General features: G+C 53.6%; 220 protein-coding genes, 4 tRNA genes and 3 pseudogenes (1 of these 227 cut by a window edge). 113 read left to right on the plus strand and 114 right to left on the minus strand.

What is annotated here, in order from left to right; genetic code table 11:
• Nucleotides 1-574: 574 nt before the first annotated feature.
• From L462_RS25810 to L462_RS25675, 4 genes and pseudogenes are all read left to right on the plus strand, one after another.
• A pseudogene (locus tag L462_RS25810) lies at nt 575-709 on the plus strand (RHS repeat-associated core domain-containing protein); the annotation flags it as partial.
• Between the two features lie 60 nt (nt 710-769).
• The gene (locus L462_RS25365; RefSeq protein ID WP_255358229.1) at nt 770-1,582 is read left to right on the plus strand and encodes a glycosyltransferase; all 813 of its coding nucleotides are present in this window, start codon (nt 770-772) and stop codon (nt 1,580-1,582) included.
• Between the two features lie 196 nt (nt 1,583-1,778).
• Nucleotides 1,779-2,555 carry an AAA family ATPase gene (locus L462_RS25670; protein ID WP_255358222.1) on the plus strand — a complete coding sequence of 259 codons (777 nt, stop codon included), beginning with the start codon at nt 1,779-1,781 and terminating at the stop codon, nt 2,553-2,555.
• 18 nt (nt 2,556-2,573) lie between these two features.
• Nucleotides 2,574-3,275: an ATP-dependent nuclease gene (locus L462_RS25675; protein WP_304413043.1), complete on the plus strand. Its 702-nt coding sequence runs from the start codon at nt 2,574-2,576 to the stop codon at nt 3,273-3,275.
• 605 nt (nt 3,276-3,880) lie between these two features.
• Here L462_RS25675 and L462_RS25260 read toward each other — a convergent pair.
• The 5 genes from L462_RS25260 to L462_RS02230 all read right to left on the minus strand — a co-directional run bounded on the left by L462_RS25260 (nt 3,881) and on the right by L462_RS02230 (nt 10,328).
• Nucleotides 3,881-4,897: a TniQ family protein gene (locus tag L462_RS25260; RefSeq protein ID WP_155964465.1), complete on the minus strand. Its 1,017-nt coding sequence runs from the start codon at nt 4,895-4,897 to the stop codon at nt 3,881-3,883.
• A gap of 127 nt (nt 4,898-5,024) precedes the next feature.
• The gene (locus L462_RS24760) at nt 5,025-5,888 is read right to left on the minus strand and encodes a TniQ family protein (protein ID WP_072031468.1); all 864 of its coding nucleotides are present in this window, start codon (nt 5,886-5,888) and stop codon (nt 5,025-5,027) included.
• A gap of 44 nt (nt 5,889-5,932) precedes the next feature.
• Nucleotides 5,933-7,375, minus strand: a complete 1,443-nt coding sequence (locus L462_RS02240) for an AAA family ATPase (RefSeq protein ID WP_032679500.1) — start codon at nt 7,373-7,375, stop codon at nt 5,933-5,935.
• Nucleotides 7,372-9,504 (minus strand): DDE-type integrase/transposase/recombinase, encoded by a 2,133-nt coding sequence (locus L462_RS02235; protein ID WP_032679501.1) that lies wholly within the window; start codon nt 9,502-9,504, stop codon nt 7,372-7,374. Before L462_RS02235 ends, L462_RS02240 begins: the two co-directional genes overlap by 4 nt.
• The gene (locus L462_RS02230; RefSeq protein ID WP_032679771.1) at nt 9,495-10,328 is read right to left on the minus strand and encodes a TnsA endonuclease N-terminal domain-containing protein; all 834 of its coding nucleotides are present in this window, start codon (nt 10,326-10,328) and stop codon (nt 9,495-9,497) included. The genes L462_RS02235 and L462_RS02230 overlap by 10 nt, the downstream gene beginning before the upstream one ends.
• Before the next feature lie 391 nt (nt 10,329-10,719).
• Here L462_RS02230 and L462_RS02225 point away from each other — a divergent pair, with 391 nt between their 5' ends.
• Nucleotides 10,720-11,106 carry a winged helix-turn-helix transcriptional regulator gene (locus tag L462_RS02225; RefSeq protein ID WP_014168344.1) on the plus strand — a complete coding sequence of 129 codons (387 nt, stop codon included), beginning with the start codon at nt 10,720-10,722 and terminating at the stop codon, nt 11,104-11,106.
• Between the two features lie 44 nt (nt 11,107-11,150).
• Here the strand turns inward: L462_RS02225 and L462_RS02220 are convergent, their stop codons facing one another.
• Complete coding sequence (locus L462_RS02220; protein WP_032679502.1) at nt 11,151-13,094, minus strand: bifunctional 2',3'-cyclic-nucleotide 2'-phosphodiesterase/3'-nucleotidase; 1,944 nt, start codon at nt 13,092-13,094, stop codon at nt 11,151-11,153.
• Between the two features lie 190 nt (nt 13,095-13,284).
• Here L462_RS02220 and cysQ point away from each other — a divergent pair, with 190 nt between their 5' ends.
• Nucleotides 13,285-14,025 (plus strand): 3'(2'),5'-bisphosphate nucleotidase CysQ, encoded by a 741-nt coding sequence (gene cysQ, locus L462_RS02215; protein ID WP_014168346.1) that lies wholly within the window; start codon nt 13,285-13,287, stop codon nt 14,023-14,025.
• Here cysQ and L462_RS02210 read toward each other — a convergent pair.
• Nucleotides 14,019-14,576 (minus strand): YtfJ family protein, encoded by a 558-nt coding sequence (locus L462_RS02210; protein ID WP_014168347.1) that lies wholly within the window; start codon nt 14,574-14,576, stop codon nt 14,019-14,021. The two genes, cysQ and L462_RS02210, sit on opposite strands and share 7 nt — an antisense overlap.
• A 324-nt stretch (nt 14,577-14,900) precedes the next feature.
• Here L462_RS02210 and L462_RS02205 point away from each other — a divergent pair, with 324 nt between their 5' ends.
• Nucleotides 14,901-15,107 carry a DUF1107 domain-containing protein gene (locus L462_RS02205; RefSeq protein ID WP_003856054.1) on the plus strand — a complete coding sequence of 69 codons (207 nt, stop codon included), beginning with the start codon at nt 14,901-14,903 and terminating at the stop codon, nt 15,105-15,107.
• 78 nt (nt 15,108-15,185) lie between these two features.
• Here L462_RS02205 and L462_RS02200 read toward each other — a convergent pair whose 3' ends face one another.
• The 6 genes from L462_RS02200 to L462_RS02175 form a co-directional block, all read right to left on the minus strand.
• A complete protein-coding gene (locus L462_RS02200; RefSeq protein WP_014168349.1) occupies nt 15,186-16,523 on the minus strand; it encodes a polyamine export protein PaeA in 1,338 nt (445 codons plus the stop codon).
• Nucleotides 16,524-16,716: 193 nt separating this feature from the next.
• Nucleotides 16,717-18,264 carry an MFS transporter gene (locus L462_RS02195; protein WP_032679503.1) on the minus strand — a complete coding sequence of 516 codons (1,548 nt, stop codon included), beginning with the start codon at nt 18,262-18,264 and terminating at the stop codon, nt 16,717-16,719.
• Between the two features lie 67 nt (nt 18,265-18,331).
• Complete coding sequence (locus L462_RS02190; protein WP_020882923.1) at nt 18,332-19,366, minus strand: Gfo/Idh/MocA family protein; 1,035 nt, start codon at nt 19,364-19,366, stop codon at nt 18,332-18,334.
• A 12-nt stretch (nt 19,367-19,378) separates the two neighbouring features.
• The gene (locus L462_RS02185; protein ID WP_032679504.1) at nt 19,379-20,446 is read right to left on the minus strand and encodes a Gfo/Idh/MocA family protein; all 1,068 of its coding nucleotides are present in this window, start codon (nt 20,444-20,446) and stop codon (nt 19,379-19,381) included.
• Nucleotides 20,447-20,448: 2 nt separating this feature from the next.
• On the minus strand, nt 20,449-21,627 hold the full coding sequence (locus L462_RS02180) for a Gfo/Idh/MocA family protein (RefSeq protein ID WP_032679505.1): 1,179 nt from the start codon (nt 21,625-21,627) through the stop codon (nt 20,449-20,451).
• Nucleotides 21,628-21,643: 16 nt separating this feature from the next.
• Entirely contained in the window at nt 21,644-22,795 is a 1,152-nt protein-coding gene (locus tag L462_RS02175) for a Gfo/Idh/MocA family protein (protein WP_032679506.1), read from the minus strand.
• Between the two features lie 193 nt (nt 22,796-22,988).
• Here L462_RS02175 and L462_RS02170 point away from each other — a divergent pair, with 193 nt between their 5' ends.
• Complete coding sequence (locus L462_RS02170) at nt 22,989-24,047, plus strand: LacI family DNA-binding transcriptional regulator (RefSeq protein WP_014168356.1); 1,059 nt, start codon at nt 22,989-22,991, stop codon at nt 24,045-24,047.
• Here the strand turns inward: L462_RS02170 and msrA are convergent, their stop codons facing one another.
• Nucleotides 24,048-24,689 (minus strand): peptide-methionine (S)-S-oxide reductase MsrA, encoded by a 642-nt coding sequence (gene msrA / locus L462_RS02165; protein WP_020882919.1) that lies wholly within the window; start codon nt 24,687-24,689, stop codon nt 24,048-24,050.
• 225 nt (nt 24,690-24,914) lie between these two features.
• On the opposite strand from msrA, the gene tamA reads away from it, so the two are divergent.
• From tamA to L462_RS02150, 3 genes are read left to right on the plus strand one after another with little or no spacing between them, the layout of a single operon-like run.
• Nucleotides 24,915-26,648, plus strand: coding sequence for an autotransporter assembly complex protein TamA (gene tamA, locus L462_RS02160; RefSeq protein ID WP_020882918.1), 1,734 nt, complete (start codon nt 24,915-24,917; stop codon nt 26,646-26,648).
• Nucleotides 26,645-30,421: an autotransporter assembly complex protein TamB gene (gene tamB / locus L462_RS02155; RefSeq protein WP_032679507.1), complete on the plus strand. Its 3,777-nt coding sequence runs from the start codon at nt 26,645-26,647 to the stop codon at nt 30,419-30,421. The genes tamA and tamB overlap by 4 nt, the downstream gene beginning before the upstream one ends.
• A 2-nt stretch (nt 30,422-30,423) precedes the next feature.
• Nucleotides 30,424-30,768, plus strand: coding sequence for a gamma-glutamylcyclotransferase family protein (locus L462_RS02150; RefSeq protein WP_014168360.1), 345 nt, complete (start codon nt 30,424-30,426; stop codon nt 30,766-30,768).
• A gap of 42 nt (nt 30,769-30,810) precedes the next feature.
• On the opposite strand, the gene L462_RS02145 is transcribed toward L462_RS02150, so the two are convergent.
• Together L462_RS02145 and ppa are read right to left on the minus strand one after the other, a co-directional pair.
• On the minus strand, nt 30,811-31,104 hold the full coding sequence (locus tag L462_RS02145; RefSeq protein ID WP_032669643.1) for a hypothetical protein: 294 nt from the start codon (nt 31,102-31,104) through the stop codon (nt 30,811-30,813).
• A 511-nt stretch (nt 31,105-31,615) separates the two neighbouring features.
• Complete coding sequence (ppa, locus tag L462_RS02140; protein WP_020882913.1) at nt 31,616-32,146, minus strand: inorganic diphosphatase; 531 nt, start codon at nt 32,144-32,146, stop codon at nt 31,616-31,618.
• 309 nt (nt 32,147-32,455) lie between these two features.
• On the opposite strand from ppa, the gene ytfQ reads away from it, so the two are divergent.
• From ytfQ to L462_RS02115, 5 genes are all read left to right on the plus strand, one after another.
• Entirely contained in the window at nt 32,456-33,412 is a 957-nt protein-coding gene (gene ytfQ / locus L462_RS02135) for a galactofuranose ABC transporter substrate-binding protein YtfQ (protein ID WP_020882912.1), read from the plus strand.
• 124 nt (nt 33,413-33,536) lie between these two features.
• Nucleotides 33,537-35,039 (plus strand): galactofuranose ABC transporter, ATP-binding protein YtfR, encoded by a 1,503-nt coding sequence (gene ytfR / locus L462_RS02130; RefSeq protein WP_020882911.1) that lies wholly within the window; start codon nt 33,537-33,539, stop codon nt 35,037-35,039.
• Nucleotides 35,040-35,049: 10 nt separating this feature from the next.
• Entirely contained in the window at nt 35,050-36,075 is a 1,026-nt protein-coding gene (gene ytfT, locus L462_RS02125; RefSeq protein WP_025205793.1) for a galactofuranose ABC transporter, ATP-binding protein YtfT, read from the plus strand.
• Nucleotides 36,062-37,063, plus strand: a complete 1,002-nt coding sequence (gene yjfF / locus L462_RS02120) for a galactofuranose ABC transporter, permease protein YjfF (protein ID WP_032679508.1) — start codon at nt 36,062-36,064, stop codon at nt 37,061-37,063. The genes ytfT and yjfF overlap by 14 nt, the downstream gene beginning before the upstream one ends.
• 93 nt (nt 37,064-37,156) lie before the next feature.
• Nucleotides 37,157-38,728: a methyl-accepting chemotaxis protein gene (locus L462_RS02115; protein ID WP_025205790.1), complete on the plus strand. Its 1,572-nt coding sequence runs from the start codon at nt 37,157-37,159 to the stop codon at nt 38,726-38,728.
• Here the strand turns inward: L462_RS02115 and L462_RS02110 are convergent.
• Both L462_RS02110 and fbp read right to left on the minus strand, forming a co-directional pair.
• A complete protein-coding gene (locus L462_RS02110) occupies nt 38,700-39,056 on the minus strand; it encodes a helix-turn-helix domain-containing protein (RefSeq protein ID WP_025205788.1) in 357 nt (118 codons plus the stop codon). The genes L462_RS02115 and L462_RS02110 overlap by 29 nt on opposite strands.
• A gap of 148 nt (nt 39,057-39,204) precedes the next feature.
• Nucleotides 39,205-40,203 carry a class 1 fructose-bisphosphatase gene (gene fbp, locus L462_RS02105; protein WP_020882906.1) on the minus strand — a complete coding sequence of 333 codons (999 nt, stop codon included), beginning with the start codon at nt 40,201-40,203 and terminating at the stop codon, nt 39,205-39,207.
• Nucleotides 40,204-40,400: 197 nt separating this feature from the next.
• On the opposite strand from fbp, the gene mpl reads away from it, so the two are divergent.
• Entirely contained in the window at nt 40,401-41,777 is a 1,377-nt protein-coding gene (gene mpl, locus L462_RS02100; protein ID WP_025205787.1) for a UDP-N-acetylmuramate:L-alanyl-gamma-D-glutamyl-meso-diaminopimelate ligase, read from the plus strand.
• A gap of 92 nt (nt 41,778-41,869) precedes the next feature.
• Here mpl and yjgA read toward each other — a convergent pair whose 3' ends face one another.
• Complete coding sequence (gene yjgA / locus L462_RS02095) at nt 41,870-42,421, minus strand: ribosome biogenesis factor YjgA (protein ID WP_014168373.1); 552 nt, start codon at nt 42,419-42,421, stop codon at nt 41,870-41,872.
• A 95-nt stretch (nt 42,422-42,516) separates the two neighbouring features.
• On the opposite strand from yjgA, the gene pmbA reads away from it, so the two are divergent.
• From pmbA to L462_RS0123895, 14 genes and pseudogenes are all read left to right on the plus strand, one after another.
• The gene (gene pmbA / locus L462_RS02090; protein ID WP_032679509.1) at nt 42,517-43,869 is read left to right on the plus strand and encodes a metalloprotease PmbA; all 1,353 of its coding nucleotides are present in this window, start codon (nt 42,517-42,519) and stop codon (nt 43,867-43,869) included.
• A 40-nt stretch (nt 43,870-43,909) separates the two neighbouring features.
• The gene (cybC, locus tag L462_RS02085; RefSeq protein WP_014168375.1) at nt 43,910-44,296 is read left to right on the plus strand and encodes a cytochrome b562; all 387 of its coding nucleotides are present in this window, start codon (nt 43,910-43,912) and stop codon (nt 44,294-44,296) included.
• Between the two features lie 318 nt (nt 44,297-44,614).
• A complete protein-coding gene (locus L462_RS02080) occupies nt 44,615-44,953 on the plus strand; it encodes a glycine dehydrogenase (RefSeq protein WP_014168376.1) in 339 nt (112 codons plus the stop codon).
• Between the two features lie 10 nt (nt 44,954-44,963).
• Nucleotides 44,964-45,326, plus strand: coding sequence for an SFCGS family glycine-rich protein (locus L462_RS02075; protein ID WP_003830384.1), 363 nt, complete (start codon nt 44,964-44,966; stop codon nt 45,324-45,326).
• Between the two features lie 2 nt (nt 45,327-45,328).
• Nucleotides 45,329-45,628, plus strand: coding sequence for a DUF4312 family protein (locus L462_RS02070; protein WP_006810338.1), 300 nt, complete (start codon nt 45,329-45,331; stop codon nt 45,626-45,628).
• A gap of 22 nt (nt 45,629-45,650) precedes the next feature.
• Nucleotides 45,651-46,427 carry a DUF4311 domain-containing protein gene (locus L462_RS02065; RefSeq protein WP_014168378.1) on the plus strand — a complete coding sequence of 259 codons (777 nt, stop codon included), beginning with the start codon at nt 45,651-45,653 and terminating at the stop codon, nt 46,425-46,427.
• Nucleotides 46,428-46,440: 13 nt separating this feature from the next.
• Nucleotides 46,441-47,082 carry a DUF4310 family protein gene (locus L462_RS02060; protein ID WP_014882285.1) on the plus strand — a complete coding sequence of 214 codons (642 nt, stop codon included), beginning with the start codon at nt 46,441-46,443 and terminating at the stop codon, nt 47,080-47,082.
• 42 nt (nt 47,083-47,124) lie between these two features.
• On the plus strand, nt 47,125-48,258 hold the full coding sequence (locus L462_RS02055) for an amidohydrolase/deacetylase family metallohydrolase (protein WP_032679511.1): 1,134 nt from the start codon (nt 47,125-47,127) through the stop codon (nt 48,256-48,258).
• Nucleotides 48,242-49,360, plus strand: a complete 1,119-nt coding sequence (locus L462_RS02050) for a DgaE family pyridoxal phosphate-dependent ammonia lyase (protein WP_014168381.1) — start codon at nt 48,242-48,244, stop codon at nt 49,358-49,360. The genes L462_RS02055 and L462_RS02050 overlap by 17 nt, the downstream gene beginning before the upstream one ends.
• Nucleotides 49,357-50,097 carry a 2-dehydro-3-deoxy-phosphogluconate aldolase gene (locus L462_RS02045; RefSeq protein WP_014168382.1) on the plus strand — a complete coding sequence of 247 codons (741 nt, stop codon included), beginning with the start codon at nt 49,357-49,359 and terminating at the stop codon, nt 50,095-50,097. Before L462_RS02050 ends, L462_RS02045 begins: the two co-directional genes overlap by 4 nt.
• A gap of 112 nt (nt 50,098-50,209) precedes the next feature.
• Nucleotides 50,210-51,346: a lactonase family protein gene (locus L462_RS02040; protein WP_032679512.1), complete on the plus strand. Its 1,137-nt coding sequence runs from the start codon at nt 50,210-50,212 to the stop codon at nt 51,344-51,346.
• A gap of 19 nt (nt 51,347-51,365) precedes the next feature.
• Nucleotides 51,366-53,276 (plus strand): BglG family transcription antiterminator, encoded by a 1,911-nt coding sequence (locus L462_RS02035; protein WP_014168384.1) that lies wholly within the window; start codon nt 51,366-51,368, stop codon nt 53,274-53,276.
• Between the two features lie 77 nt (nt 53,277-53,353).
• Nucleotides 53,354-53,596, plus strand: a complete 243-nt coding sequence (locus tag L462_RS02030) for a type II toxin-antitoxin system RelB/DinJ family antitoxin (protein ID WP_032679513.1) — start codon at nt 53,354-53,356, stop codon at nt 53,594-53,596.
• Nucleotides 53,586-53,870 (plus strand): annotated as a pseudogene (locus tag L462_RS0123895) (type II toxin-antitoxin system RelE/ParE family toxin). The gene L462_RS02030 and the pseudogene L462_RS0123895 overlap by 11 nt, the downstream one beginning before the upstream one ends.
• A 3-nt stretch (nt 53,871-53,873) precedes the next feature.
• On the opposite strand, the gene nrdG reads toward L462_RS0123895, so the two are convergent.
• From nrdG to L462_RS02005, 5 genes are all read right to left on the minus strand, one after another.
• On the minus strand, nt 53,874-54,338 hold the full coding sequence (gene nrdG, locus L462_RS02025; RefSeq protein WP_032679514.1) for an anaerobic ribonucleoside-triphosphate reductase-activating protein: 465 nt from the start codon (nt 54,336-54,338) through the stop codon (nt 53,874-53,876).
• A 138-nt stretch (nt 54,339-54,476) separates the two neighbouring features.
• Complete coding sequence (nrdD, locus tag L462_RS02020; protein ID WP_032679516.1) at nt 54,477-56,615, minus strand: anaerobic ribonucleoside-triphosphate reductase; 2,139 nt, start codon at nt 56,613-56,615, stop codon at nt 54,477-54,479.
• Nucleotides 56,616-56,982: 367 nt separating this feature from the next.
• A complete protein-coding gene (locus tag L462_RS02015) occupies nt 56,983-57,555 on the minus strand; it encodes a PTS sugar transporter subunit IIA (RefSeq protein WP_032679517.1) in 573 nt (190 codons plus the stop codon).
• Nucleotide 57,556: 1 nt separating this feature from the next.
• Nucleotides 57,557-60,154 (minus strand): glycoside hydrolase family 38 N-terminal domain-containing protein, encoded by a 2,598-nt coding sequence (locus L462_RS02010; RefSeq protein WP_032679518.1) that lies wholly within the window; start codon nt 60,152-60,154, stop codon nt 57,557-57,559.
• A gap of 10 nt (nt 60,155-60,164) precedes the next feature.
• Nucleotides 60,165-61,562, minus strand: coding sequence for a PTS fructose transporter subunit IIC (locus tag L462_RS02005; protein ID WP_072031469.1), 1,398 nt, complete (start codon nt 61,560-61,562; stop codon nt 60,165-60,167).
• A gap of 179 nt (nt 61,563-61,741) precedes the next feature.
• Here L462_RS02005 and L462_RS02000 point away from each other — a divergent pair, with 179 nt between their 5' ends.
• Entirely contained in the window at nt 61,742-62,401 is a 660-nt protein-coding gene (locus tag L462_RS02000; protein WP_032679520.1) for a MurR/RpiR family transcriptional regulator, read from the plus strand.
• An 8-nt stretch (nt 62,402-62,409) separates the two neighbouring features.
• Here L462_RS02000 and L462_RS01995 read toward each other — a convergent pair whose 3' ends face one another.
• The 4 genes from L462_RS01995 to treR form a co-directional block, all read right to left on the minus strand.
• Complete coding sequence (locus tag L462_RS01995) at nt 62,410-63,156, minus strand: oligogalacturonate-specific porin KdgM family protein (RefSeq protein ID WP_032679522.1); 747 nt, start codon at nt 63,154-63,156, stop codon at nt 62,410-62,412.
• 134 nt (nt 63,157-63,290) lie between these two features.
• On the minus strand, nt 63,291-64,946 hold the full coding sequence (treC, locus tag L462_RS01990; RefSeq protein WP_032679523.1) for an alpha,alpha-phosphotrehalase: 1,656 nt from the start codon (nt 64,944-64,946) through the stop codon (nt 63,291-63,293).
• Nucleotides 64,947-64,997: 51 nt separating this feature from the next.
• Nucleotides 64,998-66,416, minus strand: coding sequence for a PTS trehalose transporter subunit IIBC (gene treB / locus L462_RS01985; protein ID WP_025205752.1), 1,419 nt, complete (start codon nt 66,414-66,416; stop codon nt 64,998-65,000).
• A 128-nt stretch (nt 66,417-66,544) separates the two neighbouring features.
• Nucleotides 66,545-67,492, minus strand: coding sequence for a trehalose operon repressor TreR (gene treR, locus L462_RS01980; RefSeq protein WP_014168396.1), 948 nt, complete (start codon nt 67,490-67,492; stop codon nt 66,545-66,547).
• A gap of 392 nt (nt 67,493-67,884) precedes the next feature.
• Here treR and mgtA point away from each other — a divergent pair, with 392 nt between their 5' ends.
• Nucleotides 67,885-70,593, plus strand: a complete 2,709-nt coding sequence (mgtA, locus tag L462_RS01975) for a magnesium-translocating P-type ATPase (RefSeq protein ID WP_020885394.1) — start codon at nt 67,885-67,887, stop codon at nt 70,591-70,593.
• A 151-nt stretch (nt 70,594-70,744) separates the two neighbouring features.
• The gene (locus tag L462_RS01970; protein ID WP_032679524.1) at nt 70,745-73,129 is read left to right on the plus strand and encodes a beta-N-acetylhexosaminidase; all 2,385 of its coding nucleotides are present in this window, start codon (nt 70,745-70,747) and stop codon (nt 73,127-73,129) included.
• Between the two features lie 66 nt (nt 73,130-73,195).
• On the opposite strand, the gene ridA is transcribed toward L462_RS01970, so the two are convergent.
• The 4 genes from ridA to L462_RS24775 all read right to left on the minus strand — a co-directional run bounded on the left by ridA (nt 73,196) and on the right by L462_RS24775 (nt 75,201).
• Entirely contained in the window at nt 73,196-73,582 is a 387-nt protein-coding gene (gene ridA, locus L462_RS01965; RefSeq protein ID WP_014168399.1) for a 2-iminobutanoate/2-iminopropanoate deaminase, read from the minus strand.
• Nucleotides 73,583-73,655: 73 nt separating this feature from the next.
• Nucleotides 73,656-74,117: an aspartate carbamoyltransferase regulatory subunit gene (pyrI, locus tag L462_RS01960; RefSeq protein WP_025205744.1), complete on the minus strand. Its 462-nt coding sequence runs from the start codon at nt 74,115-74,117 to the stop codon at nt 73,656-73,658.
• A gap of 12 nt (nt 74,118-74,129) precedes the next feature.
• Complete coding sequence (gene pyrB, locus L462_RS01955) at nt 74,130-75,062, minus strand: aspartate carbamoyltransferase (RefSeq protein ID WP_014168402.1); 933 nt, start codon at nt 75,060-75,062, stop codon at nt 74,130-74,132.
• 34 nt (nt 75,063-75,096) lie between these two features.
• On the minus strand, nt 75,097-75,201 hold the full coding sequence (locus L462_RS24775; protein WP_168769597.1) for a pyrBI operon leader peptide: 105 nt from the start codon (nt 75,199-75,201) through the stop codon (nt 75,097-75,099).
• Here L462_RS24775 and L462_RS25815 point away from each other — a divergent pair.
• Nucleotides 75,181-75,298 (plus strand): annotated as a pseudogene (locus tag L462_RS25815) (hypothetical protein). The gene L462_RS24775 and the pseudogene L462_RS25815 sit on opposite strands and share 21 nt — an antisense overlap.
• A 3-nt stretch (nt 75,299-75,301) precedes the next feature.
• On the opposite strand, the gene L462_RS01950 reads toward L462_RS25815, so the two are convergent.
• From L462_RS01950 to arcA (L462_RS01930), 5 genes are all read right to left on the minus strand, one after another.
• Nucleotides 75,302-75,781, minus strand: a complete 480-nt coding sequence (locus tag L462_RS01950; protein WP_025205741.1) for an arginine repressor — start codon at nt 75,779-75,781, stop codon at nt 75,302-75,304.
• Nucleotides 75,782-75,861: 80 nt separating this feature from the next.
• A complete protein-coding gene (locus tag L462_RS01945) occupies nt 75,862-77,265 on the minus strand; it encodes a YfcC family protein (RefSeq protein WP_032679525.1) in 1,404 nt (467 codons plus the stop codon).
• A gap of 46 nt (nt 77,266-77,311) precedes the next feature.
• Nucleotides 77,312-78,316, minus strand: coding sequence for an ornithine carbamoyltransferase (gene argF / locus L462_RS01940; RefSeq protein ID WP_020885389.1), 1,005 nt, complete (start codon nt 78,314-78,316; stop codon nt 77,312-77,314).
• A gap of 90 nt (nt 78,317-78,406) precedes the next feature.
• Nucleotides 78,407-79,318: a carbamate kinase gene (gene arcC / locus L462_RS01935; RefSeq protein WP_014168407.1), complete on the minus strand. Its 912-nt coding sequence runs from the start codon at nt 79,316-79,318 to the stop codon at nt 78,407-78,409.
• Nucleotides 79,319-79,328: 10 nt separating this feature from the next.
• Nucleotides 79,329-80,549 (minus strand): arginine deiminase, encoded by a 1,221-nt coding sequence (arcA, locus tag L462_RS01930; RefSeq protein ID WP_020885388.1) that lies wholly within the window; start codon nt 80,547-80,549, stop codon nt 79,329-79,331.
• 675 nt (nt 80,550-81,224) lie between these two features.
• Here arcA (L462_RS01930) and L462_RS01925 point away from each other — a divergent pair.
• From L462_RS01925 to L462_RS01905, 5 genes are all read left to right on the plus strand, one after another.
• Nucleotides 81,225-81,677 (plus strand): YhcH/YjgK/YiaL family protein, encoded by a 453-nt coding sequence (locus L462_RS01925; protein ID WP_014168409.1) that lies wholly within the window; start codon nt 81,225-81,227, stop codon nt 81,675-81,677.
• 218 nt (nt 81,678-81,895) lie between these two features.
• Nucleotides 81,896-82,804, plus strand: a complete 909-nt coding sequence (gene yagE, locus L462_RS01920) for a 2-keto-3-deoxygluconate aldolase (protein ID WP_032679526.1) — start codon at nt 81,896-81,898, stop codon at nt 82,802-82,804.
• A 14-nt stretch (nt 82,805-82,818) separates the two neighbouring features.
• Nucleotides 82,819-84,786, plus strand: coding sequence for a xylonate dehydratase YagF (gene yagF / locus L462_RS01915; RefSeq protein ID WP_025205737.1), 1,968 nt, complete (start codon nt 82,819-82,821; stop codon nt 84,784-84,786).
• 335 nt (nt 84,787-85,121) lie between these two features.
• A complete protein-coding gene (locus L462_RS01910; protein WP_072126504.1) occupies nt 85,122-86,504 on the plus strand; it encodes an MFS transporter in 1,383 nt (460 codons plus the stop codon).
• Between the two features lie 11 nt (nt 86,505-86,515).
• The gene (locus L462_RS01905) at nt 86,516-88,135 is read left to right on the plus strand and encodes a glycoside hydrolase family 43 protein (RefSeq protein WP_032679527.1); all 1,620 of its coding nucleotides are present in this window, start codon (nt 86,516-86,518) and stop codon (nt 88,133-88,135) included.
• 4 nt (nt 88,136-88,139) lie between these two features.
• Here the strand turns inward: L462_RS01905 and xynR are convergent, their stop codons facing one another.
• The 3 genes from xynR to L462_RS25425 form a co-directional block, all read right to left on the minus strand.
• The gene (gene xynR, locus L462_RS01900; protein WP_025205733.1) at nt 88,140-88,898 is read right to left on the minus strand and encodes a DNA-binding transcriptional repressor XynR; all 759 of its coding nucleotides are present in this window, start codon (nt 88,896-88,898) and stop codon (nt 88,140-88,142) included.
• Nucleotides 88,899-89,031: 133 nt separating this feature from the next.
• Nucleotides 89,032-90,036 carry an ornithine carbamoyltransferase gene (gene argF, locus L462_RS01895; RefSeq protein WP_032679528.1) on the minus strand — a complete coding sequence of 335 codons (1,005 nt, stop codon included), beginning with the start codon at nt 90,034-90,036 and terminating at the stop codon, nt 89,032-89,034.
• Nucleotides 90,006-90,080 carry a putative translational regulatory protein ArgL gene (locus tag L462_RS25425; protein WP_223399268.1) on the minus strand — a complete coding sequence of 25 codons (75 nt, stop codon included), beginning with the start codon at nt 90,078-90,080 and terminating at the stop codon, nt 90,006-90,008. The genes argF (L462_RS01895) and L462_RS25425 overlap by 31 nt, the downstream gene beginning before the upstream one ends.
• 120 nt (nt 90,081-90,200) lie before the next feature.
• Here L462_RS25425 and rraB point away from each other — a divergent pair, with 120 nt between their 5' ends.
• From rraB to L462_RS01855, 8 genes are all read left to right on the plus strand, one after another.
• Complete coding sequence (gene rraB, locus L462_RS01890; protein WP_014168417.1) at nt 90,201-90,626, plus strand: ribonuclease E inhibitor RraB; 426 nt, start codon at nt 90,201-90,203, stop codon at nt 90,624-90,626.
• A 46-nt stretch (nt 90,627-90,672) separates the two neighbouring features.
• Nucleotides 90,673-91,431: a tRNA isopentenyl-2-thiomethyl-A-37 hydroxylase MiaE gene (gene miaE, locus L462_RS01885; protein ID WP_032679529.1), complete on the plus strand. Its 759-nt coding sequence runs from the start codon at nt 90,673-90,675 to the stop codon at nt 91,429-91,431.
• Nucleotides 91,432-91,461: 30 nt separating this feature from the next.
• Nucleotides 91,462-92,190, plus strand: a complete 729-nt coding sequence (locus L462_RS01880) for a hypothetical protein (protein WP_032679530.1) — start codon at nt 91,462-91,464, stop codon at nt 92,188-92,190.
• Nucleotides 92,191-92,294: 104 nt separating this feature from the next.
• Nucleotides 92,295-92,379: transfer RNA gene (locus L462_RS01875), tRNA-Leu, on the plus strand.
• Between the two features lie 189 nt (nt 92,380-92,568).
• A complete protein-coding gene (locus tag L462_RS01870) occupies nt 92,569-93,816 on the plus strand; it encodes a tyrosine-type recombinase/integrase (protein WP_023302402.1) in 1,248 nt (415 codons plus the stop codon).
• Nucleotides 93,817-93,927: 111 nt separating this feature from the next.
• Nucleotides 93,928-94,797: a DUF6387 family protein gene (locus L462_RS01865; RefSeq protein WP_032679531.1), complete on the plus strand. Its 870-nt coding sequence runs from the start codon at nt 93,928-93,930 to the stop codon at nt 94,795-94,797.
• Nucleotides 94,798-94,959: 162 nt separating this feature from the next.
• Entirely contained in the window at nt 94,960-95,814 is an 855-nt protein-coding gene (locus L462_RS01860) for a sce7726 family protein (RefSeq protein ID WP_032679532.1), read from the plus strand.
• A gap of 46 nt (nt 95,815-95,860) precedes the next feature.
• Entirely contained in the window at nt 95,861-96,817 is a 957-nt protein-coding gene (locus tag L462_RS01855) for a sce7725 family protein (RefSeq protein ID WP_032679533.1), read from the plus strand.
• A 16-nt stretch (nt 96,818-96,833) separates the two neighbouring features.
• Here L462_RS01855 and L462_RS01850 read toward each other — a convergent pair whose 3' ends face one another.
• On the minus strand, nt 96,834-97,259 hold the full coding sequence (locus tag L462_RS01850; RefSeq protein ID WP_029497377.1) for a hypothetical protein: 426 nt from the start codon (nt 97,257-97,259) through the stop codon (nt 96,834-96,836).
• A gap of 422 nt (nt 97,260-97,681) precedes the next feature.
• Between L462_RS01850 and L462_RS01845 the strand changes: the two genes are divergently transcribed.
• From L462_RS01845 to L462_RS01820, 6 genes are all read left to right on the plus strand, one after another.
• Nucleotides 97,682-97,885, plus strand: a complete 204-nt coding sequence (locus tag L462_RS01845) for a helix-turn-helix transcriptional regulator (protein ID WP_016190490.1) — start codon at nt 97,682-97,684, stop codon at nt 97,883-97,885.
• Nucleotides 97,886-98,267: 382 nt separating this feature from the next.
• Nucleotides 98,268-99,473: a site-specific integrase gene (locus tag L462_RS01840; protein ID WP_032679534.1), complete on the plus strand. Its 1,206-nt coding sequence runs from the start codon at nt 98,268-98,270 to the stop codon at nt 99,471-99,473.
• A 1-nt stretch (nt 99,474) separates the two neighbouring features.
• Nucleotides 99,475-100,785: a site-specific integrase gene (locus L462_RS01835; RefSeq protein WP_032679535.1), complete on the plus strand. Its 1,311-nt coding sequence runs from the start codon at nt 99,475-99,477 to the stop codon at nt 100,783-100,785.
• Nucleotides 100,785-102,416: a DNA-binding protein gene (locus L462_RS01830; protein WP_032679536.1), complete on the plus strand. Its 1,632-nt coding sequence runs from the start codon at nt 100,785-100,787 to the stop codon at nt 102,414-102,416. Before L462_RS01835 ends, L462_RS01830 begins: the two co-directional genes overlap by 1 nt.
• Entirely contained in the window at nt 102,417-102,815 is a 399-nt protein-coding gene (locus L462_RS01825; protein WP_032679537.1) for a hypothetical protein, read from the plus strand.
• Nucleotides 102,816-102,912: 97 nt separating this feature from the next.
• Nucleotides 102,913-103,326: a hypothetical protein gene (locus L462_RS01820; protein ID WP_032679538.1), complete on the plus strand. Its 414-nt coding sequence runs from the start codon at nt 102,913-102,915 to the stop codon at nt 103,324-103,326.
• 58 nt (nt 103,327-103,384) lie between these two features.
• Here L462_RS01820 and L462_RS01815 read toward each other — a convergent pair whose 3' ends face one another.
• From L462_RS01815 to L462_RS01805, 3 genes are all read right to left on the minus strand, one after another.
• Nucleotides 103,385-104,050, minus strand: coding sequence for a hypothetical protein (locus L462_RS01815; RefSeq protein WP_032679539.1), 666 nt, complete (start codon nt 104,048-104,050; stop codon nt 103,385-103,387).
• Nucleotides 104,051-104,355: 305 nt separating this feature from the next.
• A complete protein-coding gene (locus tag L462_RS01810) occupies nt 104,356-105,672 on the minus strand; it encodes a relaxase/mobilization nuclease domain-containing protein (RefSeq protein ID WP_032679540.1) in 1,317 nt (438 codons plus the stop codon).
• Entirely contained in the window at nt 105,641-106,078 is a 438-nt protein-coding gene (locus L462_RS01805) for a hypothetical protein (protein WP_007705384.1), read from the minus strand. The genes L462_RS01810 and L462_RS01805 overlap by 32 nt, the downstream gene beginning before the upstream one ends.
• A gap of 333 nt (nt 106,079-106,411) precedes the next feature.
• Between L462_RS01805 and L462_RS01800 the strand changes: the two genes are divergently transcribed.
• Nucleotides 106,412-108,235 carry an N-6 DNA methylase gene (locus L462_RS01800; RefSeq protein WP_255358225.1) on the plus strand — a complete coding sequence of 608 codons (1,824 nt, stop codon included), beginning with the start codon at nt 106,412-106,414 and terminating at the stop codon, nt 108,233-108,235.
• Nucleotides 108,236-108,237: 2 nt separating this feature from the next.
• Nucleotides 108,238-109,305 (plus strand): DNA adenine methylase, encoded by a 1,068-nt coding sequence (locus L462_RS01795; RefSeq protein WP_032679543.1) that lies wholly within the window; start codon nt 108,238-108,240, stop codon nt 109,303-109,305.
• A gap of 37 nt (nt 109,306-109,342) precedes the next feature.
• On the opposite strand, the gene L462_RS01790 is transcribed toward L462_RS01795, so the two are convergent.
• The 3 genes from L462_RS01790 to L462_RS01780 all read right to left on the minus strand — a co-directional run bounded on the left by L462_RS01790 (nt 109,343) and on the right by L462_RS01780 (nt 112,686).
• Entirely contained in the window at nt 109,343-110,443 is a 1,101-nt protein-coding gene (locus tag L462_RS01790) for an HNH endonuclease (RefSeq protein WP_032679544.1), read from the minus strand.
• A 431-nt stretch (nt 110,444-110,874) separates the two neighbouring features.
• A complete protein-coding gene (locus tag L462_RS01785; RefSeq protein ID WP_032679773.1) occupies nt 110,875-111,453 on the minus strand; it encodes a hypothetical protein in 579 nt (192 codons plus the stop codon).
• Nucleotides 111,454-111,810: 357 nt separating this feature from the next.
• Complete coding sequence (locus tag L462_RS01780) at nt 111,811-112,686, minus strand: phosphorothioated DNA-binding restriction endonuclease (protein ID WP_032679546.1); 876 nt, start codon at nt 112,684-112,686, stop codon at nt 111,811-111,813.
• Nucleotides 112,687-112,986: 300 nt separating this feature from the next.
• On the opposite strand from L462_RS01780, the gene L462_RS24980 reads away from it, so the two are divergent.
• Complete coding sequence (locus tag L462_RS24980; RefSeq protein WP_082209500.1) at nt 112,987-113,439, plus strand: SymE family type I addiction module toxin; 453 nt, start codon at nt 112,987-112,989, stop codon at nt 113,437-113,439.
• 95 nt (nt 113,440-113,534) lie between these two features.
• On the opposite strand, the gene L462_RS01775 is transcribed toward L462_RS24980, so the two are convergent.
• The 4 genes from L462_RS01775 to L462_RS01760 all read right to left on the minus strand — a co-directional run bounded on the left by L462_RS01775 (nt 113,535) and on the right by L462_RS01760 (nt 116,456).
• Nucleotides 113,535-114,281: an SAM-dependent methyltransferase gene (locus tag L462_RS01775; RefSeq protein ID WP_032679547.1), complete on the minus strand. Its 747-nt coding sequence runs from the start codon at nt 114,279-114,281 to the stop codon at nt 113,535-113,537.
• A gap of 10 nt (nt 114,282-114,291) precedes the next feature.
• The gene (locus L462_RS01770) at nt 114,292-114,549 is read right to left on the minus strand and encodes a YjhX family toxin (protein WP_014168433.1); all 258 of its coding nucleotides are present in this window, start codon (nt 114,547-114,549) and stop codon (nt 114,292-114,294) included.
• A gap of 288 nt (nt 114,550-114,837) precedes the next feature.
• Nucleotides 114,838-115,410: a DUF1349 domain-containing protein gene (locus tag L462_RS01765; RefSeq protein WP_032679548.1), complete on the minus strand. Its 573-nt coding sequence runs from the start codon at nt 115,408-115,410 to the stop codon at nt 114,838-114,840.
• 50 nt (nt 115,411-115,460) lie between these two features.
• On the minus strand, nt 115,461-116,456 hold the full coding sequence (locus tag L462_RS01760; protein WP_020885349.1) for a LacI family DNA-binding transcriptional regulator: 996 nt from the start codon (nt 116,454-116,456) through the stop codon (nt 115,461-115,463).
• 241 nt (nt 116,457-116,697) lie between these two features.
• Here L462_RS01760 and L462_RS01755 point away from each other — a divergent pair, with 241 nt between their 5' ends.
• The 6 genes from L462_RS01755 (at nt 116,698) to L462_RS01730 (ending at nt 124,340) form a co-directional block, all read left to right on the plus strand.
• On the plus strand, nt 116,698-117,936 hold the full coding sequence (locus L462_RS01755; RefSeq protein WP_014168436.1) for an MFS transporter: 1,239 nt from the start codon (nt 116,698-116,700) through the stop codon (nt 117,934-117,936).
• A 19-nt stretch (nt 117,937-117,955) separates the two neighbouring features.
• The gene (locus L462_RS01750; RefSeq protein ID WP_020885348.1) at nt 117,956-119,389 is read left to right on the plus strand and encodes a glycoside hydrolase family 32 protein; all 1,434 of its coding nucleotides are present in this window, start codon (nt 117,956-117,958) and stop codon (nt 119,387-119,389) included.
• Between the two features lie 92 nt (nt 119,390-119,481).
• A complete protein-coding gene (locus L462_RS01745) occupies nt 119,482-120,747 on the plus strand; it encodes an OmpG porin family protein (RefSeq protein ID WP_032679549.1) in 1,266 nt (421 codons plus the stop codon).
• A 14-nt stretch (nt 120,748-120,761) separates the two neighbouring features.
• On the plus strand, nt 120,762-122,255 hold the full coding sequence (locus L462_RS01740) for a glycoside hydrolase family 32 protein (RefSeq protein WP_032679550.1): 1,494 nt from the start codon (nt 120,762-120,764) through the stop codon (nt 122,253-122,255).
• Between the two features lie 12 nt (nt 122,256-122,267).
• On the plus strand, nt 122,268-123,281 hold the full coding sequence (locus tag L462_RS01735) for an OmpG porin family protein (protein WP_020885345.1): 1,014 nt from the start codon (nt 122,268-122,270) through the stop codon (nt 123,279-123,281).
• Nucleotides 123,282-123,389: 108 nt separating this feature from the next.
• Nucleotides 123,390-124,340 carry an aminoimidazole riboside kinase gene (locus tag L462_RS01730; protein ID WP_032679551.1) on the plus strand — a complete coding sequence of 317 codons (951 nt, stop codon included), beginning with the start codon at nt 123,390-123,392 and terminating at the stop codon, nt 124,338-124,340.
• A 209-nt stretch (nt 124,341-124,549) separates the two neighbouring features.
• Here the strand turns inward: L462_RS01730 and trpS are convergent, their stop codons facing one another.
• Nucleotides 124,550-125,551 carry a tryptophan--tRNA ligase gene (gene trpS, locus L462_RS01725; RefSeq protein WP_032679552.1) on the minus strand — a complete coding sequence of 334 codons (1,002 nt, stop codon included), beginning with the start codon at nt 125,549-125,551 and terminating at the stop codon, nt 124,550-124,552.
• 199 nt (nt 125,552-125,750) lie between these two features.
• Between trpS and fosA the strand changes: the two genes are divergently transcribed.
• Nucleotides 125,751-126,176, plus strand: coding sequence for a FosA/FosA2 family fosfomycin resistance glutathione transferase (fosA, locus tag L462_RS01720; RefSeq protein WP_032679775.1), 426 nt, complete (start codon nt 125,751-125,753; stop codon nt 126,174-126,176).
• Here fosA and L462_RS01715 read toward each other — a convergent pair.
• Nucleotides 126,162-127,169 carry a LacI family DNA-binding transcriptional regulator gene (locus L462_RS01715; protein WP_032679553.1) on the minus strand — a complete coding sequence of 336 codons (1,008 nt, stop codon included), beginning with the start codon at nt 127,167-127,169 and terminating at the stop codon, nt 126,162-126,164. The genes fosA and L462_RS01715 overlap by 15 nt on opposite strands.
• A gap of 185 nt (nt 127,170-127,354) precedes the next feature.
• On the opposite strand from L462_RS01715, the gene L462_RS01710 reads away from it, so the two are divergent.
• Complete coding sequence (locus L462_RS01710; RefSeq protein ID WP_032679554.1) at nt 127,355-128,443, plus strand: cellulase family glycosylhydrolase; 1,089 nt, start codon at nt 127,355-127,357, stop codon at nt 128,441-128,443.
• Between the two features lie 45 nt (nt 128,444-128,488).
• A complete protein-coding gene (locus tag L462_RS01705; protein ID WP_020885339.1) occupies nt 128,489-129,883 on the plus strand; it encodes an MFS transporter in 1,395 nt (464 codons plus the stop codon).
• 33 nt (nt 129,884-129,916) lie between these two features.
• On the opposite strand, the gene L462_RS01700 is transcribed toward L462_RS01705, so the two are convergent.
• The gene (locus tag L462_RS01700) at nt 129,917-130,303 is read right to left on the minus strand and encodes a VOC family protein (protein WP_020885338.1); all 387 of its coding nucleotides are present in this window, start codon (nt 130,301-130,303) and stop codon (nt 129,917-129,919) included.
• 93 nt (nt 130,304-130,396) lie between these two features.
• On the opposite strand from L462_RS01700, the gene L462_RS01695 reads away from it, so the two are divergent.
• The 3 genes from L462_RS01695 to L462_RS01685 all read left to right on the plus strand — a co-directional run bounded on the left by L462_RS01695 (nt 130,397) and on the right by L462_RS01685 (nt 133,070).
• Complete coding sequence (locus tag L462_RS01695) at nt 130,397-131,167, plus strand: DeoR/GlpR family DNA-binding transcription regulator (RefSeq protein ID WP_032679555.1); 771 nt, start codon at nt 130,397-130,399, stop codon at nt 131,165-131,167.
• Between the two features lie 63 nt (nt 131,168-131,230).
• Nucleotides 131,231-131,833 carry an ATP-dependent Clp protease proteolytic subunit gene (locus tag L462_RS01690; protein ID WP_014168451.1) on the plus strand — a complete coding sequence of 201 codons (603 nt, stop codon included), beginning with the start codon at nt 131,231-131,233 and terminating at the stop codon, nt 131,831-131,833.
• A 115-nt stretch (nt 131,834-131,948) separates the two neighbouring features.
• Nucleotides 131,949-133,070, plus strand: a complete 1,122-nt coding sequence (locus L462_RS01685) for a ribosomal protein uL16 3-hydroxylase (RefSeq protein ID WP_032679556.1) — start codon at nt 131,949-131,951, stop codon at nt 133,068-133,070.
• Between the two features lie 38 nt (nt 133,071-133,108).
• Here the strand turns inward: L462_RS01685 and L462_RS01680 are convergent, their stop codons facing one another.
• Nucleotides 133,109-133,303, minus strand: a complete 195-nt coding sequence (locus L462_RS01680; RefSeq protein WP_020885335.1) for a DUF2767 family protein — start codon at nt 133,301-133,303, stop codon at nt 133,109-133,111.
• A gap of 229 nt (nt 133,304-133,532) precedes the next feature.
• On the opposite strand from L462_RS01680, the gene L462_RS01675 reads away from it, so the two are divergent.
• The 3 genes from L462_RS01675 (at nt 133,533) to foxA (ending at nt 137,088) form a co-directional block, all read left to right on the plus strand.
• Nucleotides 133,533-133,766 (plus strand): DUF2171 domain-containing protein, encoded by a 234-nt coding sequence (locus L462_RS01675; protein ID WP_020885334.1) that lies wholly within the window; start codon nt 133,533-133,535, stop codon nt 133,764-133,766.
• 138 nt (nt 133,767-133,904) lie between these two features.
• Entirely contained in the window at nt 133,905-134,858 is a 954-nt protein-coding gene (locus L462_RS01670; protein WP_032679557.1) for a helix-turn-helix transcriptional regulator, read from the plus strand.
• A 121-nt stretch (nt 134,859-134,979) separates the two neighbouring features.
• Entirely contained in the window at nt 134,980-137,088 is a 2,109-nt protein-coding gene (gene foxA / locus L462_RS01665) for a ferrioxamine B receptor FoxA (protein WP_155964467.1), read from the plus strand.
• A gap of 65 nt (nt 137,089-137,153) precedes the next feature.
• Here the strand turns inward: foxA and L462_RS01660 are convergent, their stop codons facing one another.
• Nucleotides 137,154-138,569 carry an aminotransferase-like domain-containing protein gene (locus tag L462_RS01660; protein WP_020885331.1) on the minus strand — a complete coding sequence of 472 codons (1,416 nt, stop codon included), beginning with the start codon at nt 138,567-138,569 and terminating at the stop codon, nt 137,154-137,156.
• Between the two features lie 176 nt (nt 138,570-138,745).
• Here L462_RS01660 and L462_RS01655 point away from each other — a divergent pair, with 176 nt between their 5' ends.
• A complete protein-coding gene (locus L462_RS01655; RefSeq protein WP_014168457.1) occupies nt 138,746-138,907 on the plus strand; it encodes a DUF1127 domain-containing protein in 162 nt (53 codons plus the stop codon).
• 59 nt (nt 138,908-138,966) lie between these two features.
• Here the strand turns inward: L462_RS01655 and L462_RS01650 are convergent, their stop codons facing one another.
• Both L462_RS01650 and L462_RS01645 read right to left on the minus strand, forming a co-directional pair.
• Nucleotides 138,967-139,221 carry a DUF4282 domain-containing protein gene (locus tag L462_RS01650; protein WP_020885330.1) on the minus strand — a complete coding sequence of 85 codons (255 nt, stop codon included), beginning with the start codon at nt 139,219-139,221 and terminating at the stop codon, nt 138,967-138,969.
• 81 nt (nt 139,222-139,302) lie between these two features.
• Nucleotides 139,303-140,691, minus strand: coding sequence for a MocR-like pyridoxine biosynthesis transcription factor PdxR (locus L462_RS01645; protein WP_032679559.1), 1,389 nt, complete (start codon nt 140,689-140,691; stop codon nt 139,303-139,305).
• 102 nt (nt 140,692-140,793) lie between these two features.
• Here L462_RS01645 and L462_RS01640 point away from each other — a divergent pair, with 102 nt between their 5' ends.
• Entirely contained in the window at nt 140,794-141,273 is a 480-nt protein-coding gene (locus L462_RS01640) for a carboxymuconolactone decarboxylase family protein (RefSeq protein ID WP_032679560.1), read from the plus strand.
• Here L462_RS01640 and L462_RS01635 read toward each other — a convergent pair.
• On the minus strand, nt 141,260-142,162 hold the full coding sequence (locus L462_RS01635; protein ID WP_032679561.1) for a LysR family transcriptional regulator: 903 nt from the start codon (nt 142,160-142,162) through the stop codon (nt 141,260-141,262). The genes L462_RS01640 and L462_RS01635 overlap by 14 nt on opposite strands.
• A gap of 100 nt (nt 142,163-142,262) precedes the next feature.
• On the opposite strand from L462_RS01635, the gene L462_RS01630 reads away from it, so the two are divergent.
• The 7 genes from L462_RS01630 (at nt 142,263) to L462_RS01600 (ending at nt 147,904) form a co-directional block, all read left to right on the plus strand.
• Nucleotides 142,263-143,678: an aldehyde dehydrogenase family protein gene (locus L462_RS01630; protein WP_032679562.1), complete on the plus strand. Its 1,416-nt coding sequence runs from the start codon at nt 142,263-142,265 to the stop codon at nt 143,676-143,678.
• Between the two features lie 108 nt (nt 143,679-143,786).
• Entirely contained in the window at nt 143,787-144,110 is a 324-nt protein-coding gene (locus tag L462_RS01625; RefSeq protein WP_032679563.1) for an antibiotic biosynthesis monooxygenase family protein, read from the plus strand.
• Nucleotides 144,103-144,480, plus strand: coding sequence for a hypothetical protein (locus L462_RS01620; RefSeq protein ID WP_032679564.1), 378 nt, complete (start codon nt 144,103-144,105; stop codon nt 144,478-144,480). Before L462_RS01625 ends, L462_RS01620 begins: the two co-directional genes overlap by 8 nt.
• Nucleotides 144,473-145,168 carry an ArsR/SmtB family transcription factor gene (locus L462_RS01615; RefSeq protein ID WP_032679565.1) on the plus strand — a complete coding sequence of 232 codons (696 nt, stop codon included), beginning with the start codon at nt 144,473-144,475 and terminating at the stop codon, nt 145,166-145,168. Before L462_RS01620 ends, L462_RS01615 begins: the two co-directional genes overlap by 8 nt.
• Nucleotides 145,169-145,303: 135 nt before the next feature.
• Entirely contained in the window at nt 145,304-145,774 is a 471-nt protein-coding gene (locus L462_RS01610; protein ID WP_014168466.1) for a MarR family winged helix-turn-helix transcriptional regulator, read from the plus strand.
• A complete protein-coding gene (locus L462_RS01605) occupies nt 145,771-146,838 on the plus strand; it encodes an HlyD family secretion protein (protein ID WP_086533213.1) in 1,068 nt (355 codons plus the stop codon). Before L462_RS01610 ends, L462_RS01605 begins: the two co-directional genes overlap by 4 nt.
• The gene (locus tag L462_RS01600) at nt 146,828-147,904 is read left to right on the plus strand and encodes a DUF2955 domain-containing protein (protein WP_014168468.1); all 1,077 of its coding nucleotides are present in this window, start codon (nt 146,828-146,830) and stop codon (nt 147,902-147,904) included. Before L462_RS01605 ends, L462_RS01600 begins: the two co-directional genes overlap by 11 nt.
• Here L462_RS01600 and L462_RS01595 read toward each other — a convergent pair.
• From L462_RS01595 to L462_RS01585, 3 genes are read right to left on the minus strand one after another with little or no spacing between them, the layout of a single operon-like run.
• A complete protein-coding gene (locus L462_RS01595; RefSeq protein WP_014168469.1) occupies nt 147,901-149,172 on the minus strand; it encodes a DUF445 domain-containing protein in 1,272 nt (423 codons plus the stop codon). The two genes, L462_RS01600 and L462_RS01595, sit on opposite strands and share 4 nt — an antisense overlap.
• Nucleotides 149,173-149,175: 3 nt before the next feature.
• Nucleotides 149,176-149,829, minus strand: a complete 654-nt coding sequence (locus tag L462_RS01590) for a LysE family translocator (RefSeq protein ID WP_020885321.1) — start codon at nt 149,827-149,829, stop codon at nt 149,176-149,178.
• Between the two features lie 39 nt (nt 149,830-149,868).
• Entirely contained in the window at nt 149,869-150,621 is a 753-nt protein-coding gene (locus L462_RS01585) for an AraC family transcriptional regulator (protein WP_032679566.1), read from the minus strand.
• Between the two features lie 154 nt (nt 150,622-150,775).
• Here L462_RS01585 and L462_RS01580 point away from each other — a divergent pair, with 154 nt between their 5' ends.
• Entirely contained in the window at nt 150,776-152,146 is a 1,371-nt protein-coding gene (locus L462_RS01580) for an NAD-dependent succinate-semialdehyde dehydrogenase (protein ID WP_032679567.1), read from the plus strand.
• Between the two features lie 43 nt (nt 152,147-152,189).
• On the opposite strand, the gene L462_RS01575 is transcribed toward L462_RS01580, so the two are convergent.
• The gene (locus tag L462_RS01575) at nt 152,190-152,510 is read right to left on the minus strand and encodes a hypothetical protein (RefSeq protein ID WP_032679568.1); all 321 of its coding nucleotides are present in this window, start codon (nt 152,508-152,510) and stop codon (nt 152,190-152,192) included.
• Nucleotides 152,510-153,055, minus strand: coding sequence for a YfaZ family outer membrane protein (locus L462_RS01570; RefSeq protein WP_032679569.1), 546 nt, complete (start codon nt 153,053-153,055; stop codon nt 152,510-152,512). The genes L462_RS01575 and L462_RS01570 overlap by 1 nt, the downstream gene beginning before the upstream one ends.
• Before the next feature lie 412 nt (nt 153,056-153,467).
• On the opposite strand from L462_RS01570, the gene L462_RS01565 reads away from it, so the two are divergent.
• Complete coding sequence (locus L462_RS01565) at nt 153,468-154,826, plus strand: esterase-like activity of phytase family protein (RefSeq protein WP_032679570.1); 1,359 nt, start codon at nt 153,468-153,470, stop codon at nt 154,824-154,826.
• Between the two features lie 46 nt (nt 154,827-154,872).
• Here the strand turns inward: L462_RS01565 and yjiA are convergent, their stop codons facing one another.
• From yjiA to hpaG, 14 genes are all read right to left on the minus strand, one after another.
• A complete protein-coding gene (gene yjiA / locus L462_RS01560; RefSeq protein ID WP_020885316.1) occupies nt 154,873-155,826 on the minus strand; it encodes a GTPase in 954 nt (317 codons plus the stop codon).
• 10 nt (nt 155,827-155,836) lie between these two features.
• The gene (locus L462_RS0123905) at nt 155,837-156,040 is read right to left on the minus strand and encodes a YbdD/YjiX family protein (protein WP_003856610.1); all 204 of its coding nucleotides are present in this window, start codon (nt 156,038-156,040) and stop codon (nt 155,837-155,839) included.
• Nucleotides 156,041-156,136: 96 nt separating this feature from the next.
• Nucleotides 156,137-158,290, minus strand: coding sequence for a carbon starvation CstA family protein (locus L462_RS01555; RefSeq protein ID WP_014168479.1), 2,154 nt, complete (start codon nt 158,288-158,290; stop codon nt 156,137-156,139).
• 190 nt (nt 158,291-158,480) lie between these two features.
• Entirely contained in the window at nt 158,481-159,398 is a 918-nt protein-coding gene (locus L462_RS01550; RefSeq protein ID WP_020885313.1) for a helix-turn-helix transcriptional regulator, read from the minus strand.
• A gap of 178 nt (nt 159,399-159,576) precedes the next feature.
• Nucleotides 159,577-160,086, minus strand: coding sequence for a 4-hydroxyphenylacetate 3-monooxygenase reductase subunit (locus tag L462_RS01545; RefSeq protein WP_014168481.1), 510 nt, complete (start codon nt 160,084-160,086; stop codon nt 159,577-159,579).
• A gap of 17 nt (nt 160,087-160,103) precedes the next feature.
• On the minus strand, nt 160,104-161,666 hold the full coding sequence (gene hpaB, locus L462_RS01540) for a 4-hydroxyphenylacetate 3-monooxygenase, oxygenase component (RefSeq protein ID WP_014168483.1): 1,563 nt from the start codon (nt 161,664-161,666) through the stop codon (nt 160,104-160,106).
• Nucleotides 161,667-161,830: 164 nt separating this feature from the next.
• The gene (gene hpaA, locus L462_RS01535) at nt 161,831-162,742 is read right to left on the minus strand and encodes a 4-hydroxyphenylacetate catabolism regulatory protein HpaA (RefSeq protein WP_014168485.1); all 912 of its coding nucleotides are present in this window, start codon (nt 162,740-162,742) and stop codon (nt 161,831-161,833) included.
• 9 nt (nt 162,743-162,751) lie between these two features.
• On the minus strand, nt 162,752-164,104 hold the full coding sequence (gene hpaX, locus L462_RS01530; RefSeq protein ID WP_020885310.1) for a 4-hydroxyphenylacetate permease: 1,353 nt from the start codon (nt 164,102-164,104) through the stop codon (nt 162,752-162,754).
• Between the two features lie 21 nt (nt 164,105-164,125).
• Nucleotides 164,126-164,923 (minus strand): 4-hydroxy-2-oxoheptanedioate aldolase, encoded by a 798-nt coding sequence (gene hpaI / locus L462_RS01525; RefSeq protein WP_014168487.1) that lies wholly within the window; start codon nt 164,921-164,923, stop codon nt 164,126-164,128.
• A gap of 9 nt (nt 164,924-164,932) precedes the next feature.
• Nucleotides 164,933-165,736, minus strand: a complete 804-nt coding sequence (gene hpaH, locus L462_RS01520; RefSeq protein ID WP_014168488.1) for a 2-oxo-hept-4-ene-1,7-dioate hydratase — start codon at nt 165,734-165,736, stop codon at nt 164,933-164,935.
• Nucleotides 165,737-165,814: 78 nt separating this feature from the next.
• On the minus strand, nt 165,815-166,195 hold the full coding sequence (locus L462_RS01515) for a 5-carboxymethyl-2-hydroxymuconate Delta-isomerase (protein WP_032679571.1): 381 nt from the start codon (nt 166,193-166,195) through the stop codon (nt 165,815-165,817).
• A 9-nt stretch (nt 166,196-166,204) separates the two neighbouring features.
• A complete protein-coding gene (gene hpaD, locus L462_RS01510; RefSeq protein WP_020885307.1) occupies nt 166,205-167,062 on the minus strand; it encodes a 3,4-dihydroxyphenylacetate 2,3-dioxygenase in 858 nt (285 codons plus the stop codon).
• A 2-nt stretch (nt 167,063-167,064) separates the two neighbouring features.
• A complete protein-coding gene (gene hpaE, locus L462_RS01505) occupies nt 167,065-168,531 on the minus strand; it encodes a 5-carboxymethyl-2-hydroxymuconate semialdehyde dehydrogenase (protein WP_014168491.1) in 1,467 nt (488 codons plus the stop codon).
• Nucleotides 168,528-169,805: a 4-hydroxyphenylacetate degradation bifunctional isomerase/decarboxylase gene (gene hpaG / locus L462_RS01500; RefSeq protein WP_032679572.1), complete on the minus strand. Its 1,278-nt coding sequence runs from the start codon at nt 169,803-169,805 to the stop codon at nt 168,528-168,530. Before hpaG ends, hpaE begins: the two co-directional genes overlap by 4 nt.
• 269 nt (nt 169,806-170,074) lie before the next feature.
• Between hpaG and hpaR the strand changes: the two genes are divergently transcribed.
• Both hpaR and tsr read left to right on the plus strand, forming a co-directional pair.
• The gene (hpaR, locus tag L462_RS01495) at nt 170,075-170,515 is read left to right on the plus strand and encodes a homoprotocatechuate degradation operon regulator HpaR (protein WP_014168494.1); all 441 of its coding nucleotides are present in this window, start codon (nt 170,075-170,077) and stop codon (nt 170,513-170,515) included.
• 85 nt (nt 170,516-170,600) lie between these two features.
• Nucleotides 170,601-172,265, plus strand: coding sequence for a methyl-accepting chemotaxis protein (gene tsr, locus L462_RS01490; RefSeq protein WP_025205618.1), 1,665 nt, complete (start codon nt 170,601-170,603; stop codon nt 172,263-172,265).
• 68 nt (nt 172,266-172,333) lie between these two features.
• Here tsr and L462_RS01485 read toward each other — a convergent pair whose 3' ends face one another.
• From L462_RS01485 to L462_RS01425, 13 genes are all read right to left on the minus strand, one after another.
• A complete protein-coding gene (locus L462_RS01485; protein ID WP_032679573.1) occupies nt 172,334-172,840 on the minus strand; it encodes a GNAT family N-acetyltransferase in 507 nt (168 codons plus the stop codon).
• Between the two features lie 29 nt (nt 172,841-172,869).
• Nucleotides 172,870-173,343, minus strand: a complete 474-nt coding sequence (locus L462_RS01480) for a hypothetical protein (protein WP_020885303.1) — start codon at nt 173,341-173,343, stop codon at nt 172,870-172,872.
• A gap of 1 nt (nt 173,344) precedes the next feature.
• Nucleotides 173,345-174,085: a winged helix-turn-helix domain-containing protein gene (locus L462_RS01475; RefSeq protein WP_032679574.1), complete on the minus strand. Its 741-nt coding sequence runs from the start codon at nt 174,083-174,085 to the stop codon at nt 173,345-173,347.
• Between the two features lie 258 nt (nt 174,086-174,343).
• The gene (locus L462_RS01470) at nt 174,344-174,895 is read right to left on the minus strand and encodes a helix-turn-helix transcriptional regulator (protein ID WP_025205614.1); all 552 of its coding nucleotides are present in this window, start codon (nt 174,893-174,895) and stop codon (nt 174,344-174,346) included.
• Between the two features lie 262 nt (nt 174,896-175,157).
• Nucleotides 175,158-177,449: a phosphatidylglycerol--membrane-oligosaccharide glycerophosphotransferase gene (gene opgB / locus L462_RS01465; RefSeq protein ID WP_032679575.1), complete on the minus strand. Its 2,292-nt coding sequence runs from the start codon at nt 177,447-177,449 to the stop codon at nt 175,158-175,160.
• A 269-nt stretch (nt 177,450-177,718) separates the two neighbouring features.
• The gene (locus L462_RS01460; protein ID WP_020885299.1) at nt 177,719-178,201 is read right to left on the minus strand and encodes a YjjA family protein; all 483 of its coding nucleotides are present in this window, start codon (nt 178,199-178,201) and stop codon (nt 177,719-177,721) included.
• An 85-nt stretch (nt 178,202-178,286) separates the two neighbouring features.
• On the minus strand, nt 178,287-179,024 hold the full coding sequence (dnaC, locus tag L462_RS01455) for a DNA replication protein DnaC (protein WP_014168503.1): 738 nt from the start codon (nt 179,022-179,024) through the stop codon (nt 178,287-178,289).
• Nucleotides 179,021-179,566 (minus strand): primosomal protein DnaT, encoded by a 546-nt coding sequence (gene dnaT, locus L462_RS01450; RefSeq protein WP_032679576.1) that lies wholly within the window; start codon nt 179,564-179,566, stop codon nt 179,021-179,023. Before dnaT ends, dnaC begins: the two co-directional genes overlap by 4 nt.
• A 148-nt stretch (nt 179,567-179,714) precedes the next feature.
• On the minus strand, nt 179,715-180,143 hold the full coding sequence (locus L462_RS01445) for an organic hydroperoxide resistance protein (RefSeq protein ID WP_032679577.1): 429 nt from the start codon (nt 180,141-180,143) through the stop codon (nt 179,715-179,717).
• Nucleotides 180,144-180,227: 84 nt separating this feature from the next.
• The gene (locus L462_RS01440; protein WP_014168505.1) at nt 180,228-180,680 is read right to left on the minus strand and encodes a MarR family winged helix-turn-helix transcriptional regulator; all 453 of its coding nucleotides are present in this window, start codon (nt 180,678-180,680) and stop codon (nt 180,228-180,230) included.
• A gap of 41 nt (nt 180,681-180,721) precedes the next feature.
• Entirely contained in the window at nt 180,722-181,363 is a 642-nt protein-coding gene (locus L462_RS01435; RefSeq protein ID WP_020885296.1) for a TetR/AcrR family transcriptional regulator, read from the minus strand.
• Nucleotides 181,364-181,430: 67 nt separating this feature from the next.
• Complete coding sequence (locus L462_RS01430; RefSeq protein ID WP_020885295.1) at nt 181,431-181,904, minus strand: threonine/serine exporter; 474 nt, start codon at nt 181,902-181,904, stop codon at nt 181,431-181,433.
• Nucleotides 181,895-182,671 (minus strand): threonine/serine exporter family protein, encoded by a 777-nt coding sequence (locus L462_RS01425; protein ID WP_014168508.1) that lies wholly within the window; start codon nt 182,669-182,671, stop codon nt 181,895-181,897. Before L462_RS01425 ends, L462_RS01430 begins: the two co-directional genes overlap by 10 nt.
• A 411-nt stretch (nt 182,672-183,082) precedes the next feature.
• On the opposite strand from L462_RS01425, the gene L462_RS01420 reads away from it, so the two are divergent.
• The gene (locus L462_RS01420; RefSeq protein ID WP_014168509.1) at nt 183,083-183,820 is read left to right on the plus strand and encodes a helix-turn-helix transcriptional regulator; all 738 of its coding nucleotides are present in this window, start codon (nt 183,083-183,085) and stop codon (nt 183,818-183,820) included.
• Nucleotides 183,817-184,452, plus strand: a complete 636-nt coding sequence (gene bglJ, locus L462_RS01415) for a DNA-binding transcriptional activator BglJ (RefSeq protein WP_032670772.1) — start codon at nt 183,817-183,819, stop codon at nt 184,450-184,452. The genes L462_RS01420 and bglJ overlap by 4 nt, the downstream gene beginning before the upstream one ends.
• 38 nt (nt 184,453-184,490) lie before the next feature.
• On the opposite strand, the gene L462_RS01410 is transcribed toward bglJ, so the two are convergent.
• Complete coding sequence (locus tag L462_RS01410) at nt 184,491-184,949, minus strand: YbaK/EbsC family protein (RefSeq protein ID WP_032679578.1); 459 nt, start codon at nt 184,947-184,949, stop codon at nt 184,491-184,493.
• Between the two features lie 328 nt (nt 184,950-185,277).
• On the opposite strand from L462_RS01410, the gene L462_RS01405 reads away from it, so the two are divergent.
• Nucleotides 185,278-186,624 (plus strand): PTS sugar transporter subunit IIC, encoded by a 1,347-nt coding sequence (locus tag L462_RS01405; RefSeq protein ID WP_025205610.1) that lies wholly within the window; start codon nt 185,278-185,280, stop codon nt 186,622-186,624.
• A 47-nt stretch (nt 186,625-186,671) separates the two neighbouring features.
• Here L462_RS01405 and fhuF read toward each other — a convergent pair whose 3' ends face one another.
• Together fhuF and L462_RS01395 are read right to left on the minus strand one after the other, a co-directional pair.
• Nucleotides 186,672-187,460: a siderophore-iron reductase FhuF gene (gene fhuF, locus L462_RS01400; protein WP_020885292.1), complete on the minus strand. Its 789-nt coding sequence runs from the start codon at nt 187,458-187,460 to the stop codon at nt 186,672-186,674.
• Between the two features lie 94 nt (nt 187,461-187,554).
• Nucleotides 187,555-188,619, minus strand: coding sequence for a GGDEF domain-containing protein (locus L462_RS01395; RefSeq protein WP_020885291.1), 1,065 nt, complete (start codon nt 188,617-188,619; stop codon nt 187,555-187,557).
• Between the two features lie 215 nt (nt 188,620-188,834).
• Here L462_RS01395 and L462_RS01390 point away from each other — a divergent pair, with 215 nt between their 5' ends.
• A complete protein-coding gene (locus tag L462_RS01390; protein ID WP_072031470.1) occupies nt 188,835-189,104 on the plus strand; it encodes a DUF1435 domain-containing protein in 270 nt (89 codons plus the stop codon).
• A 40-nt stretch (nt 189,105-189,144) separates the two neighbouring features.
• Here L462_RS01390 and L462_RS01385 read toward each other — a convergent pair.
• The 4 genes from L462_RS01385 to rsmC all read right to left on the minus strand — a co-directional run bounded on the left by L462_RS01385 (nt 189,145) and on the right by rsmC (nt 190,667).
• Nucleotides 189,145-189,231: transfer RNA gene (locus tag L462_RS01385), tRNA-Leu, on the minus strand.
• A gap of 32 nt (nt 189,232-189,263) precedes the next feature.
• Nucleotides 189,264-189,350: transfer RNA gene (locus L462_RS01380), tRNA-Leu, on the minus strand.
• Between the two features lie 28 nt (nt 189,351-189,378).
• Nucleotides 189,379-189,465, minus strand: a tRNA-Leu gene (locus L462_RS01375).
• A gap of 173 nt (nt 189,466-189,638) precedes the next feature.
• The gene (gene rsmC, locus L462_RS01370; RefSeq protein WP_032679580.1) at nt 189,639-190,667 is read right to left on the minus strand and encodes a 16S rRNA (guanine(1207)-N(2))-methyltransferase RsmC; all 1,029 of its coding nucleotides are present in this window, start codon (nt 190,665-190,667) and stop codon (nt 189,639-189,641) included.
• Between the two features lie 102 nt (nt 190,668-190,769).
• On the opposite strand from rsmC, the gene L462_RS01365 reads away from it, so the two are divergent.
• The 8 genes from L462_RS01365 (at nt 190,770) to L462_RS01330 (ending at nt 197,137) form a co-directional block, all read left to right on the plus strand.
• Nucleotides 190,770-191,183 carry a DNA polymerase III subunit psi gene (locus tag L462_RS01365; RefSeq protein ID WP_014168517.1) on the plus strand — a complete coding sequence of 138 codons (414 nt, stop codon included), beginning with the start codon at nt 190,770-190,772 and terminating at the stop codon, nt 191,181-191,183.
• Nucleotides 191,152-191,595, plus strand: coding sequence for a ribosomal protein S18-alanine N-acetyltransferase (gene rimI, locus L462_RS01360; RefSeq protein ID WP_032679581.1), 444 nt, complete (start codon nt 191,152-191,154; stop codon nt 191,593-191,595). The genes L462_RS01365 and rimI overlap by 32 nt, the downstream gene beginning before the upstream one ends.
• A 19-nt stretch (nt 191,596-191,614) precedes the next feature.
• Entirely contained in the window at nt 191,615-192,292 is a 678-nt protein-coding gene (gene yjjG, locus L462_RS01355) for a pyrimidine 5'-nucleotidase (RefSeq protein WP_014168519.1), read from the plus strand.
• 91 nt (nt 192,293-192,383) lie between these two features.
• Nucleotides 192,384-193,973: a peptide chain release factor 3 gene (prfC, locus tag L462_RS01350; protein WP_014168520.1), complete on the plus strand. Its 1,590-nt coding sequence runs from the start codon at nt 192,384-192,386 to the stop codon at nt 193,971-193,973.
• 303 nt (nt 193,974-194,276) lie between these two features.
• Nucleotides 194,277-194,894: a molecular chaperone OsmY gene (osmY, locus tag L462_RS01345; RefSeq protein WP_020885287.1), complete on the plus strand. Its 618-nt coding sequence runs from the start codon at nt 194,277-194,279 to the stop codon at nt 194,892-194,894.
• Nucleotides 194,895-195,023: 129 nt separating this feature from the next.
• The gene (locus L462_RS01340) at nt 195,024-195,185 is read left to right on the plus strand and encodes a DUF1328 domain-containing protein (protein ID WP_003856556.1); all 162 of its coding nucleotides are present in this window, start codon (nt 195,024-195,026) and stop codon (nt 195,183-195,185) included.
• Between the two features lie 120 nt (nt 195,186-195,305).
• The gene (locus tag L462_RS01335) at nt 195,306-196,358 is read left to right on the plus strand and encodes a patatin-like phospholipase family protein (RefSeq protein ID WP_032679582.1); all 1,053 of its coding nucleotides are present in this window, start codon (nt 195,306-195,308) and stop codon (nt 196,356-196,358) included.
• Nucleotides 196,355-197,137, plus strand: coding sequence for a TatD family hydrolase (locus tag L462_RS01330; protein ID WP_032679583.1), 783 nt, complete (start codon nt 196,355-196,357; stop codon nt 197,135-197,137). Before L462_RS01335 ends, L462_RS01330 begins: the two co-directional genes overlap by 4 nt.
• On the opposite strand, the gene L462_RS01325 is transcribed toward L462_RS01330, so the two are convergent.
• Together L462_RS01325 and L462_RS01320 are read right to left on the minus strand one after the other, a co-directional pair.
• Nucleotides 197,132-197,992 carry a YjjW family glycine radical enzyme activase gene (locus tag L462_RS01325; protein ID WP_020885284.1) on the minus strand — a complete coding sequence of 287 codons (861 nt, stop codon included), beginning with the start codon at nt 197,990-197,992 and terminating at the stop codon, nt 197,132-197,134. The two genes, L462_RS01330 and L462_RS01325, sit on opposite strands and share 6 nt — an antisense overlap.
• Entirely contained in the window at nt 197,967-199,514 is a 1,548-nt protein-coding gene (locus L462_RS01320; protein ID WP_032679584.1) for a YjjI family glycine radical enzyme, read from the minus strand. The genes L462_RS01325 and L462_RS01320 overlap by 26 nt, the downstream gene beginning before the upstream one ends.
• A 261-nt stretch (nt 199,515-199,775) precedes the next feature.
• Between L462_RS01320 and deoC the strand changes: the two genes are divergently transcribed.
• The 4 genes from deoC (at nt 199,776) to deoD (ending at nt 204,038) form a co-directional block, all read left to right on the plus strand.
• Nucleotides 199,776-200,555: a deoxyribose-phosphate aldolase gene (gene deoC / locus L462_RS01315; protein WP_020885282.1), complete on the plus strand. Its 780-nt coding sequence runs from the start codon at nt 199,776-199,778 to the stop codon at nt 200,553-200,555.
• 56 nt (nt 200,556-200,611) lie between these two features.
• On the plus strand, nt 200,612-201,934 hold the full coding sequence (deoA, locus tag L462_RS01310) for a thymidine phosphorylase (protein ID WP_014168528.1): 1,323 nt from the start codon (nt 200,612-200,614) through the stop codon (nt 201,932-201,934).
• Between the two features lie 53 nt (nt 201,935-201,987).
• Nucleotides 201,988-203,211, plus strand: coding sequence for a phosphopentomutase (deoB, locus tag L462_RS01305; protein ID WP_020885280.1), 1,224 nt, complete (start codon nt 201,988-201,990; stop codon nt 203,209-203,211).
• 104 nt (nt 203,212-203,315) lie between these two features.
• The gene (gene deoD, locus L462_RS01300; RefSeq protein WP_013095492.1) at nt 203,316-204,038 is read left to right on the plus strand and encodes a purine-nucleoside phosphorylase; all 723 of its coding nucleotides are present in this window, start codon (nt 203,316-203,318) and stop codon (nt 204,036-204,038) included.
• Nucleotides 204,039-204,084: 46 nt separating this feature from the next.
• Here deoD and L462_RS01295 read toward each other — a convergent pair whose 3' ends face one another.
• The 9 genes from L462_RS01295 to L462_RS01255 all read right to left on the minus strand — a co-directional run bounded on the left by L462_RS01295 (nt 204,085) and on the right by L462_RS01255 (nt 213,428).
• On the minus strand, nt 204,085-204,786 hold the full coding sequence (locus tag L462_RS01295) for a DUF1120 domain-containing protein (protein ID WP_014168530.1): 702 nt from the start codon (nt 204,784-204,786) through the stop codon (nt 204,085-204,087).
• Nucleotides 204,787-204,903: 117 nt separating this feature from the next.
• Nucleotides 204,904-205,473: a DUF1120 domain-containing protein gene (locus tag L462_RS01290; RefSeq protein WP_253782261.1), complete on the minus strand. Its 570-nt coding sequence runs from the start codon at nt 205,471-205,473 to the stop codon at nt 204,904-204,906.
• Nucleotides 205,470-207,884: a fimbrial biogenesis usher protein gene (locus tag L462_RS01285; protein WP_032679586.1), complete on the minus strand. Its 2,415-nt coding sequence runs from the start codon at nt 207,882-207,884 to the stop codon at nt 205,470-205,472. Before L462_RS01285 ends, L462_RS01290 begins: the two co-directional genes overlap by 4 nt.
• 15 nt (nt 207,885-207,899) lie before the next feature.
• Nucleotides 207,900-208,604 carry a fimbria/pilus chaperone family protein gene (locus L462_RS01280; RefSeq protein ID WP_047955022.1) on the minus strand — a complete coding sequence of 235 codons (705 nt, stop codon included), beginning with the start codon at nt 208,602-208,604 and terminating at the stop codon, nt 207,900-207,902.
• 71 nt (nt 208,605-208,675) lie between these two features.
• The gene (locus L462_RS01275; RefSeq protein ID WP_014168534.1) at nt 208,676-209,392 is read right to left on the minus strand and encodes a DUF1120 domain-containing protein; all 717 of its coding nucleotides are present in this window, start codon (nt 209,390-209,392) and stop codon (nt 208,676-208,678) included.
• 252 nt (nt 209,393-209,644) lie between these two features.
• The gene (locus tag L462_RS01270) at nt 209,645-210,355 is read right to left on the minus strand and encodes a DUF1120 domain-containing protein (protein WP_032679588.1); all 711 of its coding nucleotides are present in this window, start codon (nt 210,353-210,355) and stop codon (nt 209,645-209,647) included.
• A gap of 270 nt (nt 210,356-210,625) precedes the next feature.
• Nucleotides 210,626-211,318, minus strand: coding sequence for a DUF1120 domain-containing protein (locus L462_RS01265; protein ID WP_032679589.1), 693 nt, complete (start codon nt 211,316-211,318; stop codon nt 210,626-210,628).
• Nucleotides 211,319-211,727: 409 nt separating this feature from the next.
• Nucleotides 211,728-212,744, minus strand: a complete 1,017-nt coding sequence (lplA, locus tag L462_RS01260) for a lipoate--protein ligase LplA (RefSeq protein WP_032679590.1) — start codon at nt 212,742-212,744, stop codon at nt 211,728-211,730.
• 39 nt (nt 212,745-212,783) lie between these two features.
• Nucleotides 212,784-213,428 (minus strand): YtjB family periplasmic protein, encoded by a 645-nt coding sequence (locus L462_RS01255; RefSeq protein ID WP_020885273.1) that lies wholly within the window; start codon nt 213,426-213,428, stop codon nt 212,784-212,786.
• Nucleotides 213,429-213,545: 117 nt separating this feature from the next.
• Here L462_RS01255 and serB point away from each other — a divergent pair, with 117 nt between their 5' ends.
• Genes serB through nadR form a run of 3 tightly spaced genes read left to right on the plus strand, consistent with a single transcriptional unit; the run spans nt 213,546 to nt 217,179 of the window.
• On the plus strand, nt 213,546-214,514 hold the full coding sequence (serB, locus tag L462_RS01250) for a phosphoserine phosphatase (RefSeq protein ID WP_020885272.1): 969 nt from the start codon (nt 213,546-213,548) through the stop codon (nt 214,512-214,514).
• A gap of 11 nt (nt 214,515-214,525) precedes the next feature.
• The gene (radA, locus tag L462_RS01245; RefSeq protein ID WP_032679591.1) at nt 214,526-215,911 is read left to right on the plus strand and encodes a DNA repair protein RadA; all 1,386 of its coding nucleotides are present in this window, start codon (nt 214,526-214,528) and stop codon (nt 215,909-215,911) included.
• A gap of 35 nt (nt 215,912-215,946) precedes the next feature.
• Nucleotides 215,947-217,179, plus strand: coding sequence for a multifunctional transcriptional regulator/nicotinamide-nucleotide adenylyltransferase/ribosylnicotinamide kinase NadR (gene nadR / locus L462_RS01240; RefSeq protein WP_014168543.1), 1,233 nt, complete (start codon nt 215,947-215,949; stop codon nt 217,177-217,179).
• A 59-nt stretch (nt 217,180-217,238) separates the two neighbouring features.
• Here nadR and L462_RS01235 read toward each other — a convergent pair whose 3' ends face one another.
• On the minus strand, nt 217,239-218,240 hold the full coding sequence (locus tag L462_RS01235; protein ID WP_032679592.1) for a zinc-binding alcohol dehydrogenase family protein: 1,002 nt from the start codon (nt 218,238-218,240) through the stop codon (nt 217,239-217,241).
• A 108-nt stretch (nt 218,241-218,348) separates the two neighbouring features.
• Here L462_RS01235 and L462_RS01230 point away from each other — a divergent pair, with 108 nt between their 5' ends.
• Nucleotides 218,349-219,248, plus strand: a complete 900-nt coding sequence (locus tag L462_RS01230) for a LysR family transcriptional regulator (RefSeq protein ID WP_025205491.1) — start codon at nt 218,349-218,351, stop codon at nt 219,246-219,248.
• A 67-nt stretch (nt 219,249-219,315) separates the two neighbouring features.
• On the opposite strand, the gene ettA is transcribed toward L462_RS01230, so the two are convergent.
• Nucleotides 219,316-220,983 (minus strand): energy-dependent translational throttle protein EttA, encoded by a 1,668-nt coding sequence (gene ettA, locus L462_RS01225; protein WP_014168546.1) that lies wholly within the window; start codon nt 220,981-220,983, stop codon nt 219,316-219,318.
• A 227-nt stretch (nt 220,984-221,210) separates the two neighbouring features.
• On the opposite strand from ettA, the gene sltY reads away from it, so the two are divergent.
• Nucleotides 221,211-223,148 carry a murein transglycosylase gene (gene sltY / locus L462_RS01220; protein WP_014168547.1) on the plus strand — a complete coding sequence of 646 codons (1,938 nt, stop codon included), beginning with the start codon at nt 221,211-221,213 and terminating at the stop codon, nt 223,146-223,148.
• Nucleotides 223,149-223,202: 54 nt separating this feature from the next.
• Complete coding sequence (gene trpR / locus L462_RS01215; protein WP_020885267.1) at nt 223,203-223,532, plus strand: trp operon repressor; 330 nt, start codon at nt 223,203-223,205, stop codon at nt 223,530-223,532.
• Here trpR and yjjX read toward each other — a convergent pair.
• Entirely contained in the window at nt 223,523-224,038 is a 516-nt protein-coding gene (gene yjjX, locus L462_RS01210) for an inosine/xanthosine triphosphatase (protein ID WP_032679593.1), read from the minus strand. The genes trpR and yjjX overlap by 10 nt on opposite strands.
• Nucleotides 224,039-224,088: 50 nt before the next feature.
• Here yjjX and gpmB point away from each other — a divergent pair, with 50 nt between their 5' ends.
• The gene (gpmB, locus tag L462_RS01205) at nt 224,089-224,736 is read left to right on the plus strand and encodes a 2,3-diphosphoglycerate-dependent phosphoglycerate mutase GpmB (protein ID WP_014168550.1); all 648 of its coding nucleotides are present in this window, start codon (nt 224,089-224,091) and stop codon (nt 224,734-224,736) included.
• On the opposite strand, the gene robA is transcribed toward gpmB, so the two are convergent.
• Nucleotides 224,733-225,602 (minus strand): MDR efflux pump AcrAB transcriptional activator RobA, encoded by an 870-nt coding sequence (gene robA / locus L462_RS01200; protein ID WP_014168551.1) that lies wholly within the window; start codon nt 225,600-225,602, stop codon nt 224,733-224,735. The two genes, gpmB and robA, sit on opposite strands and share 4 nt — an antisense overlap.
• Nucleotides 225,603-225,813: 211 nt before the next feature.
• On the opposite strand from robA, the gene creA reads away from it, so the two are divergent.
• The 4 genes from creA to creD are packed head-to-tail and all read left to right on the plus strand — an operon-like array spanning nt 225,814 to nt 229,821.
• Complete coding sequence (gene creA, locus L462_RS01195; RefSeq protein WP_014168552.1) at nt 225,814-226,284, plus strand: protein CreA; 471 nt, start codon at nt 225,814-225,816, stop codon at nt 226,282-226,284.
• Nucleotides 226,285-226,298: 14 nt separating this feature from the next.
• Nucleotides 226,299-226,988: a two-component system response regulator CreB gene (gene creB, locus L462_RS01190; protein WP_014168553.1), complete on the plus strand. Its 690-nt coding sequence runs from the start codon at nt 226,299-226,301 to the stop codon at nt 226,986-226,988.
• Nucleotides 226,988-228,412 (plus strand): two-component system sensor histidine kinase CreC, encoded by a 1,425-nt coding sequence (creC, locus tag L462_RS01185; protein ID WP_032679594.1) that lies wholly within the window; start codon nt 226,988-226,990, stop codon nt 228,410-228,412. Before creB ends, creC begins: the two co-directional genes overlap by 1 nt.
• A gap of 56 nt (nt 228,413-228,468) precedes the next feature.
• A complete protein-coding gene (gene creD, locus L462_RS01180) occupies nt 228,469-229,821 on the plus strand; it encodes a cell envelope integrity protein CreD (protein ID WP_032679595.1) in 1,353 nt (450 codons plus the stop codon).
• 42 nt (nt 229,822-229,863) lie between these two features.
• On the opposite strand, the gene arcA (L462_RS01175) is transcribed toward creD, so the two are convergent.
• Nucleotides 229,864-230,580 carry a two-component system response regulator ArcA gene (gene arcA / locus L462_RS01175; RefSeq protein ID WP_003856501.1) on the minus strand — a complete coding sequence of 239 codons (717 nt, stop codon included), beginning with the start codon at nt 230,578-230,580 and terminating at the stop codon, nt 229,864-229,866.
• Between the two features lie 95 nt (nt 230,581-230,675).
• Between arcA (L462_RS01175) and yjjY the strand changes: the two genes are divergently transcribed.
• Nucleotides 230,676-230,686, plus strand: partial view of a YjjY family protein gene (gene yjjY, locus L462_RS25265; RefSeq protein WP_001541509.1) — the 5' end (the start) only. The gene runs 130 nt beyond the window's last position; 11 of the gene's 141 nt are visible here — the first part of the coding sequence; its start codon is at nt 230,676-230,678; the stop codon falls past the right edge of the window.

Raw genomic sequence — 230,686 nt, forward strand, 5'->3', positions numbered from 1 at the left:
TCGGCGTGCAGCGCGTGACAGTCCGCAAGGCCGACGTCATCGCCGGCCGCCGCCAGAACCTGCTCCAGGGAAAAATCCCCGAGTTCCGACAGCGTGGTGATGTTCAGCTTTTCCGCGAGGGCCGCGAAGAGGGGCATATTCTGGATATGTTCTGACATAGTTACCTCAGTAAAGGAAAGTGAGCGCTCCGCGCGGTCCGAAAAGCGGTAAACAGAGACAGCGCAGAGAAATGTTCCCGGAGACCGGGGCGAAGTGACGTCATGTCACCCGGCGCGTCGGGTCTGCAGGAAGCCCGGTAACGGTAAGCCATATGTCCTGACCGGTCCTGTGAGTTAGCGGGAGTTATACGGGTGCGTCATGACTCACATTTTTGCGGCGGAGCGAAAGCGCGGGGAGAAAGAAGATTAACGCGGGAATACCGCCCCGCAGGGCGGCGTCCCCGGGCGAAAAAACGGTTAAGGAGGAAGGCACGGCCCCGGACACCTGAACGTTGTTAGTATTCACGGGCGGGCCTCACCTGACGTCGAGTGAGGGCGGAGGGAGCCGGGATATGAATCACCTGAACTCGCATAATTCATACCGGTACTACCAGCCGTGGTCGGGACGCTGGCTCTCCGCAGACCCGGCGGGGACGGTGGACGGGCTGAACCTGTTCAGGATGTGCCGCAATAATCCAGAGACATTCAGGGATGTAGCCGGTATGTATCCTGAGAGCGCCCATTATATTTGGCTGGGTAATGCTGAGCTTCCGGCTAATGCAATAAGTAATATGATACATTTTATATCAAACAATCCAGGTTATAAGGTAAATCTCTGGAGCGATTTTCCTGACAGACTGAAGAACAATATTATGGAGAGGGGTTACAGCAACGCAATATTTAATAAGATAAGCATTAAGGCACCGCCAAAACTTCCTTACTTATTGAGTTCAGCTATAGCTCGTGAGTCAGGAAATACACCTTATGCTAATTATGCTGCTGCTTCTGATCTCCTGAGGTTGGGGATCCTAAAAAAAACAGGGGGTGGGATTTATATGGATGTAGATGTGATGGTAAACAACAGTCTGGGAGAAATAACACCTCAAAGAGCAAGCAGTACTGGACCATCGGATGTTCTCATCCATAATGAATTATGGGAAGGCCGCCCTAGGGTTTCGAATGCAGTAATCATAGCCAGAGATAATTCAAACAGTCTCGACAGAATGATATCATATGCCACTGCGCCTTATAGTGGGAAATTATATGATATGGGAGTTGGCCGGGCGGCAGGAAAAGACTGGCTTAGTAAAAAACTCCAGTCATCCCCTTATAACTCTGTTTCTGTTGATGATATTATGTGGGTGCTGAAAAGATTTATCCCTGTGGTTCGCCGCGAAATAACTATGCTTGTCTCCGGTCCTGGGATGATTGATTCCTGGGTTCAGGCATCTGGTCTTAGTGCTCGTTTACAATCATCAAAATTTTTGGCTTCGCCTGAAAAGTTTGGTCAAAGAGGTTCAGGAGCATTAGGGGAATGGTCAAGAGGAATGAATGGGGATGGAACGTGGGCAAACTTAGCAGGGAAAAGACGAGCCTCGCTTTGAGGTCATAAGAAATTAAATGTGATCATTCTGAATCGCCACGGATAATCCAGGCACTTCCAAACCGTTGACTCTAAGGTGTCAGTTAAACTCATGGCGATTCACTTTTAAGGTTTTGTGTATATCTTCCCAATATAGCCCCTTTACTACCTAAATCATACATCTTATACTAATTCCATTCCTATAGCAGGCTTTCCTGATGCAAGAATACAATGTTTTTCTATCTGGAGAACCTATGCCTGTTGAATATATCCATTTTAAAAATTTACGAAAACTGGCGTTCACCGATAAAAGAAACGAAGATAGTCTTGAGCACAATTGCATAGAGCCTGGTATGATTAATATATTCTGCGGGCCCAATGGCAGCGGGAAATCAACGATACTGGACATTATTAGAGTACTCAGCGATCCTGAACTGTTGAAAACGCTGTCTCGAGAAAACATGCGTTCCAGTAGTTCTGGATCCTTCTTAATTGAATTAGACGGTGGCAAAAGCCTTACAGCACTGTTCCGTTCACGCATGTTTGGTAAGACTTATGCATGCATCAGGGCCACATTGAAAGATGCATCGATGTGCTTTGGTAGCATTATCGATTCCACCACGCCTGATACTATCCCCTCTGAATACATACTCACGGTTAGTAGCCTTGGGCAATGCGTTGCCAGGCGTAGCACGTACGGTATTGATGACCTGCCTTTGACCAGAGTCGTAAAATACTTAAACTTAAATGCTCAATATTTATCCGGAACAGCCGCATCGCCTTTAAAAAAAGGAGCTTATAGCTATAACAACCTTCAAATGAAGCAAGTTGATTATGTCACAAGACAGTGCTTCTCTCTTTCTAAATATGATCCCAATGCCCTGAGGGTATGGTTTAATGATGATACAGCCCAGACCAATCAGGTAAAAATTGATGACCTCCCGGCAGGATGGAAAGCGCTTGCTGGTTTACTTGCATGGCTATCATTACAATAGAAGCAGACAATTTGCATTATTGAAGAGCCAGAAGTACATCTACATCCAAAACTCCAGCGTGTACTTGCAATTCAAATGCAGGAAATCGCGAACAGAAAATCTCTCCAGCTCTTTATCAGTACGCATTCAACCGTATTTCTCGATTTCGAAATCTGGAAAGAAAATACAGCCAATCTCTATATAACCGACGGGAGAGGTATAAAGGAGTTTAGTCGCTCTGCAGAGCTACTCGCCATGATGGGAATACGTCCTGGGGATGTTTTTCATGCAAACGGTGTCATTTGGATCGAAGGGCCCAGCGATCGAATTTATATTAAGCACTGGCTCAAGCTTTATTGTGCTGAAAACAAACTGTCTGTTCCTATTGAGAACATCAATTATATGTTTGTTTTATATGGTGGGGCATTAATGAAGCATCTTTCAGCAGACCGAACCGATATGATCCAAACGGTGGCTGTAAACAGGAATTCAATTTTTGTTGCTGATAATGATAATGATGCAAATAAATCACTATCCCCGCTATTGTTAAATAGTAAGAGTTATAAAGAAGAAATCCGCAGGAAGATCCCGACATGGATTACTCAAGGTTATACCATTGAAAGTTATCTTCCGGATAACTTCAGAAATCGTTTCTTCGTTGATGAAAATAATGAATTAAAAAAAATAGTAAAACAAAAGTCACTATCGCGAGCATATTTGAAAGTGAAATCAAGACGTTAAGTGAAAGTTATAACACAAACCAGAATTTAGTTGACATGATTAAATGGATTCATTCGAATATTACGATGTGGAATTCTGTTTAAGTGAGCGCTAAGCGTATAGGTAATTTAATGGGTTTTATATATTGATAGTGCTTTACCCATGAACGCTTTGTGGCAAAAAATCTTAAAAATTAGCCAGTCAGCATAGTTTCCGAAAAGGATACTTATAAGTAAAAAATAACCCGTTTTTCTTGCGGAAGCCTTTTCCGGGAGCATGGCTAAAAATCAGGTACCTTCTATATGTGTGGTGTATCAAGTAACTACAGAAAAAAAAGTTCATATGCTAAGGTGTTACTAACTATGAGTCTGAAGGATAATAAATTACCCGGTCTTGGTATTCGCTATTTCCGCTAGCGAGCTATATCTTTTATTGACACGCATTGTTTATAGAAGTTAACTATAAACTCTAAGAACGGCCTGAGCACACATTTTACCGATGCTTTGGATAGCAGAATACTTACATGTAATAACCTATCAAACAGTAAGGTTATGAATGTGCTCTTGTTGATCTAGTTGTGGATAAATATCTAACCTATGGTCGTAAAAATATCAAATTAATGAATCCTATTTTCTTGACTTTGTGTCAGAATAATGGTCTCTATTTTGAGGGAAAAGAGAGCGTTTTTTTATTGGGCATGTTTCAGAGTTACATTTCCTGCATGAATCCATGTTCCTAAAAATATATATATGTTCAACAATCTCGTTGATGTCAATGATACCGCAAGGTATAGATGTCTTGACAGCATTTCCTTTCCAGAAAGACATAAAAGGGCCGAAGCTTTCTTCAAAAAAACAAATGATTATTCTTGTAAGGATAGGATCTGTCGAAAGATAGCTTCGGCGATACTGTTGTATGGATTTTTGTGGGGGGCGGTCTTTCCTTACTGAAATTTTTGGAAATTCCCCAGAGAATGAAAGAATAAACTTTCGAATTTCTCTCTTCAAACATTCTGCGATGTATATATATTGACCATTGTCATATGGCAGCGTGTTATACATGTTCTTCGAAATATACATGGGTGGAATGTTTTCCTTTATGGGACCAATAACACTAAGTATACTATAACACCCGCCAGGGTACTTCCCTCCGAGTATTGTTTTTAAAATTTCAAAAGGTTTTTCAGAAAGTGTCATTGATGAAATAGTTAAAGCTTTATTATGCGTTACGCATTTTTCAGAGTATTCATGATGCCATGACGATTTAAAATAACCATATCCGTTTTCTTTAATGGAGTCTATTATGCAATCCATACAGTATTTAATATGAGGAGCTTTATCTATACCTCCCTTACGAGGGCCCTTTGCATATAGATTTTTTAAATCTGTCAAATATTTTGTCGGATCGGAAAACATATGCGTATTCTTACTGGCTTGCCATGAGTTTCTGATCAAAAAAAGAAAGTCATGGTCATTATAACATTTAAAGAAATTGGCTATGTTCTTATTAAGATGGATAGTTTTTCTCCAGCGCGCATTATGACCGATTACATCTGAAAATTGCTCCATTCCGTTTACCAAACATACTCTGAAGATGAAACTGTGAAGTGTTTCATCCGAATGGTAAGCTATTTTTCCTGACATACAATCCTCTCGTATAAACTGCTTGCATTGAAAATAACTCCAATAATACAATGTAAAGCAAAGTTTGGCAGGTTTCAATAGTGTGTGCGTACTGTTTAAAAATAAAGAGAATATTAATCCTTTCTGCTTAATCGTGATCAAGCTGATTTAAACAATAGAGTAACAGTAAGTATTTGGTGGGTGATTGTGGTGAAGAACCATAGAATAATGTTTTCCAGTAGGTGATATTATTTTTTAGTGAGGGGAATAAGTTTTTACTGGAGTGATCAAGTCTTTCTGCTATACCGTATAGTTTATCGAGTACGGCTGTGTCTGGTTCACTGGTTAGACCTTTCAATAATAAAGACTTTGTAAATCGCTTAACAAGTAACGAATGATGGTTGCTGATAAATTCAGGTGAAAAACTACATATGAGTTCGAGAATTTGTGAAGAAAATGCAGCGAATTTGAAATCATCCTCTTTGCTGAGAGCGATCTTTTGTCTCTGATGGAGTAATCCATGGGAGTTGATCACTGATAATCTTGGAAATACTATTGAATTCAGCCTGACTTTATGATGATTGCAGGCAGTCACTCCGGCGATCTGATGCTGTCGGTGCCAGTACGCAACCCCAAAGTGCTTTACATCATGATATGTACAAACAGGGCAGTGTTTTAAAGGGGCAGGATGATCTTCTGCATAGGTTGATAATTTACAAAGAGTGTGTAAATTCATGGCTGAAAGTGTCAGGTCTTCAAGTTGCTTTCTGTAGGCTGGCATTGCCCACGCGTAGAGCGGGAGAAGCGTCTGTCGCGCCCAGAGTTCCTGTCCTGATTCAATCGTTTTTTCAGATAATATGTTCAGTAATGTGTTGAGGTAAGGATGAACTGAATGCGTTTTATTTTTGAAGAACACAGAAAAAAACTGGTTTGTGGTCATGCCATACACTTCCTGCGTTCTCACACATCGGCTGTAAAGTGTTTCTTCGGGAAGGGCGTTAAGAAGCTGCATATGTCACCCCGGCGAATGGTGATGATATGATAATTAAACAGCGTTTATTCAAATACAGGCTCTGTGCACAGTAAGCCGTAGGCAGACAGATGTGCAAAGCTTTTGTTTTCATTTGCAAGCGTTCGGAACACAGAGCTGTTTTCAATCCGGGACATGTTATCCTCAAATGCGTTTAGTACCTTCATACTCATATCCGCCAGTTCACTGTGCTGAGGTCGACTCAGATCCCCGAAAACAACCATTGAAGAAGTCTTCTGCTTGTTCCTGTTGCCGTTTACAGTTGTGGAACGTTCATCATTGCGTGCACGTACTGAGACTGACCTGGATGGGGGAAGTGCAAAGTTGATTTGAGTGCCAATAAATTCGTCTGAACTGGCCGATAACCTGGGTACCGCTGAACGTAGTACGGCTTTGTTAATGACCTCATTCCCGCTTCCTATCACCATCATTTGTGCTCTTCTGTAAATCATTTGTGCGATGGCCATATTGCCTTTCGAGAGCAAAAAAAGTGTCTCATTTAGCTCCGGTGTTAGCGGAGTTTCAACGTTCGTCCACTGAAGCGGCCAAAGATAATTGATAAAGGATTGCCAGTCTGTTGTGTTGAAATCCGGTAGGGAAATGTTCATAAAACCACCAGATTCAGCTCTCCTTGCTATCCTCAGTTTTTTTGAAAGTGTCTCTTCAAAGGGATGATTACCGCAAAACACAAGTGAAACGCCCAGTGAATCAACAATCTCATGCAGAAAATCAATCAAGGTTGATTCTCCGCCTGTTCGGGAAAATTTAAGTCTTTGCATTTCATCAATCACCAGTACGCCAAGAAATGCGGCTTTAATTCTTTGTGCGATCTGCCTTGCCAGACCACCATTTCTGCTTGCTGGTTTTGTTGGCTCCAGTCCCAGTATATTATCAAGCATGATAAGAATGGATTCGCAGAGTTCACGTACGCTGGCATTGTAAGGGCAGTTTACCTTCACCCAGATGACCTGGTCAGAAACCCCGGGATAAACGCCCTTATACTGGGTGTGTTGAATGACCTGAGGAAAGTGACCAAGAACCTGTTCGAGCATGGTTGTTTTTCCAGAACCACTGATACCCACAATGGTTAAGGTATCGGCACAGGGGTGAAAATAGCCATCCACGGGTTCAATATCCGGGCGTTCATCCCCGTAATAGTGAAGGTACTGCTGAGTGCTGCTTTTTAACGGATTTCGTGGGGCGTATCCGTCTCTGATGATTCTGGTGATATATCTATAGCATTCAATGTAGTTTGTCTGTGGGCAACGGAAATGCTTAATACGGTCAACGTATTGTCTTCTGATGGCCGCTGATTCGGTCCACCGGATATTTTCATCTAGTGGAGGAAAATTACTCAGAGCCATTAAAATTTCGGTATCGTCCAGCAAGGGCGGTAATGCTTCGATTAACGGGTTTCCCCGATGCTCCGGGAGTATGGCTTCATTATACCGTGCGATGACATTTCTCATTTTTCTTCACCCTTCGCGTCATTTTGGTTATTTTTTGTAGCCAGCCATTTTTCCTTTTCTTTAGGACCCGGAAGCAGGATTATTTTTTCTTGTGGCAGCTGCAGTGTGCCATCATCCAGATCTCCCGACAAAACCGCGTTTTTACTCAATTCTTCTCTTTTATTTTCCGTTATGTTCTTTATTCTGGAGCTATTGTGTGGTTTCAGGTGATTCAGTCTTTGCAGGCCTGTCTCTTGTAATGCTTCAGAGAACTTTTTCACAATATAGGATGTTGTGGTGACCGGTGACTTTTCACTATGCAGATCAACCCAGTCGGCCAGGGCATCAGCCTCAATATGTGGCATCCCCTTGAAAATATAACGTTTTTCGAGTAAAGAATGGCGGGTAAACGGTTTGTTTCTATCAAGGCGGACATAGATGAAGTCCACACAGTTGTCGTCGATACGGGCTTCGCAACTCGATTGCCCGAAAACACGTGCTGCCGAGGCAAGTCCTTCTTCGCATTCATAATAGAGATTGTTATACTGCAGCCCACCGGGAGTAATGCTTACACGTTCCGGAGGCAGAAGCCTCGAAATGACTTCATCCTCCAGAATGGTGCGCGCGCTGAATCTGCTTTTTTTGAGACTTATCAGCCAGCTATTCAGGGGGGACATAGTGAGGTCATGTTCTATCAGAAGTGGATTAATATAGGCGAGTTCTTTAAAGATGGCCTGATTGTGCTCCAGAATGGCGAGAATAATCGTTTTTGTAACCTCCTGTAACGTCAGGCAGGCTCTTGATGTTGGTACTGGCTCACCTTTCACAATAAGTCCGCCTCTTGTTGAGCCTAGAAGCTGATGAATTGCCTCTTGGTTCAAAATACCAAATCGCCTCTCAACGATACTTTTTTTGTCAGCCCTGTAGCTGGGAGCAAATTCCAGCGTTGTTATTGGTGTTACGATATCCTGGGGTTTAAGGCCGATCATTTCGCCGTTGTCACAAACCAGTTTTACCGGTACGTGAGAGCAGGGCCAGTCCCTTACGGAGATGTTAATACCAAATAATCTGCAAAACTCTTTCTTGGGCATAAAACAGTTGGCTAATGCCTGTCGGGCTGCTCGCCAGGATGCATGGTATAGAGAAACATGAACACCGGTGACCATTCTGGTCGCCCGGTCGACAATGGTATATATCGTTGGTCGGCCAATTACGCTGGTTTTGTTCAGGCTGGAGACCAAGTGAACATCCGCAACAGTGGCATCAATCTCAAAAACATCGCCAGGAAGTGTTCTTGTGTTAGCAGCGGAGCCAAGGCGAGCTCGCTGGTTAAGCATAAAAGATGATTCCGTTGCTCTTGCTCGTATCCTTTTATCCTGAGGAATGCGTTTTTTTCCCCAGTATCTGAATTGCCTGAGCGAGGGGATGCAGGGAGCCTTGCCCGCTGTGCGGGCATGCTCAATCTCATCACGGAAAAAGTCTTTCAGATATTCTTCATAAGTACGGGCGAAAGAAAAACCTCCGACTTTCAGGTAATATTTTTTTAACGTCCTGATAATGTTTTTTTTGTCTTCGTTTTTAAGTATATAAGTACTGGCGCGTTGCATCGGTAAAACCCGATTTTTCTTTTTATTTCCCAGTGGGATTGTGTCTGGATTGCGTTCTTTGCCGGGGGCGCCGCTACGGGAATAGGCGGGTATTAATGCATAACTATTTTGGCCGTACCGCCAGTATCGCGTCAGAAGTAGTCTTAGATGCTGGGGGTTAACACCAGCATCTGAAGCATGGTGTGTTAAAAGTGATGAACGCAGAGACGAAGTAAAATCATAGAGAAAATTGCCATCCTGGATAAGGGGTAGAATTAAATTGTAATTTTCATCTCGTTTATTTTTGCTTTTCTGATCGAGGCTGTCCTCATCAACCAGCATGTATTGCGGAAGTGCATACGTGGCGCTAACGACTACACGGGTTTTAACAAGAAGTATGAAACGCCTGAGAGAGAAAAAGAATGGCTTGTTTGTGCAGTTTTCCTGAAGCTCGAAAAGGATGAGGGTATCTGTATCAATATACATGCCGAGTATGCGGTACAATCCGGATTTCAGCCCATCTGTATCATTTGTTTTCCAGACACTATTTAGGGTTATTTCCATAGCTCAGATACCTTCTTGTCACAGGTGTTGCTCAGAACACGCAGCACTCCCACTTCAAGTATAGGAGTGGTTAAATCAACCTGGATAAATTTTCTGGCAATAAGCAACTGGATTACAGTCAGGATATCGCTGTACTCGACATTAAACTTCCTGGCCTGCGAAGAACAGAGCGCTTCAATAATGTGGTCTCCCGGCACTAACGCGGAGGCAACTTCCTGATAGGGTAAATGATCATGACATGAGGCATCCATTCGTAGTGCGGATGTTGCCCAGGATATGTTTTTACTTATGATACGATTGAGTTCAGAGCCAATATACACTTTAAATTCAATGCCATGTAGCGCCCAGAAAAGGCGCTCAATTTCTAACTTTTCAGCAACCCGGACAGTAGGTACACCATCGGGTTTCACTGCAAACGCCTTATATTTTATTCCGCCGTCAGGCTCTTTGATGGTCAGAAGGAAATCGGTGGTCATAACATATAGAACCGGGGGGCCACTCACGCCAATGACAATAGGATGTTTTACAGCAATGTGACTGGCAATTTTTTCTGTGAGATTCAGGGGAAGTAAAGGGAACTGTTCACGAATATCAATAACTGAATCATTGAATTCGGCCTGATAGAAGAAATCACTTTCAATGATCGACATGAAGTGATGCGCGCGCATGGTTTTTAGACCAAATACAACCGAACGATTGCCATGAGATTTTACATCCTGAACTCTTAGCCAGGGCTGATAGTCCTGCATATGCCCGGACCCCACGCCTTTACTAAGAGCCTGCTCATAATCCTGATAGGACTTAAGCCTTCTTCCTCTGCTCATGATTTGTATTACCGCAATGTAAGACAGCTGTATGCTGCGTTCAGTGAACGTAACCCGAAGCTGAGGTAGTGACCCTACAGCTACAACATGCAAGATCCTTCTTTTGCTTCATATTCCGGTTAAGCTTGCGCGTGATCATTAACCAGAGTTGCAGGTGATGGTTACTTGCAAGTAGAAACTGAATGAACGAGCTGTCAGTAAGCTGCTGCACTCGGACTATATTGATGTATTTAAGTATACAACTTTAATGTCATTTTGCGAGGTTAGCGGTACAACTTTAATGTTAGCGGTACAACTTTATTGTCACATCACATCCTCTTCGTGTTTGTCTGGTGTTGTGGCACACTAGCACCATAGCTAACTTTTAGTAAGTACGTACATAAAGGTAAGTATGAAAACAACGATACCGACACTCAGCGAACAAATGCGCGATGGCAACCTCTTCGCGGAACAGTGTCCTTCCAGAGAGGTTCTCAAACATGTCACCAGCCGCTGGGGCGTGCTGATTCTGGTGGCCCTGCGACAGGGAACCCACCGTTTCAGCGACCTGCGCCGAAAAATGGGGGGCGTCAGCGAAAAGATGCTGGCCCAGTCGCTACAGGCGCTGGAACAGGACGGGTTTGTTAATCGCGTCTCGTATCCGGTTGTACCACCGCACGTTGAGTATAGCCTGACGCCGTTAGGGACAGAGGTGAGTGAGAAAGTGGCCGCGCTGGCGGACTGGATAGAAGTGCATACGCCGCAGGTGATGGCGAACCGGGAAGAACGCGCGGCGTAAAGGCAGGCCGGGTAAGGCGAAGCCGCTACCCGGCACACACCGCGTTACTTGCTTAAATCCACCTGATAAATGGCGAAGCCAATATCATCCGTTGCAACTTTCTTCATCGGATAGTGGGCGTTATCGTTAATAAACGCCGCCGCTTTATCGGACGGTGAAGTTTCAAAACGGATGTCCAGCGGCGTGTCGCTGTGAATGGGAGCCAGGCGCCAGTTGTTGTCCACTGCCGGATGAATGCCCCCCGCTTTTTTGGACTCCGCGCTGATCCACGCCGCCAGCACCGAGCGGTTCTCGTCCGGTGAGGCAAAGGCAATATGGCTATCTCCCGTGCCGGCAAACTTGCCGCCGTAGGCGCGGTAGTTATTGGTTACCACCAGGAAGGTGGCATTCGGGTCGATGGCTTTGCCCTTAAAGGTCAGGTTTTTGATGCGCTCGGCCTGCGGGTTAATGACCTGGCATTCGCCGTCATATTTTGCAGGCTGGGTAACATCAATCTGATACTCCACACCGTCAATCACGTCAAAGTTATAGGTCCGGAACCCGTCCCAGTTAATCAGCGACTGCGGCTTGCTGCTCTTCGGATCAATCTGGTTAAACTGCCCGGCGGAGCACTCCAGCCATTCCTTCACCTCTTTACCCGTCGCTTTCACTACCACCAGGGTGTTCGGATAGAGATAGAGATCGGCGGCGTTACGGAAGGTCAGCTGGCCCTTTTCGACTTCAACGTAGCTTGCCGGGTCATTCTTACGCCCGCCCACTTTGAACGGTGCCGCGGCCGACAGCACCGGCAGTTTTGCCAGGTCCGGGTCGCCCTGAATAACGTGTTCGACATAGGCTTTTTGCGCCATGTTAACCACCTGAACAGTCGGGTCATCCTGCACCAGCGCCAGGTAGCTGTACATGTTATCCGCCGATTTACCGATCGGCTTGCTGACGAAGTCGCGGGTGGCGTCGTGATCGTGCTTCAGCACGTCGACCAGTTTTTTATCTTCGGCGGCCAGTGATTTTTTAGCCGCAGCGTCGTAAATCGGGCGCGCCTCTGCTTTTGACTGAGTGACCTTCCAGTCGCCGCCGTCGTTATTGAGGACCAGATCCACCACACCAAGGTGATCGCCCCACATGCCCGGCATCACCGACGGCACGCCATTGAGCGTCCCTTTCTCGATGTCTGCACCCTTAATGTTGGCAAAGTCCTTACCCGGGAAGACCGCGTGGGCGTGGCCGAACAGAATCGCATCGACGCCCGGGACTTCACTCAGATAATAAACGGAGTTTTCCGCCATGGCCTGATACGGATCGGCGGAGAGTCCCGAGTGCGCAACCACCACCACCAGATCTGCGCCTTTTTCGCGCATTTCCGGCACGTATTTGCGCGCAGTTTCGGTAATATCGTTAACGGTCACTTTACCGTCGAGGTTGGCTTTATCCCAGGTCATGATTTGCGGCGGTACAAAGCCGATATAGCCGATTTTAAGCGTCTGTTTTTTACCGTCCTGATCGACAACCTCGGTCTCTTTAATCAGATAGGGGGTAAAGAGCGGCTTCTGCGTCTTAACGTCGATGATATTGGCGTTAACGTACGGGAATTTCGCGCCAGCCAGCGCATCGTGCAGGTACTTCAGGCCGTAGTTAAATTCGTGGTTGCCCAGGTTGCCGACGGCATAGTCCAGGGTGTTCATCGCTTTATACACCGGGTGGATCTCGCCTTTCTTCAGCCCCTTCGCCGCCATATAGTCCCCGAGCGGGCTACCCTGAATGAGATCGCCGTTGTCGACCAGCACGCTGTTTTTAACTTCATTGCGGGCGGCAGCGATCAAACTTGCCGTGCGTACCAGTCCGAATTTTTCCGTCGGGGTATCTTTGTAGTAATCGAAGTCCATCATGTTGCTGTGCAGGTCGGTAGTTTCCAGAATTCGCAGGTCTACCGTCGCCGCCTGTACGCTCACTGCAATCAGCGTCGCCAGGAGCGTTGCGCTAAACTTAATCATCAGAGGAGTCCTTTTTTCGATCCAGGCCACAAAAGAATATGTATCTATAGCGTGTTGCTTACATAAATGTGAATCCTGACAGAAAAAAGCGCCATGAAACCAGAATTGCTTCACAGATAGCGGAATTGTTCCCATTACGATATAACTAAAACAAAGAGTTAACCCCACTGCGTTAACAAAGAGGTGGAGAATGTTAGATAAGATTTGTCAGCTCGCACGGGATGCGGGAGATGCCATCATGCAGGTGTATGACGGTGCAAAACCGATGGAGGTCGTCAGCAAGGCAGATGACTCTCCGGTCACCGCGGCAGATATCGCGGCTCACAAGGTGATCCTGCAAGGACTGCAGGCCTTAACGCCGGATATCCCGGTCCTGTCAGAAGAAGCGCCGCAGAGCTGGGACGAACGTCAGCACTGGCAGCGTTACTGGCTGGTGGACCCCCTCGACGGCACCAAAGAGTTTATCAAGCGTAACGGTGAGTTCACCGTCAACATCGCGCTGATTGAAAAAGGCAAAGCGGTGCTTGGGGTGGTATACGCGCCGGTGATGAAGGTCATGTACAGCGCTGCAGACGGTAAGGCGTGGAAGGAAGAGTGCGGCGTGCGTAAGCAGATTCAGGTGCGCGATGCGCGTCCACCGCTGGTGGTGATCAGCCGGTCGCACAGCGACAGCGAACTGCAGGAATATCTGCAACAGCTGGGTGAACACCAGACGACCTCGATTGGTTCATCACTGAAATTCTGTCTGGTGGCGGAAGGTCATGCCCAGCTCTACCCTCGCTTTGGGCCAACGAACGTCTGGGATACCGCGGCAGGGCATGCGGTCGCCACGGCCGCCGGGGCACATGTTCATGACTGGCAGGGTAAGCCGCTGGACTACACCCCGCGCGAATCCTTCCTTAACCCCGGCTTCCGCGTCTCTATTTATTGAGCCAGCAGTTTGTGCAGCAGGGCGACAACCTGCTGCACCTCTTCCTGGGTTAATGCCCCGTCTTTCACCCACTGCACGCGGCCGTCTTTATCCAGCACGATGATTGCAGAGCTCTCTTCCTCCAGTTGCCACGCCTTACGCGTCACGCCGTTGCTGTCGACAATAAACTGCGACCACGGATAGAGTTTTTTATTGCTCTCAAGGCTTGAACGCACAAACATGCCGGAGCCAGGAATGGCATCGTCAGTATTAACAATCGTGGTGGTCTGGTAGCGGTCGTGTGGGAATTTTGCGGCCTTGATCGCTTCCACCAGGTTGGCATTTTTCTCTTTTGCGGATGTACGACCGGCAATATGTTGTACAACTCTCACTTTGCCTGCGAGCTGCGCGCTATTCCACGCTTTGTAGCTAAACTTATCATTGTCGAGAATCAATTCTCCCCGGTCAGCAATGCCGACTGGTGGTACTCGTTGTCCTTTTTCAATCGCGTGAGCGCTAGCCCACAGAGGCAGAAGCAGACAGGCTGCTGCAAGGATAGTACGTAGGGTCATGGTGTTTCCTTATTGTTTGCAGGTGATCCGACCACTTGGTCATACGCTTTTAATCATAAGTGCGATCAATGTGGTTTTCCCGCAATCCCGATGCCAGTTTGCGGGTGAACGCACATATCCATGAAAAAACGACGGCTTATACTGCCCTGAGTGAAGCTTTGCAAAGATTATTCTGAATAATTGTAATCAAACGGTAAATAAACTTATGCATACTGGGTAACACCGTAGTTCTGGTCTATAGTCTTTGGGCAACAAAATTTGCGCTCAGGACAGTCGGGCCGATTGTGGCACCGCAAGAGCGTATGATTCGCAGGAGATACAAGAATGAAAATTTTCCAACGCTACAACCCGCTTCAGGTGGCGAAGTACGTGAAGATCCTGTTCCGTGGACGGTTGTATATCAAGGATGTTGGCGCTTTTGAGTTTGATAAGGGCAAGATCCTTATCCCAAAAGTGAAGGACAAGCAGCACCTGTCTGTGATGTCTGAAGTCAACCGTCAGGTTATGCGTCTGCAAACTGAGATGGCTTAACCAACGTGCTATGCAGTAGTTAAAAACGCAGTTGATAAAAAAACGGCTCCCGATGGGAGCCGTTGATGTTTATGGACCTTACGCCGACACTTTCTCTTCTGCGTCAGGCATCCGCGGCACCAGCACGGTCGGTTTATTATCGATACGCGTCACCAGCAACTGGTCGATGCGGTAGTTATCAATATCCACCACTTCAAACTTGTAGCCAGAGAACTTCACCGAGTCGGTACGTTTCGGGATTTTTCGCAGCATAAACATCATAAAGCCGCCAATGGTCTCGTAATTACCTGACTGCGGGAACTCGTCGATATCCAGCACGCGCATGACATCGTCAATCGGCGTACCGCCGTCGATAAGCCATGAGTTCTCGTCACGCTGCACAATCTGCTCTTCCAGACCCTGGCCAACCAGGTCGCCCATCAGCGTGGTCATCACATCGTTGAGGGTGATGATGCCCACCACCAGCGCGTATTCGTTCATGATAACGGCAAAATCTTCACCGGCCGTTTTGAAACTTTCCAGCGCTTCAGAGAGGGTGAGGGTATCCGGAACAATCAGGGTATTGCGGATCTGAACGCCGCTGTTGAGCGCCAGGCTCTGGTTGGCCAGCACGCGATTCAGCAGGTCTTTCGAGTCCACATAACCGATGATGTGGTCGATATCTTCATTACAGACGAGGAACTTGGAGTGCGGGTGCTCGGCCACCTTTTGCTTCAGGCTCTGCTCATCTTCGTGCAGGTCGAACCAAATCACGTTTTCACGTCCGGTCATGGATGACGGTACGGTGCGGGATTCCAGCTCAAACACGTTCTCAATTAACTCGTGCTCCTGCTTGCGCAGCACGCCCGCCAGGGCACCCGCTTCGAAGACCGCATAGATATCATCAGAGGTGATATCGTCTTTTCGCACCATCGGAATTTTAAACAGGCGGAAAATGCTGTTGGCCAGGCCGTTGAAGAACCACACCAGCGGACGGAACAGGAACAGGCAGAAGCGCATCGGGTTGATGATGCGCAAAGCCACAGCTTCTGGCGCAATCATACCGATGCGTTTCGGGGTCAGATCAGCGAAGAGGATGAACAGGCCAGTCACCAGCGAGAAGGAGAGAATAAAACTCAGTTGCTCGGAGAGTTCAGGTGAAAAGTAGCGTGCGAAGAGGCCATGAAACACCGGTGAAAATGCTGCATCCCCCACGATACCGCCCAGGATGGCGACCGCGTTCAGGCCAATCTGCACCACGGTGAAAAACATTCCCGGGTTTTCCTGCATTTTGAGTATGCGTGATGCGTTAACGTTGCCTTCGTCAGCAAGCAGTTTCAGTTTGATTTTACGGGAGGCGGCCAGCGAGATCTCGGATATCGAGAAAAATGCACTGACGGCAATGAGACAAAGTATCACTAAAATACTGTTTAACATAGTTTATCCGGCTTCAGCCAGATCCTCGGAAGGGAAGTTAATTACATTTGTGTGAAGACACATAGAACGTCAGCTCGTAGCGTTGAGCTGATTATTTCAGCGGGTAGTATAGCGTAAAGGCGTGTAAATCTGCCAGAGGTCACATTTTGGCATAAAACCGGCCGGGCAGCGAAGCGCTGCCCGGTACGTACGGCTATTTTACTGCGGATAAACTGGCGTTTCCTGCCGCCCGGCGCGTGGCATCCCCTCCCCACACCTGATCATACTCATAGCCGGTGAGCTGTTTGATCACCACGCGGGTGTTGGCGTCGCAGTCGCGATAATCTCCGCCCAGCTTGCGGCGCGCAATCTCCTTCAGCAGCAGCTTGTGTGTCTCGCGGGTCAGTTTAAATTTGTAGGTCGTGAAGAAGCTCACGGCCAGAAGGGCCGCCGTCGCGAAAATCAGCAGGCCGATAATGGCCCCCAGCGCGCTTTCAGGCTGTGCGCCGCTGCCCTTCACAAACCCTGACTCCTGCAGCACCAGGCCGATGATCATAATGGCAATTGCCACGGTGCTTTTGCGGGTCAATACCATCACGCCGGCAAAAATCCCTTCGCGGCGCTGCTGCGTTACAATCTCATCGATATCAGGGATGAAACTGTAGATATTCCACGGGATGTAATAAAGACCAGAGCGGGCAGCACCGAGCAGGATAAAGACCCCCGAGAACAGCAGCGTTGGCACCTGCGTTTTGGTGAGGTAGACCGTAAACAGGAATATCAGCACGGCGAAGATACAGCCATAAGAGAGGCGCAGCGCCGCGGACGGCGTGATATTCAGCCGGTTCAAAAGTAGCATAAATCCGTACGTGCCTGGTACCGAGGCAAAGGCGGCAATGCTCAGCCAGCCCGACACGGCCGCCGCATCCTGGCTCAGACAATAAACGACATAATAGGTAAAGACCGAGCCGAAGACGTCCATCGCAGTAAACGAGAAGATATAAATAATGATATGCAGGCGGAACGCGCGGATGCGAAAGGACGAAAAGAGGTCCAGTACCAGATATTTCAGATGATTGGCTACCCCGCTGCTGCGCTGGTTATCTATCTTAAAATCGGACTCCTGATGCACATCTTTCGCTTCCCACGTGGTGTACCACGTAATAAACACCGCAAGGCAAAAAACGCAGGAAAATATCAGTCCGGTGAGCGTATAGGTAAACGGATTGTCTTTCCCGGTGAACTGCATAATGACGCCGGGGACGGAAACGGCAAGGAACCCCCCAAGCTGAGAGCAGATCATGCGCACCCCTGAAAGTCGGCTGCGCTCTTCGTAGCGGTTCGTCATTTCTGCGGCCAGCGTCTCCCACGGCACCAGCACCATCGCCGACAGCAGTTCAATCGAGAGATAGGTTCCCAGGTAATACCAGTACCCCATATCCGTCAGCCACAGCAGGGCATACAAAAACATTAACGGGGAACTCAGTAATAAAAAGAAACGGCGACGGCCAAATTTACGGCCGAGCCAGGTACCCGCAAAATTATCAGTGATATAACCCATGATCGGGCTTAACAGCGCATCAATGACGCGGGCGATAGCAAATATAGAGCCCGCTTCAATAACAGACAGCCCGCAATAGGTCGTGTAAAAAAATAACAGCCAGGTGCCGATAATGGCGAAAGCGCCTCCGCCAAACAGATCGGTTATGCCGTAGCCAAGCGCCACGCCATAACCAACTCTACGTTCAGTTGGTTTGACCATAATAATATCCAGTGTAGGGTAATGATTAACCCGTTTTACGGGGCGTATTTTTATTAACGTCTGGAATTCAAATTACGTTCTGGTTGTTGATATTTATCCATTGTCTTGTTTGAGATGACCGATAAATAGCCTCCACAAGGGTGAGTGATTTTCCGGCGGTACGGATATCGATATAGTCTCTGTTTTCCGGATGATGAACGGCAGTATAAAACCGGTGGATCGCCTGCTGATGACCCAGCCCCCAGTAGCTTTTTACCGTGCCGTCGGGGGAATCATCGCTTGCCAGTTTTAACCGCTCACCCGGTGTGACGCGCCAGAGAGTGTTGTCATTCAGCAGCAGCGAGCCGTGTTCACAGTGGATCTCCAGCAGGAGAGGGGCGTCCGTGGTGTGGCAATTGCTGGCATAAAACAGGCCGCGGGCGCCGTTGGCGAAGTGTAGCGTGGCCATTGCGCTGTCTTCGCCTTCGGTCACGTCTGCCAGCTCACCGCTATCCACCACGCCTTTCACTCGCGTCACGCCTTCACCGAACCACTGCATCAGGTCGAGCGTATGGATTGCCTGGTTGATCAGCAGACTCCCGCCTTCTGTTGCCAGCCGACCGCGCCAGGGGCTTTGCGTGTAGTAAGCGCCCGCGCGTGACCATGTGAGTACTGCCCTGATGCTGAGCATTTTCCCCAGCTGTCCATGGCCTAACTCCTGCCGAATACGCTGGCTGGTGGGGTTGAGCCGGTTCTGATAGCACACGCCGAGCAGGCTCTGAGCCCGATCGGCGGCACGGGTGATATCAATGAGTTCACGGGTGTTCATGCCCACCGGTTTTTCGCAAAAAACATGCTTCCCGGCGGCAAGTGCCGCCAGAATCATCTCTTTATGCTCGAAATGGGGCGTACAGATGTGTACCACGTCGATGGCATCATCCAGCAGCATTTCCCGGTAATCCTGATAAAAACGGCATTGATAGTCTTTCGCCAGCGCCAGTCCTTTAACGCTGTCGATGTCGACCAGCGCACGCAGCGCGACGTTGGGTATCTGGCGCAGGGCATTGACATGGCAGCCATGAATCGCCCCGCCGCCGATGATAGCGGTATTCAGGATAGTCATCTCCGGCTCCCCTTAACCCGCCGCGTTGGCGAGCATTTGAGCCTTCACGCAGAGCTCCGCAGCCTTGAAGGCGTGCGCCTGCGTCATGGCATTTTCAGTCCGATGGAGACAGTCGAGGATCAGTTCGCCAAAGAACGGGAATCCGACCTGGCCTGCCACCGGATAACGGAACTCCCCCTCTTTATTGACGAGATAAACCACATCCTGCTCGCCACGGGTTAAATCGACGTATTTGCGGATTTCGATGTAGCCCTCGGTGCCGAGCAGCGTCAGTCGCCCGTCACCCCATGTGGACAGCCCGTCCGGGGTAAACCAGTCGCAGCGGAAGTAGCCGCTGGCGCCGTTTTCGCCTTTGAGCATTGCGTCGCCAAAATCTTCAAAGGCGGGGTACTGCGGGTGTTTAACGTTCCGGACCTGGCTTGCTATCACGGTGGCATCGCGGTTGCCGGTGTAAAAAAGGAACTGCTCAATCTGATGGCTGCCGATGTCACACAGGATGCCGCCGAAGTATCGCCGATCGTAAAACCAGTCTGGCCTTCCTTCGCCTTCACGGTGTGGGCCTGTCCCCAGCGTTTGTACCACGTCGCCGATGGCACCTTGCTTTACCAGTTGACCGGCAAAGACAGCACTCTCAACATGCAGACGTTCGCTGTAGTAAACCGCGTATTTCTTACCGGTTTTTTCAACCATCGCTTTGGCATCTGCCAGCTGTTCAAGGGTGGTGAGCGGCGCTTTGTCGGTAAAGTAATCCTTCCCCGCTGCCATCGATTTCAGCCCCAGCGCACAGCGTTCAGAGGGGATGGCGGCGCCTGCCACCAGACGTACCTCGTTATCGGCGAGGATCGCCTCCAGCGAATCTGCCACTCTGGCCTGCGGATACTGCTGGATAAATTTATCCACTCTGGACGGATCGGGATCGTAAACCCATTTCAGCGTGGCGCCGGCTTCAATCAGCCCGTTACACATTCCATAAATATGCCCGTGGTCAAGCGCGGCAGCGGCAAAGACAAATTCACCTTCCCGGACAACGGGCTGAGGTTTGCCGACTGGCGCGTAGTTCATTCCGTCATGTTTATTCATCTTCAGATTCCTCGATCCAGATCTTTACCCAGGGGGATAGCGCCCACTTCGCTGAAGTTGGCCACGCTTGCGGATTTCTCATGAAAACGGGGGGCGAGGGTGTTAATCCCGCCGGTACGGTAAAACGGATCGTCACGTGGAATGGGGAGCGAGACCACGGTGCGGGTGATGGCAGATTTATAAATTGCGGTAATCAACTCCAGCGAGCGTTTTCCCTGTAATCCATCCACCAGCGGAGCCGTGCCGCGTTCAATACTCAGCAGCAGGTCGTTTATCTGCCCGGTATGCAGCGTCCACGCGAGTGCCGGCGTCTGCGCAAAAACAGCGTTGAGCTGTGCTTCCCGTTGCTGGTCGTGAGTTTCCTGAGGAAAACCGTTATCAGCACTCACGCTGGCACAGGCTTGCCAGGGGGCAGAGATGCGCGCGCGATCGCCCTGGATGACGATCTTCTGATCTTCGCCGTGATGCACCACCGAGGCGGTAAGCTGCGTGAGTGCGCCGCTGGGATATTTGAATATTGCGGCGCTGAGGTCTTCCACTTCGGCATTGTCATGCGCCACGTTGGTCATCATCGCCACCACCTCGGATGGAAACCCGAGCATCCACTGAATAGCGTCGATATGGTGAACCGCGTGATTGAGCGTGCAGCCGCCCCCCTCTTTTTCCCAGGTGCCACGCCACCACAGATCGTAATAGCAGTGGCCGCGCCACCAGAACGAATCCACCTGCGCATGGCAGATTTTGCCCGCGAGGCCGGAATCCAGCGCTGCTTTTAAGCGCCAGAAGGCATCGGTAAAGCGATTTTGCGCAATGATGGAGAGCGTTTTGCCGCTGGCCTGCTGAGCCGCAATCATCGCGTCGCACTCCTCAAGCGAGGCGGCCATCGGCTTTTCACACAGCACATGGCACCCGGCCTCCAGTGCATCAATGCTTATCTGTGCGTGGACATACGGCGGGGTGCAGACATCGACGATATCGACGTCTGGTTCGGATGCCAGCATCTGCTGATGGCTCTCATACACGCGGGCCTGCGTCAGGCCGTAGCGCGTTTTTTTCTCGTGCGCTTTTTCCGGGTAGATATCCACCAGCGCGACAATCCGGCAGCGCTGACCAAACTGCAAATAACCCTGAATATGGTTATGTGAGATATTGCCTGTACCTACAATGGCGATATTTAGCATCGTGTCGTCTCCGGAGTTACCAGGTGCCTGAGGCATCAAGCGTCACGTTTATGGCCTCTTTAGCAACTGAGGTGCTGATGCGTTGCTGGAGCAGGCGCAAGTAGTGTTTCTCGTTGATCGGCAGTTCGACCCAGTCGTCAGTCCAGGTGGAAAGATGCATGGCATTGGAGAGCGTCAGGCCGTGGAGCCCGTCCAGGCCCGGCGCAATCAGCGGTTCACCGCGCAGGATGGCGGCGCAGAAGTTTGCGGTAATGACATGATGTTCGCTGCATTCGGCGGCGACAGGAATGTCGACCTCCCAGCATTCAGGCTCCCCAAAACCGTTTTGCCAGCGGGCGTTAAAGTCGGTTTCGGACTCACGTAGCCGCCAGTAGCGAAGCCGCCCCTCTTCGACGACCACTTTGCCGCGATCCCCGACGATCTCCAGGCGATTTGTCCCCGGCGTTTCTGCCACGGTAGTGATAAATACACCGGTAGCCCCATTGGCATACTCGGCATAGGCGGTGACCTCGTCTTCCACTTCAATGTCACGATGTTTGCCGAACTGGCAAAACGCGCGCAGGCGGACCGGCATGCCCACCAGCCACTGCCAGAGATCGAGCTGATGCGGATCCTGGTTGAGCAAGACGCCGCCGCCTTCTCCTTTCCAGGTCGCGCGCCAGCCGCCGGAGTTGTAGTAGCTCTGCGAGCGGTACCAGTTGGTGATTATCCAGTTAGAGCGGCGGATCTCGCCTAGCTCGCCGCTGTCGATAAGATCTTTAACCTTCCGGTAGAGCGGGTTTGGTCGCTGGTTGTACATGATGCCAAACACCACGTCGCACTCGCGCGCGCAGGCGTTCATCTCCTGGACCTGCGCCGTATAAACGCCTGCCGGTTTTTCACACAGGGTATGAATGCCGTTACGCATCGCCAGCATCGACAGGCGCGGATGTTCGTAATGGGGCGTGGCGACAATCACCGCGTCGATAAGCCCGCTCTGGATCATCTCCTGGGCATCACTGAACAGGGGAATGGCCCCCACCAGCTGGCGAATGGCCGGGTGTTTTTCCGGCGCATTTTCACAAACTGCCGTCAGGCAGGCGTCATTGACCGTACCCGCGAGTAAATAACGTGCGTGGACCGTACCGATATTACCTATACCAATAATGCCAAAACGTACCTTCTCCATGTCACACCTTAATTTCAGTTGAAAAGAAGTGATGACCGGAAAATAGGAAAGGCGAGGCGTAGCGACAATGTGTTTTTGTGAGAATACTCGCAAGGTGAATAAGTAATCTCCAGGCTTTCTGAAATTTGGTTTTAAAATCAAAAGGCTGTTTCTGCAAATATTTGCAAAAACTGATTGAGAGCGAGGTCACACTATGCCGGGCAGGTTAAAAATGGAGGAGATCGCGGCCCTCACGGGATATTCCGTTAGCACGGTGTCGAGGGTATTAAGCGGCAAGTCATATACCAGCGATAAAGCCCGGGATGCGATCGTTCGCACCGCCCGAGAGCTGGGCGTGCTGGAGTCCATGGCCAGTGGACGGCTGTTGATTAACGGTATTGCCGTTTTTGCCCCAGAAAGAACCTTTCAGGGGCGCGGCGATATTTTTTATCTTGAGGTGACCAAAGGGATTGCTGAGGCCTGCTCGCCACACAATGTGTGGGTCAGCTGTTGCGGATTAGAAGAACAGCACGCCGATGTAAAATTATTTATGGAAAAGGCCAGCCAGAAGAACATCAACGCGATAATTATTATTGGTACTGATGATGCCACCATATTTAAACTGGCCAGCACGCTCAATAAACCCTGCGTCTTAATTAATTCCGTGGACCGGGAGCGGGTACTGGATTCGGTATCACCCGATCACCGGGCGATCGGCTTCACCGCCATGCAGTATCTCTTTGAACAGGGGCACCGGCGGGTCCTGACGCTGACCTGCCTTCGGCGAGATACGCTTTACGCTCGTCTGGATGGCATTAAAGAGGCGTATCGCCATTTTCACGTCGCCTTTGAGCCGCAGCGTGATTTACTCGTGACGGAGTGGTTTACCGCAGACGAAGCCGAGCGGGCGCTGGATGAGTGGCTGCTGAGTCATGACAGAGCGCAGTGGCCAGAGGTGATTTTCCCGAACAGCACCAGCATGACCGAAGGTGTGGTGAGGGCATTAACCCGCCACGGGCTGCGCGTCCCGGAAGACATCTCTCTGATTACCACCGATTTTGCCTGGAATTTAGCGCACCGGCTGGAAAAACCGGTCACGGGGGTCACGGTGCCCTGCCGCGAACTGGGGATTGAGGCCGTGCACCTGCTGCAGACCCGCCTTAACAGGCCGCAGGCACCGGTTTTTAACCTGCTGTTGCAGGGAAAAGTCATGAATTATGGGTCGGTCAGTAACGCCACGCGCCACGCGGCTCGCGTGGCGCTAGACCAGTAATCAGGCCAGCTGTGGCGGCAGGCAGACGCCGATACCCCCGATACCGCAGTAGCCGTACGGGTTTTTATGCAGGTACTGCTGGTGGTCGTCTTCCGCATAGTAGAACGGTTTGGCAGAGGCGATTTCCGTGGTGACCTCGCGGTTGTCACCGGCATCGTGCATCGCTTTCTGGAAGCGCTCAAGGCTTGCGCGGGCGGCCGTCTCCTGCTCAGGAGTGAGAGGGTAGATAGCCGAGCGGTACTGGGTGCCGTGGTCGTTACCCTGACGCATGCCCTGGGCCGGGTCGTGGTTTTCCCAGAACACCTGCAGAAGTTGCTCATAGCTAATGACGGCAGGGTCATACACCACGCGCACGGCTTCGGCATGACCGGTCTCGCCAGAGCACACTTCGCGGTAGGTTGGGTTTGGCGTATACCCCCCCGTGTAGCCCGCCGCGGTGCTGTAAACGCCGGGGAGTTGCCAGAAGAGGCGTTCTACGCCCCAGAAGCAGCCCATGGCGAACAGGGCGATTTCCATTCCATCAGGAACGTTTGTCATTGAATGGCCATTCACGGCGTGTAAGGTCGCCACAGGCATAGGGGTGTTGCGTCCCGGTAATGCATCAGCTTGTGAAACAAGATGCTTTTTGTCGAATAAACTCACGATGGGGGCCTCCCGGGCTGCGATGTTTCGGTTAAGGTTGTCACGAAGCGTTTAATTGAACACAATAAATGCGCTGAATGAGTCTAGATTTAATCATAAGAAATATTTGGGTGTTACACCCGTTTTCAACCCGTGATGTGGGTTTTTGGCTAACAGGCCGTATTTTGCCGCGGAGCGGCACTTCATTTGCTTCCAGGGTGGAAAAAGGGATATTCAGGAGAAAACGTGACAAAAATCCGCCAGTTATGTTTGGTCAGTTTATTGCTGACAAGCGGGGTTGCCAGCGCGGCGAATGTCCGTTTGCAGGTTGAGGGGTTATCCGGGGCGCTGGAAAAAAACGTGCGTGCGCAGCTGTCGACCATCGAGAGCGACGAAGTGACGCCGGACCGGCGTTTTCGCGCGCGCGTGGATGATGCGATCCGCGAAGGGCTGAAAGCGCTGGGTTATTACGAACCCACCATTGATTTCGATCTCCGTCCGCCGCCAAAGAAGGGGCGGCAGGTGCTTATTGCCCGCGTTTCACCGGGTGAGCCGGTGTTGATCGGCGGCACTAACGTCATTCTGCGCGGCGGCGCGCGTACGGACCGGGATTACCTGGATCTGCTCAGCACGCGGCCGAAAAACGGTACCGTGCTGAACCACGGTGACTACGACCATTTCAAAAAAGAGCTGACGAGCGTCTCCCTGCGTAAGGGGTACTTTGACAGCCAGTTCGACAAAAGCCAGCTGGGCATTGCGCTCGACAGGCACCAGGCCTTCTGGGATATCGATTATGACAGCGGCGAACGTTATCGTTTCGGCGATGTGACCTTCGAAGGCTCACAAATTCGTGAAGAGTATCTGCAAAACCTCGTGCCTTTCAAAAAGGGCGATTACTACCAGTCACGTGATCTGGCGGAGCTGAACCGCCGCCTCTCCGCCACCGGGTGGTTTAACTCGGTGGTTGTCGCGCCGGAGTTTGATAAATCGCGCAAAACCAAGGTGTTGCCGCTGCATGGCGTTGTTTCGCCGCGCACCGAGAACACCATTGAGACCGGTGTTGGTTATTCGACCGACGTCGGTCCGCGCGTGAAAGCCACGTGGAAAAAGCCGTGGATGAACTCATACGGTCACAGCCTGACCACCAGCGCCAGTATCTCGGCGCCGGAACAGCAGCTCGATTTCAGCTACAAAATGCCGCTGCTGAAAAACCCGCTTGAACAGTATTACCTTGTTCAGGGCGGTTTTAAGCGTACCGACCTGAACGATACCGAGGCAGATTCCACCACGCTTGCGGTATCGCGATACTGGGACCTCTCAAGCGGCTGGCAGCGCGCCATTAACCTGCGCTGGAGTCTGGACCACTTTACCCAGGCCAACGTCACCAACACCACCATGCTGCTCTACCCGGGGGTGATGATCAGCCGTACCCGCTCGCGCGGCGGCCTGATGCCAACCTGGGGCGATTCCCAGCGTTACTCCATCGATTACTCCAACACCATGTGGGGCTCCGATGTGGACTTCTCGGTAATTCAGGCGCAAAACGTCTGGATCCGCACGCTGTATGACAAACACCGTTTCGTGATGCGCGGCAACCTCGGCTGGATTGAAACCGGCGACTTCGACAAAGTTCCGCCGGATCTGCGCTTCTTCGCCGGTGGCGACCGCAGTATTCGCGGTTACAAATACAAGTCCATCGCGCCGAAAGATGATGACGGCAAGCTGATTGGTGCCTCCAAGCTGGCTACCGGCTCGCTGGAGTACCAGTACAACGTCAGCGGAAAATGGTGGGGCGCGATGTTTGTCGACGGCGGCGAAGCGGTAAGCGATATCCGCCGCAGCGACTTTAAAACCGGCGCGGGCGTGGGCGTACGCTGGCAGTCTCCCGTCGGGCCAATCAAGCTCGATTTCGCCGTGCCGGTGGGTGATAAAGAAGAACACGGTTTACAGTTTTACATCGGTCTGGGGCCTGAATTATGAGTTTATGGAAGAAGATAAGCCTCGGGGTGCTGATTTTTATCGTACTGCTGCTCGGTACGGTGGCGTTTCTGGTCGGAACGACGTCTGGCCTGCATCTGCTGTTTAACGCGGCTAACCGCTGGGTTCCCGGGCTGGAAATTGGCCAGGTGACAGGCGGCTGGCGCGATCTGCGTCTGAAAAACATCCGCTACGAGCAGCCTGGCGTGGCGGTAAACGCGGGGGAATTTCACCTCGCGGTGAAGCTGGGCTGTCTGCGGGACAGCAAGCTGTGCGTTAACGATTTGTCGCTGAAAGACGTGAACGTGGCGATAGATTCGAAGAAAATGCCGAAATCGGCCCCCGTTGAGGAAGAGGATAGCGGCCCGCTGAATCTCTCCACACCGTATCCGATTGCCCTCTATCGGGTGGCGCTGGATAACGTCAATGTCAAAATCGACGACACCACCGTCTCCGTCATGGGTTTCACCTCCGGCCTGCGCTGGCAGGAGAAAAACCTCACCCTGACGCCAACCTCCCTTCAGGGGCTGCTGATTGCGCTGCCGAAAGTGGCGGACGTGGCGCAGGAAGAAATTGTCGAACCGAAGATCCAGAACCCGCAGCCGGAAGAGAAACCGCTGGGCGAAACGCTGAAAGATCTCTTCTCTAAACCTGTGCTGCCGGAGATGACGGACGTCCATCTGCCGCTGAACCTGAATATCGAAGCGTTTAAAGGCGAGCAGCTGCGTCTCACCGGCGATACCGATCTGACGGTCTTCCACATGCTGCTTAAAGTCAGCAGCATCGACGGCAACATGAAGCTCGACGCGCTGGATATCGACACCAACCAGGGCTCGGTTAACGCGTCAGGAAATGCCCTGCTGCGCGACAACTGGCCGGTGGATATCACCCTGAACAGTTCGCTCAACATCGACCCGCTGAAAGGCGAAAAAGTGAAGGTCAAAGTGGGCGGGGCGCTGCGCGATAAACTGGATGTCGGCGTTAACCTCTCCGGCCCGGTGGATATGGATCTGCGCGCGCAAACGCAGCTGGCGGAAGCGGGGCTGCCGCTCAACCTTGAGGTTGTCAGTAAGCAGCTCTACTGGCCGTTCACCGGCGAAAAACAGTTCCAGGCCGATGACCTGAAGCTCAAGCTGAGCGGCAAAATGACGGATTACACCCTGTCGTTCCGCACGGCGGTGAAGGGGCAAGGTGTTCCGCCTGCGACGATTACGCTGGATGCTAAAGGCAACGAGCAGCAGGTGAATCTCGACAAACTGACCGTCGCGGCGCTGGAAGGCAAAACTGAACTCACCGCGCTGCTCGACTGGCAGCAGGCGATCAGCTGGCGCGGCGAGCTGAAGCTGACGGGGATCAACACGGCCAAAGAGGTGCCGGACTGGCCATCAAAACTGGACGGCCTGATCAAAACCCGCGGCAGCCTGTATGGCGGTACGTGGCAGATGGACGTGCCGGAAATCAAGCTTACCGGTAACGTGAAGCAGAATAAGGTCAACGTTGAAGGCTCGCTGAAGGGCAACAGCTATCTGCAGTGGGTGATCCCGGGTCTGCACGTGGCGCTGGGCCGTAACACGGCGGATATCAAAGGCGAGCTGGGGGTGAAAGATCTTAATCTGGATGCCACCATTGATGCGCCAAATCTGGATAACGCCCTGCCAGGGTTGGGCGGTACGGCGAAAGGGTTAGTGAAGGTGCGCGGCACGGTAGAGGCTCCGCAGCTGCTGGCCGATATCACCGCCAGCAACCTGCGCTGGCAGGCGCTGACCGTTGCGCGGGTTCGCGTCGAAGGGGATGTGAAATCCACCGATCAGATTGGCGGTAACCTGAACCTGCGCGTGGAGCGCATTTCTCAGCCCGACGTGAACATTAATCTGGTCACTCTGGATGCCAAAGGTAACGAAAAACAGCACGATCTCCAGCTTAAGGTGCAGGGCGAGCCGGTATCCGGTCAGCTTCATCTGACCGGTAGCTTTGATCGCAAACAGGCGCGCTGGAAAGGGACGCTGGACAATACCCGCTTCAACACCCCGGTAGGGCCGCTGGCGCTGTCCCGCTCTATCGCGCTGGACTACCGCAACGCCGAACAAAAGATCAGTATCGGACCGCACTGCTGGACCAACCCGAATGCGGAACTGTGCGTGCCGCAGACCATTGATGCGGGGGCTGAAGGGCGTGCGCAGATCAACCTTAATCGCTTCGACCTGGCGATGCTAAAACCGTTTATGCCGGAGACGACTCAGGCCAGCGGCGTCTTTAGCGGGAAAGCCGATGTCGCATGGGACACGACCAAAGAGGGGCTGCCGCAGGGGAGCGTGACGCTCTCTGGTCGTAACGTGAAGGTGATACAGGAGGTGAACGACGCACCGCTGCCGGTGGCGTTTGATACCCTCAACCTGAGTGCCGATCTGCATAACAACCGCGCGGAGCTGGGGTGGCTTATCCGTCTGACCAACAACGGTCAGTTTGACGGGCAGGTGCAGATTACCGATCCGCAAGGACGCCGTAATCTCGCCGGTAACGTTAATATCCGCAACTTCAACCTGGCGATGGCCAACCCGATTTTCTCACGTGGAGAAAAAGCAGAGGGGATGCTCAGCGCGAACCTGCGCCTGGCGGGCAATGCGCAAAGTCCGCAGCTGTTTGGCCAGATGCAGCTTAACGGCGTGGATATCGACGGCAACTTTATGCCGTTTGATATGCAGCCAAGCCAGATTGCGATGAACTTCAATGGGATGAGCTCGACCCTCGCCGGGGTGGTGCGTACCCAGCAGGGGCAAATCAACCTCAGCGGCGACGCCGACTGGAGCCAGCTTGATAACTGGCGGGCCCGTGTTGCGGCCAAAGGCAGCAAGGTGCGGATCACCGTACCGCCGATGGTACGTCTGGACGTATCCCCGGATATTGTCTTTGAAGCCACCCCAAGCCTCTTCACGCTGGACGGCAACGTGGACGTACCGTGGGCACGCATCGTGGTGCACGAGGTGCCTGAGAGCGCGGTGGGCGTCTCCAGTGACGAAGTCATGCTCAATGAAAATCTCAAACCCGTTGAGCAGAAGAGCGCTGGTATTCCGATCAACAGTAACCTCACCGTTCACGTCGGCAATAACGTGCGTCTGGATGCGTTTGGGCTGAAGGCGAGACTGACAGGGGATCTGAAAGTCGCGCAGGACAAACAGGGACTGGGTCTGAACGGCCAGATCAATATTCCTGAAGGGCGCTTCCATGCCTATGGTCAGGATCTGATTGTGCGTAAAGGTGAACTGCTGTTCTCCGGCCCGCCGGATCAGCCACTGCTCAATATCGAAGCGATTCGTAACCCGGAAGCCACCGAAAACGACGTTATTGCGGGTGTTCGCGTTACCGGTTCTGCTGATGAGCCTAAGGCGGAGATCTTCTCCGACCCGGCAATGTCGCAACAGGAAGCCCTGTCTTACCTGCTGCGTGGGCAAGGACTGGAGAGCGGCCAGAGCGACAGTGCAGCGATGACCTCGATGTTAGTGGGTCTGGGGGTTGCACAAAGTGGGCAGGTTGTGGGTAAAATCGGCGAGACGTTCGGCGTAAGCAATCTGGCACTGGACACTCAGGGCGTGGGTGACTCCTCGCAAGTGGTGGTCAGTGGCTATGTACTGCCGGGTCTGCAGGTAAAATATGGCGTGGGGATCTTTGACTCACTGGCAACACTCACGTTACGCTATCGCCTTATGCCTAAGCTATATCTGGAAGCAGTGTCCGGCGTAGACCAGGCACTTGATCTGCTCTATCAGTTTGAGTTTTAGCAATGCGAATATTTGTCTACGGCAGTTTACGAACCAAGCAAGGCAACAGTCACTGGATGACCAATGCCCTGCTGCTGGGGAATTACAATATCGAGAACTACCAGTTGTATAGCCTGGGCCACTATCCAGGCGCGGTTCCTGGGGAAGGAACAGTACAGGGTGAAGTTTATCGTATTGATAATGCTACACTTGCCGAACTTGATGCCTTGCGCACCAGGGGCGGTGAATACGCTCGCCAGTTGATCCAGACGCCGTATGGAAGTGCGTGGATGTACGTCTACCAGCGTCCGGTCGAGGGGTTAAAGCGGATTGTAAGCGGTAACTGGTTAGACAGAGACCAGTACTGAAAAAAACAACGCCACCGTCAGGTGGCGTTGTTTTTTATGGGCTTAGCTCTCTTCTGTGCTTCGGCGTCGGGTCAAAAACAGCGGAACGAAAAGCATGATGTACGGAGCAACCAGCCATATCAGACACAGGGCGCGTGAAAAGCCGTAGTAGTTGATGCACCGCGTATTGCTTGAAATGACGGGAATAAAAAACAGTAAAAACAGCAAAATGGCATAATCGCTACGGTAGGGGATCCATAAATAAAACAAAAACCAGGCGAGCTGGAATGTCATGATGCAGAGATACTGCCATTTGCTGTCTTTGCCGTAACAGTCAAACGCCTTTATGTAGCCCATCTTTATGCTGTGAAGAAAGAAACGTAGCATGTAAAACGCCCACAATCGCGACGGTCAGGAGTGTGCTGGCCAGCAACTCGATTAAAAAATAGCTATGGGTGATGTTAGTAGCACCTGAGCTCAGGGTATGCCGTTTACTCTACCCGCTGTACATTGCGACAAAAAGGGTAGACACACCTGTCTTCATAAAGCCCTGAAGCAGACACGAAACGGGCATATTCGTCGGTAATTGTTTTAACGCAGCGAGTAGGGCAAATGCAGGCTATTAATAGCGTTAGATAATATCAAAGACCTCTATCGGTAAATATCAGGTCATCACTCTCATAATACCCTGCAAGCTCTTCAAACAGGTCGGCTCTGCCGGGGACAAAACCTGGGGTCACAAGCTCATATATTCTGCTGGTTCCTTGAAATGGTACCCGCTATACCGTATTTAGCGTGCCAGTGTCGCGTCAGACGCAAGGCACAAAAAAGCCCCGACTCGCGGGGCCTTATTATTCAGCGGTAAGAATTACTTCTTCGCAGCGCGTTCGAAAGAGGAGATGATTTCCGCTTTCGCTGCTTCTGCGTTTTCCCAGCCGTCAACTTTAACCCACTTGCCTTTTTCGAGGTCTTTGTAGTGCTCGAAGAAGTGAGTGATCTGCGCTTTCAGCAGTTCTGGCAGGTCGTTCACATCTTTGATGTGATCGTACTCTTTGCTCAGTTTGGTGTGCGGAACAGCAACCAGTTTCGCATCTTCACCAGATTCGTCGGTCATTTTCAGCACGCCAACAGGACGGCAGCGAATGACTGCGCCTGGCTGCAGTGGGTATGGCGTTGGGACCAGTACGTCAACCGGGTCACCGTCCAGAGACAGGGTGTGGTTGATGTAACCGTAGTTGCATGGGTAGAACATGGCGGTAGACATGAAACGGTCTACAAACAGCGCACCGCTCTCTTTGTCCACTTCGTATTTGATAGGATCTGCGTTAGCCGGGATTTCGATAACTACGTAGATGTCTTCTGGCAGTTCTTTACCCGCAGGGACGTTGAGTAAGCTCATGTCTGTGTCCTTTAAAATGGATGGTAAACAAGTGGCAGGTATTATAGCCAACTGGCGCTGAATGTCTCCGCCTGTTTTCGTCTTCTCTCCACGTTCTCCCCACTTTTCAGACCGATTCCATGGCAGAAAAATCCATAAACTCAGCCGCTTTTTTAATGGTGAAATGAAAGCGATTACAAACTTGTGATTAACGTTTTATTCACTTTTCTGAAGTGTGATGTAACGCAATTCGTTACATATTTCATTGGCTATAGTCATTTCGCAGAACATCTTTTAACCAACAATAAACACCCCTACGAGGACGTTCATATGTGGAAGCGCTTACTTCTTGTCACAGCAGTTTCGGCAGCCATGTCGTCTATGGCGATGGCCGCCCCTTTAACCGTAGGTTTTTCCCAGGTCGGCTCTGAATCCGGCTGGCGAGCGGCAGAAACCAACGTTGCGAAAAGCGAGGCCCAGAAACGCGGTATCACCCTGAAAATCGCCGATGCGCAGCAAAAACAGGAAAACCAGATCAAAGCCGTGCGGTCATTTATCGCCCAGGGCGTTGATGCCATCTTTATTGCGCCGGTCGTGGCCACTGGCTGGGAGCCGGTCCTGAAGGAAGCGAAAGACGCTGAGATCCCGGTTGTTTTGCTCGATCGTTCCATTGATGTAAAAGACAAATCTCTCTATATGACCACCGTCACCGCCAATAACGTTCTTGAGGGTCAATTAATTGGTGACTGGCTGGTGAAACAGGTGGATGGCAAGCCGTGTAACGTCGTTGAGTTGCAGGGTACCGTCGGGGCGAGCGTGGCCATCGATCGTAAGAAAGGCTTCGCGGAGGCCATCGCCAAAGCGCCAAACATTAAGATTATCCGCTCTCAGTCCGGCGACTTTACCCGCAGTAAAGGTAAAGAGGTCATGGAGAGCTTTATCAAGGCTGAAAACAACGGCAAGAACATCTGCATGGTTTACGCCCACAACGATGACATGGTGATCGGGGCTATTCAGGCCATCAAAGAAGCGGGGCTGAAGCCGGGCAAAGATATCCTCACGGGCTCTATCGATGGCGTGCCGGATATCTATAAAGCGATGATGGACGGCGAAGCGAACGCCAGCGTGGAGCTGACGCCAAACATGGCCGGCCCGGCATTCGATGCGCTGGAGAAATTCAAGAAAGACGGCACCCTGCCTGAAAAAGTGACGATCACCAAATCAACGCTCTACCTGCCTGACACCGCGAAAGAAGAGTTAGAGAAGAAGAAAAATATGGGCTACTAAGGCCTTTTCCCTCGCCCCTTACTCCCCTCCTCTCCCCTGAGGGGAGAGGGTGTACAAGGGCGGGTAGACTGGCATGAACATTTCCCTCTCCCCAACCGGGAGAGGGCGAGGGTGAGGGGGAAACATGACCGACACACAACACCAGGAAATCCTCCGCACAGAGGGCTTAAGCAAGTTTTTCCCCGGTGTAAAAGCGCTGGATAACGTTGATTTTAGCCTGCGACGCGGTGAGATTATGGCGCTGCTGGGAGAGAACGGTGCGGGAAAATCGACGCTGATTAAGGCACTTACCGGCGTTTACCATGCCGATCGCGGCACAATCTGGCTAGAAGGCAACGCCATTTCGCCAAAAAACACCGCCCATGCGCAGCAGCTGGGGATTGGGACGGTTTACCAGGAAGTGAACCTGCTGCCGAATATGTCGGTGGCGGATAACCTGTTTATCGGCCGTGAGCCAAGACGCTTCGGCCTGCTGCGACGCAAAGAGATGGAAGCGCGGGCCACCAGGCTGATGGAATCCTATGGCTTCTCCCTGGACGTTCGCGAACCGCTGAACCGTTTTTCCGTCGCGATGCAGCAAATTGTCGCGATTTGCCGGGCGATCGATCTCTCCGCGAAAGTGCTGATCCTCGATGAGCCCACCGCGAGCCTGGATACCCAGGAAGTCGAAATGCTCTTTACCCTGATGCGCCAGCTGCGCGATCAGGGGGTAAGCCTGATCTTCGTCACCCACTTCCTCGATCAGGTGTATGAGGTCAGCGATCGCATCACGGTGCTGCGCAACGGCAGCTTTGTCGGCTGCCGCGAAACCCGCGAGCTGCCGCAGATAGAACTGGTCAAAATGATGCTGGGCCGCGAGCTGGAAACCAACGCGCTTCAGCGTGCAGGCCGCACGCTGCTCAGCGATAAACCGGTCGCAGCCTTCAGCGATTTTGGCAAAAAAGGGGTGATCTCACCCTTTAATCTGGACGTGCGGCCCGGTGAAATTGTCGGGCTGGCGGGCCTGCTGGGTTCCGGGCGCACCGAAACCGCTGAGGTGATCTTCGGGATCAAACCTGCGGACAGCGGCAGCGCGCTGATCAAAGGTAAACCGCAGACCCTGCGATCGCCGCATCAGGCCTCCTGCCTGGGCGTGGGCTTCTGCCCGGAAGACAGGAAAACCGATGGCATAATTGCCGCCGCCTCGGTGCGGGAAAATATCATTCTGGCTCTGCAGGCGCAGCGCGGATGGCTACGCCCCATCCCGCGGAAAGAACAAAACGCCATTGCCGAGCGATTTATCCGTCAGCTCGGTATACGTACGCCGAGCGCTGAACAGCCCATTGAATTTCTCTCCGGTGGCAACCAGCAGAAGGTATTGCTGTCACGCTGGCTGCTGACTAAACCCCAGTTCCTGATCCTCGATGAACCGACGCGCGGTATCGACGTTGGGGCGCACGCCGAAATTATCCGGCTTATCGAAACGCTGTGTGCAGACGGTCTGGCGCTGCTGGTTATCTCATCCGAGCTGGAAGAGCTGGTGGGGTATGCCGATCGCGTCATCATCATGCGCGATCGTAAGCAGGTGGCAGAGATCCCGCTGGATAAACTGTCCGTTCCGGCAATCATGAATGCCATCGCGGCGTAAGGAGTTAATCGTGATGCCCCGTTCGCTTCCGCAAACCGGTGCAACCAGGCGCCGCTTCACCTGGCCTACCGGCACGCCGCAAATTATCGCGTTGCTGCTGGTGCTGCTGATCGATAGCCTGGTCGCCCCGCATTTCTTTCAGATTATCGTGCAGGATGGCCGGCTGTTTGGCAGTCCGATAGACATTTTAAACCGTGCCGCCCCGGTGGCGCTTCTGGCCATTGGTATGACGCTGGTGATTGCCACCGGCGGGATTGACCTCTCCGTCGGTGCGGTGATGGCCATCGCCGGCGCCACGGCAGCGTCCATGACCGTCGCCGGGCACAGCCTGCCGGTGGTGCTGCTGGCTGCATTAGGTACCGGGGTGCTGGCCGGACTGTGGAACGGCATTCTGGTGGCGGTCCTGAAAATTCAGCCGTTTGTCGCCACTCTCATCCTGATGGTGGCCGGACGCGGTGTGGCACAGCTTATCACCTCGGGTCAGATTGTGACCTTCAACTCCCCCGGCCTGGCATGGCTTGGCAGCGGTAAACTGTTCTTCTTCCCGACGCCGATCGTTATTGCGCTGGTCACATTAGTCGTGTTCTGGCTCTTTACCCGTAAAACGGCGCTGGGCATGTTCATTGAAGCGGTCGGGATTAACATCCGTGCGGCGCGAAACGCCGGGGTTAATACGCGGCTGATGGTCATGCTGACCTACGTGCTGAGCGGCATTTGCGCCGCCATTGCCGGGGTGATCGTCGCGGCGGACATCCGTGGTGCGGATGCCAACAACGCCGGGCTATGGCTGGAGCTGGATGCGATCCTGGCGGTGGTTATTGGTGGCGGATCGCTGATGGGCGGGCGGTTTAATCTGCTGCTCTCGGTGATCGGCGCGCTGATTATTCAGGGTATGAATACCGGGATCCTGCTCTCCGGTTTTCAGCCGGAACTCAACCAGGTGGTGAAAGCGGTGGTCGTGCTCTGCGTGCTGATCGTCCAGTCGCCGCGCTTTGTCAGCATCATTAAAGGGATCCGTGGCCATGATAAAACGTAATTTACCGTTAATGATCACCCTGGGCGTGTTTGTGCTGGGTTATCTCTACTGCCTGACGCAATTCCCGGGCTTCGCCTCTACCCGGGTGATTTGCAACATTCTGACGGATAACGCCTTTTTAGGCATTATCGCCGTTGGCATGACCTTTGTGATCCTCTCCGGCGGGATCGATCTCTCGGTTGGGTCGGTGATCGCTTTCACGGGCGTATTCCTCGCAAAAGCGATCGGTTTCTGGGGGATCTCACCGCTGCTGGCCTTCCCGCTGGTGCTGGTGATGGGCTGCGCGTTTGGCGCCTTTATGGGGCTTTTGATCGACGCGCTGAAAATTCCGGCCTTTATTATCACCCTCGCCGGCATGTTCTTCCTGCGCGGCGTGAGCTACCTGGTCTCGGAAGAATCGATTCCGATTAACCATCCTGTCTACGACACGCTCTCCAGCCTGGCGTGGAAAATCCCCGGGGGCGGTCGTCTGAGCGCGATGGGGTTGCTGATGCTGGGCGTGGTGGTGGTGGGGATCTTCCTTGCCCACCGTACCCGGTTTGGTAATCAGGTCTATGCCATTGGCGGCAGTGCCACCTCGGCAAACCTGATGGGGATCTCCACCCGCAGCACCACAATCCGCATCTATATGCTCTCGACCGGACTGGCGACGCTGGCGGGTATCGTCTTCTCGATTTATACCCAGGCGGGTTATGCCCTGGCAGGCGTCGGGGTGGAGCTTGATGCCATCGCCTCGGTGGTGATTGGCGGCACGTTGCTCAGCGGCGGCGTTGGCACGGTGCTGGGGACGCTGTTCGGCGTGGCGATCCAGGGACTGATCCAGACCTATATCAACTTTGACGGCACGCTCAGTTCATGGTGGACCAAGATCGCCATTGGCATTCTGTTGTTTATTTTTATCGCCCTGCAGCGCGGCCTGACGGTGCTCTGGGAGAACCGACAAAGCTCGCCTGTTACCCGTGTAAACACTTCAATAACAGAGCCATAACACGCTGAATTTGCTTAAAGTCTAAACATTTTCCGGTAGCGGCCGATACTCTTTTTTTATGCCCAGAAATATCTCGCTACCGGAAATAATATCATGCTTAAAACGCTATCGATTCGTACCGGCTTGCTCTCTTTACTGGCCGTTATGACCCTTCTGCTGCTGATTGTCAGCGGCATTGGCATTTATGCCCTCACACAGAGTTCTTCTTCACTCCAGCGCATCAACCATCTCCAGGGTGAGCAGATGGTGCAGCTTAATTCTGGCTATACCCTGATCCTGCGCGCGCGTAATGAAGCGGGTCAGGCGGTCCGGATGATGGAAATCGGCATGCTGGATGATGCGGCCAAATCGGTGAAAAACATCAATCAGGAGATTGCCCAGGCCCGTAAAACGCTGAAAGGCGTGATCGACGGCGGGGTGGCGGATGAGCAGGGACAAAAACTGCTGGATAAGGTGGCCGCGAGTCTGGCGACCTATAACCAGCAGGGGATCGACCCGATGCTGAAAGCCCTGAACGATCAGAGCGCAGACAGCTATTACGATCTGCTGGAGAACACGCTGATCCCGGTGGCGGCGCAGTTTGATAATGATATGCAGGTCTTTCAGAAATGGAGCGAAGCGCGCGGGAAAGCGGAAGTGAAGGCCGTGCAGTCGAGCAAAAACCGGGTACTGATCCTGATCGTGGTGGCCGCGCTGCTGACGGCTGGCATTATTGTGCTGGCGTGGCTGGTACTGCGTCACATGCTGCTCAAACCGCTTTCGGCCTCCATTGCTCAGCTGGAGAACGTGGCGGCGGGCGATTTAACCCACACGCTGAATGACCCGGCGAGCCAGGAGTTTAACCGCCTGAACGCGGCCATTGAGGGGATGCGGCAGTCTCTGATGAACTCGGTTTTACGGGTACGTGATGCCAGCTCGCAAATTGATACCGGCAGCCGCGAGCTGACGGCGGGGAACATGGATCTTGCCCAGCGCACGGAATCCACCGCGACATCGCTTGAGCAGACGGCCGCCAGCATGGAAGAGATCACCGCCACGGTGAAACTCAATGCAGACAACGCCGAGCAGGCGCACCAGCTGGCGAAATCCGTGTCTGACACCGCCGATCACGGCAGCGAAATGGTCTGCTACGTGATTGAAAAAATGCGTGATATCGCCGGCAGTTCGGCACGCATCGCCGATATTCTGAGCGTCATTGACGGCATTGCCTTCCAGACCAATATTCTGGCGCTGAACGCCTCGGTGGAAGCAGCGCGCGCGGGTGAGCAGGGGCGCGGGTTTGCCGTTGTCGCCGGTGAAGTGCGAAACCTCGCCAGCCGCAGCGCTGACGCAGCAAAAGAGATCCGTTCGCTTATCAGTGATTCTCAGACCCATGTAAACGAAGGCAGCGAGCTGGCGCAGCAGGCTGGCGAAACGATGGATGAGATCGCAACAGAAGTACTGCGCATGACCAAACTGATGCGCGAGATTGCGACCGCGTCCCAGGAGCAGAGTCGCGGCATTGAGCAGGTGAATATTGCCGTGAATCAGATGGACGAAACCGCGCAGCAGAATGCGGCGCTGGTCCAGCAATCTTCTGCCGCGACGCGCTCGCTGGAAGAGCAATCGCGTCAGCTGATGGACGCCATGGCATCATTTAAACTGACGGCTCAGACAGCGGCATAATATTTTCCCGCCCCGGCGCATTCTGCGTCGGGGTTTTATGTGTCGCTGAATTTAATGCGCCAATATTATCGTGAATATCGCCCATTAATATTTCCAGAGACTGGGTTAATGCTAATGCATTTTCAGTCGGCTCAAGATATAACCCTTTGCGGAAAAATAGCGGCTCGTCAAACAGCTGATTAAAGCGTTTTAATGCCAGACTCACCGCGGGGCGCGACATCTCCAGACGTACAGAGGCTTTTGCCATACTGCCGCAGCGGACCACTTCAATAAAAACAGGGATAAGATTTAAATCAATGCCGGTATTAGCACGGGAATAATTTTTCATGACGGTTAGGCTCCAGGAAATATTTGTCAAACTGTTATGGAAATAATGCAGGAGCAAAACCGAATATTAAAGCGTGTTTTTTATAAACACTTATACGGTAAAATATATAAATGAAGCGGGGAGCCTGAAGGGCTCCCCGTGTTATGGGTTATGCGTCCGGATACTCACGGATAAAACGTTCAACGTCATCAACCATATGGGTGTTGCCGACAAAGAACGAACGACGCTGGTGCAGGCTTTCCGGCACGATGTCCAGAATACGCTCTTTACCGTCGCTCGCCTTGCCGCCAGCCTGTTCGGCCAGGAACGCCATTGGGTTGCATTCATACAGCAGACGCAGCTTGCCGTCAGGGTGGCTTGCCGTGCTTGGGTAGAGGTAGATACCGCCTTTCAGCAGGTTGCGGTGGAAGTCAGCAACCAGCGAGCCGATATAGCGGGACGTGTACGGGCGCTGAGTGGCTTTATCTTCTTCCTGGCAGAACTTGATGTATTTCTTCACGCCGTTCGGGAATCGGATGTAGTTGCCTTCGTTGATGGAGTAGGTGTTGCCCTTCTCCGGGAAGCGCATACGTTCCTGGCTCAGGCAGAAAACGCCCAGCGAGGGATCGTAAGTAAAGGCGTGAACGCCGCAGCCCGTGGTGTACACCAGCATGGTGGAGGAGCCATAAACGACGTAACCGGCCGCCACCTGGTTACTGCCCGGCTGCAGGAAATCTTCCTCTGTCACCGGCGTGCCAACAGGCGTGACGCGGCGGTAGATGGAGAAAATGGTACCGACAGAAACGTTAACGTCGATGTTAGAGGAACCGTCCAGCGGATCCATCAGCACAACGTATTTAGCGTGTTCACACCCTTCGAAAACGACAATTTCATCTTCTTCTTCGGAGGCGATACCCGCCACGATGTCGCGCGCGCGCAGTGCAGCTTTCAGTTTTTCATTTGCGAACAGATCGAGTTTCTGTTGAACCTCGCCCTGAACGTTCTCGGCACCGCTGGCACCCAGGATATCGACCAGACCGGCCTTGTTGATATCACGGTGGATGATCTTAGCGCCCAGCTTTATTGCCGACAGCAAAGCAGTGAGTTCACCCGTAGCATGAGAAAACTCGTGCTGCTTTTCGACAATAAATTCACCTAACGTTTTCATAACACTTTCCCTGCATCTTTGTGAGTAGAGCGATTGTATGTTCACTAAAACGACTAAAGCCCAACAATCTTAACAAACATTCAAATATTAGCGCAGAGGTGAATCGCGCCAGCAATATACGGATTTACCTGAAATGCGTTTCGCTGTCGCTGACATGTGAGTAAAATGTGCGCCACATTGAAGAAGGATAGTGACGTATGCGCATTCATATATTGGGGATTTGTGGCACTTTCATGGGCGGACTGGCAATGCTGGCGCGCTCTCTGGGCCATGAAGTGACAGGTTCGGACGCCAATGTGTATCCGCCGATGAGCACGCTTCTGGAGAAACAGGGCATCTCTCTGATTCAGGGATACGATGCCAGCCAGCTGGATCCTGAGCCGGATCTGGTGATCATTGGCAACGCCATGACCCGCGGTAATCCGTGCGTTGAGGCGGTTCTGGAACGCAACATTCCGTTCATGTCTGGCCCGCAGTGGCTGCATGATTTCGTGCTGCGCGACCGTTGGGTCGTTGCCGTAGCCGGAACGCATGGCAAAACCACGACCGCCGGAATGGCGACCTGGATCCTCGAAGCCTGTGGTTATAAGCCAGGTTTTGTGATCGGGGGTGTACCGGGTAATTTCGATGTTTCTGCGCGTCTGGGTGACAGCCCGTTCTTCGTGATCGAAGCCGACGAGTATGACTGCGCGTTCTTCGACAAGCGCTCCAAGTTTGTGCACTACTGCCCGCGGACGCTGATCCTCAACAACCTTGAGTTCGATCACGCCGATATTTTTGACGACCTGAAAGCGATTCAGAAACAGTTCCACCATCTGGTGCGCATCGTTCCGGGTCAGGGCCGCATCATCCTGCCGGAAAACGACATCAACCTGAAGCAAACCCTGGCGATGGGATGCTGGAGCGAGCAGGAGCTGGTGGGCGAGCAGGGGCACTGGCAGGCGAAAAAACTTAACGCGGATGCCTCCGAGTGGGAAGTGCTGCTCGACGGTGAGAAAGTGGGTGAGGTGAAGTGGGGCCTGGTGGGCGAGCACAACATGCACAACGGCCTGATGGCGATTGCCGCGGCACGTCATGTGGGCGTTCAGCCTGCGGATGCGGCGGATGCGTTAGGCTCGTTCATTAACGCCCGCCGTCGTCTGGAGCTGCGCGGTGAAGCCCACGGCGTCACGGTGTATGACGATTTTGCGCATCACCCGACCGCCATTCTGGCGACGCTTGCAGCTTTACGCGGCAAAGTCGGCGGGACCGCCCGCATTCTGGCCGTGCTGGAACCGCGTTCGAACACCATGAAAATGGGCATCTGCAAAGACGATCTTGCGCCATCCTTAGGGCGTGCCGATGAAGTCTTCCTGCTGCAGCCGCAGCATATTCCGTGGCAGGTGGCCGAAGTGGCCGATGCCTGCATTCAGCCTGCGCACTGGAGTGCGGATGTGGATGCGCTGGCGGATATGGTGGTGAAAGCCGCACAGCCAGGCGATCACATTCTGGTGATGAGCAACGGCGGTTTTGGTGGGATCCATCAGAAGCTGCTGGACGGTCTGGCGAAGAAAGCGCAGGCGGTCGCCGAGTAAAAAAAAGCCCGGTAGCGCTCACGCTTACCGGGCTTTTTCTCCCTCGCCCACAGGGAGAGGGGCGGGGTTAAGGGCACTCAACGATGCTGTGCTTACTCTTCGTTTTCAGACAGCTCACGCAGATACTGGAAAATCAGGCGTGCAGACTTCGGCGGCTTGTTCGCTTCTTTCTCTTTCTGGGCATTGCGGATCAACGAACGCAGCTGCTGGCGATCGGCATCCGGCCACAGGTTCAGTACTTCCGGTACCGCATCATCACCTTGTTCAATCAGACGATCGCGGATCTGCTCAAGCTTATGGAACAGCGCAACCTGCTGGTTGTGGCGGTTTTTCAGTTTGTCCAGCGCCTGGCGGATCGGTTCAACGTCACGCTGACGCAGCATTTTACCGATAAGCTGAAGCTGACGGCGACGGCCTTCTTTCTTGATTTTCTGTGCCAGTTCAATGGCATCGCGCAGATCCTGGTCGAGCGGGAGTTTATCCAGCGCGTTTTTACCCAGTTCTACCATTTCCGCGCCAAGCTGTTTTAACTCTTCGGCGTCACGTTTAATTTCACTTTTACTGACCCAGATGATCTCATCATCTTCGTCTTCGATGTCATCACCGGGAACGTCGTCGAGCCAGTCTTCGGGCTGCTTAGTCATGTCAGGCTCCTTAAAAAAAGAGGCTAATGTTACCAGTTAAGACGCGCACTGAAAAACGGTTCTCTGTTAGACTTCAATTAACTCTCTCTTACAGTATGGCATTTGCGATGAAAGTAACCTCACAAGTTGAAGCGCAGCGTAAGATTCTGGAAGAAGCCGTCTCCACCGCGCTGACGCTCGCTTCAGGTAAATCAGATGGCGCCGAAGTGGCGGTAAGCAAAACCACCGGCATCAGCGTCAGCACCCGCTACGGCGAAGTGGAAAATGTAGAATTCAACAGCGATGGCGCCCTGGGGATCACGGTTTATCACCAGAATCGCAAAGGCAGCGCGTCATCGACCGATCTCAGCCCGGATGCCATTGCCCGTACGGTGCAGGCTGCGCTGGATATTGCGCGTTACACCTCGCCCGATCCTTACGCCGGCGTTGCCGACAAAGAGCTGCTGGCATTCGATGCCCCGGATCTCGATCTTTTCCACCCGGCGGAAGTGACGCCGGACGAAGCGATCGAACTGGCTGCCCGTGCCGAGCAGGCGTCCCTGCAGGCCGATAAACGCATCACCAATACCGAAGGCGGAAGTTTTAACAGCCACTACGGTATCAAAGTGTTTGGTAACAGCCACGGGATGCTGCAGGGCTACTGCTCAACGCGCCATTCGCTCTCCAGCTGCGTTATCGCTGAAGAGAACGGGGATATGGAGCGTGATTACGCCTACACCATCGGTCGCGCGCTGGGCGATTTGCAGTCTCCTGAGTGGGTTGGCGCAGAATGCGCGCAGCGCACGCTGTCCCGTCTGTCGCCACGTAAACTCTCCACCATGAAAGCCCCGGTCATTTTTGCCAATGAAGTGGCGACCGGCCTGTTTGGCCACCTGGTGGGGGCGATTGCCGGGGGCTCCGTTTACCGTAAATCGACGTTCCTGCTCGACTCGCTGGGCAAGCAGATCCTGCCGGAATGGCTGACCATTGAAGAGCATCCGCACCTGCTGAAAGGGCTGGCCTCGACGCCGTTCGACAGCGAAGGTGTGCGCACCGAGCGCCGCGATATCATCAAAGACGGCATTCTGACGCAGTGGCTGCTGACCAACTACTCTGCGCGCAAGCTGGGTCTGAAAAGCACCGGTCACGCGGGCGGCATTCACAACTGGCGAATCGCGGGTCAGGGCCTGAGCTTTGAGCAGATGCTTAAAGAGATGGGCACCGGTCTGGTCGTCACTGAGTTAATGGGCCAGGGCGTAAGCGGCATTACCGGCGATTATTCGCGCGGCGCAGCGGGCTTCTGGGTTGAGAACGGTGAAATTCAGTATCCGGTTAGCGAAATTACCATCGCCGGCAACCTGAAAGACATGTGGCGCAATATTGTTACTGTCGGTAACGATATTGAAACACGTAGCAATATACAGTGTGGTTCAGTCCTCTTACCGGAGATGAAAATCGCCGGGCAGTAATACCCGTAAAGGCGTTTAATAATAAAAAAGGAAGTGAGCAATGCGTAAACACCTGTTAGCGATCGTCGCAGCGTCAACGCTGGTTCTTGGTTCTTCTGCGTTTGCTGCCGATCTCGAAGACGACATGGGCATCCTCAGTGAAAACCTGAAGGTGGTGCAGAAAACGGACAATGCGGCGGAAATGAAAGGCGCATTGACCAAAATGCGTGAAGCGGCACTGGACGCGCAGAAATCCACGCCGCCAAAGCTGGAAAATAAAGCGGCAGACAGCGCTGAGATGAAAGACTACCGCCACGGCTTTGACGTGCTGGTCGGCCAGATTGACGGTGCACTGAAGCTTGCCAACGAAGGCAAAGTGAAGGAAGCCCAGGCGGCAGCCGACCAGTTTGTGACCACGCGTAATACCTATCACAAAAAGTATCGTTAATTCTCGGTACGCGCTTTCCCCGTGCGGGGGCGGTTAATCGCCCCCGCATGTTTGCTTTCCGGGCATAAGAAAACCTTATCCACCTCACATATTTGCACGCCTGCCCATAATCTTTTTCGCTCCCACGCCCCCTTAATTGCCGTCAGATAGCGTGATATTCATCACGTAAATACAGTGATTTATCTATATTCAGCATATTTATGTGGCACAGATCACTGCCGGTGCTCGCCTTTCCACTTCGAAGTGGAAAACAACTCGCTACAAACAATTCCCCCCCAACGTTAGTTTTATTCCAGAGCCATTAACGGGGTAAGACGAGTGATTAACGGAGCGGTAATGAACGACGTTGGAGATCAGGCGGTGCAAACAGAGCAGCTCGCTAACACCATGCTGGCGCAGGTGTATGCCCTGCTGGCCCGGCACAACATCATCCCCAACGCAGTACAGGAACAGATGCTCACCTCCCACGTTCGCGCGATGGCGCACCGGTCCGTGACCGGCGAGCCGCTGCCGGAGGTTGAAGCCGAGCTGTTCGACGAAATTTCTCCCGATTCAATGCGGCTTGCCCGTGAAGTGGTCGCGCAGTTTGGCAACCTTCCTGATGAAGAGGCCTGGCTGCTCTCCGTTCACTTCGAAGTCGCAAAAGACAACCTTTAAGGAGCAACACATGGAACAGATTACAGTCGTGATTGGCGATCGCCTGGGTAAAGGTCAGAAAGTGGCGGCAGGTGTTGAAAAAGCCGGTGGACGCGCGGTTGTCGTGCCGGGTGTGGCGGCAGACATGAAGCTCGGTGACGTGATGAAAGCGGAAAATGCCACCTTCGGCATCTCCTTCTGCGGCAGCGGCGGCGCGGGTGCCATCACCGCACAAACCAAATATGGCTACAAAGCCAAATACGGCATGCGTTCAGTGGATGAAGGCGTCACCGCCATCAATGAAGGCTGCAATGTGCTGGGCTTTGGCTTTATGGATAAAGAAGAGCTGGGCGAGCGTCTGGTTCAGGCGTGGCAGAAGAAACACGGCGCATAAGCATGAAAGAACAGTTCACAACCACGGTGAGAGTGAAGGGCAAAGGCGACGCTAAAGCGCGCGCCTTTGCTGATGCGCTCAACCACGTTCAGGCCGCGGTGATGAAAGCCTCACCGCATATCTTACTGCGTATTGAGCCACAGGATGTGCAGGTCGTTCAGGCGCAAGAAGCGGTGCGTAAAGAAGCTTTTCTGTTCTTCTTTCTGCGCCGGGAAAGACGCACCTACAGCGTGGAGCTGGATGTGACCGTCAACGTGACTGCCATCAATCTCGACCAGGTGGATTTCGTCACGCAACGCTGATTATTCATAAAAGGGCAGACTGATGTTCTTAATTATATTAATAAAATCGCTCATCATTGGCGGCCTGGTTGGCGTCGGTGTGGGGGCCGGGGCTGCACGCATGTTTCATGCGCCTACCACTCAGGGTATGGGCGCGTTTCGTACGTTGGGGGAACTGAACTCCTGTGAAGGGGATCCGGCTTCTCACTTCTCCTTTGGGTTAGGCTTCTTCTTTAACGCCTGGGCCTCTTCCGTGGCCGCAGGTGCATTCACACAGGACGTTGATCACCGCATCATCCCGAACTGGGGTGCTGCAGCACTGATGATTAAAAACCGTAACGTCGGCGAAACGCTGCACGATCCGCGCAAAATGGCGATTGCCTGCGGCGTAATCGGCATGATTGTCGTCACCTTCCTTAACCTCACCGCCTCTTCTGTTCCGGCTGCGCTTCAGGTGACCGCCGTGAAGGTGCTGGTGCCTGCGGCAAACCTGCTGGTCAACACCGTGATGCCGGTGATCTTCTGGCTGGCCGCCATCGATGCGGGTAAAAAATCGGGCTTCTGGGCCACCATTTTTGGCGGCGCGGCGCAGCTGATCATGGGTAACGCCGTACCGGGTCTGGTGCTGGGTATCCTGATCGGTAAGGGCGTTGAAGAGAGCGGATGGAACCACGTCACCAAAGTGATGATGGCGGCCATCGTGGCGCTGTTCGTGCTGAGCGGTTTCTTCCGTGGCTTCGACATGAAGATGATCGAATCCTTCCATCTGACCGTGCCGAACTGGCTCGACATGATCCACAACGCGCTCAGCGGTAAATAACAGGAGCCTCGACATGGAACAGAATAAAGGTTTTTGGTATGCCGACTGGTCGTTCCCGATCTTCGTTGGCCTGCTCTCTTCCGGTGTTTTCGCCGGGACGCATATGTACTACCTCTACGGCATCGGCGCGTTCAACGAAGTGGCCTTCGTGGCGATGCTGAAAGCGGGGATGGATACCGGCGTTTACGGCGCGGTGGCGGCGTTCGGTGCGAGCTTCCTGTTCGCCCGTATTATCGAAGGGTCGCTGGTCGGTATCCTTGATATCGGCGGGGCGATCCAGACCGGGGTGGGCCTCGGGGTTCCGGCGCTGCTGCTGGGCGCGGGCATCATGTTCCCGGTGACCAACTTTATCGCCGCGCTGATCACCGGCCTGGTGATTGGCCTGGCAATTGGCTACGTCATCATCCTGGCGCGTAAGTTCACCATCAATCAGAGCAACTCCACCTACGGGGCGGACGTGATGATGGGGGCCGGTAACGCCTCCGGTCGTTTCCTCGGGCCGTTGATTATCCTCAGCGCCATGACCGCCTCCATTCCTATTGGCGTCGGCTCTCTGGTAGGTGCGCTGTTGTTCTATATCTGGCAGAAGCCGATTACCGGTGGTGCCATTCTCGGTGCAATGATTCTGGGCTGGCTGTTCCCGGTCGCCCTTTAATGCCCGCGGGCGCTTCGGCGCCCGCCTTATCAGGAGATCCTCATGTTTGATTTACTCCTGCGCCGTGCGCGCCTCACCGACGATACCCTGACCGATATCGCCATTCAGGACGGAAAAATCGCGGCGCTGGGCGACATTACCGCGCCCGCCCGCAAAACGGTTGAGTTGAACGGTGAAGTGTTCGTCAGCGCAGGCTGGATTGACTCCCACGTTCACTGCTACCCGAACTCCCCTATTTATCACGACGAACCGGACAGCGTGGGCATCGCCACCGGCGTGACCTCGGTGGTGGATGCCGGCAGTACCGGCGCGGATGACGTGGACGATTTTTATGAAATCACCCGTAAAGCCTCAACCGACGTTTATGCCTTACTGAACATCTCCCGCGTGGGGCTGATTGCCCAGAACGAACTGGCCAATATGGCCAACATTGATGCGAAGGCCGTGAAGCAGGCCGTTACGCGCTACCCGGATTTTATCGTTGGCCTGAAAGCGCGCATGAGCAGCAGCGTGGTCGGCGAAAACGGCATAACGCCGCTTGAGCGCGCGAAAGCCATCCAGGCAGAGAACGGCGACCTGCCGCTGATGGTGCACATCGGCAACAACCCGCCCAACCTCGATGAAATTGCCGACCTGCTCAGCTCAGGTGACATCATCACCCACTGCTACAACGGCAAGCCGAACCGCATTCTGACGCCCTCCGGTGAACTGCGTGCGTCCATCACCTCCGCCCTGAAACGCGGCGTGCGCCTGGACGTCGGGCACGGTACCGCGAGCTTTAGCTTTGAGGTGGCGAGACGCGCCATTGCGATGGGCATTCTGCCACACACCATCAGCTCGGATATTTATTGCCGCAACCGCATTAACGGCCCGGTAGGGTCGCTGGCAAGCGTGATGTCGAAGTTTCTCGCCATCGGCATGTCGCTGCCGCAGGTGATTGAGTGCGTCACCGCGAATGCCGCCGACGGGCTGCGTCTGACGCACAAAGGCCGTATTCAGCCAGGCCTCGATGCCGACCTGACGCTGTTCACGATAAAACGCCAGCCAACGCTGCTGGTGGATGCTGAAAATGACAGCCTGCAGGCTGAACACATTCTGGTGCCGCTTGCCGCCATCCGCGCAGGCAAGGGCTACATGACCGAACAAGGGAGCACGGAACATGCCTTCGATTTATGAGAAGTATCACTTAAAGCAAGTCATCAACACCTCAGGCCGTATGACGGCGCTGGGTGTTTCCACGCCGCGCCCGGACGTGGTGCAGGCGGCGATGGATGGCATGAATCACTATTTCGAGATGAAGGATCTGGTCAACAAAACCGGCGAATACATCGCTAAGCTGCTGGATGTGGAAGGGGCGACGGTGGTCTCCTGCGCGTCCGCGGGCATCGCCCAGTCCGTGGCGGCGGTGCTGGTCAAAGACAGCGACTGGCTGCTGGAGAACCTGCACGTCACTCCGATTGAGAACAACGAAATCGTGCTGCCGAAAGGCCATAACGTTAACTTTGGCGCACCGGTAGGCACCATGGTGGCGCTGGGCGGCGGCAAGCTGGTGGAAGCGGGCTACGCGAACGAATGCTCCGCCGACCAGCTGGCGGCGGCCATCACGCCGCGTACCGCGGCCATCCTTTACATCAAGTCTCACCACTGCGTGCAGAAAAGCATGCTCAGCGTAGAGCAGGCGGCGGTGGTGGCGCGTAAGCACGATCTGCCGCTGATCGTGGATGCGGCCGCGGAAGAAGATCTTCACGTTTACTACCGCTCCGGTGCCGATCTGGTTATCTACAGCGGTGCGAAAGCGATTGAAGGGCCAACCAGCGGGCTGGTGATCGGCAAAACGCAGTATGTTGAGTGGGTGAAACGCCAGACGGCAGGGATTGGCCGCGCAATGAAAGTGGGTAAAGAGGGGATCCTCGGCCTCACCTGTGCCATCGAACACTACCTGACGGCGACCAAAGAGAGCGGCGAAGAGATGGTGGCGAAGATGACGCCCTTTATTGACGCGCTTAATACCCTTAACGGCGTGACGGCACGCGTGGTCTGGGATAGCGCCGGTCGCGATATCGCCCGTACTGAGATTAAGTTTGATGAAGCCACCACCGGTGTTGGCACCGGCGACCTGGTGACCGCGCTGAAGCAGGGCGAGTACGCCATTTACTTCCGTGGCTACAAGGCCAACGAAGGGATTATCGAAGCGGACGTGCGCAGCGTGAATGCCGATCAGCTGAACATTGTTTATCGCCGCATGAGTGAAGTGTTAGGACAGGAGAAAAAGGCATGAAACTGACCCCCAACTTTTACCGTGACCGCGTCTGCCTGAACGTGCTGGCAGGATCGAAAGCCAACGCCAGCGCCATTTACGAGGCGGCGGAAGGCCACGTGCTGGTGGGCGTGCTCTCCAAAAATTACCCGGATGTCGCCAGTGCGGTTGCCGATATGCGCGACTACGCTCAGCTTATCGATAATGCGCTCTCTGTGGGCCTCGGCGCGGGCGATCCGAACCAGTCCGCGATGGTCAGTGAGATCGCCCGTCAGGTGCAGCCGCAGCACGTTAACCAGGTGTTCACCGGCGTGGCAACCAGCCGTGCGCTGCTGGGGCAGAGTGAATCCGTGGTCAACGGCCTGGTCTCTCCGACCGGCACCGTTGGCAAGGTGAAAATCTCCACCGGTCCGCTGAGCAGCACGGCGCCGGACGGCATTGTGCCGGTTGAAACCGCGATTGCCCTGCTGAAAGATTTTGGCGGCAGCTCCATCAAATACTTCCCGATGGGAGGCCTGGCGTGTCGGGACGAATACCAGGCAGTGGCGGAAGCCTGCGCCCGTCACGATTTCTGGCTGGAGCCGACCGGTGGGATCGATCTGGAGAACTATGAAGCGATCCTGCAGATCGCCCTTGATGCGGGCGTGAGTAAAATCATTCCGCATATCTACAGCTCGATTATCGACAAAGCCAGCGGCGACACGCGTCCGGAAGATGTGCGTACGCTGCTGGAGATGACGAAGAAGCTGGCTAAGTAGTCTTTACCCCTCATCCCGGCCCTCTCCCCAAAGGGGAGAGGGTGTAATCGTCCCCTCTCCCCTTTGGGGAGAGGGTGAGGGGCACAAACCGCACAAAACCAAAGGAGCCACCATGCACACCCGCAATCTGCTCGTCGCTTCACTCTCGTTACTCGCTACCACTGCCATCGCCCAGACGCAGTATGCCTGGGTCGGGACGTACAACCCCAACGGCGAGGGGCTGTACCGCTTTACGGTCGATCCCCACACTGGCGCGCTGTCGAATAAAACGCTGGTCAGCACGCTGCCAAACGCCGCGCAGCTCACCGTCTCGCAGGATGGTAAGACGCTCTATCTGGCGAGCGAGGTGGAGCAGGGCGTGGTGCAGGCGCTGCGCGTGAGCGATAACGGTGAACTGAGCGAGCTTAATCAGGTGGCGTCCGGCGGGGCGGGGCCGGTCTATCTCTCCCTGACGCCAAAGGGTCACCACCTGCTGGTGGCGAACTACGTCAGCGGCTCGATTGCTGTTCTGCCCGTTAATGCAGACGGCAGCCTGGGGGAGGCCACGGACACGCGTCAGGATCGGGGAGAGCCGGGCGCGGCGAAACCGGCGGCGGCGGTGGAAGGCAGTTTTGCCATTAGCGATCACAATGGCCCCCATGCGCACATGATCGCCGCCGATCCGCGCGGGAAATACGTTTTTTCTACCGATCTGGGTCTGGATCGTATCTACCAGTACCGTTTTGACGATCAAACAGGCAAGCTGACCCCGAACGATCCGCCGTTTATCAGTGCCTCCTCGAAAGGGGCCGGTCCGCGGCATTTCGTCTTTACGCCGAAAGGCGATGCGTTATGGCTGATTAACGAAGAGGCATCCACGCTCACGCACTATACGCTGGATGCCCGGGGCAGGCTGCAGGAGGGGAAAACCCTCTCCGCCCTGCCACACGGCTATAAAGGCACCAGTTTTGCCGCCGGGCTGGCGCTCAGTGCCGATGGCAAACAGCTGTATGTGGCTAACCGTTTGCATAACAGCATCGGGCACTTTACCGTAACAGCGGATGGCACGCTGACGCATCAGGACGATGTGTGGACGCGTGGTGATTACCCGCGCACCCTGACGCTCGACAAACAGGGGCGCTGGCTGTACGTCATGAATCAGCGCAGCGACAACATTACCCGTTTTCGCGTGGCGCAGGACGGCAAACTCAGCGCCGAGCCGGACTATACCCCGGTCGGCAGCCCATCCCAGATGGTCATTTCACCCTAAGCCGTAAGAGGACAACCCCGTGCGATTTCCGAACCAACGTTTAGCGCAACTTTTCGATCTGTTGCAAAACGAGACGCTGCCGCAGGACGAACTGGCGCAGCGGCTGTCGGTCTCCACGCGAACCGTCCGCGCTGATATCACCGCCCTGAACGCGCTGCTGGCGAGCCACGGCGCGCAGTTTATTCTCAGCCGCGGCAATGGCTATCAGCTCAAAATTGACGATGCAGAACGCTATCAGCAGCTTCAGTCCTCCCACCCGCGCGCGCTGCGCATTCCCCGCACCGGGCCGGAGCGCGTGCACTATCTGGTGGTCCGTTTTCTTACCTCCGCGTTTTCGCTCAAGCTGGAGGATCTGGCGGATGAGTGGTTTGTCAGCCGTGCGACGCTGCAAAGTGACATGGTGGAAGTGCGCGAGTGGTTCCACCGCTACAACCTGACGCTGGAAACCCGACCGCGCCACGGCATGAAGCTGTTTGGCAGCGAGATGGCGACCCGCGCCTGTCTCACCGATCTGCTCTGGGAGCTGGCGCAGCAGGATAGCCTGAACCCGCTGGTGACCGACGTTGCGCTCAATGCGGGGGTCGCGGAGCAGATGGTTCCCGTGCTGCATGATGCGCTGACGCGGCATCACATTCGTCTGACTGACGAGGGCGAGCTGTTCCTGCGCCTGTACTGTGCGGTGTCGGTGCGTCGCATCAGCGAAGGCTATCCGCTGCCGGAATTTCACGCAGAAGATGTGGCCGAGAATGTCCGTGAGGCGGCGAAAGACATCGCTGTGACCATTCAACAGCTGGCGGATAAAGCGCTTTCGCCTTCAGAAGAGAGCTGGCTCTGCGTTCACATCGCGGCACGTCAGATCCAGGAGATTGCCCCCAGTGCCATCAATGCCGATGACGACGAAGCGCTGGTCAATTACATCCTGCGCTACATCAATACCCACTATAACTACAACCTGCTCAGCGACGAGCAACTGCATGCGGATCTGCTCACCCACATCAAAACCATGATCACCCGTGTGCGCTATCAAATCATGATCCCGAATCCGCTTCTGGATAACATCAAGCAGCACTACCCGATGGCGTGGGATATGACCCTCGCGGCAGTGTCGAGCTGGGGGAAATACACGCCGTATGTGATCAGCGAAAACGAGATCGGTTTCCTGGTGCTGCATATCGGTGTCGGGCTGGAGCGCCACTACAACATCGGCTACCAGCGCCAGCCGCGGGTGCTGTTAGTTTGCGATGCCGGGAATGCGATGGTCCGGATGATTGAAGCGGTGTTGCAGCGCAAATATCCGCAGATTGAGGTGACCCGCACGCTCACGCTGCGCGAGTATGAGCTGGCGGAACCGATCGGCGAAGACTTTGTTATCTCGACCGCCCGGGTGAGCGAAAAGTCTAAACCGGTGGTGATGATCGCCCCGTTCCCGACGGACTACCAGCTTGAGCAGATAGGTAAGCTGGTGCTGGTGGACCGAACCCGCCCGTGGATGCTGGATAAATACTTCGATGCCGCCCATTTCCGCATTATCGACAGGCCGATTGACCAGCAAACGCTGTTCCGGGAGCTGTGCGAGCAGCTCGAAGAAGAGGGGTTTGTTGGCGCGGAGTTTCTGGATTCGGTCGTGGAGCGAGAGGCCATCGTCAGCACCATGCTGGGCGACGGCATTGCGCTACCGCACTCCCTCGGGCTACTGGCACAAAAAACGGTGGTTTACACCGTGCTGGCACCGCAGGGTATTGCCTGGGGGGATGAAACTGCCCATGTGATTTTCCTGCTCGCCATCAGCAAGCGCGAGTACGAAGAGGCGATGGCGATTTACGATATTTTCGTGACTTTCCTGCGTGAGCGCGCCATGTCACGGCTGTGCAGTTGCAATGATTTCGCCGGGTTTAAAGCGGTGGCGATGGAGAGTGTGAGCCGGTTTTGAGAGACGTTATCCAGAATTCTATGTAATGCAAATGTAATGCTAAAATGCATTACACATTCGATTTCACTGGAGACATAATGGCCACGCTGAACGTCCGTCTGGATGACAAACTCAAAAACGAGGCTTATGCCGTGCTTGAAAAACTCAATATCACGCCAACGGAAGCCGTTCGGTTACTGTTTCAGTACGTTGCGGAGACGGGGCGTATGCCGGTGAAAACGGTCACTGTCAGCGACAGTGAAGATGAACTCATACACACAGTCCGGGAGCGGCTGGCTAATCCGCAAAAAGGAATTAAGGTTAGGCTGGATGACTTATGAACTCGTATTTGATCCGAGGGCGTTCAAGGAGTGGACCAGGCTGGGTGATACTGTAAAAAATCAGTTTAAGTAGAAGCTTGCGAACGTGTTGGTGAACCCCAGGGTTGAATCGGCTCGCCTGCATGGCCTGCCTGATTGCGACAAGATAAAACTCAGATCCCAGGGTTATCGTTTGGTCTATCAGGTTCAGGACAACGTTGTGACGGTATGTGTTATTGCTATCGGTAAGAGAGAGAAATCAGCCGTTTATCATGACGTAAACAAACGGCTTTAGCGATCACCGCAAATGATGCACAACCTGGTTGCTGCTGCCGCGCCAGATCAGCGCAGGGTCTTTTAAATCCTGCACAAACTTGCCGTCAACCAGCACGTTAATCAAATCCACCACTTCCCTCTGTTCAGCATTCAGTTCTTCGAGCTTATAACCCGTCCAGACCCAGATATCCTTTCCTGCACATTCGCGGCGAATGCGTTTTATCAGCTTCAGAATGTCCGGCACGTTTTGCGGGTGAAGCGGGTCGCCACCGGAGAGTGAAATCCCCTGGCGGGGAATGCGCGTGTCGTTGAGATCGTGGATGATCCGCTGTTCCATTTCCGCGGTGAACGGCAGGCCTGAATTTACGCGCCAGGTGCTTTTGTTGTAACAGCCGGGGCATTCATGGACGCAGCCTGAGACAAACAGAGTGCAGCGGGTGCCGGGGCCGTTGACGATGTCGACGGGATAGTATTGATGATATCGCATAAGAAGATGTCCAGAGTGTGTGTGCGCGGGTGCCCTCACCCCAGCCCTCTCCCACCGGGAGAAGGGGAAAACGTAGGTGCGCGTTCGGTTCCCTCTCCCTGAGGGAGAGGGGTAGGGTGAGGGGAAACCCCCGACGCCTTAACCGATCTGCCCATTCCCCAAATGCTTCACGCGTCGCTTAACCTCTTCCTGCTTACCGGCGTTAAACGGACGCGCATCGGGACTCCCGAGATAGCCACACACGCGGCGGGTCACCGAGACGCGAGCCGCATCGTGGTTACCGCATTTCGGGCAGGTGAAGCCTTTGCTGGTGCACTCAAACTCACCGGTAAAGCCACACTCGTAGCACTCGTCAATCGGGGTGTTGGTCCCGTAATACGGTACGTGCTGATAGCTGTAATCCCAGACATCTTCCAGCGCCTTCAGGTTGTGCTGAATGTTCGGATACTCGCCGTAGCAGATGAAGCCACCGTTCGCGACGGGCGGATACGCGGCTTCAAAGTCGATCTTGTCGTAAGGGTTCACCTTCTTCTCCACGTCGAGGTGGAAGCTGTTGGTGTAGTACCCTTTGTCGGTTACCCCTTCGACAATGCCAAATTCAGCGGTATCCAGGCGGCAGAAACGGTCACACAGGTTTTCACTCGGGGTGCTGTACAGGCTGAAGCCGTAGCCGGTTTCGTCTTTCCACTGGTCAACCGCATCGCGCAGGCGCTGAACAATGGCGACACCTTTTTCACGCAGGGCGTCGCTGTCATACATGTGCTGGTTGCCGAACAGCGCGTTGATCGTTTCGTGAATACCGATGTAGCCCAGAGAAATCGACGCGCGACCATTTTTGAAGATCTCCGACACGTCATCGTCCGCCTTCAGGCGTACGCCGCAGGCCCCTTCCATATACAGGATGGGCGCAACGCGGGCTTTCACCCCTTCCAGACGCGCGATACGGGTCATGAGGGCCTTACGTGCGAGCTGCAGACGTTCGTCCAGCAGCGCCCAGAAGGCCGCTTCGTCGCCTTTGGCTTCGAGGGCGATACGCGGCAGGTTGAGGCTGATCACACCGAGGTTGTTACGGCCGTCGTGAACCTGTTCGCCGTTTTCGTCTTCATACACGCCGAGGAAGCTGCGGCAGCCCATCGGCGTTTTAAACGAGCCGGTCACTTTGACCACCTGGTCGTAGTTCAGAATGTCCGGGTACATGCGCTTGCTCGCACACTCCAGCGCCAGCTGTTTGATGTCGTAGTTAGGATCGCCAAACTTGTGGTTCAGGCCGTCGCGGATAGCGAACACCAGTTTCGGGAACACCGCTGTCTTACGGTTTTTACCAAGCCCGGAGATACGGTTGCGCAGGATAGATTGCTGAATCAGGCGTGATTCCCAGCTGGTACCCAGACCAAAACCGAAGGTCACAAACGGCGTCTGACCGTTGGCGGTATGCAGGGTGTTCACCTCGTATTCCAGCGACTGGAACGCGTCGTAGCACTCTTTTTCGGTACGGGAGTGCGCGTAGCCATCGGCGTCCGGGATTTGCCACTCTTCAGCGGTTTGACGGTGTTTATTGAAGCTTGCCGTGACGAACGGTGCCAGTACTTCATCAATGCGGTTAATGGTGGTGCCGCCGTAAATATGGCTGGCGACCTGAGCGATAATCTGCGCCGTGACCGCAGTGGCCGTGGAGATCGATTTTGGCGGCTCAATCTCGGCATTCCCCATTTTAAAACCGTGGGTCAGCATGCCTTTCAGGTCGATGAGCATGCAGTTGAACATCGGGAAGAAGGGCGAGTAATCGAGATCGTGGTAGTGGATCTCACCGCGCTCATGCGCCGAGACCACGTCGCGCGGCAGCAGGTGCTGACGGGCATAGTGTTTGGCAACAATGCCGGCCAGCAGGTCGCGCTGGGTGGGGATCACTTTGCTGTCTTTGTTGGCATTTTCATTCAGCAGGGCGGAGTTGGTCTGCTCCACCAGGCCACGAATCTCCTGATTAAGACGACCGCGTTTCTCACGCTGAACGTCCCGATCGTGGCGGTATTCGATATAGGCGCGGGCTAACTGCTTGTAGGGGCCCGCCATCAGCTGGTTTTCAACCGCGGTCTGGATCTCATTGATATCGACCTGGCTGCGTTCGTTCATCTGGCTGCTAACGACTTCTGCGACGGTGGCGCAGTAATCTGCGTCATCGACACCCGCTGCTTTAGCTGCACGCAGAATGGCTTCCTGGATGCGCTCTGATTTAAACGGCACTTTACAGCCATCACGTTTCATCACATGCGGTGTCATGATCACTCCATTTTTAAAAACAGGTTATCCACAGAGGTGGAGAAGTGTTCACCGGGCGTATTGTCAGCCAGGCCAGAGACTTCCCTCGTTCCCAACGCGTGTTATCCACAATTCCGGAGAGCTGAGTCGCCGTCTTGTTGTTGGAATAGTAGACGATAAATACAATATGTTGGGTCGGCGTGCATTTTAAGTGCTACATATAGTGATTTGCATCAAACATGTTTGCGATTTATTTGATTCAGAACAAAGTAAAAAGACGAGAGTACAAACGACGGGCACTCCAGCGTTTGTAAAGACGAGAGGGAAAATTCTGATTAATTATTCAACAAAAACAAGCGCTCAGCAGCATGTGCCGAGCGCCAGTCGGTTAACTCACACCGCATGCCCAGTTCAGTCCGGCCTGGAGAAAGGCTGCCGCCGCAATACTCCCCAGTATCAGCGGGATAACAAGTGAGCGCCCGGGTTCGGCGTCCGCGTTTTGTGGCGTTTCTCTGCGCAACGCGGACAACGCTTCTTCGCCGGTACGCGCCGCCAGAAGCGCGTTACGCACGCGCTCTTCCGCCAGCGAACTGGTCAGCGTCGTCAGCAGCTGCATATGCGTACTGCCGGCCTCGGCGTGCGGGATGGCGAGCAGAAAAACCATCCTGACCGCTTCATCGCCTTCCAGCCCCGGCCAGATAACCGGCTCATCAAAAAGCGCCAGGCAAAACGCCGCCTGCTGCACCGCGTCTGATTTACCGTGCGGAACGGCCAGCGCTTCGCCCAGCGCGGTGGGACCTTCACTTTCGCGGTGTAAGACGCTCTGGATAAAGGCGTCTTTATCGGTGATGACGTTTCGCCCGACAAGCGGTTCGGAGAGCCAGCGGATCAGCGCTTCAGGCGTGCGGCAGGGTGGGTTAATAAACACCAGTTCGGGGTGCGTGAGTTCAAGCAAGTTCATGTTAAGCCTCAATCAAAAAATCACAGGTCGCAGAAGGAGGGATCGTCGTCACCGATGGCACGTGTTCTTCCAGATAATTGAGCTGGGGACGCTCTGCCAGGCCAGCCGGAACAGGGACAGGCTGCGTCCCGGCGTTGAACACGCGGGCGATCGTGCCAGGCGATCGTTGCGCATGAGGCAGGGCTGAAAGAACGAGCGGTTCCGGTAAGGCGAATAACGAAAATTCTGCCGGCAGCGTGCGTTCGGGCAGGCGCAGCGAAAAACGCTCAAGCCGGTTATCGAGGGTATGCAGCGTTTGCCGTTGATAGGTGAAGGGGTGACCCGTCGCCTGATTCTCCAGCTGGCGCAGCGTCAGATGGTCTGCGTTATCGGCCAGCGCCACGGTGAAGGAAAAGTGCAGCGGTTTGAGCAGCTGCGCATCGGGCGTGTCGACCACCGTATTGTTAATGCCAGACGCCCGGCCAGGTCGCCAGTCAAGATCGCTGCGCCCCAGTACGCCGGTTGATTTGAATAAGGTCAGGGCAATGACTGCCGGATCGCTTCCAATAACCTGAAACTCTTTCATGCCGCGGCTATTCACGACCAGCGCTTTGCCCGCTTGCGCGATAGCGATAATGCCCTCGCTGGTTTCGATATCCACGGGCTTCTCACGATAGCGCTCCTGCCAGTGAGTATCGTCGTACCCCGTTTCGCGCTCGATTATCGAGAACGGCTGCGAGGCGAGGGAGTGACGGGTGCAAATATCGCTGTTGATCAGTAAACGCAGCCGGTGATCGCAGTGGCTGTTTACCAGCGAGCTATCAACATGCAGGTTCGGATCGTCGTGACGTAACTCGCACACTATGCGTATCGATAACGGCGTGCGGGTATTTTCCCGGCGTCCAGCGAGATCCGGCGGCAGCGACATGACCGCCTCAAGCACCATCGTTTGGCAAAGAGGGGTTTTGCTGCAGTCGATCAGCGTGAAATGCGCGCAGCGCGTCGGTACATCGCCCGCGAGCGGCGAGAAATCATAGCTGTCTCCGGCATCCGCGCAGTCTTCAAGACTGAATAACGACGTGATGCGCCTGGCGTTGCGTTTGTCTTCAAGCACCAGCGTACCGGCCTCCAGCGTCAGTCGATAAACCGTATTCTCTATCGCCTCTCCTTTCGCGGCGCGGGTCCTGGCAAACGGAGCCGGCGTGTCTTTTAGGTTGACGGTGATATAGCCCACCGGCGGCAGGAGAGGCGTCTGCAGAACAACATGCCAGCGGAAATAAGGCGGAAGGTGCGTTTCGCGTTCACCCTCACAGGTGAGGGAGATGGCCGTTCCTCCGGGTAACGTCTCGCATTCCAGAACGTCGAAGGGCAGCGGCTGGCCCTGATACGTCAGGGTGATATTGTCGGCCCGACTGTACAGGGTGGTGTGGATCACGCAGCGGGTCGGGGTGGCCAGCGGGTTGAAAATGAGCAGGTCACCCTCCTGACAGCATGTGGCGGCCAGTGACTTCACCACCAGATTCCACAGGCTGTGACAAAGCTGCTCTGTCTGCTCGAGTCGATGAAGAATGTCGCGGTTAGTGGCATCGCTGTTGCAGCCGCCCATGGAGTCGTGGGCATGGCTTCGCAGAAGCTTCTTCCAGAGGGTGTCCACAATCGGGAGCGTGACCGGAATGCCCTGATGACGCGCCATGGCGATGGTGGGCTCCAGCTGTCGCAGGATGAACTGCTCAATGTCGGCATTTTTCTTTTTGATATCGTAACGCACAGACCCGATCGTTTTGTGAATGCGGGTGTAGCGCGGCGATTTCAGCTCACCTTCCCATAATGCCAGTTGTTCCCGTTTTGTGCGCAGCAGAGCGACGTACTGCTCCAGCGAGCTGAGGACGTAACGGTCCTGCGTGGGAGAGTGCGCGCTGGCAGCCTGCAGGATATGCGGCAGCGCCGGGTCGATGCTGACCTGATCGCCGCCGCAGGGCAGGAGCAGGTCGTCAATCTGCGACCGTGAACGCAGCAGATCCACCATCGGGTAGATCTTGCCGTGCAGATGGCTGGCCTCCGCGCGCATGTTCTTGGCCGCACCATACCCCAGCGCCATTGCACAGGCGAAGATGGTTGCACCTGAGGGCGCGCGCCAGAGAAACTGGCTGTTTTTGGCCTGAGTGTCGTGGTCGATACCGCGCCAGAAAACGATGTTATCGATATTGCAGCCCTGCAAAATCGTGGGCATCTGCGCGTTATGCCCAAAGGTATCCGGCAGATAACCGACCTGCATGGCATGCCCCAGCGCCCGAGCGGCGAAGATGCCGTATTTGAGATTGCGGATAATCGATTCGCCGTGAACGTTGTAGGTATCCGTCTGGGTGAACCACGGCCCGACAAACACGCTTTTCTCCCTGACCAGTTTTTCCAGCCGGGGCCGGTAATCGGGATTGATGGCGAGAAAGTCATCCACCACCGCCATCTGCCCGTCAAGGTGATAGCACTGCCAGGCCGGGTCCTGCTCCAGCGTCTCGATGACCTCCGCAAAGTTATATGACGCCAGCACCATGCTGTCCTGGCGGGTGAAATACCACTCCTGATCCCAGTGGGTATGGGCTATGACGTGGATCTGGCTCATTGCGCTCTCCTTATCTGGCGTTCTTTGGGCTGAGATAAAGCACGCCCAGGGCGCAAATCAGTGCGCCAATAAAGACGCTTGCCAGGTACCCGACCACATTGGTCGCCAGCGGCCAGCCCCAGATAGCCGGCAGGGGCAACGTCTGCTTCACGCCGAGGGTAATCGCCACCAGCGCACCCGCGACGGCTCCTGTCATGAACACGGGGATCAGGCGTGGGTTTTTCAGGATGAACGGGATAGCGCCTTCTGAAATACCGATAAAGCCCAGCAATAACGAAGTGCTGCCAACGGTTTTCTCTTCACGGCTGAACACGTCCGGCAGGCCAAAACGCCCATTGAGGAACGCGGCGAGGCCTACCCCAATAGAAGGAATCACGATGGAGAGCTCGCGGGCGGTTAAATCAAAAGTCTCGCTCATGCCGTTCAGGCCGAGCGCGACCGATCCTGCCGCCTTGTTGACCGGGCCGCCGAGATCGAACGCGGTACCCGCGGCGATCATGGCCGAATAGAAGCCGCGTCCGGTATCACCCGCCGAGGTAAAAAAGACCACCATCAGCTGGTTAAGCGAACCAAAAATCGGGTTGATCAGATATTCCATTACCATCACCAGCGTAATACCGGTGATCAGCGGAACGACCAGCATGGTTTTTAGGGTGGTAAGCTGCTGTCGGACGTGAATGGCATCATTCAGCCAGCGCACCAGATAGCCGACAAAAAAGCCGATGCCAATTGCGCCGAAAAAGCCGGAGGGCATAAAGCCTTCAATATCAAAGAAGCGTTTGTAGACCTCATCTGACATGATGCCGCCGATCAGTCCGGGGATCAGCGCCGGTTTACCGGCAATGGAAAAGGCCAGATACATCGCAAAGACCGGGTACATGAACTTGATGGTCATAAAGCCCATTTTATCCAGCACGCTGAACGGCGAATGCTCAATGTTTATAAACTGCCCGGTAATTTTGGCCGTCGCCATCATCAGGCCGCCCATCACCACGACCGGTAACATATAGCTGATGGCCGCCATGATATGGCCGATAAAAATCTGGTAAGCCGAACGCTGAATGGCGTCTTCGTCCGCCACAGTGGTGACGTTTTTCTGCATGGCCAGCGCCTGACGCAGGTAGCGGTCGGTATTTTTAATCAGCTCCTGCGTGCGGGTCTGAAGGTGAGGAACGTGTTCAAAACGTTCTGCGTCCTGAATGGGAACGTCGGTTGCAAGAATAATGGCCGTGGCGGAGGCAATATCCTGTTTTGTTAATCTGTTTTTTACGCCGTCGCTGCCCTGCGTTTCGACCTTGACCTCAATATTATGCTCTTTTGCCCATGCAATAATTTTACTTGCCGCCATAAACGTGTGCGCGATCCCTGTAGGACAAGCCGTTACAGCGATAATTTTTTGATTCATCATTGTAATAATTCCCTGGGTGTGAAAATAGCGAAAGTATAAAGAGAACTTAAAACAGTGTTTAAGGTTTGCTAATACTAATTACGTATCGTCATACGCTATGTTGCAATATGTGAAGCGCCTTCCAGAGACTATTTCGCTATTCTGCTAATATCCTGTTAGGTTTTAACAGGACGTAATAAATGAATTCATTTCAGGGAAGTGAACGGTTGATATTTGAATACATTCAGCACCACGCACGCAATATTTCTGATATATCGGCAAAAGAGATTGCGCGTGATACTTTTACGACAACCACCTCGGTGAATCGTGTCTGTAAGAAAATGGGCTATAAAAGCTATACCGAGCTTCGCTATCGGTTTTTACGCGACCATTTTACGTCTGTCCCTGCCGAGCCTGCGATGGGGCTGCAGGCAGACGATATCGTGGTGGACGTGTCCCGGTTACTGACCCATTCCAGCCATATCTATTTATATGCACGCGGGGCATCTCTCACCAGCCTCAACTACCTGTCGCGTTTTTTGTCACTGGCGAGCCTGCCGCACCTGATTCTGAATGATATGCACCAGTTGACCCGGGTATCGAAGGGCACGCTGGTGTTGATCAGTAAATCCGGGGAGACGCAGTCGCTGATAGAAATGGCGCGTAACGCCCTGCGTAAGGGGCTAAAGATTATTGCGATTACCCGTCAGGGTTCGACGCTGGCCGGGCTTTCTACGCTGTGCTGGCCGTTGTCGATTGATATAAATGCCGTCTCTTTATATCAGCGAGAGGGACAGCTGGACCTGTTAAGCGCCGTCGATCGTATCGGCTGCAGGCTTCTGCAGCACGATACGGAGTAGGCAGGCCGTCAGAGCTGTTTCACGATACCCAGACGAATGGCGTAATCATTTTCATGATTGCCATCCTGAGTAAGGTAGGTTTTATCCAGCGACACCAGTTCGACGTAAGGCGTCCAGCCGTCGTCGAGCTTGTAGTTGAACGCTACGGTGTGCTCCCAGTAGGTATCATCCCCGGTTCCCTGATCGACATTATCCTGCCAGCGGAAGCGCGGGTTATAGGACATGCCGAATTTCCCGATGTTGTACGCGAACCACAGGTCGAACTGGTGCGACTCGCGGCGGGTGTAGCCGCTGCCGTCCAGGCGTTTGTCGCTGTGCGCATCGTTAACGGTGTTATAGCGGTAGCGGGCAGACAGGTTCAGGCCGTTATCGAACGTTTTCCAGCCCTGGATGAAGGGGCGGTAATGCGTATTGCTGGCGGTAAAGACGGTCACCATCCCTGGCGCGATGGCGAACCCATTTCCCAGATCAAAACGCCAGCGCGTTTCGATTTCCTGTGCTGCCTCCGTTAACCCTTTTTCGTCCGGATTATATCGGTCGGTATCACCAAAGAACGTATCGTTATGGTTTTGCGCCGCTTCGACGGAGAAGTAAAAACCGTTATCAGCCTGATGCATCACTTTAATACGTGAATCATTTACGTCTGAGCGCGTATTATGACCAAAGCGAAGATCGACGGAGGTATTTCCGCACCATCCCTGGGTACTTAATAATAATGCGCTAATACATGTTGCTTTAATAATTGTCTTTTTCATAATGTCCTGCCGAGGTTATTTAAATGGCAGGGCTATTCTTATTTTGGCACACCGTGAAGTAAAAGTTATCGTCGTACATTTAGCGTATCGCTAAACATAAAAAAAGAGATACAGCAGGCTGTATCTCTTGAGGGTTATTCCTGTATCCACCAGATGGCTTCAAACGGGCGCAACAGCAGGTTGTCGGGCTGAGGGGGAGCATCCGCATAGTTGCTCAGTGCGACCCGCCAGGCTCCCTGTACCGACGCGGGAACCCATTGCTGGCGCTCACGGCTCAGGTTTGCCACCACCATCAGCGTCTGGCCCTGCGACCGCCGGCGATAGCACCACAGGGAAGGGTGGTCGGGCAGCAGATCTTCATAATCTCCCCACGTCAGCACCGGCAGGGTTTTGCGCAGGCGAATCAGCGTCTGGTAGGTGTAAAACACCGAATCAGTATCGTCCAGTGCGGCACGGGCATTGACCGTCTCGTAATTGTCGCAAACGCCAATCCACGGCTCACCCTCGGTAAAGCCCGCACTGTGTGTGGCATCCCACTGCATTGGCGTGCGGCCATTATCGCGGGATTTACTCGCCAGAATAGCCAGCAATTCTTCAGGGGCGCGACCGTTGGCCCGCAGTTCAGCGAACATATTAAGGCTTTCAACGTCGCGGTAATCGGTTATACGGCTGAAGTGTGGGTTGGTCATACCCAGCTCTTCGCCCTGGTAAATATACGGGGTGCCCTGCATTCCGTGCAGCACCATGCCGAGCATTTTCGCGGCGTGGGGACGGTACTCTCCTTCATCGCCAAAGCGCGACACAATGCGCGGCTGATCGTGGTTACACCAGAACAGCGCGTTCCAGGCTTTGTTGTGCATGCCCTGCTGCCAGTGGCGGAAGAGGGTTTTCAGCGCCACGAAGTCCGGCCTGGCCAGGGTCCACTTTTCGCCGCCGGGGTAATCCACTTTCAGGTGGTGGAAGTTGAAGGTCATCGACAGCTCGCGCCCGTCGAGAGAGGCGTATTGCTGACAGTTTTCCAGCGAGGTCGACGACATCTCACCTACCGTCATCAGGTTTCGCGGGGTAAAGACATCGCGGCTCATCTCCTGAAGATACTCATGAATGCGCGGTCCGTCGGTATAGAAGCGACGGCCATCGCCCACGGCGTCATCCGGGAAATCCTGGTCTTTGGAAATCAGGTTAATCACATCGAGGCGTAAACCGTCCACGCCACGGTCGGCCCAGAACTCGCACACCTTTTTCAGTTCGGCGCGCACCTGCGGGTTTTCCCAGTTGAGGTCCGCCTGCTCGGGGGCGAACAGGTGCAGATAGTACTGCTCGCTCTCGGCGTGCCAGCGCCAGGCGTTGCCGCCAAATTTGGAGCGCCAGTTATTGGGCAGTTGTTCCGGCGTACCGTCGCGCCAGATGTAGAACTGGCGATACGGGCTCTCTTTATTCAGCGATTCCCGGAACCAGGCGTGCTGCGTTGAGGTGTGATTGAACACCATATCCAGCACGATACGAATGCCGCGTTGATGGGCCTGCGCGACCAGCTCGTCAAAATCATCCAGCGTGCCGTAGGCCGGGTCGATGGCGGTGTAATTCGCCACGTCGTACCCGTTATCTACCTGCGGGGAAATATAAAACGGCGTCAGCCAGATGGCGTCGATGCCGAGGGTTTGCAGGTAGTCCAGCCGTTGCGTGACGCCGCGTAAATCGCCGGTACCGCTGCCCGTCGTGTCCTGAAAACTCTTTGGATAGATCTGGTAGATAACGCCGTTCTGCCACCAGTGAGGAAGGGTATTCATAATGCGTTCCTGCAAATGCGAAGGGGCGCAACTGCGCCCCGAAAGATGAAGTTAAACAATCTGCAGCGCGCCCTGACGGTACTTACGCTGGTAAACCACGGTGGTGAGAGCCATTGGGACGACAATCGCGATGACCATCGCCAGGGAAAACACCTGCCAGAATGCGGGCTGGATGGAGAGAATACCAGGCAGACCGCCGACACCGATCCCGTTCGCCATCACACCGTACAGACCGCATACCAGGCCTGCCAGACCGGAGCCGATCATCGCGCACAGCATCGGGAAGCGGTATTTCAGGTTGATACCGTACATCGCCGGTTCGGTAACGCCGAGGTAGGCGGAGATGGCGGCCGGAACAGAAATCTCACGCTCGTTATGCTTGCGGCTGACCAGGATAATGCCCGTGACCGCCGAGGCCTGCGCAATGTTAGACAGCGCGATGATAGGCCAGACCGGCGTACCGCCCAGGCTCTGAATCATCTGCATATCAATCGCCAGCGTGGTCTGGTGCACGCCGGTGATCACCAGTGGGGCGTACAGGAAGCCAAACAGCATGGCACCAATCGGCGCGAAGCTGCCGGTCATCAGGTGACGTACCGCGAAGGCAACGCCGTCGCCAATCATGCGACCAAACGGACCGATAAACGCATGGGCGAGGAAGACGGCCAGAATAAGGGAGCAGACCGGCACCACCACCAGATAGAGGTAATCCGGTACGATGCGTTTCAGGCGCGTTTCAATAAAGCCCAGCGTCAGACCGGCCAGCAAGGCTGGGATCACCTGCGCCTGATAGCCCACTTTCGCGATGGTGAACAGACCGAAGTTCCACACCTCAGGCACCTGCTGACCAAGTAAGTAAGCGTTCATTAACTGTGGAGAGACCAGCGTGACGCCCAGCACGATACCCAGAATCGGCGTACCGCCCATTTTGCGCACCGCTGACCAGCAAATCCCGACAGGCAGATAGAAGAAGATCGCTTCGCCAATCAGCCACAGGAAGTCGTAAACGGTTTTCAGCGCCGGGTACATCTGCGCCAGGGTTTTGCCGTCGCTCATCGGCACATCACCGATAACGTTGCGGAAGCCCAGAATCAGACCGCCGCTGATCAGCGCCGGGAGCAGCGGGAAGAAAATCTCCGCGAAGTGGGAAATTAACTGCTCGTGCCATTTCATATTCTGGCGTGCAGCTTTCTTGGCTTGCTCTTTATCGGCTGAACTGTGCCCGGTTGTCGCCAGCAGAGCCTGATAGTAATCGCCCACTTCGGTACCGATGACGACCTGGAACTGACCGGCGTTGGTAAAGCAGCCTTTGACCATGGAAAGCGCTTCAATGGCTTTCGGATCGGCTTTGGCCGGATCGTTCAGCACGAAGCGCAGGCGGGTAATGCAATGGCTGACGGTCGCGATGTTTTCACGGCCGCCTACCAGGACAATCAACTGGTCGATATCTTCTTGTTTGACTTTACTCATCATGAAACCTCATGACCGATGGTGAGGGGGGTAATGACCTGAGCGCAAGCCTACTCCTTCAGCGTGACGGCGAAAATGGGAACGTTCCCGAAATCGGGCGAAGATCACAATAAACTGATAAGCGAGGGTTATGAAAGGTGGGCGGGAATCACGATCTGACGCGGCTCAGCACGCCCGTTGATCTGCTCGATCAGCTGTGCAGCGGCCTGCCTGCCTGACTCGGCGTAGCCCGGATCGACGGTGATAATCTCCGGGTGCAGAAACTTCATCAGCGGCGTACTGCCTACGCTCGCGATCTGCAGTCCCTCTATGCGTTGCTCCTGAAGATATTTACTCGCGCCCAGCGCCAGGGTATCGGTGGCGCACACCAGCGCCGTGGTCTGCGGGGTCAGCACGCTGGCGACCTGCTCGTAGCCCTGTTTCATTCCCAGACCCGGCAGAGACGCGACGGCGGAAAGGTTGTGCTGTTTACAGAAGGTCAGGTAGGCCTCGTGACGCCGCTTGCCGGTGGTAACGTCCGCATGCGGTACGCCGAGGTAGCTGATATGGCGATGGCCTTTATCGTACAGACGCTGCATCAGGGTAATAATCGCCCCCTCATCGTCGTAACAGACGGAGGCAAAACCGTGGGCATCGCGCGCCAGCATCACCATCGACGCCTGCCAGGGCTTCAGCATCTCCTCTTTGATGCCGGTAAAACCGAACAGCACCACGCCGTCAATGTTGCGCCGCTGGAGCATACCCAGATGCTCTTCAACCAGCTGCGTGGAGAACTGGCTCTCCATCATGATTGGGTCGTAGCCCTGCTCATAAAAGGCGGGCAGCATGGTCTGAACGGCGAGGTTCTCGGACAGGGAATCCAGACGCGAGACGATAATGGCAACCACTTTGTCACTTTGCCCGCGCATGGCGCGCGCAGAGCGGGAAGGGGAAAAACCGTGCTGATTCATTACCGCCTCGACGCGCTCGCGGGTGCGTTCGCTGACACCGCTCTCATTGTTGAGCACGCGCGATACGGTGGATTTCCCCACGCCGCTTAAACGCGCGATGTCTTTTATCGTAAGGCGGTTCTGCATGCTGTATTCCCTGTAACAATGACAACGTGGTCAGTAGAGCCTAATGCTATAGCGTGTTTTCGCTATGGGCAAAGTCTGGTTTACGTTCGGTTTATTTGCGGGGGAGTATAATACCGCCCGAATCGCCGCAAACGGTACGGTTAAATCCTTATACTGCGCGGCGGCACCCTACTTTTTTACTTACCGGAGGTGACATGGATCCCGATCCCACGCTTCTCCTGAACGGGAGCGTTCTTTCTTTCCGGTAAGCCAGCCTTTGTGCTGTCTCACCGGTATGTGAGGCAGCAACGTCCTGCACGTTCCTGCTTAAAACATTAAGTGCCTGTCAGGTACGGCCTTGCCACGCCTGCAGGAAATACTGTGTCCGCGTTTGCGGGCGCGGGGGAATGACTATGTTTAAAAATATCACCCGGCAGCTGCAGGCGATGCTGAGCCGCCACCTGCCACATCGTCTTGTTCAGCGCGACCCGCTGCCAAATGCCAAAAATATGGCCTCTGCAGCGATCCCTGCTTCCCTGAGCCAACGCTGCCTGAACGTGGCGGCGATGGATGAAAACGAAGTCTGGCGTGCCTTTGGCGGGCATCCGGAGGGGCTGAACGCGGCGGAAGTGGAAAAAATCCGTGCCGTGCATGGCGATAACCAAATTCCGGCGCAAAAACCGGCGCCGTGGTGGGTGCATCTGTGGACCTGCTACCGTAACCCGTTCAACCTGCTGCTGACCGTGCTTGGCATCATCTCCTATGCCACCGAAGATCTGTTTGCCGCCGGGGTTATCGCCCTGATGGTGGGGATCTCCACGCTGCTGAACTTTATTCAGGAGGCCCGCTCTACCCGCGCGGCAGACGCCCTGAAAGCGATGGTAAGCAACACCGCAACCGTCTCGCGCGTCATTAACGATCTCGGGGAGAACGCCTGGGTTGAGCTGCCTATCGACCAGCTGGTGCCGGGCGATCTGGTGAAGCTGGCGGCCGGCGACATGATCCCCGCGGATTTACGTATTCTTCAGGCGCGGGATCTGTTCGTGGCGCAGGCCTCGCTGACCGGCGAATCTCTGCCGGTAGAAAAAGTGGCGCGCACCCGCGACCCGCAGCAGATGAACCCGCTCGAGTGTGACACCCTCTGCTTTATGGGCACTACGGTGGTCAGCGGCACGGCGCAGGCAATGGTCATCGCTACCGGCGGCAACACCTGGTTTGGACAGCTGGCCGGGCGCGTGAGCGAGCAGGAGAGCGAACCGAATGCCTTCCAGAAGGGGATTGGCCGCGTCAGCATGCTGCTGATCCGCTTTATGATGGTGATGACGCCGATTGTGCTGCTGATCAACGGCTATACCAAGGGCGACTGGTGGGAAGCGGCGCTGTTTGCGCTCTCCGTCGCCGTGGGGTTAACGCCTGAAATGCTGCCGATGATTGTTACCTCCACGCTGGCGCGCGGGGCGGTCAAACTGTCAAAACAGAAAGTGATCGTCAAACACCTGGATGCCATTCAAAACTTTGGCGCGATGGACATTCTCTGCACCGATAAAACCGGCACGCTGACCCAGGACAAAATTGTGCTGGAGAACCACACCGATATCGCCGGCAAAACCAGCGATCGCGTGCTACACAGCGCCTGGTTGAACAGCCACTACCAGACCGGGCTGAAAAACCTGCTCGACGTCGCCGTGCTCGAAGGCGTGGATGAAGAATCTGCCCGCACGCTCTCCGGGCGCTGGCAGAAAGTGGATGAGATCCCGTTCGACTTCGAGCGCCGCCGCATGTCGGTGGTGGTGAGCGAGCATCCGGACGTGCATCAGCTGATCTGCAAAGGCGCATTGCAGGAGATCCTCAATGTCTCAACCCAGGTGCGCTATAACGGCGACATTGTGCCGCTGGATGAAACCATGCTGCGCCGTATCAAGCGCGTCACCGATAACCTGAACCGTCAGGGGCTGCGCGTGGTGGCGGTGGCGAGCAAATTCCTGCCTGCACGCGAAGGGGACTATCAGCGTATCGACGAATCCGATCTGATCCTCGAGGGTTATATCGCATTCCTCGATCCGCCGAAAGAGACCACCGCGCCTGCGCTGAAAGCGTTAAAGGCCAGCGGCATCACCGTGAAAATCCTTACCGGCGACAGCGAGCTGGTGGCCGCCAAAGTGTGTCATGAAGTGGGGCTGGATGCGGGTGACGTCGTTGTGGGAAGTGATATTGAGCCCCTCTCCGATGATGCGCTGGCTACGCTTGCGCAGCGCACCACGCTGTTCGCCCGGCTGACACCCATGCACAAGGAGCGCATTGTCACCCTGCTGCGTCGCGAAGGGCATGTGGTGGGCTTTATGGGCGACGGCATTAACGATGCGCCCGCCCTGCGTGCGGCGGATATTGGTATCTCCGTAGACGGTGCGGTGGACATTGCCCGTGAAGCGGCGGATATCATTCTGCTGGAAAAGAGCCTGATGGTGCTGGAGGAGGGCGTTATCGAGGGACGTCGTACCTTCGCCAACATGCTGAAGTACATCAAGATGACCGCCAGTTCCAACTTCGGTAACGTTTTCAGCGTGCTGGTGGCGAGTGCGTTTCTGCCGTTCCTGCCGATGCTGCCGCTGCACCTACTGATCCAGAACCTGATGTACGATGTCTCTCAGGTCGCCATCCCGTTTGATAACGTGGACGACGAGCAGATCCAGAAGCCGCAGCGCTGGAACCCGTCCGATCTGGGGCGCTTTATGCTGTTCTTTGGCCCGATCAGCTCCATCTTCGACATTCTGACCTTCTGCCTGATGTGGTTTGTGTTCCATGCCAACACGCCGGAACACCAGACGCTGTTCCAGTCCGGCTGGTTCGTGGTAGGGCTGCTGTCGCAAACGCTGATTGTGCATATGATCCGTACGCGTCGCATCCCGTTCATCCAGAGCCGGGCCGCGTGGCCGCTGATTGTCATGACCGGCATCGTGATGGCGCTCGGCATTGCACTGCCGTTCTCGCCGCTGGCCAGCTACCTCCAGCTGCAGGCGCTGCCGCTGAGCTACTTCCCGTGGCTGGTGGCGATCCTCGCGGGCTACATGGTGCTAACGCAGATGGTCAAAGGCTTCTATAGCCGTCGGTATGGGTGGCAGTGATTTCCCCCCTCTCCCGGCACGGGAGAGGGGGTACGTTTCCTCCCAAATTCAACAACCTGTGATCTCCGTCAGCGCATTCGCTTGACGACAAAATGAGCGCATGTTAACTGAATGTTTTGCCTTTATTTGGCCCGTCAGATAAGGAACATTCATGTTACGGTACAGTCTCTTAACCGCCGGGCTGATGCTCGGCGCGTCAGCGTTTGCCGCTCCGGCAGGCGACCTTCCCCTGATGCCCTGGCCTGCGAAGGTTGAACGTCCCGCGACGCAGGGCGCACTGGTACTCAGCAACACCCTTTCCGTCAGCGTTACCGGAGACGACCTCGGCGACGCGGTCAACCGTCTGCGCCAGCGCATCGCCCTGCAAACCGGCTGGACGCTACAGCCGCAGGCCGTTAAACCGGACAAGCCCACCATCCGCATTGCCATTACCAAAAAAGTGAAGCCGCAGCCGCTGCCGGACAGCGATGAGCGCTATACGCTCACGGTCGATGCCAGTGGCGTGGATATCACCGCCAACACCCGTTTTGGTGCGCTGCGCGCCATGGAAACCCTGCTGCAGCTGATACAAAACGGTGCGGAAAACACCTCCCTGCCGTGGGTCACGATTGAGGATTCCCCCCGCTTCCCGTGGCGTGGGCTGCTGCTTGACTCGGCACGACACTTTATCCCGCTGCCGGATATCAAACGGCAGATTGACGGTATGGCGGCGGCAAAACTCAACGTGCTGCACTGGCATTTGACCGACGATCAGGGCTGGCGCTTCAGCTCGACACGCTATCCAAAGCTCACGCAGCTCGCCAGCGACGGGCTGTTTTACACGCCGGAACAGATGCGCGACGTTGTGCGCTATGCCACCGAACGCGGCATCCGCGTGGTGCCGGAGATCGACATGCCGGGCCACGCCTCGGCGATTGCCGTGGCCTACCCGGAACTGATGAGCGCCCCGGGACCGTATGTGATGGAACGCCACTGGGGCGTGCTGAAACCGGTCCTGGATCCGACAAAAGCGGCGACCTATCAGTTTGCGGAGGCGATGGTCAGTGAACTGGCGGCGATCTTCCCCGATCCGTATCTGCACATAGGCGGCGATGAGGTGGATGACACCCAGTGGAAAGCGAACGCCGCCATTCAGCAGTTTATGCGCGACAACACACTGGCAGACAGCCACGCCCTGCAGGCCTATTTCAACCGCAAGCTGGAAAATATCCTCGAAAAACACCACCGGCAGATGGTGGGCTGGGATGAAATTGCTCATCCTGATCTGCCAAAAAGCATCTTGATCCAGTCCTGGCAGGGCCAGGACGCGCTGGGGCAGGTGGCGCAGAAGGGCTATAAAGGCATTCTCTCGACCGGCTTTTACCTCGATCAGCCCCAGTCCACCGCCTATCACTACCGCAATGAAATTGTGCCGCAGGGGTTAAACGGCGAGGATGTGATTGGCGACACCGACAGCGCTCAAAGCTGGTCATTCACCATGCCGCGTCTGAAAGGCAAGCCGGTGGAGGGGAGTTTCACCCTGGTGAAAGGGGATTCCGGCTGGCGTGGATTTATTGATTTCGCCGGGAAATCCCGGCGTGCGGTACAGGATATTGCGTGGCGCGACGACAATCAGGTGACGTTTACCGTCGATACCTGGATGGGCGAAACGCGCCCGGTGGTGTCGGTGGACAACGATAAGCTGAGCGGCTATTTCCTGGTGGGCAATGCCCGCTATCCCATTGACGGCAAGCGCCTGGACGATATCCCCAAAGGCATCCCGCCGGTGGTACCGGACGCCGCTCATCAGGTGAACCTGCTCGGCGGGGAAGCCGCGCTGTGGGCGGAAAACGTGGTCGCACCGGTGCTGGATATCCGCCTGTGGCCGCGCACCTTTGCGGTGGCGGAGCGGTTATGGTCCGCGCAGGACGTTAACGATGTCGACAATATGTACACCCGCCTGCAGGCGATGGACAGCTGGTCGACGGTCTCGGTCGGGCTGCAGCAGCATACTCAGCAGCAGGTGCAGTTCACGCGTCTGGCGAATAACGCCGATACCCTTCCGCTGCAAATCCTCGCGCAGGCAATCGAACCGGCGCAGTATTACACCCGTCAGCACCTTAAGTTCCAGGCCGGAAATTACCATCAGTTCGAACCGCTTAACTGGTTTGCTGATGCGCTCAACGCCGAAAGTGCCACGGTGCGCCAGATGAACAAATGGGCTGACCGCCTGGTCAGCGACGCGGAAGACACGGAAAGCGCCGACGCGCTGCGCCACGTCTTCAACCGCTGGCAAAGCAACACCAGCGATGCGCTGGCATTGAGTGAAAACAGCTACGCACTGAAGGCGATTAAACCGGTTATTCAGGAGGTGGATAAGCTGGCCTCGATTGGCCTGCGGCTGACGGATCTGGTGGCGCGTCAGGGGACGCTGGATGACAACGAGATTGCCTCTATTCAGGGCGAGCTGGATAACGCGGCGAAAATACAGGATGAAGTGGTGATTGCGGCGGTGTATCCGCTGGAAACGCTGCTACGGGCGACGCGGAATCAGTAGCAAAACGCCCGGTAGCGCGTTGCCTGCCGGGCGCAAAGGCAGCGTCGGCTGCCCCCTGACTGAAACTTAGCGACGTACAGCGATCGCTTCGATTTCAATTTTCACGTCTTTAGGCAGACGCGCAACTTCCACACAGGAGCGTGCAGGGAAAGTGGCGTTGTGCTCAGTGAAGAACGCTTCGTACGTGGCGTTAACGGTCGCGAAATCGTTCAGATCTTTCACGAATACAGTGGTTTTCACGATGTCGCCCACTTTCAGACCCGCAGACTCCACGATAGCCTGTACGTTTTCCAGCGACTGACGCGCCTGCGCCGCCACGTCTTCTGGCACTTCACCCGTTTTTGGGTTCACCGGGATCTGGCCAGAGGTAATAATCATGCTACCCAGATCAACGCCCTGAACGTATGGGCCGATAGCCGCTGGTGCATTTTCCGTCGCGAGTACTTTGGTCATGATTTCTCCAGAATAACAGTGATTAAATGTTCCCGGCCATTATAGGGAGGCCGGGATCCTTTACCAACCTCAATTAGTTGGCCAGCACCACATAATGAGAAAACTCTTTTTCGCAGTATTTGCATTTGAGTGCGATGTCATCGGCACGTTTTTTCACTGCAAAACTGGACGAAACCGGCTCAGCATGACTGATGCAGTTGCTGTTCGGGCAGACCAGCACATTTTCAATGCGATCCGGCAGATTAGGACGGGATTTACCGACCACTTCGTACTCGTCGATGCGGTTCACGGTGGCATCCGGCGCGTACAGAGAGAGCTGGTTAACCTGCTCGTCGGTCAGGAAGGTGTTTTCAATCTTGATCAGGTCTTTGCGGCCCATTTCACCCGACGGCAGGTTCAGGCCGATGGTGATGCGCTGGTCGGTTTCGGTCAGCTTGAACAGCGTCAGCAGCTTAAAGCCGATCTGGGCAGGGATGTGGTCAATCACGGTGCCACGTTTGATGGCTTCAACCTGGAGTTTGTTATCGTGTGTCATTGTCATTTCCCCTTACAGAGCCAATTCGCGATTCAGAACCAGTGCCAGTAACGCCTGGCGGGCGAAGATGCCGTTTCCGGCCTGCTGGAAGTACCAGGCGTGCGGCGTTTTATCCACGTCGGTGGTGATCTCATCGATACGCGGCAGCGGGTGCAGCACCTTCATATTCTCGCGTGCGCCGTCGAGGTCGCTGGCGCGCAGCACAAACTGTGCCTTCACGTTGGCGTATTCAGACGGATCCAGACGCTCTTTCTGCACGCGGGTCATATACAGAATATCGACGTTGCCCATCACCTCTTCGATGCTGGCATGCAGACTCCACGGGATCCCTTTTTCGTCCAGCATGTCGAGGATGTACTGCGGCATTGCCAGCGCGTCCGGCGCGATGAAGAAGAAGTGGTTGCCGTTAAATTTCGCCAGCGCCTGGGTCAGCGAGTGAACGGTACGGCCATATTTCAGGTCACCCACCATGGCGATGTTCAGGTTTTCCAGACGGCCCTGCGTTTCCTGAATGGTGAACAGATCAAGCAGGGTCTGTGTCGGATGCTGGTTGGCCCCGTCTCCGGCGTTCAGCACCGGAATACCGCCGGAAAATTCGGTCGCCAGACGCGCCGCGCCTTCCTGCGGGTGGCGCATCACAATCGCATCAACGTAGGTACTGATAACTGAAATGGTATCCGCCAGCGTTTCGCCTTTTTTACCCAGCGAGGTGTTGCTGCTGTCTGAAAAACCCACCACGCTCGCGCCGAGGCGGTGCATGGAGGTTTCGAAGGAGAGGCGGGTGCGGGTCGACGCTTCGAAGAAGCAGCTCGCAATCACCTTGTGCTTCAGCAGTTCCGGTTGCGGATTTGCCTTCAGTTTTGCCGCGGTTTCCAGAACCAGTTCCAGCTCTTCGCGGCTGAGGTCGTTTATGGAAATGATGTGTTTTTGATAAAGCGGATTCATGTTTATCTCCTGACGCCGGGCAAAAAAAAGCCCCTCAAATGAGGGGCTCTGGGAATAGATTGTGCAACGGGAAGAAAAACGGCAGGCCAGCGTCTGATTTCAGACGCGGTAAGACGTTATGTCGTACACGCTTGACCATGCTTCCTCCCGGCAAATTGTCGGGCATTATACGCAGCTCGATTTTCGGATCAAGGGGTTTAATGCACACTTTACTCAATGCAAACGGTTCTTTATGAATATTAATTCGTTCTGAGTAAATAATTAATTTGTTTATGCACCAGCGCAGTACGCTTCACCACCCGAGGAGCGACCCAGACGATACTGCTTCCGGCAACCACACCTAAAATTTCCGGTAACTGGTGATAATCCAGAATTCGCGCCACCGCACGGCCATATCCGGCCACGGTATGAACAAGGATAAATTCGCTATTATGCTCCACGCTCACCACCATTTCGGAAACGGTACGCGCGGCATCGGGGGCAGGGCGCAACTGAGGATTCAACGAATAAATCTTTAGCCCTTTGGCATTTCGAATTTTTATGACACCGAGCAATTTCAGCAGACGCGAAACGGTCGACTGGCTGATGCTGTCAAACCCTCTCTCCTGCAAATCGCGGCGGATTTCTTCCTGGGAGAGATAACTCTTTTCGGCGATCAGCTGCTGGCACACCGTTAGCTGCAGTTGTTCTCTGGGAGAGCAGTCTTCGTAATCCATCATATTTCCCATATCAGTTCCCGACATAACCGGTGGCACCGCACCGGTCCGTAGGCCGGACAGGCGCAGTGCCAGCCGGCAAATTACAACAAGGCACCCAGGCTTAACGCCACCATAATCACCACCGTCAGGATCGCCAGCAGCGGCGCAACCCATTTCAGGTAACGCACGTAAGGCACACGGGCAATCGCCAGACCGCCCATCACAACCGCTGAGGTCGGCGTGACCAGGTTAACGATGCCGGAGGCCGACTGGTAAGCCGTAACCACCAGGTCGCGGTTGACGTTAGCGAAATCAGCAAGGGGTGCCATGATCGGCATCGTCAGAACGGCCAGGCCGGACGAAGAAGGCACAAGAAACGACAGCACGACCTCAAGCCAGTACATCACGTTGATAAACGCCACCGTGGACAACCCGCTGACCAGCCCTTCCGCGCTGTGCAAAATGGTGTGGGTAATCATGCCCTTATCCATAATGACTACGATACCGCGCGCAATGCCGATAATCAGCGCGACGCCCAGCAAATCTCGCGCGCCGTTGATAAACGTCGAGGTCAGCTCCTCTTCGCTCATGCGGGCAATCAGCCCGACGATAATGGCGCTGGCCAAAAATACCGCCGAGATCTCCGCCATCCACCAGCCCAGCACCGCTACGCCGTAGATCATCACCGCGAAGGCGAGGGCGAAGATCAGCAGAATGATTTTGCGCACCGGGGTAAATTCCAGCGACTGCTCGCCTTTATTGCCGAGGAAGTGGGCGAGGTTCTCTTCCTGCTTGTCTGCGACGATGGAGCATGACGGATCCAGACGCACTTTACGGGCATAGCGCATCACCCATGCCGCGCAAATGATCCAGCCGATCACCAGCAGCGCCACGCGCAGGGCGATACCGTTGGTGAACGGGATCCCGGCGGCGTTAGCGGCGATCACCGTGGCAAACGGGTTGATGGTGGAGCCGAGCGTGCCGATCCCCGCCCCGAGCAGCACGGTGGATGCGGCGACAACCGGATCGAAACGGGCGGCCAGCATCACCGGGACCAGCAGGGTATAAAAGGGCAGGGACTCTTCGGCCATGCCGTAAATGGTGCCGCCAGCCGCGAACAGCGCCATCAGGATCGGGATCATCCACTCTTCACGTCCGCGAAGGCGGGTGGTTACGCGTTCGATCCCGGCGTCGATTGCCCCGGTTTTGGTGACGATCCCGAGAAATCCCCCGATGATCAGGATAAACAGCGCGACGTCGATCGCCCCGGCCTGGCCGGAAACGGGATCGTACAGCCCGGCAATGGGGGCCATCAGTACGGAAACCAGCCCCTGCGGATGCGCCGCCACGTGCGCGTACGTTCCGGCAATCGGCACTTCTTTACCGAGGGTTTCATTCATTGCCATCTGATACTGACCGGCAGGCACGACCCAGCTCAGTGCCGCCACAACGGCAATCAGAAAAAAGAGAATGGTGTAAGCGGAGGGAAACTTGAACTTGCCCATGATGTTCTCCTGTACCCGGCGCACCCCGTGGCGCGCCGGGCGGTGATTAGTCGCCGAGTGTCGCCACCATGACCGCTTTAATGGTGTGCATGCGGTTCTCTGCTTCGTCAAAGACGATTGAGTTCGGTGATTCGAAGACCTCTTCCGTCACCTCCAGCCCTTTCAGACCGTAGGCCATCTCGATTTCACGGCCGACTTTGGTGTGTTCGTTGTGGAACGCCGGCAGGCAGTGCATGAACTTGACGTTCGGGTTGCCGGTGGCTTTCATCACCTGGGCGTTAATCTGGTAAGGCTTCATCAGGCTGACGCGCTCGGCCCAGGCCTCTTTCGGCTCGCCCATCGAGACCCACACGTCGGTGTAGAGGAAATCGGCACCGTGTACGCCTTCCTCCACGTCGTCGGTGAGCGTGATGCGTGCGCCGGTCTCTTTGGCGATGGCGCGGCACTGCTCAACCAGCCCGGCTTCCGGCCAGAACGATTTCGGTGCGACGAGGCGGATATCCATCCCCATTTTGGCGGCACCGACCATCAGGGAGTTGCCCATGTTGTTCCGCGCGTCGCCAAGGTAGGCAAAGCTCAGGTCCGGCAGGGTTTTGCCCGGAGCATGCTCCAGCATGGTCATCAGGTCGGCGAGGATCTGCGTGGGGTGAAACTCGTCGGTCAGGCCGTTCCACACCGGCACGCCCGCATACTCGCCCAGCTCTTCCACAATGGCCTGGCCGTAGCCGCGATACTCGATGCCGTCGTACATCCGCCCCAGCACGCGGGCGGTGTCTTTCATCGACTCCTTGTGGCCAATCTGCGAGCCGCTTGGGCCGAGGTAGGTCACCTGTGCGCCCTGGTCGAAGGCACCGACTTCAAAGGCGCAGCGGGTGCGCGTGGACGTTTTTTCAAAAATCAGGGCGATGTTTTTCCCGACCAGGGTTTGTTTTTCACGTCCGGCTTTTTTGGCGGCTTTGAGTTCGATGGCCAGGTCGATCAGGTACTGGATTTCTGCCGGGGTGTAGTCCAGCAGTTTGAGGAAGTTACGGTTTTTCAGATTGATGGTCATTGGGTCGTCCCTTTTAAAATGGTGTTGTCTGGTGCCCTCACCCCGACCCTCGCCCACAGGGAGAGAGGGAAGGTGAGGGGAAAATACGGTTCAGTGGCGAATCAACGTGCCTTTCTCGCCCGCCAGAATGTCTGCCCCGTCGGCCAGCGCGCCGATCCCGGCGATGCCGTTGCAGGCCTCGACAAACTCGCGGCAGGCGGCCACTTTCGGCCCCATCGAACCGGCGTCAAACTGCATGCCCCTGAGCAGTTCCGGCGTGACCTGTGCCAGCGGACGCTGGGTTGGTTTGCCCCAGTCGAGGTACACCGCGTCGGCATCGGTCAGGATCAGCAGGGCATCGGCTTCAATCTGGCGCGCCAGCAGGGCGGCAGAGAGGTCTTTGTCGATCACCGCTTCAATGCCGTGATACCCATTGGCGTTTTCCACCACCGGCACGCCGCCGCCGCCGTTGCAGATCACCAGGTGATCGCGCTGTATCAGTGCCGTGATGGCGTCGCTCTCAACGATGCGTTTCGGCTGTGGAGAGGGAACCACCCGGCGGAAATAGCTGCCGTCGGCCTTGAACACCCAGCCTTTCTCCGCCTGCAGCGTTTTTGCCTGGGCTTCGCTGTAGACCGGGCCGATGTATTTGGTCGGGTTAGTAAATGCCGGATCGGCGGCGTCCACTTCCACCTGGGTGAGCAGGACGCTCACCTCACGCTGGGGCAGGTTGTTTTTCAGCGCCTGCTGGAGCATGTAGCCGATCATTCCCTGACTTTCGGCGCCGAGGATGTCCAGCGGGTAGGGGGTGACTTTGTCGTACGCGCTGTTTTGCAGCGCCAGCAGCCCAACCTGCGGCCCGTTGCCGTGAACCAGTACCACGCGCCACTGTTCCGTCAGCCCGGCGATGGTGCGGGCCGCTAGCTCGATGTTCTGGCGCTGGATCTCCGCTTCCAGCGGCTCGCCGCGTTTCAGCAATGCGTTACCGCCAAGCGCCACTACCAGAGTGGGTTTTCGTTCCATGATGGCTCCTTTAAATTCCGTCGCGTTCCAGTGGGCAGCTCATGCAGCGCGCGCCGCCGCGGCCGCGTCCCAGTTCGTCACCCGGGATAGGCAGCACGGTGATACCCGCTTTGTCATATTTCTCGTTGGTCCAGACGTTACGTTCGTAGCCAATCACCACGCCCGGGCGGATGGTCAGCACGTTATTCGCGTCATTCCACTGTTCGCGTTCGGCTTCAAAGGCGTCGCCGCCGGTGGTGATCAGGCGTACCTGATTAATGCCGAGCGCTTTTTCAATGGCGTGCAGCAGATCCGTTTCCTGGGTGCGCAGCAGGCCACCGCGGCCGTCCGGAGTGAGCGTCCAGCACTGAGCGTCTTTGCGCACCACTTCCGGGTAGACGGAGAAGGTGTCCACGTCGATGTGGGTCATGACGGTATCGAGGTGCATGCAGGAGCGGTGTTTTGGCAGTTCCACAGCGATGACGCGCTCGGCCTGGCGGTGTTTGAACAGGCTATTGGCGAGGAACTCAACGCCCTGCGGCGTGGTGCGTTCAGACATGCCGATTAACACTGCGCCGCGGCCAATGACTAATACGTCGCCGCCCTCTAACGTGGCGTGGTCGTAATTAATGTTTTCATCGCCGAAATACTTAATAAAATCGCCATCGGCAAATGCAGGGTGCCAGCGATATATGGCCCGGAGATTATTGGTTTCACGCTGGCGGGCCGCTTTGGCCATCGGGTTAATTGACACGCCGTTATAAATCCAGCACGAGGTATCGCGGGTAAATAAATGATTAGGCAGTGGCTTCATAATAAAATCATTTGCCGTGTGGGTATCCACCACCATATTTTTAAAGGCCGCCGGAATTTCACCGTAGGTTAATCCGCCGCTTAATCTGCGTGCCAGTTCGCGGTGTGGCATATCTGCCAGCCAGCCGCGTACGTCGCCGGCAAAGGTTGGCCCGAGGCGATAGTCAGAGATTTGCGTCTCCAGCAGCCAGGTTTTGGCCTCCGCAATATCAAGCGTTTGCGTGAGAAGGTCGGTCAGCAGCAGGACTTCCACACCCTGTTCGCGCAGGGTGTTAGCGAAGATGTCATGCTCTTCACCCGCCCGCTCAACCGAGAGCACATCATCGAATAGCAGCTCCTGGCAGTTCGATGGCGTTAAACGTTTCAGACTTAAATTTGGGCGGTGCAGCATAACGCTACGCAATTGACCAATTTCAGAACCGACGTAATGCTTTTCCATAATTATTCCTTTAACTGTTTTTCAGAATAAAAAGGGCATGCGCCATGTGATGTCTTTATTTACATGGCGGCTAAGCTCAATTGATTTCGAGATTTATAGTAGGCGCTTAAATAATGAATATTGTGACATCGCTCACGTGAAAATGGCTATTAAGGAGTTTGTTTTCATTTGCATGATTCGTATCAGGTAATGATTAATTTGATTATATTTGCGGGTGAATAGCTAAGCAGGATCCGTTGGCATTATTTGGAGTTGTTATTATTTTGTAGAATTTAATGTTTTGACATATTTAGTTATGGTATTGATTTTAATGATAATTAAACGGCGCGCAGAATGACTATGCACTATTATCCATTAACTATTTTTGGCTTAAGAAAAATCATTAAATAATTATGGGATTTAATAGCAAATTACCAAAATGATAAAGTGTGAAGTCACAGAGAGTTTTGCTATGAAGCGTATACGATCAGTAAGTTAGCATCACGGCCTGAAAGCGGAGAGCTGAGGTTATGCATAAAGACTGCATAAATGCCTGTGAGCGATTAACAGTGGAGTAACACATTTCCCGATAAACATGCGCTCGCGCAAAACTCATCGAAAAAGCGGTGGTAGGACAGTCTGAATTCTCGTATAAAAGATTAAAATGAAACGCTGTTTTATATTGAGGATTTATTTATGATCGCTGGCAACATCCATCATCTGCAGTCCTGGCTACCTGAAGAACTGCGTCAGGCTATCGAGTACGTCAAGGCGCACGTTACCGATGCTACCCCCTGCGGCAAACACGACATCGACGGCAACAGCCTGTTTTATCTGGTGTCTGAAGATATGACCCAGCCATTTGCCGAGCGCCGCGCTGAGTATCACGCCCGCTACCTGGATATTCAGATAATCATGAAAGGCCAGGAGGGGATGACCTTCAGTACCCTGCCGCACGGTACGCCGGACACCGACTGGCTGGCGGATAAAGACATCGCGTTTTTGCCCGAGGGCGGGCAGGAAAAAACGGTGGTGTTAAGTGAAGGTGATTTTGTGGTGTTCTATCCGGGTGAAGTGCACAAGCCGCTGTGCGCGGTGGGCGCGCCTGCGAAGGTGCGTAAAGTGGTAGTGAAAATGCTGGTGGGGTAAGCCCTGTTAGCGTAAGAGAAGGGTGAAACATTCCCTCTTCCGGTGGGAGAGGGTGAAAGCATCAGGCCGCAGCCCGTCATTATGTGATCCAGCTTATATTTTCCGCACTCCCTCATCGCCTCCCATTTACCTGCGCTTTTTCTGCGTCATAGTATGATCGTTAAATTAATGAACGCCGTTCTATAATGTAGAACAAAATAATTCAGCAAGGAGATCTCATGCCGCAGACCGCGTTGTTCACGGGAATCATTCCCCCTGTCTCCACCATCTTTACCGCCGATGGACAGCTTGATAAACACGGCACTGCCGCGTTGATCGACGACCTGATCGCCGCAGGGGTCGATGGCCTGTTCTTTTTGGGCAGCGGCGGCGAGTTCTCCCAGCTAAACGCCGAAGAGCGTAAAACCATTGCCCGGTTTGCTATCGATCATGTCGATCGCCGGGTGCCGGTGCTGATCGGCACCGGTGGCACCAACGCCCGGGAAACCCTTGAACTGAGCCAGCATGCGCAGCAGGCCGGCGCCGACGGGATCGTGGTGATCAACCCGTACTACTGGAAAGTGTCTGAATCGAATCTGATCCGCTATTTCGAACAGGTGGCAGACAGCGTCACGCTGCCGGTAATGCTGTATAACTTCCCGGCGCTGACCGGGCAGGATCTGACTCCGGCGCTGGTCAAAACCCTGGCCGACTCGCGGAGCAATATTGTCGGCATCAAAGACACGATCGATTCCGTCGCCCATCTGCGCAGCATGATCCACACCGTCAAATCTGCCCATCCGCACTTCACGGTGCTGTGCGGCTATGACGATCATCTGTTTAATACGCTGCTGCTGGGGGGCGATGGCGCGATCTCGGCCAGCGGTAATTTTGCTCCGCAGGTGTCGGTGAATCTGCTGAAGGCCTGGCGTGACCAGGAGGTGGCGAAGGCGGCCGAATACCACCAGATCCTGCTGCAAATACCGCAGATGTATCAGCTTGATACGCCGTTTGTGAACGTCATTAAAGAGGCGATTGTGCTGTGCGGCCGCCCGATCTCCACATACGTGCTGCCGCCCGCGTCGCCACTGGATGAACCGCGTAAGGCGCAGCTGAAAACCCTGTTGCAACAGCTCAAGCTCTGCTGAGCCGGAAGACGACGATGACCATTGAGAAAATTTTTACCCCACAGGACGATGCGTTTTATGCCGTCATCACCCATGCGGCCGGGCCGCAGGGGGCACTGCCGCTGACGCCGCAAATGCTGATGGAATCCCCCAGCGGTAACCTGTTTGGCATGACGCAAAACGCCGGTATGGGCTGGGACGCCAACAAGCTGACCGGCAAAGAGGTGCTGATTATCGGTACGCAGGGCGGCATTCGCGCCGGGGACGGGCGACCTGTGGCGCTGGGCTACCACACCGGGCACTGGGAGATTGGCATGCAGATGCAGGCGGCGGCGAAGGAGATCACCCGTAATGGTGGGATCCCGTTTGCGGCCTTCGTCAGCGATCCGTGCGACGGACGTTCTCAGGGCACCCACGGCATGTTCGACTCCCTGCCGTACCGTAATGACGCGGCGATCGTGTTTCGTCGTCTGATCCGCTCCCTGCCGACGCGGCGCGCGGTGATCGGCGTGGCAACCTGCGATAAAGGGCTGCCCGCGACCATGATTGCGCTGGCCTCCATGCATGATCTGCCGACCATTCTGGTGCCGGGTGGGGCGACGCTGCCGCCGACCGTGGGGGAAGACGCCGGAAAAGTGCAGACCATTGGTGCGCGTTTCGCTAACCATGAGCTGTCGCTGCAGGAGGCCGCCGAGCTGGGGTGCCGCGCCTGCGCATCACCCGGCGGCGGCTGTCAGTTTCTCGGCACCGCGGGAACGTCACAGGTGGTGGCCGAAGCGCTGGGTCTGGCGCTGCCGCACTCCGCGCTCGCCCCGTCCGGGCAGGCCGTGTGGCTGGAGATTGCCCGTCAGTCTGCGCGGGCGGTGAGCGAGCTGGATAACCGTGGGATCACGACCCGCGATATCCTGACCGACAAAGCCATTGAAAACGCCATGGTGCTTCACGCGGCGTTTGGCGGCTCCACCAACCTGCTGCTGCACATCCCGGCGATTGCCCATGCGGCGGGCTGCACCATTCCGGATGTGGCGCACTGGACGCGCATCAACCGTAAGGTTCCGCGTCTGGTGAGCGTGCTGCCAAACGGCCCGGACTACCACCCGACGGTGCGTGCTTTCCTGGCGGGCGGCGTGCCGGAGGTTATGCTCCATCTGCGCAAGCTGGGGCTGCTGCATGAAGATGCCATGACCGTTACCGGCCAGACGGTCGGGGAGAACCTCGACTGGTGGGAAAACTCAGCGCGTCGGGCGCGTTTTCGTCAGTGCCTGCGCGAGCAGGACGGCGTCGACCCGGATGACGTGATCCTGCCGCCTGAACGCGCCCACGCGAAAGGCCTGACCTCGACGGTCTGCTTCCCGACCGGCAATATCGCGCCCGAAGGGTCGGTGATCAAAGCCACGGCCATCGACCCGTCTGTTGTGGATGACGATGGCGTTTACCGCCATACCGGACGGGTGCGGGTGTTTGTCTCTGAAGCGCAGGCTATTAAGGCCATCAAGCAGGAAGCGATCCAGCAGGGCGATATTATGGTGGTGATTGGCGGAGGCCCGTCCGGCACCGGCATGGAAGAGACCTACCAGCTAACCTCTGCGCTGAAACATATCTCGTGGGGCAAGACGGTATCGCTGATCACCGATGCGCGCTTCTCGGGGGTATCAACCGGGGCGTGCTTCGGCCATGTGTCGCCGGAAGCGCTGGCTGGTGGCCCCATCGGCAAGCTGCGCGACAACGATATCATTGAGATCAGCGTCGACCGCCTGTCCTTAACGGGCAGCGTTAACTTTATCGGCACGGCGGAACAGCCGCTGACGCCGGAAGAGGGGGCGCGCGTGCTGGCGTCGCGTCCGGTGCATCCTGACCTGCACGCCCACGCATTTTTGCCGGACGATACCCGCCTGTGGGCGGCCCTGCAGTCGGTGAGCGGCGGCACCTGGAAAGGGTGTATTTATGACACCGATAAAATCATCGAGGTAATTAACGCCGGTAAAAAAGCGCTCGGTCTTTAATTATATTTCTGGCTCTTGTCGTCTACGGAAAATATTCCGTGGACGGCTTTTGCATGTCTGTTTTTTATTATTGCGTAAACAATCTAATTACATGAAAAACAAAGTCTTTAAATGATATGAGGATGTCGAGTGGCGTCACAAAAGCAAAATATCATAATTCAGAAATAAGATATGACCATTGTCGGTTAATTGAACACTTAATTACACTCTATTAACACGATGTTGTGAATTCAGCACACGAAATAAGGGTGTATTCCTGATGATGCACCGGGCATTTATTTGCCTGAATCAGGACCCTGGCGTTTGCACTGTTCCACGTACTGCCGTTGGGGGTAATGATGCAATTAACCATGAAAGATAAAATTGGCTACGGGCTGGGTGACACCGCCTGCGGCTTTGTCTGGCAGGCCACCATGTTCCTGCTGGCCTATTTCTATACCGACGTGTTTGGCCTGTCGGCGGGCATTATGGGGACGCTGTTTTTAGTTTCCCGCGTGCTGGATGCCGTCACCGATCCGCTGATGGGGCTGCTGGTTGACCGCACCCGCACGCGTCACGGCCAGTTCCGCCCGTTCCTGCTGTGGGGCGCTATCCCGTTTGGGATTGTCTGCGTGCTGACCTTCTACACGCCGGACTTCTCCGCGCAGGGTAAAATCATCTATGCCTGCATAACCTACATTCTGCTGACCCTGGTCTACACCTTCGTTAACGTCCCTTACTGCGCCATGCCGGGCGTCATCACCGCTGACCCGAAAGAGCGCCACGCGCTGCAGTCCTGGCGCTTTTTCCTCGCGGCGGCGGGATCGCTGGCCATCAGTGGCATTGCGCTGCCGCTGGTGAGCATCATTGGTAAAGGCGATGAGCAGGTCGGCTATTTCGGCGCCATGTGCGTGCTGGGGCTGAGCGGCGTGGTGCTGCTCTACGTCTGCTTCTTCACCACCAAAGAGCGCTACACCTTTGAGGTGCAGCCGGGGTCGTCGGTGTCGAAAGACCTCAAGCTTCTGTTCGGCAATACCCAGTGGCGCATTATGTGTGCGTTCAAGATGATGGCGACCTGCTCCAACGTGGTCCGCGGCGGGGCGACGCTCTACTTCGTGAAATACGTCATGGATCACCCGGAGATGGCGACGCAGTTTCTGCTTTACGGCAGCCTCGCCACCATGTTTGGTTCGCTCTGCTCATCCCGCCTGCTGGGGCGCTTTGACCGGGTGACCGCCTTCAAGTGGATTATCGTGGCCTACTCCCTGATCAGCCTGCTGATTTTCTTCATCCCAGCCGAACATATCGCCCTGATTTTCGCCCTTAATATTCTGTTCCTGTTCGTCTTTAACACCACCACGCCTCTGCAGTGGCTGATGGCCTCTGACGTGGTGGATTACGAGGAGAGCCGCAGCGGTCGCCGTCTCGACGGGCTGGTGTTCTCCACCTACCTGTTCAGCCTGAAGATCGGTCTGGCGATTGGCGGCGCGGTGGTGGGCTGGATCCTGGCGTATGTGAACTACTCCGCCAGCAGCAGCGTGCAGCCGGTCGAAGTGCTGACCACCATTAAAATTCTGTTCTGCGTGGTGCCGGTGGTGCTCTACGTGGGCATGTTCATCATGCTGTCGTTCTACAAACTCACCGACGCCCGCGTGGCGGCCATCAGCCAGCAGCTGATTAAGCACCGTGCAACGCAGGGTGACGCCGTGCCCGACGCTGCGACAGCCGCATCCCATTAACAGGAGGCAACATGACAACGATAACAAACCCGATCCTCACCGGCTTTAACCCGGACCCGTCCCTGTGCCGTCAGGGGGAGGATTACTACATCGCCACCTCGACGTTTGAATGGTTTCCGGGCGTGCGCATCTACCACTCCCGCGACATGAAGAACTGGTCGCTGGTCAGCACGCCGCTGGACAGGGTGTCGATGCTGGACATGAAGGGCAACCCGGACTCCGGCGGCATCTGGGCGCCGTGCCTGAGCTACGCCGATGGCCAATTCTGGCTGCTGTACACCGACGTGAAAATTGTCGATTCGCCGTGGAAAAATGGCCGTAACTTCCTCGTCACTGCGCCCTCCATCGAGGGGCCGTGGAGCGAACCGATCCCGATGGGCAACGGAGGGTTTGACCCGTCGCTGTTCCATGACGACGATGGCCGCAAATACTATCTCTACCGCCCGTGGGGGCCGCGCCATCACAGCAATCCGCATAACACCATCGTGATGCAGGAGTTTGACCCGCAGACCGGCACCCTTTCGCCCGAGCGCAAAACCCTGTTTACCGGCACGCCGCTCTGCTACACCGAAGGGGCGCACCTTTATCGTAAAGAGGGCTGGTACTACCTGATGGTCGCCGAAGGCGGCACCAGCTATGAACACGCGGTGGTGGTGCTGCGCTCAAAAACGCTCGACGGGCCGTACGAGCTGCATCCGGACGTGACGATGATGACCAGCTGGCATCTGCCGGAGAACCCGCTGCAGAAGAGCGGCCACGGCTCGCTGCTGCAGACCCACACCGGGGAGTGGTATATGGCCTACCTCACCAGCCGACCGCTGCGCCTGCCGGGCATACCGCTGCTGGCCTCGGGCGGGCGCGGCTACTGCCCGCTGGGACGCGAGACTGGCATTGCGCGCATCGAATGGCGCGACGGCTGGCCGTACGTTGACGGAGGCAAACACGCGCAGCTGAACGTCCCCGGCCCGCAGATAGCGGAGCAGCCCGCCGCCTCCCGGGACAGCTGGCGTGAGGATTTCGACGGCAGCACGCTTGACCCGGAGCTGCAGACCCTGCGCATTCCGTTCGACGACACCCTCGGCTCGCTCAGCGTGCGCCCGGGGTATTTGCGGCTTTACGGCAACGACTCGCTTAACTCGACCTTTACCCAGTCGACCGTGGCACGCCGCTGGCAGCACTTCGCCTTCCGGGCAGAGACGCGCATGCAGTTCTCGCCGGTTCACTTCCAGCAGAGCGCCGGGCTGACCTGCTACTACAACAGTAAAAACTGGAGCTACTGCTTTGTGGACTACGAGGAGGGGCAGGGCAGAACGATCAAAGTGATCCAGCTTGACCACAACGTGCCGTCGTGGCCGCTGCATGAACAGCCGATCCCGGTACCGGACAGCGCAGAGAGCATCTGGTTACGGGTTGACGTCGACACCCTGGTTTACCGTTACAGCTACTCGTTTGACGGTGAGACGTGGCACACCGTGCCGGTGACGTATGAAGCGTGGAAACTGTCGGATGACTACATCGGCGGCCGCGGCTTCTTTACCGGCGCGTTTGTCGGCCTGCACTGCGAAGACATCAGCGGTGACGGCTGCCACGCTGACTTTGATTACTTCACCTACGAACCGCTCACGAAATAGCGGCTCAGGCCGGGTAACCCAGCGCGCGTGAGAGCTGGAGCCCGGCCTGCTGAAGCTGCTCGCGGAAGCTGGCCAGTTCGGCGTCATCCACCCGCGACGTCAGCGTCGACAGACTCAGGGCAGCAATCACGCGGGATTCATGGTTCCACACCGGTACCGCCACGCAGCGCACGCCCTGCTCGTTCTCTTCGCGGTCGAAGGCGTAACCCTGCTCGCGGGTCTTGGCGAGGGCCTCCAGCAACGCGTCGCGGGAGGCAAGGGTGGAAGGGGTATAGGTGGTGTACTGATAGCCCTCAAGCAGGGCGTTCAGCTCGGCCTCGCCAAGCCAGGCAATCAACACCTTGCCGATGGCGGTGGCGTGAACCGGCAGCCGACGACCAATGCGTGAATAGGCGATAGCCGCCAGCTTGCCTTCAATCTTCTCGATATAAACGCCTTCACGGCCGTCCAGGATCCCCAGATGGGTGGTCTGCCCGGTACGCTGCGACAGCTCCGTCAGCCAGCCTTTCGCCTTTTGACGAATATCGATTGAGCCCACCACAAAATGACCGCGCTCAACCAGCTTCATGCCGAGGCGATATTTACCGTTTTCCGGGTTCTGATCGATATAGCCGTGAAGCTGCAGGGTTTTCAGCAGCGAGTGGAGGGTACTTTTGCTCAGCCCCATCAGTTTGCTGATGTCGGTGATCTTAAGCTCGGTGGCCTGCTCGTTAAACAGGTCGAGGATCTGCAACGCACGTTCAACAGACTGAATAATCGGCATAATGCTGGTATGTCCACGCAGGAATTAAGGCGAAAACGTACCTTTTTCAGGCGGAAAAATCAATGAAGTGGCGCCGGTTTACGCCCTCTCCCGGTGGAAGAGGGCCGGGGTGAGGGCACAAGACCGCAGAGGATCACTCCCCAAGCGTCGCCACCATCACCGCCTTAATGGTATGCATCCGGTTTTCCGCCTGGTCAAACACAATGCTCGCCGCCGATTCAAACACCTCGTCCGTCACTTCCATCCCGCCGTGCAGATCGAACTCTTTTGCCATCTGCTTACCCAGCGTGGTCTGGTCGTCATGGAACGCCGGCAGACAGTGCAGGAACTTCACGTCCGGGTTACCGGTCAGCGCCATCATCTGCGCGTTCACCTGATACCCGCGCAGCAGGGCAATCCGCTCGGCCCACTTCTCTTTGGCCTCGCCCATCGACACCCACACATCGGTATAGATGAAGTCCGCCCCTTTCACGCCGGCCGCTACCTCTTCCGTCAGGGTGATCTTCCCGCCATTCTTCTCCGCCAGCGCGCTGCACTCCGCCACCAGGCGCTCTTCCGGCCAGCAGGCTTTCGGTGCCACCAGACGCAGATCCAGCCCGGTTAACGCTGCCGCTTCCAGCATTGAGTTACCCATGTTGTTACGCGCATCGCCCGCATAAACCAGCGTCATCTCGTTAAACGCTTTGCCCGGCAGGTGCTCCTGCATGGTCAGCAGGTCCGCCAGCAATTGCGTTGGGTGGAACTCGTTGGTCAGCCCGTTCCACACCGGCACGCCCGCATACTGCGCCAGCGTTTCGACCACGTCTTGGCCGTGACCGCGATACTGAATGCCATCGTACATCCGCCCGAGTACCCGCGCGGTGTCCTTAATTGATTCTTTATGCCCAATCTGGCTGCCGCTCGGCCCTAAATACGTGACGCGCGCGCCCTGGTCAAATGCGGCAACTTCGAAAGAGCATCGTGTACGGGTTGAGTCTTTTTCGAAGATGAGCGCGATGTTTTTGCCAGTAAGCTTTTGTACTTCCTTACCCTTTTTTTTATCGGCTTTAAGCTGAGCGGCAAGGGTCAGCAGGGAATTGAGCTGTGCAGGGGTAAAATCGAGCAATTTCAGAAAGTGTTTCTTGTACAGATCAGACATTTTATCCTCACATGGCAAACGCCACTTATTGAATTAAAATTCACTTTATATGTCTAATTATTCATTTGCAACCCCGTTTCACAAATCTTTCCAACAAAGGTGGAGGCAAACCCGTCCGTGTGTGAAAATAGAAGTATCTGCCGCACTTTAAAGAGGAATGAGCCATGGCAAACCCGGAACACCTGGAAGAGCAACGCGAAGAGACGCGCCTGATTATCGAAGAACTGCTGGAAGACGGTAGCGATCCGGACGCGCTGTACACCATCGAGCACCATTTCTCTGCTGACGATTTCGACGCGCTGGAAAAACTGGCGGTAGAAGCTTTCAAACTGGGTTACGAAGTGACCGAGCCGGAAGAGCTGGAAGTGGAAGAGGGCGACACCGTCATCTGCTGCGATATTCTGAGCGAAGGCGCGCTGAAAGCAGAACTGATCGACGCTCAGGTTGAACAGCTGATGAACCTGGCCGAGAAGTTTGAAGTGGAATACGACGGCTGGGGAACCTACTTCGAAGATCCGAACGGTGAAGACGGCGAAGAAGGCGACGACGAAGATTTCATCGACGAAGACGACGACGGCGTGCGTCACTAAGCGTTTCAGGCGGTGGCGCGCGCCACCGCTTTTTCAAGGCAGAACCATGGATTACCCGCAGATACTCGCCCCCGTTCTTACCTTCCTCCAGTGCCCGACCCCACCAGCATGGATTGATCACGCCCGCGACCCGGCGAACCTGCCGCTGCTGCTCACCGACCACATGGTGTGCGAGCTCAAGGCCGCCCAGACCGCGCTGCTGCTGGTGCGCAAATACGTCGCCGATGAAAGCGGTGCCGACGCGCTGCTCGACTGGCTCAGACCCTACGAAGCGTTCACCTTCCGCGAAGGCCCGGAACCGGATTTTGTGGCCCTGCACAAGCAGATTGGCAAAAGCGTCATGCCCAAAACCGACGATCCGTGGGGCCAGGCGCTTATCGACAGCATGGTGCTGCTGATCAAAGAAGAGCTGCACCACTTCTGGCAGGTGCGCGAGGCGATGCTGGCGCGCGACATTCCGTACGTCAAAATCACCGCCAGCCGCTACGCCAAAGGGATGCTGAAAGCGGTGCGCACGCACGAACCGCTGACGCTTATCGACAAGCTCATCTGCGGTGCCTACATCGAAGCCCGCTCCTGCGAGCGTTTCGCCGCGCTGGCCCCGTTCCTCGACGACGACCTGCAGAAGTTCTATCTGTCGCTGCTGCGCTCGGAAGCGCGCCACTATCAGGACTACCTGACGCTTGCCCAACAGGTGAGCGACGACGATATCTCACCGCGCATACAGCTTTTTGGCGAAATTGAAGCCACACTTATCTCGACACCGGACAATGAGTTTCGCTTTCACAGCGGCGTGCCGGTGTAAACCGGCATAGCGAAAAGAAAAGGATGCGAGATGAATAAAACGTGGATCCGTATAGTCGTGGTGACTCTCCTGGCCGCCGTCGTGGCGTTCTGGGTCTATTTCGACAAACAACGCCAGCACCCCCCCGAACAACAGCTTGATGCCACCCTCAACGCAATGCCCGCCTGGCAGGTGATTAAAGAGCAGGAGCCTGTGCTTCATCAGCGCATTCTTGACCAGATGGCGGCCCTGCAAAAAGCCGGCGAGCCGGAGCAGAAGATTATCGACACCATCCAGCCGCAGATCCTGCATCTGCAGATGTCGCGCCTGCAAAACGCGCCGGACGCTAACGTGGTGAACTATATGACGATCAACATGGAGCAGACCGCCGCCATTCAGAAGGTGAGCGACGACGCCTGTTTCCGCTTCCTCTACCCGGCGGTAAAAGGGGGCGTCAACCCGATGCGCATGCTGGATAAAGACCTGATGACGCGGCGCATGCAGGCCGACGCCGACATGATGCGCGCGGCCTACGGCAAAAATCGCCACACCGTGACCCCGGAAGAACGCGAAGCCGCGGTGACGGATGTCCGCCCGATTATGAAAACGCTGGCCGACAAGTACGGCGAGGACATCCAGCTGCTGCAGATGCCGGAGAAGGCGGTGGGCAAAGAGAAGCTCTCCTGCGACATGGTGCAGGAGATGTGGGCGAAGGTGCTGGCGCTGCCAGAGCAGAAGGCGGCAGGCGTGATTCGGCTGGCGGTTTCCGAGGTAGAATGACAGGGCGCTGGTTTTTTGGGCACTTAGCGTAGCTTTAGCGCGTCGCCGCTTGCATGGCGGCGCGCGACAGGTATAATCCACAACGTTTCCGCATCCCCTTCAGTGCCGAAGTGGCGAAATCGGTAGACGCAGTTGATTCAAAATCAACCGTAGAAATACGTGCCGGTTCGAGTCCGGCCTTCGGCACCATACAAAGTTTTTTTCAAGTCTACTAACGTCTACTTTAGTCCATAAAAACAGTAAGTTAAGCAGAGTTTTGGCTTTTCTTAGTCTGTCCACGTCTACTTACTTCTATCCACATATACCAACGAATGATGGTATAACTGGTGGTATCTTCGGTTCGATTGATTTTGATACCAACAGCGGAGGTATCAACTGATGGCACTCACTGATATCAAAGTTAGGACTACCAAGCCCTCCGACAAACCTTTCAAACTCACAGATGGGCAGGGTATGCACCTGCTGATCAACCCCAATGGTTCAAAATACTGGCGACTCCAATACCGTTTCGGGGGCAAACAGAAAGTTTTAGCATTGGGTGTTTATCCAGTGGTCTCTCTTGGTGAAGCCCGCAGGAAGCGAGATGAAGCCAAAAAGTTGGTATCTGATGGTATCGATCCTTCTGAGAAGAAAAAAGCAGATAAGATTGAGCAAAGCGAAGCCTTGACATTCGAGGCTGTCGCAAGGGACTGGCATACTGCCTGTAAAAGGAAATGGTCTGATTCCCACAGCGAGAGAGTTCTAAAAAGCATGGAAGATGGTCTCTTTACTACTATTGGTAAAAGAAAAATATCCGAGCTTAATACCAGAGATCTTCTTGCCCCTATCAAGGCTGTTGAAGCTTCCGGGCGACTGGAAGTTGCTTCCCGACTACAGCAAAGAACGACGGCAGTAATGCGATATGCTGTCCAGAACGGGCTGATAGATTACAACCCTGCTCAGGAGATGGCAGGAGCTATTGCTGTAGCCAAAAGAATCCACAGGCCAGCTTTGCCATTCGAACGATTTTCAGAACTCTTAGAACGAATTGATAACTTCAAAGGTAGGAAACTCACGAAGTTAGCCGTAAAGCTGACATTGCTCATTTTTATCCGTTCCAGTGAACTCCGATTCGCAAGATGGTCGGAGATCGACTTTGAAAATGCGATGTGGACTATCCCTGGAGAACGCGAGCCATTGCCAGGAGTCAAACATTCCCATCGAGGCTCAAAAATGAAGACCCCACACCTTGTGCCGTTAAGTCGTCAGGCCTTAGAACTTCTAAAAGCAATCAGAGAAATCAGCGGTGAATGCGATCTTGTATTCATTGGCGATCATGATTTCAGAAAACCTATGAGCGAAAACACAGTGAACAAGGCGCTCAGGTCGATGGGTTATGACACAACCGTTGAGGTATGTGGGCATGGTTTTAGAGCGATGGCTTGTAGTGCTTTGATCGAGTCAGGAAAGTGGTCGAGAGATGCTGTTGAGAGGCAGATGAGCCATCAGGAGCGGAACTCCGTTCGTGCCGCATACATTCATAAAGCTGAGCATTTGGACGAGCGTAGGTTGATGTTGCAGTGGTGGGCTGATTATCTTGATGAAACAACTAAGAGAAGAATTGCACCTTTCGATTTTAATAACTAACTGATTTTTATAAGTAAAATGGCGTATTCAATAACCAATTGAGACGCCATTTTTTTATTTGCGATTTATGTGCTATTACGAAGTAAAACTTTTTACAACGGAGTGGCATTAATGAAATCTTGGGTAAAAATGAATAGTTGGACATCAGAAGACACCAAAGCAGTGAAAACGTGGTTTGATTTGGACAAATATCGAGAGTTTGAAAACATTTCTATTAATATGCTTTACCATGAAATATGGGCGAGAACCTATTTTTTCAAACCAGTAATAGAAGAAGGAATGCATAAAACAGTATTGAAAAATTATATGCAGATATTAGAAGGTAATCCTTTTCTCATCAAAGAGAAAGACTTGAATTATATGGATGCTGAAAATAAACTTTATCAACCGCCATACTTTTTTATAACCACGGTAGATCGAATAGCTAATATCAGTTTTGCTTGTATGAAAAAGGCTTTATTCATAAGAGCCAATTCAGAACAATATAAGATTGATTCCACTATTGAGAACGAATACATATCCGAAAAAATCCCTGAACAGTTTCCTACTACAATTATGTTAGAAATCGATCTTGCGGCTGGAAATGATGATGAGATAGCAGAGGCACTGCGAATATCATTACCACAATGGCGAAAAGTTAAGGGTGTAAAACCTGCACCGCTTGATGCAGTAAGATTTGGTTATGGGACAATAAAAAAGTTAATGAGCTATAGAATAATACCAATGCTTGATTTACTTGCTTGGTCAGAAAGAAAAAAAGTGCTTCTGTCAGATGATAGAATATCACGATTGATTTATAGAGATGAAGATGACGATAAGGTAATTAGACAAGGGTATCATATTAGAGATGCAGACCGACCTTTAGCTATGAAAGTAGTAGAAAATGATTTTTTACGCCAATTCTACTTTTTTATAAATAAAAACAGACATATTAAAGAGATGAGCGTTTATGATGTAATGAAAATTACAGACACCGATTGATTATGTTGTAATGGTTGATAAATATATTTTAAGAAATATTTTACTGGAAATAGACTATTTTAATGCATTTGAAATGCAGTAACGATTATGCGAGATATGACAATTTTTTTCACGGTATGATTGTGCTATTATATAACAGTGAATATTATGATGGATTATCCAATGGCGCTAAGTATCGATAATATAAGAGTTTTTTCAAGGGTGTTCAGCCGCCCAGTTTTCGAGGCTTTAGCCAAGGGAAGAGAACCGTCTAATGTCTTGGATTTTGTGTCTTTCTCTGATGAAATGAAGCAGGATGGGCAACCATTACATACATTTTTTAGTGAATGTTATAAAGAGTTATCCAGGAATTATAGAAATGAGTATGTTTACAAAACAGAAGTAGCAAATCGAATAGTTTTTGGGAGGCATAGTCCCCGGACCTCATCATTATTAAGTGAGCTTCATGTCGGAAAGTCTATTGTTGATATTGCAATTTTTAACGGAACATCTACAGCGTATGAAATTAAAACGGAATATGACACCCCGCGTAGATTGCAAACTCAAACCCCAGATTATTTAAAAGCATTCGATAAAGTTTATGTGGTTACTCATCCAAATTTATCTGAAAAATATGCTGAGATTGTTCCAGATAAAGTTGGTGTTATTGCATTAAATAATAGAGGTAGCCTTAAGATAGTTAAAAATGCTGAGTCAAACTTAGCTAATGTTGATATATTATATATTTTTCGTATGCTGAAAAGAAGTGAATACCTTCCAGCAATAGAAAAATTCATTGGCGAGAAGATCAATTTACCCAACGGGCTTATTTATGCATTCTGCGAGGATATATTTAAAAAAATTCCTCAGGATTTAGCTCACAATATTTACATTAATGCAATGAGAGGCAGAACGACAAGTGATGATATTGTAAGCTTTGTTAATTGCCTTCCTAGTTGCCTTCGTGTGTTGGGAATGTCATCTGCTTTATCAAGTGTTCAACGTAAAAAGATCCTCACGGTTTTGGGGATAGTGTAGAGATGCTTAACTTTATGTGATCATTGTTCTCTCTGGAGGGAGTCATATGTATAGTCCATATCTATATGGTCGTGGTTCTGAGCTGTTAGCGCTAAGAGAATTGGCAGCAAGTTGTACTAATGCTGAGTTGTTTATACCGATAATTGAACCTGTGCTAACCAAAACCGATAAACTTATACGTTGTTTAGAGATACTTTCAGAGAAAAACAAGAGGGTCATGTTAGTCATCAATCCAAAACAACATGAGTTTAGTAAAGATATAGAGGCTCGAAGAAAATTTGTAGCAACGATTAAAAATAATTTAGATAAATGTAAAACGCTTATCCCCACCCTTATAGTTGACTCAAGTGTAGCAATTGAAACCCTTAATGGTTTCTTAAAAGCATTTGAAGGTTCAAATGTTGCTTTAATATACAACAAGCCAAGTATTAGCGATGTGGAATTTTCCAATTTAACAAAATTAAAATTTATTGAATTTCATATCACTATTGATGGTAATGTTACCGATTTTCAATTTAATGAAATCCCTAAAAATAAACTTATTGAAGTGAAAGATAACTTCGTCAAATTAGATAAGAATGCAGATTACTCTGGTCAAGAAGTTTTCACGGATAAACATAAAAAAATTGGTAAAACAGTATTAGGTATCGGTGATTTCACTATAGTCGGGAAAAAACTTGAGATTGGTGGTGGCAAGGCTGGTGCCGTTGCATCTCATTTAATTTATAAACATCCTGCAAGCGGTGATATATGGATAGAACATTTTGTTTCGAATGACACTGATAGAGACATTGGCGACGTAGCGTCAAAATTCTTACAAATGACAGATAAAATTGAAAAGGAAGTTAGAACAAGGGCCACAGAGTACGGCTCTAATAAAGCATTAGAAAAATATAACGAGCATTATAAAAGCAGAACGTTTCCCGGTTTGGGGAAAAATAAAGAATACCAGATTAGACACCACATACAGCACATAATTGATGTAATATCAGGAAAAATCTGACAGTAAAGAGGCTATTCTATAGCCTCTTTTTAGTTTTGTTTAGAGCTTTTTTGTTATGAATTTTGGATTCGATTATATTTTTTTCTCTTTTAGCAGTGTGTATGTTATTTAATGTAATGGATTTTTTTGTCAGATCTTGATAGTTCTCTGTGAATATATTTTCAGATATAGCAAATGAATTATCTTCCTGTTTTGTTAATATTTCTTTGCCGAGCATATAACTAATTAAAGAGGTTATTTCATCTGGTATTATCGTTGTTCGTTCAATTATATCATCAAATAGAAGTTGTAAGAAATCAAGATATTCTCTTGGCGTTAGATTACATAGGTATTTATCATAGAATTCATAACTACCAAGTTTGATTAATTCACTTCTGAAAAGATGTTCATTACTATAATAATACACTCTAACGTGGTCTATGTTCCCTTTTATATCAATCATTTTTGGGTCCTTAATAATTATTGTTATAATAAAATAACATGTCAAAACTATTATGCAATAGAATTAAGAAGGTTTTTATTATAAAAATAGATTTTTCAATCTAACTCCTTATTGAAGAAAAAACATAATTAGAGGCTGTCTTAATACGCAATTGAACAGATAGTTATCTTCTCTAAGCTCAAATCTAGTGAGTAAAGGTTTTCGATCTTGTTAAAATTTAGGTGAATGAAAGAACTGTTTTCTACCTGTAGCCTATTGATGTGAGGGTTTCGGATGTTATGAAACTCTCAGATTCTGAGTGATATGAATCTCCAGAAACTCATAGTTTCGAACCAGGGATGGCTCTGGTGTTCGTAATCTCGCTTCATCCATTCGAAATTCATTTGTACTGTATCCCTGTAGAAACAACAGAGGACATACATATGGAAAATCAAGCTCGTCTCATCCGTTTACCAGAAGTCATGAAGAAAACTGGATTTGGTAAAGCGTGGATCTATCGTCTTATCAGCCAAAATAGGTTTCCACAGCCAGTAAAGATCGGTGTTCGTGCTACCGCTTTTGTCGAAAGCGAAATCGATGAATGGATTCAATTAATTATCGAAAATTCAAGAAAGCATGTCGCTTAACAAAAATGCTGCTTCATCGATTTTTAACTTTTGATAATGCATTAAGAAAAAGAAATTTACAGATGTTGTGAGTTTACGTATTGGGTTTGAAAACAACGAGGCTTTGTAAAGTTTGCATCTGAAAAAAAGAATATATTTGACGTAATTCTTTACCTTTTTTCTGGCAGAGCTTTTGCTATAAGACTTAGAGATGGTTTTCTTAATATCGGGTATGGATACCTTTTACTAGCCGTACCTGTTTATTTGACGTCAAATAAATTTTTCCAAGCCATTAATATATATACCAAATAAACTAAAGTCATTGTAAAAAATTTGAATTATTTTGAATTGGAATATATTTAATAAGTGAGAGTGATATTAATTTGTAAAGAATGAGGTCAAAATGGGATATAAAGTAAAGAAATTCATCATGAGTAATGGGGAGCGAGGATGCCTGATCCTTGATAAAAATAGTAATTTACCAGCTTACTATCAAAATCTATTTCTTACTACAGACATAAGAAATAGAGGCGCAACCGCCTCAACTATGGAAATAGTTGCAACTAACTTACTAATTTTTAGTAATTTCTTAGATAGTAGGAAAATTAATATAGTTGATAGAATTGAGCTTAAAAAGTATCTCAGCGTTGCAGAAATAGATGATCTGGTAAGATATGCGAAACAAAGATTCGACAGACAAAAAATTATAAATATAAAATCAGCAAGTAATAGGTTTATTGCGAAGAGAACCTTTAGTTATAGAATACACGTTTTTTCACGCTACCTTAAGTGGTTATGTGGATTAGTTCATTCGTCAAAGGGGATTCATGCAAAGTATGAAGTAGACGTATTTATTGAAAGTATCAGAGCACATATTCCAAGAAACAGTTCATTGAATATGAATGAAATATCTGAAAAATCGTTAAATGAAGAAGAGATCAAAGTGCTTTTCCGTCTATTGGAAATTGGCGGGATTGAAAACCCTTTCCATAAGGAAGTACAGGTCAGGAACAGACTAATATTTACCTTGCTCTTAAATTTAGGTTTAAGGGCTGGAGAGTTGCTCAATCTTAAAATAGATGATTTTGATCTCAGAGACAACACTTTGAGTGTAGTCAGAAGACATGATTCAAAAGAAGATGGAAGATCTTATCAACCATTAGTAAAGACTGGAGAAAGGGTTATTCCGTTATCTGATGAGTTAGCCTGTGAAATTTTTGATTACATAAGCAATAGCAGAGAAAAAATGACAAAAAGGAAAAAGCATAATTTCTTATTGGTGGCTCATTGCACCGGAAAAAACGCAGGAGAACCCTTAAGCATTTCAGCTTATGAGAAGGTGATATCAACACTGAAACGAGCAAGTCCAGAGCTATATAATCTTTCAGGCCATAGGTTAAGGCACTCTTGGAATTATATGTATTCTAAAGGAATAGAAGGTGCTGAATTAGAATATAGTAGAAGGAAAGATTTAAGGAATTATCTAATGGGTTGGTCAAAGGAGTCAATAATGTGTGATAGATACAACTATAAATATATATCGCAACAAGAGAAGAATGTCGTCCTAAAGATCTATAAATCAGTAATTAAAATAATTAGTGGAGTTTAGTATGGAAAACAAATGTATTGAAAGTGAGCAAATCTTTTTTGCTAAGATGAATAGGTATAGTTTCAAACTGTCAGATAAGAAATGGCAACTGGATAAAGAAAACTGCGTATACCCTCATAAAGTTGTAGATAGAATGCCTACAAAAATGAAACTTAGCTACTTAAAAACATTGGCTTACTATGCGTCTGAATATAGTTCTTCCTATATTCAAAGCATTAACAATCTATTTTATAAGTGGTTTGGTGCGATGACTATCGATACTATTGATGACAAAGCCATATATCAATTGAATGTTTATTTAGGTTCAGCGAGAAACTACAAGCTAAACATAGTTAAGGCCTTCATCACTAAATGGAAAAAACTCAATTACCCTGGAGTAGAAGCGACAGCCCTTAGAATGTTGGAGAAAATAAAAATCATTCCAAACCAAACAGGAGAGGCAGTTAAAAGACGAGATCCAAATAAAGGACCTTTAACTGAAACGGAACTAAATTATATCCTTAACTCTGTTAGCAAATTTTATCTTCAGAAGAAAATTCAACCCTTTTTATATTGTTATATTCTTCTGTTGGCAATAACAGGAAGAAGGCCATTACAATTAATCTCTCTAAAAGCTAAGGATCTCATTAAAAATGAGAAAGGGTATTTTTTAAATGTACCAAAAGTAAAACAAAGGAAATCATTCAGAAATGAATTTAACATGGTAATGATAGAAAAGTTCTTATATGACAGCTTATCAATGCTAATTAATGAAAATCAGGTGTTTGTAGAAGATAAATTTAGTGTTGGGATTAATAACTATAGAGGCGAATTGCCAATCTTCATGGATTTAGACAAGATTACGGAAATAAAAAGAATTGAGGGTTTTCTATCTGATTTAACAACAGATTTTTTCCATATGAAAAATTCAGTCATGTCAAAGCTATTAAAACGCTTTCCTTCAAAATTCGATGTTAGATCAGAAAGGACTAACAGCTATATAGAGCTTAATGCCAGAAGATTCAGATATACATTAGGGAGTCGACTGGCTAATGAAGGAGCCTCAATTGAGGTGATTGCTAAAGCGTTAGATCATAAATCAGCAAACTCTTCTATGATTTATATAAAAAATAATCCTGACAGTGTTTATGATATCGATAAGAAACTAAGTGCATTTTTTAACCCCTTATCTAATATACTTATGGGCGTAGAGATTGAAGAAAACAAGAACTTTTTTATCAAGTATGTTTTAGATTCATTTTTATTATTAGAAGATACGAAAGAGGAATTTAAATGTTTATCTTGTAAAAAATTCAACCCCTGGAGAACATAATGAATAATATATTTATTTTTGAACCAAGTAATAAAAACAACCCACACTATAATGTTATTAAGTTCATCGAGTTTTGTAAGGATACCTTTTCTAATAATAATTTAACAACTTCCTGGGAAAGCAATAAATGGAAAGGTTTATATAGATTTACTAAGTTTAACTTAAAAAACAACCTCAGCAGCAAGGAACGCTTAGATGATAGTTTTATTAATTTTGCTAAAGCATATATGTTGCATGTGCATTCATTTAATAAATCTAAAACGAAACACTCAACATTATCAATGTTGAAGATTGTAGAATTCGTTTTACTGAAAATCAATATGGAGGCTAATGTAAGCTATTGCAACAATTCAGTTTTTGATGAATGCATAAGAATAGCCTCTGAAAAGTATTCTAAAGCACACGCATTTGCTATTGGAAAAGAACTTGAGAAATTGAGTTCTTTTTTAAGTGATAATAGGATGATTAACTCATCTTATTTATTTTGGGTAAATCCAATTAGGTATAGGATTACTCAGTCTTGGACTGGTTATGATTCTTCACTTGAAGGCCATCCTAGATTGCCTGATATCAAATCAGTTATTGCGATTGCTGAGATTTTTTCAAAGCGGGATGAACAATTATCTTCAAGAGATATATTTACTACATCTGTGCTTGCTTTACTTATGTGCGCACCGAGTAGGATATCAGAAATTTTAGCTTTGCCAGCGGATTGTGAAATTACAGAATGTGATGGAAAGGGCATTCAAAGATACGGTTTGAGATTTTTTTCAGCAAAAGGGTATGAAGGTAATATAAAATGGATTCCAACTCTAATGATACCTGTAGCTAAAAAGGCAATTAGCAGATTAAAAAAATTATCAAGTCAAGCGAGGTTATTGGCTGCTGAAATTCAAAAAAATCACTCTAACTCAACGATGGGAACCCTTAAAGAGAATATACCTCAAGATTTCCCTTGGTATGATAGAGAGAAGAAAATTGAATATTCTAATGCGCTTTGCTTGTTAACTGAAGGACAGTTAAATCAAAACAAAAAGAAAATGTTAGATAAGTTATTCAGACCTACAATGAGTTTTTTTAAAACTGACATTGTTGATTCTGATTATATAAAAGGACAATTTAATATCTTTAAAAGACATGGTTATATAAATGAAGATGGTAGCCCATATTTGCTGAGAACACATCAACTGAGGCATCTTCTCAACACATTTGCTCAAATAAATGGTATGGATGAATTTAGTATTGCTCGCTGGTCTGGACGTAAGCTAATTTCTCAAAATGTCTCTTATGACCACAGATCGCATCTTCAAATGTCTAAAGAAATAAGAGAGCAAAAGTTATCAGTGTGTGTTAATGAACACAGAAAAAAGGATATTCCAGTGGTGGATCTTAACGAGTTTGATTCACTTAGTAGTGGTGCGGTACTTGTATCAAAACATGGCTACTGCAAGCACTCATATGCGTTTAAGCCGTGTGAACATTATCCGATTGAGGATTCTGATTTAGATAACGAAACGATTTCAAACATTCACGATAAAATTTTAAAAAGAACACTGTATGATAAAAATGATGGGAACATTAATGCTGATAGATGGTATGAATTCCATAAGAGAATAAAAAAAGGAGAATAAATGGCTAAACATATAAATGGTTATCATGAGAAGAAGATTGTAGATGTTATTAACACATGGTCTATAGATGAAAAACTAACTTGGGATGCTTTGTGCGACAGGTTAGTAAGGATTATTGGGAAAAGACCATCAAGACAATCCTTAAGTAGTCATTTAAGGATTGCAGAAAGCTTCAGTGTGAAAAAAGCCACTATCAAATCTGGTGCAATACACACTGTAAAACCTGCTAATTTAAAAGTGGCTTCTCAACGAATTAGAAGACTTGAAGCAGAAAATGAAGCTTTGAAGGCACTAAATGAACGCTATTTAGAGCAGTTCAAAGTATGGCTTTATAATGCTCATCTTAAACAAATAACGATTGAAGAACTTAATCATCCGTTACCTACAAAATACCTTTAATAGAATTGATAGGTTTTAGCTATTGACATGATAAAAAATTATGTTATTTATTTTGTTGTCAGGACGACAAAATTTCACTATTGCAAGGATGCATATTATGGATAAAACAAATATTAACTTAATGGAAAGGTATCTACTTCTGCTTGATCGATTCGTTGATAAACTCGCTGAGTCAGGTTTCTCAGAGCAACGAATTATAGAACAATCTTATCTTTTTTGTGCAGGATTTTATATCAAATACCAAAGTGGTATCGAAAAAATGACCTTCTCCAACAGGGAGGTTGTTTTAACCTTTCTGCTACTTTCATATTATAGTCATATAAATAAACTGGATGATGATTTGATCAACAAAGAGCGTATGAAGCATGTATGTTCTTCATTGATTAACTTTATAGTCAGTAATGGTAGCCGAACAGAGAAAGTCTATGCTAATGAGAAAAGGAAATATGAGGCTTCGACCCTAAAAAGATCGTTATCCATCAAAGAGAAGAAAAGAAAATATGGATTGTGATTATTTTAAAAGCCCGTAGTAGGGATCTACGGGCTAACTCTTTGTTGCTTATTATTTTTTATTTCTTTACTAAATTGATAAGATTTGTGATTTCATGATCAAATCTAGCGCTTCTTCTTTTAATCCATTTGATACAAACGAAGCTTCCGATCCTTGATAGGAAATATGTGAGCCACATATACTTATGCTCATCCCACACATATCCATCTTTAAAGCCCCAAGGCAATGTGAGAAATGAAATAAGTGCAGCAGCACAAAGTAAAATGAAAACAATAGTGAATAGTTTCGAAACAGGCATTGCTCTGTAATACGATGCTGTAGAAGCATTATGGAACAGCATTGTCAGAAAAGCGGGGATGACAACTTTTTTCCTGTTTAAGTTTACTTCATGTTCTCCCGTGTTCTTATTAACGATAAGTGCATCTTTATACTCGTTATACGAACCATCCTCACTATATTGGCGAAGCTCGTATTTATAAATAGTGTGTGAACTTCTGAAGGGGATACCATAGTCGGAAATCTGCTTCTCATCCCCAGCGTCGGTTTTTACCCAGATCTGATTATTGCTTGGGTTGGAATTAATGACAGTGCCAGAGAAAGTCTTAACAAACGTGTAAGTTTCGCCAAACAGATCAAATTTTGGGGCTGTAATCTCTGCTTTCCGACGATCAGAAAGACCAACGTTGACTTCTTCATTGCGGCGTTTCGTGGTGGAGATGCTCATACAAGTTCCTTTGTGTTAGATGTTAAATTCATATTCGATGTATGAAGAAATCAGGGACTACTGATGAGATGGTATCTGCCATTTCAAAACCTGCATGTTAGTTGAATACGTAAATAGGCTAGTTAAATCAGTCTGTTATATTTTTTGGTGTGAAATCACATTTTGACTGGGTTTACAGGAAAGGCAAATCACTTGTACCGATCGATTAAAGATTAATGATAGATATTGGCTATCAGCTCTAGATTATCGATCGGTGCAAACGATCAAATCATTGGTCTATACCTATCAAAAAAGGCTTGCCAGCCCTACATTGAAAGCGAAGCTCTGTACGATTTATGTGGTGTTTCAATGGCAGTTTTGTGGGGTGATGATGTTATCTCTATCATTCTCACGCCAGTGATGGTTTTGTGTTTTCGAGGACGTTTGAGGGTTGGGATTTTGAGGTTTTTCAACATACGATAAATTACATCTAGGTAGGGGATGTATTCCAACCACCTGAACGCTGACACTGCATCGCTTCGCGCGGGCGCTACTTTTAACGCTTCGGTTGCAAACGCTTCTTGAGCACCAGCACCTGCTTCTAAGTGAATCGGTTTGACTGAAGCGTTAGTGTATTCGTCCTGACCAGCACTGTTATCATGGATAAGCGCTGCTATGGGGCTGTTAGCTTCCGTTGTTGTGATTTCATGTGGATGTGTTGCTATGGCACTTTCAGGCGCTTCGCTAACCGATGCCTTACTGACTGAGGGCATTTTCAATGCAAACAGGAAAGCATTGTCGCGTTCCGGCTGGTAATCTAGCCTGTTTTGTAAGGCAGACCAGGAATAACCTTTACCTAACTGCGAAGCTTTGAAAGCAATCCCCTGATATTCGAATGAAAACCCATTCATTTTCCCTGTTGAGGCAATATTCGGAAGCGCTTTGATATTGTTGGCGGCAAGCTGCATCACAAAATCAGTGGTGGATGGTTTATCGACAAGCAATGCTTCCAGGGCTTCCTGAATAACCGATTTGGGTGATAGCTCTCCTTTATACTTCTCCATCATCGCTTCGTTACGCGATAGCTTTTTAGGCTTCGGTATCGCGATTATCGGTTTTTGGGGCGGGGATTTTCTGGATAGCGAAGCTGGGGATGGTGATGCTACCGATTCTGGCCCTTTGGTTTTGGTCAGATGGTGATCTATTTCTAACTGTTGGATGATACGGGTGCTGATGAGGTTTTCATTTTTGCCCAAGTAAAGACTTCTATTGGATAGGTCTATACGACTGGCAATAATGTGGATGTGCTGGCCGGCCGCATCATCATGAAGGACATAAGCTCGTAGATGCGTTTCAGAGAAGCCCATTCGGGACATGTAATCATCAGCAATCCCTGACCACTGAGCATCTGTCAGCGCTTCGTTTTTCGGCAAGCGAAGCGAATTGTGCCAGACTGGTTTAGCAACATCCGTGCGAAGCATTTTAGTCGCATTGAATTCTGCAATCAACTCTCCGACATCGCTTCCATCCATGTTCCCGCCAATTACTATCGGATCTTTTTTATGATGAGAAGCTGGTTTTAATGCGTAAAGCACGACCCCTGCGAAGCTCTTACCCCTGCGGATTTTTTGCATTCCCTTCATGGGAAGCTCTCCACAGGTCAGCGGTAATTAAATGCAAGCGAAGCTCTGAGACCTGACGCTTTACGGCGAAGAGTTCAGTTTGCGTCAGAGAGCTTTCATAGCTCTTGCTATCAAGATGAGCCACGAGCTTGTTTAGCTTCTGCGAAATCTCACCAAGGGTTTTCCAGGCTTCAAAATTGATGGCTGGAACGACAGCAGGAAGTTTATTAAGTAAAGATAAGCGAAGCCACTCGCCTTTACGATGACGGCCACGTCTCTCATTGAGAAGCGTTAGCTCTTCATCATTTAATCTGACACTGATGCAATGAGAACGAAGCTGGTTGTGTGAGAGCTTCGCTTCGCTAACGCTTCCATTACGGGAATGCTTACTTACAACGATCTTATTAAAAGTATTACTTTCGACCATATGAACTCCTTTTCATATAATTAAATAAAAGCATATTCCTTATGCTTAATTTATTTATATGATAGATGCGAATAATGTCAATGTAGTGTCTTGATTTTGCTTTTAATTTTTTTTCAACCGAAGGGCGGAAAAAACAAGGGGAACTCGAAGAAGCAGCGTAGCGCTTCGATGAGTTAGCCCTTGCTTTTTCATTTCGGAATATTGAGTGGAACTTTTAGTAGTGATATGAGAAACTATAGTAGTTGTCATTAATGACATAAATTAAAATTACTTATTTTTCATAGTGATGGGTGGTTAGTGATGGGTGGTGAGACAAAAAAAATACAGGTGTCTGTGACTCTTCCCCATAAGTTAGTTGTAGAGTTAGATAGGACTGGTGAGGGGCAGAGCCGTTCAGAGCTAATCCGAGAACTGCTGGAGAAGTCAATCAAAGATGCTGACAAGAAGAAGAAAAATGGTGTAGTTTACACACCACAGTATTTAGCAGATTATGTTGCTGAGAAAATTATAAGTTATTCAGATCTATTCAAGGATAAGCAAAATAGCGAAACCATTCAAGTTCTAGATCCAGCATGTGGAGATGGAATATTATTAAAAGCACTTGAATGTAGACTAAAAAAAATAAATATAACAAATGTGAAATTCACTGGGGTTGACATTGATAAAAATGCCTTAATTAAAGCAAGAAAGCCGTTTGGTGATGATTTTTTTGGTGTTAATACTAATGCTTTATGTCCATATAATAATGACAGAATAAATGGTTGGGATTTATTGAAAAATAAATTCAATAATGAACGAGGATATGATTTTATTATAGCTAACCCACCTTGGGGGGCTGATACATCAAGCTATAAAAATTTAGTTAATAATAATAATTATGAATTATTAAGTGGACAATATGACACCTCAGATCTATTTGTTGAATTATGTGTTTCATTATTGAGTGATTCAGGAATTGCTGGTTTTATTATTCCTGATTCATTATTTTCACATGACAGATTTTTGTTAAGAAAACATTTGCTCAAAAATACCGAAATTTTGTTTATTGGCAGATTTGGTGAGAAGATATTTAAAGATGTTAATCGTGCATGTGCTATTCTAATATTTAGAAAAAAGACTTCTTCTACTTTTGAGGATTACGAAATTGACTGTTTTCGTCTTCCAGTTGAAGAGAGAAATAATATAATAAATGGAACTGAAGTTCTTAGCCAAGTTGAACTAAAATATAGACATAAGGTGTTGTATTCTCGCTTTAAAAAGGATTCAAAGCATCTTTTTAATTTAGACATTGATTCTACATTGCAAAGCACATATGAGTGTATTTCATCTCACGACCACAAATTTGGAGATTATCTTTGTAATCATCGTGGGGTTGAATTATCAAAAAAAGGGAAGATCGTACAATGCCAATTTTGCAGTTCTTGGAGTCCAGCATCAAAAAATGAAATTATAAAATGTAAAAATTGTGGTGAAAAATTAGTAACAAAAAACACAAATGAAAAAGTCATAATTCACAAAGGTTATAACTATAATTGTAATCCTCTGATTGTTGGTGAGGATATTAACCGTTATAAAATAGATTATAATTTATGGATTGATACTTCAAATACTGGTATAAACTATAAAAACCCAGCGATATATGAAGGGGAGAAAATTGTAGTTAGAAAAACTGGTATAGGCGTATCTGCTTCGATTGATTATACCTCTAGTTATACAAATCAAGTGGTGTATATTTTCAAACTGAGATCAGATTTCTTAGGTAAAATTCCACTGGAGTTTCTTTTAGCAATTCTGAATTCAAGGGCTATTTTCTTTTTTGTCTCAATGTCTAATGGTGAAATAGAATGGAAAAGCCACCCTTACCTGACTCAGCAGCAGATTATTAATATACCAATTCCTAACCTTTTGAAGATACCTAATAACGATCTTAAAATTATAAATAAGTTGTCCAAAAGGTTAAGAGTCTTTCTAGAGAAGAGTGAAAAAGTACCATACGATTTAGATGCTGAGTTGGAGCGTATGGTTGCTAAAATATATGGTTTGGATCAAGCACACTATGATGCTATTTTTAAAGTTCTGGACAAAGCACAAGAATTGATAGCAGTTAAAGCGTTGAAAAATATCAAAATCTCTGACATTTTTGTATCAAAGGCATAATTATGGGTTACCGTTATATAGGTTCAAAAGTAAAAGTTATTGATAACGTTATTGGAAAAATTTCTGAATTATGCCCCGCAAAAGGTCGGGTTGCTGATCTTATGTCAGGCACAGGTGTGATTTCAACAGAATTGAGAAAACGCGATTACAAAGTAACCGCCAATGATCTAATGACTTATTCATATCATCATTCTATCGTTAACCTAAAATTCTCTAGCGCACCTAATTTTGAGAAGTTAATAGCATTTATATCAGATTTCCATGAAGTAAAACCTGAGTTTTCACCATACGAGAATGTTATTAATTTTTTGAATAATGTTAAACCAAAATGTGGCTACTTTTGGAACGAATTTTCTTGTGAAGGAAATCCTCAAAATAGTGAGAGACCAAGGAATTATTTTAGTCCAGAAAACGCTAGAAAACTAGATGGCATTAGAGAAGTCATAAACAATTTATCTTGTGATAATATTCTGACTGATTTGGAAAGAAGTTTATTGCTACATGATTTAATAATGGCGGCTAATGATATCGCTAATATTGCTGGTACATATGGACATTACATGTCCAGGCTAAATGGCAGGGCTTTGACTCAGTTAAATCTTAAATGCACAGATTTATTTCTTAAATCTGATGTTGAAAATCACATTGTAATGCAAGGTTATGCCGAGGAGAATGCAAGCAAGATTCAATGCGACCTATGTTATATTGATCCTCCATATATGAAAAGACAATATGCAGCCAATTATCATATATTAGAAACGTTAGCCCGTGGAGATGAACCAGAGGCAATAGGTATTAGCGGATTAAGACCTTGGCGAGACCAGTATTCTAATTTTTGTACGAAAACTAAAATTAGAGATTCATTTAAGGAAATTATTACAAACATGGGATGTAATGAATTTCTTATAAGTTATAGTGAAGATGGATTACTTACAATAGAAGATTTTAATAAATTATTAGCTGATTTTGGTGATGTTAAAATAGAGGCGTTCACCCATAAAAGATTTAGAAGTAATAAAAGTGAATTACAAAATGAACTTACAGAGTACCTAATACATCTTCACCGTTGATTTTTAAGAGCCATATTTTGATATATGGCTCTTACTATCAAATGAGTGCTGTGTGTTTTGGATGCCATGTTATTGTATATGGCAAATCATTTATATTAATCTGTAAAGTTCCGACCCCATGAGCATCGATGGAAATATTTTCTAGGTTTAAACCTGTAACTGTAGCATGGTGTAGCATTTTATGAATTAATGGGTTGACAACAATCAAATTTCGGATGTCGTCAGAGCCACCTTCACCGAGGGGTATTAGATGATGAACCTCTGTGTAGTCAATACCATCTTTTTTCTGAAAGGCAAACTGATTTCCAGTTATCTGACATGTGTTATTATATAAATTCTTCAGTTTTGTAACGATGGATTTGTTTCTTGCTTTTACTTTTCTAATATACTCCTTGCTCAGAACTTCGAACTGACTATTATCATTATTAAATAAGTCATCAATAAATGTTGATTCGTCATTCGCAGGGTTATATACCCCTGAAGTATATGTTTCCGTTCCTTGAGATTGAAGAGGATAATATTTATCTAACGGGTTTAAGTAAAGATAATCAGTGCTGTGAAAATTTATTATTCCACTATATCCTTCAGCGTCTGCCGGTAATGAAAACATGGAGTTAATAGATTGCGGTGGAATACCTTTAAGGGGAAGTTGTGTCGTTCCGTCATTTAAAAACCACCCCGCCCATACTTTTCCCTCATAGGTAGCGGCAAGATAAACCATGAGACCATCGGGGCATTGTGATCTATCTGTATTATCTACGGGGACAGGGAAGCCTGATTGTGGGTGCCAGGCCCTTACTCTGTTTGAGCGAGAGGAAAAAAGCTTCTGGCTAGTTATACTTACTGACTGTTGTCTTCTCTGATAAATTTTCAGAGACTGAACTGCCGGATTCTGACCATTATCTAATGTGAGACTATAGATTGGGAATGTCCAGCTCGGCCCTTGTGTTTCTTGTTGAACAGAAACTCCATTTATTCCTGTAAAAAATTCGTGCCATTGTGCTGGTGTTACTGAGCTTGTTGGAAAATCTATATAAGCTTGACCTCCACCACCTAATTCCATGCCCGGTGGCTTATTAATGTTGAAAAAATCAGCGTTGGTTAAGTGTCTGTAAACTATAGACTTTACTCTTTCCATGATACTTACCTTCTAAGGTGCCATAGACTAAGACTATTGTACAAAAAATTGATTGTAAGTACATCCCTTTAGAGTAAATACGAGGATATATTTATATCAATATATTGGTAAATAAAATTTCTTTGATGAATGTTGACTAGTTTTTAAAATATAATAGATTAATTTTATCAATGTTTTTAGGGTGGGGTAATATGAACTTTAAATTAATAATGTTTGTTAGCATTTTTATACTTTCAAATTTAATAAGTGTGATGTATATTTCACAGGCCCCTGATATGTTTTTAGTAATGTTAGGTTCAGCCCCGCAACTTAAGTCTCCTTCTTTATTTTATGCCATTTCAGTTTTAACTATATTATTGGATGTTGTTTTTCTTATGTTTTGGACTTTCATAGGATGCCTCCATCTAACTAATATAAAGCGAGAAAGGTGATTAATTTTTCTTTTTGATAAGATGATAAAATAAAAGCGCCAGCACTGATAGAGATATCCCTATTTTTGCTTTAGATAGTATAGGGTTGTTTTCTACTTTTAAGTTTTTTATAGTTGGCTTTTTATCCTCGATTTCTCTTTTCCTCTCATCACAAAATTCACTAAATGTTATGGCTACTTTAGCTGCACTACACATCATAAAGAGCAGCTTAATACTAAAAGTTCCTACACTATTAACGTTAAAAAAATATTCATTTTTAACAAGAGCATCAATACCAAAAAATAGAATTGAATAAAGCCCACAGAAGCCGATTCCTAATAATAAGAGGTCGTTAAATGCTTTGATTGATTTTCTATTTTTTAAGTGTATTTTAAAAATTATCGCGCCGCCTAAGAATGGCAACAAATATAAAGTTTTTAATGCAACGTTTGAGTTTGCCAGTTCATTTAAGAAAACATACTTTTTAAATAGGATCGGTAAGTATAGTATAAAACCTGTTGGTATAGTTACGGCGAATATGCATGTGAATGTAAATATAATAAAATCTCTTTTAAACGTAATTTCTTTATCACTTAACATCATATATCCCGTTACTTACATTTAAATCCTTTGTGTAGTGTATTTATTTAGGAAACAACATGCAAACTTTAACTCATACTAAAGTGTGAAGATTATCACTATCTAATCAATGAGTTGAACCGAATAGACAAATTCACTATAGCGAAAAAGGTATTAAATTTTCTATTTTAAATGTCTTTTAGTTATAAATAGCAGGTTTATAATGTGCAAAATGCCTGGCAATGATAGGCTTATATTGTCGATTCTATGATAACCACAGCATTGATGGTATCAATGATGGTATCATGTCAAAAGTGGTAAATTTTTATCTCTTAAGATCATAAGGATAGTTGCGATGTTCGAGTCCGGCCTTCGCACTCACCCCCTATACACCTCCCTCCGATGCCATTCCACAAAACCCTCCCCTGGATAATTCCCTTTCACCATCGGCAGTGCTATCTGCTTCCCAGCGAAATCCCAGAACAGTCTTCCTACAATCCCATGCCCGTTTCCATTTACCGCCTCGGACACCAGAACCCGCAAACTGTCATCCAGCCCAATCGATCCCTTATCAAACGCTTTATGATGAATTGCACACAGCGCCAGCCCATTCGGGATTTCACACGGCCCGCCAAACTGTTTCCACTTGATATGCGCGGCTTCAAGCGCAACGGAGGTGTTATCATGTCGCATGTTGAATCCGCAGATTGCACATTCATAGTTATAGGCGCGAAGCACCTGCTGGCGAAACAACGGATCGCGAACCTTACGGATCTGTTGAATATCAAAACCCATCTCATCTGCGATCTCTTCCTGGATGCTTTCCGGGAAATGCGCCTCAAGGATCTTCTGTGCCAGCGAGCCGATCAGCTTCTTGTTCTTTCTCAATAGCACATAGTGTTCTTCATCAAAACCGCCAGCGACCTTATGTTCAACAAGCTCTTTTACCGGTGGCTGTTTGCTGCCAGTGGTGGAACAGAGTTCACTGTTCTCAAGATCCCAGAATCCATCCCCTTTGAGCCGCCAGAAGGGCATGTTCGGATAATGTTCTTTCCTGTCTGGACCAAAGCGTTCTAACAGGCTTAGCAGTTGAGCATGTACCTCGGTACCGTAGTCAAACAGACGTGCATGCCCCTGCTGATAGTTTGCCAGCACGTACAGAAGCAATAAGGGTTTATGTGGCGCACGTTGTTCGCCCTTGCGCCAGATGGTGATGTTGGCAATTGCCTGTTCGAGTGTTTTGCTGGAAGCCATCGCGTTACGGAAGAAGGTAAATAATTGCGATGATGCTCGCAAAACCCAGACCAATCAACCCACAACGAACAAAAACATGGCCTTAGCGCACACAACACTATTTCCTGAATCCCCCTCGCAAATTCCAAATTTATCCCACACCAAACCGCTGTATTTATATTCAGCCTGGTATAATACGCATCAGAAATAACGCCGAACGGCAGAGTAAGTTTCACAGGAATTATTTACAACGAGACGCGATATGAAGGTGCTGCAACACCCCCATACCGCTAACCACAAGCAACTGAAAAGGAGTTGAAAATGGCTGCGCCGAATTTTATGCCAGAGTTTACGGTTTGCAAAACAGAATCAGACGCTTTCACCGGCATGATTGAAAACCGCGAGCTGGTACGCAAAAACAGCACCCGCCGTCTTCACGGCAACCAGACCAGTGCCGCGCCTGTTCACCCCCGCGCAGAAACGCCGGAAGCAAGCTCCGCCTGCTGCGAACTCTATGCCCGGATAGATAATAAATATCTCCCGCTGGGGGGAGACTGGTTAACACGAGCAGGGTTTATCAGCGGTATGCCGGTTAAAATCCGGGTGATGAAAGACTGTATTGTGATCACGCCGCAGCATACAAGAGAATTATGGGGATGCCTGGAAGGGATGAGTGTGGTGAATATCAATAAACAAAAAGTCGCTCAGTGGTTAACAACATTTCCAGGGGCGTTAAATGATACGGGCGATATCCCGGTGATTAAACGCGGGTAAACGTGACGGAATCCGCGTTCATATTATCCTGAGCCGCCTTAATACCTGATGCGTGAAGGCGGTATAGTCGTTAAGGCTATACCGCCTGTTTCAGGCTATCGGGCAATCAACGCAAACACCCCCCAGCCAAAGTACTCTCGTGTGTAGGTGACGTGGCGTTTGGGTGCAATTGTCAGCTCCGCGCGAACTTCTTGTGCAAAGTCATCGTCAGGGTTTTCCGCCAGCCAGCGACGCAGGGTCATCCATTTCGCCGCTTCGTATCTGTCCCAGCCTTCCTGGTCTGCCAGAACCATTTCCACCAGGTCATAGCCCTGTGCGTCGAACGAGGCGACCAGGTCGGGCAGGGTGAGAAAGTCTGCGATGGACGAGACGCCGCAGGCCTGGGCTACCTCATCGCTCGCAGGAACCTGACGCCAGTAGGATTCACCGATGAGTATCATTCCGCCAGGCCGGAGGCTTTTTGCCAGCAGCGCCATTGTTCCGGCGACGCCGCCGGCAATCCAGGTGGCGCCTACGCAGGCCGCCACATCACATTTTTCATCTGCGACGTACCCGGCCGCGTCGTCATGAATAAAACGCACGCGCTCGCTGACGCCGAGTTCGTCAGCACGGCGCGTTGCCTGTTCGGTGAAAAGTCGGCTCATGTCGATGCCGGTGCCGGTAATGCCATGATCGCGCGCCCAGGTGCAGAGCATCTCCCCCGAGCCGCTGCCGAGATCGAGAATGCGCGTGCCTGGCTTCATGCGTAACACGCGGCCCAGCGTGGCGTACTTTTCCGGGGTGAACGGGTTATGAATGCGGTGTTCGCTTTCGCTGACGGTAAAAATACGTGGGATATCCATCATCCTCTCCTTAACGATTATCTGGCTGGGCACGAACGCTGTTCAGCCCGGTCGTGTTAATGCGGTAGGGCTGACCGTTGACGGACTTGATCAGCTTTTTGGTTTTGAGTTTTTTGAAGACGGCGAGCGTGCAGTCGGCGAGCAACAGCCCTTCGCGGCTGTAGCATTCAACGGCGGTGACGCGGCCTGAGCTATCGCGGACGTGCGCAATACGTCCACCTTTGGCGAGAACGTGTAAGGTACGTTGTTCCTGACGGGATAAATTCATACTGGAAAACCTGTTTAATCATCATGTGCAAAACGTGCAAACACACCGCGGTGTCCGCATTCGATTTCGGCGCATTGATAATCAGTCCGGCCTGAAAGGTCGGGGAGCTGATTATCGGATGATGACATTCTCCAGCATCAAAGCCTCGGGTTGAGTTGAGAGGTATTTACGGGGTGAATAATATCACCTGTTTATTTTAAGGGAATGGTCGGGGGGGAAAAGTGTGATCCAGGTGGAAGCTCAGGCTGCGCCATCAACGGATCGTAGAACCGGATGGCGCGATGTAAATCAGCTGAGATCGTGCAGCGCTTTATCCATGGCCGGCGCGAGACTGAAATCACTAAACTCGACGGCTAAGCCGCTGCGTTCAGGCGTGCAGCACATGACACCGACTTTCACTGGCCCCGACGGGAAATGGCATAAACGCAGCAAAGGCCACGACAGCCCGTCTGCTGAGTACTGTAACCGCAACGCGTCTCCCTTGCGGGTCAGGCGAAGCCAGAACTCCCGGGGGTTACCCGGGAAGATACCGGTTGCCCAGTCGGAGGCCTGTAACGTCAGTACGCTGCCAATGGCCGGCGCGCCATCATTGTATTCAATCCCGGCCTTGAGCCAGTGTTGCTCGTCCGACATCAGCATGATTCCCGCCTGGTCATAGAGCGTGCTGAACTCAGCGCGGATGTTAGTCTGAAACGTGAAATCACCTGCCGCGTCAGTCGCGTAGATGTGGCCCGAGAAACGCTCGAATCCGTACCACGTATGGCGCCAGAAATCGGTGTGGTCGTCGGTCACGACCGATAACGTGTTGTTCTCGCTATGCCATTCGGCAGGTTCGTTTATCCAGTAAAATTCGTTTTGCATAATGTCCCCAGGTGACTGTCAAAAGGTCGTCGGTATTCGGCCTCTCTTGCTCAGCAGGATTCGCGCCTGAGCCAGGGGCTCTCGACCAGCACCTTATCCCGGTGGGTGTCGCCATTGATAATGTGCAGTGTACTTAAGCGCCCAATCTCATAATGCGGCAGCTGGACCGTGGATAGCGGGGGTAAAAACAAATTTCCGATGCCGACAAGATTATCGTAGCCAAGAACGGCAATATCCTGTGGGATTCGGATCCCCTGCGTTAACAGCGTCTGATACACCATGAAGGCAATACGGTCGTTACCACAGATGACCGAATCAAATTGCGGTTTCCCCTGAACGATATGCGCCAGCAGCATCTCCGGAATATCCCGGTAGTGCTCATCGCCAAATTGCATATAGCAGTGTTCAAGCGTATCAGGATCGATACCGGCTTCACGGCAGGCGCGATCAAGCCCCTGACGGCGGCGACGCGTCGCCAGATGGTTGACAGGTAAATGCAGGCAGAGAGGGCGGCTGTATCCCGCCGCCAGCAAGGCCTGTACGGCCGTATACTGGCCTTGTTCATCGTCAGGTATATAGCTGGCAACCGGTTCTCCCATGTTCTCGCAGTTGGCCAGAACGCAAGGGTGCTCCAGTAGTCGGGGCGGGATGCTCACTTCACGCAGCCCCATGGTGGTGAAAATGATCCCCCCGGGCCGGTGGGCGAGCAGCAGGTCGACAATATCGTCAGGGTTATCATCGGTAAACATATTCACCACGAAGCTGTTCCAGCCGTACGCCCGTGCGGTTTCTTCGATAGATAGCGTGATTTCTACCGAAAAAGGGGTGGTGACGGTATCCAGCGCCAGCACGCCGATGGTTTTGTTCCGGGAGCCGACACGACGAACCTGCCGGGCTGAGAGGTCAGGCACGTAATTTAACTGCAGGATCGCCTCCTGCACCCGGGACAGGGTTTCAGGCTTTACGCGTTTCGGGTCATTGAGCACCCGGGAAACCGTCATGAGCGATACATTGGCCAGTTTGGCCACATCTTTTAAAGACGCCATAGCTTTCCATTATCTGAATGCATTCGACCCGGTAAGGTGTTGTGAGCCAATGCGAATGTCCTATTCTAGGCACCGACACCCAGGGTTACGCAAGTCACACTCAAAAGTTTGAGCGCGATCTCAACACATTAATGTTAACGTTAACTTTTGTGATTAACATCGAGTATCACATCAAAATCGAGTGTACGCCTGAAATGTTAACGTTACCATCTTAGCATATCCTTCTTGCGAGATTACGTAGATGAAAAAACGGCCTACTCGAAGTTACATGCTGCTCAGCGCTCTGCTGTTCTTTTTCTTTGTGACCTGGTCCTCATCAAGTTCACTTCTCTCAATCTGGCTTCACCAGGAAGTGGGGCTAAAGGCATCGGAAACCGGCATTATTTTTTCCGTGTTATCTGTCTCCGCGCTCTTCGCGCAGGTCTGTTATGGCTTTATCCAGGACCGACTCGGTCTGCGCAAACATTTGTTATGGTTTATCACCGCGTTGTTGATCCTCTCCGGCCCGGCTTATCTGCTTTTTAGCTACCTGCTGAGCGTTAATATTCTGCTGGGCAGCGTATTCGGGGGTTTATTTATCGGGCTGACGTTTAATGGCGGTATCGGCGTTCTGGAGTCCTATACCGAGCGCGTTGCGCGTCAGAGTACCTTTGAGTTTGGGCGGGCACGCATGTGGGGGTCTCTGGGCTGGGCGGTCGCCACGTTTTTTGCCGGGTTACTGTTTAATATCAACCCTGACCTTAACTTCCTGGTGGCGTCATGCTCAGGGTTAATCTTCTTCTGTCTGCTGGCCCGCTTAAAGGTGGCCGCACCGGCAAGCATGGAGAAACTCGAAATTGGTGCTAAAAAAGTTTCTCTGGAAGACGCCCTGCGTCTGCTTACTCTGCCGCGCTTCTGGGCGCTGATATTCTTCGTGGTCGGAACCTGCATTTACGGCGTATACGATCAGCAATTCCCGGTCTATTTCTCGTCACAGTTCCCGACATTACGAGAAGGGAACGAGATGTTTGGCTATTTAAACTCTTTCCAGGTCTTTCTCGAGGCCGCGGGTATGTTTTGTGCGCCATGGCTGGTTAATCGCATTGGCGCTAAAAATGGCCTGATATTCGCAGGTATGGTGATGGCGCTGCGCATGATTGCTTCCGGGCTGGTGGAAGGCCCCTTGCTTATCTCCATTACCAAACTGCTTCACGCGGTCGAACTGCCAATATTGTTAGTCGCCATATTTAAATACAACAGCCTGAATTTCGACAAACGTCTCTCCTCCACCATTTATCTGGTGGGATTTGCCTGCACCAGCTCCGTCATTGGCACCGTCTTGTCCCCGCTGGCAGGCTTTAGCTATGAGAGATTTGGCTTCGCCCAATCCTATCTGATCATGGGCATCATGGTGTTCAGCACCACGTTTATTTCCATTTTCCTTTTGCGCTCAACTAAATCCTCATCTGAGCCATCTTTTCTGCAGCAAAACGCTGTGTAATGTACTGAGAGTAAAGACGATGACATCCTTATTAGAACAGGCTGAACAGGTGCTTGAAAAAGCACAATCCGGGATTAATCCGCGCTGGTATCCGCGCTATCACCTCGCCCCTCGCGCAGGCTGGATGAATGATCCTAATGGCCTGGTATGGTTTGACGGCTGGTATCACGCCTTTTATCAACACCATCCCTATTCCCCGAAATGGGGTCCGATGCACTGGGGGCACGCCCGAAGCAAAGATCTGGTGCATTGGGAACATCTGCCCGTCGCACTAGCGCCGGAAGGCCCGGCGGACAAAGACGGCTGTTTCTCCGGCTCCGCCGTGGTTGACGGCGATACGCTGGCGCTCATCTACACCGGACATAAATTTCACGGCCCGTCGGACACAGACGACAACCTCTACCAGGTGCAGTGTCTGGCGACCAGCCGTGACGGCATCCATTTTGAACGGCACGGCAGGGTGATTGATACACCGCCCGGACTGCATCACTTTCGCGATCCGAAGGTGTGGCGCGAAGGTGAGTTCTGGTACATGGTTGTCGGCTCCCGCGTGGAAAATACCGGCCAGGTGCGCCTGTACCGTTCCACCGATCTCCGCGAATGGCATGACGACGGTATTTTCGCCGAGGCTGATGAAGGCAAGGGCTTTATGTGGGAATGCCCGGATTTCTTCACCCTCGGAGAGAAGCGTGTCCTGATGTTCTCGCCACAGGGCATGGCGGCGGAAGGGTATGACTATCGCAACCTGTTCCAGAGTGGCTATTTACTTGGGGACTGGCAGCCAGGTCAACCGTTCACCCACAGCGGACAATTTACTGAGCTGGACCACGGTCACGACTTTTATGCCCCGCAGAGTTTCGTGACCCCGGATGGCCGACGCATTGTCATCGGGTGGCTGGATATGTGGGAATCACCGATGCCCGAACAGCAGGATGGCTGGGCCGGAATGCTCTCGCTTCCACGCGAATTAAGCCTTGTCGATGGCCGGGTGAGAATGAAACCGGCTGCCGAAGTGACCGCGCTGCGTGGCAGCTATTATCCCACGCCCGTCCGCTGCCTGAACAATCAGAACGTCCTTGTCGCGGCAGATGCCGACGCGGTCGAAGTTCAGCTGGCATGGGATTTGAGCGCATCGACGGCTGAACAGTTTGGTATCGCGTTGGGCGACGGGCTGAGAATTTACGTCGATGATCAGGCCGGGCGTCTGGTGGTGGAGCGCCGCTATCCGGAATATTCGCTGGAAGGCACGCGCAGTATTCCGCTACCAGCAGACAGCGTTCTGTCACTGCGAATTTTTATTGACCGCTCATCGGTGGAAGTTTTTGTTAACGATGGTGACGCTTGCTTAAGCAGTCGTATTTATCCGCAGCCGGGCAAGCGCGATATTTCATTGTTTGCAAATCAGGGGAAGGCCTCATTATACGATGCGGGATACTGGTCTTTAGATAAATAATTCTCCGTTCCGACCTGTTTCTTGCAGGGTGAGTTTTTATTTCTGCCAGTCTCTGGCTGGCATGTTATTGTCTGGAATAATGAGAGAGCAAAATGGATGAAAGCGTAATACCTCAAAATTGCATTGTCTCGAAAGATAAAAACATATTTGTTCCAGGAAAACAGACGCTGGCATTAATGGTGACATTAGCGGCATTTCCTGCCATTGCTGAAGACGTTACAGGAAACTATCAAAGCTATTTTCAGGATGAATCAGACACCAACGGTACGAGTGTATCATCAGCCAATAACGGCAATGAACAATCGTCCCTTCGTGCTTCGTCTTCTCCGGTTGCTGCAGGTCAAAAACCTGAACTCACGACCTCGTCAAAGCCCGTGACGTTATCGGCGCAAACGGAGAATAAAAAAGCGGAAGTGAAAAAGCGTCCTAAAGGGGATAACCCCGAAGACGTCAGTCTGTTGCGTTTAAGGCAGGAAGATCCGCCGGTTCACTGGAACAGTATCGGTCGTAACATGGAAGTGGGTGGCCTGCACGGAAACATCGGGTCTCAGATAGAAATTGACGATGTTCGCTGGAGCAATAATAAGAAAAACAGCGGCAAGTTTAAACTCGCCACCATTCAGGCCTTTTTAAGGCACGATGAATTGCCTAACTGGTATTTCGGTTTCTGGAATGCCAGAGAAGACAGTTATAAAGGACAGTTCAGTAATCAGGACTATCAAGGCACCAATACCATCAATGAATTTTTTGTGGGCCATATTTTCGAAACCTGGCGAGGGAATATCGGTACGGAAGTTATGGTCGGGTCCGAAACGGCAACGAAACGCTGGAAAAACCGGTTTAAGATCTGGCAGGACCTGCGACTGTCCAACAAATGGAGCCTGGCCGGATACGCGTATGGCGAATATCAGCCTCAGGGGAACGAACCGGGGAATGGCGATCTGGAGCAGTACATTTTCGAAATTGAGCCAGCCATTCAATACCGCGTGAATCCGGATCTCGGACTCTATTTGCGACCCTATTATTATCATAACCGCCAGGAGCGTCAGAGCTGGGGCGATATTGTCGAAGAAGAATGGAAAGTCACGGCCGGACTCTGGCGAAACTGGTATCCATTATTAACCTCCCTGTATGTTGGATTTGGCCAGGACAAAATAGATAACGCCAGCAATGCCAGCGAAGTTTTCTATGACGGTCGGTATAAGTTTATCGGTGGCACGCTGAGTTATCCGGTATTTGGTGAAGTGCGATTATACGGTGAATTCAAAGCACAATTTACGAAAGAAACCGGGCTTTGGACATCGACCGGTCACTCATGGAACCCGTTTACCGTGGTTGGCGTGAATTATAACTTCTGACATTCAGGTGTAGCATGAAAAAATTAATAGTTGCGGCATCTGTCGCGCTGCTTGCGCTTTCACTCGGCAATAATCCTGCCTGGGCGCAGCCTTCGAAAGAAACATTACAGAATAAAAGTATCACCCATATTAATGGCTTTTTCCCGCGGGTTGACGGTTCATTTGTGGGCGACCCTATGCCCGTGTTTAACGATGGCAAATTTGATATTTATTATCTTAATGATGTCCGCGGCGGCAGCGATCTGGGGGTACATGCTTTTCATCTCTTGTCGAGTGCCAACTTGTATGATTATCAGAACCATTCCGAAGTGATCCCCTACGTTAACGACGTTGACGATCCTGAACTGTTATTGGGAACCGGTTCGATTATTAAAGTCGGCGATACCTGGCATGCCTGGTACACCGCGCACAATGAAAATGTGTTCCCGGTTGAGTCTATTATGCACGCGACCAGCAAGGACCGCCTTCACTGGGTGAAACACCCGCAAGACACCATTTTACCCGGCGGTAACTATCGGGGTAATGATTTCCGGGACCCTCACGTCGTTTGGATTGAGGAAAAGAAAGAATACTGGATGTTAATTACTACGCGCAGTAACGGTCGTGGGGTTATTGCCCGGTACAGTTCAACGGATTTAACGCACTGGGAAGATCGCGGCGTATTTTTTGATAACGACACCATCACCAGCAATGCCAACCTCGAATGCCCGACACTGGTTTACTTCAACGGACGCTGGTATCTCAGCTTTAGCGATCAATGGCCGTTACGCCTGACACAATACCGGGTTGCGGATAATCCGGAGGGGCCGTGGCGGAAACTGGGCAATTATGTGGTCGACGGCTCGGGTTTTTACGCGGGTAAACTGGTACTCAAAAACGATCGGCTGTTTGTTTTCGGCTGGATCCCGACGAAAGCCGGTAACCGTGACAGCGGCAACATTGACTGGGCAGGGAATCTGGTTGCTCATGAGCTCACCGCAGATGAGCAGGGCCAGCTCAACAGCATCCTGCCCCAGGAGCTTCAGCAGGTCATCAGTGAGAATCCTGGTCCGGTGACCACCTTAACGAGCACCAAAACGCTTAAAACGGCCACGTCGTTCGGCCCCTTACAGTCGGCGCTGTACCCGGCCTTGCCTGAACGTGGTGAGTTGAGCGCAACCATTGATGTTCCTTCTGCCGGAATGGTGATGAGCTTTGGTCTGACCGACGACAGAGTCAGTGATGCGATGCTGAACGTTGTGTTCAATAAGAGCAAAGGAAAAGTCTATTTTTTCAACGCGCCGCTCGCGTCGATTCATCAGGCTAACGCGGAATCCTGGGTGGATGTTCCGATCGGGGAAAAAATTGAGTTACGCGTTCTCATTCAAAACTCAATTGCTGTTTTTTATATAAACAATAAAGCGGCATTCAGTACCCGGATGTATTCCATGCAGGAGAAGCCGTGGAGTATTAGCCTGCCTCAAAACGACCATTTTCACGCGACGTTGAAAATAAAAGAAATGATTTAACGGGATATTATTATGAAAAACTATCATGCCCTGTCTGTTATTTTTGCTCTTCTGTTTCCCGCGCTGGCGAATGCGAGCATGAGCATCATGAAGGACCCCTCGGGAAAGGTTGTTGCCGTGGACCCGTGGTCCTATCTGGATGAAGAGGTTATGTGGACCTCAGCCCGCTCCTCCAATCCTGCCGGTGGCCGCGTTCATGGCCAACTGAAGATGAAATATGCCATTGAGGACAATAACTGGCGTAACAGCCATTTCCACAACGGGAATGATTCACTGACGTTTGTACAAGGCGTGATGCGACACGATGCGTTACCCGGTTGGTATCTGGCTTTTTCTGAGGGCAGAACCACCCACTATAACGGGACGTGGGAGGATCAGTCTTACCTCAGCCAAAACCAGTGGACTCAGTTGATCATCGGCCATGAATATTTTTACAAACGTCTGCGCTATGGCTGGGATGTCATGGGTGGAAGCGCCTCAATCGAGGACCGCTGGCAAGGCCGCGTTAAGTTCTTTACCGATCTTCGGGTTACGGACAATTTCTCATTCTTTAACTATTTGTATCAGCAGATCGATCACCGCCGCAGCGGTGGATCGCAAAATGACCGCGACGTGCGTTCATTTCAGATTGAGCCTGGCGTGCAATATATTATTAATAACACCACCGGCGTCTGGTTCCGCCAGCAATTTGCCTCTGCCATTTTAGACAGGGCGCAGTGGGGCGATATTGACGAAAAAAGCTGGACCACGTCTGTCGGCGTCTGGCGCAACTGGGGGAAATTATCCACAACGCTCAGCGGCGGGTATGGCCATTATAAGAAATACAATGCGCAGCCTGAAGATGGCGAAGTCTTCCAGAATACCCGCAACCGCTTCCTGAAGGTATCGGCGAATTATCCGTTGACCTCTCGCTTTACCGTGTCCGGAGAAGTTACTGGCTCGTTGATAAAACAGGACGGAAGCTGGGTGACCCACGGTGAGGCTGTTACCACCGAATATAAGCTGATGCTGGATTATAACTTTTAACCCGTATGCCTGGATAATCCATGGCACCTGTTCACGCTTAAGCGCTATTAAAAAACTGACCTTCCCGCAGGTCGCATTTAAAAAGTTAATTATTATTGAGGAAATGTCATGAATATCTGGACTCTTGGCGATGCAGTGGTGGATCTTCTACCGCTTTCAGACATGCAATATCAGGCCTGCGCAGGAGGAGCCCCGTTCAATGTGGCAATTGGCGCTGCGCGTCTGGGCTGCCAGAGTGGTTTTATTGGCCGGGTCGGTGAGGATGACTTTGGTTATTTTCTGAAGAAAACGCTGTCTGACGCAGGCGTTTCAACCGAAAGTCTGCAGTTGGATAATCAGCACAGAACCAGCACGGTATTGGTCTCTCTGGGCCGCGCTGGCGAGCGTGGATTTACGTTTTTAACCAACCCTTCCGCGGATCAATTTTTAACGCCCGATGCGCTGCCCGGTTTTAGCGACGATATTCTGCACTTCTGCTCTCTGGCCCTGGTCGCCGAAACGTGTCGTCATACGCTCGTCACCGCCATCAACCATGTAAAACAGCGTGGAGGATTACTGAGTTTCGACGTGAATTTACGGGAGCAAATGTGGCCCGATAAGCATGAAATGCTCGAGACGGTGCGCCATTTTGCCGCCCAGGCCGACATTCTTAAACTCTCGGAAGAAGAGTGGCACTGGATGACCGGCTCTCACGATTTTTCCCATGCGCTTAACGCTCTCAATGCTCTGCCCGCGCAACTCAAAGTCGTGACCTACGGTGAGCAAGGTGCCATGGTGCTGTGGCGCAACAGCGTTATTCATTTCGACGGTTATACCGTCAACAGTGTTGATACAACCGGGGCTGGCGACGCGTTTGTCGCAGGGTTGCTGGCCTGGATTGCACATCGCGGGATGCCGCAGAATGTTGAACAACTCCACCAGGCCATGGCTCAGGCCAGCGCCTGCGGTGCCCTCGCGACAACGCGCAAAGGGGCGCTGACCGCGCTACCTGATACCAACGCACTTAATACCTTTATCACTCGATTCTCGCTACCGGATTACGAGGTGAAAAAGGGCTAAACAGGATGAGAACATGTTTTGTTCTCATCCTGGATATCAGCGCCGTCCAGACCATTGAGCAGGGCGGCTAGCCGCATCCGTAGAGATATCCCCTGACGCTATCCCTCCAGACTTACTACCGCCGCCACTGCTGCGAGAGTGCGGTGGTTCTGGTTGTGAAGGCCACAGATGCGGCGCCGACTGAGGAGAAGACGACTGTAATCGCGAGTTCAAAACACCGGCACCCCCAGCCCAACCTTCACCTCTTTCAGCGTCCCCTGCGTCACCGCCTGCGCCCGTTCGGTCCCGCGCTTCAGCATCGCCATCAGCTCCCCTTTATCCTGCATGTACATCGCCCTCCGTTCCCGCATCGGTGCAATCAGCTCCTGCAGGCACGCCTCCAGCTCATTCTTGCATGCCCGGTCACCCAGTCCGCCCGCCTGATAATGCGCCTTCATCGCTGCCACTTTGGCTTTGTCCGGATGAAACGCGTCGAGGTAGGTAAACACCACGTTTCCCTCAATCTGCCCCGGGTCGCTCACCTTCAGGTGGTTCGGGTCGGTGTACATGGCGCTGACCGCACGGTGAATCGTCTCTTCACTGGCGGAAAGGTGCAGGGTGTTGCCCAGTGATTTTGACATCTTGGCGCTGCCGTCGATGCCGGGCAGGCGGCCGGTGTCGCTGAGCATCGCTTTGCAGTGGCGCAGCACCGGGGCAGGCAAGAGGCTGTTCATCTTGTGCACAATCTCATTGGTCTGCTCAATCATCGGCAGTTGGTCGTCGCCGACGGGGACGCACTCGGCTTTGAACGCAGTGATGTCCGCCGCCTGGCTGATGGGGTAGGCCATAAAACCGACCGGCAGCGAGCGGGCAAAGCCTTTCTGCGCAATCTCATTTTTCACCGTCGGGTTACGCTCGACGCGGGCGACGGTGACGATGTTCATATACAACATTGTCAGCTCGGCGAGAGCGGGCAGGGCGGACTGCAGGCAGAGTGTCGTCAGGTTCGGGTCGATGCCGGCGGCGAGGTAGTCGGCGAGCACTTCAGGGATGTTGTCGCGGATTTTTTGTGGGTTGCTGCCGTTGTCGGTCAGCCCCTGCAGGTCGGCAATCAAGACATACTGGTTATGCGTCTGCTGTAGCGCCACGCGCTGGCGCAGCGAACCGACGAAATGGCCCAGGTGCAGTGGGCCGGTTGGGCGGTCGCCGGTGAGGATGGTTTGAACGTTCATAAAGACTCCTTAATGTGCAAGTGCCGAAAGGGGTCTTAGAAATGTGAAAGCCGCCTTTCGGCGGCTATCTGAAAATGGGGAAAACTACTCCGTGCCGCCTTTAAGAAGGCAGCCACCAGCGGTTTACGGTGAGCACGGCGTGGTTTATGTTCATAAAGTTACCGTACCACGTCTGGCGCAAAAAACAAAAGGGCACGTCATGCTGCAATCACTCAACCATCTGACCCTCGCGGTCAGCGACCTGCAAAAAAGCGTTACCTTCTGGCACGAGCTGCTGGGGCTGACGCTGCACGCCCGCTGGAATACCGGGGCCTATCTTACCTGCGGCGATCTGTGGGTCTGCCTGTCGTACGACGAGGCGCGCCAGTATGTGCCGCCGCAGGAGAGCGACTATACCCATTACGCGTTTACCATTGCGACGGAAGATTTTGAACCGTTCTCGCACAAGCTGGAGCAGGCAGGCGTTACCGTCTGGAAGCAGAACAAAAGTGAGGGGGCATCGTTCTATTTTCTCGACCCGGACGGGCACAAGCTGGAGCTGCACGTGGGCAGCCTCGCCGCGCGGCTGGCGGCGTGCCGGGAGAAACCCTATGCCGGAATGGTCTTCACCTCAGACGAGGCTTGATGTCCGTACCTTCAGCCTGCCCGCCAGCGTCACGTGGGTGGCGGCATCTTCCTGATTGCACAGGTACTCCACCGCCAGCCGTCCCAGTTCGCTGTAGGGGAGCTGGATACTGGTCAGCGGTGGGGTGAGTTGCTCGGAGATCTTCTGGTCGTCGTAGCCCGCCAGCAGCATATCCTGCGGGATGCGCACGCCGTTTACCGCCAGCGCCTGATAGCAGCCGATCGCCAGCCAGTCGCTGGCGCAGAAGATGGCGTCCGGGCGTTCGACCAGCGACAACAGAGAGGTGGTGGCGGTAAAGGATTCGCTGAACTGCCAGTTGGTCTGGCGCACCAGACTCTCGTCACAGGCTAAACCGGCCTGCTGTAAAGCGGCCTGATAGCCGGCCAGCCGCTGGCGGGAGGCCTCCATCCAGCTCTCGCCGGTGATGTGGGCGATACGCGTTGCACCGCAGGCGATCAGGTGTTTGGTCACCTGGAAGGCGTTGGCGTAGTCGTCCGGAATAAACGACGGCAGCAGCGGCGAACCGGGGTCGCGCTGATTGAGCAGCACCAGTGGAATGCGGGTGCAGTCCTGAAAAGCGGTCATGTCGACAAGGGTGGTAACGGGGGAGGCGAGGATAATCCCCACGCAGTTGCGCTTCTCCAGCTGGCGGATAATGTTCAGCGCCAGCTCTACGTCATCACCGTAGTCGTACACCGTCAGTAGCGCTTCGTTGCGCCATGCGGCTTCCCGCGCCTGGCTGATGGCATCGATAAAGGGATCAAAGCTTTGCAGGGAACTGACCAGCAGGGCGATTTCCTCCTGGTTGCGCGGGGCGTGAATGGCAGGCAGGCGGTCATAACCGAGCTCGGTCGCCACGCCGATCACCCGCTGGCGGGTCTCGTCGCTGAGCTTGATGTTACGGGACTGGTTGAGCACCAGCGATACCGTCGCCTGCGACACCCCCGCCGCCCGCGCAATATCGTTCATCGTGACTTTTGTTTTTCGCTTCATCCGTCCTCTCCCTCTCGCGACACCGCATCATACCCTAACTGTTCGCTTACGCGCCGTCGATCACGTTTCTTATTCGCGCCTGCATGAACTTTGTGAAGGCTGTCGCTTTTCGGAGCGTCATGAATTGCGCATTTATCCCGCAGCTAATATTTATTAGCTAAACATTATCAGTAAGAGGACGCGTAATGAAAGAGCAGTGGAGCAGGGAGCAGGCACAGGCGTGGTATCAGCAAAAAGGCTGGCTGTGTGGGTTTAACTATTTACCGTCGACGGCGGTGAACTGGACCGATATCTGGCAGGAAGAGACCTTCGATGCCGATACCATTGACCGCGAACTGGGCTGGGCGGCGGAGGCGGGCTACAACACCCTGCGCATCAACCTGCCGTTTATTGTCTGGGAACACGATCGCGACGGCCTGATGGCGCGCATCGACGCGTTTCTGGCGATGGCCGACAGCCACGGGTTCAGCACCATGCTGACCCTGATGGACGACTGCGGTTTCTCCGGCGATGAACCGTATCTGGGGCCGCAAAAGCCGCCGGTGCCGGGCAAGCACAACAGCCAGGCGGCAGCGAGCCCGGGGCGCGATAAAGTCTGCGATCCCGACTGCTGGCCGCAGATTGAGCGCTATATCCGCGACGTTATCCGCCAGTTCCGCGACGATGAGCGCGTACTGCTGTGGGATCTGTATAACGAGCCGGGCAACCGCGGCATTTTTGCGACCGGTACGCAGGAGGTGCAGTACGACGCGAAGCTGGAGACCTGCGCGCATGAGCTGATGAAGCTGGCGTTCCGGTGGGTGCGTGAAGAGGATCCCACTCAGCCGCTCACCGTCTGCGCGTGGCGTCTGCCGGCGGAAGAGGAGGGCGAGACGTTTTATCAGCATCCGCTGGATCAAACCGCGCTGGCGCTATCCGACGTGGTGAGCTTCCACGCTTACACCAACACCGGACGCATGACCGCGATTATCCAGCAGCTGCAGGCGCTTGGGCGGCCAATCTTCTGCACCGAATGGCTGGCCCGGCACGTGGGCAGCACCCTCGAGGAGCAGCTCCCGTTGATGTACACGGCGAAGGTCGCGCCGTATCAGTGGGGGCTGGTGCGCGGTAAAACCCAGACGTGGCTGCCGTGGCCGGTGGTGATGAAGGAGTCTACGGACTACTGCCGCCTCTGGTTCCACGACGTCTTTGAGGAGAACGGTATCCCGTTCTCGCGCAGTGAAATGGCCTTAATGAAGAAGCTCCGTAAGATCGCCCCGAAAGCGCAGGGCTAATAATATCGACCCGGCGGCCTGCCGCCGGGCAACCAGGTACGCACTATGGCAATGACAATGAAAATACCGTCTCGCGAATTGTGGTCTTATTTTGGTTATGGATTAGGTCAGTGTTTTAGCTTTGGTTTAGTGGGTTCGTTTATTAACTATTTTTACACCGACGTGCTGGGGATTTCGGCGCTGGCGGCGAGTACCATCTTCCTGATTGCCCGCGCGTGGGATGCGGTTCACGACCCGCTATTTGCCAGCATAATGGACACCATTAACACCCGGTTCGGCAAGTTTCGCCACTTTTTGCTGATCGCCCCATTACTCATTACCGGCGTCACGCTGCTGTCGTTCTATAAAATCGAAGCGGACATGACCACCAAAATTCTCTACGCCGGGGTGACGTACATTCTGTGGGGAACGCTGTACGCCATCTCTGATATCCCGTTCTGGTCGATGTCGTCGGTGATGACTAACGACTCCGGGCAGCGCACCCGCGCGGTGACGGCGGCCATGCTGGGGGTTAACGCCGGGATCGCCTGCGCCAACATTTTCTTCCCGAAACTGGCGGCGTTCTTCGCCCAGTACAGCAACGACAAAGGCTATTTTATGGCGGCGCTGGTGATGATGCTGGTCGGCCTGCCGCTGATGCTCAACGGCTTTATGCAGATTAAGGAGCGTGTGCCGCCGAGTCCGGAAAAGGTGACGATACGTGACACCTTCCATAACCTGCGCCAGAACAAGCCGCTGTTTATCGTTCTGCTGTCGTTCTTCTTCTGCGTGTTCCATAACGTGGCCGGCGGCCTCTACATCTATTTCTTTATCAACAATATGGGTGACGGCAGCCTGCAGATGGCGATCGGCGTGATGGGGATTATGGCGGCGGTGGTGTGTCTCGTCGCCCCAATGCTGACGCGCAGGATGCAGAAGCGGAAGCTGTTTATGATCCTCTGCGGGCTGGATGTTGCGGTACGCGTGGTGATGTGGTTTGTGGGCTATCAGCAGACGGCGATGCTGTTTATCCTGCTTGGCCTGAGTACGCTGTTTGTGATGATGTCCAACATCCTCACCTCGTCGATGATTGCCGACACCATTGAGTATGCGGAGTACCACACCCACAAGCGCTGTGCGGCGATCACCTTCTCCGGACAGACCTTTACCGGCAAGATGTCGGTGGCGGTCGGCGGTGGGTTAATCGGCGTGTTTCTGACGATGATCGGTTATGTCCCGCAGGCGCAAACCCAGAGTGACGGCGTGCTGTCGGGGCTGTTCTTTGGTATCTGTCTGCTGCCGGCCATCGGCTCGCTGATCCGGCTTGGGTTTATGTCGCGCTTTACCTTTACCGAGGAGAAGCATGCGGAGATTTGCCGGTTGCTGGCGGAACGTCAGCACGAGAAAGCGCAGCAACGTGAGGGCGAGGAAAATCTGGCGCGCCCGGCCACGGTGAATTAAACATTAACGCCTGCATGGCAGGCGTTATGTCTTTTACTCTCCTGTGAGCTCAATCCGGTTGCCGTCCGGGTCCGCAATCACCGCCTCATAAAACCCATCCCCGGTCATGCGGGGAGCGCTGAGCAGGGTGCCGTTTGACTGCGCCTGCGCCGCCATACGGTCCACATCTGCCTGGCTGCCGACGTGAATGGCGATATGCGCCCAGCCAATAAACTCCGGATGAGCCGGGGCGTCGGGCAGGTCCGGAACCGTCATCAGTTCAAGGGTTGGCCCGCCATCCAGGGTAATAAAATGTGACGCAAAGCCCGGGCGATTTTTGCTGAGGTAGCGTTCATTACGGCGTCCGCCAAAAACCGTTTCCCAGAACTGTACCTGTGCATCAAGGTGTCGGGTCCAGAGTGCAACATGGGCAATGTTCATTGTTATCCTCGCGGTGAGTGCTGATTGACAGAGCACGCGCAGTGCAACATTATGCGCTTTGATGCTCGGTTTTGTTATTTTAAAGGACTTATAATGCTCGATTATGCTGCTTTTCCGGAGCAACGACAAGCGCTGATCCGTCAGATCCTTCAGGAGAGCGGAAGGGTGGTGTGCACCGAACTGGCGACACAAATGAAGGTCTCCGAGCACACCATTCGCCGTGATTTACATGAGCTTAGCAAAGAGGGCTTCTGTAAAAAGGTCTACGGTGGCGCGGTACTTCAGCTGCCGGATGCGGGGACATTTAGCCGCCGCGAGCAGGAAAACAGTGCACAAAAAGCCACAATCGCGCAGAAAGCGGCAACGCTGATCAAGGCAGGTGGCTGTATCTTTATGGATACGGGCACCACCAATCTGGCGCTGGCGAAAGCCCTTCCTGCCGAACTCAGCGTGACGGTGGTGACCAACTCCCCGGCCATCGCGACCGCGCTGCTGCAACATCCGCTGTGTGAGGTGATCATCACTGGCGGGCAGCTCCAGCGGGCGTCCGGCGCGACGGTGGGTGCCACGGCTGCAAGCCAGCTTGAGGGGATTATCTTTGATCAGGCCTTTATCGGTGGCTGTGCGATGGATCCTGAGATGGGGCTGACCGGCTTTGATTTTGCCGACTGTGCGTTCAAAAAAGCGGTGATCGCCCAGAGCAACCAGACCATCGTGGCGTTGACTGCTGACAAGCTTCCCGGCGTGGCGCGCTTTGTCGTGGCAAAGAGCCGCGACATTGATGTGCTGGTGGTGGACGCGAATATTAAACAGGACGTTATCGACGCGTTTGCGGCGCAGGATGTTCGCATTATGTGCGCCTGAGGACTTTGACCGGTAAAACAGGCTACACTCTGGTTTTGAGCGCTAAATGCTGAGGACATAACAATGCACTACACACTGAAAGAAGGCGATAAGGATAAAGCGGAAGGGTCAAACGGCGCGGGCGCGCTGCAGCAAAAACTGCTCGAGTCCCGCTCGATTGTTATCTCCGGTGAGATCAACCAGGAACTGGCGCAAAAAGTCATTACCCAGCTTATCCTGCTGCAAAGCGTGAGCAACGATCCGATCAAGCTGTACATCAACAGCCAGGGTGGCCACGTGGAAGCGGGTGATACCATCCATGACTTCATCAAGTTCATCCGTCCGGACGTACACATCATCGGTACCGGCTGGGTGGCGAGCGCCGGGATCACCATCTTCCTGGCGGCGAAAAAAGAGCACCGCTACTCTCTGCCCAACACCCGCTTTATGATCCACCAGCCGCTGGGTGGCGTGCGTGGTCAGGCGACGGATATTGAGATTGAAGCGCGCGAGATCATCCGCATGCTGGATCGCGTGAACAAGCTGATCGCTGACGCCACCGGCCAGCCGCTGGAAAAAGTGAAAAAAGACACCGACCGCAACTTCTGGATGTCTCCGGCAGAAGCGCTGGACTACGGCATTGTGGGTAAACTGATTACGCATTATGACGATCTGAAGCTGGATTGATCCCTCAGGGCCGGACGTTTGCGCCGGCCTTCTCCTCTCGTTTGACCCATGACAAGTTCCCCCTTGACCGTCTCCCCTATAATCGCGCCTGTTTACCCTCTCACTGGTGCTACCCATGGCGTATCAACTGAACCTGAACTGGCCGGAATTTCTTGAAAAATACTGGCAGAAACAACCCGTAGTGCTGAAAAATGCCTTCCCCAATTTTGTCGACCCGATTACCCCGGACGAACTGGCAGGGCTGGCGATGGAGCCTGAAGTCGATAGCCGTCTGGTCAGCCATTCCAACGGTAAATGGCAGGCCAGCAATGGTCCGTTTGAGCACTTCGATGGCCTGGGCGAAACCGGCTGGTCGCTGCTGGCGCAGGCGGTGAACCACTGGCACATGCCTGCAGCGGAGCTGGTGCGCCCGTTCCGCGTCTTGCCAGACTGGCGTCTGGATGACCTGATGATCTCCTTCTCTGTCCCTGGCGGCGGCGTGGGCCCGCATATCGATCAGTACGATGTGTTTATCATTCAGGGGATGGGAAGCCGCCGCTGGCGCGTGGGTGACAAGCTGCCAATGCGCCAGTTCTGCCCGCATCCGGCACTGCTGCACGTTGATCCGTTTGAGCCGATCATCGACGAAGATCTGGCCCCGGGCGATATCCTCTACATTCCACCAGGCTTCCCGCACGACGGCTTTACCCACGAAACGGCGCTCAACTACTCCGTCGGTTTCCGCGGGCCGAACGGTCGCGATCTGATCAGCAGCTTTGCCGATTACGCGCTGGAAAACGATCTGGGCGGCGAGCACTACAGCGATCCGGATCTGACCTGCCGCGAACACCCTGGACGCGTGGAACAGTACGAGCTGGATCGTATTCGCCAGATGATGATCGACATGATCAGCAAGCCTGATGATTTCACGAAATGGTTCGGTAGCTTTGTCTCGACGCCGCGCCATGAGCTGGATATTGCCACCGCGGAACCGCCGTACACGGCAGAAGAAGTGCTTGATGCATTGCAGGGTGGCGAAACGCTGTCTCGCCTGAGCGGTCTGCGCGTGTTGAATATCAACGGCAGCGTCTTCATCAACAGCGAACTGCTGGAAACGGTAGATGCGAAGGCTGCGGACGTGCTGTGTCGCTACACGGAACTCGGCCAGGCTGAGCTGGGCGAGGCGCTGAACAATCCGGCGTTTATTGACGAACTGACCGGACTGATTAACCAGGGCTACTGGTTCTTCGACGAGTAACGGCTGGCGGCGTTTAGCCAGGCTAAACGCCGCCTCGTTCAGACCAGCATATTACAGGCTTTCCAGTAATTCAGGAGCCGCTCATCGTCGCGCTCCTTCTCTGCTTTTGTTTTCATCGCCTGCGCCAGATTTTCACGCGACAGCTCGTGGCCTTTTTGCACAATGTCTAAAACCGCTTCACCAAGAGCCAGTGAAATTTCTGTACGATTATTACGAATATTACGAATCGTCATTAATGCCTCCTCGTTGGTTGCGATAATGTAATTATGAAATAAAAAATAAACTGCGAGAATAATTCATCTTATTCTTATTTTTTCATTATGCTTCACTATGCCTCGCGGTAGCCATAATATCCTGTTGTGTCAATGATGTTTCAAAATGCTAATAAGCGCCCGTAAGCCAAATTTATGCGCTACAGTTAATTCCGTGCAACGGCCAAATAACCAAAACGGGAGAATTATTATGGTAGATAAAAACGCAATTATGGATCACGCTCAGGTTGTCGCCAGCTGCGGAACACACGTCGGTGTTGTGGACCATCTGGATGGTGAGCGCATCAAGCTTGCGAAAAGCGATCCGGAATCCGGTGGGAAGCACCACTTTATACCGCTCGGCTGGGTGGACAAAGTGGATGATAATAAAGTTGTCCTGACCAAAAACCATAAAGAGGTTTTTGCTGAATGGCAGCAAGCATAAATATATCTCTTTAACTGAAATATATTTCTTCGCTCCGGCTCAGACCGGAGCGTAATACGTTTTATGCCCAGTGATTGCTGCCACCACCAATGAATGGTACTGTTTCGTTTGTCTTTTCCCCGATGCAGGCACCGTCATATGCTCCAGCGTGAAAATAGATCAGCGAAACGCCTGTTTTTTGTTGAGGATTTTCAGATATTCGGTGAGCGCTACGGCATCGACTACCGGTTCCCGCAGTTAAAAGATGCGCAGGTCAACAACCGCGCCGTGCTGCAGGGGAATGTGGAAGAGATGACGCTTTCATCCGGCATTTCACTGACCCACTCCAACGTTCGCGTTTTACAACCTTACGAAACCACCTCTCGCCATAGCAGCCCACTTTATATGCTGGTGGTGCTGGAAGGGGGCGTCACGATCGTGCTTAATGGCGTTGAATATGTCGTACGATCCGGCATGGCCTTCAGCTCCCGCCTGAGTGAAGAGCAGATAATGTGCGCGCGTCACGATGCCGACAGCACGCTGAAAACGCTCTCGTTTGGTCTATTCCCACACGATGCCAGGCGTGAGGCCCTGCTTGAGTCACTGCTCCAGGAATGGCAAAGCCTGAATGCGCCCACTCTGGTCTGGCACGTTCCTGAGTTTGTCCTTGCGGGGATCCAGCATGCTCAGCAGCAGGGTCTAAGCGCATTATCCCGTCAGCTGTTGCTGGAAGGGCTGATGTATCAGCTTCTGGGCCAGGGTTTGGCGCAGCGCCAGCAATCCTTCCCGTGCCGGCCTGAGCATGCGCGTCTTGAACGCGTGCGCAGCAGGCTGGAACAGTCTCCGGAGCAGGATCATACTCTTGCGCAGCTGGCCGCCCTCGCCGCCATGAGCCCGAGCAGCCTGCGCAGCAAGTTTCGTCAACGCTACGGCTGCACCCTTTTCGATTACCTGCGTGAATGTCGGCTCGCGCTGGCGCGTCGCTATCTGCTTGAAGGCTATAGCGTGCAGCAGGCGGCGTGGATGTGTGGCTATCAGCACGCCACCAATTTCGCTACCGCGTTTCGTCGCCATTACGGTATTGCACCGGGCGACATGTGCAAACGCCGCTAACCTACTTTCTCTCTTCGCGCGAACGCAACCCGTGCGCTTTAGCACCGCGCATACGTATCCTGGCGGCGCGCATAGCTGTTTGCCCTCTCAAAAAGGTAATAATTCTTATTAACAATAAGAAATACCTTTGGAGAGGGTTATGTTTGCTAAATCACGTCTGGCACTGCTGGTGGGATGGGTTACCGGTAGCGTCGCTTTTCCTTTACTGGCGCAGGATGCCCAAAAAACGGACACCGTTGTGGTCACGTCACAGATGCAATCTGCTGCCACCAAGCTTGAAACGCCGGATATAGAGACTCCGCAGTCGGTCTCTATCGTTACCCGCGAGCAGTTTGAAGAGCAGGGCGCGACCAGCGTGCGCCAGGCGGTGAGTTACACGCCGGGGGTTTACAGCAACCAGATTGGCGCGTCAAACCGCTTCGACTACATGGTGCTGCGCGGTTTCTCCGACGGCAGTCTGGATAACGTCTACCTCGACGGCCTGAAGATGATGGGAGACACCAACTCTCACAGCTCGCTGGTGGTGGACCCCTGGTTCCTCGACAATATCGAGGTGGTGCGTGGCCCGGCCTCCGTGCTGTACGGCCGTTCATCGCCGGGCGGTATCGTGGCGCTGACCTCCCGCAAGCCGTCGTTCGATCCGGGCGGGGAGATTAAGCTATTTGCCGGGAACAATAACCAGCGCGGGGCGATGTTCGACGTTACCGGTCCGGTCGATGATAACGACCGCGTGGCGGTGCGCCTCAGCGGGATGGCCCGCTATGCCGATTCCCAGTTTGATCCGCTGAAGGAAGAGCGCTACGCGCTGATGCCGAGCCTGACCTGGCGCATCACTGATAACACGCGTCTGGATCTGATGGCCTATCTGCACCGCGATCCGGAAGGGGGGAGCCACTCCGGCCTGCCTTATGACGGCACCGTGGTGCCGCATAACGGTAAGAAAATCACCAACACCTTCTTTGAAGGTGAGGATGATTACGACAAGTACGATCGTCGGGAAAATATGGTGGGCTACAACATTGAGCACATGTTCGACAGCGGCTGGACGGTGCGCCAGAAGCTGCGCTATCTGCACACCAAAGTGGAGCTGAATCAGGTATATGCCGCGGGCTGGCTGAACGATACCGAGCTCAACCGCGGCTATTCCGGTTCTGACGAGAAGATGAATGCCATCACGCTGGATAACCAGGTCGACGGCAGTTTCGATATAGGGGCAGTTAACCACCGCGTGCTGATCGGCCTGGATTATCAGGACCGAACCAATAACGTGACCGGCTACTACGGCGGTTTCCCGCCCATTGACGCGTTCCACCCGGTTTACGGTGCGAAACCGGATTACATCACCGAGTACAGCAAGGAAAAACATAAGCTGCGCCAGACCGGGTACTATCTGCAGGATCAGATGTCCATTGACCGCTGGCGCCTGACGCTGGGCGGGCGCTATGACCAGGTAAGCGTGTCGAACGTTGATAACGTTAACCATACCCGCAGCGACCTGGATAAGAACAACGTCAGCAGCCGCGCGGCGTTGCTGTATCTGTTTGATAACGGTGTCGCGCCGTACGTCAGCTACTCCACGGCCTTTACGCCGACCAGTTTCGCCGATGAGCAGGGCAACATTCTGGACCCGATGAAAGGCAAGCAGTGGGAAGCGGGCGTGAAGTATGAACCCGAGGGGATGAACAGCCAGTTCAGCGCCTCGGTGTTCCGCATCAACCAGAAGAATATCGCCACCAAAGAGGAGCCGACCGATCCGTACCGTTCCATCGGTGAGATCGAGTCCGAGGGCGTTGAGCTGGAAGCGGTGGGTCAACTGACCGACAGCCTGCGCATGCAGGCGGCGTACACCTATACCGACATTCGCTACAAGAAGAGCAGCCCGGAAGAGGAGGGCAAGCGCGCCGTCTATGCGCCGCGGAATATGGCCAGTGCCTGGCTCAGCTACGACGTGAAAACGGGCCCGCTGGACGGCCTGACCGTCGGCTCCGGCGTTCGTTACGTCAACGGCATTACCAGCGATCGCCAGAACACCCATACGCTGCCGTCGTATACGCTGGTGGATATGGTGGTGGGGTATGACCTGTCGAAGGTGGGGCTCACGGGTATGAGCGCGCAGCTGAACGTCAATAATCTGACCGATAAACGCTATGTGGCGGCGTGTAACTCGCTCTCCTACTGCTATTTCGGCGCGGAACGCAGTATCGTTGGCAGCGTTTCATGGACGTTTTGAGTCGGTGACAGTGCCGGGCGGCGGTGACGCCTTGCCCGGCCTGGCGGTGGAGGCATCAGGCCGCACTACGCCTCCATCGCAATCACAATTGCCTCACCCATCTTCTTCAGCGCCTCGCGATGCTTCTCCGTTGGCGGTAACGCAACGTTGATCCGCAGGCAGTTGCGGTACTTGCCGGACGCAGAGAACAGCGACCCGGCTGCCGCCTGGATCTTCAGCCGGCACAGCTGCTTGCTGACGCACACCATGTCGACGTTTTCCGGTAACTCCACCCACAGTAAAAAACTGCCCTGCGGGCGCGTCACGCAGATCTCCGCCGGGAAATACTGCCGCACCCAGCAGGTATAGGTTTCCATATTCTGCTGATAAATCTGGCGCATACGGCGAACGTGACGATGATAATGGCCGTCGCGAATAAACGCCGCCACCGCCATCTGCGTTCCCGGCACGTTAAAGCCGCCTGCAGCGTATTTCATGTGCATCACCCGGTCGTAATAGCGCCCCGGCACAATCCAGCCGACGCGCAGGCCCGGTGCCACGGTCTTGGTAAACGAGCTGCACAGGAGTACGCGGCCATCAATGTCCATGGAGTGAATGGTGCGCGGGCGCGGGTATTCCGCCGCCAGCTCGCCGTAAATATCATCCTCCACGATTACGATATCGTGCCGCTGGGCAAGAGCCAGCACCTGCTTCTTCCGCGCTTCCGGCATGATAAAACCCAGCGGGTTATTGCAGTTGGGCACCAGGATCACCGCTTTAATGGGCCACTGCTCCAGCGCCAGCTCTAACGCTTCAATGCTGATCCCGGTTTCGGGATCGGTGGGAATTTCGATGGCTTTGATGTTGAACCCGCGCAGCATCTGCATGGTGCCGTGAAACGACGGGGATTCCACGGCCACAATATCGCCTGGTTTGCATATCGAGAGCAGGGCAATCGACAGCGCGCCGTGGCAGCCATTGGTGATGACAATCTCATTCGCGGCCACGGTAGAGCCGCCGTCCAGCATCAGCCGTGCGATCTGCTCGCGCAGCTCGAGCCGACCGTCGAGCACGTCATAGCTCAGCATCTCGCCCGGATTGTGCTGCGCGATGCGGCTCATTTCACGCCACAGCGGTTTCAGGCTCGGTTGATTGACGTCCGGCGAGCCGCCGCCAAAGGAGATCATCTCTTTGTCGGCACGGGCATCCAGCAGCATCATCACTTCATCCCACTGGGTGACGTCTACCGGACGCTGCACCGGACGCGTCATTGCCGGTACGGGCGGCATGGCCTTACGTTGCGAGACAAAATAGCCGGAGCGTGGCTGAGGCGTGATCAGCTGCAGATTTTCGAGGATCTGGTAGGCCTGCTGTATGGTGCTGATGCTAACGCCATGCTCCTGGCTCAGCGCGCGCACCGACGGCAGACGTTCACCGCTGCGATACAGCCCTTGTTGAATGCGTTCCGCCAGAAGGTTGGCGAGATGTTGGTAGCGCGTCATGCTGTATCCTTTGTTTTCACCATACAGATTGTAAAACCAGTACAGATTGCCGCAAAAAACGGCATGCAGATACAGTTTTAGCGGATCTGTATGTTAAACAAAAGATGTTTTTGAATCTGTATTGTACGCCCTGAATTCCATGATGATAACGCTACTGGCACAGTGAGGAGAGCATCATGGAATTTTACGAGAACCGTTCAAAACGTCCGTTTATTGTCTTTGTCTGGATCGGCAAAACGCTACGCAATTGGTACCGTATTCACCGCACACGTCGCATCCTGAGCAAGATGAGTGACGAGCAGCTCAAGGATGTCGGGTTGTCGCGCTATGATGTGTAAGCGGGCAGGGTCGGCGCTGGCCGGGTAAGGAGAAACCCCTACCCGGTGCAACGGAGAGATTATTCGACTGATTTCACCGCGGTGTTTTCAGCGATGCGGCGCAGATATTCGTTATTCTTAAATGCGACCATGATCAGTTCGAACGTCACGCGACAGCCGATCAGGCTGAAAATCATCCCGATAAATCCGGTGATAAGATGGTCGGTAAACATGGAATACACGCCGGCAATCAAAATCACCAGCATGACGATCCAGTAGAAGAAGACCAGCACGCGTGGCGTTAATAAGTAGTCAAATCCCAGAATGGCTTTCATTTTCTTTTCCTTAGAAATATAAAAAAGACTCAAGATTGTATCTTTATCACGTTCTTTTATGGCGTGGATAGCTATCTGATTTCAGAGTAGTAATTCCAGCGTTTCTTGTTTTGGCCTTTCAAGTAGTGCCACCGCCTCCTGATACGTGCGCACGTTGTTATAGCCCATCACCAGTCCGTAACGCTTGCCGGAGCCGCGATACCACTCCGAGAGCGCGTTAACCTGCAGCTGCTGCGCTTGCCAGCAGTGCGCGATTTCCCGGTCACAACTCCCCTTCGAAAGGAATGCCACAATGTGCATCCCACCGTCGTTTTGCTCGGTGAAAAACAGGTCGCCATACACCTCCTGTAAAGCCTTAATCATCCACTCCCGCCGGGTCTGATACAGGGCCCGCATCTTCTTAAGATGTCGGAAAAAATGGCCTTCGTTGAGAAAGGCGGTGAGGATCTTTTGCGTCAGCACCGGCTGGCCGCTGGTGACGATGTCCGCGCAGTCGGTAAAGGCCCCGAGGGTGCTGGCGGGCATCACCACGTAGCCCATGCGCAGCGACGGCATAATGGTTTTGCTGAAGGTGCCCATAAAAATGACCCGGTCGTGCCGGTCGAGGCTTTTTAGCGACGGCAGCACCTTGCGGGTGTAGTGAAATTCCCCGTCGTAGTCATCCTCAATAATCCAGGCCTCGTTCTGACTCGCCCAGTCGAGAAGCTGTTGTTTACGCGGCAGAGAGAGGGTGACCGCCAGTGGGCTCTGGTGCGACGGGGTGACGATGGCGAAGCGGGCATCGCGATGGTGGCGCAGCAGGTATTCCGTATCGATCCCGGCGCGATCGACCGGCACGGTGTGCAGGCGCGGCACGATCCGCTTGAGCAACTGCTGGCCCATAAAGTAGCCCGGATCTTCAAACACCACCTTGTCGCTGCGGCTGGCCAGCGTATCGAGGATCAGGCGCAGGCTACCGCTGTAGCCGCTGGTGATCAGCACCTGCTCGGCGGTGCAGGCGAGCCCGCGTGAAATATTAAGGTAGCTGGCAATCGCCTGGCGCAGCGGATACCAGCCCAGCACGGGCGGATTCAGCATCTCTTCCTGGCGCATGGCGCGCGTCGCCTGGCCTGAAAGCAGCAGCCATTTTTTATAGGGAAAGCTGTCGAGGGAGGGAATGCCGGGGCGCAGAAAACCTGCCCGTTCGCGCTGGCCGATCAGCGAGGGCGGAAGTGTGCCGGTGGTCTGCTCCGCAGGGGCGTGCTGCGCGGGCAGTAACAGGTCCGGATTGACCCGCGTGCCGCGTGCCCCCTGGCTTACCAGATACCCTTCGCCCGTCAGGATGGCGTAAGCGGTTTCAACGGTTTTGCGCGCCACCTTCAGCTCTTCCGCCAGCACGCGAATGGCGGGGACTTTGTCGCCAGGCTTTAGCACGCCACGCGTGATGTTGTCGCGATAGCGGGTATAAATAGCGTGATAGCCCGGTTTCATGTCCTACCTCGTTTGACGGTTTTTGTATCTTTTTACTATGTCATTATCCGCGTAGATTGTCCTCATCGCATGACATATGCCGCACAAAAAAGAGGAAAGACAATGAGCACCCGCGTAAACCACCATAAGATCACACCTGCCCTCGCCAACGCGCTGTCCAACCTGAGCATGGAAGTGGCGAAAACTTCTCTCGACCCGGCGCTGAAGCACCTGATCGACATTCGTGTCTCACAGCTGAACGGCTGTACCTTCTGCCTGGATATGCACTCGAAAGAGGCCAAAATCGCCGGAGAACGCGAGCTGCGCCTGTACCATCTGGCGGCATGGCGCGAGTCCCCGCTGTTCAGCGCCCGTGAGAAAGCGGCGCTGGCCTTCGCCGAAGCGCTGACGCAAATTAGCGTGCATGGCGTGAGCGATGCGCTCTACCGCAGCGTGGCGGAGCACTTCTCGGACGTGGAGATTTCAGAGCTGAACTTTGCCATTGTGGCGATCAACGCCTGGAACCGTCTGGGGATCACATCCCGCATGGCGCCGGGCTCGCTGGACGCGGCTTACGGGCTGAATAAAGCTAACCTCGAATAACCCCGCGCTCACGGATCATCGCCACCAGCGCCCGTAACCCTGGCGGGACGTGGCGATGCCCCGGATAGTACAAGCGCAGCCCGGCAAACGGCTGCGTCCAGTCGTTTAACACGCTCACCAGTTCCCCGCTTTCAAGCTCTTCCCGGATATACAGTTCCGGTAAAAACCCTATCCCTAATCCCGCCTTCACGGCCCGGATCGAGGCGAAGAGATCGGAAGTGGCAAAGCGCGGCGGTACCGCCAGAGCGTAGTGTTCTCCGTGACGCGCCAGCTCCCAGCGGTAGATCCCACCGTGCGCCATGCGCATACCGATCCCCTGATGTAAGAGCAGATCCTCCGGCGAGTGCGGCGTGCCGTGGCGGGCAAAGTAATCCGGCGTGGCGGTGACAAGCTGGCGGATCTCACCGGTCAGCGGCACGGCGATCATGTCCTGCGGCACGGATTCTTCAAGACGGATCCCGGCGTCGTAACCTTCTGCGACGATGTCAATCATTCGTGCTTCGCTTAGCGTCTCGACGCGCATTTTCGGGTAGCGGATCATAAAGTCGATCAGCAATTGATCCAGAAAGAGCGCACCGATATGGTTCGGTACGTTTAAGCGCAGGGTGCCGGCAGGTTCGCCGGTATCACTGTGGATCTCTTCGCTGGCCTGGCGTATCGCCTGCAGGGCCGGGCCGATACGCGCCACGTAGCGCTGCCCGGCGTCGGTAAGCGCCACGCTGCGGGTCGTGCGGTTAAACAGGCGCGTCTCCAGGCGGCTCTCCAGCCCGGCGATAGCGTTACTTACCGCCGTGGCGGACATGCCCAGCTCCTGTGCCGCACCGCGAAAACTGCCGCGCCGCACCACCGCCATGACCACTTCCAGCTCTGTCAGACCCGAACGATGCATAGATTATCCTGAAAATCGAAACAACCCTTGCAGCATAGCGTGGATTATCGCAACGGAGAAGCCGTGCCAGACTGTGTCCATACAGCCTGAGGAGGTTTATATGCACAACATCGAACAGATCTTTATCAACGGCGAATTTGTAACCCCGCACGGCACCGAACGTTTTGATTTATACAATCCGGCGACGGCGCGGGTGATTGGCCAGGTTCGCCTGGCCGATGAGGTAGACGCGGAGCATGCCATCGCGGCCGCGAAAGCGGCATTTCCGGCATGGTCGCAAACCCCCCGACAGGAACGCATTGCCGCGCTGAAACGCATGCATGCCGCCGTGGCCGCCCGTCATGATGCGCTGCTGGACGCGGTGATTGAAGAGTACGGCGCGCCAGCCTCGCGCTCGGCGTGGATGGCCCGCTACCCGGCAGATGTCATTGCCCAGGCCATCGAGGCGCTGGAAGCCTTTGAGTTTGTGACCACGGCGGGGGCGGCAACGGTGCAGATGACGCCGCTTGGTGTCGCCGGGCTTATTACCCCGTGGAACAGCGACGCGGGGTTTATCTGCGGCAAACTGGCGGCTGCGCTCGCGGCGGGCTGCACGGCGGTGATTAAACCGAGCGAGATGAGCGCATTGCAAACCCGCATTGTCACCGAGGCGCTGCGCGATGCCGGGTTACCGCCGGGCGTGTTTAACATTGTCACCGGACGGGGCGCTACGGTCGGTGAGACCATCAGCCGCCATCCGGACGTGGCGAAAATTTCGTTTACCGGTTCGACCGTTACCGGCAAAGCGATACTGCGCAACGCGGCGCAGAGTGTTAAGCGGGTGACGCTGGAGTTAGGCGGTAAATCGCCGACGATCCTGCTTGATGATGTCGATTTGGCGCAGGCTATCCCGCTGGTGGTGCAGGCCGGGTTTATGAACAGCGGGCAGGCGTGCGTGGCCGGAACGCGCATTCTGGTACCGCAGTCGCGTAAGGCGGAAATCGAAACTGCGCTGGCGCAGGCCGTCGCGGCCGTGAAATCCGGCGATCCGCGGGATAACGCGACAGAAATTGGCCCGATGGTCAGCGAAAAACAGTGGCTGCGGGTGCAGGGCTATATCCGTAAAGGTCTCGACGAGGGGGCAAACCTGCTGGTGGGGGGCGAAGGGCGTCCGGAAGGGACGCAGGACGGCTGGTTTGTGCGCCCGACGCTGTTTGCTGACGTCACTAACCAGATGGCGATTGCCCGGGAAGAGATCTTCGGCCCGGTACTGTGTGTGATCGCTTATCAGGACGAGGCCGAAGCCGTCGCCATTGCCAACGACACCGAGTATGGCCTGAGTGCGATGGTGCTGGGCAGGGATGTCGAACGTACGCGTCGCGTGGCGCAGCAGATTGTCGCGGGCCGCGTGCTGGTGAACACGCTGGCCCATGAGCCTAAAGCGCCGTTTGGCGGGTTCAGGCACTCCGGCGTGGGGCGTGAGATGGGCGAGTGGGGGATCCGCGCGTTTATGGAGCCGAAGTCGATTCTGGGATAACCGTTTGTCGCCCTCCCGAAAAGAGGGCGACAATACTTCGCCCTTCACCGAAGCATCCGCATTTTCTTTCCTGCATGCTCTCCGCACCCTCACAACGGAGAGACAACCATGATTGCAGTCCTTTTCGAAGCCCAGGCCGCGCCTGCCCATCAGGCGCGTTACCTGCAGCTCGCAGCCGAACTCAAGCCCCTGCTGGCGGATATCGACGGGTTTATTGATATCGAGCGTTTTCAGAGCTTGACCACCGACGGCAAAATTCTCTCCCTCTCCTGGTGGCGGGATGAAGAAGCGGTCCGCCGCTGGAAGCAGAACGTCTTTCATCAGGCGGCGCAGAGGGAGGGGCGGGAGGCTATCTTTACGTACTACCGCATCTGGGTGGCGCAGGTGGTGCGGGAATACGCCTCAGAAACCGGAGGGCGTGCGGATGTATGACGTTCATGTGATTTTCGACGCTACGCCAGGGGAACTGGCGCGATTCGGCCAGCTGCTGGGGCGCAATGGTGTGGGGCTGGAGGGCGGCGGCGTGTTTGGTACCGAAGCCCATTTCCTGGTGGAAGAGGGCGAAAAAGCCCGTCGCGTGCTGCTTGAGGGCGGGTTTAACGTCCGGTCAGTTCGTAAACCGCTGATCAGAAAACTGCAGCAGGCGCGCCCCGGTGAGCTGGGCGAGATTGCCGCGGCGTTAGCGGCTCACGGTGTGTCTGTACTGACCCAGTACAGCGACCATGCGAATCACCTCATTCTGCTGACGGATAATGATAAGCTGGCGGCAGAGATCACCAGACCATGGGCAGTCCATGCTTAAGACCCGTTTACCCCCTGACAATAGCGCGCTGCTGGAGCAGGCCATGGCGGCAGTGGCCGCCGCCATGGCGGATCCGTCGCGTGTGAAAATGCTCTGTGCGCTGATGGATGGCAGGGCATGGACCGCCACCGAGCTGAGCGCGGCGGCGGATGTCGCCCCCTCCACCGCCAGCGGGCACCTGACCCGTCTGCTGGACGGAAAGCTGATTACCTGTCTGTCACAGGGGCGGCATCGCTATTACCGCCTGGCAGGACACGACGTGGCGGAGCTGGTCGAGCAGATGATGGGGCTGTCGTGGAGCCGCATCACCCCGCCGGAAACCACCGCCCCGAAAGCCCTGCGTGAAGCCCGCACCTGTTACGACCATCTGGCAGGGACGGTGGCCGTTCAAATCTATGATTTTATGCAGGCGCAGGGCTGGCTGGAGACGGACGGGTCAGCCCTGACCGTGTATGGACGCGAACAGTTCCTGACGCTCGGTATTTCATTAAGCACCAATCCGCGCCGTAAGGCCTGCTGTGCCTGTCTTGACTGGAGCGAGCGGCGGTTTCACCTCGGGGGCGAGGCGGGCGCGGCGCTCCTCGCGTACCTGGACAGCAACGGCTGGATCCAGCGGGTGGCGGGATATCGGGACGTGGTGGTCACCGCGTCGGGAAACGTTGCCATTAAAAAACGTTTTAGCCGCTAAACTCTCGGCGGTCTGATGCCCTTTCCCACCGGGAGAGGGCATTCGTCTTTCGCAATTCCTGCTCTTTTGTCTCTCGTTTCTTGATACTTACCCTGGTAACTATTATCTTGACCGCGTGTTACGAGAGGATATCCCATGCGTGAAGAAGAACTGTTTAGCCGCAGACCGATGGGGATGCGGATGGCCATGATCGTGCGTCAGTGGCGCGCCGTGATTGACGACGCCATTCTCGAGACCGGGTTAACCCAGTCGAGCTGGACGGTGATGATGCAGCTTCAACAGCTTGGGGATAACGTCTCGGTGAGTGAACTGGGGGAGGTGCAGGGTATTGAACTGCCGCCGCTGATGCGCACGCTGACACAGCTGGAAAAACAGGGTTACCTGTTACGCACCGTATCGCCTTATGACAAGCGTATCCGGCTACTCACGCTGACGCCGGAGGGGAACGCCGTACTCAGGACGCTCTCCCGGGTGATCGAGACATTTCAGGCGCGCGTATCGCAAAACATCGCGCCGGAGCATCTCGATATTTTCAGCGCCACATTGAATCAAATCGCCTGCAATTTGCGGAAAATCCGCGAAGAAGATAACAAGACCGAAAAATAATGACTCCTGAACAAAAGTTTGCCCGCTGGGTAAGGGTAAGTATTGCCTCTTTCCTGCTGATGTTTGTCTACTTTGTCGTCGCGGACATCTGGATCCCGCTGACGCCGGACTCCACCGTCATGCGCGTGGTGACACCGGTTTCTCCGCGCGTTTCCGGCTACGTGGCGGCTGTCCATGTACACAACAACAGCCAGGTGAAGCGAGGCGACCTGCTGTTTGAACTGGATGACACGCCGTTTCGCAATAAAGTGGAAGCAGCGCAAATCGCGCTTGAGCAGGCGCGACTTTCTAACGAACAGCTGGATGCGCAGATCGCGGCCGCACAGGCCAGCCTGAAAACCGCCGTGCTGACCGCGCGTAACGACAAGGTGACCTACGATCGTTATCAGAAACTCAGCACGCTGCAGAACGTGTCGCAGGCGGATCTGGATAAAGTCCGGACCACCTGGCAGAGCAGCGAGCAGTCCGTCAGTTCGCTGCAGGCGAACATCCGTAACCTGCGCATTCAGCGCGGTGAGCGGGAAGAACACCGCAACGTCACCCTGCAGAAATACCGCAACGCGCTGGATGAAGCGGAACTGAATCTTGGCTGGACGAAGGTTTACGCCCAGGCGGACGGCACGGTCAGTAACCTGCAGCTCAGCCCGGGCTATTACGCCTCCTCCGGCTCGGCCGCGCTGGCGCTGGTGAATAATCAGGCCGATATCGTGGCCGACTTCCGCGAGAAGAGCCTGCGCCATACCCATCAGGGAACCGATGCCGCCGTGGTGTTTGATGCCTTCCCGGGACACGTCTTCCGTGCGCATGTGACCAGCAGCGATGCGGGGATCCTCGCCGGACAGGAGGCGGTGAACGGCGAGCTGTCCGAGCCAGAAACCTCCAACCGGTGGGTTCGTGATGCCCAGCGTATGCGTATCCACGTGGCGCTGGACGAGGCGCTGCCGAAGCAACTTCCGACCGGTGCGCGTGCCACCGTGCAGCTCTATAACAGCGAAGGGCCGTTTGCGCGCTTCTTCTCCGGGATGCAGATCCACCTGGTGAGCCTGCTGCACTATGTCTATTAACACTCTGGCGCGGGTGTTTACCCCGCACGGCAACATCGTCTATACGGCAAACGACTTTCGCCAGACCCTGCGCATTGTCTTTGCCGGCATGATTGCGCTGAGCATTTCGAGTTTTTACAACACTCACTACGGCGTGTTTTTCGTGGTCTACCCCATCATGCTGCTGTCGCTGGTACCGGTCTTTAACCGCCACGTGGCGAAGCAATTTATCTTTAGCGCCTCGCTTAACTGCGTTGAAATGGTCATTATCATCGGCTATCTGTCGCAATGGCCGGTGATCATGACGCTAGTCGTATTCGCCCTGTACGTCATGCGTTTTCGCTTTATGAGTAAGGGACCGCTGTTTCTGTTTGGTTCGATGGGCGTGGTCTGCCAGAGCGTGATGCTCAACTTTATGAGCTATCCCACCACCGACTGGCATACGTTGCTGTTTTCCAATATCGAAGCGAGCGTTATGGCGGTGTGCCTGAGCGCGCTGATGAATTACCTGCTGCCGGACGTGGAGCCGCGCAAGCCGCCGCCGCTGATTGAAAAAGATGACGCCCGTGTGCGCCACGAGTCGCTGCTTTCCGGGACCGTTGCCACCCTGATTTTCGTCATCTTCCAGATAAGCGACCTGAGCGACTCACTTTCCGCGCTGATGGCCGGGGTATTGATTCTGTTTCCCATGCACTATCGCGGCGCGGTGATGAGTTCCCTCTGGCGCGTGGTCGGCGTGGTGCTGGGCTGCCTCTACATTCTGGTCGTCCAGCTTATCCTTTACGATCACAGCAGCCATATGCTGCTGATGATGCCGCTTATCGGCCTTGGGCTGGCATTTGGCGCGCGGCTGCACGTGATGGAGAAGGTCGGCGCCGGGGTCGGGTTTTCCAGCATCACCACCATCGGCATTATGTTCGGGCAGAACATGCACCCGGACAGCGACCTGGTGTTCAGCGATCTCTATCGCATTACCTCGGTGACCTTTGCGCTGGTGGCGACCCTGACAATGGTCTTCCTGGTGCATTTGATCCTTAATCGCTTTGCCCCTACGCGCTATGTGATCGCGCCGCCTGAGGCGAATTAATGCGCGAGCACGGCAGGCAATTGCGAGAGTAAAAACAGGATCAGGCCAATCGTCCCACCCACCAGCGTGCCGTTCACACGGATGAACTGCAGGTCTTTGCCGATATTAAGCTCAATCTGGCGCGACATATCTTTGGCATCCCAGCTCTTGACCGTGTCGCTGATATGCCGTGTGAGGAACGCGGCAAAATCCGGCGCCACGCGGTGCGCCGCCTGCTCCAGATGCTCGTTCAGCGATGCCTGCAGGCTGGCATCGTTCGACAGCGTTTCGCCAAACCACAGTCCGGCGTTGGCGATGCGCTGCCTGACGCGCGAGTCCTCGCTTTGCATATCCGCTTTCAGCCACTGACGCAGGTCGGCCCACATCTCGCCCAGATAACGGTTAAACGCCTCGTCGTTCTTCAGGTAGTGCTTGATGTTATCGGCTTTGGCGGCCATTTCCGGATCGTTTTTCAGGTTGTCGATAAACTTCAGCGTGGCGCGGTCAAACGCCTGGCGGATCTGGTGCGTGCGGTCGTGGCTGATATCATCCAGCAGCGTATTCACCGCATTCGACACCATCTCCGCACTCTGATCGCCGAGCCACTCGGTAGGCAGCACCATGGCCTTGCGTGGATGCTCGGTCTTCAGCCAGTGCACAATCTGGTCGGCGATAAAGTCCCGCGTGCTGTCACGCTGGATAAGCGCGATCAGGCGGTTGATGATGGCGTCCAGCAGCACCTGATGGCGATTGTTCCGGGTCATGCTCTCCAGCATCACCGCGCTGGTTTCGGTGAAGTCGACCTTGTCGATGGCCTTATGCACCGCCCGTTTGAGCAGCCGCTGAATGCGTCCGTCGTCGGTCAGTTCAAGAAAACCGCTCATTACCTGAATCAGATGCAGCCCGACGCGCCGGGCGTTGTCGGGCTGGCTGAACCAGGTGCCAATCATCTGTGCCGGCTCATAGCGGCGGATCAATGCCACCAGTGACTGGGTATCGAGAAACTTTTCCTGCACGAACTGACCCAGATTGTCGCCAATGCGGTCTTTGTTGCGCGGAATGATCGCCGTATGGCGTGAGATAAACGGGATAGGCACCCGGCGAAACAGCGCGACGACGGCAAACCAGTCCGCCAGCGCGCCGACCATCGCCGCCTCGGCAATGGCCTTTACGCCGCGCACCCAGAAGGTTTGCGGCAGGAACAGGGTGGTGATAAACGCCGCGGCGGCAATCAGCAGCAGCGACAGCGCCAGCAGCTTGGCGCGTTTAAGTTCAGCTATTTTTTCCATGGCTTAAGAATAGAGGGAGGCGGGAAGAAAATGCAAAAAACGCCACACGACCCACCCACCAAACGCCATCAGCACCACGCCAGCGGTTCGCTCAATCAGCCAGAGTGAACGGCTGAGCGTCCGCTGAACCACGGGCAAGCCCATCAGCGACACCAGCGCTAAATCCCAGACCAGCACCACCATTACCATCCAGACACCGCAGGTTGACTGCTGAAGCAGCGTGACATCCGGCCCTAACAGCGCCGTCATGAGCGCCAGATAAAAAAGCGCATTCTTCGGGTTTAACAGTGCCGAACCGAGCCCCAGCAGGATTTGCTTACGCAATGAGGGGCACCGCTGATGAGTCTCATTGAGCGCAAGCGTCTGTGGGCGGCTGCGCGCCAGCCGCGATCCAATCCAGAGCAGGTAGAGCGCGCCGGATAATTCGATAAGGGTGAACAGCCACGAAAACGTGCGCAGGGCGCTCCAGCCGATAATCACCAGCACAATATAGAGCGCGTTACCCGCGGCGATACCGAGGCACAACCCGGCACTGCCGCGCAGCCGGTAACGTGCGGCGTAACCGACCAGCAAAAAGAAATCCGGACCGGGGCTTAACAGGGCTACAAAATGCGCCAGCGCCAGGGCGAGAAAAGCGGAAGGGAAGAACAGTTCCATCGTGACCTCCAGAGCAAAAACGGAGATCACCTTACGGCGTTACGTATCCTGATTATTGTCTGATATTGATCGGCCCGTCGCGTACTGGCGAGGCGTGGCGGCCGTGTAGCTGACGAAGGTTTTATGGAAATGGCTCTGGTCGGCAAACCCGCTCTGGTAACCGACATCGGCGAGATCATCTCCCGCACGCAGTCGCGCTTTGGCGTATTCCACGCGAGAGATGTTGAGAAAGCGTCCTGGCGTCAGGCCGGTGTCCTGTTTAAAGGTGCGGATTAACGTCTCTTTGCGCAGTGAAAATCGCCGGGCAAGGTCGTCAAGGGAAGGCGGAGCGGTGAGGTTCGACAGAAACGCCTCTTGCACCTGCTGACTCAATGAATGGGGCTTATCTGTACGGCCTGTAGAGGGAGGAAGGGCGCAAAGCAGTGCCTTCAGGGAGGTCGCGGTCATGTTCTCAACCACGTCAAGATAATGATTAAACAGCGCTTGATCGCGAATGACCTGCAGTGCCAGCGAAAGGTCAGTGTCGATATACAGCATATGGTAGCTGCGTGGCTGCCCCGCCACCGGGTTGCAGCTGTGGGGCGCATGCGCCGGGATGACGATGATGTCGCCAGGGGTCAGGATATACTCCCTGTCATAGACTGTGCAGCACGTCTGGCCTTCCAGGATCGCGCCAATAGAGAGCTGTGGGTGACAATGACGTTTATACGCCTGGGTGCTCTGCCACGTGCTGCGCAGCTCGTGGCCGCAGGCGCGATGAAAGGTCTGGCGGATGTGTCGGGTCTCGGTCATGGGGGACTCCTGTCAGGAACGTTTTTTATACCATGCCCGCGCGACATGTTGCAGTACCACGCTAAGAACCTTCCGGATATACCCAACTTTACGTCCATCGCCAGTCATATTGTCTACCCTTAATACCCTAAGCGGTAAAACAAGGAGATTCGACATGGCTTACCAGACAGTAAATCCTGCCACAAACCAGCTCATCAAAGAATATCCCTCCCATACCGACGCGGATGTTGAAGCGGCGCTGAAGGCGGCCGATGCGCTTTACCATTCGGACTGGGCAAAAGGCGACATTAACCAGCGCCTGCCGGTACTGCGTAAACTTGCGGACCTCATCGACGAACGTACGGAGGATCTGGCCAGAATTGCCAGCAAGGAGATGGGTAAGCTCATTGAGCAGAGCCGCGGTGAAGTGAAACTGTGCGCGCAAATCGCCCGCTACTACGCGGATAATGCCCAACGGTTCCTCGCCCCGGTGAAGTACGACTCCGAACTCGGGGAAGCGTGGGTCGAGCACCACCCTATTGGCGTGCTGATGGCCGTTGAGCCGTGGAACTTCCCTTATTACCAGCTGATGCGTGTCCTCGCCCCGAACCTGGCGGCCGGTAACCCGGTGATCGCCAAACACGCCAGCATCGTGCCGCACTGTGCAGAGACGTTTGCACATCTGGTGCGTGAGGCCGGTGCACCGGAAGGGGCGTGGACCAACCTGTTTATTTCGTCGGATCAGGTGGCGAACATCATCGCCGACGATCGTGTACAGGGTGCCGCGCTGACCGGTTCCGAAAAAGCGGGTAGCGTGGTCGCGGCGCAGGCGGCGAAGCACATCAAAAAATCGACCCTGGAGCTGGGCGGTAACGACGTCTTTGTGGTGCTGGATGATGCCGATCTGGAGAAGGCCGTGAAGACGGGCGTGAATGCCCGACTCAATAACGCCGGCCAGGTCTGTACGGCGGCGAAGCGTTTCATCGTGCATGAGAAGATTGCGGATGCCTTCCTCGCGAAATTCACCGAGGCATTTAAGCAGGTGAAGATTGGCGATCCGCTGGACGAGAGCACCACCCTGGGGCCGCTGTCCTCTCAGGATGCGCTGGACACGTTGACCAGACAGGTCAACGAGGCGGTGAAAAACGGCGCGACGCTGCATTACGGTGGCAAACCGGTGCAGCGTGACGGGTGCTTCTTTGAGCCGACGATCCTGACGCATATCTCGCGCGACAACCCGGCCTACTTTGAGGAGTTCTTCGGCCCGGTGGCGCAGATCTATGTGGTGAAAAATGATGACGAAGCGGTCGCACTGGCGAACGATTCCCACTATGGTCTGGGCGGCGCGGTGTTCAGCAAGGATATCGAGCGGGCGAAGAAAATGGCGTCGCGTATTGAGACCGGCATGGTGTATATCAACTGGCTCACCGATACCGCGCCAGAGCTGCCGTTTGGCGGCGTGAAGCGATCCGGTTACGGACGCGAACTGTCGGACCTGGGGATCAAAGAGTTTGTGAACCAGAAGCTGGTGGTGGTGCGTAAGTAACTCCGCGAATAAAAAACCTGCCATCCGGCAGGTTTTTTTTGGGTTATTGCACTTCAATCTTGTCCCAGCCGCTTTTGAACATGCAGCTGTCGACTAAGGTATCCCGGCGATATTCATTCGCGTCTTCAACCGTGTAGCTCGTGGAAATATCCTTTTTCTTTTTCGATTTGTCCATTTTTTCCGAGCTCGAACCGGTCACAACATTGTCCGGGGGCAGATCAATCAGGGCCTGTGCTTCGCATTCCGTGAGCCTTTTATTCATCTCAGCGTCACTGACTCCCGGTTTCACCCATTTATACTGGACGCAACCGGTGAGCAGAAGCGTGATGCTCAGAACGCAAAGCGCGGTAATGCGGTGTTTCATCAGAAGGTGACTCCACCGCCTACATATGCGCCGTCGATCAGCGTGTGGCCAGGACGACCGTCTTTGCCGTCAACGCTTACGTGACGATAACCCACTTTCAGCGTCACAGGCGTGATTGGCGTCCAGCTCACACCGCCGTTGGCTTCCACGTAGTTTTTCACGCTGTTGTTCAGACCTTCTGGTGCGGCATACCCTTCGCCAAACACGTGGATGCTGTTCGTCAGCGCAACGTTAATACCGCCACCGATGGGGAATGCCACGCCGTTATCGCCTTTTTTCGGGCCAAGGTAGATTGCTTTGGCACCGGCATTCAGCATCACCGGGCCCACTTCCAGGTTGTAACCGGCGCCAACGCCACCTGTTTGCGTGCCGTCGTCAGTGTTTTTGAGCCAGTTGCTTTCAAGGTACACACCGGATGAGGATTTACCCATTTCCAGATTAAGGTTAGTAAAGTTTTTACCTTGCTCAATCGTGCCGCCCATAGCCAGTGCGGAACCCGACAGGACGGTCAGAGCAGAAAGAAGAAGAACATTCAGTTTTTTCATGTTTTGTGCCTCGTCATTAATTTCATCTGAGGCCACCTTAACAAGCGATGTTTATGACTGCAAATGTGATTAAGGTCGTGTTTTTATGCTGTTTTTGTTAATGACTGGCTTTTGAAATGTTGCTTTCATGTTTAGTTATCGCCGGGTCAATATGTATTGCCTGGACGTTTAGGACAGGTTTAGTTTTTTGACTAAATAGACACTGAACGAGACAGAGGATAACCGTTTGACATGAATTAATTGGCTTTCTAATAATTTCCAGAAACATTTCAAATTTTACACTTTGTGGTTTAGTTTTACATTTCTGGCGGTTTATGCGCCTGCAATTGCCTGCCCGCGTATCTCTGCGGTGTCATTTTCCTGACACGTTTGTTCTTTACGTTGTTGGCTTCACTTTCTGGATACTAACAATATGAAAAGAAAAATTATTCCTGTGCTTATCGGTTGTGCGCTCTCTTTCTCTGGCCTGGCGGCGCAGCCCACGGCCGAGCACTATGTTGTCAGCTTCCCCGAAGGCACGCGCTTGAGCTACAGCGGTGCGTTTGCCGGTGCATTCCCGAAGGGACTCCCGGTCGGGATTGGCTCTGGCCTGCTGTTTACCGGTAAACAGGGCGATACCCTGACGTTTGCGACCGTGACCGATCGCGGTCCGAATGCGGATTCGCCGAAAGTGGGGAAAGATGAAGCCAAAATCTTTGTCACGCCCGATTTCGCTCCGCTGCTGATGACGATTCGCGTACAAAATGGCAAAGCGGAGGCCGTCGATGCACGCCCTCTGCATGACGATAAAGGCGAGATCAACGGTCTGCCGCTGCAAAGCGGCGTGATTGGCTCGACCAATGAAGTGGCGTTCAGTGACACGTTAAAGGTGCTGAAGGGCGACAATCGCGGGCTGGATACGGAAGGTATCACGCCGGACGGTAAAGGCGGTTACTGGCTGTGCGACGAGTACGGTCCGTTCCTGATTAACGTCGACAGCAAAGGCAAGATCCTGGCGATTCACGGTCCGCAGGCGGCGGAAGGCGAGAAATCCATCGCGGGCGGCTTGCCGAATATTATTAAATGGCGTCAACCAAACCGGGGCTTTGAAGGCCTGACCCGTATGCCGGACGGGCGTATCATTGCCGCGGTGCAAAGCACGCTGGATATCGATGGCAAAAGCAAAAAACAGGCGCTGTTTACCCGCCTGGTGAGCTTCGACCCGGCGACCGGGAAAACCGCGATGTACGGTTATCCCATCGACAGCGTGGCCTACAGCAAAAACAGTGACGCCAAAATTGGCGATATTGTGGCGCTTGATAACCAGCAGCTGCTGCTGATTGAGCAGGGCAGCGATAAAAACGATGGCATGCGCAACCTCATTTACAAGGTGGACCTCAGCAAGGCGAGCGATCTGACACGCTTCGATAAGCCGGGCGAATACCCGGAGTTTGATGACGAGAAGACGCTGGCCCAGCGCGGCATTACGCTGGCGGCTAAAACCCAGGTCGTGGATTTGCGCGCGCTTGGCTGGCAGCAGGAAAAGGCCGAAGGGTTAGCGCTGATTGACAACAAAACGCTGGCGGTCGCGAACGATAACGACTTTGGCGTGAAGGTGGCGATGGAAAATCCGGTCGAGGGCAAGAAGCTCAAGGATTATCGGGTGAATTCGCAAGGTGCACTCACGATTGATGATAAACCGGTTGCGACCACCCTCGCCGTGAAGCCGCTGGCGAAGCCGGCGTCAGAAAGCGAACTGTGGATTGTGACGCTGCCCGACGCGCTGAAATAATCTCACAGCCCTCTCCTCAACTGCGGAGAGGGCTGCGTTCGTACGGTTATTTGCGCAGTGCTGCAAACGCTGTCCGGATCTCGTCTTCCGGCAGCTGTAGCCCAATAAACACCATGACGCTTCGCGGCGTTTCATCTCCCCACGGTCTGTCCCAGTCCGCGCTGTACAGCCGCTGTACGCCCTGGAACAGCAGGCGGTTCGGTTCGCCATCAATCCACAGCATCCCTTTGTAGCGCAGCAGCCTGTCGGCAAAAGAGAGCAGCAGGTTTTCCATGACGCGGGAGACGTCGCTGATGTCCACCGGGTAATCCAGCTCGACCACAATCGACGAGACGTCGTTTTGCTTATCTGCCATAAAGTGGAAGCGCGGCGTTGAGGTGACATGCTCTTCCAGCATAAAGCCGTTGGTGTTGAACAGCTGCGAGAGGTCGATATCACCGTGCGTCGCGATGTAAATCGGCGCCCGCGAGTTGATACGCGTCAGACGCTCGCGCAGTTTTTCGCTGTCGCCCGCCACGTCGGTTTTGGTCAGCAGGATGCGATCGGCGTAGCCCACCTGCGACTGGGCGAGGGTGAACTGGTTCATCTGTTCGTCGGCATGAACCGCGTCGACCAGCGCAATGACGCCGTCCAGCAGGTAGCGCTGGCAGAGGATCTCATGGGCGAAAAAGGTCTGAATAATCGGGCCGGGGTCGGCCATACCGGTGCATTCAATCACCAGGCGGTCAAAATCGATTTCACCGCGATCGCGGCTGTCGAGCAGATCCAGCAGGGCGTCTTCTAATTCATTCGAGCGGGTGCAGCAGATGCAGCCGTTAGTCAGGGTTTTGATCTGCGTGGCGCGATCGCCAATCAGCTGATCGTCGACCGAGACTTCGCCGAATTCGTTTTCGATCACGGCGATTTTGAAGCCGTGCTGCGCGTTCAGAATGTGGCGCAGCAGGGTGGTCTTACCGGCGCCAAGGAAACCGGTCAGCAGGGTGACGGCAATCGGGGTCATGGTCTCTCCTTTAGCAGCAGCGTACGCCGCCTTCTCCACTCCCGCCGTAGCGCGCTTCCTGACGCTCGCGGAAGAATTCGGTATAGGTCATGTACGGTTTATCCGGATGGTTGGTCTTCATATGCTCAACGTAGTTGTCATAGTCCGGAATGCCAATCAGCATTTTCGCCGCCTGACCGAGGTATTTTTTCGCTTCGCCTAAGTTACCAAACATTGTGCCTTCCAGATAGAAAAAGCCCGGCAGGGGCTGCCGGGCGTAGTTTCCCTTCACCCTAACCCTCTCCCGGAGGGAGAGGGATGCGAGGGCGGATTAGTGGTGTGAAGAGGTCTTCACGCCGCCTTCCGGTACCGGGACATACGGGGTTTCTTTATCCGTACGACCGTCGGCGTTACGCACGTTCAGCCAGGTTTTGATGCCGTAGAAGATGATGCTGTACACCACCACCAGGAACAGAATGCTCAGACCTGCGTTGGTGTAGTTGTTCACCACGATGTGGTTCATGTTGGCAATCTGCTGGGCAGTGAGGTCCGCGCCGCCTGCGGCAATTTTCTCTTTGTACTGGTTAGCCATGAAGAAGAAGCCTTCCAGCTGCGGATTGGCGCTGAACAGTTTCAGACCAAGCGCCCAGGTGGTGCAGAGCAGCAGCCACAGCGCAGGGATCACGGTGACCCAGATGTATTTGGTGCGTTTCATCTTCACCAGTACAACGGTGCCAAGAACCAGGGCGACAGCGGCCAGCATCTGGTTAGAGATACCGAACAGCGGCCACAGGCTCTTCACGCCGCCCAGCGGGTCGACAACGCCCTGATACAGCAGGTAGCCCCACAGACCCACGCAGCCCGCGGTTCCCAGAATACCCGCCACCAGAGAGTCGGTTTTCTTCAGGAACGGCACGAAGTTACCCAGCAGGTCCTGCAGCATAAAGCGTCCCGCACGGGTGCCGGCGTCCAGCGCGGTGAGGATGAACAACGCTTCAAAGAGAATACCGAAGTGGTACCAGAAGCCCATGTCCGCCCACGGCAGCACTTTGTGGAACACGTGTGCGATACCCACTGCCAGCGTCGGTGCGCCACCGGCGCGGTTCAGGACTGAAGGTTCGCCAATGTCTTTCGCGGTCTGCATGATCTGCTCAGGCGAAATCACGAAGCCCCAGGAGCTGACGGTTGCGGCAGCATGTGCGCTCGCATCTTTCAGCTGCGCCATGATCAGCGCCGCGTTATCACCGCCCATCTCATGCAGGTTTGGCATGGTAATGCCCAGTCCTGCCGGAGGGGTGTTCATCGCGAAGTAGAGGCCCGGTTCGATGATGGACGCGGCAACCAGCGCCATGATCGCCACGAAAGACTCCATCAGCATTGCGCCGTAGCCAATCAGACGCGCGTCTTTTTCGTTAGCCAGCAGCTTCGGTGTGGTACCGGAAGCAATCAGGGCGTGGAAGCCAGAGACCGCACCGCAGGCAATGGTGATAAACAGGAACGGGAACAGCGCACCTTTCCACAGAGGACCGGTACCGTCGATGTACTGGGTCACTGCCGGCATTTTCAGATCCGGGTTAATTACCAGGATGCCGATCGCCAGACCGACGATAACGCCGATTTTCAGGAAGGTCGCCAGGTAGTCACGCGGTGCCAGGATCAGCCAGACCGGCAGCAGAGCGGAGACAAACGCATACCCAATCAGCGCGAAGGTGATGGTGGTGTCCTTGAAGGTCAGCGCCGGGCCCCAGTACGGGTCGTGCGCAATCACGCCACCGAAGTAGATGGATGCAACCAGCAGCACAATACCAATCACCGACACTTCACCCACGCGACCCGGGCGGATAAAGCGCATGTAGATACCCATGAACAGCGCAATCGGCACGGTAGAGCAGACGGTGAAGACCCCCCACGGACTTTCGGCCAGCGCTTTCACCACGATTAACGCCAGTACCGCGAGGATGATGATCATAATCAGGAAGCAGCCGAACAGCGCGATGGTCCCCGGCACGCGGCCCATCTCCTCTTTCACCATCTCACCCAGAGAGGCGCCGTTACGGCGAGAAGAGATAAACAGCACCATAAAGTCCTGCACCGCCCCGGCCAGCACTACGCCCGCGAGCAGCCACAGGGTACCAGGCAGGTAGCCCATCTGCGCGGCCAGAACCGGGCCGACCAGCGGACCCGCACCGGCGATAGCGGCAAAGTGGTGACCAAACAACACGTAGCGGTTGGTGGGCACGTAGTTGAGGCCGTCATTATTAATGACCGCCGGAGTGGCACGCGTCGGGTCGAGTTTCATGACCTTCTGCGCGATGTATAAGCTGTAGTAGCGATAAGCAACAAGATAGACGGAGACAGACGCAACGACGATCCACAGGGCGCTTACGTGTTCGCCCCGGCGTAGTGCGACAACCGCCAGACAAAAAGCGCCGAGGATCCCGAGTAACGCCCAGGGCACGTGCTTCAGTAGTTTTTTCGTATCCATAGTAAGACCTGGTTTTTTATGTAATGAAAAAGGGTCAGGGTTCGTTATGAGGAGGTATTGATTAATGCTGGAGCGATCGTGCCAGAACCACGCGCGTGTAAAGACAGGTAAATGAATGAGCGGTTGAAAGGGCCAGGTGAGCGGTCAAAGAGGGCGGCGAGTGGTTCCGTCTCGCCGCCGCCGGGAGAAATTATGTGATTGAGATCACGTGGTTATCTGCTGTGCGCTCTACCGCCAGATAATTTTCCAGCGTTTTAAGCAGCTTCTCTTTTAGCCAGTTGGGCTCCAGGATTTGAATGTTCGGCAGCCAGTAGAACAGCAGCGGCAGGATCTGGTTCTCGTGTGCCGCCTGACAGCGCAGCGTGACGCCGTTGTGCTGCTCACCGACAAGCTCTTGTTCCGGCAGCAGGTCGCGGCGCATAAAGTAATGTGAAATAGTATCTTTAATGAATATTTTCACTTCGAAAGTGTCTTCCGACACCCACGGATCAAGGCTTTTTTCCAGCAGCCCGAGCGCATTTTCTTCCGGCGTGAAGGTTTTTTGTTGAATATCAAACCAGCTAATCTGACTCAACGAGAAGGATTTTAGCCGGCTATTCTCGGTGGCTTGTAAATACCATATATTTTTATTGTTAATGAGTTTATAGGGATTAATCAGGCGGGTTTTACCCTTATAAACGATCTGGCATACATTACGATTCTTAATCGATTTCTCGATTTTCGATAAATAGCGACGAATATCACGTTCTACCGTGTGCTCTGCTTCGTTGCCAAGAATAAGAATATGATTTTCGTCAACGCGTGTTTCAAGTTTCTGCCAGAATTCCGTATTTCTTTCCGGGAAAAAGCTATCGGCATTCAGGAAGTTAGCAATCGTGTGATGTAATCCTTGTCCACCGGGAGATTGTGCGGAGTGGATCAGACGATACAGTCCGTTACCGGTATGTTCCACAATAGGTGAAAGCGCATTTAAATCCCGGTAGACAGTGCGCTCGGTAATTTTAAATTTTTCCATGAGCGCACTGCGGTTTACCACACCATTTAAATGTAACTCAACCAGAATATCGACCAGACGTTCAGCCGAGCGGCTCCGCGTCGATTTAGCCATAAGGTCTTCCTGTATATTAGGGTATGCGCTGAATGATGCGGGTAGCACTGACATGTATTGTCAGTATTCAGACACAGAAAATTTCTCTTATGGCTATATAACGGCGTGATTAAGCGGAAACCTTAGGAATTTTTGTGGAAATTGGCGCTGGCCGGGAAACGGCCAGCGCAGGAGGGGGTCATACTGCGGCTTCAGTCTCCATCATGACGGGGTGGAAACGGCGTTTAAAATAGATCAGGCCGTGTCCCGCTTCGCTCAGAATGATGTTTTTAATTTCAACGAGATAAACCAGATGGGTGCCGATGGTTTGCACCTGGCTAATCTCGCCTTCAAGGCTTGCCAGCGCGCCCTTCAGCACCGGTTGCCCCTGCGGACCTTTCTGCCAGCAGGAGAGGGCAAAGCGATCGTCCATTGCCATGCCGGTCATCCCGGCGAAGTGGCGGGCCATGATCTCCTGCTCATGGTTCAGCACGTTGACGCACAGCTTACCGTTACCCTGGAAAACCGGGTTCATGGCGCTGTTGGCATTGATGCAGACCATCAGCGATGGCGGGGTATCCGTGACCGAACAGACGGCGGTGGCGGTGATACCGCAGCGTCCTGCATCGCCCTCGGTGGTGACAACGTTAACCGCCGCCGACAGGCTGGCCATCGCATCGCGAAAACGCAGGCGTTGTTCTGTATGCATTGAAACCTCCCGCTGCGTTATTTCAGCAGCTTATCCAGCATGTTGATATCGGAATTATTGTGCAGGTGCGGCACCGTCCAGCCATGCTGGTCGTACTCGGACATGCAGCGGTCGACCATTGCCATCATTTTGTCCATGTTGCCAGAGCTCTGTGCCTGACGCAGACACTGCAGACGGATTTCGTCCTGGCTGCCGGAGTAGTTGATCTCATACAGCTCGTGACGACCACCAAACTCGCTGCCGATGGCATCCCACATCAGTTTCAAAATCTTAATGCGTTCCACGTGATCCATGCCGTTGGAGCCGCGCACGTATTTCGCCAGATACTGGTCGATCTGCGGATTGTTCAGGTCTCGCGCGCTGGACGGCAGATAGATCAGGCCGCTGGTGACGTTACGCTCGATGATGTTCTTGATCTTCGCATAGGCCATCGGGGCCATGACGCGGTAGGTCTGCAGCGCCGCGTGATCCGGCAGGTACGCGCCATTCACCCACGGCGTGGCTTCAGAACACATGGAGTCGCTCAGCGCCCAGAACATGTTGCGCCAGGCCACCACTTCCCCGAGATCCGCCTGCACGCCGCGGAACTCCAGGGTGCCGGTACACTCCAGCGATTTCTTCAGCAGCGCGGTAATGAAATCGAGCTTCACCGCCAGACGTACGCAGGCCTGCAGCGGGTACATACGGGCAAAACCGCCTTCCATGGTCCAGCGACGGCAGCGATCGAAATCGCGGTAGATCAGCACGTTTTCCCAGGGGATCAACACATGATCCATCACCAGGATCGCGTCGTTTTCGTCAAAACGGCTGGAGAGCGGGTAGTCGTATGGAGAGCCGGTCGCACCTGCCACCATTTCGTAAGAGGCGCGAGAGATCAGCTTCACGCCTTCGGCGTCCATTGGCGCAACGAACATCAGCGCGAAGTCCGGGTTTTCGCCCATCACCTGCGCGGAGCCAAAACCGATCATGTTGTAGTGAGTCAGCGCCGAGTTGGTTGCCACCACTTTTGCGCCGCTAACGATGATCCCGGCGTCGGTCTCTTTTTCCAGCTTGATGTAGACGTCTTTTACTTCGTCCGCCGGTTTGTGACGGTCGATGGGGGGATTAACGATGGCGTGGTTGAAGTAAAGCCCGGTTTCCTGAATACGGGTGTACCAGTTGCGGGCGTTCTGTTCGAACTGGCCGTAGAACGCCGGATTGGCACCGAGCGCGCAGCCAAACGCCGCCTTGTAGTCCGGGGTGCGGCCCATCCAGCCGTAGCTCAGGCGCGACCACTCGGCGATGGCGTCACGCTGCTGACGCAGGTCGTCGGCGCTTTTCGCCACGCGGAAAAACTTATGGGTGTAGCCGCCGCTGCCGGTATCGGTGCCCCAGCACAGCGTGTCCTGCATGTCAGGCTTGTGCAGCGCATCGTACATCTGCGCGATGGAGGCTGCCGCATTCCGAAACGCCGGATGAGTGGTCACGTCTTTGACGCGCTCGCCGTAGATATAAATCTCACGGCCATCCTGCAGGCTTTTTAAATACTCTTCACCGGTTAACGGACGTTTGGCATCAGCGCGGAAATCTTCAGGCTTCATAGGGACCTCGTATCGGAACAGTGATGTTAAATTTATGTTTTGTTTTTGTTGTTTAATTGAAGCCTGAGCGGGGGTGAACGTGAAGGGACGATTGGGACAACGGCTGGTACTTTTCGCATATGATCGCAGAGTGTGATTTCCCTCACCCTGAACCCGGGGGAGGGTCAGGGCTGGGGTGGGGTGACAGACGACACCGGTACTTTTTGTGCCCGATACGCGCTCGGCGAACACCCCACTAACCGATTAAAAAACCGGGCAAAATAGGCCGGGTCTTTAAACCCCAGCTGCCAGGCGATTTCGCTGACCGCGCTGTCGGAGAAGAGCAGCATCCGCCTCGCTTCACGCAGCTGACGGTCAAAAATCAGCCGCTTCGGCGGGCGGTTGGCGAAGCGCCGGCAGATATCGGTCAGACGCGATTCGGTCAGGTGCAGTTCGCTGGCATATTCCGGCACCGTCCAGTGCTCATGAAAATGGACGTCAATCAACTGGGTAAAGCGCTGGAACAGTTTCAGCTCGCCGCGCATGCCGCTGGCGGCGTGATCGTCGAGCTTCGCGTTGCGCAGCAGCAGGGTGAACACCGCCTGGGCTAACAGAACCAGCGTGTGTTCGCGCCCGGGCAGTTGTTCCGTAGATTCCCGGGCAATCAGCGGCCAGTAGTGCTTCAGTGCCGCCAGTTCGTCCGGCTTATCGGCCAGCGAGAGGCAGATCCCCGGCAGGCCAAAGGCTTCCCGCGTGCCGGGGTAGAGCACTTCCAGCAGCGGCCAGATCAGATCCTCGCGCACCGTCAGAACGTGCCCGTCGCTGTCGGATTCGGTAATAAACGCGTGCGGCACCGACGGGGGGGTCAGCACAAACAGCGGAGCCTGCACCGAGTAGCGGTGATCGTCGAGCTGCAGTTCGATCTGTCCGGTATCCAGAAAGTGCATCTGAAAATACTGGTCGTGACGGTGAGCCTGCATGTCGCGGCCAAAAAAGGCCGCCATGCGGGCGAACGACTGATAGTGAACATCATCCGTTCCCAGACTTTCGTCGTACTCTTTGCTGATGTCGATATTCGCGATCGGGTTCTGGCACATAGCCGCTCCTTACGGGATTTTCTGCGCCGCCATACCCGGCTCGTGCTCAAGGCTCTCCCGCTGCGTCATCGGGATACGTGTCAGCACCAGCGCGCCGACCACCAGCAAGCCGGCAACAAACCACAACCCGGAGCTGAAGCTGCCGGTGCTGTCACGCAGAATGCCGATCAACAGCGGGCTGACGGCGGATCCGACGTTACCGATGGCATTGATCACCGCCAGTGCGACCGCCCGCGACTGCAGGCTAATAACCCGATCCGGCGTGGTCCAGAAGATCGCCATGGCGGTAAACGATCCGGTTGAGGCCATGATGATGCCAAGCAGCTGGATCAGGCTGTGGTGAGTCGCTGAGGCCAGTAACCATCCTGCCGCCGCAAAGAGGTACGGCAGAATGGTGTGCTTTTTTCGCTCTTTCAGCCTGTCGGAGCGGCGGCTCCACCAGATCATCCCGAGGATGGTGCAAAACTGCGGGATCGCCGCCAGCAGGCCAATCACAATGTTGCTGCTGCCGGTGTTGAAGCTCTGCAGGATCTGCGGCGTCCAGATATTTATCGCGCTCAGGGTGTTCGTGAGGCAGAAATAGGCCAGGGTATAGAGCAGCACGGCCGGGGTAAACACTTCGCGCAACGTCGAACGCGGTGTGACGGGGCGGGCGATGGCAGACTCCTGCTCGCGGGCGATCATTGTTTTAAGCGCCTGCTTTTCGTCGTCATCCAGCCAGCTGGCCTGATCCGGCGTGTCGTTCAGGTAGAACCACGTCACTACGCCGAGCACCACGGACGGTAGCCCCTCCAGCAGGAACAGCCACTGCCAGCCTTTCAGGTTCCACAGCCCGTCCATGGCCAGGATATAACCGGAGAGGATCGAGCCGAGCATCATGGTCACCGGCATGGCGATCATAAACAACGCATTGGCGCGGGCGCGGTGGTAGGCAGGGAACCACCAGGTGAGATAGACGAGGATCCCCGGCAGGAATCCGGCCTCGGCAATGCCCACCAGCATGCGCAGCACATAGAGCGTGTGCGGGCTGGTGGCGAACATGGTGCAGGTGGAAGCGATGCCCCACACCACCATGATCCCGGCGATCCAGCGCCGGGCGCCGACCTTCGCCAGCATGATGTTGCTGGGGATCCCACATATCACGTAGGTAACGTAAAACAGGGTGGCGGCCAGGCCAAACATGGTCGAGGTGAGGCCCAGATCTTTGCCCATCGTCAGCCCGGCAAAGCCGATGTTAATGCGGTCAAGAAACGAGAAGACAAACAGGATAAAGAGAAACACGATCAAACGACGAAACAGCTTCTGAATAACGCGGTGTTCTACAGCTTTATTATCATGGGTTTGCAGGGTAGAGGTCGTCATGTTGCGCTCCACATCGTACGTTTAGTAGACGGATTTATTGTTATTTACTGACGTAACCGGGATATCGATAAAACGTGCCGCCAGCGCCTCGGCGCTGCGTGCAAGCAGGGTGGTGTCGACCCCGACGGCGACAAACAGCGCGCCAAGCTCGAGGTAGCGTTTTGCCAGCGGCTCGTTAGCCATCAGGATGCCGGGCGCTTTGCCTGCCGCACGGATCTGCGCAATGGCCTTCTCGATGGCGGCCTGGACTTCCGGGTGTTGCGGATTTCCGGCAAAGCCCATGTCGGCGCTCAGATCCGCCGGGCCAATAAACACCCCGTCCACGCCTTCCACGTCGAGGATGTGCGGCAGATTTTTCAGCGCCTCGCGCGTTTCAATCTGCACCAGCACGCACATGGCATCGTTAGCGCGCTGCAGGTAATCAGGCGTGCGGTTCCAGCGCGAGGCGCGAGCCAGCGCGCTGCCCACGCCGCGGATCCCCGCCGGTGGATAACGCGTGGCGCGCACCGCCAGCCGGGCTTCATCGGCGTTTTGTACCATCGGCACCAGCAGGGTTTGCGCCCCGATGTCCAGCAGCTGTTTGATCTGGACCGGATCGTTCCACGACGGGCGTACCACCGGCTGGCTGGCGTAAGGCGCGATCGCCTGCAGCTGGGTCAGGACGGTTTGCACGTTATTGGGCGCGTGCTCTGCGTCGATCAGCAGCCAGTCGAAACCCGCACCGGCCAGCAGCTCGGCGCTGTAACTGCTGGTCAGCCCCAGCCAGAGGCCGATTTGCGGTTTTCCGGCGCTGAGCGCCGCTTTGAATCTGTTTTCCATGGTGGTCTCCTAAACAAAACGGCAGCTGATGGAGCCCATCTTGCCGTAGTCCACGTGGAAGGTATCGCCCTTGCTGGCCGGCACCGGGCGGGTAAATGAACCGCCGAGGATGATTTGGCCAGGCTCCAGCTGAACGTCGTACGGCGCGAGTTTATTGGCAAGCCATGCCACACCGTTGGCCGGGTGGTTGAGCACGCCCGCGGCGACCCCGGTCTCTTCAATGACGCCGTTGCGGTAGAGCAGGGCGGAGATCCAGCGCAGATCCAGCTCGTCGGGCTTAATCGGGCGACCGCCAAGGATCACACCTGCGTTGGCGGCGTTATCGGAGATGGTGTCGAACACCTTGCGTGGACGCTGGGTCTCGGGATCGATGTTGTGGCAGCGGGCGTCGATCAGCTCCAGCGCGGGGATGACGTAATCCGTGGCGTTGTAGACGTCGAACAGGGTGCAGTTTGGGCCGCGCAGGGGTTTTGCCAGCACGAAGGCCAGCTCCACTTCGATGCGCGGGACGATAAAGCGGTCGGCAGGGATATCACTGCCGTCGTGGAAGAACATGTCGTCGAGCAGAGCACCGTAGTCCGGCTCGCTAATCTGCGAGCTGGCCTGCATCGCTTTGGAGGTGAGGCCAATCTTGTGGCCTTTCAGCACGCGACCTTCGGCGATTTTCAGGCTCACCCATTCGCGCTGTACGGCGTAGGCGTCGTCAAGGGTGATCGTCGGGTAGTCGAGCGAGATCTGGCGGATCTGCTCCCGGGACTGCTCCGCCTGATGCAGACGATGGGCGATCAGGGTATGGGTGTGTTTATCGAGCATGGCGATTTCCTGTTGTTGCCGGGTGGCGTGCTGCTCACCCGGCTTGCGTTCAAAGCCGTTGTCGGCCCGGTAAGGGCGCTACTTAAACAAAGCGTGCACGTTGTTTTGTTTGTAATTGAGCGTCGGGTGCAGCTCGTCTATTTCAAAAGAGAGCGCCAGATAGCGCGATGCCATCAGGTCGGCGAAGTGGGTTTTAATCAGCTCAAACAGTGCTTTTCCCACTGCCTCCTGGCTCTCCAGACTGCGCCCGGCGCCAATCTTCAGCGTCATATGCACAAAGGCGTAGTCGTGCTTACCGTCGGCCATCTGCCAGGTGTCCAGCCAGTGCGCACGGCTACGGATACCGCCGAGTGGGAAGATTCCCGTGGCGGCAAGCGCGTCGTTCACTTTGGCGAACAGTGCTGGCAGGTCAGCCTGCTCGCGGATGTTGTCAGTGCATTCAGCAATAAAGTGCGGCATGGTGGCTCCTTACGCGGACGCGGGCAGGGGGAAAACGGCGTTAACCTGGCCGGTGCCGGAGCTGGGGAACAGCTCGGTGAGGAACTCCACCTTGCCATCGTATGTGTCCCAGCCGAGCATCCCCAGCAGCATCACCGTGTCGTGCATGTTGCCCTCGCCGTAGCAGTAATGGGCATATTCCGGCAGCATGCTGCAGAACTCCCTGAACTTGCCTTCACGCCACAGCTTCACCACGCGTTCGTCCATCTGACGGTCGAACTCGCGGGTGTAGCTGTTCATTCCCTCTTCGGCGCGCTGGTCGTCGATAAAACGGTGCGACAGCGAACCGCTGGCGAGCACCGCCACGGTGCCGTCGTATTTCTGAATCGCGCTGACGATGGCCTCGCCCAGCCTGCGGCTGTCGGCGAAGTCATGGACGGTGCAGAACGCGGCGATAGAGATCACTTTGAAGTGCTTATCGCTGTTCATGTAGCGCATCGGTACCAGCGTGCCGTACTCCAGCTTGAGGCTCGGGATGTTGTGCGCTTTGGCACGTACGCCGAGTTTCACCGCTTCGTCGGCGATAAGCTGGCCGAGCGCCGGGTTACCGTCGTAGTCGTAGGTCATGTCGCGGATAAAATGCGGCAGCTCGTTGCTGGTGTAGATGCCGGAGAAATGATCCGCACAGTTGATGTGGTAGGCGCTGTTCACCAGCCAGTGGGTATCGAACACAATAATGGTATCGACGCCCAGCTCCCGACAACGCTTGCTGATTTCTTTATGTCCGTCGATGGCGGACTGGCGGCAGCCGTGGTTTTTTCCCGGCAGTTCAGAGAGGTACATTGACGGAACGTGGGTAATTTTTGCCGCTAACGCTAACTTGCCCATACTCAGATCCCCCATTTTGGAATCGGATGGTCGCCCATGGAGATGCAGACGTTTTTCATTTCAGCGAACACCTCGAAGCTGTATTCGCCCCCTTCGCGCCCGGTACCGGAAGCCTTCACGCCGCCAAACGGCTGACGCAGGTCGCGCACGTTCTGGGTGTTTACAAACACCATTCCGGCTTCGATATTGCGCGCCAGGCGCAGCACTTTGCTGACGTCCTGGGTCCAGATGTATGATGCCAGGCCGTACTCCACGTCGTTAGCCAGACGCAGCCCTTCGGCTTCGTCCTTAAACGGCAGCAGGCAGGCAACCGGCCCGAAGATCTCTTCCTGAGCCACGCGCATCCGGTTGTCGACGTCTGCCAGCACGGTCGGGCGCAGGAAGTTGCCGTTTTTCAGGTGAGCAGGGAGATCGGTGGGTTTGTCAGGGCCGCCCGCCAGCAGGGTCGCGCCTTCTTCAATGCCAAGACGGATATAGCCGGAGACTTTTTCCCAGTGCTGCTGGCTGATCAGCGCGCCAACCTGAGTGTTCGGATCGGTCGGGTCACCCACGCGCAGACGGTTCGCGCGCTCGGCAAAGCGCCTGACGAATTCCGGGTAGATGCTCTGCTGAATGAAAATGCGTGAGCCAGCAGTGCAACGCTCGCCGTTGATGGAGAAGATGGTGAACAGGGCGGCGTCCAGCGCACGTTCGATATCCGCATCTTCAAAAATCAGCACCGGAGATTTCCCTCCCAGCTCCATGGAGTATTTCTTCAGTCCGGCGTTTTTCATGATGTTGCGCCCGGTGGCGGTGCCGCCGGTAAAGGAGACGGCGCGCACGTCGTGATGACGTACCAGCGCATCGCCCGCCGTTGCGCCATAGCCCTGCACCACGTTCAGCACGCCCGCCGGAATACCGGCCTCCAGCGCCAGCTCGCCCAGACGGTCGGCGGTCAGCGGGGAGAGTTCAGACATCTTCAGCACCGCGGTGTTGCCCAGCGCCAGGCACGGCGCAACCTTCCAGGTGGCGGTCATAAACGGCACGTTCCACGGCGACACCAGCGCGCAGACCCCCACCGGCTGCACCAGGGTGTAGTTGAGCATCTTGTCGTCGACCGGGTAGGTTTTACCGTTCATCTGCTGGCACACTTCGGCGAAGAACGCGAAGTTGTGCGACGCGCGTGGAATAAGCACGTTTTTGGTCTGGTGGATCGGCAGGCCGGTGTCGGCGGTCTCGAGGGCCGCAATCTCCGGAACGTGTTGATCGATAAGATCCCCGAGGCGACGCATCAGGCGTGCGCGCTCTTTCATCGGCAGGTTAGCCCATGTCGGGAATGCCTCTTTGGCCGCCGCCACGGCCTGATGAATTTCAGCCTCACCGCCGGACGCGACCTCCGCCAGCACCTCTCCGGTGGCCGGGTTAGTGGTGTGGAAGTAATCACTTCCTGCGACGTTTTTACCGTTAATCCAATGGTTTATTTTTTTCATTTTGCAGTCTCCTCACTGACAATGCGGTTCACCAGGCGGCCCACGCCCTCCACTTCCACGACCACTTCGTCGCCTGGCTGTACGTCAGACAGACCCTTTGGCGTGCCGGTGGCAATCATGTCGCCGGGCTGCAGGGTCATAAACTCGCTGAGATAGGCAATCAGGAACGGGATGCTGAAGATCAGATCGGCAGTGGTCCCTTGCTGGCGCAATTCACCGTTCACGAAGGTGCGCAGGGTTAAGTTATGCGGGTCGGGAATGGCCTCTTTCGGCACGATATGCGGGCTGAGGGGGGTCAACCCGTCGCGGCTTTTCACCCGCAGGTTCGGGCGGTAGTAGTTTTCCAGGTAGTCACGGATGGCGTAATCGTTGCAGACGGTATAGCCCGCGACATAGTCCATCGCCTCGCGTTCACTGACCTTGTGCGCCGTTTTGCCGATGACCACCACCAGCTCCGCCTCGTAGTGCATGTACTCAATGTTGTTCGGGCGGACCGAGGTCTGGTTATCGCCGGTCACGGTGTTGGGGGCTTTGATAAACACCAGCGGTTCCGTTGGCGGCGTAAACGCCAGCTCGCTGGCGTGATCGGCGTAGTTCAGACCAAGCGCGAACAGCGTGGCGTGCGGATGTGGGCCTTGCGCATGGGCGACCTCGCGTTCATCAACCACCGGGTTTTCCAGGGACGGGAAGCCTTTCGCCAGAATGCGTACGCGATCGCCCGGCTGCAGCGGGACGCGCGAGTGTGGGGTGCCGAGTAGAATGGCATCGCCCGGACTGAGGGTGGCGAATTCGCTCAGGGCGCTCAGCAGTTCGGCGGCATTGCGCTGCAGGTCAGCGGTGTTCCAGTGATCCGCTTCCCGGCCGTTAATTTCGGTGACGATGGTCAGGTTATCAACGTGGTCGACGGCGGCCAGCTCTCCCAGCGGACAAAAGCCGTCGCGGCATTTGGCCTTGATCGCCGGGCGATAAAAACTCTCTTCCGGCAGGCTCACCTCGTTGGCAAGCGCGTAACCGGCGATGTAGTCCGCCGCCTCGTCCACGGGAACGTTACGCGCCGTTTTACCCACAACCAGTGCTACCGTGGCACCGCTTAACACGGTTTCTCCCGGCGGGAAGGGAATGGGGTCGCCCGTGCGGATCACGGTGTTATGCGGTTTGATAAACCACACGGCGGTTTTTGGCGGCGTGTTGTAGGGGGCTTTTTCAAACGCGTCGCGCCAGGCATCGCGCTGGCTCTGGTGGTTCAGCGCTACGGCAAAAACAGTACCTTTCATTCACTTACTCCTCAGGCCGGACGTCCGGTCTGTGATTTCATTAATATGTTAATGATCTGGTTGTATGCCTTTGCTGTTTATTTCGCAACCAGAAGTGAATAATTTGTGATATGAATAACAATAAATTTACATAAAGAGATTAAAGGCTATATTTATCATTGTGTTAATAAATCAGGCTTGTTTCTGTTAGACTTTTTGTCGTAAAACGCGTTGTGTGTAAAACCAGCAGAACTGAATTGTTCATGTGTTAATGATTACCGGGAGAGGCTATGCATGATTCATTAACTATCGCCCTGTTACAGGCGCGGGAAGCGGCGATGTCTTACTTCCGCCCGATTGTGAAACGGCATAACCTGACCGAGCAGCAGTGGCGCATCGTGCGCGTGCTGGCCGAACATCCGTCGATGGATTTTCACGATCTGGCGTTTCGCACCTGTATCTTGCGTCCCAGCCTGACGGGCATTCTGACGCGCATGGAGCGTGACGGTCTGGTGCTGCGCCTTAAGCCCGTAAACGATCAGCGCAAGCTGTACGTATCGCTGACCAAAGAGGGGAACAGGCTATACGAGCGTGCCCAGGCGCAGGTGGAAGAGGCGTATCAGCAAATCGAGGCCGAATATACGCCGGCGAAGATGCAACAGCTGACAGCGCTGCTGGAAGAGTTTATTGAACTGGGGAACCGGCATATCACAGCGCGCGAAGAAGAGTAAAAACCACAAATTTAAGGATGATTTTCGTAAAGTTTTCCCTTTCCAGGCCGAAAATCCTGTTATCTGTCTGATGGAAAGCGAAAACATGTTAAACCGTATCAAGATTGTCACCAGCTTAATGCTGGTATTAGCGATATTTGGCCTTTTACAACTCACATCCGGTGGTCTTTTCTTCAATGCCCTCAAGCATGACAAAGAGAATTTCACCGTCCTGCAAACCATTCGCCAGCAACAGTCCACGCTGAACGCCAGCTGGGTTGCCCTGCTGCAAACCCGTAATACCCTGAACCGTGCGGGTATCCGCTACATGATGGATCAGAGCAATATCGGCAGCGGCGCGACCGTGAACGATCTGATGCAAATTGCGGCGGCTTCTCTGAAACAGGCAGAAAAAAACTGGGCTGAATACGAAGCCCTGCCACGCGATCCGCGTCAAAACGACGCCGACGCGACGGAGATCAAACGTAACTACGATATCTACCACGGTGCACTGGCGGAGCTGATCCAGCTGCTGGGCGCGGGCAAAATCAACGCCTTCTTCGATCAACCTACCCAGAGCTATCAGGATGGTTTTGAGAAGCAGTACGTGAACTATCTGCAGCAGAACGACAAGCTGTATCAGATGGCGGTGGAAAACAGCAATAGCTCCTACAGCCAGGCAATCTGGGTGCTGATTAGCGTACTGATTGCGGTGCTGGTGGTGATCGTGGCCGTGTGGCTGGGTATCAAGCAGGCGCTGATTTCGCCACTTACCCGTCTTATCGACAACATTCGTCATATCGCCAGCGGCGATCTGGTGAAGCGCATCGAGGTGCAGGGCGCTAACGAGATGGGTGAACTGGCCGACTCGCTGCGTCATATGCAGGGCGAGCTGGTCCGTACCGTTGGCGATGTGCGTAACGGTGCTAATGCCATCTACAGCGGCGCGAGCGAAATCGCGATGGGTAACAACGATCTCTCTTCCCGTACGGAACAGCAGGCCGCATCCCTGGAAGAGACCGCTGCCAGCATGGAGCAGCTGACGGCGACCGTTAAGCAGAACGCCGAGAACGCCCGTCAGGCGAGCAACCTGGCGCTGAGCGCGTCTGAAACCGCGCAGAAGGGCGGTAAAGTGGTGGATAACGTGGTGCAAACCATGCGTGACATCGCGGGCAGTTCGCAGAAAATTGCCGACATTATCAGCGTGATCGACGGCATCGCGTTCCAGACCAACATCCTGGCACTGAACGCCGCGGTAGAAGCGGCACGTGCGGGCGAGCAGGGCCGCGGATTTGCCGTTGTTGCGGGTGAAGTCCGTAACCTGGCACAGCGCAGCGCCCAGGCAGCACGTGAGATCAAGAGCCTGATTGAAGACTCTGTTGGCCGCGTGGAAGTCGGGTCTACCCTGGTAGAAAGCGCCGGCGAAACCATGGGTGAAATCGTTAATGCGGTAACCCGCGTGACGGACATCATGGGTGAAATCGCCTCTGCGTCTGATGAGCAGAGCCGCGGTATCGATCAGGTGGGTCTGGCGGTGGCTGAGATGGATCGCGTGACCCAGCAGAACGCCTCGCTGGTGGAAGAGTCTGCCGCGGCGGCAGCGGCACTGGAAGAGCAGGCGAGCCGTCTGACTCAGGCCGTGGCCGTGTTCCGCATTCAGCAGGAGCAGATGAAAGCCCGCGAGCAGGCCTCAGCGAAAACCGCTGCGGCCCCTGTGATGGCGCGTAAAGCCGCGACCACCGATGCGGGCGAAAACTGGGAAACGTTTTAATCCTGCCACAGTGCCGGGGGGCGGCTACGCCTGACCCGGCCTGTGATGGGGCGTTTTGCAGGCCGATATCACAGAGGCAGGCGCATGGCACAGCGGGAGTCATACGCGAAACCGTGCGCCGCTTCTTCCTCTCTTTTCTGACGCAGTTCAGGCGTTAGCATCGTCACCGTTTCAAACCCGAGTCGCGCATAAAACGGCGCATTCCACGGCACCTCGCAAAAGGTGGTCAGCGTCAGCGATGTCAGCCCCAGCGTGCGGGCATGGTCTGCGGCGCAGGCGATAAGTCGCCGACCTATTCCTCTTCCCTGCCACTCCCGATGAACCGAGAGTTCGACAATAAACAGCGATGACGGATGGGCTTCTGCAAGGATAAACCCGACGGGCAGGTCGTTTGCCAGCGCCAGCCAGCTTAACCCGCGTTTCGCGTAATCAAGATGATGTTCCGCGCAAATGACGTCGCCGTCTGCAAGCCAGGCCAGTTCGGGGACGTCCCGAAAATGCTCGCCTGCCGCGCGCTCGATGGCGGGCAGGGCAGCAACATCTTTGGGCGTCGTCGGTCGAAAGAGAATGTTCATGGCGGAAAGTATACCCCGACCAGCCGCGCCTATTCTGAACAAATCAGGACCGGCGCATAGAAATTGCTGATCACCAGCGCGTCTTCCGGCGTGCGTTCAATCTTCAGAAGTCTTTTGTTCCCCGGCGTCAGGCCGGCGACGTACTTTTCAAAGACCCCCGGTGGCAGGGTGTCATGGCTAAAGCGCGCCACGCTTTGTATGAATATTTCATAGAGTGAACCCTCAACGTGCCGCCACGTGAACATCTCCTGGCGGGAAACATCCCAGTGATGTGGCTCGTTAACCACGTCGCCGTTAAGCGTAAGGTACCCTGTGTTGTCGGGCTGAAAGCGCAGCGTAACCTCCCCTTCAAAGGAGAAATCATGATCGTCATGTCGGGCTGAAAATGTCAGGTTTCCTGCACAGGTTCCGGACAGCGGAGGCGTGTAGACGTACCACGCCAGCGTCACACCAATCAGCAACAGATTGAGCGCCAGAATAAGCCACACTTTTTTTTGTTTCATATCACCACTCGTAAAAGTAAAGCGTTCGGCAGGCGCTGGCTTTACCGTCCGTGAGAGAACACTGGGAAAGGACCAGCCGCCCTTCGTGGCCATAGAAAAGTGTTCTCTGGATGTGCATATAGAAAATAGAGTTTTTCAGGCAGGGCAGATTACCTTCGCGCTGAAGCGTCTGCGCCAGCGCCATAGCCTTAGTGTGAAACACATCTGCCAGCGGGGCGAAGGTGTAGACCGGACAGGTGCCAATGTGGGTGAGCAGATGAGTGTCACTGTACTGGTGCGCCTGTTTCGTCAAACAGGCGCCGATGCACAGCGCCACGACCATCAGCGTGAGTACACCGCAGAATAGCCATTCTGGCTGAATGCGTCGTGAGGCCGGGACCGACTCCACGACGGGAAAATCGTCCTCCAGGGGCGTTACCGCGATATCAGCACTGAGCATAAAGCCCGTTTTCGGCACGGTGACGATAAACAGGGTGTCGGGCAGCAGGCTCGACAGCATTTTGCGCACAATACTGATGTATTGATTTAACGAATTGTTGGACCCCTGGAGCCCACGTTGATCCCAGACATCACTCAGAAAGGTGTCACGTTCGACGACGTTGCCGTGATGCTGAACCAGCAGCTTCATGATGGCGTTGGCGGTACAGGTGAGGATTTGTCTGTCCAGATCGGGTGCATTGATAAGAGAAACAGAACCGTCTTCGTCGTTATAGACGATGGCGTCAGCAAGCAGGTATTTCATAAGTTATTGTAATACAGAAAAAATAACAAAAAAGAAGATAAGGCTGTGCCTTGTCGGACATAACACGCTGGCTATTTTAACGCCATTGTTACCGATAACATTGATCCAGACAAGATTTAAAGCAATTTACTCGTGCAGTCGGATTACCACGTCATCCCAACGTGGCGGGAAGGGCATAGCGAGACAGCAGCGCCAGCATCAACAGCCAGAGAATGAGACAGGGAAGATGACGCCGCATGATCTTATTTCCCGACGTGATTAGCCGTGCAGTGACAAACACGATGCCGGGTAGTCGAGCAGGAAGAGTTTGCGATGGAATTCCGCCAGGTTCTGGCAGTGAAATTTGTTCATCGCGTTACGCTTGTGGGTGTAGATCGTTTTCGGGGATTTATTCAGGATCTGCGCGATGCGAACCGGGCTGAAGCCGTTGCGGAACAGCATGCAAACCCGAAGCTCCTGGCAGGTGAGCGTGGCGTTTTTTACGCTTGCGAACGGCGTGTTCTGAAAACAGCGGCTGAGTTGCGCGAGTGACAGGTTTCCCGCCACCACGTGGACACGCTCACCCCCCAGAATGATTTTAATATCGTTGACGCGGGACGCATCGGTGAATACCAGCCACCCTTTTTTGACGCGGATATTCAACATCAGTTGCCGCAGGGGCAGGATCCCCTCAGGGCTCACGTCGTTAATCCAGAAAATTTCAGGGCAGGGGTCCACACTCTGCGAGATGAACGTCTTCAGGCCCAGCCACAAGAAGGCATTGCCGCTTAAAACGATGACCTTATAGTCGGCATTCAGTGTCTGCGGCATCAGGGTTTTTTCCCCTGATAGCGCTGGTCGTACTCCGCTGCGCTGTGCCAGGGTGGATTCGAACGTATGGCCGGTTAGCATGATAAAAAGTGGGTAACTCTCTCAGGGTGTAAGGAGTTACACATTCTGGGATATGATTTCTTTTCTGGTGAATTTATAAATAAAAATGAGAGATATATGGTATCTCTGTCTTATTTTTAATGGTTTTATAGGATTATATATTTACATAAAGCGCCCGGCAGAACGCCGGGCGCAGAAGGGATCAGCTCTCTTTACTGACAATTTTAATCTCTACCATCCCGATGCCGAGCTCGCGCGGTGAATGGCCAAGAATATTTCCCTCATTCGTCGGCTGCGGGTCCGGCGGAACAATCACCAGCGTATTGCTGCGGGAAGGATTATCAAAATGCAGCGTGGTGGTGGTGACGTCATTTCCCAGCGTCAGCGTTTGCTCTTTATCGCCCACGCGAACCGGGATGGGACGGTTCGCGTTTGGACCATAGGCCCGGGCGGTGATCACCAGGTCGAATTTTTCCGGCAGAGGATGTGCGTACTCAATCTTCACTTCACTGCCCAGCTGCGCATTAGACCAGCGCCCCCAGGATTCCGGACGCGAGATGCCGCTGAACTGTTTGACCTCTTCCGGTGCCCCGGCCACGTTGAAGATAAAGCTGTCTGCTTTATAGCGAATATCGTTATCCACGATTTTCAGCATGTCGACATTTCGCTGATAGCGCGCGGTATCGATGACCGTATCGTTGAATGCGGTTTTGCCTTTCCACTGCGCTTTATCGACATGCTGCACGGTTTGCTCCCCGCCAAGCTGTCCCTGAGAAACGCACCAGTCGGTTGAGAGAGCCAGTGGCTGGGACCAGAGCTGGCCCATTTTGTAGCACCTGTCGACCCAGACAAAATTATCGCGAGGGGCGAAGTCGGCCAGCTGGAAACGCAGCGGCGCAGAGTATTCGCTTTCCGGCAGCGGTTCTACGCGCGTATCCGACACGCGCAGCAGCAGCGGCAGACGGAAATGGCTGCCGGAGAAGGCGATGGTGTTTTTATCCTGATCGATGGTGAAGTCTTTCATCTCTTTCGGGAAGTTCCACAGGCGGATGATGTCCGGCTTCCACGCGAGGATTTTCTCCTTCATGTTGAGGAACACTTCCGACAGTGACTGCCCCGAGAGCGTACTGCGGCCAAGGCCAATAAAGTTATCCCCGCCCAGAATATCCAGCACGGTTGCGCCGTTATCCATGGAGTTGCGTTTGGTGGCGATCACGTCCTGTTGCGGCTGGTCGCCGCGCAGAATGAAGAACAGATTGCTGCGATCCTGTTTGCTGAGCTGATCCCAGGCGCTGTTTTTCATCGCCAGATGGTCAGATGAGACGACGATGACCGTGTTTTTAAAATACGGCGAGGCTTTGATTTTCTCGACCAGGGCGGCGATATGCTCCTGACTGCAGGTTACCGCGCTGAACGACGTGTTGTTTTTGCCGTCAATCTCATAGCGTTTGCGCTTACAGGTGCGCGAGACAAACCCGTCCGGATGGTGGGTATCTACCGTCAGGGCAAAGAGGGAGAAACGCTTGCCGGCGCGGGACAGTTCCTCGAACTTTTTCCAGGTTTCGTCCAGTACCGTGTCGTCGTAAAAGCCCCAGTCGTTGCGGTAATGCGGGTCGGCAACGGTCGTTTTTAACTCTTCTGAGCCATACAGATGGTCAAAACCGTGGGATTTCAGGAACACATCTTTTCCGGCAAAGCGCAGGTTGGCCCCCTGCACGAAGTAGTTTTCGTAGCCGGAGTTTTTCAGGATATCGCCGAGGCAAACGTTCTGCGGGAAGAAGCTCGACATTGAGGCCGAGGCATTACCCTCAAAGGGGGCGAAGAGCGGGATACCGCACTGCGAGGCAACCATTCCGGCGATGGTGTAATCCGTACCGGGCAGCTGCGCGGTATGGCTGAAATCAAGGCTTTCGTTTTTCACCGCGCCCAGCTCCGGCGTCAGGTTCGGGAAAGCATTGTTATCAAACCAGGTGCGTTCCAGACTCTCGCCGTAGATATATACCAGGTTAAGCTTCGGGTTGGCTATTTTTTTGGACGGCTCTTTATACCAGGCCATGAAATCCGGGTCGCCGTCGCGCGACTGTGACTTTACCAGCTCGGTTATCTGATGAAATGCCGGGCTGGCATCCACGGACGCCAGCGCCAGACAGAGTGCCAGCAGGCTGTAGCCGCCATGATGCGGAAGATGTCGACGGCGGCGCAGCACCCAGGCCAGGGCACCAAAAATAATCACCAGCGCCGCAATCAGCCCAAGCCCGGGAAGGATGTATTTACCCACGCCCGCGCCCGTCAGGCTATTCGTCAGCGTGTAGAGCACCGCATCGTTAATGCCGTCACCGGTAAAGTAATCGCTGGCGTATAAGGTAATGTTTAAAATAATAAAAATGCCGAGCACCACCAGCGTGGCGATAAACCACCAGGTGTTACGGCCCGCTTTGCAGGCGTAAACGCCGACAGAGGCCAGAAAAAGGACAAGGGACATTAACTCTGACAACAGTCTATCCTCATGACGCCAGGCGCTTAGCTGGCTAACTGATTATTTTTTGGGTTATACAATGTAATTGCGTTGTCGTGTAGCTGCAATTTTAGTGTCACGAAAGTGTGCTGTTGTTAGGATTTGGTTTAGAAAATCGTTTTTTTGAAGGGGGTCGCATCCTGACATATGGACGCTCAGACGGTGGCAGACAGGAAAAAGACGGCTTTAACGCCGCGTTAAAAGAGTAACGTCTTAAACGCGGCGTGTAATGGCAATACAGGCGGGGATCAGGAGATGAAATTAACGCCTTGTTTCAGCACCAGATCGCAGGCTTTGGTTTTCACCTGTTTCGCCAGCGAGGAGTTGCCGATGGTGCTCAGGTTGAGCTGTTGACCGTTTTGCGCATTCAGCAGGCCCTGAATACCATCCATATAGTTGGTGTCCTGTTTCTGCTCCTGTGTATCCAGACCGAGTTTGCCCAGCACCTGATTTTTCACGTTTTGCGCGTCGGTCACGGAGGCCAGTTTTTGCTTCGCGCAATATTCCAGAATCCCCGCGGCGTTGTTCATTGTGCCTGCGCTCAGGCTCTGGGTGCTGTTACCCAGCAGGCCGGTAAGGGAAGAGGCTGACAGTCCGCCCTGGGTGCTGCTGCTCTCTTTGGTCAGTTCGCTCGCTGCGCTGGACAGCGAATCCTGCCAGGATGCGGCCTGTGCCGCGCCGGTAACCAGCAGGGCGCCTAATACGGTGCTGAAAAGAAACTGTTTTTTCATAATGGCTTACTCAAAAAAGGTCCGTTTTGGGGCGAAAGTGGAGTCAGTATATACCTCCGGGCCACCGGTCTTTCCTGGAAATATCTTAATACTCTTTACCCGTGACACGGCTGCGGTAACTTTCCCAGTCGAAGATGACATACAGACTGTTCCCGAGCTTCATGCGATCCATGACGCGTTCGCCCAGCAAGCGGGTCATTTCGTCGATGTTATGGTTAGTCAGCATGCCGGTGGGGCGTTTGGAGGAAGAGCGGCGATCGACAATCTGGTTAATGATCACTTTTTCATAGCGGGATTCGGTCTGGACGCCAATCTCATCAATAACCAGTAAATCGACATTACTCAGGTCGTTAAGCAGTTGCTCTTCGCTGGTTTCGCGGTTGCTGAAGGTGTCTTTCATGGCGGACATGATATCGGCCACGGTGATGATCAGCACCGATTTCCCGCGCAGCAGCAGCTCGTTACAGATAGCGGCCGCCAGGTGGTTTTTCCCCGTGCCAGGCTTGCCGCTAAAGATGAAGCTGGCGATATTGCCGTCGAATTCATCCACGTACTGACGCGCGGCAGCGAGTGCATTCATCTGCCCGTTGGTCTCAATTTTATAGTTATCAAACGAGCAGTTCTGGTGCAGGGGGCGAATACCGGAACGGTTAAAGGTGCGCTGCATTTTCATCGCCCGGTTTTCGCGGGCCAGCGCGGCGGCGCGGATCTTACCCTGTTCTTTTTGCCACGCCAGGAGTTCTTCACCCGTCGTGAAGGCGGGCTTCACGTTGGCTGGCATCATCTTTTGCAGACGTTTCATCAGGTCGCCGACGTTCTTCATTTCGCACCTCGGAATCCATTAGGGATCTGTTTATCCGGTTCGGAAAACGCGTTGATATCACGTTTTGGCTGGCCGTTATTGCTGGCGCGATTAATTTGCAGATGACGCGCGAGCTTCTGTTGCCACTGAATATGGGTGAATACTTTGCCTTCCGCCTGCCACCAGGCGGTAAACGCGGCCAGCTCTTCGGGGGTAGCCGGTTGCGTTAACGCTATGCCCCACAATGCCGCCTGCCGTTGAAAATCCGCATCAGGTTGCCAGCCCGCATACAGGGCAAATTTTCCCATGGGAACGGCCATGGGGACGTTAACCGGCTCGTCAAAGAACTGGTTATCGAGGGTTACGTCGCTTGCCGGGCGGGACAACTGCGCTTCAATCTCCAGAAGCTGTGCCAGACGTTCCGGTGTGATGGCATAAAACGCCGGAGCGTTGTCAGCAAATACCGCAACCGTGCCGCCTTCGGCGTGGGTCAGCACACCGTGGGGATCGCGCATAAAGGCATCAATACCAGCAATGCTGGTGGTCAGAATTCTGGAGGACATAACGCTTACTCTACTGATAACTACGGGCGTGATATGGGCTTATGGTAGCACAGAGAGCGGGAAGGGAAGGAGGGGTTTTCCCCGGCGGCGCGATGCCTGCCGGGGCGACAACGGCTGGCCTGATAAGCGTAACGCTATCAGGCAGTTATCAGGCGATAATGTTCAGCGTTACGTCGATGTTACCGCGGGTCGCGTTAGAGTACGGACACACAATGTGTGCTGCATCGACCAGTTTTTTGGCTTCTGCAGGATCCATACCTTCAACGTGGATGTTCAGTTTTGCTTCGATACCAAAACCGGTTGGCAGCGGCCCAATCCCCACTTCGCCTTCAATAAAGGCCTCTTTCGGCAGGGTAAATTTGTCGCGAGCGGCTACAAACTTCATGGCACCCAGGAAGCAGGCAGAGTAGCCGGCAGCAAACAGCTGTTCAGGGTTGGTGGCGTCACCGCCCATGCCGCCCATCTCTTTTGGCACGCCGAGTTTAACGTCCAGTACGCCGTCGGAAGAGGTCGCACGGCCATCACGGCCTCCGGTTGCTTTTGCTTTGGCAGTGTAGACAACTTTTTCTAAAGACATGGCAGATTCCTCATCTTACATTAATGTGCGCTATTAAATAGCGTGCGATATATATGGGTAAATAAATACGCGTAAAGTATAGCCTTACGCGCGTTGGATCTGTTGTCGCAAACGTTCCAGCTGCTGCTTAAGTGACAGCATGGTCTCAGTATCACACTGGGCGGCGCATCCCACTGCATGGGGGATCCCGGAAGCCTGCTGCTGGAGATGACGTCCCGCATCGCTCAGGGTGACGGCGACCTGACGCTCGTCTTTACGTGAGCGGTGGCGGTTTATCAGTCCCGCGCTTTCCAGACGCTTCAACAGCGGCGTCAGCGTGGCAGAGTCAAGGAACAACCGTTCACCGATGTCCGACACCGTAATATCATCCTGCTCCCACAGCACCAGCATCACCAGGTATTGCGGGTAAGTCAGGTTCAGCGGTGCCAGCAGTTGCCGGTACAGCTTGTTCAGCGCCAGATTTGCTGAATAGAGAGCAAAGCAGAGCTGGTTATCCAGCAGGAGCGCAGCGGTCGTGTCGTTCGTTTTCGCGTTCATGAGATGAATATAGATAGTGTACGATTTAATTGCAAGCTATTTTATGGGCAGGTATAACGGAGCGCCACTTGAACGGCCATTTTACGGTAGTGCTGGCGCTGTGCCTGTTCGTCCGCACCCTCTTCAAACAGCAGGGTGAAGGTGTAGCTGTTGGCAACGTAGTGGAAGCTGAAACTGCTGATCAAACGATGCAGATCGCGGGCTTCAACCGTCTGATTGAACAACTGCTTTTCTTTCCCGCGACGGAGGATCGCTTCCAGCAGATCAAGTGCGCTGCGGTTGACCTGGCGGAGGTAGCTGGACTGCTGCATAAAACGGCCACGCTGCATGTTTTCCATGCAGATAATGCGGATGTAATCCGGGTGGTCGGCATGGTAGTCAAAGGTGGCTTCAACCAGATGAACCAGCGCTTCGACAGGGGGCATTCCCGCCAGGCTGAGCGCCTGTTCACTGGCGCGGATCTGGGTGTAAACATACTCCAGTACGAGAAGATACAGGTTCTCTTTGTTTTTGAAGTGGTAAACAACCATGCGTTTGGTGGTGCCGGCTTTCTCCGCAATTTGTTCCATGCGGGCACCGTTCAACCCGTATTCGGCAAACAGCGTGATAGCGCTCTGAAAGATTTTCTCTTTCAGGCTGGATTCTTCATTGTGCTCGGGGAGTTCGCTGCCTGGGTTAGCCACATCCTTTCCTTATCGTCACCAAACGGATTGGAGTGATTATCCTCACGGCAGCGTAATAACACAAATCTCAAACCCGTGGACGTTTGCGGTACAGCCACAGTCCGGGGATCGACAGTCCGATAGAGAGCGCACCGACAATGGACGAAGCCTTAAGAAAGTTGCTCAGAAGGAGGATCATTTGCGGTTCGGTGTAGCCGAAATGGCTGATTTTTACCGCGGAAATCATGGCCGTATAGGCAGATATGCCGGGGAACATCGGGATAACGGCAGCGACGGTGAACACCTTGGGATGCGCCAGATACCAGCGCGACCACTGAATTCCGATGCTACCGACCAGCATTGAGGCCATAAATGTTGACCATTCAATGTTGAATCCCGCCGTCATCATCACCATTCGCGAGCCATGACCAATAGCACCCAACAGCGCGCACCACGGTAACGCGCGTTGCGGAACGTTAAAGACCATCGCAAAACCGACGGCAGGGATCGCGGCCAGCAGCATATCCTGCGCCAGCGCCAGCAGAAAATCGATCACGCCCATCCGCGTAACCCCCAGAGTGTCATGGCCATTACCACACCAATGCAGGTTGCAAGCGTCAGCAGGCTGGCAATCGCCCAGCGTGCCAGACCGGTATTGATGTGCCCCTTAAACATATCGGCTACGGCGTTAATCAACGGGAAGCCGGGCACCAGCAGAAGCACGCTGGCCGCCATGGCAATCGTCGGCGTGTTGGCAAACTGCGGCAGACGAAGCAGCAGGCCAGAAACCGTGGTGGCGACAAAAGCGGTAATGCAGAAATTAATTTGCGGGTGGAGTTGGCGGTGCGTCAGGAGCTGGCGCACGTACATGGCGATGCTGCTGGCGAAAAAGGTGATGACCGCGCCGTCCCAGCCGCCTTTGTTGAGCTTACAAAAACAGGCGCAGGACAGCCCGACCATTAACACCACCAGCCAGCGGGGATAACGTAAGGGCTTAATCTGGTTGAACCGTTTTTCAATGTCGTGCAGGTCGAGAAGCTTATGCTCAGCAAGAATGACAATATGCTGGACCTCGGTTACAACGTGCATATTGATGCCGCGGTCGTGGTTTTTGCGGGTGGAGGTCAGGCACTGACCGTCTTTTATGGTGGTCAACACGATAGCATTGGATGAAATGGCGCTCTCAACGCTATCCATACCCAGCGCCAGCCCCAACCGGGTGGAAAGTTCCTCGACCAGCGCGCTTTCCGCCCCGTGCTGGAGCAGAAAAAGACCGCACTGAATACAGAGCCGCGTGATGGCACGCTGCGTTGATCGATCTGCCTGCATGTCATGTCCTGAAGAGAAGGTGAATAGCTTGCCTGTTGGCCCGTCATGCTTACTTTTAGCACAAACTGCAGTGCCTCTAGCTGTGGGTCAGATCAAGCTTTATGCAAACAGTTGCGGGCTGTCTGGCGGCGGGATGCGGTTTTGGATCATAAATATGATGAATTATTAATTGGGAAATATAAGATATTTATATTTAGTTTTACTAAGTTTATATTTTAATTATTTTAAGGCCTTTATAATTAAATTTATCTGTGCTTTGTGAGATATTACCGCTGTTTTAGGCATTTCTTAAATGAAGCACACATCTCATCTTCTGCTTGTATTAATCAGTTTTACACTCAGGGACGAATACACTTATACCTTGATGCGTTTTAACGTTACTCATCATATGAAAATGGACACGGAGGGTCTATGTCGTCATTGAATGGTAAACATGGCGTCGTCATTAGCAGGATACCCGTAATGCAAAACGGGTTGGGGGGCGTGATGACACGCCATTTTGCCGATTTTGATTTAACGTTTTGCCGTTCGCTGCAGGAATTAACTCTGCTGCAGTTACGGCGTGCAGACGTCATTATCGCTGATATTTCAGGTGAATACAGGAATCCCCGGGGCACGCTCGAAGAATATTACGGTTTATTAAATCAATATCGGGATATTCACTGGATTTTTTTAGTCTCCCGGCCGCTTTACCCTATTGCCGTTGAGCTGCTGATGCGTCCGGAAAGCACGTTGCTTTCTGATATGGAGCCGATAGAAGGCGTAATTAACGCCATCCGTGCAGGCAGTGAACGGGCAGAGCGGATAAGCCAGACGTTATTAACGCCCGAGCCTGCCTGTAACGATGATGAAGACGACCGCGTCATTGCGCTCACCCACTCTGAACGCAAGGTATTGCGTCTGTTAGGCAAGGGCTGGGGGATTAACCAAATTGCCACTTTGCTCAAGAAGAGCAATAAAACGATCAGTGCACAGAAAAACAGTGCGATGCGACGGTTGTCATTACGGAGTAATGCCGATCTGTACGCCTGGATCAACAGTACTCAGGGATTGAGAGAGCTGAGTTTAATGTCAGCCTATGGAGAGTTCGAGGAATGGATAAAACCGGTTCAACAAGACATATTGCCGTCATCGAAAATTGCGCGATGAGTGCCGTCGGGCTGGAGCACCTGTTTGCGCTGCCCACGCTCAGCCATTATCAACTGCACATGTTCAGTGAGTTTGACTGCTTTAAGAAGGCGCTTCCTCATGTCTCTTTTTTCTCGCTGATCTATTCACTTTCTGATGCGCGAGAAGAGCGTCGAAACTGCCTGGCATCCCTGCGGGATCTCGCATTTACGCATAATCATATTCAGCGCATCATCCTGGCGGCAGATGAAATGGAAGCGCGGTTAATCAGCCATCTTTCCCCTTCACGCCTTCACGGTGTCGTCAGTAAATCGGTGTCGCTCGACCGCCTGCAGGAGGAACTGCTGGTGTTGCTGAGTGAAACGCTGCACATCAATGACAATATGCTCAACCACTGGTACAAGAGTCAAAACAGGATGTTAAGCCCAACGGAGCGGGCGATTTTGCGGTATATGTCCTGCGGGTTTTCTATTCCTGAAATCGCCGCGCAGCTTGAGCGCAATATTAAGACCATCCGGGCGCACAAGTTTAATGCGATGGTGAAGCTTGGGGTCAATTCTGACGTGGGACTGCTTGATGCGGCAGATATTCTGACTCATCTTCCGGCCCGGGATCCTCGAACATCAGTATTAAGCCAGCCGACATTTTTATAAGCTGATATCTGTGCGCCAGACAGGCTCTGGCGCCTCATTCAGATGCAAACATCTACCCATTTTGCGGACGTCAGTTCTGCCATTCTGTCTGGTGAAATACGCACGGCACTGTGAATTGCACCCGCGGCCGGCAGCACTTCAGCATACTGTTTCAGTGAAATATCGCAATAAACCGCGAGCGGATTTTCCAGCCCAAACGGGCACACGCCGCCAACAGGATGACCCGTGATGGTGACCACTTCATCACAACTGAGCATGCGTGCTTTTGCGCCAAACGTGTCTTTCAGTTTTTTATTATCCAGACGCGCATCACCTTTCGCGACCACCAGAATGATGTCATTTTTAACCTTCAACGACAGCGTCTTGGCGATTTGTCCCGGCTCAACACGATGGGCGGCAGCAGCCAACGCAACGGTTGCGGTACTCTGGCTAAGTTCAATAACCTCTATATCCGGAGCGTTGTCGGCAAAAAACTGCTGTACAGACTGCAAACTCATTGTTTCCTCCTGACAAATATCCCGCGTAATCTGTCATAAGAATTTATGCTCTGTAAATATCTCTTCAGTAACAAATATCCCACACGGCCGATTTCTGGATCGCCTTCACATTCACGGAAACCGGTTACAGTAACCGGTTGCAGACCGTGAGTGAGAGATTAATACTGACTGTGTAACGTCCCCTGTATCCAATAATAAGAGCTAAATATGAAACCATTCCGTCTGAGCAGTACCGCTGGTAAACGCGCCGGCAAGGTTGTGAAGGTGATGTATGGACCAACGTATGGCGTGAATGCGCCCGTCATAAACGTCTGAAAGGAGATCTGCTATGTCTGCCAACCATGCTGCGTTTAATCTGATATTTCGTTTTGTAGAAAATTACGTCAGCCCGATTGCCGGGCGGATCTCCTCCCAGCGTCATGTTATGGCTATTCGTGATGGCTTTATCTCCGCGATGCCGTTCATGATTGTGGGTTCATTTTTACTCGTCTTCGCGTATCCACCGTTTTCGCCTGATACCACCTGGGGTTTCGCGCGCGCCTGGCTGGACATGGCAAAGCAATTTGAAGGTCAGATCCTCACGCCGTTTGATATGACGATGGGCGTTATGTCCCTGTATATCTGCGCGGCCATTGCCTATAACCTTGGCAAACACTATGTCAAATCGCATCAGTTAGACCCGTTTATGTGCGCCATGCTGTCGCTGATGGCGTTTCTGCTGGTCGCGGCGCCGAAAACCAAAGGCACGCTTCCGGTCGACAGCCTCGGCGGGACAGGTATTTTTACCGCGATTCTGGTGGCTATCTACTGCGTTGAGATGATGCGTTTTCTCAAAGCGCATAACATCGGGATCCGTCTGCCGGACCAGGTTCCGCCGATGATCAAAAACTCCTTTGATCTGTTGATCCCGGTGCTGGTGGTGGTGTTGACGCTTTACCCGTTGAGTCTGGTGATTCAGTCTGAGTTTGGCATGCTGATCCCGCAGGCGATTATGTCTGTCTTCAAACCGCTGGTTTCCGCCGCAGACTCCCTGCCGGCAATCCTGCTGGCGGTGTTGATTGGGCATTTGCTGTGGTTCGCCGGGATCCACGGCGCCGCGATTGTCTCCGGGATGTTGCAGATGTTCTGGCTGACCAACCTGGGCGCTAACCAGACCGCGCTGGCCGCCAGCCAGCCGCTGCCGCATATTTTTATGGAAGCGTTCTGGACGTTCTTTATCGTCATCGGGGGGTCAGGTGCCACGATGGGGCTGGTGTTCTGCTACCTGCGCAGCCGCTCCGCTCATCTGCGTTCTATCGGCCGCCTGAGCGTGGTGCCAAGCCTCTTTAACATCAACGAACCCGTTATTTTCGGTACGCCGATTGTCATGAACCCGGTGTTCTTTATTCCGTTCCTGCTGGCACCCATGGTTAACGCCGTGTTGGCCTGGTCGGCGATGAAGTTCGATCTGATTGGCCGCGTGATCTCCGTTGTGCCGTGGACGGCACCTGCACCGGTAGGTGCCGCATGGGCGCTGGGCTGGGATTTCCGTGCAGCCATTCTGGTGGTGGTCCTGGCGTGCGTATCGGCCATCATCTACTTCCCGTTCTTTAAAGTGTACGAGAAGCAGCTGCTGGAGCAGGAAGCGGAAGAAGCGCAACGTAATGCGGAAGAGGAAAATCAGCAGGTAGCGTGAGAAACGGATGCCGGGTCAGCGTTAATGCGACCCGGCAACACCTGACCTTACTTGAGCGTACAATCTCCACACTGCTGAACGTCCGGCAGGCGATAACGCTGGCAGCAGGTGCGACGAACCAGAAGCCCGTCACGAAGGACCACGGTGCGGAATAACGGGTTATCGCGGCCATCGGAAAGCTGTTTTGCAAAGAAACAGGACTGGCGCAGGGCCTCGACCTTCTCATCACCGAGCAGAGGTTTCATTTCCGTCAAATACCAGTGGATTAAATACCCGGTATTGCTCCAGATAAGCTTCCCGTTGATTTCCCCCGTCTCTTCCAGCGCATCCACTACCGGGATCAGGGCGCGAGTTATGAGCTGCTCCATACGTTCCTGAGCAGAGAGGTGCTCCGCATTCTGGTCTTCGTGGAGATCAATCCAGAAACAGGCCGCACGGCCGGTCTCGTGGAACTCGACATGAAAATATTCCGGGGAGAGTTCCAGCATGCCCTTTTGAGTGAGCAGCGCCAGCATGAGTGGGGGCACCATCAGCCCGATATACCACTGCGCCCAGAGGGAGAGCAGGGGTTTGTTTTCCCGCGTAAGGGTCGGTTGATTGCGATAGATATGGTCGGAATAGGTTGCCAGCAACGACTGCAGTGTCGACGGCTGTCGCCACTCTTCCAGCGTCATGGCGTGGTGCGGGTGCGCTTCATCCAGCCTGATAAAGTCCAGCAGGTGGGCGCGGGTTTTAGCGATCTTATCCCTGATGGCATCCGCAAGCGAAACATTCCCGGTGGGGAGACGGGCTCTCCAGAGAAGTGGTTCAACGATTTGTGCGGTATGAGTGGCCATAGTATAGATACAAATCTAAATGATAATGATTGCCAATCCTAACTATTGCTCATACCGATGGCAAGACTTTTGTCCTCGTTATATGACGCCGCGCTTACGCGGTCTGAAGCTCTTCGCTCAGCAGGATGTTATTGCGCCCCATATGCTTTGCTTCGTAGAGGGCTTTGTCCGCTTTCTCCAGTGCGCCTTCGGCGTCTTCATCCTCAAAAATGGCAATCCCAATGCTGATGGTGACGTTTGTCGCCACGCTTTCATTGAACATATGCGGGATTTTTAAATCGTAGACTTTCTGGCGGATCCGCTCTGCCGTCTGGCGGGCATGCTCGAGAGAAATATTGGTCAGCAGAACCATAAATTCTTCCCCGCCGAAGCGCGCCACAATATCGCGTGAACGCACGGCATCACGGATGGCAGCAGAGACCCGGATCAGCGCCTGGTCGCCCATCATATGGCCGTAGTGGTCGTTGTAGGCTTTAAAGTGGTCGATATCCATCAGCAGGACAAAGTGCTCGCCGTTCTCCACTGCCGGAAGATTCTCCAGCCGGCTTTGCAGTCCGCGACGGTTATAAAGGCCGGTAAGCGGGTCCATCATGCTCAGATCGGTGAGGGTCTCACGCTCCTCCAGCAAACGGGAGAGCAGTTCCTGCGCGAAGCGATCGTTACGTCTTTGCAAAATGTTATGAATCGCAATTGCTACCACAGGAAGTGCGAAAGAATAGGTCATTCTCAGCCATATATCATGATTACTTAACCACAGGCAGACAATAAAGGTGGGGAAGGAGTGCAGCGTAAATGCTTTGATATTACTGGCGAAGGCCAGCGTACCAATAAACAGTACCGTTAATAATGCCATGATCAAATAGGTCGCCTGATCGTGGGTAATTAACGAAAATTTCGAGGCCACCTGCCACGCCCATAAAATACCGAAGATCGCTGAAACGGCAGGAATATTTACCTTGCGGGTTCTCTTTTTCCAGTGCCAGACGAGCAGCCCGATGCTGATAACAAAAATAGAAATCAGAGGGACCGATAACAGGCGAATAGAATAGAGCGGGTTTGTTACCGAGAACACAGCAGAGGTCGCGTTCAGAAATAAAAATAAACGTAACGATAATTGATATTTACTGTGGACCAAAGACCGCCAGGATTGTGATGTCATAGTAGTGCGTTTTTATTAATATTTAATTAAAACAGGTAAATAGGTGTTGTTTCGCAATGAAAGATGCAAAAAACTCAAAGAGTAATTATCAGAAAAACTTTAGGTCTAGTTAACAGGTGAGCAATTTATCACCTTAGGCATTTCCTGTCATTACAGGAAAGGTAAAGGGGGAGAGTTTTTGATTAATCGCGCTGACAAATGATAATTGATATCATATGATATTGGTTATCATTATCAGTGTGAGAGGGCGAACCATGTTGAACAGGACGCTGGGAAGTGGTTGGGGAGTGTTACTGCCGGGGGCGATTCTTGGCGGTCTGATGTTTGCCGATCTCTCCATTGATGTCTGGAAAGTGCTCATTGTGTCAGGACTGTTAGTGACGTCAGGGATGATCTGGCATAAACAGCTGCGCCACTTTGTGTTACTGCCGTCATGCGTAGCACTGGTCAGTGGAATTCTGGTGATACTGATGAGTTTGAAATAAGCGGAAAGCGAGAAGAACGTCAGAAAGGATGTAAGATAATTGGTGCGAGGGGGGGGACTTGAACCCCCACGTCCGTAAGGACACTAACACCTGAAGCTAGCGCGTCTACCAATTCCGCCACCTTCGCACAGTCATCTTACTTTTTTGATATCGCCTCGTTGGTGCGAGGGGGGGGACTTGAACCCCCACGTCCGTAAGAACACTAACACCTGAAGCTAGCGCGTCTACCAATTCCGCCACCTTCGCCCAGTGCGAGCAATATCAACGTGATTTATGGTGCGAGGGGGGGGACTTGAACCCCCACGTCCGTAAGGACACTAACACCTGAAGCTAGCGCGTCTACCAATTCCGCCACCTTCGCATACCATCGACACTGTAAAAGTATCGTAACCACGGAGGCGCATTCTAGATGTTTTCAGCTTTACGTCAACAGAAAAATGCGCACGCTGTTTTGATTGCTGCAAAAATGGCCGATGGTAGCGCCAGGTTTTGCCGGATAGCGGTTACGCGTATCCGGCCTGCCAGATAAGGGGATTACTTCTTAGCCTGACGCGTCATCACGGTGCGGTAAACCTTAAAGCGACCCGTCTGGGCGATGACTTCATGGAAGCCAAAGGTTTCATCCAGCACTTTCGGGTACGGCAAGAAGGCGTTAGCCACGATACGCAGTTCACCCCCGCTGTTCAGATGACGTACTGCACCACGGATCAGCGTTTGCGCCGCTTCAAGGCTGGTTTCCATGCCATCGTGGAACGGCGGGTTGGAGATGATCATGTCGAAACGGCCATTCACGTCAGAGAAGACGTTGCTGGCAAACACGTCGCCTTCCAGGCCGTTTGCAGCAAGCGTTGCGCGGCTTGCTTCAACCGCCGGGGCGCTCACATCGCACAGGGTTAAGCGCACTTTTGGCGAATGGCTCGCCAGTACGGTCGCCAGTACACCCGCGCCACAGCCGACGTCCAGCACTTTGCCTTTCGTATGCGGCGTCAGGGTGGAGAGCAGAAGCTGGCTGCCCACGTCCAGACCGTCGCGGCTGAAGACGCCTGGCAGAGTTTTAATGGTCAGACCGTCAAGCTGATACTCATCCCAGAATTTCTCAGCATCAAAGGTCGCCTGTTTTTCCAGACGGCCGTGATACAGGCCACAGCGACGGGCGCTGTCGATTTTATTCAGCTGCGCATAGCCTTCCAGCATCTGTTCTGCGCTACGAACGCCACTGCGGTTCTCACCGACCACGAAAATATCGCAGCCAACGGGCAGCAGAGAAAGCAGGTTCATCAGCTGGAACTGGGCTTCTGGCTTGTTCTTCGGCCAGTAGTAGATGAGCGTGTCGCAGTCGGCGATGTCGCTCTGTTCAGCGACCAGGCTAAAGCGCGCGCGGTCGTCCATCTGGCAGCTCAGTACCTGCCAGTGGTGGTAGTATTGGGTGTGGGCACGGCTTTCAGCACAGTCGAAACGTGCGGGCAGGTCATCCTGCATATCTCCGGCAAACAGAATACGGCTTTCTTCGAAATCATCACTGTGACGCAGCAAGACTTCACTTGCCGGGGTAAATGCAGACATGAATTGTTCCTCAATTAACTCAGGCGGGGATTATAGTAGGTAGATGGCGCAGTTTCGACACATTTGCTATATTTGCGCGCCTGAGAGACAGGAGTTTTCCCTATGACATCCCGACGAGACTGGCAGTTGCAGCAACTGGGCATCACCCAGTGGGCCTTGCGTCGCCCGACGGCGTTGCAGGGCGAAATCGCCATCTCCATCCCTGCGCACGTCCGGCTGGTGATGGTGGCGGAGGAACTGCCTGCCCTGAATGAACCCCTTATTGGTGATGTCCTTCGTAGCCTGAAGCTGACCACTGAACAGGTTTTACAGCTTACGCCAGATAGGGTCACCATGCTGCCATCCGACAGCCGCTGCAACAGCTGGCGTATGGGAGACATCGATGAGGTCTCCCTGGAAGGGAGCCAGATCTGCTCGCCAGCGCTGGACGAACTGAAAGCCAACCCAAAAGCGCGCAGCGCGCTATGGCAACAAATCTGCGAATATGAACACGATTTCTTCCCTCACGACGCCTGACCTGACCGCGGCGTACGCGATTGAAACGCGCGCCCATGCTTTTCCATGGAGCGAAAAAACCCTCGCCAGCAATCAGGGCGAGCAGTATCTGAATTACCGTCTGGACGTCGACGGCACGATGGCCGCTTTTGCCATCACGCAGGTCGTTCTGGACGAAGCGACGCTGTTTAATATCGCGGTTGATCCCGCGTATCAGCGCCGGGGGCTGGGAAGAGAACTGCTTGAGCATCTCATTCGCGAGCTCGAAACCCGTGACGTTTTCACCCTGTGGCTGGAGGTGCGCGCGTCGAATGTCGCCGCCATCGCACTCTATGAAAGCTTAGGCTTTAACGAGGCGACTATCCGCCGTAACTACTACCCCACCGCAGAGGGACGTGAAGACGCCATCATAATGGCTCTGCCGCTTGGATAACTAAAATAAGGTTGTAACGATGAAATGGGACTGGATTTTCTTTGATGCCGACGAAACGCTGTTTACGTTTGACTCGTTTGGCGGCCTACAGCGGATGTTTCTCGATTATAGCGTTACCTTCACCGCTGAAGACTTTCAGGACTATCAGGCGGTAAACAAACCGCTGTGGGTGGATTACCAGAACGGTGCCATCACCGCGTTACAGCTGCAGCACCAGCGCTTTGATGTCTGGGCCGAGCGGTTAAACGTCAGCCCGGGTGCGCTTAACGATGCCTTCCTTAATGCCATGGCGGATATCTGCGCACCGTTGCCGGGCGCGGTTTCCCTGCTGGACGCCCTGAAAGGCAAGGCGAAGCTGGGCATTATTACCAACGGGTTTACCGCCCTGCAGCAGATCCGCCTTGAGCGTACGGGCCTGCGCGATCATTTTGACGCGCTGGTGATCTCTGAAGAGGTGGGCGTACCTAAGCCGGATCCGCGTATTTTTGATTATGCGCTGGAACAAGCGGGCAATCCCGATCGTGAACGTGTGCTGATGGTCGGGGACACCGCGGAGTCGGATATTCGTGGCGGGATGAACGCCGGCCTGTCGACCGTCTGGCTGAATGCACACGGTCGCACGTTGCCGGAAGGTATCCAGCCGACCTGGACCGTCACGTCATTGAACGAACTGGAGCAGCTCCTGTGTAAACAATGATTGCCTGCCCCCCATTGATGGGTAAAATAGCCGCATTTTTCGTATCCCATGATGCGCGGCCTGACGCCGCGCTTATATAGAAGATTTCATTATGACGTTGTCTCCTTATCTGCAAGAGGTGGCCAGGCGCCGTACTTTTGCCATTATCTCTCACCCGGATGCCGGTAAAACGACCATCACCGAGAAGGTGTTGCTGTTCGGACAGGCGATTCAGACTGCGGGTACCGTAAAAGGCCGTGGTTCCAACCAGCATGCAAAATCTGACTGGATGGAGATGGAAAAGCAGCGTGGTATTTCCATTACCACCTCCGTGATGCAGTTCCCGTATCATGATTGCCTGGTCAACCTGCTGGATACCCCGGGGCACGAAGACTTCTCGGAAGATACCTACCGTACGCTGACGGCGGTGGACTGCTGTCTGATGGTCATCGACGCCGCGAAAGGGGTAGAAGATCGTACCCGTAAGCTGATGGAAGTTACCCGTCTGCGCGATACGCCGATCCTCACCTTTATGAACAAACTCGACCGTGACATCCGCGACCCGATGGAGCTGATGGATGAAGTGGAAAACGAGCTGAAAATTGCCTGTGCGCCTATCACCTGGCCCATTGGCTGCGGCAAGCTGTTCAAGGGTGTCTACCACCTTTATAAAGACGAAACCTATCTCTACCAAACCGGTAAAGGCCATACCATTCAGGAAGTCCGTATCGTAAAAGGTCTGGATAACCCGGAGCTGGATGCGGCTGTGGGTGAAGAGCTGGCCGCGCAGCTGCGTGACGAGCTGGAGCTGGTTCAAGGTGCATCTCACGAATTCGACAGAGAGCTGTTCCTGAGCGGTGAAATCACCCCGGTCTTCTTTGGTACCGCGCTGGGTAACTTCGGCGTTGACCATATGCTTGATGGCCTGGTGGAGTGGGCGCCACAACCGATGTCACGTAAAACTGACACCCGTGAAGTGGAAGCGAAAGAAGAGAAGTTCACCGGTTTCGTCTTTAAAATTCAGGCCAACATGGACCCGAAACACCGTGACCGCGTCGCCTTTATGCGCGTGGTGTCCGGTAAGTATGAAAAGGGCATGAAGCTGCGTCAGGTTCGTATCGGTAAAGATGTGGTGATCTCCGACGCGCTGACCTTTATGGCGGGCGACCGTTCGCACGTTGAAGAGGCCTATCCGGGCGACATCATCGGTCTGCACAACCACGGTACGATTCAGATCGGCGATACCTTCACCCAGGGTGAAATGATGAAGTTCACCGGTATTCCGAACTTCGCACCGGAACTGTTCCGTCGTATTCGCCTGCGCGATCCGCTGAAGCAGAAACAGCTGCTGAAAGGGCTGGTTCAGCTTTCCGAAGAGGGCGCTGTCCAGGTGTTCCGCCCTATCGCTAACAACGATCTGATCGTAGGCGCTGTCGGTGTGCTGCAGTTCGACGTGGTCGTTGCGCGTCTGAAGAGTGAGTACAACGTGGAAGCGATCTATGAATCGGTTAACGTGGCAACCGCGCGCTGGGTAGAGTGTTCTGACGTGAAGAAATTCGAAGAATTTAAACGTAAGAACGAAGTGCAGTTGGCACTGGATGGCGGTGATAACCTGACGTATATCGCTCCAACCATGGTCAATCTTAACCTGACGCAGGAACGTTATCCTGATGTCCAGTTCCGCAAAACGCGCGAACACTGATCCCCTCTCAGAGCACGGCAATCGCCGTGCTCTTCTTTATTTCCTGTCTTATTAATCTCTTGCGGAATGTTCTTAATTCAACATTATTTCGCGTCTTTTGCTCGTTTTTTACCCAAATCTGAAAGCGGCACTGTGAGAGTGATCTATATTTAACTCAGTGTTTAACACCGGGTGTGGATGAATTAACTGTTCAATGCATGACTTTGGGTTCTCCATTTTGCCCGTGTGTTTATTCGCAATATATAAAACTAGCAATTAGGGAAGTATGTCGCCCGAATGACGGGTATACACAGGAATACATCGATGAATATGACAAGACTGAAGATTTCTAAAACTCTGCTGGCTGTGACACTGGGTAGCATCCTGGTAAGTGGTTCTGCTCTGGCTGAAACCAGCACTATGGATAAAGCCCAGTCCACCGCCGATACCGCAGGGCAAAAAATCGATAGCTCTATGAATAAAGTCGGTAATTTCATGGATGACAGCTCAATCACAGCAAAAGTGAAAGCCGCACTGGTGGATGATGAAGCTATCAAGAGCACCGATATTTCCGTTAAAACTGACAAGAAAGTTGTCACCCTGAGTGGTTTTGTAGAAAGCCAGGCCCAGGCCGAACAGGCGGTAAAAGTGGCGAAGGGTGTTGAAGGTGTAGCGTCCGTGAGCGACAAACTGCACGTTCGGGACAGCAAAAACGCGTCGGTGAAAGGGTATGCCGGAGATGCAGCCACCACCAGCGAAATCAAAGCTAAACTTTTAGCAGATGACATCGTGCCATCTCGTAAAGTGAAAGTGGAAACCACCGATGGCGTGGTTCAGCTTTCCGGTACGGTCGATTCTCAGGCGCAAAGTGAGCGCGCCGAGTCCATCGCGAAAGCGATCGATGGTGTTAAAAGCGTTAAAAACGATCTGAAAACGAAGTAAATCTGCACCATTCGCCCGTCTGGCTAACGTCAGCGGGCGAAATAAAAATGACTCTGGAAAATCGCCGGTGAGTGATCTGAGCGCGCTCACATTTAGCGGCCGACATTAACTATGGTAAAGGAGAAGCTTATGTTTCGTTGGGGCATTATATTTCTGGTTATCGCGTTAATTGCCGCCGCATTGGGCTTTGGTGGTCTGGCAGGTACAGCGGCATGGGCAGCAAAAATTGTCTTCGTCGTGGGTATCATTCTGTTCCTGGTCAGCCTGTTTACGGGTCGCCGACGTCCGTAGCAAACGCAATATTCCTTCAACAAAAAAAAGCCAGTCCTCGTGACTGGCTTTTTCTTGTTTCAGTCGCTGGTCGGGTGCGCTACTGTGTCATAACAGAAAAATGAAAACAGGAAAGCAGAGGTGGGGCAACGAATTCCCGTTACGCTCGGCAATATTGCGCCGCTGGCGTTAAAGCCGTTTCGCGCAGGCCCGCTTGCGCTGGTGTGTGAAGGTGGCGGACAGCGCGGCATTTTTACGGCCGGTGTGCTGGACGAGTTTATGCGCGCGCAATTCAACCCGTTTGACCTGTACTTCGGGACCTCTGCCGGGGCGCAAAATCTCTCTGCTTATGTCTGTAACCAGCCCGGCTACGCGCGAAAAGTGATCATGCGCTACACCACGGCGAAAGAATTTTTCAACCCGGTGCGCTTTGTGCGCGGCGGGAATTTGATTGACCTCGACTGGCTGCTGGATTCGACCTCAAGCCAGATGCCGCTGGCAATGGATACGGCGGCGCGCCTGTTCGACAGCGGAAAAGAGTTCTGGATGTGCGCCAGCCGTGGTGATGACTACACGCCGGGCTATTTCTCTCCTCAAAAAGAGAACTGGCTGGATATCATTCGCGCCTCCAGCGCCATTCCCGGTTTCTATCGTTCCGGCGCGCTGCTGGACGGCATCAGCTATCTGGACGGCGGCATCAGTGACGCGGTGCCGGTACAGGAAGCTGCGCGACGCGGGGCAAACACCATTGTGGTGATCCGCACCGTACCGTCGCAAATGTACTATACCCCGCAATGGTTTAAACGCATGGAGCGCTGGTTAGGCGACAGCAGCCTGCAACACCTGGTCAACATCGCGAAGCAGCATGAAACGACCTACGGCGCTATGCAGCGCTTTATTGAAAAACCGCCGGGTAAGCTGCGTATATTTGAAATTTACCCGCCTAAACCGCTGGTCAGCATGGCGCTGGGCAGCCGCGTTCCTGCGCTGCGTACCGATTACAAAACGGGGCGCCTGTGCGGGCGTTACTTCCTGGCGACAATAGGCAAACTGCTGGCTGAACAACCGCCTATACATCGTCATAAAGCCATTATTACCCCACCAGCGATGGTGGCGAATGATGCGCTGGCGATGCCGCTGGTGGATGCTCCGCAGGCGAATGACGCATTGTTAGATAATGAGGATCTGGCGTGACGTACCGGTTTATCGATACCCACTGTCATTTTGATTTTCCACCGTTTACGGGGGATGAAGAGCAAAGCATCACGCGAGCTGCACAAGCCGGCGTAGAGGCGATAATTGTGCCGGCGGTTGAAGCGGCATACTTTGAGCGGGTAGTGGATCTCTCAAGGCGGCACCAGGCGCTGTACGCCGCGCTCGGCCTGCATCCCATTGTGATTGAACACCATCTTGATGAGCATATCGACGCGCTGGACGCCATTGTGCAGACGGCTGGCGACAAACTTGTCGCCATCGGTGAGATCGGCCTCGATCTCTATCGCGACGATCCGCAGTTTGCGCGCCAGCAGACGATCCTTGATGCGCAGCTGCGGCTGGCGAAGCGCCACGATCTGCCGGTGATCCTTCACTCCCGCCGAACCCATGACAAACTGGCAATGCATCTGAAGCGTATCGATCTTCCGCGAAGGGGCGTTGTGCACGGCTTTTCAGGGAGCCTGCAGCAGGCGCAGCGCTTTATTGCGCTGGGCTATAAAATTGGCGTCGGGGGTACCATCACCTATCCACGCGCCAGTAAAACCCGCGATGTGATGGCGCAGCTGCCGCTCGAAGCATTATTACTGGAAACCGACGCGCCGGATATGCCGCTCAACGGTTTTCAGGGGCAGCCAAATCGCCCGGAGCAGGCCGCTCGGGTCTTTGACACGCTTTGTGAGCTGCGCGAGGAGCCGGAAGAGGTGATTGCGCATGCCCTGCTGGAGAATACCCGCGCGGTATTTGGTATTACGTTATAGATAAAGCGCCGGTCGGATCACCACGATTTGCTGTTGTTCCAGTGCCCGCGCCAGCGGCTCAATATCTTCCGGCGTGGCGCTGCGCCAGGACGCGGCCTCACCGTAAACGCCGTGAGCATGAAAGGCGTTAATGCGTACCGGGACATTGCCCAACGCGTGGATAAACGCCGTCAGCGCTTTGAGATGCTCCAGATAATCACATTGCTCCGGGATCACCAGTAATCGCAGTTCCGCCAGCCGCTGGTGGTGTGCCAGCCAGCGGATACTGTGCTTAATCTGCGGATTTTCGCGTCCGGTCAGGAAGCGATGGTGTTCGTTCCCCCAGGCCTTCAAATCCACCATTGCCCCGTCGAATACCGGCAGCAGTTTTTGCCAGCCGGTTTCCCCTAACAGACCGTTGCTGTCCACCAGACACGTCAGGTGTTGCAGGGCGGGATCGGCTTTGATCGCCGTGAAGAGCGCCACCAGGAACGGTAGCTGCGTTGTCGCTTCACCGCCGCTCACGGTAATGCCTTCAATAAAGGGGGCGGATTTAGAGAGCTGAGTGAGGATCTCGTCGACGCTAAAACGGTGCGCCATTGGCGTTGCCTGCTGCTGGCACAACTGCAGGCAGGTATCACACTGCTGACACTGACTCTCCTGCCACCAGACCCGCCCGGCCTGTATGTTCAGCGCATCGTGCGGGCAATGGGGTACGCAGTCGCCACAGTCGTTGCAGCGTCCGATGGTCCACGGATTGTGGCAGGTTTTGCAGCGCAGGTTGCACCCCTGGAGAAACAGAGCCAGGCGGCTGCCCGGTCCGTCCACGCAGGAGAAGGGGATCACCTGACTAACTAAAGCGCATCTGCTGTTCATGGCTTATCACGCGTGGCTGGCGCTCCAGGATGCGGGTATGTCGGGCGGCTTCTTCTCCAAGCCAGGTGGTGTTAGTGCGTGACCCTGCTTCACGGTATTTCTCCAGGTCGGACAACCGCACCATATATCCGGTCACGCGTACCAGATCGTTACCGGCCACGTTGGCGGTGAACTCCCGCATTCCGGCGTTGAACGCACCCAGACACAGTTGCACCACGGCCTGTGGGTTGCGTTTTACCGTCTCGTCCAGCGTCAGGATGTCGCTAATCCCGGCGTGATAGTGCTTGTGGTGTGGCGCCACGCTCAGCAGGTGGCTAATCGGGTCCGGCTCCTCCCCGTAAGGCAACCGCGCGCCCGGCGTCGTACCGATATCAGAGCTTATTCCGGACTGGGCATGCAGCATCGCACGCTGTTTCCAGCCGTATTTCACCGGCGTGTTTTCAACAAACGCCGCGAGCTGTTTGCTGATCCGATACCCCAGCGCGTTGGCCTGGTCGTCTTTACCGTAACGGCCCGGGGAACCCGCTTTCTCGCACAGCACGTTCACCGCTTCGGCCAGGCCGTACATGCCGAACATCGGCACAAAGCGGTCGGGATCAATCAGCCCCTCTTTGACGAGGAAGCTATTCTCAAAGAAGCCGGATTTTTGATACAGGAACTCGCAGCGGGCATTGATGACGGCCAGTTGCTGCTGGCAGTAGTGGGGCAACGTACGGGTAAAAAAGTCTTCGGGCGAGTCGCTATGTTCGGCAATGGCCTTCAGGTTCAGGCGCACCAGCGTGCTGCCGCCGCCTGCCAGCGGCAGGGAGTTGTAACAACTCACGATGCCATAACGGCCTTTTGTGAAAATTTTATCATTCACTGGGCCGTTAGAAATATGGGGTTTGCTGCATTCACAGAGATTTTCGGCCACCCTGAGCAGCAGCGAATCTGGTGTGATATCGGGATCATAAATAAAGGTCAGATTCGGTGCGACCTGCTTCAGCTCTGCATCAGCGCGTAAAATCGCGCGGGTAACGGGCGTGTCCGCCGGACCAATATTGGCATGCATAAACGCATCCGGAAGCGTTCTGTCGAGATAGCGCCAGAAACGTTTTATTCGGCTATCGATTTCTTCTTGTGTTAGAATATTAACATACGGTTGCAGTAATGCATCAAGATGACCGAGGAAGACCGGCATCGATGTGACAGAAGGAACATGGTGGTACAGGATGGTCAGCAGTGAGAGCGCGTCATCCAGATCCTTTGCCCCTTCCAGCTCCAGCCATGCCGAGCCGTTGGCGAGGAATCTGGCGTAATCAGGCAGAACATAGCGCGGTTTATAAGGCGCATGGCCTTCGAACATGTCGCAGATAAATCCCTCTTCCAGCGCGGTGCGAGCGGCCTGAGGCAGCGCGGGGTAGGGAAGATTGTTCTCCGCCTCCAGCGCCAGAAAATGACGTTTTTGCTCGGGGGTCAATACCGGGCTTGTCACAATTTGCTGGCAACGTTGTTGCAGTGCGTGAGGGCTGGCGTGGGACATATTCGCTTCCTTTATGGTTCTGCGGATGATGACCGAATTGTAGGAAGTCATCCCGGAGGGACTTTTGATCCCACACCGGGTATCGCTGCTTTAATCAGCAGCGACAGCAGTAAAATTTGAAGTTCATCTCATTACAGTAATGCAAATTTGTACGCAGTTTTCATTAACTGTGATGAATGTCGAAGTGTAAGTGCGGCTGGATGTTAGAATAGTCACAGACCGCAAGGTGAAATTTATACGGCGATGCCGTTGGAGAATGTTATGACCGATTTAACTGCAAGCAGCCTGCGCGCGTTGAAACTGATGGACCTGACCACCCTGAATGATGACGACACCAATGAGAAAGTCATCGCCCTGTGCCATCAGGCGAAAACGCCCGTCGGGAACACTGCAGCCGTCTGTATCTACCCGCGCTTTATCCCCATTGCCCGTAAGACGCTGAAAGAGCAGGGCACGCCGGATGTACGCATTGCAACCGTGACTAACTTCCCGCACGGCAATGACGACATCGAGATTGCGCTGGCTGAAACCCGCGCGGCCATCGCGTACGGTGCTGACGAAGTGGACGTGGTATTCCCGTACCGTGCGCTGATCGCCGGTAACGAGCAGGTTGGTTTTGACCTGGTGAAAGCGTGTAAAGACGCTTGTGCAGCGGCAAACGTGCTGCTGAAAGTGATCATCGAAACCGGTGAGCTGAAAGAAGAAGCGCTGATCCGTAAAGCGTCTGAAATCTCCATCAACGCGGGTGCAGATTTCATCAAAACCTCTACCGGTAAAGTGCCGGTGAACGCAACGCCGGAAAGCGCGCGCATCATGATGGAAGTGATCCGTGATATGGGCGTGGAAAAAACCGTAGGCTTCAAACCCGCGGGCGGCGTGCGCACGGCTGAAGATGCGCAGCAGTTCCTGGCGATTGCCGATGAACTGTTTGGCCCGGCGTGGGCGGATTCCCGTCACTATCGCTTTGGTGCATCCAGCCTGCTGGCGAGCCTGCTGAAAGCGCTGGGTCACGGCGACGGTAAGAGCGCAAGCAGCTACTGATTTTTATCCTGCGGCGGGCCATCCGCCGCATTTAACCTGTTTTCTCGGGGGTTACCGTGTTTCTCGCACAAGAAATTATTCGTAAAAAACGTGATGGTCATGCATTAAGCGACGAAGAGATCCGCTTCTTTATCAATGGCATTCGTGATAACACCATCTCTGAAGGGCAGATTGCTGCTCTGGCGATGACCATTTTCTTCCACGATATGTCGATGCCTGAGCGTGTATCGCTGACCATGGCGATGCGAGATTCAGGAACCGTTCTGGACTGGAAAAGCCTGAACCTCAACGGCCCGATTGTGGATAAACACTCAACCGGCGGTGTAGGTGACGTGACGTCGCTGATGCTGGGCCCAATGGTGGCGGCCTGTGGTGGTTATATCCCCATGATCTCCGGGCGTGGCCTGGGACATACCGGCGGTACGCTCGACAAACTGGAAGCCATCCCGGGCTTCGATATCTTCCCGGATGACCATCGCTTCCGCGACATTATTAAAGACGTTGGTGTGGCGATTATCGGCCAGACCAGCTCTCTTGCTCCTGCCGACAAGCGCTTCTACGCGACCCGCGATATCACCGCGACCGTCGACTCTATTCCCCTGATTACCGCCTCTATCCTCGCCAAGAAACTGGCGGAAGGCCTGGATGCGCTGGTCATGGATGTGAAAGTGGGCAGCGGCGCCTTTATGCCGACCTATGAGCTTTCCGCGGCGCTGGCAGAAGCCATTGTGGGTGTCTCCAACGGAGCGGGCGTGCGTACTACCGCCCTGCTGACGGACATGAACCAGGTGCTGGCGTCCAGTGCAGGCAACGCTGTGGAAGTGCGTGAAGCCGTGCAGTTCCTCACTGGTGAATACCGGAACCCGCGTCTGCTCGATGTCACCATGGCCCTGTGCGTGGAGATGCTGATCTCCGGCAAGCTCGCCAGCGATGATGCCGACGCACGCGCCAAACTTCAGGCGGTGCTGGATAACGGCAAAGCGGCAGAGATCTTCGGCCGCATGGTAGCGGCGCAGAAAGGCCCGACCGACTTCGTGGAACACTACGCGAAATACCTGCCAACGGCGACGCTCAGCAAAGCGGTCTACGCCGATACCGAAGGCTTTGTCTCGGCGATGGATACGCGCGCGCTCGGCATGGCGGTCGTGTCGATGGGCGGCGGTCGTCGTCAGGCCTCGGACACCATTGATTACAGCGTCGGCTTTACCGATATGGCGCGTCTGGGTGACAGCGTCGATGGTCAACGTCCGCTGGCCGTGATCCACGCGAAAGATGAAGCCAGCTGGCAGGAAGCGGCAAAGGCGGTGAAAGCGGCCATTACGCTTGATGATAAAGCACCGCAAAGCACACCGACTGTCTATCGCCGTATCACCGAATAGCGGTATACTGATCTGATCGATAATTTTTGAAGCACTACGTACGGAGAACAATTATGAAACGTGCATTTATTATGGTGCTGGACTCATTCGGCATCGGCGCAACCGAAGATGCAGAACGTTTTGGTGACGTGGGTTCCGATACCATGGGTCACATCGCTGAAGCCTGTGCGAAAGGCGAAGCGGACAACGGTCGTAAAGGCCCTCTGACTCTGCCAAACCTGACCCGTCTGGGTCTGGTGAAAGCCCATGAAGGTTCTACCGGTAAAATTGCAGCCGGTATGGACGGCAATGCGGAAGTGGTAGGCGCGTACGCCTGGGCGCACGAGCTCTCTTCCGGTAAAGATACCCCGTCTGGCCACTGGGAAATCGCCGGCGTGCCGGTTCTCTTCGACTGGGGTTACTTCTCCGATCACGAGAACAGCTTCCCGCAGGAGCTGCTGGACAAGCTGGTTAAGCGTGCCAATCTGCCGGGCTACCTCGGTAACTGTCACTCTTCCGGTACCGTGATTCTGGACGAACTCGGTGAAGAGCACATGAAAACCGGCAAGCCGATTTTCTACACCTCTGCCGACTCCGTGTTCCAGATTGCCTGCCACGAAGAGACCTTTGGCCTGGATAAGCTTTACGAGCTGTGCGAAATCGCACGTGAAGAGCTGACCGAAGGCGGCTATAACATCGGTCGCGTGATTGCACGTCCGTTTATCGGTGATAAAGCGGGTAACTTCCAGCGTACCGGTAACCGTCATGACCTGGCCGTTGAGCCACCGGCACCGACCGTACTGCAGAAGCTGGTTGACGAGAAAGACGGCCACGTGGTGTCCGTGGGGAAAATTGCAGACATCTATGCCAACTGCGGTATCACCAAAAAAGTGAAAGCCACCGGTCTGGATGCGCTGTTTGACGCCACCATCAAAGAGATGAAAGAAGCGGGTGACAAGACTATCGTCTTCACCAACTTCGTGGACTTCGACTCCTCCTGGGGCCACCGTCGTGACGTGGCCGGTTATGCCGCGGGACTGGAACTGTTTGACCGCCGTCTGCCGGAGCTGATGGAGCTGGTGGGTGAAGATGACATTCTGATCCTGACCGCCGACCACGGCTGCGACCCAACCTGGACCGGTACCGACCACACACGCGAGCACATTCCTGTGCTGGTGTACGGCCCGAAAGTGAAACCTGGCTCACTGGGCCACCGTGAAACCTTCGCCGATATCGGTCAGACTATTGCGAAATACTTTGGTACGTCCGACATGGAATATGGCAAGGCCATGTTCTAAACACATCCGGGCGTATCCCCTCTCCCTCCGGGAGAGGGAGAACACCATGCAGGCCGGGCAGGCGCCGCCGCCACCCGGCAAAAACACGATAAAAGGAACTGAAGATGGCAACTCCTCACATTAATGCCGAAATGGGTGATTTCGCTGACGTCGTATTGATGCCGGGCGACCCGCTGCGCGCGAAGCACATTGCAGAAACTTTCCTCGAAGACGTGCGTGAAGTGAACAACGTTCGCGGCATGCTGGGCTTCACCGGTACGTACAAAGGCCGCAAAATCTCCGTGATGGGTCACGGTATGGGTATCCCATCCTGCTCCATCTACACCAAAGAGCTGATCACCGATTTCGGCGTGAAGAAAATCATTCGCGTAGGCTCCTGCGGTGCAGTACGTATGGACGTTAAGCTGCGTGATGTGGTTATCGGCATGGGCGCGTGCACGGACTCTAAAGTTAACCGTATGCGTTTCAAAGACCACGACTTTGCCGCCATCGCTGACTTCGGCATGGTGCGTAACGCGGTTGACGCCGCAAAAGCGCTGGGCGTAGACGCACGCGTGGGTAACCTGTTCTCTGCTGACCTGTTCTATGCACCAGACGGCGGCGAGATGTTCGACGTGATGGAAAAGTACGGCATCCTGGGTGTGGAAATGGAAGCGGCTGGGATCTACGGTGTTGCGGCTGAGTTTGGCGCGAAAGCACTGACCATCTGCACCGTGTCTGACCATATCCGTACGCACGAGCAGACGACCGCTGCTGAGCGTCAGACCACCTTCAACGACATGATCAAAATCGCGCTGGAATCCGTTCTGCTGGGCGACAAAGAGTAATGTTGTACTGCCGGGCGGCGTTCGCTGCCCGGCATGCTCTTCCCGGTTACAAATACACCACGCTGATGGTCGCCTGACCGTCAAACTCCGTATCTTCCGTTAAAGACAGATTCTTCAGATTCTCGACCGCCAGCGACACGTTCAGCGGGAAAGAGACGCTGGTGACCGCCATCGGGTCGTTTTTGCCCGCCGGTGCAACGCTCATCAGACCCAAATCTTTATTGGCGATGGTACCACCGTTGGCTTTCTGCCAGCGGCTCACGCCCGCTCCCGCGGTCACGGCCGTACGGATAGGCTCAGCGTTATTGCCGTTCGCCGTCACATCGCCTGGCGTGGTGTAAATGGAGTACGCGCCGATGTTTTTACCATCGTGCGTTTTGCCCAGCCCAAAGGTGTTCATCGCACCGCGAAGCTCACCGCCGTTAGCATTGGCGTTTTTCACCTTCAGGTTACTGCTGCCCGTGCTGGCGTTGGAATCGGTACGGTTATCCGCAATGCTCCAGCCCACCTTTGTTGGCGTTGGGCAGTTGATCGTCAGCATCACCCCTTTTTCGCCTAGCTGCGTAGCCTGGGTTTGCGATAAATCGCCAATATGAATCCTGCCAAAATCGATCACGCCATTATTGCTCAGCTCCGGTACACACGAGGCACCGGCAAGCGAGGCTTTGACTTTCAGCACGGCGGTATCGCCCGCGTGTGCGGATGTGGCCGCCAGGGCCAGCGCGACAACGAGTAAACATTTTTTCATTGTTAATCCTTAACATAAATAAAAAGCATGACATTGCGGGGTATTAACCCGTCAGTATTTGTAACGGTAGTGCTTTTCTACGCTTCACGCAGGCAGGTACCTGACGCGTGAATGGGGTTATTCCTGTGTTAATAATTCCCAGGCCATATTGCTCTCAAGAAGGGTATTGTCAGCAACATGACGAAGCTGGCTGTTATTAATGACGGGAACAATCTTAAGGGTGAAGCTCATGTGTTTACCCCGCACCGGCGCGGCATTTTGCCGGGCAACGAGACCTTCATTATTTTTGATAAACGCGCGTTGCGTCGGGCTGGAGGAGGGCGTAAAACCGATACGGTCCGTCGTTTTCGCCAGCGTGCAGGCATGCCCGTCAACCACCATATTGTCGGCAATAATGGCCAGTCGCCCGTCCTGACCAAAGAGAACCCCCCCGTTGACGCCGGCAGTGGACTGCAGAAATAGCGCCATCACTCTCGGCTCCGGGCAGAAGACGTTGGCCGTAATTTCTTTGGCCGGCATCCGGTTCCAGTTCTTCTGCGAGGCGGCGATATCCGACGGTTTGAGTTTTCCAAACGAGACAACAGGATGCGAAAACGTAACCTGACACTCTTCACTGGACGCGCGTGCGGAGAAGAGCAAAATCATGCTGGCAAACGCCGCGAATAAAAGGGAATAACAGGTTTTCACTGGCACATTCCTTCTGCTTTTTCGTAATAGGACTCGGTATTTTTTTCTTCGCTGAGCGAATACGTGATGTGGCAAATTTTTGCCATGTTGTCGTCCACCACATACAGGGCGGGCGCATCCGTGGCGTCGGGAATAAACACGCTGCCGTTATCCATTACGCTCACGATATAACGGCTGTCTTTATCCACCACGCTAAGCCCTCTGGCGAGCCATGACCCGTCAGGGCGTTTCACGCTCAGCATTAGACGACGCGTGTTCAGCACGTGGAAATCCACCTGCGCGAATGAGCCGTAAGCTGCAGAAACGGTCTGTATCCCGTTCGATAAATCCATTCCCTGTGGCAAGGAGCTGGCATCAATGACAATCTGAGAGGTTTGCCACTCGCGTAGACCCGGCACCACGGCTTGCCCCCACGCATCGGTCCAGACGGTTCCATCGGGCGTGGTGATTTGAATACCGCTTTCCGGCTCGCTTAATCGCGCAATGCCAAAGGTGTCTTTAATCGGGTAGGGTGCAAACGTAATGCCATGACCATGCAGGGCGATGCCGCCGCTGAGGGAGGTGCTGTAATTATGCTGGTTCCCGTCATTCAGCCCTGCGGCCATGCCCAGCTGTGCGTAGTGCAGGTTGGTGCTGACATTGCCGTTAAACGACTGGGTCTTGTCCTGATTGTCGCGATCGACCGAGAGGTTGTAATTGGTGTTCTGACCCCACGATCCGCTGTCCTGAATACCGAGGTTTTGTTTTTCACCCTGGCTGCGCATATAGGTACTGATGCGCTCAGTGCCAAACGGAATGACCAGATTAAGATAGAGCAGGTCGCCATCACTTGTGCCGCCCTTCTCCGTCTCACTGCTGCTGAGGGCGTGCTGCCAGTTCACTGAGAGCGACGTGTGCCCCAGACTCTTGCCCCAGGAGACCATCAGGTAGCGGGAGCTACTGCTCTCTTCATCGCCGGCATTCTCGCTGTACTGGAAAGAAAGCGAGCCAACCCATGCATTGTTCCAGTTGAGGCTGGTATTCCAGGCGCTTTGATAGCGCTGGGATTCAGCGTCCATCGCCTCGTTTAACTCCCGGTAGCCGGTGCTGTAGGTTGATGCGCTGACCCCAAGCGTGAGTTGCTCGGGTAGGGAAAGGTGACTTTGCAATTCTATCTTGCGGCCATTTTGTTGACCGTAGAACTGCGCGCGGCTCATCTGAACGCTGGGAGAAAGGAGCCAGTACTCGGCTGGCGACCATTCCAGCATCGCCCCGAGGGCCTGATACTGCTCTGCCAGCACGCCCGCCGTGACGCCGGTGAGCTGAGGCGTAAACCGGGTTCCGTCAGAAAAATTAAATACCCAGGGCGACCCTTGTTCATCCCCGGTATCGCGAACTTTACCCAAAGAGACGCTGAGCCCTTCGGTGCGCGTCATCCCGCTCACGTTCAGTGAGGAGGAGGGAACCGTAAACGTCGTGGTGGAACCGTCGGTTTCGACCACGCTGATGTCCAGATCCACGTTGCCACGCACCACCGGGACATCGGTCAGAGTAAACGGACCGGCATTCACCAGCGAAGAGTAGATAACCTGCCCGGACTGACGAACGTCAACGCGCGCCTGGTTGGTGCGGGCGATGCCGGAAATGGTCGTCGCCGGAATATTCGGTTGCAGGCCCGTTTCCGGCAGGAACTGAACGCCATTAATTTGTGCGCCACTGAACAGCGCCGAGTTGACGTTAATCTGCCCCGCCTGAATGCGAAGTTTCCGTTCTTCGAAGACGTGTTCCGCGTAGGTATAGAGATTCTCTGTGCTGCGGGTTCCGTTATCGTCGGTCAGGATAAAGTTGCTGCGCAGCGTCCAGTTCGCCACGTTGAGACCGGCGCCAATATTGCCCTGGGAAAAGGTACTGTTTCCGCCGCTGCCGTACTCGTTGTAGTTGCTGAACGCACTGTAATTGATAAGGCCCGCCGCACCGCCGTGCGCGTAGTATTTCGCGGCATAAAAACCATTGTCCATCGCCTCTGCGGGAACATAAATCTCAAGCGACTCCGCGTTGGGCAGCAGCGTGACGGTGGCCGTCGGGTAATCTTGCAGAAGATTATGGCAGGGCTCTTTTGCATTGATATTCAGCGGAAGAAGACCTGCCGCACGGGTAAAGTCATCATCCAGACACAGTTGCCCTTCCTCTCCCACGCGGATCGCAAGCGTGCCTTTATCGACGCCGTTAATTTTTACCTGCACGGCATGCGGCCCCGGCAGGTATCGCTGGGCCTGGGAGAAGTAATGGGCGAGGTTGGTGCTGATACCGCGGGTCGCCAGAATATCGGTATTAAAATCCATACCGGCCGCCGATACCGACTGGGCGGGCAACGTCAAAGCCCCCAGTATGGCGGCGCGAAGCGTCTGATTACGCAAAGAGAACTCAATCACCAAAACATCCCTGTCTTACTGGCGCGTCAGGGAAGCGGTAAAGCTCTCAACTTCAATCCCGTAGCGGCTGGCCGGATTGAACTCAATGGCGTTATCGGTGCCATTAACCGGGGTGTCGGTCTGCACCGTCATGGTCTCTCCCGGCAGGATAAACGTCTTGTTGACCAGACCTTCCGTATGCGAAGGCAGTAAGGTGACAGAGGTGGAGAAACGGACCACGTAGGCGGACGGATTCTGCACCTTGATCTCTTTCCCGGTGACTGACCAGGTCAGTAATTTCCAGGCGTCGGTGACCACCGGCAGATCTTTGGGATGGATCAGGACCGGTAAATCCTGACGCAGGTTGATCCCGACCTTCACGTTTTTATCCGCGCTCTTGGGCGGAATACCTTCGAACACCACGCGTTTGTACTGTTCAACGCTAAGCGGTTTGTCGGTTTCAAGAATAAAGCGAACCTGTTGCTCCTGGCCTGGCTCGAGGCGCACCACCGGCTGGGTGACGTTGAGTTTTACCCCCTGGTCGCCCCCGATATCCCGGATGGAGGTGTAAAGCAGGGTGGGAATGCTGTCGGTGTTTTTCACGCTCATGACGCCGCCGTGGTTCGCTTCGTCAATCAGCAGCAGGGTGGTTTCAGGCACCATTCCGGCGGCAAAAAGCGAAGCCGGAAGGGCGAGGCACAGTGAGCAGATCAAACGTGTTGATGTGTGGATCGTAGACATAGTGGGTTTCATTCGCTGGTCAGGAAAAAAACTCCCCATGTAACTGGAGAGTTTTGCGTCAGGGGGCTGGATTAGAGGTAAACCAGGGTGATCGTTGACTGGCCTTCAAGCTCGGTTTTGTCGGTCAGGGTCAGCTTGTCGCTTGGGGCTACGGCCAGCGCAATCTTCAGCGGGAATGCCGCGCTCATGAAGGCTAAAGGTGCACGCTGGCCGCTTTTGGAAACGGTCATGACGTCGGTGCCATCGTTGGAGAGGATGCCGCTGGTCCACATGTTCATCCAGCTTCTGCTGCTGATCGTGCCGCCGGTATACAGGGTAGCCGCGATAGGCTGTACCGCCGCGCCGTCTGCGGTAACGGAGGTCAGGTAGGTAGAAATGGCATACGCACCGATGTTCTCGCCGGCGCTGGTTTTACCTACGCCGTTCAGTTGGCTGGAGCCAGATGCCTGGCCACCGTTTGCGGTAGCGTTATCCACGTGGAACTGGTTAGCTGGCAGGCTGGCACCGGCGTTGGAGTCCGCGCGATCGTCGTGAAGCGTCCAGCCCACGCGTGTGGCGGACTGGCACTTGATGGTCAGGGTGACATCTTTATGGCCTGCCTGATATGGCACGCTGGAGGAGAGGGAGTCCAGACCGATTTCACCGAAGTTGGCCAGACCCCCGTTGCTGATTTCCGGCACGCAGCCTGCGCTGGTCAGTGAGCCCTGTACTTTGAGCATGGCGGTCGGTTCTGCGCAAACGGCTGTTGCCGCCATGGATAGCACGGTGGCAAGAAGAAGCTTTTTCATTGTTATTCCTTAACCTGAAAGAGAGTGACTAAAAAAGATATTTTTAGTCCGCAAAGTGCTTGCATGAATACACGTGTTAAATAACAAGCGCCGCTGATTCTATTAATGATTCACAGAATGCAATAATTAGATTTTCTAACGAGCACATTGAGATTTTATTAAGTCATTACAATCAGATATGAATGGATTTATATTCTGCTTTAAAACGGCGGAATATCTCCGCCGGAGAAAAGAAAACATGACCTTAACGTATCAGAGATAAACCAGCGTAATGGTGGTTTCGCCGCTCAGCTGAGCTTCATCGGTCGTGGTCAGGCGATCGGTATTCACAATGGCCATCGAGACTTTAAACGGGAAGACGACGTTGGTAATCGCCAGCGGAGAAGATTTGCCTGGGGTGGTCGCCGTCATAATTTCTGCGTTACCGTTGGCAATAATACCGGTACTCAGGTTACGCCACATGTATTCGCCATTGCTGTTGACGTACGCCGGGGCATAAATGGCCTGAGCCGGAAGACCATTGGCGGTAACTTCATTCACGCGCGTTGCGATGGCATACGCCCCAATCTTTTCGCCCGTCGCCGTGGTGCCAACGCCATAGGTCGTACCAGCGCCCCAGGCATCACCTCCGTTATCCGCCGCATCGCGGATGTAGAACTGGCTGGACGTCAGGTCATTTGCCGCATTGGTATCTTCTTTATTGTCCGCGATGCTCCAGGCCACTTTGGTCGCTGAAGGGCAGGTAATGGTTAACGACATGTCCTTTTGACCCATCTGATTCGTCTGGGTAGGCGAAAGTTGATCCAGGGCGATGGTGCCAAAATCGATTGAACCGCCATTGCTTAATTCAGGCGTACAGGACGCATTATTCATTTTGCCTTTCACCTTCATCACAACGGTAGAGTCGGCGAGCGCAGCGTGAGAAGCCACGGCAATCAGAGTGGCGAGAAGAAGTTTTTTCACTGTTATTCCTTAACCAAAAAGTGGACATTTTCTTGTGTGCGTGTAATTAACGTATTGATTCACAAGCGCGGGAATTCTATTAATGGTCAGAGTTATTTGTGAAATGAGAAATTCTACACTCGGTTGTGAGTTTAATTAAGGGCTGTAAATACAATCATGTATGTATTTACGTCTTGCGAATAATATGATGGATGCAGTATGAATAAAGAATAAAAAACGGCGAATTAAATTCGCCGTCAGAGATACGTTATCGCCTGAGCGATAATTTAATTAGAGGTATTTCAGCGTAATGGTCGCCTGACCATCCAGTTCGGTATCTTCGGTAATGGTCAGTCTGTCGGTATTTCTGATTGCCATGGAGACTTTCATTGGGAATACGGCCTGGGTAAAGGCCATCGGCACGAGTTCACCCGGTTTGGCGACGGACATGGTTTCGTAGTCATCCAGAACAAGACGACCCGTCGTATTTTTTTTCCATTTAGTCAGATTAGTGCCTCCCGCGGTAATCGCATCAGCAGGTGCGCCGTCTACCGTGACATATGGCAGGTTGGTATACACTGCCCATCCGCCAATCTTCTGACCCTCTTTGGTAAAACCTAAACCGCTTGTGTACTGAGGGCTGAATGTCGAGCTGCCATCAACGGCAGAATCATCGACTTCAATATAATGGCCGTCAGCCAGACTGTCTTTGCGGTTGTCGTACATTGTCCAGCCGACTTTGGTCGCAGAATTACAGGTAATTGTCATGGTGATATCACGCTGGCCGAGCTGGTTATCCTCAGTCGCGCTCAGTGAGCCCATTGATATTTTGCCATAATCTACTGCACCGCCGTTGCTCATTGTAGGAGTACATGACGCGTTGGTCAGTTTGCCTTGCACTTTCATGACGGCGGTGTTAGCCGCATGGGCTGCGGTCATGGACGTTGCCGCAGCGATGGCCGCGACAAGAAGAATTTTTTTCATTGTTGTTCCTTAACGAAGAGAAATTATAGAGCTGTCGACTAGTAATGTAATCAATAGGTTTTATATATGGGTGTAACCACGGGCAGTAGTATATTGTGGCTGCTCTAAATGGTGTATTTAGAATTTCTAAACGGGCAGTAATGAAAATATAAAAGCATAGATGGTGTGAATATTTTCACGCATTTTACGGGCATATTTCCGCTTTTTGTTGTTCAATTTATTATTGAAAGTTATTAGCGGTTTTCGTAAGGCCGGGAAGCATTCAATGCCCTTCCCGACGATAATATAATATTTTTTAATGAGATGGGGCAGGCTGGATCCCTGAAGCCTGCTAAAAAAATAAGAATAAGACGTTATCGCGTAAACAGGTTACACCACTCGCCCGGCGAAGCTCGCCGGGCAACATAGTTTAGCGTACCGCCTGCGAAAGCCAGGCAGAAAGCTCGCCCAACTCGATTGCCTGATCGGGGAACTCGCCATGTAACGCCTCACATGTCAACTGCACCGTGTCGGCCCGATACAAGCAGCCCTGTAAGCGGTTGGCCAGCGCCTCCAGCGGCGCAGGGTTCAGACTGTCCGTAAAGACCTGCGCCCGGGTAATGTGGCCTTTTTCCACGTCAAAATGAAGCTCCACGCCGCCCCAGGTGAAGCGCTCGTCCAGCAGGTGCGAGAAGGCCGGCGCCTGACCAAAGTTCCACTCCCAGCTGCTCTGACGGGCAAAGGTTTCAGCAAAGTTTGGCAGGTCAGGGGTGTTATCCGGGGAGATCACTTCGGCTTCGACCCGCTCGCCGTAGTGATCGAAAAACGCTTCGCGGATGGCATCGCAGATCTGTTCGTGGGTGATGCCCGGCAGTAATTCGATCAGGTTGGCGACGCGGCCACGCACGGAGGTGATACCTTTGGCCTGCAGCTTTTTCTTATCGGGATTAAGGTAATTCGCAAGACGGCTGAGGTCGGCATTCAGCAACAATGTCCCGTGATGGAATCCCCGGTCCAGGGTTTCACGGTAGGCGGAGCCGGAGACTTTGCGATCCCCGTCGGGGGTTTTGACGACCAGATCGTTGCGGCCTGACGCTTCGGCTGTCACGCCCAGCGATGTCAGGGCGTTAAGCACAATCGCGGTGGAAATGGTTTTATCGTATTCAGGTTTGCCCGCCATAAAGGTAAAGCAGGTATTGCCGAGGTCGTGAAATACCGCGCCGCCGCCGCTGCTGCGTCGCGCCAGGCGAACGTTATCCTCTTCCATACGCCGGGTATTACACTCTTTCCAGGGATTCTGCGCACGGCCAATCACCACCGTATCGGCGTTGCGCCATAAAAATAACACCCGTTGAGTGGCTGGCATCTGACGGAAGATGCACTCTTCTACCGCGAGATTGAACCAGGGATCGTGAGAGTCAGAGATAAGCAGGCGTAACGTCGTCATGGCAAAGTTCCTTTTCCGAATCGTAAGCCTACTTTATCACTATTCTTTCTTATCGCCCTCGTCCTCTTCGGGCACCGATTTACTGGCGGTCAGGAGGAAAGGCGATTGCTGCCAGCGGGTGCGTTTACCCTGCAGCAGCGTGCGTGCCAGCACCACACCGATGGCCAACGAGAGCAGCAGCATCAGGCGCAAAATATTGGTGGTGTTGTCCACCTGTTTTGCTTCGGTGGGCAGGGTGTGGGTGTCGAGCGTCAGGCGCAAATACCCGAGCGGACCATTTTTCCCCTGCACGGGTTCGACGATCTGCTGATTGAAATAGCCGCCGGCTTTTTTGCCGTCCAGCGCCAGCCTGTCACGGACGTCAACGTGCTCACCGGCACGGGCGATCAAGTCGCCCTGTTCGTCGTAGACACCGGCATCAAGAATACGGCTGTTTTCGGTTAACTGGCGTAATATCTGACCTATGCGCTTCTCGTCCGGCGTTTCGGTGCGCATCGCCGGGGCGATGTTGAGCGTGACCTGACGCGCCAGAGTTCGCGCCAGTTCCTCAAACTGCGGGTTACGTTGCCGCTGGTGATTCTGGCTGAACCACGATGCTCCTTGCATCAGCGCGACCAAGAGTGCGAGACATATCAGGACAATCACGGCACGATGAAGTCGGAATTTCAGTTTTGCGCGAGCCATATTCCACCTGCTGAAAATTTACGGCTTAATGTTGCCAGAAGTGATGGTTACAAGGTAGCCTCATGCGTTATTTTCCCTCTGGAACCTTCCGGCGCGAACGAATTCACAGGAGCTTCAATGCCGAACATTACCTGGTGCGACCTGCCTACGGATGTCTCTTTATGGCCAGGATTGCCGCTCTCTTTAAGTGGTGATGAGGTGATGCCTCTGGATTACCACGCTGGCCGTAGCGGCTGGCTGCTGTACGGACGCGGCCTGGACAAGCAACGCCTGACCCAATATCAAACCAAACTGGGTGCAGCGATGGTCATCGTGGCGGCCTGGTGCGTAGAGGATTATCAGGTCATCCGCCTGGCAGGTTCCCTGACGCAGCGCGCGACCCGCCTGGCGCATGATGCCGGCCTGGACGTGGCGCCTCTCGGCAAAATTCCACACCTGAAAACGCCGGGTCTGCTGGTGATGGACATGGATTCCACCGCCATCCAGATCGAGTGCATCGACGAGATCGCCAGGCTTGCCGGCAGCGGCGAGCTGGTGGCCGATGTGACCGAACGCGCGATGCGCGGCGAGTTGGATTTCACTGCCAGTCTGAGACAGCGTGTGGCAACCCTGAAAGGGGCGGACGCGAACATTCTGCGCCAGGTGCGTGATGAGCTGCCGTTAATGCCGGGGCTGACGCAGCTGGTGCTGAAGTTAGAAACGCTGGGCTGGAAAGTGGCTATCGCCTCGGGCGGGTTCACCTTCTTCGCCGACTACCTTCGCGACACGTTGCGCCTGACCACCGTGGTGGCGAATGAGCTGGAAATCATGGACGGAAAGCTGACCGGCCAGGTGATCGGCGATATCGTGGATGCCCAGTACAAAGCCAATACCCTGACCCGTCTGGCGGAAAAATATGAAATTCCTGTCGTCCAGACCGTTGCCATCGGTGATGGCGCGAACGACCTGCCGATGATCAAAGCGGCAGGCCTTGGCATTGCCTACCATGCCAAGCCTAAAGTGAATGAAAAGACGGAAGTCACCATCCGTCATGCTGACCTGATGGGGGTGTTCTGCATTCTCTCCGGCAGCGTGAATCAGAAATAACGAGGTAAACCGTGGCGAAAGCTCCAAAACGCGCATTTGTCTGTAATGAATGTGGTGCGGATTATCCGCGCTGGCAGGGGCAATGTAGCGCCTGTCATGCCTGGAACACCATCACCGAAGTGCGTGGTGTGGCGGCTTCGCCGAGCGTGGCCCGCAATGAACGCCTGAGCGGTTATGCCGGCAACGCCGGTGTCGCGAAAGTGCAAAAGCTCTCGGATATTAGCCTCGAAGAGCTGCCGCGTTTCTCGACCGGCTTCAACGAGTTTGACCGTGTGCTCGGCGGGGGAGTGGTGCCGGGCAGTGCGATCCTGATCGGCGGTAACCCGGGAGCGGGTAAATCAACACTGCTGTTGCAAACGCTCTGCAAGCTCGCCGAACAGATGAAAACCCTGTACGTCACCGGTGAAGAGTCCCTGCAGCAAGTGGCGATGCGTGCGCACCGTCTTGGCCTGCCAACCGGCAACCTCAACATGCTTTCGGAAACCAGCATCGAGCAAATCTGCATGATTGCCGAAGAAGAGCAGCCGAAGCTGATGGTTATCGACTCCATTCAGGTGATGCACATGGCGGATATCCAGTCTTCACCGGGGAGCGTGGCGCAGGTGCGTGAAACCGCTGCCTATCTCACGCGCTTTGCCAAAACGCGCGGTGTGGCGATTGTGATGGTCGGCCACGTCACGAAAGATGGCTCGCTGGCAGGGCCGAAAGTGCTGGAGCACTGTATCGACTGCTCCGTCATGCTCGACGGCGATGCCGATTCCCGTTTCCGTACGTTGCGCAGCCACAAAAACCGTTTTGGTGCGGTGAACGAGTTGGGCGTGTTTGCCATGACCGAGCAGGGGCTGCGTGAAGTCAGCAACCCGTCTGCCATCTTCCTCAGCCGGGGCGATGAAGTGACCTCCGGTAGCTCGGTGATGGTGCTCTGGGAAGGGACGCGTCCGCTGCTCGTGGAAATTCAGGCGCTGGTGGATCACTCAATGATGGGTAACCCACGGCGTGTGGCCGTTGGCCTGGAACAAAACCGCCTGGCGATCCTGTTGGCCGTACTGCACCGCCACGGCGGCCTGCAGATGGCGGATCAGGACGTGTTCGTCAACGTGGTCGGCGGGGTCAAAGTCACTGAGACCAGTGCGGATCTGGCGCTGCTGCTGGCAATGGTCTCCAGCCTGCGTGACAGACCGCTGCCGCAGGACCTGGTGGTGTTTGGTGAAGTGGGTCTGGCCGGGGAGATACGCCCGGTGCCAAGCGGCCAGGAGCGCATCTCCGAGGCGGCGAAGCACGGCTTTCGCCGCGCCATTGTGCCCGCCGCCAACGTGCCGAAAAAAATCCCGGAAGGGATGCAGGTCTTTGGCGTGAAAAAACTCGCAGATGCGTTAAATGTCTTTGACGACTTATAATTACGTATTCGATTTTGCAGGAGGCACCGTAATTTATGTCATCATTTGACTACATCAAGACCGCAATCCGCCAGAAAGGCTGCACGCTGCAGCAGGTGGCGGATGCCAGCGGCATGACCAAAGGCTACCTGAGCCAACTGCTGAACGCCAAAATCAAAAGCCCCAGCGCACAAAAGCTGGAAGCGTTGCACCGCTTTCTGGGGCTTGAATTCCCGCGTATGCAAAAGAACGTCGGCGTGGTATTTGGCAAGTTTTACCCGCTGCATACCGGGCACATCTATCTGATCCAGCGTGCCTGTAGCCAGGTGGACGAGCTGCATATCATCATGGGTTACGATGAAACCCGCGACCGTCAGCTGTTCGAGGACAGCGCCATGTCGCAGCAGCCGACCGTGCCGGACCGCCTGCGCTGGCTGCTGCAGACCTTTAAGTACCAGAAAAACATTCGTATTCATGCTTTTAATGAAGAGGGCATGGAGCCGTATCCGCACGGCTGGGATGTGTGGAGCAATGGCGTCAAAGCGTTCATGGACGAAAAAGGGATCACCCCGAACTGGATCTACACCTCTGAAGAGTCCGATGCGCCGCAGTTCCGCGAGCATCTGGGCATTGAAACCGTGCTGATCGATCCAAAGCGTACCTTTATGAACATCAGCGGGGCGCTGATCCGCGAAAACCCGTTCCGCTACTGGGATTACATCCCAACCGAGGTAAAACCGTTCTTTGTGCGCACCGTTGCGATTCTGGGCGGCGAGTCGAGCGGGAAATCGACGCTGGTCAACAAGCTGGCCAACATCTTTAACACCACCAGTGCGTGGGAGTACGGGCGTGATTACGTCTTCTCACATCTGGGCGGTGACGAGATGGCGTTGCAGTACTCCGACTACGACAAAATCGCGCTCGGTCATGCGCAGTACATTGATTTCGCGGTGAAATACGCCAATAAAGTGGCCTTCATTGATACCGATTTCGTCACCACCCAGGCGTTTTGCAAAAAATACGAGGGACGCGAGCATCCGTTTGTGCAGGCGCTGATAGACGAATACCGCTTTGACCTGGTGATTTTGCTCGAAAACAACACCCCGTGGGTTGCCGACGGGATCCGCAGCCTCGGCAGTTCCGTCGACAGAAAAGAGTTCCAGAGCATGCTCATCGACATGCTGCACGAAAATAACGTGGAGTTTGTGCATGTGGAGGAGTCAGATTACGACAGCCGTTTCCTGCGCTGCGTAGAGCTGGTGAAAGAGATGATGGGGGAGCAGGGGTAATTCCCCCCATCCTAACCCTCTCCTGAGGGAGAGGGCCGGTGTGAGGGGGAACACCCCCCTCAATACTCAACCACCACTTTGCCACGCATATGCCCGTCCAGCACTTTTCGGTGCGCTTCGGTGATGCTTTCGACGCTCAGCCCGTGTAGCGTTTCGCTCAGTGAGCTTTCCACCACGCCGTTATCCACCAGCTTCGCAACCTCGTTTAAGATCTCGCCCTGACGCGCCATGTCGGCGGTCTGGTACATGCTGCGGGTGTACATAAACTCCCAGTGCAGCGCGGCGGATTTGGATTTCAGCTTATCCTGGTTCAGCGGATGTGCGTTCTCAACGATGGAGCAGATATGCCCCTGCGGTGCGATCAGTTCACTGACGGCATCCCAGTGGCCGTCGGTATCATTGAGAATGAAAATGTAATCCACAAACGTCAGGCCCTGTTTAGCCAGTTCACCTTTCAGGTCCCGGTAATTCACCACGTGATCGGCACCGCGATCGCGACACCACTGAGCAGAATCTTCCCGCGAGGCGGTCGCGACGATCTTCACGTTGCTGCGATGTTTCGCAAACGGGATCGCCAGCGATCCTACGCCGCCCGCGCCGCCAATAATGAGCAGCGTTTTGTCCGGGCCGGCATCCTGGATATTCAGCCGTTCAAACAATCCTTCCCAGGCGGTGAGGGCGGTTAACGGCAAGGCTGCTGCGGCAGCCCAGCCGAGGCTTGCCGGCTTATGCCCGACAATGCGCGCATCGATCAGCTGATGGGTGGTATTGCTGCCCGGGCGGGTAATATCGCCCGCGTACCACACTTCATCCCCCGGTTTAAAACCGCTAACGCCTGCACCCACGGCTTTCACAATGCCGCTGGCGTCCCAGCCGAGAACGCGTGGTTCTGTCAGGCCGCTTCTGACGATGCCCGCGTGAACTTTGGTATCGACCGGGTTGATGGAAACGGCTTTTACCTCAACCAGCAGATCATGCTCGCCGGGTTGCGGCATCGGTTGGGTAATTTCAATGAAATCAGCAGGACTGTCTGGATTAACGGCAATGGCTTTAACTGACATGGTGAGCTCCTTTAGGGAAAGCGTGTTGTTGAGACTAGTCTATTAAGTGCTCAGTCGCGTGATAAGATGGACAATTAAGAACGAAGTGTTCGTACAGGATGAACAATCATGTTTAAACAACTTCAGGATATGGCGCTGTTTGCGCTGGTGGCAGAGCTGGGCAGTTTTACCGCGGCGGCACAGAAAGCTGAGCTGCCGAAATCCAGCGTCAGTCAGCGAATCAGCCAGCTTGAGCAGCAGGTGGGGATCCGCTTGCTCAATCGTACTACGCGCAGGCTGAACCTGACGTTCGCCGGCGAGCACTATCTGGTTCACTGCCGCGAGATGCTGGCGGCAAGTGAACGGGCGGAGTACGCCATTCAGCGGCTGCGTGAAAACCCCAGCGGTCGGCTGCGCATCACCTGCCCGGCCGGGATCGGCGCGACGCTGCTGGCGCATTTGAATGCGGAGTTCCAGCTCCGCTATCCGGACGTTTCGCTTGACGTGTCCATTTCTGACGACGTGCTCGACCTGGTCGAGTCAGGTTTTGACGTGGCGCTGCGTACCGGTAAGCCGCAGGACTCCTCTCTGATTGGTCGTATGATCGGTCATTGCCCGCGTTATATGCTGGCCTCACCGACTTACCTGGCGCGCCGGGAGCCGCTGACGCATCCCCGGCAACTGGTGGATCACCGCTGTATTACCCACAAGGCATGGTCTGAATGGCTGCTGCAAAGCGAAAGTGAGGATTACCGTTATCTGCCGGATAACGCCCATCTGACGGATAATCTGGTGTATGCGCGCGAATGTGCCATCGCCGGCGCCGGGATCACGCTGCTTCCCGCTTTTTTGCTTGAGGATAAGGTTGAAAAGGGCGCGCTGGTGAAGGTGCTGCCGGAGTGGAACGTCGAGGGGAACGATTTGTGGCTGGCTTACCCGAGCCGCAAGCTGAACTCGCCGGCGCTGATGCGTTATATCGACTTTGCGATGCAGTGTGATGAGGTGAAGCGGTTTTACGTGGGTGGGTGAACGGTGCGTCACTCACAGGGTGTAGGAACAAACAAAAAAAACGGCAACTGACGTTGCCGTTTTACATTTATTTCGCGATACGTTTGTACTTAATACGTTTCGGCTCCAGCGCATCTGCGCCCAGCGTACGTTTCTTGTACTCTTCGTATTCGGTGAAGTTACCTTCGAAGAACTCCACTTTCCCTTCGTCCTGGTAGTCCAGGATGTGGGTTGCGATACGGTCAAGGAACCAACGGTCGTGCGAGATAACCATTGCACAGCCTGGGAACTCCAGCAGGGCGTTTTCCAGTGCGCGCAGGGTTTCAATGTCCAAGTCGTTGGTCGGTTCATCGAGCAGCAGCACGTTACCGCCAACCTGCAGCAGTTTGGCCAGGTGCAGACGACCACGTTCACCACCGGAGAGCTCGCCCACGCGTTTACCCTGGTCGGTGCCTTTGAAGTTAAAGCGGCCAACGTAAGCGCGGCTTGGCATTTCGGTGTTACCGATACGCATGATATCCAGGCCGCCGGAGACTTCTTCCCACACGGTTTTGCTGTTATCCATGGCGTCACGGAACTGGTCAACGGAAGCCAGTTTCACGGTTTCACCCAGAGTGATTGAACCACTGTCTGGCTGTTCCTGACCGGACATCATGCGGAACAGGGTGGATTTACCCGCGCCGTTCGGACCGATGATCCCCACGATGGCACCTTTCGGTACGGAGAAGGTCAGGTCGTCAATCAGCAGGCGATCGCCATAAGACTTACGCAGATTGGTGACTTCAACCACTTTATCCCCCAGACGTGCACCAGGCGGAATAAACAGTTCGTTGGTCTCGTTACGTTTCTGGTATTCGGTGTTGTTCAGCTCTTCAAAGCGTGCCAGACGGGCTTTGCCCTTAGACTGACGGCCTTTAGCGCCCTGACGAACCCACTCCAGCTCTTTCTCGATAGACTTACGACGCGCGGCTTCCTGAGAGGCTTCCTGCGCCAGACGCTGGTCTTTTTGCTCCAGCCAGGAGGAGTAGTTGCCTTCCCATGGAATGCCTTCACCACGGTCAAGCTCCAGGATCCAGCCTGCAACGTTGTCGAGGAAGTAACGGTCGTGGGTGATCGCCACAACGGTGCCTTCGAAATCGTGCAGGAAACGCTCCAGCCATGCCACGGATTCCGCATCCAGGTGGTTGGTCGGTTCGTCGAGCAGCAGCATGTCTGGCTTTTCCAGCAGCAGACGGCACAGCGCCACGCGGCGGCGTTCACCCCCGGAGAGGTTCGCGATTTTCGCATCCCAGTCTGGCAGACGCAGGGCGTCAGCGGCGCGCTCGAGCTGCACGTTCAGGTTGTGGCCGTCATGCGCCTGGATAATCTCTTCAAACTTGCCTTGCTGAGCGGCCAGTTTATCGAAGTCCGCATCCGGTTCAGCGTATTTGGCATACACTTCATCCAGACCTTTCAGTGCGTTAACGACGTCAGAAACCGCCTCTTCAACGGATTCACGAACGGTGTGTTCCGGGTTGAGTTGAGGCTCCTGCGGCAGGTAGCCAATTTTGATGCCAGGCTGCGGACGGGCTTCACCTTCGATGTCTGTATCGATGCCGGCCATGATGCGCAGCAGGGTGGACTTACCGGCACCGTTGAGACCCAGAACACCGATTTTTGCGCCCGGGAAGAAGCTCAGCGAGATATTTTTAAGAATATGACGTTTCGGCGGGACAACTTTGCCGACACGATGCATGGTATAAACGAATTGAGCCACGTTGGACTTCGCCTCTTTTATCGTGATGAGAAAGAATATCAGCCTCGAAGTGTAGCCTTTTTCCCGTCCTAATCCCAGCCAGGAACGTCGGGAGTGTTAAAACGCGCAAGAAAGGTAAAAAAGTGTCCGCAACGTGGCGCGTTGCAGGATGCCTGGTTAGCATAAGTTAATTAGACTTTGACGTGGCAAGACGCTGCAATTGACGAAAAAACAATGAGGAAGAGCTTGTGGGAAAAGCCAAACAGGTGGTCTGGCGTCTGCTGGCTGCCAGCGTATGCGTGATGGCGGCAAGCCAGGCGGTGCATGCCGATTCACTGGATGAACAACGTAATCGCTACGCCCAGATTAAACAGGCGTGGGACAATAAGCAGATGGATACCGTGCAGGCGCTGATGCCGACCTTAAAAGCGTATCCTCTCTATCCGTATCTGGAGTATCGGCAGATCACTGACGATCTCATGAATCAACCCACGGTCACCGTGAATAACTTTATTCAGGCGAACCCGACGCTGCCACCCGCGCGGACGCTGCAGTCTCGTTTTGTGAACGAACTGGCACGTCGTGAAGACTGGCGTGGGCTGCTGGCGTTTAGCCCGGAAAAACCGAACACCACCGAAGCCCAGTGTAACTATTACTATGCGAAGTGGGTTACCGGACAGCAGGAAGAGGCCTGGGCGGGTGCGAAAGATCTGTGGTTGACCGGAAAAAGCCAGCCAAATGCCTGTGATTCCCTCTTTGGCGCATGGCGTGCGTCAGGTAAGCAGGATCCGCTGGCGTACCTTGAACGTATTCGCCTGGCGATGAAAGCCGGAAACACGCGGCTGGTTACCACGCTTGCGGGACAAATGCCGTCTGATTATCAGACGATCTCAACCGCCGTCATCGCCCTGGCGAACGATCCGAACAGCGTACTGACCTTTGCCCGCAGCACCGGCGCGACCGATTTTACCCGCCAGATGGCCGCGGTGGCTTTTGCCAGCGTGGCGCGTGACGACGTGGAAAATGCGCGGCTGATGATCCCGCAGCTGGTGCAGGCGCAGCAGCTCAATGAAGATCAAACTCAGGAGCTGCGCGACATTGTGGCGTGGCGACTGATGAGCACCGATGTAACCGACGAGCAGGCGCGCTGGCGAGACGATGCGATTATGCGTTCGAACTCCACGTCGCTGGTGGAACGCCGCGTGCGTATGGCGCTGGGGACGGGCGATCGCCGGGGGCTGAATACCTGGCTTGCGCGTCTGCCAATGGATGCCAAAGAGAAAGACGAATGGCGTTACTGGCAGGCGGATCTGCTGATGGAGCGCGGGCGTGACGATGAAGCCAAAGAGATCCTCCATGCGCTGATGCAGCAGCGTGGGTTCTACCCGATGGCGGCCGCGCAGCGACTGGGTGAGGAGTACACGTTCCGCATTGATAAAGCACCTGCTAACGCCAACCCGGCGTTGACTCAGGGGCCAGAAATGGCGCGCGTTCGCGAGCTGATGTACTGGAACATGGACAATACCGCCCGTAGCGAATGGGCGAATCTGGTGACCAGCCGTACGACCGATGAGAAGGCACAGCTTGCCCGCTATGCCTTTGATAACCACTGGTGGGATCTGAGCGTGCAGGCAACGATCGCCGGCAAGCTGTGGGATCATCTCGAAGAGCGTTTCCCGCTGGCCTATAAAGATCTGTTTGAGCGCTACACCAGCGGTAAAGACATTCCGCAAAGCTACGCCATGGCCATTGCCCGTCAGGAGAGTGCGTGGAACCCGAAAGTCCGTTCTCCGGTTGGGGCCAGCGGCCTGATGCAGGTGATGCCGGGAACCGCGACGCACACGGTGAAGATGTTTAACATCCCGGGATACAGCAGCCCGTCACAGCTGCTGGATCCGGAGACCAACATCAATATCGGTACCAGCTACCTGCAGTATGTTTATCAGCAGTTCGGCAATAACCGCATCTTCTCCTCAGCGGCGTATAACGCAGGCCCGGGCCGCGTGCGCACCTGGCTTGGCAACAGCGCCGGGCGCATTGACGCCGTCGCGTTTGTGGAAAGTATTCCGTTCTCGGAAACCCGCGGCTATGTGAAGAACGTATTGGCTTATGACGCCTACTATCGCTATTTCATGGGACAAAAAGATACCCTGATGAGCGATGCTGAGTGGCAGAGACGTTACTGATGGGGCGGGTTGTGTTATGCTGTACTCGTTAATGAGTACAACAGGCGACATAACATGACCCAGCATTCCCCGTATTCCTCGGCAATGGCCGAACAACGTCATCAGGAGTGGCTTCGTTTTGTGGAGTTGCTCCGCCAGTCTTACGACCAGGATCTGCATTTGCCTTTATTACAGCTGATGCTGACGCCGGATGAGCGTGAAGCCCTGGGCACACGCGTGCGGATCATCGAAGAGCTGTTGCGCGGTGAGATGAGCCAGCGTGAGCTTAAAAATGAGCTGGGCGCGGGTATCGCAACGATCACCCGCGGATCGAACAGCCTGAAATCCGCGCCGGTGGAACTGCGTCAGTGGCTGGAGTCTGTGCTGCTGGGCGCTCAGCGATAAATCACGTTATGGAACGGGCTCAGGGCCAGAATCACCGCCTGGTGGTAAACGCCTGAACGCGTCAGCGCGCCAGCGGTAAAGACGCCAATCGCGCCTTCTTTGCGGCCAATTTCATCGATGCCGGTGTACTGAGACATCACCGGCCCGAGCGCTTCACCCGCGGACACTTTTTCCAGAATGATTTTTGGCAGCGGCAGGGTTGCTGAACGCGCTTCTCCACGCTGTTCACGGTTCTCGATGACCACCCAGCTGAACGTCGCGCCTTCGTCGATACCCGCTTCAATTGCCACCCAGAAGTCAGCATCCGGTGCGGCAGCCCTGGCGTTTGCCACGCGATTTCGTGCGCCAGCGCGCGTTTCCTCGCTGCCAAACGGCTGTTCAGGCACGCCGCTCTCGACGCCGATGGCATCAATATGGCAGGATCCTTCGCCGAAAATCTCTTCGAATGCCCTTAGAATTGCCTGAATTTTGGCAGGATTGGTGGTAGCAGAGACAACATGGTGCATAATTAAGCTCGATTCAAAAAAAACTCATCGCAGTATAACGGAAAAAAAGCATGTTACAGGTATACCTTGTTCGCCACGGTGAGACGCAGTGGAACGCCGAGCGACGTATTCAAGGCCAGTCAGACAGTCCTCTTACTGAAAAGGGTGTGCAGCAGGCGTGGCAGGTGGCAGAACGCGCCAGAACGCTGGGCATTACGCATGTTATCACCAGCGACTTAGGTCGCACACAGCAGACGGCGCGCATCATTGCCGATGCCTGTGGTTGTGATGTCATGATCGAGCCGCGTCTGCGCGAGCTGGATATGGGCGTGCTGGAAAAACGGCATATCGATACGCTGACGGAAACGGAAGAGGGCTGGCGTCGCACGCTGGTCAACGGCACCGAAGATGGCCGTATTCCGGAAGGCGAATCCATGCAGGAGCTGAGCGTGCGCATGCATGCCGCGCTGGCGGAATGCCTGAAGCTTCCGGCCGGGAGCCGTCCGCTGCTGGTGAGTCACGGTATTGCGCTGGGCTGCCTGGTGAGCACGATTCTGGGGTTACCTGCGTATGCAGAGCGCCGTTTGCGTCTGCGCAACTGCTCTATTTCCCGTATCGACTATCAGGAAAGCGCGTGGCTGGCGTCAGGTTGGGTCGTAGAGATGGCAGGGGACATTTCGCATCTTGATGCCCCTGCACTTGACGAACTTCAGCGTTAACGACGTATCGGAATTAAGAATTCCATACGCAGATTGATGGGGCCTTCTTCCGGTTTAGCATCGCTTGCCGGATAGTAGCGCTCAATATCCTGACCTTTACGGCGATTCAGGTTCAGCATTGGCATGCAGGTTCCGTAAACGGTCAGGATAAATTCCTGTACACCCGTTCCCAGCCCTTCATAAGCGAACATCACGTATTCGCCGCCTTCCAGCACCACGGGCTTTGAACCCTGAATATAGCCATTCGCCAGCTCTGGCGTTAACGCGGTGGTGTAGAACACCTCCTGCTCGTCGTCTTTTTCCTGGCTTGGGTGCGTTTCGTTGAGACCATACAGGATGGGCGGGATCGCCGGTGCATGGCTCAGGAAGTCGCGCCAGAACTGAACGCGCATCTGATGACGGAATTCTGAAATCTGCTCCAGCGAACAGGAGTAGCTTTGCGTCGTACCAATCAGGTGCGTTTCTGGCAGGGTGATAAATTCATATTTCGGCATTGCAAACTCACCCAGACGCAACGGCGGACGCATGCCAAACGAGCTCCAGTCAGGCGAGCGGCGATAGAGCGCTGGCGTTAACGAGAACTGTTTTTTAAAGGCGCGGGTAAAGGTTTGCTGCGAGTCGAAACGATATTGCAGTGCAATATCCAGAATCGGCCGCGCGGTCAGGCGTAATGCCACCGCTGATTTTGACAGACGACGTGCGCGGATATAGGCCCCGATAGCATGACCGGTGACATCCTTGAACATCCTTTGCAGATGCCACTTGGAATAGCCTGCTTTAGCCGCCACATTATCCAGTGACAAAGGCTGGTCGAGGTGACCTTCCAGCCAGGTGAGCAGGTCGCGAATAATTCCAGCCTGATCCATATACTATCCTCATCCTTAAAACAGCAGGTGCCTGATAACAGGTTAGCGGATAATAGCATTTTTTGATGTTTTAGCATTCAGTGTTTTTTTTGCTCATTAATGCCTTTTGTTCCTCGTTTTGGGTGAATATATTCTAATCCTGTGATCTTGCTACATTTTTGTCTACAGTGTTGAATAATCGCTCAGCGTAATTCTTAAAAATGGTAACAATATGAAATACAAGACTTTGATCTTCACTGCCCTGATGTTGACGGTGGGGCACGCCGCGCAGGCGGAACAGATTGGTTCTGTCGATACCGTTTTCAAAGTGTTCGGCCCGGACCACAAGATTGTGGTGGAGGCGTTTGACGATCCGGACGTGAAAAACGTCACCTGCTACGTTAGTCGGGCGAAAACCGGGGGCATTAAAGGCGGGCTTGGGCTGGCTGAAGATACCTCCGATGCGGCAATCTCCTGCCAGCAGGTCGGTCCTGTGGAGTTGAGTGACAAAATCAAAAACGGCAAAGCGCAGGGCGACGTTGTGTTCCAGAAACGGACCTCGCTGGTGTTTAAAAAGCTGCAGGTGGTGCGTTTTTATGACGCCAAACGCAACACGCTCGCCTATCTGGCCTATTCCGACAAAGTGGTTGAAGGCTCACCGAAAAACGCCATCAGCGCCGTGCCGATCATGCCATGGCACTAATTCAGGGATGAATCATGCAGCAACCTCTGGTCTGGCTGGTTGAGGACGAAATCAGTATTGCCGACACGCTACTCTACATGCTTCAGCAGGAGGGGTTTGCGGTGAAGGCTTTCGGGCGTGGGTTACCGGTACTGGAAGAGGCGCGGCGGCAGGTTCCCGCGCTGGCGATTCTGGATGTCGGGTTGCCTGACATCAGCGGCTTTGAACTCTGCCGCCAGCTTCTGGCGCAGCATCCGTCACTGCCGATCCTGTTCCTGACGGCGCGAAGTGACGAGGTGGATAAGCTGCTCGGGCTGGAGATGGGCGCGGATGATTATGTCGCTAAACCCTTCTCCCCGCGTGAAGTCTGTGCCCGGGTGAGGACTATTCTACGGCGGTTACAAAAATCCACCGCCCCTGCCGAGATCGTGCGTATCGGGCAGTTTGAACTGAACGAACCCGCCGCCAGAATCAGCTGGTATGGGGAGCCTTTACCGCTCACGCGCTACGAATTCCTGCTGCTCAAAACATTGTTGCAGGCGCCGGGCCGGGTCTTTTCTCGCCAGCAGCTTATGGACAAAGTGTGGGGCGAAGACGGCGATAGCTTCGATCGTACCGTGGATACGCATATCAAAACCTTGCGCGCCAAGCTGCGCGCGGTCAATGACGGGCTTTCGCCCATCAGTACCCATCGCGGGATGGGTTACAGTCTGGGGCTTTATTAATGCGTATTGGCATGCGTCTGCTGCTGGGCTATTTCCTGATTGTCGCTATCGCCGCGTGGTTTGTGCTGTCTATCTTCGTGCAGGAGGTCAAGCCCGGCGTGCGCAGAGCCACCGAAGGCACGCTGATTGACACCGCGACCCTTCTGGCGGAAGTGGGGCGAGACGACCTGCTCGCAGGCAATCCGCAGCAGGGCCAGCTGGCTCAGGCTTTTTCTCGGCTCCATCAGCGGCCGTTTCGCGCCAACATTGGCGGCATTCATAAAGTCCGCAACGAGTACCACGTCTACATGACCGACGCCACGGGCAAGGTGGTGTTTGATTCGGCGGGCCTGGCGGTAGGAAAAGACTACTCCCGCTGGAATGACGTCTGGCTGACGCTTCGCGGGGAATATGGCGCGCGCAGCACCCAGAGCAACCCTGACGATCCGGAAAGTACGGTGATGTATGTTGCCGCACCGGTCATGGACAGGGGCAACATTATCGGCGTGCTGTCGGTCGGAAAACCTAACAGCGCCATGGCGCCGGTTATTCACCGTAGCGAGCGGCGGATCCTGTGGGCGGGTGGGGCACTGCTCGGGATTGCCCTGCTGATTGGTCTGCTGGTGGCGGGATGGATCAATCGTTCCATTGGCAGATTGTCGCGCTATGCCGATGCGGTGACCACGGACACGCCTCTCCCGCTGCCTAACCCCGGCAGCAGTGAGCTACGAAAGCTGGCGCAGGCGCTGGAAAATATGCGCATTCGCCTCGAGGGTAAGAATTACATCGAGCATTATGTGCATGCGCTTACTCACGAACTCAAAAGCCCGCTGGCGGCAATCCGCGGCGCGGCAGAGATCCTTAATGAGCAGCCACCGCCGGCGGTGGCCGCGCGGTTTATCGATAATATTCTGGTGCAAAACGCGCGTATGCAGTCGCTGGTGGAAAAACTGCTCTCTCAGGCGCGTCTTGAAAACCGGGTAGAGATAGAGCCGGTGAGCGTGAGTATCAGCACGCTGTTTTCACGGCTTGCGGATTCACGCTCCGCCGTTATCACGGCGAAAAATATCATCCTGACCTGCCAGCCCACTTCGCTGCAGGTGCAGGGCGACCCCGAGCTGCTTGAACAGGCCCTGGGCAATTTGCTGGATAACGCCATCGATTTTACTCCGCAGGGCGGGACGCTTCAGCTGGCTGCCGAGGAGACGCCAACCGAGATCCGGCTTACCGTAAGCGACAGCGGAAGCGGGATCCCGGACTATGCCATGGCGCGTATTTTTGAACGTTTTTACTCGCTCCCTCGCGAGAACGGGTTGAAAAGCAGCGGGCTGGGTCTGGCATTCGTGCAGGAGGTGGCGCGTCTGCATCAGGGGGACATTGCTCTGCATAACCAACCAGAAGGCGGCATGAAAGCCACGCTGACACTTCACCGTCACTTCACATAACTTCAAACTGGCCCCACATAGCCCCGGTACGCTCTCCACATCACAAAGGAGACGTAATGATGAAATCCCCCCTGTTCTGGAAAGTAAGCACCCTGCTGGGGTGCATTCTGCTGTTGTTAGTCCCGCTCTTTATGGTCAGTAACCTGATTTCGGAGCGTGAGAGCTACCGTAACGATGTTGAACACTCGCTTCGCCAAAGCACCAGCGGGCCGCAAAAGCTGGTAGGGCCGCTGATTGCCATTCCTGTCACCGAGGTTTTTTACAAACTTGAGGATGAGAAAAAGGTCGAATACAAAAAAAGCTACCTGCACTTTATCCTGCCGGAATCTCTGCTCGTTGAGGGAAATCAGCACGTGGAGTCCAGAAGCATCGGTATTTATGACGGGCAAATCTGGAACACCGATCTCAAAATAAAAGCGCAGTTTTCGACGGAGAAAATGGCGCAGCTGAAGGGCGAAACCATGACGCTGGGGCAGCCATTCCTGGTGATTGGCGTGGGTGATGCCCGGGGCATTGGTACGGTGAAGGTCGCAAAAATCAACGGTGAGACGCTCAGCGTAGAACCGGGAACCGGCGTGTATGGCACACTTGCCGGTATTCATATTCCGCTGAGTGATAAAGCCCTTGAGCCGAAAACGCTCGCTCTTGATATGTCGTTTAACCTGGCGGGGACGGGCAGTTTTGCGGTGGTGCCGGTCGGGCGTAACAGTGAAATGACGCTGAGCAGTAACTGGCCGCACCCGGGATTTATGGGATACTATCTGCCTGTTAAGCATCAGATTAGCGAGTCTGGTTTCCAGGCAAACTGGCAGAGCAGCTGGTTTGCTAACAATATGCAAAGCTGGTTCGCCGAGGGCGAGTCACCGGAATGGAGTTCTATCCCGGCCTTTAGCGTGACGGTTGCCACGCCAGCGGATCAGTACCAGCTGACAGACCGCGCGATCAAGTACGCTATTTTACTGATTGCCCTGACGTTTATGGCCTTCTTCGTGTTCGAAACCCTTACCGGATTGCGTCTGCACCCAATGCAGTATCTGCTTGTAGGGTTGTCGCTGGTCCTGTTCTATTTCGTCTTACTTGCCCTGTCTGAGCATGTCGGGTTTACGCCGGCCTGGATTATTGCAAGCCTTGTCGGCGCGATGATGAATGGTGTGTACCTGCAGGCGGTACTGAAAAGCTGGAGGCGAAGCGGGGTGTTTATTCTGGCGCTGCTGGGGCTGGATGTCGTGATGTGGTTCCTGCTGCGTTCTGAGGACAGCGCGTTGCTGCTGGGAGCTGCCGTACTGGCGATGGCACTGTTTGCGGTCATGTACCTGACGCGTCACCTTGACTGGTATTCGCTCTCTCAGCCGAAGCGTCCCGTCCCCCCCGTTGAACCTGATGCGGATACGATGCGAGTCTGGAAATAAAAAACGGCGCGAAAGCGCCGTTTTTTTACTTCAGTTGCCGGATTACTCCTGCAGGTCGCCGCAGAAACGATAACCTTCACCGTGAATAGTGGCGATAATTTCCGGCGTATCAGGCGTAGATTCGAAATGTTTACGGATACGACGGATGGTCACGTCTACGGTACGGTCGTGCGGCTTCAGCTCACGGCCGGTCATTTTCTTCAGCAGTTCTGCACGGGACTGAATTTTGCCCGGATTTTCACAGAAGTGCAGCATCGCGCGGAATTCACTGCGCGGCAGTTTATACTGCTCACCGTTCGGGCTAATCAGTGAACGGCTATTGATATCAAGTTCCCAGCCGTTGAACTTGTAGCTGTCTACGCTACGACGCTCTTCGCTGACCGTGCCCAGGTTCATGGTGCGGGACAGCAGGTTGCGTGCACGAATGGTTAACTCGCGTGGATTAAACGGTTTAGTGATGTAGTCATCCGCACCGATTTCCAGGCCAAGGATTTTATCAACTTCGTTATCACGGCCTGTCAGGAACATTAACGCGACGTTCGCCTGTTCACGCAGTTCGCGCGCCAGAAGAAGGCCGTTTTTGCCCGGCAGGTTGATATCCATGATCACCAGGTTGATATCATTTTCAGAAAGGATCTGATGCATCTCTGCGCCATCGGTCGCTTCAAAGACATCGTAGCCTTCTGCTTCGAAAATGCTCTTTAACGTGTTGCGTGTTACCAACTCGTCTTCAACGATAAGAATGTGCGGGGTCTGCATGTTTGCTACCTAAATTGCCAACTAAATCGAAACAGGAAGTACAAAAGTCCCTGACCTGCCTGATGCATGTCGCAAATTAACATGACCGGCCTAACGTGACTAAAGT

The organism is Enterobacter sp. BIDMC 26 (genome assembly GCF_000534435.1).
Lineage (GTDB): Bacteria > Pseudomonadota > Gammaproteobacteria > Enterobacterales > Enterobacteriaceae > Enterobacter > Enterobacter ludwigii.

Coding starts and splice junctions, on each gene's coding strand:
- L462_RS01860 (WP_032679532.1), top strand. CDS start 94,960: ATGGCGCTAAGTATCGATAATATAAGAGTTTTTTCAAGGGTGTTCAGC.
- L462_RS24760 (WP_072031468.1), bottom strand. CDS start 5,888: ATGCAGCTTCTTAACGCCCTTCCCGAAGAAACACTTTACAGCCGATGT.
- ppa (WP_020882913.1), bottom strand. CDS start 32,146: ATGAGCTTACTCAACGTCCCTGCGGGTAAAGAACTGCCAGAAGACATC.
- arcA (WP_020885388.1), bottom strand. CDS start 80,549: ATGGAAAAGCATTACGTCGGTTCTGAAATTGGTCAATTGCGTAGCGTT.
- L462_RS01580 (WP_032679567.1), top strand. CDS start 150,776: ATGGCTTACCAGACAGTAAATCCTGCCACAAACCAGCTCATCAAAGAA.
- L462_RS02070 (WP_006810338.1), top strand. CDS start 45,329: ATGAAAGAACAGTTCACAACCACGGTGAGAGTGAAGGGCAAAGGCGAC.
- yjfF (WP_032679508.1), top strand. CDS start 36,062: ATGATAAAACGTAATTTACCGTTAATGATCACCCTGGGCGTGTTTGTG.
- L462_RS01690 (WP_014168451.1), top strand. CDS start 131,231: ATGCACTACACACTGAAAGAAGGCGATAAGGATAAAGCGGAAGGGTCA.
- gpmB (WP_014168550.1), top strand. CDS start 224,089: ATGTTACAGGTATACCTTGTTCGCCACGGTGAGACGCAGTGGAACGCC.
- tsr (WP_025205618.1), top strand. CDS start 170,601: ATGTTAAACCGTATCAAGATTGTCACCAGCTTAATGCTGGTATTAGCG.
- lplA (WP_032679590.1), bottom strand. CDS start 212,744: ATGACGACGTTACGCCTGCTTATCTCTGACTCTCACGATCCCTGGTTC.
- L462_RS01645 (WP_032679559.1), bottom strand. CDS start 140,691: ATGAAACCGGGCTATCACGCTATTTATACCCGCTATCGCGACAACATC.
- L462_RS01235 (WP_032679592.1), bottom strand. CDS start 218,240: ATGTCAGTTAAAGCCATTGCCGTTAATCCAGACAGTCCTGCTGATTTC.
- creC (WP_032679594.1), top strand. CDS start 226,988: ATGCGTATTGGCATGCGTCTGCTGCTGGGCTATTTCCTGATTGTCGCT.
- L462_RS01475 (WP_032679574.1), bottom strand. CDS start 174,085: ATGAAATACCTGCTTGCTGACGCCATCGTCTATAACGACGAAGACGGT.
- rimI (WP_032679581.1), top strand. CDS start 191,152: ATGAACACGATTTCTTCCCTCACGACGCCTGACCTGACCGCGGCGTAC.
- nrdG (WP_032679514.1), bottom strand. CDS start 54,338: ATGCGATATCATCAATACTATCCCGTCGACATCGTCAACGGCCCCGGC.
- cybC (WP_014168375.1), top strand. CDS start 43,910: ATGCGTAAACACCTGTTAGCGATCGTCGCAGCGTCAACGCTGGTTCTT.
- argF (WP_032679528.1), bottom strand. CDS start 90,036: ATGTCTGATCTGTACAAGAAACACTTTCTGAAATTGCTCGATTTTACC.
- L462_RS25365 (WP_255358229.1), top strand. CDS start 770: ATGATACATTTTATATCAAACAATCCAGGTTATAAGGTAAATCTCTGG.
- L462_RS01650 (WP_020885330.1), bottom strand. CDS start 139,221: ATGAAAGCCATTCTGGGATTTGACTACTTATTAACGCCACGCGTGCTG.
- L462_RS01545 (WP_014168481.1), bottom strand. CDS start 160,086: ATGCATACAGAACAACGCCTGCGTTTTCGCGATGCGATGGCCAGCCTG.
- hpaR (WP_014168494.1), top strand. CDS start 170,075: ATGCATGATTCATTAACTATCGCCCTGTTACAGGCGCGGGAAGCGGCG.
- L462_RS01320 (WP_032679584.1), bottom strand. CDS start 199,514: ATGTCCCACGCCAGCCCTCACGCACTGCAACAACGTTGCCAGCAAATT.
- L462_RS02180 (WP_032679505.1), bottom strand. CDS start 21,627: ATGCTAAATATCGCCATTGTAGGTACAGGCAATATCTCACATAACCAT.
- L462_RS02205 (WP_003856054.1), top strand. CDS start 14,901: ATGAAAATTTTCCAACGCTACAACCCGCTTCAGGTGGCGAAGTACGTG.
- L462_RS01785 (WP_032679773.1), bottom strand. CDS start 111,453: ATGTTAAGTGATAAAGAAATTACGTTTAAAAGAGATTTTATTATATTT.
- prfC (WP_014168520.1), top strand. CDS start 192,384: ATGACGTTGTCTCCTTATCTGCAAGAGGTGGCCAGGCGCCGTACTTTT.
- L462_RS01795 (WP_032679543.1), top strand. CDS start 108,238: ATGGGTTACCGTTATATAGGTTCAAAAGTAAAAGTTATTGATAACGTT.
- L462_RS01275 (WP_014168534.1), bottom strand. CDS start 209,392: ATGAAAAAGCTTCTTCTTGCCACCGTGCTATCCATGGCGGCAACAGCC.
- nadR (WP_014168543.1), top strand. CDS start 215,947: ATGTCATCATTTGACTACATCAAGACCGCAATCCGCCAGAAAGGCTGC.
- deoD (WP_013095492.1), top strand. CDS start 203,316: ATGGCAACTCCTCACATTAATGCCGAAATGGGTGATTTCGCTGACGTC.
- L462_RS01820 (WP_032679538.1), top strand. CDS start 102,913: ATGGATAAAACAAATATTAACTTAATGGAAAGGTATCTACTTCTGCTT.
- L462_RS01680 (WP_020885335.1), bottom strand. CDS start 133,303: ATGACGATTCGTAATATTCGTAATAATCGTACAGAAATTTCACTGGCT.
- L462_RS01790 (WP_032679544.1), bottom strand. CDS start 110,443: ATGGAAAGAGTAAAGTCTATAGTTTACAGACACTTAACCAACGCTGAT.
- L462_RS02010 (WP_032679518.1), bottom strand. CDS start 60,154: ATGAGCCAGATCCACGTCATAGCCCATACCCACTGGGATCAGGAGTGG.
- L462_RS02195 (WP_032679503.1), bottom strand. CDS start 18,264: ATGGTCAAACCAACTGAACGTAGAGTTGGTTATGGCGTGGCGCTTGGC.
- creA (WP_014168552.1), top strand. CDS start 225,814: ATGAAATACAAGACTTTGATCTTCACTGCCCTGATGTTGACGGTGGGG.
- L462_RS24775 (WP_168769597.1), bottom strand. CDS start 75,201: ATGGTCAAGCGTGTACGACATAACGTCTTACCGCGTCTGAAATCAGAC.
- dnaC (WP_014168503.1), bottom strand. CDS start 179,024: ATGAAGAACGTCGGCGACCTGATGAAACGTCTGCAAAAGATGATGCCA.
- L462_RS02145 (WP_032669643.1), bottom strand. CDS start 31,104: ATGGGCTACATAAAGGCGTTTGACTGTTACGGCAAAGACAGCAAATGG.
- L462_RS01460 (WP_020885299.1), bottom strand. CDS start 178,201: ATGAAAAAACAGTTTCTTTTCAGCACCGTATTAGGCGCCCTGCTGGTT.
- L462_RS02220 (WP_032679502.1), bottom strand. CDS start 13,094: ATGATTAAGTTTAGCGCAACGCTCCTGGCGACGCTGATTGCAGTGAGC.
- L462_RS01770 (WP_014168433.1), bottom strand. CDS start 114,549: ATGAATTTATCCCGTCAGGAACAACGTACCTTACACGTTCTCGCCAAA.
- xynR (WP_025205733.1), bottom strand. CDS start 88,898: ATGCCGATTATTCAGTCTGTTGAACGTGCGTTGCAGATCCTCGACCTG.
- L462_RS01825 (WP_032679537.1), top strand. CDS start 102,417: ATGGCTAAACATATAAATGGTTATCATGAGAAGAAGATTGTAGATGTT.
- L462_RS01570 (WP_032679569.1), bottom strand. CDS start 153,055: ATGAAAAAACTGAATGTTCTTCTTCTTTCTGCTCTGACCGTCCTGTCG.
- osmY (WP_020885287.1), top strand. CDS start 194,277: ATGAATATGACAAGACTGAAGATTTCTAAAACTCTGCTGGCTGTGACA.
- L462_RS01480 (WP_020885303.1), bottom strand. CDS start 173,343: ATGAAACAAAAAAAAGTGTGGCTTATTCTGGCGCTCAATCTGTTGCTG.
- L462_RS01730 (WP_032679551.1), top strand. CDS start 123,390: ATGAATATCTGGACTCTTGGCGATGCAGTGGTGGATCTTCTACCGCTT.
- trpS (WP_032679552.1), bottom strand. CDS start 125,551: ATGAACGTTCAAACCATCCTCACCGGCGACCGCCCAACCGGCCCACTG.
- arcA (WP_003856501.1), bottom strand. CDS start 230,580: ATGCAGACCCCGCACATTCTTATCGTTGAAGACGAGTTGGTAACACGC.
- L462_RS02045 (WP_014168382.1), top strand. CDS start 49,357: ATGAAACTGACCCCCAACTTTTACCGTGACCGCGTCTGCCTGAACGTG.
- L462_RS01430 (WP_020885295.1), bottom strand. CDS start 181,904: ATGGGCGTGATCGATTTTCTGCTGGCGCTGGCGCAGGATATGCTGCTG.
- ridA (WP_014168399.1), bottom strand. CDS start 73,582: ATGACCAAAGTACTCGCGACGGAAAATGCACCAGCGGCTATCGGCCCA.
- hpaH (WP_014168488.1), bottom strand. CDS start 165,736: ATGCTCGATAAACACACCCATACCCTGATCGCCCATCGTCTGCATCAG.
- treB (WP_025205752.1), bottom strand. CDS start 66,416: ATGAGTAAAGTCAAACAAGAAGATATCGACCAGTTGATTGTCCTGGTA.
- L462_RS01600 (WP_014168468.1), top strand. CDS start 146,828: ATGTCTATTAACACTCTGGCGCGGGTGTTTACCCCGCACGGCAACATC.
- L462_RS01340 (WP_003856556.1), top strand. CDS start 195,024: ATGTTTCGTTGGGGCATTATATTTCTGGTTATCGCGTTAATTGCCGCC.
- L462_RS02115 (WP_025205790.1), top strand. CDS start 37,157: ATGCTTAAAACGCTATCGATTCGTACCGGCTTGCTCTCTTTACTGGCC.
- L462_RS01485 (WP_032679573.1), bottom strand. CDS start 172,840: ATGAACATTCTCTTTCGACCGACGACGCCCAAAGATGTTGCTGCCCTG.
- treR (WP_014168396.1), bottom strand. CDS start 67,492: ATGCAGAACCGCCTTACGATAAAAGACATCGCGCGTTTAAGCGGCGTG.
- creD (WP_032679595.1), top strand. CDS start 228,469: ATGATGAAATCCCCCCTGTTCTGGAAAGTAAGCACCCTGCTGGGGTGC.
- L462_RS25670 (WP_255358222.1), top strand. CDS start 1,779: ATGCAAGAATACAATGTTTTTCTATCTGGAGAACCTATGCCTGTTGAA.
- L462_RS01595 (WP_014168469.1), bottom strand. CDS start 149,172: ATGGAAAAAATAGCTGAACTTAAACGCGCCAAGCTGCTGGCGCTGTCG.
- L462_RS02000 (WP_032679520.1), top strand. CDS start 61,742: ATGAATTCATTTCAGGGAAGTGAACGGTTGATATTTGAATACATTCAG.
- L462_RS01470 (WP_025205614.1), bottom strand. CDS start 174,895: ATGCCGCAGACACTGAATGCCGACTATAAGGTCATCGTTTTAAGCGGC.
- L462_RS01655 (WP_014168457.1), top strand. CDS start 138,746: ATGGAATTTTACGAGAACCGTTCAAAACGTCCGTTTATTGTCTTTGTC.
- L462_RS01830 (WP_032679536.1), top strand. CDS start 100,785: ATGAATAATATATTTATTTTTGAACCAAGTAATAAAAACAACCCACAC.
- L462_RS01550 (WP_020885313.1), bottom strand. CDS start 159,398: ATGGCTAAATCGACGCGGAGCCGCTCGGCTGAACGTCTGGTCGATATT.
- yjgA (WP_014168373.1), bottom strand. CDS start 42,421: ATGACTAAGCAGCCCGAAGACTGGCTCGACGACGTTCCCGGTGATGAC.
- L462_RS01715 (WP_032679553.1), bottom strand. CDS start 127,169: ATGAAGCGAAAAACAAAAGTCACGATGAACGATATTGCGCGGGCGGCG.
- L462_RS01610 (WP_014168466.1), top strand. CDS start 145,304: ATGCGTGAAGAAGAACTGTTTAGCCGCAGACCGATGGGGATGCGGATG.
- trpR (WP_020885267.1), top strand. CDS start 223,203: ATGACCCAGCATTCCCCGTATTCCTCGGCAATGGCCGAACAACGTCAT.
- mgtA (WP_020885394.1), top strand. CDS start 67,885: ATGTTTAAAAATATCACCCGGCAGCTGCAGGCGATGCTGAGCCGCCAC.
- L462_RS01970 (WP_032679524.1), top strand. CDS start 70,745: ATGTTACGGTACAGTCTCTTAACCGCCGGGCTGATGCTCGGCGCGTCA.
- L462_RS01405 (WP_025205610.1), top strand. CDS start 185,278: ATGTCTGCCAACCATGCTGCGTTTAATCTGATATTTCGTTTTGTAGAA.
- tamB (WP_032679507.1), top strand. CDS start 26,645: ATGAGTTTATGGAAGAAGATAAGCCTCGGGGTGCTGATTTTTATCGTA.
- L462_RS01945 (WP_032679525.1), bottom strand. CDS start 77,265: ATGGGCAAGTTCAAGTTTCCCTCCGCTTACACCATTCTCTTTTTTCTG.
- pyrB (WP_014168402.1), bottom strand. CDS start 75,062: ATGAATCCGCTTTATCAAAAACACATCATTTCCATAAACGACCTCAGC.
- yagF (WP_025205737.1), top strand. CDS start 82,819: ATGACCATTGAGAAAATTTTTACCCCACAGGACGATGCGTTTTATGCC.
- miaE (WP_032679529.1), top strand. CDS start 90,673: ATGGATTACCCGCAGATACTCGCCCCCGTTCTTACCTTCCTCCAGTGC.
- L462_RS01840 (WP_032679534.1), top strand. CDS start 98,268: ATGGGATATAAAGTAAAGAAATTCATCATGAGTAATGGGGAGCGAGGA.
- L462_RS01590 (WP_020885321.1), bottom strand. CDS start 149,829: ATGGAACTGTTCTTCCCTTCCGCTTTTCTCGCCCTGGCGCTGGCGCAT.
- hpaE (WP_014168491.1), bottom strand. CDS start 168,531: ATGAAAAAAATAAACCATTGGATTAACGGTAAAAACGTCGCAGGAAGT.
- L462_RS01445 (WP_032679577.1), bottom strand. CDS start 180,143: ATGTCTTTAGAAAAAGTTGTCTACACTGCCAAAGCAAAAGCAACCGGA.
- L462_RS24980 (WP_082209500.1), top strand. CDS start 112,987: ATGGCTGCGCCGAATTTTATGCCAGAGTTTACGGTTTGCAAAACAGAA.
- L462_RS01575 (WP_032679568.1), bottom strand. CDS start 152,510: ATGAAACACCGCATTACCGCGCTTTGCGTTCTGAGCATCACGCTTCTG.
- L462_RS01835 (WP_032679535.1), top strand. CDS start 99,475: ATGGAAAACAAATGTATTGAAAGTGAGCAAATCTTTTTTGCTAAGATG.
- L462_RS02075 (WP_003830384.1), top strand. CDS start 44,964: ATGGAACAGATTACAGTCGTGATTGGCGATCGCCTGGGTAAAGGTCAG.
- L462_RS01325 (WP_020885284.1), bottom strand. CDS start 197,992: ATGAACAGCAGATGCGCTTTAGTTAGTCAGGTGATCCCCTTCTCCTGC.
- deoC (WP_020885282.1), top strand. CDS start 199,776: ATGACCGATTTAACTGCAAGCAGCCTGCGCGCGTTGAAACTGATGGAC.
- L462_RS02050 (WP_014168381.1), top strand. CDS start 48,242: ATGCCTTCGATTTATGAGAAGTATCACTTAAAGCAAGTCATCAACACC.
- L462_RS02150 (WP_014168360.1), top strand. CDS start 30,424: ATGCGAATATTTGTCTACGGCAGTTTACGAACCAAGCAAGGCAACAGT.
- robA (WP_014168551.1), bottom strand. CDS start 225,602: ATGGATCAGGCTGGAATTATTCGCGACCTGCTCACCTGGCTGGAAGGT.
- L462_RS02210 (WP_014168347.1), bottom strand. CDS start 14,576: ATGACCCTACGTACTATCCTTGCAGCAGCCTGTCTGCTTCTGCCTCTG.
- L462_RS02055 (WP_032679511.1), top strand. CDS start 47,125: ATGTTTGATTTACTCCTGCGCCGTGCGCGCCTCACCGACGATACCCTG.
- L462_RS01925 (WP_014168409.1), top strand. CDS start 81,225: ATGATCGCTGGCAACATCCATCATCTGCAGTCCTGGCTACCTGAAGAA.
- L462_RS01845 (WP_016190490.1), top strand. CDS start 97,682: ATGGAAAATCAAGCTCGTCTCATCCGTTTACCAGAAGTCATGAAGAAA.
- L462_RS01230 (WP_025205491.1), top strand. CDS start 218,349: ATGTTTAAACAACTTCAGGATATGGCGCTGTTTGCGCTGGTGGCAGAG.
- L462_RS01615 (WP_032679565.1), top strand. CDS start 144,473: ATGCTTAAGACCCGTTTACCCCCTGACAATAGCGCGCTGCTGGAGCAG.
- fosA (WP_032679775.1), top strand. CDS start 125,751: ATGCTGCAATCACTCAACCATCTGACCCTCGCGGTCAGCGACCTGCAA.
- L462_RS01420 (WP_014168509.1), top strand. CDS start 183,083: ATGTCGTCATTGAATGGTAAACATGGCGTCGTCATTAGCAGGATACCC.
- L462_RS02015 (WP_032679517.1), bottom strand. CDS start 57,555: ATGAACTTGCTTGAACTCACGCACCCCGAACTGGTGTTTATTAACCCA.
- L462_RS01760 (WP_020885349.1), bottom strand. CDS start 116,456: ATGGCGTCTTTAAAAGATGTGGCCAAACTGGCCAATGTATCGCTCATG.
- L462_RS01750 (WP_020885348.1), top strand. CDS start 117,956: ATGACATCCTTATTAGAACAGGCTGAACAGGTGCTTGAAAAAGCACAA.
- L462_RS01640 (WP_032679560.1), top strand. CDS start 140,794: ATGAGCACCCGCGTAAACCACCATAAGATCACACCTGCCCTCGCCAAC.
- L462_RS01745 (WP_032679549.1), top strand. CDS start 119,482: ATGGATGAAAGCGTAATACCTCAAAATTGCATTGTCTCGAAAGATAAA.
- L462_RS0123905 (WP_003856610.1), bottom strand. CDS start 156,040: ATGTTTGGTAACTTAGGCGAAGCGAAAAAATACCTCGGTCAGGCGGCG.
- L462_RS01695 (WP_032679555.1), top strand. CDS start 130,397: ATGCTCGATTATGCTGCTTTTCCGGAGCAACGACAAGCGCTGATCCGT.
- L462_RS02190 (WP_020882923.1), bottom strand. CDS start 19,366: ATGACTATCCTGAATACCGCTATCATCGGCGGCGGGGCGATTCATGGC.
- hpaI (WP_014168487.1), bottom strand. CDS start 164,923: ATGGAAAACAGATTCAAAGCGGCGCTCAGCGCCGGAAAACCGCAAATC.
- hpaX (WP_020885310.1), bottom strand. CDS start 164,104: ATGACGACCTCTACCCTGCAAACCCATGATAATAAAGCTGTAGAACAC.
- L462_RS02170 (WP_014168356.1), top strand. CDS start 22,989: ATGCCGGGCAGGTTAAAAATGGAGGAGATCGCGGCCCTCACGGGATAT.
- creB (WP_014168553.1), top strand. CDS start 226,299: ATGCAGCAACCTCTGGTCTGGCTGGTTGAGGACGAAATCAGTATTGCC.
- bglJ (WP_032670772.1), top strand. CDS start 183,817: ATGAGTGCCGTCGGGCTGGAGCACCTGTTTGCGCTGCCCACGCTCAGC.
- L462_RS01565 (WP_032679570.1), top strand. CDS start 153,468: ATGAAAAGAAAAATTATTCCTGTGCTTATCGGTTGTGCGCTCTCTTTC.
- treC (WP_032679523.1), bottom strand. CDS start 64,946: ATGAATACCCTTCCTCACTGGTGGCAGAACGGCGTTATCTACCAGATC.
- yjjG (WP_014168519.1), top strand. CDS start 191,615: ATGAAATGGGACTGGATTTTCTTTGATGCCGACGAAACGCTGTTTACG.
- hpaD (WP_020885307.1), bottom strand. CDS start 167,062: ATGGGCAAGTTAGCGTTAGCGGCAAAAATTACCCACGTTCCGTCAATG.
- fbp (WP_020882906.1), bottom strand. CDS start 40,203: ATGAAAACGTTAGGTGAATTTATTGTCGAAAAGCAGCACGAGTTTTCT.
- L462_RS02235 (WP_032679501.1), bottom strand. CDS start 9,504: ATGGAAATAACCCTAAATAGTGTCTGGAAAACAAATGATACAGATGGG.
- L462_RS01425 (WP_014168508.1), bottom strand. CDS start 182,671: ATGCAGGCAGATCGATCAACGCAGCGTGCCATCACGCGGCTCTGTATT.
- L462_RS01670 (WP_032679557.1), top strand. CDS start 133,905: ATGCTCCAGCGTGAAAATAGATCAGCGAAACGCCTGTTTTTTGTTGAG.
- L462_RS01775 (WP_032679547.1), bottom strand. CDS start 114,281: ATGGATATCCCACGTATTTTTACCGTCAGCGAAAGCGAACACCGCATT.
- L462_RS02225 (WP_014168344.1), top strand. CDS start 10,720: ATGAAAACAACGATACCGACACTCAGCGAACAAATGCGCGATGGCAAC.
- L462_RS01755 (WP_014168436.1), top strand. CDS start 116,698: ATGAAAAAACGGCCTACTCGAAGTTACATGCTGCTCAGCGCTCTGCTG.
- L462_RS01625 (WP_032679563.1), top strand. CDS start 143,787: ATGATTGCAGTCCTTTTCGAAGCCCAGGCCGCGCCTGCCCATCAGGCG.
- L462_RS01390 (WP_072031470.1), top strand. CDS start 188,835: ATGATATTGGTTATCATTATCAGTGTGAGAGGGCGAACCATGTTGAAC.
- L462_RS02040 (WP_032679512.1), top strand. CDS start 50,210: ATGCACACCCGCAATCTGCTCGTCGCTTCACTCTCGTTACTCGCTACC.
- L462_RS01255 (WP_020885273.1), bottom strand. CDS start 213,428: ATGGCTCGCGCAAAACTGAAATTCCGACTTCATCGTGCCGTGATTGTC.
- L462_RS01815 (WP_032679539.1), bottom strand. CDS start 104,050: ATGAGCATCTCCACCACGAAACGCCGCAATGAAGAAGTCAACGTTGGT.
- pmbA (WP_032679509.1), top strand. CDS start 42,517: ATGGCATTTGCGATGAAAGTAACCTCACAAGTTGAAGCGCAGCGTAAG.
- L462_RS01280 (WP_047955022.1), bottom strand. CDS start 208,604: ATGTCTACGATCCACACATCAACACGTTTGATCTGCTCACTGTGCCTC.
- L462_RS25260 (WP_155964465.1), bottom strand. CDS start 4,897: ATGTCAGGAAAAATAGCTTACCATTCGGATGAAACACTTCACAGTTTC.
- mpl (WP_025205787.1), top strand. CDS start 40,401: ATGCGCATTCATATATTGGGGATTTGTGGCACTTTCATGGGCGGACTG.
- yjjX (WP_032679593.1), bottom strand. CDS start 224,038: ATGCACCATGTTGTCTCTGCTACCACCAATCCTGCCAAAATTCAGGCA.
- L462_RS01620 (WP_032679564.1), top strand. CDS start 144,103: ATGTATGACGTTCATGTGATTTTCGACGCTACGCCAGGGGAACTGGCG.
- L462_RS02030 (WP_032679513.1), top strand. CDS start 53,354: ATGGCCACGCTGAACGTCCGTCTGGATGACAAACTCAAAAACGAGGCT.
- L462_RS01870 (WP_023302402.1), top strand. CDS start 92,569: ATGGCACTCACTGATATCAAAGTTAGGACTACCAAGCCCTCCGACAAA.
- rraB (WP_014168417.1), top strand. CDS start 90,201: ATGGCAAACCCGGAACACCTGGAAGAGCAACGCGAAGAGACGCGCCTG.
- L462_RS01555 (WP_014168479.1), bottom strand. CDS start 158,290: ATGGATACGAAAAAACTACTGAAGCACGTGCCCTGGGCGTTACTCGGG.
- L462_RS01810 (WP_032679540.1), bottom strand. CDS start 105,672: ATGAAGGGAATGCAAAAAATCCGCAGGGGTAAGAGCTTCGCAGGGGTC.
- ytfQ (WP_020882912.1), top strand. CDS start 32,456: ATGTGGAAGCGCTTACTTCTTGTCACAGCAGTTTCGGCAGCCATGTCG.
- L462_RS02005 (WP_072031469.1), bottom strand. CDS start 61,562: ATGATGAATCAAAAAATTATCGCTGTAACGGCTTGTCCTACAGGGATC.
- L462_RS01675 (WP_020885334.1), top strand. CDS start 133,533: ATGGTAGATAAAAACGCAATTATGGATCACGCTCAGGTTGTCGCCAGC.
- rsmC (WP_032679580.1), bottom strand. CDS start 190,667: ATGTCTGCATTTACCCCGGCAAGTGAAGTCTTGCTGCGTCACAGTGAT.
- L462_RS01295 (WP_014168530.1), bottom strand. CDS start 204,786: ATGAAAAAATGTTTACTCGTTGTCGCGCTGGCCCTGGCGGCCACATCC.
- L462_RS01765 (WP_032679548.1), bottom strand. CDS start 115,410: ATGCAAAACGAATTTTACTGGATAAACGAACCTGCCGAATGGCATAGC.
- L462_RS01585 (WP_032679566.1), bottom strand. CDS start 150,621: ATGACCGAGACCCGACACATCCGCCAGACCTTTCATCGCGCCTGCGGC.
- L462_RS02175 (WP_032679506.1), bottom strand. CDS start 22,795: ATGGAGAAGGTACGTTTTGGCATTATTGGTATAGGTAATATCGGTACG.
- L462_RS01630 (WP_032679562.1), top strand. CDS start 142,263: ATGCACAACATCGAACAGATCTTTATCAACGGCGAATTTGTAACCCCG.
- L462_RS02230 (WP_032679771.1), bottom strand. CDS start 10,328: ATGAGCAGAGGAAGAAGGCTTAAGTCCTATCAGGATTATGAGCAGGCT.
- pyrI (WP_025205744.1), bottom strand. CDS start 74,117: ATGACACACGATAACAAACTCCAGGTTGAAGCCATCAAACGTGGCACC.
- L462_RS01950 (WP_025205741.1), bottom strand. CDS start 75,781: ATGATGGATTACGAAGACTGCTCTCCCAGAGAACAACTGCAGCTAACG.
- dnaT (WP_032679576.1), bottom strand. CDS start 179,566: ATGTCCTCCAGAATTCTGACCACCAGCATTGCTGGTATTGATGCCTTT.
- L462_RS01880 (WP_032679530.1), top strand. CDS start 91,462: ATGAATAAAACGTGGATCCGTATAGTCGTGGTGACTCTCCTGGCCGCC.
- argF (WP_020885389.1), bottom strand. CDS start 78,316: ATGACCATCAATCTGAAAAACCGTAACTTCCTCAAACTGCTGGACTAC.
- L462_RS01905 (WP_032679527.1), top strand. CDS start 86,516: ATGACAACGATAACAAACCCGATCCTCACCGGCTTTAACCCGGACCCG.
- L462_RS01265 (WP_032679589.1), bottom strand. CDS start 211,318: ATGAAAAAAATTCTTCTTGTCGCGGCCATCGCTGCGGCAACGTCCATG.
- L462_RS02185 (WP_032679504.1), bottom strand. CDS start 20,446: ATGAATAAACATGACGGAATGAACTACGCGCCAGTCGGCAAACCTCAG.
- L462_RS01635 (WP_032679561.1), bottom strand. CDS start 142,162: ATGCATCGTTCGGGTCTGACAGAGCTGGAAGTGGTCATGGCGGTGGTG.
- yjiA (WP_020885316.1), bottom strand. CDS start 155,826: ATGACCCCGATTGCCGTCACCCTGCTGACCGGTTTCCTTGGCGCCGGT.
- L462_RS01365 (WP_014168517.1), top strand. CDS start 190,770: ATGACATCCCGACGAGACTGGCAGTTGCAGCAACTGGGCATCACCCAG.
- serB (WP_020885272.1), top strand. CDS start 213,546: ATGCCGAACATTACCTGGTGCGACCTGCCTACGGATGTCTCTTTATGG.
- L462_RS01740 (WP_032679550.1), top strand. CDS start 120,762: ATGAAAAAATTAATAGTTGCGGCATCTGTCGCGCTGCTTGCGCTTTCA.
- L462_RS02110 (WP_025205788.1), bottom strand. CDS start 39,056: ATGAAAAATTATTCCCGTGCTAATACCGGCATTGATTTAAATCTTATC.
- nrdD (WP_032679516.1), bottom strand. CDS start 56,615: ATGACACCGCATGTGATGAAACGTGATGGCTGTAAAGTGCCGTTTAAA.
- L462_RS01710 (WP_032679554.1), top strand. CDS start 127,355: ATGAAAGAGCAGTGGAGCAGGGAGCAGGCACAGGCGTGGTATCAGCAA.
- L462_RS01805 (WP_007705384.1), bottom strand. CDS start 106,078: ATGGTCGAAAGTAATACTTTTAATAAGATCGTTGTAAGTAAGCATTCC.
- fhuF (WP_020885292.1), bottom strand. CDS start 187,460: ATGGCCACTCATACCGCACAAATCGTTGAACCACTTCTCTGGAGAGCC.
- arcC (WP_014168407.1), bottom strand. CDS start 79,318: ATGGAACGAAAACCCACTCTGGTAGTGGCGCTTGGCGGTAACGCATTG.
- ytfR (WP_020882911.1), top strand. CDS start 33,537: ATGACCGACACACAACACCAGGAAATCCTCCGCACAGAGGGCTTAAGC.
- L462_RS02065 (WP_014168378.1), top strand. CDS start 45,651: ATGTTCTTAATTATATTAATAAAATCGCTCATCATTGGCGGCCTGGTT.
- L462_RS01910 (WP_072126504.1), top strand. CDS start 85,122: ATGATGCAATTAACCATGAAAGATAAAATTGGCTACGGGCTGGGTGAC.
- L462_RS01660 (WP_020885331.1), bottom strand. CDS start 138,569: ATGACGCGCTACCAACATCTCGCCAACCTTCTGGCGGAACGCATTCAA.
- L462_RS01780 (WP_032679546.1), bottom strand. CDS start 112,686: ATGGCTTCCAGCAAAACACTCGAACAGGCAATTGCCAACATCACCATC.
- cysQ (WP_014168346.1), top strand. CDS start 13,285: ATGTTAGATAAGATTTGTCAGCTCGCACGGGATGCGGGAGATGCCATC.
- yagE (WP_032679526.1), top strand. CDS start 81,896: ATGCCGCAGACCGCGTTGTTCACGGGAATCATTCCCCCTGTCTCCACC.
- L462_RS02240 (WP_032679500.1), bottom strand. CDS start 7,375: ATGAGAAATGTCATCGCACGGTATAATGAAGCCATACTCCCGGAGCAT.
- L462_RS01850 (WP_029497377.1), bottom strand. CDS start 97,259: ATGATTGATATAAAAGGGAACATAGACCACGTTAGAGTGTATTATTAT.
- L462_RS01855 (WP_032679533.1), top strand. CDS start 95,861: ATGTATAGTCCATATCTATATGGTCGTGGTTCTGAGCTGTTAGCGCTA.
- L462_RS02060 (WP_014882285.1), top strand. CDS start 46,441: ATGGAACAGAATAAAGGTTTTTGGTATGCCGACTGGTCGTTCCCGATC.
- deoB (WP_020885280.1), top strand. CDS start 201,988: ATGAAACGTGCATTTATTATGGTGCTGGACTCATTCGGCATCGGCGCA.
- L462_RS01685 (WP_032679556.1), top strand. CDS start 131,949: ATGGCGTATCAACTGAACCTGAACTGGCCGGAATTTCTTGAAAAATAC.
- L462_RS01995 (WP_032679522.1), bottom strand. CDS start 63,156: ATGAAAAAGACAATTATTAAAGCAACATGTATTAGCGCATTATTATTA.
- L462_RS02200 (WP_014168349.1), bottom strand. CDS start 16,523: ATGTTAAACAGTATTTTAGTGATACTTTGTCTCATTGCCGTCAGTGCA.
- L462_RS01735 (WP_020885345.1), top strand. CDS start 122,268: ATGAAAAACTATCATGCCCTGTCTGTTATTTTTGCTCTTCTGTTTCCC.
- L462_RS01515 (WP_032679571.1), bottom strand. CDS start 166,195: ATGCCGCACTTTATTGCTGAATGCACTGACAACATCCGCGAGCAGGCT.
- L462_RS01440 (WP_014168505.1), bottom strand. CDS start 180,680: ATGAACGCGAAAACGAACGACACGACCGCTGCGCTCCTGCTGGATAAC.
- hpaB (WP_014168483.1), bottom strand. CDS start 161,666: ATGAAGCCTGAAGATTTCCGCGCTGATGCCAAACGTCCGTTAACCGGT.
- L462_RS01865 (WP_032679531.1), top strand. CDS start 93,928: ATGAAATCTTGGGTAAAAATGAATAGTTGGACATCAGAAGACACCAAA.
- L462_RS01395 (WP_020885291.1), bottom strand. CDS start 188,619: ATGACATCACAATCCTGGCGGTCTTTGGTCCACAGTAAATATCAATTA.
- hpaG (WP_032679572.1), bottom strand. CDS start 169,805: ATGAAAGGTACTGTTTTTGCCGTAGCGCTGAACCACCAGAGCCAGCGC.
- hpaA (WP_014168485.1), bottom strand. CDS start 162,742: ATGTGCCAGAACCCGATCGCGAATATCGACATCAGCAAAGAGTACGAC.
- L462_RS01700 (WP_020885338.1), bottom strand. CDS start 130,303: ATGAACATTGCCCATGTTGCACTCTGGACCCGACACCTTGATGCACAG.
- L462_RS01705 (WP_020885339.1), top strand. CDS start 128,489: ATGGCAATGACAATGAAAATACCGTCTCGCGAATTGTGGTCTTATTTT.
- L462_RS01410 (WP_032679578.1), bottom strand. CDS start 184,949: ATGAGTTTGCAGTCTGTACAGCAGTTTTTTGCCGACAACGCTCCGGAT.